The organism is Empedobacter brevis (assembly GCF_965118635.1).
GTDB classification, from domain to species: Bacteria; Bacteroidota; Bacteroidia; order Flavobacteriales; family Weeksellaceae; genus Empedobacter; species Empedobacter brevis_A.
On sequence record NZ_CBCPHV010000003.1, the window covers coordinates 1 to 230,686 of the forward strand.

206 protein-coding genes and 10 tRNA genes (1 of these 216 cut by a window edge) are annotated in these 230,686 nt (G+C 31.2%); 121 read left to right on the top strand and 95 right to left on the bottom strand.

Going from position 1 to position 230,686, the window contains the following annotated elements; translation table 11 throughout:
- From ACMHJW_RS04460 to ACMHJW_RS04480, 5 genes are all read left to right on the top strand, one after another.
- Nucleotides 1-593, top strand: a 593-nt coding sequence (locus ACMHJW_RS04460; RefSeq protein ID WP_413532224.1) for a trimeric intracellular cation channel family protein, incomplete at its 5' end; no start/stop codon positions are given.
- 37 nt (nucleotides 594-630) lie between these two features.
- Complete coding sequence (locus ACMHJW_RS04465) at nucleotides 631-1,236, top strand: trimeric intracellular cation channel family protein (RefSeq protein WP_413532225.1); 606 nt, start codon at nucleotides 631-633, stop codon at nucleotides 1,234-1,236.
- Between the two features lie 2 nt (nucleotides 1,237-1,238).
- On the top strand, nucleotides 1,239-2,180 hold the full coding sequence (gene hutG / locus ACMHJW_RS04470; RefSeq protein WP_413532226.1) for a formimidoylglutamase: 942 nt from the start codon (nucleotides 1,239-1,241) through the stop codon (nucleotides 2,178-2,180).
- A gap of 124 nt (nucleotides 2,181-2,304) precedes the next feature.
- Nucleotides 2,305-3,171: an RNA polymerase sigma factor RpoD/SigA gene (locus tag ACMHJW_RS04475; RefSeq protein ID WP_019975176.1), complete on the top strand. Its 867-nt coding sequence runs from the start codon at nucleotides 2,305-2,307 to the stop codon at nucleotides 3,169-3,171.
- Between the two features lie 55 nt (nucleotides 3,172-3,226).
- On the top strand, nucleotides 3,227-4,066 hold the full coding sequence (locus tag ACMHJW_RS04480) for a hypothetical protein (protein WP_413532227.1): 840 nt from the start codon (nucleotides 3,227-3,229) through the stop codon (nucleotides 4,064-4,066).
- 38 nt (nucleotides 4,067-4,104) lie between these two features.
- Here ACMHJW_RS04480 and mgtE read toward each other — a convergent pair whose 3' ends face one another.
- On the bottom strand, nucleotides 4,105-5,424 hold the full coding sequence (gene mgtE, locus ACMHJW_RS04485; RefSeq protein WP_413532228.1) for a magnesium transporter: 1,320 nt from the start codon (nucleotides 5,422-5,424) through the stop codon (nucleotides 4,105-4,107).
- 99 nt (nucleotides 5,425-5,523) lie between these two features.
- On the opposite strand from mgtE, the gene ACMHJW_RS04490 reads away from it, so the two are divergent.
- From ACMHJW_RS04490 to ACMHJW_RS04505, 4 genes are all read left to right on the top strand, one after another.
- Nucleotides 5,524-5,910 carry a hypothetical protein gene (locus ACMHJW_RS04490; protein WP_413532229.1) on the top strand — a complete coding sequence of 129 codons (387 nt, stop codon included), beginning with the start codon at nucleotides 5,524-5,526 and terminating at the stop codon, nucleotides 5,908-5,910.
- A gap of 69 nt (nucleotides 5,911-5,979) precedes the next feature.
- The gene (gene rpe, locus ACMHJW_RS04495) at nucleotides 5,980-6,627 is read left to right on the top strand and encodes a ribulose-phosphate 3-epimerase (protein ID WP_413532230.1); all 648 of its coding nucleotides are present in this window, start codon (nucleotides 5,980-5,982) and stop codon (nucleotides 6,625-6,627) included.
- An 82-nt stretch (nucleotides 6,628-6,709) separates the two neighbouring features.
- Nucleotides 6,710-7,210, top strand: a complete 501-nt coding sequence (locus tag ACMHJW_RS04500) for a regulatory protein RecX (protein ID WP_413532231.1) — start codon at nucleotides 6,710-6,712, stop codon at nucleotides 7,208-7,210.
- Between the two features lie 94 nt (nucleotides 7,211-7,304).
- Complete coding sequence (locus ACMHJW_RS04505; protein WP_413532232.1) at nucleotides 7,305-7,952, top strand: hypothetical protein; 648 nt, start codon at nucleotides 7,305-7,307, stop codon at nucleotides 7,950-7,952.
- A 40-nt stretch (nucleotides 7,953-7,992) separates the two neighbouring features.
- Here ACMHJW_RS04505 and ACMHJW_RS04510 read toward each other — a convergent pair whose 3' ends face one another.
- Nucleotides 7,993-8,625, bottom strand: a complete 633-nt coding sequence (locus ACMHJW_RS04510; RefSeq protein WP_413532233.1) for a CatA-like O-acetyltransferase — start codon at nucleotides 8,623-8,625, stop codon at nucleotides 7,993-7,995.
- A gap of 179 nt (nucleotides 8,626-8,804) precedes the next feature.
- On the opposite strand from ACMHJW_RS04510, the gene ACMHJW_RS04515 reads away from it, so the two are divergent.
- Nucleotides 8,805-9,797 (top strand): 2-hydroxyacid dehydrogenase, encoded by a 993-nt coding sequence (locus ACMHJW_RS04515; protein ID WP_413532234.1) that lies wholly within the window; start codon nucleotides 8,805-8,807, stop codon nucleotides 9,795-9,797.
- Here the strand turns inward: ACMHJW_RS04515 and ACMHJW_RS04520 are convergent.
- The 4 genes from ACMHJW_RS04520 to lepA all read right to left on the bottom strand — a co-directional run bounded on the left by ACMHJW_RS04520 (nucleotide 9,792) and on the right by lepA (nucleotide 14,588).
- Nucleotides 9,792-10,136 (bottom strand): DUF4260 domain-containing protein, encoded by a 345-nt coding sequence (locus ACMHJW_RS04520; RefSeq protein WP_413532235.1) that lies wholly within the window; start codon nucleotides 10,134-10,136, stop codon nucleotides 9,792-9,794. The genes ACMHJW_RS04515 and ACMHJW_RS04520 overlap by 6 nt on opposite strands.
- Nucleotides 10,137-10,213: 77 nt before the next feature.
- Nucleotides 10,214-12,232 (bottom strand): TonB-dependent receptor domain-containing protein, encoded by a 2,019-nt coding sequence (locus ACMHJW_RS04525; RefSeq protein ID WP_413532236.1) that lies wholly within the window; start codon nucleotides 12,230-12,232, stop codon nucleotides 10,214-10,216.
- Between the two features lie 82 nt (nucleotides 12,233-12,314).
- On the bottom strand, nucleotides 12,315-12,608 hold the full coding sequence (locus ACMHJW_RS04530) for a hypothetical protein (protein ID WP_413532237.1): 294 nt from the start codon (nucleotides 12,606-12,608) through the stop codon (nucleotides 12,315-12,317).
- Nucleotides 12,609-12,791: 183 nt separating this feature from the next.
- Complete coding sequence (gene lepA, locus ACMHJW_RS04535; RefSeq protein WP_413532238.1) at nucleotides 12,792-14,588, bottom strand: translation elongation factor 4; 1,797 nt, start codon at nucleotides 14,586-14,588, stop codon at nucleotides 12,792-12,794.
- 755 nt (nucleotides 14,589-15,343) lie between these two features.
- On the opposite strand from lepA, the gene ACMHJW_RS04540 reads away from it, so the two are divergent.
- Together ACMHJW_RS04540 and prfH are read left to right on the top strand one after the other, a co-directional pair.
- Nucleotides 15,344-16,735 carry an RtcB family protein gene (locus ACMHJW_RS04540; RefSeq protein WP_413532239.1) on the top strand — a complete coding sequence of 464 codons (1,392 nt, stop codon included), beginning with the start codon at nucleotides 15,344-15,346 and terminating at the stop codon, nucleotides 16,733-16,735.
- Nucleotides 16,736-16,740: 5 nt separating this feature from the next.
- Nucleotides 16,741-17,361 (top strand): peptide chain release factor H, encoded by a 621-nt coding sequence (gene prfH / locus ACMHJW_RS04545; protein WP_413532240.1) that lies wholly within the window; start codon nucleotides 16,741-16,743, stop codon nucleotides 17,359-17,361.
- Between the two features lie 31 nt (nucleotides 17,362-17,392).
- Here the strand turns inward: prfH and ACMHJW_RS04550 are convergent, their stop codons facing one another.
- From ACMHJW_RS04550 to ACMHJW_RS04575, 6 genes are all read right to left on the bottom strand, one after another.
- Complete coding sequence (locus ACMHJW_RS04550; RefSeq protein ID WP_413532241.1) at nucleotides 17,393-22,228, bottom strand: DNA repair ATPase; 4,836 nt, start codon at nucleotides 22,226-22,228, stop codon at nucleotides 17,393-17,395.
- 89 nt (nucleotides 22,229-22,317) lie between these two features.
- Complete coding sequence (locus ACMHJW_RS04555) at nucleotides 22,318-24,402, bottom strand: flotillin family protein (RefSeq protein WP_413532242.1); 2,085 nt, start codon at nucleotides 24,400-24,402, stop codon at nucleotides 22,318-22,320.
- 108 nt (nucleotides 24,403-24,510) lie between these two features.
- Nucleotides 24,511-25,203 (bottom strand): hypothetical protein, encoded by a 693-nt coding sequence (locus ACMHJW_RS04560; protein ID WP_413532243.1) that lies wholly within the window; start codon nucleotides 25,201-25,203, stop codon nucleotides 24,511-24,513.
- Between the two features lie 19 nt (nucleotides 25,204-25,222).
- Nucleotides 25,223-25,408, bottom strand: coding sequence for a DUF4177 domain-containing protein (locus tag ACMHJW_RS04565; RefSeq protein WP_413532244.1), 186 nt, complete (start codon nucleotides 25,406-25,408; stop codon nucleotides 25,223-25,225).
- A 75-nt stretch (nucleotides 25,409-25,483) separates the two neighbouring features.
- Nucleotides 25,484-26,182, bottom strand: coding sequence for a PspA/IM30 family protein (locus tag ACMHJW_RS04570; RefSeq protein WP_413532245.1), 699 nt, complete (start codon nucleotides 26,180-26,182; stop codon nucleotides 25,484-25,486).
- A gap of 13 nt (nucleotides 26,183-26,195) precedes the next feature.
- Nucleotides 26,196-26,588: a molecular chaperone Tir gene (locus tag ACMHJW_RS04575; protein WP_413532246.1), complete on the bottom strand. Its 393-nt coding sequence runs from the start codon at nucleotides 26,586-26,588 to the stop codon at nucleotides 26,196-26,198.
- A gap of 93 nt (nucleotides 26,589-26,681) precedes the next feature.
- On the opposite strand from ACMHJW_RS04575, the gene ACMHJW_RS04580 reads away from it, so the two are divergent.
- On the top strand, nucleotides 26,682-27,341 hold the full coding sequence (locus tag ACMHJW_RS04580; RefSeq protein WP_413532247.1) for a helix-turn-helix domain-containing protein: 660 nt from the start codon (nucleotides 26,682-26,684) through the stop codon (nucleotides 27,339-27,341).
- A gap of 38 nt (nucleotides 27,342-27,379) precedes the next feature.
- On the opposite strand, the gene ACMHJW_RS04585 is transcribed toward ACMHJW_RS04580, so the two are convergent.
- Nucleotides 27,380-28,588, bottom strand: coding sequence for an acyltransferase family protein (locus ACMHJW_RS04585; protein ID WP_413532248.1), 1,209 nt, complete (start codon nucleotides 28,586-28,588; stop codon nucleotides 27,380-27,382).
- A gap of 107 nt (nucleotides 28,589-28,695) precedes the next feature.
- On the opposite strand from ACMHJW_RS04585, the gene aspA reads away from it, so the two are divergent.
- Nucleotides 28,696-30,093, top strand: a complete 1,398-nt coding sequence (gene aspA, locus ACMHJW_RS04590) for an aspartate ammonia-lyase (protein WP_413532578.1) — start codon at nucleotides 28,696-28,698, stop codon at nucleotides 30,091-30,093.
- Nucleotides 30,094-30,170: 77 nt separating this feature from the next.
- Here aspA and ACMHJW_RS04595 read toward each other — a convergent pair whose 3' ends face one another.
- A complete protein-coding gene (locus tag ACMHJW_RS04595; protein WP_413532249.1) occupies nucleotides 30,171-31,313 on the bottom strand; it encodes a DEAD/DEAH box helicase in 1,143 nt (380 codons plus the stop codon).
- 244 nt (nucleotides 31,314-31,557) lie between these two features.
- On the opposite strand from ACMHJW_RS04595, the gene ACMHJW_RS04600 reads away from it, so the two are divergent.
- A complete protein-coding gene (locus ACMHJW_RS04600; RefSeq protein WP_413532250.1) occupies nucleotides 31,558-32,730 on the top strand; it encodes a trans-sulfuration enzyme family protein in 1,173 nt (390 codons plus the stop codon).
- Nucleotides 32,731-32,767: 37 nt separating this feature from the next.
- Here ACMHJW_RS04600 and ACMHJW_RS04605 read toward each other — a convergent pair whose 3' ends face one another.
- A complete protein-coding gene (locus tag ACMHJW_RS04605; RefSeq protein WP_413532251.1) occupies nucleotides 32,768-33,784 on the bottom strand; it encodes a threonine aldolase family protein in 1,017 nt (338 codons plus the stop codon).
- A 94-nt stretch (nucleotides 33,785-33,878) separates the two neighbouring features.
- On the opposite strand from ACMHJW_RS04605, the gene ACMHJW_RS04610 reads away from it, so the two are divergent.
- The 4 genes from ACMHJW_RS04610 (at nucleotide 33,879) to ACMHJW_RS04625 (ending at nucleotide 36,799) form a co-directional block, all read left to right on the top strand.
- A complete protein-coding gene (locus ACMHJW_RS04610; protein WP_413532252.1) occupies nucleotides 33,879-34,550 on the top strand; it encodes a response regulator transcription factor in 672 nt (223 codons plus the stop codon).
- 1 nt (nucleotide 34,551) lies between these two features.
- Nucleotides 34,552-35,826, top strand: coding sequence for a sensor histidine kinase (locus ACMHJW_RS04615; protein ID WP_413532253.1), 1,275 nt, complete (start codon nucleotides 34,552-34,554; stop codon nucleotides 35,824-35,826).
- Nucleotides 35,827-35,896: 70 nt separating this feature from the next.
- Nucleotides 35,897-36,325: a PepSY-like domain-containing protein gene (locus ACMHJW_RS04620; protein WP_413532254.1), complete on the top strand. Its 429-nt coding sequence runs from the start codon at nucleotides 35,897-35,899 to the stop codon at nucleotides 36,323-36,325.
- A 6-nt stretch (nucleotides 36,326-36,331) separates the two neighbouring features.
- Nucleotides 36,332-36,799, top strand: a complete 468-nt coding sequence (locus ACMHJW_RS04625) for a PepSY-like domain-containing protein (protein WP_413532255.1) — start codon at nucleotides 36,332-36,334, stop codon at nucleotides 36,797-36,799.
- Nucleotides 36,800-36,863: 64 nt separating this feature from the next.
- Here ACMHJW_RS04625 and ACMHJW_RS04630 read toward each other — a convergent pair whose 3' ends face one another.
- Nucleotides 36,864-37,511 (bottom strand): protein-L-isoaspartate(D-aspartate) O-methyltransferase, encoded by a 648-nt coding sequence (locus ACMHJW_RS04630; protein WP_413532256.1) that lies wholly within the window; start codon nucleotides 37,509-37,511, stop codon nucleotides 36,864-36,866.
- A gap of 71 nt (nucleotides 37,512-37,582) precedes the next feature.
- On the opposite strand from ACMHJW_RS04630, the gene ACMHJW_RS04635 reads away from it, so the two are divergent.
- Together ACMHJW_RS04635 and ACMHJW_RS04640 are read left to right on the top strand one after the other, a co-directional pair.
- Nucleotides 37,583-38,587: a Gfo/Idh/MocA family protein gene (locus tag ACMHJW_RS04635; RefSeq protein WP_413532257.1), complete on the top strand. Its 1,005-nt coding sequence runs from the start codon at nucleotides 37,583-37,585 to the stop codon at nucleotides 38,585-38,587.
- A gap of 52 nt (nucleotides 38,588-38,639) precedes the next feature.
- On the top strand, nucleotides 38,640-39,530 hold the full coding sequence (locus tag ACMHJW_RS04640) for a 3-hydroxybutyryl-CoA dehydrogenase (RefSeq protein WP_413532258.1): 891 nt from the start codon (nucleotides 38,640-38,642) through the stop codon (nucleotides 39,528-39,530).
- Nucleotides 39,531-39,610: 80 nt separating this feature from the next.
- On the opposite strand, the gene tpx is transcribed toward ACMHJW_RS04640, so the two are convergent.
- The gene (gene tpx / locus ACMHJW_RS04645; RefSeq protein WP_413532259.1) at nucleotides 39,611-40,111 is read right to left on the bottom strand and encodes a thiol peroxidase; all 501 of its coding nucleotides are present in this window, start codon (nucleotides 40,109-40,111) and stop codon (nucleotides 39,611-39,613) included.
- 112 nt (nucleotides 40,112-40,223) lie between these two features.
- On the opposite strand from tpx, the gene ACMHJW_RS04650 reads away from it, so the two are divergent.
- From ACMHJW_RS04650 to ACMHJW_RS04685, 8 genes are all read left to right on the top strand, one after another.
- Nucleotides 40,224-41,405 (top strand): pyridoxal phosphate-dependent aminotransferase, encoded by a 1,182-nt coding sequence (locus tag ACMHJW_RS04650; protein ID WP_413532260.1) that lies wholly within the window; start codon nucleotides 40,224-40,226, stop codon nucleotides 41,403-41,405.
- 204 nt (nucleotides 41,406-41,609) lie between these two features.
- A tRNA-Met gene (locus tag ACMHJW_RS04655) sits at nucleotides 41,610-41,683 on the top strand.
- Nucleotides 41,684-41,828: 145 nt separating this feature from the next.
- Nucleotides 41,829-42,881 (top strand): NAD(P)/FAD-dependent oxidoreductase, encoded by a 1,053-nt coding sequence (locus ACMHJW_RS04660; RefSeq protein ID WP_413532261.1) that lies wholly within the window; start codon nucleotides 41,829-41,831, stop codon nucleotides 42,879-42,881.
- Between the two features lie 264 nt (nucleotides 42,882-43,145).
- On the top strand, nucleotides 43,146-43,478 hold the full coding sequence (locus ACMHJW_RS04665) for a ferredoxin (RefSeq protein ID WP_413532262.1): 333 nt from the start codon (nucleotides 43,146-43,148) through the stop codon (nucleotides 43,476-43,478).
- A 75-nt stretch (nucleotides 43,479-43,553) separates the two neighbouring features.
- Nucleotides 43,554-46,391 carry a DNA polymerase I gene (gene polA, locus ACMHJW_RS04670; RefSeq protein WP_413532263.1) on the top strand — a complete coding sequence of 946 codons (2,838 nt, stop codon included), beginning with the start codon at nucleotides 43,554-43,556 and terminating at the stop codon, nucleotides 46,389-46,391.
- Nucleotides 46,392-46,628: 237 nt separating this feature from the next.
- Nucleotides 46,629-46,859, top strand: a complete 231-nt coding sequence (locus tag ACMHJW_RS04675; RefSeq protein ID WP_413532264.1) for a hypothetical protein — start codon at nucleotides 46,629-46,631, stop codon at nucleotides 46,857-46,859.
- A complete protein-coding gene (locus tag ACMHJW_RS04680) occupies nucleotides 46,852-47,892 on the top strand; it encodes a hypothetical protein (protein ID WP_413532265.1) in 1,041 nt (346 codons plus the stop codon). Before ACMHJW_RS04675 ends, ACMHJW_RS04680 begins: the two co-directional genes overlap by 8 nt.
- 18 nt (nucleotides 47,893-47,910) lie before the next feature.
- Nucleotides 47,911-48,642: a GLPGLI family protein gene (locus ACMHJW_RS04685; protein ID WP_413532266.1), complete on the top strand. Its 732-nt coding sequence runs from the start codon at nucleotides 47,911-47,913 to the stop codon at nucleotides 48,640-48,642.
- A gap of 52 nt (nucleotides 48,643-48,694) precedes the next feature.
- Here the strand turns inward: ACMHJW_RS04685 and ACMHJW_RS04690 are convergent, their stop codons facing one another.
- The 5 genes from ACMHJW_RS04690 to recQ all read right to left on the bottom strand — a co-directional run bounded on the left by ACMHJW_RS04690 (nucleotide 48,695) and on the right by recQ (nucleotide 54,532).
- On the bottom strand, nucleotides 48,695-49,468 hold the full coding sequence (locus ACMHJW_RS04690) for a class I SAM-dependent methyltransferase (RefSeq protein ID WP_413532267.1): 774 nt from the start codon (nucleotides 49,466-49,468) through the stop codon (nucleotides 48,695-48,697).
- A 9-nt stretch (nucleotides 49,469-49,477) separates the two neighbouring features.
- Nucleotides 49,478-50,287 (bottom strand): type I methionyl aminopeptidase, encoded by an 810-nt coding sequence (gene map / locus ACMHJW_RS04695; protein ID WP_413532268.1) that lies wholly within the window; start codon nucleotides 50,285-50,287, stop codon nucleotides 49,478-49,480.
- Nucleotides 50,284-50,706, bottom strand: coding sequence for a BT0820 family HAD-type phosphatase (locus ACMHJW_RS04700; RefSeq protein WP_413532269.1), 423 nt, complete (start codon nucleotides 50,704-50,706; stop codon nucleotides 50,284-50,286). Before ACMHJW_RS04700 ends, map begins: the two co-directional genes overlap by 4 nt.
- A 20-nt stretch (nucleotides 50,707-50,726) precedes the next feature.
- The gene (gene gpmI, locus ACMHJW_RS04705; RefSeq protein ID WP_413532270.1) at nucleotides 50,727-52,268 is read right to left on the bottom strand and encodes a 2,3-bisphosphoglycerate-independent phosphoglycerate mutase; all 1,542 of its coding nucleotides are present in this window, start codon (nucleotides 52,266-52,268) and stop codon (nucleotides 50,727-50,729) included.
- Nucleotides 52,269-52,330: 62 nt separating this feature from the next.
- Nucleotides 52,331-54,532, bottom strand: coding sequence for a DNA helicase RecQ (gene recQ, locus ACMHJW_RS04710; RefSeq protein ID WP_413532271.1), 2,202 nt, complete (start codon nucleotides 54,530-54,532; stop codon nucleotides 52,331-52,333).
- Between the two features lie 164 nt (nucleotides 54,533-54,696).
- Here recQ and ACMHJW_RS04715 point away from each other — a divergent pair, with 164 nt between their 5' ends.
- The 6 genes from ACMHJW_RS04715 to ACMHJW_RS04740 all read left to right on the top strand — a co-directional run bounded on the left by ACMHJW_RS04715 (nucleotide 54,697) and on the right by ACMHJW_RS04740 (nucleotide 60,390).
- Nucleotides 54,697-55,662: a KpsF/GutQ family sugar-phosphate isomerase gene (locus ACMHJW_RS04715; protein WP_413532272.1), complete on the top strand. Its 966-nt coding sequence runs from the start codon at nucleotides 54,697-54,699 to the stop codon at nucleotides 55,660-55,662.
- A 3-nt stretch (nucleotides 55,663-55,665) separates the two neighbouring features.
- Nucleotides 55,666-56,499, top strand: a complete 834-nt coding sequence (gene tatC / locus ACMHJW_RS04720; RefSeq protein WP_413532273.1) for a twin-arginine translocase subunit TatC — start codon at nucleotides 55,666-55,668, stop codon at nucleotides 56,497-56,499.
- 68 nt (nucleotides 56,500-56,567) lie between these two features.
- A complete protein-coding gene (locus ACMHJW_RS04725; RefSeq protein ID WP_413532274.1) occupies nucleotides 56,568-57,314 on the top strand; it encodes an electron transfer flavoprotein subunit beta/FixA family protein in 747 nt (248 codons plus the stop codon).
- 26 nt (nucleotides 57,315-57,340) lie between these two features.
- Nucleotides 57,341-58,297, top strand: a complete 957-nt coding sequence (locus ACMHJW_RS04730) for an electron transfer flavoprotein subunit alpha/FixB family protein (RefSeq protein WP_413532275.1) — start codon at nucleotides 57,341-57,343, stop codon at nucleotides 58,295-58,297.
- A 107-nt stretch (nucleotides 58,298-58,404) separates the two neighbouring features.
- Nucleotides 58,405-59,037, top strand: coding sequence for a bifunctional nuclease domain-containing protein (locus ACMHJW_RS04735; protein ID WP_413532276.1), 633 nt, complete (start codon nucleotides 58,405-58,407; stop codon nucleotides 59,035-59,037).
- An 18-nt stretch (nucleotides 59,038-59,055) separates the two neighbouring features.
- Complete coding sequence (locus ACMHJW_RS04740; RefSeq protein ID WP_413532277.1) at nucleotides 59,056-60,390, top strand: MFS transporter; 1,335 nt, start codon at nucleotides 59,056-59,058, stop codon at nucleotides 60,388-60,390.
- Nucleotides 60,391-60,449: 59 nt separating this feature from the next.
- On the opposite strand, the gene ACMHJW_RS04745 is transcribed toward ACMHJW_RS04740, so the two are convergent.
- From ACMHJW_RS04745 to ACMHJW_RS04755, 3 genes are all read right to left on the bottom strand, one after another.
- Complete coding sequence (locus ACMHJW_RS04745) at nucleotides 60,450-60,947, bottom strand: dihydrofolate reductase (protein WP_413532278.1); 498 nt, start codon at nucleotides 60,945-60,947, stop codon at nucleotides 60,450-60,452.
- Between the two features lie 70 nt (nucleotides 60,948-61,017).
- A complete protein-coding gene (locus ACMHJW_RS04750) occupies nucleotides 61,018-63,552 on the bottom strand; it encodes a M1 family metallopeptidase (RefSeq protein ID WP_413532279.1) in 2,535 nt (844 codons plus the stop codon).
- Nucleotides 63,553-63,640: 88 nt separating this feature from the next.
- Nucleotides 63,641-64,435: a thymidylate synthase gene (locus ACMHJW_RS04755; protein WP_413532280.1), complete on the bottom strand. Its 795-nt coding sequence runs from the start codon at nucleotides 64,433-64,435 to the stop codon at nucleotides 63,641-63,643.
- A gap of 335 nt (nucleotides 64,436-64,770) precedes the next feature.
- Here ACMHJW_RS04755 and rlmB point away from each other — a divergent pair, with 335 nt between their 5' ends.
- Nucleotides 64,771-65,520 (top strand): 23S rRNA (guanosine(2251)-2'-O)-methyltransferase RlmB, encoded by a 750-nt coding sequence (gene rlmB, locus ACMHJW_RS04760; protein ID WP_413532281.1) that lies wholly within the window; start codon nucleotides 64,771-64,773, stop codon nucleotides 65,518-65,520.
- A gap of 12 nt (nucleotides 65,521-65,532) precedes the next feature.
- A complete protein-coding gene (locus ACMHJW_RS04765; RefSeq protein ID WP_413532282.1) occupies nucleotides 65,533-65,850 on the top strand; it encodes a hypothetical protein in 318 nt (105 codons plus the stop codon).
- A gap of 37 nt (nucleotides 65,851-65,887) precedes the next feature.
- On the opposite strand, the gene ACMHJW_RS04770 is transcribed toward ACMHJW_RS04765, so the two are convergent.
- A complete protein-coding gene (locus ACMHJW_RS04770; protein WP_413532283.1) occupies nucleotides 65,888-66,334 on the bottom strand; it encodes an exosortase F system-associated membrane protein in 447 nt (148 codons plus the stop codon).
- Complete coding sequence (gene xrtF, locus ACMHJW_RS04775; RefSeq protein WP_413532284.1) at nucleotides 66,324-66,866, bottom strand: exosortase family protein XrtF; 543 nt, start codon at nucleotides 66,864-66,866, stop codon at nucleotides 66,324-66,326. Before xrtF ends, ACMHJW_RS04770 begins: the two co-directional genes overlap by 11 nt.
- A 96-nt stretch (nucleotides 66,867-66,962) precedes the next feature.
- Here xrtF and ACMHJW_RS04780 point away from each other — a divergent pair, with 96 nt between their 5' ends.
- From ACMHJW_RS04780 to gyrB, 3 genes are all read left to right on the top strand, one after another.
- Nucleotides 66,963-67,409 carry a GAF domain-containing protein gene (locus ACMHJW_RS04780; RefSeq protein ID WP_413532285.1) on the top strand — a complete coding sequence of 149 codons (447 nt, stop codon included), beginning with the start codon at nucleotides 66,963-66,965 and terminating at the stop codon, nucleotides 67,407-67,409.
- A gap of 6 nt (nucleotides 67,410-67,415) precedes the next feature.
- Nucleotides 67,416-68,042, top strand: coding sequence for a 16S rRNA (guanine(527)-N(7))-methyltransferase RsmG (gene rsmG / locus ACMHJW_RS04785; RefSeq protein ID WP_413532579.1), 627 nt, complete (start codon nucleotides 67,416-67,418; stop codon nucleotides 68,040-68,042).
- Nucleotides 68,043-68,227: 185 nt separating this feature from the next.
- Nucleotides 68,228-70,171, top strand: a complete 1,944-nt coding sequence (gene gyrB, locus ACMHJW_RS04790) for a DNA topoisomerase (ATP-hydrolyzing) subunit B (protein ID WP_413532286.1) — start codon at nucleotides 68,228-68,230, stop codon at nucleotides 70,169-70,171.
- An 82-nt stretch (nucleotides 70,172-70,253) separates the two neighbouring features.
- On the opposite strand, the gene ACMHJW_RS04795 is transcribed toward gyrB, so the two are convergent.
- The 4 genes from ACMHJW_RS04795 to ACMHJW_RS04810 all read right to left on the bottom strand — a co-directional run bounded on the left by ACMHJW_RS04795 (nucleotide 70,254) and on the right by ACMHJW_RS04810 (nucleotide 75,796).
- Nucleotides 70,254-72,530 carry a cation:proton antiporter gene (locus ACMHJW_RS04795; protein WP_413532287.1) on the bottom strand — a complete coding sequence of 759 codons (2,277 nt, stop codon included), beginning with the start codon at nucleotides 72,528-72,530 and terminating at the stop codon, nucleotides 70,254-70,256.
- Between the two features lie 99 nt (nucleotides 72,531-72,629).
- The gene (locus ACMHJW_RS04800) at nucleotides 72,630-73,352 is read right to left on the bottom strand and encodes a LytR/AlgR family response regulator transcription factor (protein ID WP_413532288.1); all 723 of its coding nucleotides are present in this window, start codon (nucleotides 73,350-73,352) and stop codon (nucleotides 72,630-72,632) included.
- Nucleotides 73,321-74,079, bottom strand: a complete 759-nt coding sequence (locus ACMHJW_RS04805) for a sensor histidine kinase (RefSeq protein WP_413532289.1) — start codon at nucleotides 74,077-74,079, stop codon at nucleotides 73,321-73,323. Before ACMHJW_RS04805 ends, ACMHJW_RS04800 begins: the two co-directional genes overlap by 32 nt.
- A gap of 94 nt (nucleotides 74,080-74,173) precedes the next feature.
- Complete coding sequence (locus tag ACMHJW_RS04810; RefSeq protein ID WP_413532290.1) at nucleotides 74,174-75,796, bottom strand: ABC-F family ATP-binding cassette domain-containing protein; 1,623 nt, start codon at nucleotides 75,794-75,796, stop codon at nucleotides 74,174-74,176.
- A gap of 66 nt (nucleotides 75,797-75,862) precedes the next feature.
- Here ACMHJW_RS04810 and smpB point away from each other — a divergent pair, with 66 nt between their 5' ends.
- Both smpB and ACMHJW_RS04820 read left to right on the top strand, forming a co-directional pair.
- Nucleotides 75,863-76,315 (top strand): SsrA-binding protein SmpB, encoded by a 453-nt coding sequence (smpB, locus tag ACMHJW_RS04815; RefSeq protein WP_413532291.1) that lies wholly within the window; start codon nucleotides 75,863-75,865, stop codon nucleotides 76,313-76,315.
- 66 nt (nucleotides 76,316-76,381) lie between these two features.
- Nucleotides 76,382-77,878: an OmpA family protein gene (locus tag ACMHJW_RS04820; RefSeq protein WP_413532292.1), complete on the top strand. Its 1,497-nt coding sequence runs from the start codon at nucleotides 76,382-76,384 to the stop codon at nucleotides 77,876-77,878.
- 72 nt (nucleotides 77,879-77,950) lie between these two features.
- Here the strand turns inward: ACMHJW_RS04820 and ACMHJW_RS04825 are convergent, their stop codons facing one another.
- Nucleotides 77,951-79,582, bottom strand: a complete 1,632-nt coding sequence (locus tag ACMHJW_RS04825; protein WP_413532293.1) for an ABC1 kinase family protein — start codon at nucleotides 79,580-79,582, stop codon at nucleotides 77,951-77,953.
- 241 nt (nucleotides 79,583-79,823) lie between these two features.
- Here ACMHJW_RS04825 and rpsA point away from each other — a divergent pair, with 241 nt between their 5' ends.
- The 7 genes from rpsA to ACMHJW_RS04860 all read left to right on the top strand — a co-directional run bounded on the left by rpsA (nucleotide 79,824) and on the right by ACMHJW_RS04860 (nucleotide 88,378).
- Complete coding sequence (rpsA, locus tag ACMHJW_RS04830) at nucleotides 79,824-81,650, top strand: 30S ribosomal protein S1 (protein ID WP_413532294.1); 1,827 nt, start codon at nucleotides 79,824-79,826, stop codon at nucleotides 81,648-81,650.
- 196 nt (nucleotides 81,651-81,846) lie between these two features.
- Nucleotides 81,847-82,527, top strand: coding sequence for a response regulator transcription factor (locus ACMHJW_RS04835; protein ID WP_413532295.1), 681 nt, complete (start codon nucleotides 81,847-81,849; stop codon nucleotides 82,525-82,527).
- A complete protein-coding gene (locus ACMHJW_RS04840) occupies nucleotides 82,528-83,790 on the top strand; it encodes a sensor histidine kinase (RefSeq protein WP_413532296.1) in 1,263 nt (420 codons plus the stop codon).
- Between the two features lie 128 nt (nucleotides 83,791-83,918).
- The gene (locus ACMHJW_RS04845; protein WP_413532297.1) at nucleotides 83,919-85,334 is read left to right on the top strand and encodes a porin; all 1,416 of its coding nucleotides are present in this window, start codon (nucleotides 83,919-83,921) and stop codon (nucleotides 85,332-85,334) included.
- Between the two features lie 27 nt (nucleotides 85,335-85,361).
- Nucleotides 85,362-86,675, top strand: a complete 1,314-nt coding sequence (locus tag ACMHJW_RS04850) for an MFS transporter (RefSeq protein ID WP_413532298.1) — start codon at nucleotides 85,362-85,364, stop codon at nucleotides 86,673-86,675.
- A gap of 206 nt (nucleotides 86,676-86,881) precedes the next feature.
- On the top strand, nucleotides 86,882-87,358 hold the full coding sequence (locus ACMHJW_RS04855) for an Lrp/AsnC family transcriptional regulator (protein ID WP_413532299.1): 477 nt from the start codon (nucleotides 86,882-86,884) through the stop codon (nucleotides 87,356-87,358).
- A 12-nt stretch (nucleotides 87,359-87,370) separates the two neighbouring features.
- Nucleotides 87,371-88,378, top strand: a complete 1,008-nt coding sequence (locus tag ACMHJW_RS04860) for an EamA family transporter (RefSeq protein ID WP_413532300.1) — start codon at nucleotides 87,371-87,373, stop codon at nucleotides 88,376-88,378.
- 55 nt (nucleotides 88,379-88,433) lie between these two features.
- Here ACMHJW_RS04860 and ACMHJW_RS04865 read toward each other — a convergent pair whose 3' ends face one another.
- The 5 genes from ACMHJW_RS04865 to ACMHJW_RS04885 form a co-directional block, all read right to left on the bottom strand.
- Nucleotides 88,434-89,684, bottom strand: a complete 1,251-nt coding sequence (locus ACMHJW_RS04865; protein WP_413532301.1) for an erythromycin esterase family protein — start codon at nucleotides 89,682-89,684, stop codon at nucleotides 88,434-88,436.
- 104 nt (nucleotides 89,685-89,788) lie between these two features.
- A complete protein-coding gene (gene ribB, locus ACMHJW_RS04870) occupies nucleotides 89,789-90,913 on the bottom strand; it encodes a 3,4-dihydroxy-2-butanone-4-phosphate synthase (RefSeq protein WP_413532302.1) in 1,125 nt (374 codons plus the stop codon).
- Between the two features lie 9 nt (nucleotides 90,914-90,922).
- On the bottom strand, nucleotides 90,923-92,383 hold the full coding sequence (locus tag ACMHJW_RS04875) for an LptF/LptG family permease (protein ID WP_413532303.1): 1,461 nt from the start codon (nucleotides 92,381-92,383) through the stop codon (nucleotides 90,923-90,925).
- A gap of 3 nt (nucleotides 92,384-92,386) precedes the next feature.
- Nucleotides 92,387-93,016 (bottom strand): LolA family protein, encoded by a 630-nt coding sequence (locus tag ACMHJW_RS04880; RefSeq protein WP_413532304.1) that lies wholly within the window; start codon nucleotides 93,014-93,016, stop codon nucleotides 92,387-92,389.
- Nucleotides 93,017-93,049: 33 nt separating this feature from the next.
- Nucleotides 93,050-95,617, bottom strand: coding sequence for a DNA translocase FtsK 4TM domain-containing protein (locus ACMHJW_RS04885; protein WP_413532305.1), 2,568 nt, complete (start codon nucleotides 95,615-95,617; stop codon nucleotides 93,050-93,052).
- Between the two features lie 280 nt (nucleotides 95,618-95,897).
- Here ACMHJW_RS04885 and dnaX point away from each other — a divergent pair, with 280 nt between their 5' ends.
- From dnaX to ACMHJW_RS04900, 3 genes are read left to right on the top strand one after another with little or no spacing between them, the layout of a single operon-like run.
- The gene (gene dnaX / locus ACMHJW_RS04890; protein ID WP_413532306.1) at nucleotides 95,898-96,986 is read left to right on the top strand and encodes a DNA polymerase III subunit gamma/tau; all 1,089 of its coding nucleotides are present in this window, start codon (nucleotides 95,898-95,900) and stop codon (nucleotides 96,984-96,986) included.
- A gap of 17 nt (nucleotides 96,987-97,003) precedes the next feature.
- Complete coding sequence (locus ACMHJW_RS04895; protein WP_413532307.1) at nucleotides 97,004-97,627, top strand: hypothetical protein; 624 nt, start codon at nucleotides 97,004-97,006, stop codon at nucleotides 97,625-97,627.
- Between the two features lie 41 nt (nucleotides 97,628-97,668).
- Complete coding sequence (locus ACMHJW_RS04900) at nucleotides 97,669-98,616, top strand: FKBP-type peptidyl-prolyl cis-trans isomerase (RefSeq protein ID WP_413532308.1); 948 nt, start codon at nucleotides 97,669-97,671, stop codon at nucleotides 98,614-98,616.
- Between the two features lie 71 nt (nucleotides 98,617-98,687).
- Here ACMHJW_RS04900 and ACMHJW_RS04905 read toward each other — a convergent pair whose 3' ends face one another.
- A complete protein-coding gene (locus ACMHJW_RS04905; RefSeq protein WP_413532309.1) occupies nucleotides 98,688-99,176 on the bottom strand; it encodes a TlpA family protein disulfide reductase in 489 nt (162 codons plus the stop codon).
- A 160-nt stretch (nucleotides 99,177-99,336) separates the two neighbouring features.
- On the opposite strand from ACMHJW_RS04905, the gene ACMHJW_RS04910 reads away from it, so the two are divergent.
- Nucleotides 99,337-101,343 carry a TonB-dependent receptor domain-containing protein gene (locus tag ACMHJW_RS04910; protein ID WP_413532310.1) on the top strand — a complete coding sequence of 669 codons (2,007 nt, stop codon included), beginning with the start codon at nucleotides 99,337-99,339 and terminating at the stop codon, nucleotides 101,341-101,343.
- Nucleotides 101,344-101,417: 74 nt separating this feature from the next.
- Here the strand turns inward: ACMHJW_RS04910 and ACMHJW_RS04915 are convergent, their stop codons facing one another.
- Nucleotides 101,418-101,960 (bottom strand): RsmD family RNA methyltransferase, encoded by a 543-nt coding sequence (locus ACMHJW_RS04915; RefSeq protein WP_413532311.1) that lies wholly within the window; start codon nucleotides 101,958-101,960, stop codon nucleotides 101,418-101,420.
- Nucleotides 101,936-102,727: a DUF3822 family protein gene (locus ACMHJW_RS04920; protein WP_413532312.1), complete on the bottom strand. Its 792-nt coding sequence runs from the start codon at nucleotides 102,725-102,727 to the stop codon at nucleotides 101,936-101,938. Before ACMHJW_RS04920 ends, ACMHJW_RS04915 begins: the two co-directional genes overlap by 25 nt.
- Nucleotides 102,728-102,927: 200 nt before the next feature.
- On the opposite strand from ACMHJW_RS04920, the gene kdsB reads away from it, so the two are divergent.
- The 9 genes from kdsB (at nucleotide 102,928) to ACMHJW_RS04965 (ending at nucleotide 111,199) form a co-directional block, all read left to right on the top strand.
- Entirely contained in the window at nucleotides 102,928-103,671 is a 744-nt protein-coding gene (gene kdsB / locus ACMHJW_RS04925) for a 3-deoxy-manno-octulosonate cytidylyltransferase (protein ID WP_413532313.1), read from the top strand.
- Between the two features lie 146 nt (nucleotides 103,672-103,817).
- A complete protein-coding gene (locus tag ACMHJW_RS04930; RefSeq protein ID WP_413532314.1) occupies nucleotides 103,818-104,369 on the top strand; it encodes an HNH endonuclease in 552 nt (183 codons plus the stop codon).
- A 79-nt stretch (nucleotides 104,370-104,448) separates the two neighbouring features.
- On the top strand, nucleotides 104,449-105,126 hold the full coding sequence (locus ACMHJW_RS04935; protein WP_413532315.1) for a LolA family protein: 678 nt from the start codon (nucleotides 104,449-104,451) through the stop codon (nucleotides 105,124-105,126).
- A 108-nt stretch (nucleotides 105,127-105,234) separates the two neighbouring features.
- Complete coding sequence (locus ACMHJW_RS04940; protein WP_413532316.1) at nucleotides 105,235-107,196, top strand: site-specific recombinase Gcr; 1,962 nt, start codon at nucleotides 105,235-105,237, stop codon at nucleotides 107,194-107,196.
- An 8-nt stretch (nucleotides 107,197-107,204) separates the two neighbouring features.
- On the top strand, nucleotides 107,205-107,648 hold the full coding sequence (locus ACMHJW_RS04945) for a deoxycytidylate deaminase (protein ID WP_413532317.1): 444 nt from the start codon (nucleotides 107,205-107,207) through the stop codon (nucleotides 107,646-107,648).
- Between the two features lie 7 nt (nucleotides 107,649-107,655).
- The gene (locus ACMHJW_RS04950; RefSeq protein WP_413532318.1) at nucleotides 107,656-109,239 is read left to right on the top strand and encodes a S41 family peptidase; all 1,584 of its coding nucleotides are present in this window, start codon (nucleotides 107,656-107,658) and stop codon (nucleotides 109,237-109,239) included.
- Entirely contained in the window at nucleotides 109,240-110,127 is an 888-nt protein-coding gene (gene xerD / locus ACMHJW_RS04955) for a site-specific tyrosine recombinase XerD (protein WP_413532319.1), read from the top strand.
- Nucleotides 110,128-110,147: 20 nt separating this feature from the next.
- Entirely contained in the window at nucleotides 110,148-110,666 is a 519-nt protein-coding gene (locus tag ACMHJW_RS04960) for an NUDIX hydrolase (RefSeq protein WP_413532320.1), read from the top strand.
- Nucleotides 110,667-110,674: 8 nt separating this feature from the next.
- Nucleotides 110,675-111,199 carry a DUF4136 domain-containing protein gene (locus ACMHJW_RS04965; protein WP_413532321.1) on the top strand — a complete coding sequence of 175 codons (525 nt, stop codon included), beginning with the start codon at nucleotides 110,675-110,677 and terminating at the stop codon, nucleotides 111,197-111,199.
- Nucleotides 111,200-111,231: 32 nt separating this feature from the next.
- On the opposite strand, the gene ACMHJW_RS04970 is transcribed toward ACMHJW_RS04965, so the two are convergent.
- The 3 genes from ACMHJW_RS04970 to ACMHJW_RS04980 form a co-directional block, all read right to left on the bottom strand.
- On the bottom strand, nucleotides 111,232-111,708 hold the full coding sequence (locus ACMHJW_RS04970; RefSeq protein ID WP_413532322.1) for a GNAT family N-acetyltransferase: 477 nt from the start codon (nucleotides 111,706-111,708) through the stop codon (nucleotides 111,232-111,234).
- Nucleotides 111,709-111,789: 81 nt separating this feature from the next.
- Nucleotides 111,790-112,314, bottom strand: coding sequence for a hypothetical protein (locus ACMHJW_RS04975; protein WP_413532323.1), 525 nt, complete (start codon nucleotides 112,312-112,314; stop codon nucleotides 111,790-111,792).
- Nucleotides 112,315-112,324: 10 nt separating this feature from the next.
- A complete protein-coding gene (locus ACMHJW_RS04980; protein WP_413532324.1) occupies nucleotides 112,325-113,089 on the bottom strand; it encodes an exodeoxyribonuclease III in 765 nt (254 codons plus the stop codon).
- Nucleotides 113,090-113,202: 113 nt separating this feature from the next.
- Between ACMHJW_RS04980 and ACMHJW_RS04985 the strand changes: the two genes are divergently transcribed.
- Nucleotides 113,203-113,958 carry a head GIN domain-containing protein gene (locus ACMHJW_RS04985; RefSeq protein ID WP_413532325.1) on the top strand — a complete coding sequence of 252 codons (756 nt, stop codon included), beginning with the start codon at nucleotides 113,203-113,205 and terminating at the stop codon, nucleotides 113,956-113,958.
- Between the two features lie 82 nt (nucleotides 113,959-114,040).
- Here ACMHJW_RS04985 and ACMHJW_RS04990 read toward each other — a convergent pair whose 3' ends face one another.
- Nucleotides 114,041-115,456, bottom strand: coding sequence for an OmpP1/FadL family transporter (locus ACMHJW_RS04990; protein ID WP_413532326.1), 1,416 nt, complete (start codon nucleotides 115,454-115,456; stop codon nucleotides 114,041-114,043).
- A 25-nt stretch (nucleotides 115,457-115,481) separates the two neighbouring features.
- Entirely contained in the window at nucleotides 115,482-116,891 is a 1,410-nt protein-coding gene (locus ACMHJW_RS04995; RefSeq protein ID WP_413532327.1) for a hypothetical protein, read from the bottom strand.
- A 102-nt stretch (nucleotides 116,892-116,993) separates the two neighbouring features.
- On the opposite strand from ACMHJW_RS04995, the gene proS reads away from it, so the two are divergent.
- Nucleotides 116,994-118,472: a proline--tRNA ligase gene (gene proS / locus ACMHJW_RS05000; RefSeq protein WP_413532328.1), complete on the top strand. Its 1,479-nt coding sequence runs from the start codon at nucleotides 116,994-116,996 to the stop codon at nucleotides 118,470-118,472.
- Nucleotides 118,473-119,062: 590 nt separating this feature from the next.
- Here proS and ACMHJW_RS05005 read toward each other — a convergent pair.
- Together ACMHJW_RS05005 and ACMHJW_RS05010 are read right to left on the bottom strand one after the other, a co-directional pair.
- The gene (locus tag ACMHJW_RS05005; protein ID WP_413532329.1) at nucleotides 119,063-119,554 is read right to left on the bottom strand and encodes a hypothetical protein; all 492 of its coding nucleotides are present in this window, start codon (nucleotides 119,552-119,554) and stop codon (nucleotides 119,063-119,065) included.
- 395 nt (nucleotides 119,555-119,949) lie between these two features.
- Nucleotides 119,950-120,276, bottom strand: coding sequence for a Spy/CpxP family protein refolding chaperone (locus ACMHJW_RS05010; protein WP_413532330.1), 327 nt, complete (start codon nucleotides 120,274-120,276; stop codon nucleotides 119,950-119,952).
- Between the two features lie 239 nt (nucleotides 120,277-120,515).
- On the opposite strand from ACMHJW_RS05010, the gene ACMHJW_RS05015 reads away from it, so the two are divergent.
- Nucleotides 120,516-123,041 (top strand): TonB-dependent receptor domain-containing protein, encoded by a 2,526-nt coding sequence (locus tag ACMHJW_RS05015; RefSeq protein ID WP_413532331.1) that lies wholly within the window; start codon nucleotides 120,516-120,518, stop codon nucleotides 123,039-123,041.
- 78 nt (nucleotides 123,042-123,119) lie between these two features.
- On the opposite strand, the gene mscL is transcribed toward ACMHJW_RS05015, so the two are convergent.
- From mscL to ACMHJW_RS05040, 5 genes are all read right to left on the bottom strand, one after another.
- Nucleotides 123,120-123,503, bottom strand: coding sequence for a large conductance mechanosensitive channel protein MscL (gene mscL, locus ACMHJW_RS05020; protein WP_413532332.1), 384 nt, complete (start codon nucleotides 123,501-123,503; stop codon nucleotides 123,120-123,122).
- A 33-nt stretch (nucleotides 123,504-123,536) separates the two neighbouring features.
- Nucleotides 123,537-124,430, bottom strand: coding sequence for a prolipoprotein diacylglyceryl transferase (gene lgt, locus ACMHJW_RS05025; RefSeq protein WP_413532333.1), 894 nt, complete (start codon nucleotides 124,428-124,430; stop codon nucleotides 123,537-123,539).
- A complete protein-coding gene (yidD, locus tag ACMHJW_RS05030) occupies nucleotides 124,430-124,663 on the bottom strand; it encodes a membrane protein insertion efficiency factor YidD (protein WP_413532334.1) in 234 nt (77 codons plus the stop codon). Before yidD ends, lgt begins: the two co-directional genes overlap by 1 nt.
- 95 nt (nucleotides 124,664-124,758) lie before the next feature.
- On the bottom strand, nucleotides 124,759-125,265 hold the full coding sequence (locus ACMHJW_RS05035) for a thioredoxin family protein (RefSeq protein WP_413532335.1): 507 nt from the start codon (nucleotides 125,263-125,265) through the stop codon (nucleotides 124,759-124,761).
- Between the two features lie 56 nt (nucleotides 125,266-125,321).
- Nucleotides 125,322-125,723: a hypothetical protein gene (locus ACMHJW_RS05040; RefSeq protein WP_413532336.1), complete on the bottom strand. Its 402-nt coding sequence runs from the start codon at nucleotides 125,721-125,723 to the stop codon at nucleotides 125,322-125,324.
- Nucleotides 125,724-125,839: 116 nt separating this feature from the next.
- On the opposite strand from ACMHJW_RS05040, the gene ACMHJW_RS05045 reads away from it, so the two are divergent.
- The 3 genes from ACMHJW_RS05045 to ACMHJW_RS05055 all read left to right on the top strand — a co-directional run bounded on the left by ACMHJW_RS05045 (nucleotide 125,840) and on the right by ACMHJW_RS05055 (nucleotide 128,088).
- Nucleotides 125,840-127,120, top strand: a complete 1,281-nt coding sequence (locus ACMHJW_RS05045) for a replication-associated recombination protein A (RefSeq protein ID WP_413532580.1) — start codon at nucleotides 125,840-125,842, stop codon at nucleotides 127,118-127,120.
- 202 nt (nucleotides 127,121-127,322) lie between these two features.
- The gene (locus tag ACMHJW_RS05050; protein WP_413532337.1) at nucleotides 127,323-127,754 is read left to right on the top strand and encodes a type II 3-dehydroquinate dehydratase; all 432 of its coding nucleotides are present in this window, start codon (nucleotides 127,323-127,325) and stop codon (nucleotides 127,752-127,754) included.
- 10 nt (nucleotides 127,755-127,764) lie between these two features.
- Complete coding sequence (locus ACMHJW_RS05055) at nucleotides 127,765-128,088, top strand: hypothetical protein (protein WP_413532338.1); 324 nt, start codon at nucleotides 127,765-127,767, stop codon at nucleotides 128,086-128,088.
- 35 nt (nucleotides 128,089-128,123) lie between these two features.
- Here ACMHJW_RS05055 and yihA read toward each other — a convergent pair whose 3' ends face one another.
- Both yihA and ACMHJW_RS05065 read right to left on the bottom strand, forming a co-directional pair.
- Nucleotides 128,124-128,756 carry a ribosome biogenesis GTP-binding protein YihA/YsxC gene (gene yihA / locus ACMHJW_RS05060; RefSeq protein ID WP_413532339.1) on the bottom strand — a complete coding sequence of 211 codons (633 nt, stop codon included), beginning with the start codon at nucleotides 128,754-128,756 and terminating at the stop codon, nucleotides 128,124-128,126.
- Between the two features lie 4 nt (nucleotides 128,757-128,760).
- Complete coding sequence (locus ACMHJW_RS05065) at nucleotides 128,761-129,543, bottom strand: alpha/beta fold hydrolase (RefSeq protein WP_413532340.1); 783 nt, start codon at nucleotides 129,541-129,543, stop codon at nucleotides 128,761-128,763.
- Between the two features lie 262 nt (nucleotides 129,544-129,805).
- Here ACMHJW_RS05065 and mraZ point away from each other — a divergent pair, with 262 nt between their 5' ends.
- The 15 genes from mraZ (at nucleotide 129,806) to ACMHJW_RS05140 (ending at nucleotide 146,637) form a co-directional block, all read left to right on the top strand.
- Entirely contained in the window at nucleotides 129,806-130,267 is a 462-nt protein-coding gene (gene mraZ, locus ACMHJW_RS05070) for a division/cell wall cluster transcriptional repressor MraZ (RefSeq protein ID WP_413532341.1), read from the top strand.
- Complete coding sequence (rsmH, locus tag ACMHJW_RS05075) at nucleotides 130,260-131,165, top strand: 16S rRNA (cytosine(1402)-N(4))-methyltransferase RsmH (protein WP_413532342.1); 906 nt, start codon at nucleotides 130,260-130,262, stop codon at nucleotides 131,163-131,165. The genes mraZ and rsmH overlap by 8 nt, the downstream gene beginning before the upstream one ends.
- Nucleotides 131,166-131,175: 10 nt before the next feature.
- Nucleotides 131,176-131,535, top strand: coding sequence for an FtsL-like putative cell division protein (locus ACMHJW_RS05080; protein ID WP_052217625.1), 360 nt, complete (start codon nucleotides 131,176-131,178; stop codon nucleotides 131,533-131,535).
- The gene (locus ACMHJW_RS05085; protein WP_413532343.1) at nucleotides 131,513-133,495 is read left to right on the top strand and encodes a penicillin-binding protein; all 1,983 of its coding nucleotides are present in this window, start codon (nucleotides 131,513-131,515) and stop codon (nucleotides 133,493-133,495) included. The genes ACMHJW_RS05080 and ACMHJW_RS05085 overlap by 23 nt, the downstream gene beginning before the upstream one ends.
- The gene (locus tag ACMHJW_RS05090) at nucleotides 133,492-134,955 is read left to right on the top strand and encodes a UDP-N-acetylmuramoyl-L-alanyl-D-glutamate--2,6-diaminopimelate ligase (RefSeq protein ID WP_413532344.1); all 1,464 of its coding nucleotides are present in this window, start codon (nucleotides 133,492-133,494) and stop codon (nucleotides 134,953-134,955) included. The genes ACMHJW_RS05085 and ACMHJW_RS05090 overlap by 4 nt, the downstream gene beginning before the upstream one ends.
- 3 nt (nucleotides 134,956-134,958) lie before the next feature.
- On the top strand, nucleotides 134,959-136,200 hold the full coding sequence (gene mraY / locus ACMHJW_RS05095; RefSeq protein ID WP_413532345.1) for a phospho-N-acetylmuramoyl-pentapeptide-transferase: 1,242 nt from the start codon (nucleotides 134,959-134,961) through the stop codon (nucleotides 136,198-136,200).
- Between the two features lie 2 nt (nucleotides 136,201-136,202).
- Nucleotides 136,203-137,537 (top strand): UDP-N-acetylmuramoyl-L-alanine--D-glutamate ligase, encoded by a 1,335-nt coding sequence (gene murD, locus ACMHJW_RS05100; protein WP_413532346.1) that lies wholly within the window; start codon nucleotides 136,203-136,205, stop codon nucleotides 137,535-137,537.
- Between the two features lie 15 nt (nucleotides 137,538-137,552).
- A complete protein-coding gene (locus ACMHJW_RS05105) occupies nucleotides 137,553-138,752 on the top strand; it encodes an FtsW/RodA/SpoVE family cell cycle protein (protein WP_413532347.1) in 1,200 nt (399 codons plus the stop codon).
- Complete coding sequence (gene murG, locus ACMHJW_RS05110) at nucleotides 138,724-139,830, top strand: undecaprenyldiphospho-muramoylpentapeptide beta-N-acetylglucosaminyltransferase (protein ID WP_413532348.1); 1,107 nt, start codon at nucleotides 138,724-138,726, stop codon at nucleotides 139,828-139,830. The genes ACMHJW_RS05105 and murG overlap by 29 nt, the downstream gene beginning before the upstream one ends.
- Nucleotides 139,830-141,170, top strand: coding sequence for a UDP-N-acetylmuramate--L-alanine ligase (gene murC / locus ACMHJW_RS05115; RefSeq protein ID WP_413532349.1), 1,341 nt, complete (start codon nucleotides 139,830-139,832; stop codon nucleotides 141,168-141,170). Before murG ends, murC begins: the two co-directional genes overlap by 1 nt.
- Nucleotides 141,160-141,903, top strand: a complete 744-nt coding sequence (locus ACMHJW_RS05120; RefSeq protein WP_413532350.1) for a cell division protein FtsQ/DivIB — start codon at nucleotides 141,160-141,162, stop codon at nucleotides 141,901-141,903. The genes murC and ACMHJW_RS05120 overlap by 11 nt, the downstream gene beginning before the upstream one ends.
- Complete coding sequence (ftsA, locus tag ACMHJW_RS05125; RefSeq protein ID WP_413532351.1) at nucleotides 141,890-143,344, top strand: cell division protein FtsA; 1,455 nt, start codon at nucleotides 141,890-141,892, stop codon at nucleotides 143,342-143,344. The genes ACMHJW_RS05120 and ftsA overlap by 14 nt, the downstream gene beginning before the upstream one ends.
- 55 nt (nucleotides 143,345-143,399) lie before the next feature.
- On the top strand, nucleotides 143,400-145,238 hold the full coding sequence (ftsZ, locus tag ACMHJW_RS05130) for a cell division protein FtsZ (protein WP_413532581.1): 1,839 nt from the start codon (nucleotides 143,400-143,402) through the stop codon (nucleotides 145,236-145,238).
- A 101-nt stretch (nucleotides 145,239-145,339) separates the two neighbouring features.
- Complete coding sequence (locus ACMHJW_RS05135; RefSeq protein WP_413532352.1) at nucleotides 145,340-145,792, top strand: GatB/YqeY domain-containing protein; 453 nt, start codon at nucleotides 145,340-145,342, stop codon at nucleotides 145,790-145,792.
- A 323-nt stretch (nucleotides 145,793-146,115) separates the two neighbouring features.
- Nucleotides 146,116-146,637 (top strand): septal ring lytic transglycosylase RlpA family protein, encoded by a 522-nt coding sequence (locus ACMHJW_RS05140; protein ID WP_413532353.1) that lies wholly within the window; start codon nucleotides 146,116-146,118, stop codon nucleotides 146,635-146,637.
- A 138-nt stretch (nucleotides 146,638-146,775) separates the two neighbouring features.
- Here ACMHJW_RS05140 and mqo read toward each other — a convergent pair whose 3' ends face one another.
- Nucleotides 146,776-148,251, bottom strand: a complete 1,476-nt coding sequence (gene mqo, locus ACMHJW_RS05145; RefSeq protein ID WP_413532354.1) for a malate dehydrogenase (quinone) — start codon at nucleotides 148,249-148,251, stop codon at nucleotides 146,776-146,778.
- A 304-nt stretch (nucleotides 148,252-148,555) separates the two neighbouring features.
- Entirely contained in the window at nucleotides 148,556-150,037 is a 1,482-nt protein-coding gene (locus ACMHJW_RS05150) for a hypothetical protein (RefSeq protein WP_413532355.1), read from the bottom strand.
- Between the two features lie 148 nt (nucleotides 150,038-150,185).
- Between ACMHJW_RS05150 and ACMHJW_RS05155 the strand changes: the two genes are divergently transcribed.
- Genes ACMHJW_RS05155 through leuB form a run of 4 tightly spaced genes read left to right on the top strand, consistent with a single transcriptional unit; the run spans nucleotide 150,186 to nucleotide 154,469 of the window.
- Nucleotides 150,186-151,361 (top strand): 2-isopropylmalate synthase, encoded by a 1,176-nt coding sequence (locus ACMHJW_RS05155; protein WP_413532356.1) that lies wholly within the window; start codon nucleotides 150,186-150,188, stop codon nucleotides 151,359-151,361.
- Nucleotides 151,358-152,743: a 3-isopropylmalate dehydratase large subunit gene (gene leuC, locus ACMHJW_RS05160; RefSeq protein WP_413532357.1), complete on the top strand. Its 1,386-nt coding sequence runs from the start codon at nucleotides 151,358-151,360 to the stop codon at nucleotides 152,741-152,743. The genes ACMHJW_RS05155 and leuC overlap by 4 nt, the downstream gene beginning before the upstream one ends.
- A gap of 12 nt (nucleotides 152,744-152,755) precedes the next feature.
- Complete coding sequence (gene leuD, locus ACMHJW_RS05165; protein ID WP_413532358.1) at nucleotides 152,756-153,358, top strand: 3-isopropylmalate dehydratase small subunit; 603 nt, start codon at nucleotides 152,756-152,758, stop codon at nucleotides 153,356-153,358.
- Nucleotides 153,345-154,469 carry a 3-isopropylmalate dehydrogenase gene (gene leuB / locus ACMHJW_RS05170; protein WP_413532359.1) on the top strand — a complete coding sequence of 375 codons (1,125 nt, stop codon included), beginning with the start codon at nucleotides 153,345-153,347 and terminating at the stop codon, nucleotides 154,467-154,469. Before leuD ends, leuB begins: the two co-directional genes overlap by 14 nt.
- 400 nt (nucleotides 154,470-154,869) lie before the next feature.
- Here the strand turns inward: leuB and groL are convergent, their stop codons facing one another.
- The 9 genes from groL to miaB form a co-directional block, all read right to left on the bottom strand.
- Nucleotides 154,870-156,495, bottom strand: a complete 1,626-nt coding sequence (gene groL / locus ACMHJW_RS05175) for a chaperonin GroEL (RefSeq protein ID WP_413532360.1) — start codon at nucleotides 156,493-156,495, stop codon at nucleotides 154,870-154,872.
- Between the two features lie 109 nt (nucleotides 156,496-156,604).
- Nucleotides 156,605-156,883 (bottom strand): co-chaperone GroES, encoded by a 279-nt coding sequence (gene groES, locus ACMHJW_RS05180; RefSeq protein ID WP_019975019.1) that lies wholly within the window; start codon nucleotides 156,881-156,883, stop codon nucleotides 156,605-156,607.
- A 156-nt stretch (nucleotides 156,884-157,039) separates the two neighbouring features.
- A complete protein-coding gene (locus ACMHJW_RS05185) occupies nucleotides 157,040-158,302 on the bottom strand; it encodes a zinc-dependent metalloprotease (protein ID WP_413532582.1) in 1,263 nt (420 codons plus the stop codon).
- Nucleotides 158,224-159,357 carry a reprolysin-like metallopeptidase gene (locus ACMHJW_RS05190; protein WP_413532361.1) on the bottom strand — a complete coding sequence of 378 codons (1,134 nt, stop codon included), beginning with the start codon at nucleotides 159,355-159,357 and terminating at the stop codon, nucleotides 158,224-158,226. The genes ACMHJW_RS05185 and ACMHJW_RS05190 overlap by 79 nt, the downstream gene beginning before the upstream one ends.
- 91 nt (nucleotides 159,358-159,448) lie before the next feature.
- Nucleotides 159,449-159,808, bottom strand: coding sequence for a preprotein translocase subunit SecG (gene secG / locus ACMHJW_RS05195; protein ID WP_413532362.1), 360 nt, complete (start codon nucleotides 159,806-159,808; stop codon nucleotides 159,449-159,451).
- Between the two features lie 4 nt (nucleotides 159,809-159,812).
- Entirely contained in the window at nucleotides 159,813-160,961 is a 1,149-nt protein-coding gene (locus ACMHJW_RS05200; protein ID WP_413532363.1) for a hypothetical protein, read from the bottom strand.
- Between the two features lie 23 nt (nucleotides 160,962-160,984).
- The gene (locus ACMHJW_RS05205; RefSeq protein ID WP_413532364.1) at nucleotides 160,985-161,494 is read right to left on the bottom strand and encodes an LptE family protein; all 510 of its coding nucleotides are present in this window, start codon (nucleotides 161,492-161,494) and stop codon (nucleotides 160,985-160,987) included.
- 2 nt (nucleotides 161,495-161,496) lie between these two features.
- Nucleotides 161,497-162,768 carry a sigma-54 interaction domain-containing protein gene (locus tag ACMHJW_RS05210; RefSeq protein ID WP_413532365.1) on the bottom strand — a complete coding sequence of 424 codons (1,272 nt, stop codon included), beginning with the start codon at nucleotides 162,766-162,768 and terminating at the stop codon, nucleotides 161,497-161,499.
- Nucleotides 162,769-162,867: 99 nt separating this feature from the next.
- On the bottom strand, nucleotides 162,868-164,313 hold the full coding sequence (gene miaB / locus ACMHJW_RS05215) for a tRNA (N6-isopentenyl adenosine(37)-C2)-methylthiotransferase MiaB (protein ID WP_413532366.1): 1,446 nt from the start codon (nucleotides 164,311-164,313) through the stop codon (nucleotides 162,868-162,870).
- 122 nt (nucleotides 164,314-164,435) lie between these two features.
- Here miaB and ACMHJW_RS05220 point away from each other — a divergent pair, with 122 nt between their 5' ends.
- From ACMHJW_RS05220 to gldN, 7 genes are all read left to right on the top strand, one after another.
- Nucleotides 164,436-165,230, top strand: a complete 795-nt coding sequence (locus ACMHJW_RS05220; protein ID WP_413532367.1) for a hypothetical protein — start codon at nucleotides 164,436-164,438, stop codon at nucleotides 165,228-165,230.
- Between the two features lie 85 nt (nucleotides 165,231-165,315).
- Complete coding sequence (gene topA, locus ACMHJW_RS05225) at nucleotides 165,316-167,850, top strand: type I DNA topoisomerase (protein ID WP_413532368.1); 2,535 nt, start codon at nucleotides 165,316-165,318, stop codon at nucleotides 167,848-167,850.
- Complete coding sequence (locus ACMHJW_RS05230) at nucleotides 167,850-169,001, top strand: hypothetical protein (protein WP_413532369.1); 1,152 nt, start codon at nucleotides 167,850-167,852, stop codon at nucleotides 168,999-169,001. The genes topA and ACMHJW_RS05230 overlap by 1 nt, the downstream gene beginning before the upstream one ends.
- 109 nt (nucleotides 169,002-169,110) lie before the next feature.
- The gene (gene gldK, locus ACMHJW_RS05235; protein WP_413532370.1) at nucleotides 169,111-170,550 is read left to right on the top strand and encodes a gliding motility lipoprotein GldK; all 1,440 of its coding nucleotides are present in this window, start codon (nucleotides 169,111-169,113) and stop codon (nucleotides 170,548-170,550) included.
- Between the two features lie 35 nt (nucleotides 170,551-170,585).
- Nucleotides 170,586-171,257 (top strand): gliding motility protein GldL, encoded by a 672-nt coding sequence (gene gldL / locus ACMHJW_RS05240; RefSeq protein ID WP_413532371.1) that lies wholly within the window; start codon nucleotides 170,586-170,588, stop codon nucleotides 171,255-171,257.
- Between the two features lie 51 nt (nucleotides 171,258-171,308).
- Nucleotides 171,309-172,877 (top strand): GldM family protein, encoded by a 1,569-nt coding sequence (locus tag ACMHJW_RS05245; RefSeq protein WP_413532372.1) that lies wholly within the window; start codon nucleotides 171,309-171,311, stop codon nucleotides 172,875-172,877.
- Nucleotides 172,878-172,899: 22 nt separating this feature from the next.
- Nucleotides 172,900-173,802, top strand: a complete 903-nt coding sequence (gldN, locus tag ACMHJW_RS05250; protein WP_413532373.1) for a gliding motility protein GldN — start codon at nucleotides 172,900-172,902, stop codon at nucleotides 173,800-173,802.
- A gap of 104 nt (nucleotides 173,803-173,906) precedes the next feature.
- On the opposite strand, the gene ACMHJW_RS05255 is transcribed toward gldN, so the two are convergent.
- Nucleotides 173,907-174,959, bottom strand: coding sequence for an endonuclease/exonuclease/phosphatase family protein (locus ACMHJW_RS05255; protein ID WP_413532374.1), 1,053 nt, complete (start codon nucleotides 174,957-174,959; stop codon nucleotides 173,907-173,909).
- A 72-nt stretch (nucleotides 174,960-175,031) separates the two neighbouring features.
- Between ACMHJW_RS05255 and ACMHJW_RS05260 the strand changes: the two genes are divergently transcribed.
- Nucleotides 175,032-176,090: an NAD(P)/FAD-dependent oxidoreductase gene (locus ACMHJW_RS05260; protein WP_413532375.1), complete on the top strand. Its 1,059-nt coding sequence runs from the start codon at nucleotides 175,032-175,034 to the stop codon at nucleotides 176,088-176,090.
- Nucleotides 176,091-176,100: 10 nt separating this feature from the next.
- A complete protein-coding gene (locus ACMHJW_RS05265; protein WP_413532376.1) occupies nucleotides 176,101-176,568 on the top strand; it encodes a hypothetical protein in 468 nt (155 codons plus the stop codon).
- Nucleotides 176,569-176,570: 2 nt separating this feature from the next.
- Here ACMHJW_RS05265 and ACMHJW_RS05270 read toward each other — a convergent pair whose 3' ends face one another.
- Nucleotides 176,571-176,879 carry a hypothetical protein gene (locus tag ACMHJW_RS05270; protein WP_413532377.1) on the bottom strand — a complete coding sequence of 103 codons (309 nt, stop codon included), beginning with the start codon at nucleotides 176,877-176,879 and terminating at the stop codon, nucleotides 176,571-176,573.
- A 127-nt stretch (nucleotides 176,880-177,006) separates the two neighbouring features.
- On the opposite strand from ACMHJW_RS05270, the gene ACMHJW_RS05275 reads away from it, so the two are divergent.
- From ACMHJW_RS05275 to ACMHJW_RS05290, 4 genes are all read left to right on the top strand, one after another.
- On the top strand, nucleotides 177,007-178,920 hold the full coding sequence (locus tag ACMHJW_RS05275) for an ABC-F family ATP-binding cassette domain-containing protein (protein WP_413532378.1): 1,914 nt from the start codon (nucleotides 177,007-177,009) through the stop codon (nucleotides 178,918-178,920).
- Nucleotides 178,921-178,997: 77 nt separating this feature from the next.
- Nucleotides 178,998-179,477 (top strand): DNA-deoxyinosine glycosylase, encoded by a 480-nt coding sequence (locus ACMHJW_RS05280; protein WP_413532379.1) that lies wholly within the window; start codon nucleotides 178,998-179,000, stop codon nucleotides 179,475-179,477.
- A gap of 170 nt (nucleotides 179,478-179,647) precedes the next feature.
- Nucleotides 179,648-179,720: transfer RNA gene (locus ACMHJW_RS05285), tRNA-Gly, on the top strand.
- A 20-nt stretch (nucleotides 179,721-179,740) separates the two neighbouring features.
- A tRNA-Leu gene (locus ACMHJW_RS05290) sits at nucleotides 179,741-179,824 on the top strand.
- A 182-nt stretch (nucleotides 179,825-180,006) separates the two neighbouring features.
- Here ACMHJW_RS05290 and rho read toward each other — a convergent pair.
- Nucleotides 180,007-181,638: a transcription termination factor Rho gene (gene rho / locus ACMHJW_RS05295; protein WP_413532380.1), complete on the bottom strand. Its 1,632-nt coding sequence runs from the start codon at nucleotides 181,636-181,638 to the stop codon at nucleotides 180,007-180,009.
- Between the two features lie 173 nt (nucleotides 181,639-181,811).
- Here rho and ACMHJW_RS05300 point away from each other — a divergent pair, with 173 nt between their 5' ends.
- From ACMHJW_RS05300 to prfA, 3 genes are all read left to right on the top strand, one after another.
- On the top strand, nucleotides 181,812-182,225 hold the full coding sequence (locus ACMHJW_RS05300; protein ID WP_413532381.1) for a DUF4293 domain-containing protein: 414 nt from the start codon (nucleotides 181,812-181,814) through the stop codon (nucleotides 182,223-182,225).
- Nucleotides 182,226-182,497: 272 nt separating this feature from the next.
- Complete coding sequence (locus ACMHJW_RS05305; RefSeq protein ID WP_413532382.1) at nucleotides 182,498-184,684, top strand: glutamine synthetase III; 2,187 nt, start codon at nucleotides 182,498-182,500, stop codon at nucleotides 184,682-184,684.
- A gap of 106 nt (nucleotides 184,685-184,790) precedes the next feature.
- Nucleotides 184,791-185,882, top strand: a complete 1,092-nt coding sequence (prfA, locus tag ACMHJW_RS05310) for a peptide chain release factor 1 (RefSeq protein WP_413532383.1) — start codon at nucleotides 184,791-184,793, stop codon at nucleotides 185,880-185,882.
- Nucleotides 185,883-186,027: 145 nt separating this feature from the next.
- Here prfA and ACMHJW_RS05315 read toward each other — a convergent pair whose 3' ends face one another.
- Nucleotides 186,028-186,228, bottom strand: coding sequence for a hypothetical protein (locus tag ACMHJW_RS05315; RefSeq protein WP_413532384.1), 201 nt, complete (start codon nucleotides 186,226-186,228; stop codon nucleotides 186,028-186,030).
- A gap of 390 nt (nucleotides 186,229-186,618) precedes the next feature.
- On the opposite strand from ACMHJW_RS05315, the gene ACMHJW_RS05320 reads away from it, so the two are divergent.
- Nucleotides 186,619-187,284, top strand: a complete 666-nt coding sequence (locus tag ACMHJW_RS05320; RefSeq protein ID WP_413532385.1) for a DUF6261 family protein — start codon at nucleotides 186,619-186,621, stop codon at nucleotides 187,282-187,284.
- 58 nt (nucleotides 187,285-187,342) lie between these two features.
- Here the strand turns inward: ACMHJW_RS05320 and ACMHJW_RS05325 are convergent, their stop codons facing one another.
- From ACMHJW_RS05325 to ACMHJW_RS05345, 5 genes are all read right to left on the bottom strand, one after another.
- On the bottom strand, nucleotides 187,343-188,650 hold the full coding sequence (locus tag ACMHJW_RS05325; protein WP_413532386.1) for a hypothetical protein: 1,308 nt from the start codon (nucleotides 188,648-188,650) through the stop codon (nucleotides 187,343-187,345).
- A 133-nt stretch (nucleotides 188,651-188,783) separates the two neighbouring features.
- Entirely contained in the window at nucleotides 188,784-190,355 is a 1,572-nt protein-coding gene (locus ACMHJW_RS05330; protein ID WP_413532387.1) for a DHA2 family efflux MFS transporter permease subunit, read from the bottom strand.
- 21 nt (nucleotides 190,356-190,376) lie between these two features.
- Nucleotides 190,377-191,570, bottom strand: coding sequence for an HlyD family secretion protein (locus ACMHJW_RS05335; protein ID WP_413532388.1), 1,194 nt, complete (start codon nucleotides 191,568-191,570; stop codon nucleotides 190,377-190,379).
- A 12-nt stretch (nucleotides 191,571-191,582) separates the two neighbouring features.
- Nucleotides 191,583-192,878, bottom strand: coding sequence for a TolC family protein (locus tag ACMHJW_RS05340; protein ID WP_413532389.1), 1,296 nt, complete (start codon nucleotides 192,876-192,878; stop codon nucleotides 191,583-191,585).
- Nucleotides 192,868-193,497 (bottom strand): TetR/AcrR family transcriptional regulator, encoded by a 630-nt coding sequence (locus ACMHJW_RS05345; RefSeq protein WP_413532390.1) that lies wholly within the window; start codon nucleotides 193,495-193,497, stop codon nucleotides 192,868-192,870. The genes ACMHJW_RS05340 and ACMHJW_RS05345 overlap by 11 nt, the downstream gene beginning before the upstream one ends.
- 106 nt (nucleotides 193,498-193,603) lie before the next feature.
- Here ACMHJW_RS05345 and ACMHJW_RS05350 point away from each other — a divergent pair, with 106 nt between their 5' ends.
- The 3 genes from ACMHJW_RS05350 (at nucleotide 193,604) to ACMHJW_RS05360 (ending at nucleotide 196,419) form a co-directional block, all read left to right on the top strand.
- Complete coding sequence (locus ACMHJW_RS05350) at nucleotides 193,604-194,875, top strand: DUF2851 family protein (protein ID WP_413532391.1); 1,272 nt, start codon at nucleotides 193,604-193,606, stop codon at nucleotides 194,873-194,875.
- The gene (locus ACMHJW_RS05355; RefSeq protein ID WP_413532392.1) at nucleotides 194,876-195,097 is read left to right on the top strand and encodes a PspC family transcriptional regulator; all 222 of its coding nucleotides are present in this window, start codon (nucleotides 194,876-194,878) and stop codon (nucleotides 195,095-195,097) included. It abuts the gene before it with no gap.
- Nucleotides 195,098-195,231: 134 nt separating this feature from the next.
- Nucleotides 195,232-196,419: a hypothetical protein gene (locus tag ACMHJW_RS05360; RefSeq protein ID WP_413532393.1), complete on the top strand. Its 1,188-nt coding sequence runs from the start codon at nucleotides 195,232-195,234 to the stop codon at nucleotides 196,417-196,419.
- An 81-nt stretch (nucleotides 196,420-196,500) separates the two neighbouring features.
- Here ACMHJW_RS05360 and ACMHJW_RS05365 read toward each other — a convergent pair whose 3' ends face one another.
- From ACMHJW_RS05365 to ACMHJW_RS05380, 4 genes are all read right to left on the bottom strand, one after another.
- Nucleotides 196,501-199,413: a M16 family metallopeptidase gene (locus tag ACMHJW_RS05365; protein ID WP_413532394.1), complete on the bottom strand. Its 2,913-nt coding sequence runs from the start codon at nucleotides 199,411-199,413 to the stop codon at nucleotides 196,501-196,503.
- A gap of 202 nt (nucleotides 199,414-199,615) precedes the next feature.
- Nucleotides 199,616-201,184, bottom strand: a complete 1,569-nt coding sequence (locus ACMHJW_RS05370; RefSeq protein WP_413532395.1) for an NAD(P)/FAD-dependent oxidoreductase — start codon at nucleotides 201,182-201,184, stop codon at nucleotides 199,616-199,618.
- Nucleotides 201,185-201,382: 198 nt separating this feature from the next.
- The gene (locus ACMHJW_RS05375) at nucleotides 201,383-202,576 is read right to left on the bottom strand and encodes an aminopeptidase C (RefSeq protein WP_413532396.1); all 1,194 of its coding nucleotides are present in this window, start codon (nucleotides 202,574-202,576) and stop codon (nucleotides 201,383-201,385) included.
- A 403-nt stretch (nucleotides 202,577-202,979) separates the two neighbouring features.
- Nucleotides 202,980-204,608, bottom strand: a complete 1,629-nt coding sequence (locus tag ACMHJW_RS05380) for a hypothetical protein (protein ID WP_413532397.1) — start codon at nucleotides 204,606-204,608, stop codon at nucleotides 202,980-202,982.
- 108 nt (nucleotides 204,609-204,716) lie between these two features.
- Here ACMHJW_RS05380 and ACMHJW_RS05385 point away from each other — a divergent pair, with 108 nt between their 5' ends.
- Nucleotides 204,717-205,031, top strand: a complete 315-nt coding sequence (locus tag ACMHJW_RS05385; RefSeq protein WP_413532398.1) for a DUF3817 domain-containing protein — start codon at nucleotides 204,717-204,719, stop codon at nucleotides 205,029-205,031.
- Nucleotides 205,032-205,144: 113 nt separating this feature from the next.
- Here ACMHJW_RS05385 and ACMHJW_RS05390 read toward each other — a convergent pair.
- The 3 genes from ACMHJW_RS05390 to ACMHJW_RS05400 form a co-directional block, all read right to left on the bottom strand.
- Nucleotides 205,145-205,217 (bottom strand) — tRNA-Gly (locus tag ACMHJW_RS05390).
- 27 nt (nucleotides 205,218-205,244) lie between these two features.
- Nucleotides 205,245-205,328: transfer RNA gene (locus ACMHJW_RS05395), tRNA-Leu, on the bottom strand.
- 31 nt (nucleotides 205,329-205,359) lie between these two features.
- Nucleotides 205,360-205,432: transfer RNA gene (locus ACMHJW_RS05400), tRNA-Gly, on the bottom strand.
- Between the two features lie 141 nt (nucleotides 205,433-205,573).
- On the opposite strand from ACMHJW_RS05400, the gene ACMHJW_RS05405 reads away from it, so the two are divergent.
- Nucleotides 205,574-206,467, top strand: coding sequence for a hypothetical protein (locus ACMHJW_RS05405; protein WP_413532399.1), 894 nt, complete (start codon nucleotides 205,574-205,576; stop codon nucleotides 206,465-206,467).
- A gap of 36 nt (nucleotides 206,468-206,503) precedes the next feature.
- Here ACMHJW_RS05405 and ACMHJW_RS05410 read toward each other — a convergent pair.
- The 7 genes from ACMHJW_RS05410 to ACMHJW_RS05440 form a co-directional block, all read right to left on the bottom strand.
- Nucleotides 206,504-206,587, bottom strand: a tRNA-Leu gene (locus ACMHJW_RS05410).
- A 24-nt stretch (nucleotides 206,588-206,611) separates the two neighbouring features.
- Nucleotides 206,612-206,684 (bottom strand) — tRNA-Gly (locus ACMHJW_RS05415).
- Between the two features lie 31 nt (nucleotides 206,685-206,715).
- A tRNA-Leu gene (locus ACMHJW_RS05420) sits at nucleotides 206,716-206,799 on the bottom strand.
- Nucleotides 206,800-206,832: 33 nt separating this feature from the next.
- Nucleotides 206,833-206,905 (bottom strand) — tRNA-Gly (locus ACMHJW_RS05425).
- An 88-nt stretch (nucleotides 206,906-206,993) separates the two neighbouring features.
- Nucleotides 206,994-207,842 (bottom strand): acetyl-CoA carboxylase, carboxyltransferase subunit beta, encoded by an 849-nt coding sequence (gene accD, locus ACMHJW_RS05430; RefSeq protein ID WP_413532400.1) that lies wholly within the window; start codon nucleotides 207,840-207,842, stop codon nucleotides 206,994-206,996.
- A gap of 45 nt (nucleotides 207,843-207,887) precedes the next feature.
- A complete protein-coding gene (gene fbaA, locus ACMHJW_RS05435) occupies nucleotides 207,888-208,955 on the bottom strand; it encodes a class II fructose-bisphosphate aldolase (RefSeq protein ID WP_413532401.1) in 1,068 nt (355 codons plus the stop codon).
- Nucleotides 208,956-208,992: 37 nt separating this feature from the next.
- Nucleotides 208,993-211,596 (bottom strand): BamA/TamA family outer membrane protein, encoded by a 2,604-nt coding sequence (locus ACMHJW_RS05440; RefSeq protein ID WP_413532402.1) that lies wholly within the window; start codon nucleotides 211,594-211,596, stop codon nucleotides 208,993-208,995.
- A gap of 4 nt (nucleotides 211,597-211,600) precedes the next feature.
- Between ACMHJW_RS05440 and ACMHJW_RS05445 the strand changes: the two genes are divergently transcribed.
- The 3 genes from ACMHJW_RS05445 (at nucleotide 211,601) to ACMHJW_RS05455 (ending at nucleotide 214,208) form a co-directional block, all read left to right on the top strand.
- Entirely contained in the window at nucleotides 211,601-212,344 is a 744-nt protein-coding gene (locus ACMHJW_RS05445) for a TrmH family RNA methyltransferase (protein ID WP_413532403.1), read from the top strand.
- Nucleotides 212,345-212,432: 88 nt separating this feature from the next.
- Entirely contained in the window at nucleotides 212,433-213,650 is a 1,218-nt protein-coding gene (locus ACMHJW_RS05450) for a serine hydrolase domain-containing protein (RefSeq protein WP_413532404.1), read from the top strand.
- 174 nt (nucleotides 213,651-213,824) lie between these two features.
- Complete coding sequence (locus ACMHJW_RS05455) at nucleotides 213,825-214,208, top strand: HU family DNA-binding protein (protein ID WP_413532405.1); 384 nt, start codon at nucleotides 213,825-213,827, stop codon at nucleotides 214,206-214,208.
- Nucleotides 214,209-214,341: 133 nt separating this feature from the next.
- On the opposite strand, the gene ACMHJW_RS05460 is transcribed toward ACMHJW_RS05455, so the two are convergent.
- The 3 genes from ACMHJW_RS05460 to ACMHJW_RS05470 form a co-directional block, all read right to left on the bottom strand.
- Nucleotides 214,342-214,866, bottom strand: a complete 525-nt coding sequence (locus ACMHJW_RS05460; RefSeq protein WP_413532406.1) for a hypothetical protein — start codon at nucleotides 214,864-214,866, stop codon at nucleotides 214,342-214,344.
- Nucleotides 214,867-214,986: 120 nt separating this feature from the next.
- Nucleotides 214,987-216,099 carry an ABC transporter permease gene (locus tag ACMHJW_RS05465; RefSeq protein ID WP_413532407.1) on the bottom strand — a complete coding sequence of 371 codons (1,113 nt, stop codon included), beginning with the start codon at nucleotides 216,097-216,099 and terminating at the stop codon, nucleotides 214,987-214,989.
- On the bottom strand, nucleotides 216,099-218,171 hold the full coding sequence (locus tag ACMHJW_RS05470) for a carboxy terminal-processing peptidase (RefSeq protein WP_413532408.1): 2,073 nt from the start codon (nucleotides 218,169-218,171) through the stop codon (nucleotides 216,099-216,101). The genes ACMHJW_RS05465 and ACMHJW_RS05470 overlap by 1 nt, the downstream gene beginning before the upstream one ends.
- A gap of 192 nt (nucleotides 218,172-218,363) precedes the next feature.
- Between ACMHJW_RS05470 and surE the strand changes: the two genes are divergently transcribed.
- Entirely contained in the window at nucleotides 218,364-219,128 is a 765-nt protein-coding gene (surE, locus tag ACMHJW_RS05475; protein ID WP_413532409.1) for a 5'/3'-nucleotidase SurE, read from the top strand.
- A 69-nt stretch (nucleotides 219,129-219,197) separates the two neighbouring features.
- Here the strand turns inward: surE and ACMHJW_RS05480 are convergent, their stop codons facing one another.
- The gene (locus ACMHJW_RS05480; RefSeq protein ID WP_413532410.1) at nucleotides 219,198-220,394 is read right to left on the bottom strand and encodes a tetratricopeptide repeat protein; all 1,197 of its coding nucleotides are present in this window, start codon (nucleotides 220,392-220,394) and stop codon (nucleotides 219,198-219,200) included.
- 3 nt (nucleotides 220,395-220,397) lie between these two features.
- Nucleotides 220,398-222,971: a DNA gyrase subunit A gene (gene gyrA, locus ACMHJW_RS05485; protein ID WP_413532411.1), complete on the bottom strand. Its 2,574-nt coding sequence runs from the start codon at nucleotides 222,969-222,971 to the stop codon at nucleotides 220,398-220,400.
- A 364-nt stretch (nucleotides 222,972-223,335) separates the two neighbouring features.
- On the opposite strand from gyrA, the gene rpmH reads away from it, so the two are divergent.
- The 4 genes from rpmH (at nucleotide 223,336) to ACMHJW_RS05505 (ending at nucleotide 226,288) form a co-directional block, all read left to right on the top strand.
- Nucleotides 223,336-223,494: a 50S ribosomal protein L34 gene (gene rpmH, locus ACMHJW_RS05490; RefSeq protein ID WP_019974979.1), complete on the top strand. Its 159-nt coding sequence runs from the start codon at nucleotides 223,336-223,338 to the stop codon at nucleotides 223,492-223,494.
- A gap of 82 nt (nucleotides 223,495-223,576) precedes the next feature.
- Nucleotides 223,577-224,269 carry a cell division ATP-binding protein FtsE gene (locus ACMHJW_RS05495; RefSeq protein WP_413532412.1) on the top strand — a complete coding sequence of 231 codons (693 nt, stop codon included), beginning with the start codon at nucleotides 223,577-223,579 and terminating at the stop codon, nucleotides 224,267-224,269.
- A gap of 77 nt (nucleotides 224,270-224,346) precedes the next feature.
- Entirely contained in the window at nucleotides 224,347-225,462 is a 1,116-nt protein-coding gene (locus ACMHJW_RS05500; RefSeq protein WP_413532413.1) for a glycosyltransferase, read from the top strand.
- Between the two features lie 10 nt (nucleotides 225,463-225,472).
- Complete coding sequence (locus tag ACMHJW_RS05505) at nucleotides 225,473-226,288, top strand: 2OG-Fe(II) oxygenase (protein WP_413532414.1); 816 nt, start codon at nucleotides 225,473-225,475, stop codon at nucleotides 226,286-226,288.
- 8 nt (nucleotides 226,289-226,296) lie between these two features.
- On the opposite strand, the gene ACMHJW_RS05510 is transcribed toward ACMHJW_RS05505, so the two are convergent.
- Together ACMHJW_RS05510 and ACMHJW_RS05515 are read right to left on the bottom strand one after the other, a co-directional pair.
- Nucleotides 226,297-227,421 (bottom strand): glycosyltransferase, encoded by a 1,125-nt coding sequence (locus ACMHJW_RS05510; protein WP_413532415.1) that lies wholly within the window; start codon nucleotides 227,419-227,421, stop codon nucleotides 226,297-226,299.
- 18 nt (nucleotides 227,422-227,439) lie between these two features.
- Entirely contained in the window at nucleotides 227,440-227,673 is a 234-nt protein-coding gene (locus ACMHJW_RS05515; protein WP_413532416.1) for a uroporphyrinogen decarboxylase, read from the bottom strand.
- 76 nt (nucleotides 227,674-227,749) lie between these two features.
- Between ACMHJW_RS05515 and kdsA the strand changes: the two genes are divergently transcribed.
- From kdsA to ACMHJW_RS05535, 4 genes are all read left to right on the top strand, one after another.
- Entirely contained in the window at nucleotides 227,750-228,559 is an 810-nt protein-coding gene (gene kdsA / locus ACMHJW_RS05520; RefSeq protein WP_413532417.1) for a 3-deoxy-8-phosphooctulonate synthase, read from the top strand.
- Between the two features lie 73 nt (nucleotides 228,560-228,632).
- Nucleotides 228,633-229,994, top strand: coding sequence for an oxygen-independent coproporphyrinogen III oxidase (hemN, locus tag ACMHJW_RS05525; RefSeq protein WP_413532418.1), 1,362 nt, complete (start codon nucleotides 228,633-228,635; stop codon nucleotides 229,992-229,994).
- A gap of 59 nt (nucleotides 229,995-230,053) precedes the next feature.
- Nucleotides 230,054-230,590, top strand: a complete 537-nt coding sequence (gene hpt, locus ACMHJW_RS05530) for a hypoxanthine phosphoribosyltransferase (protein WP_413532419.1) — start codon at nucleotides 230,054-230,056, stop codon at nucleotides 230,588-230,590.
- A gap of 6 nt (nucleotides 230,591-230,596) precedes the next feature.
- Nucleotides 230,597-230,686, top strand: partial view of an adenylate kinase gene (locus ACMHJW_RS05535; RefSeq protein ID WP_413532420.1) — the start only. 489 nt of this gene lie beyond the right edge of the window; the window shows 90 of its 579 coding nt (coding positions 1-90); its start codon is at nucleotides 230,597-230,599; the stop codon falls past the right edge of the window.

A 230,686-nucleotide genomic window follows, 5' to 3' on the forward strand; every position in this document is an offset into this window, starting at 1 on the left:
TCTTCGAGTTATTTGGTACACTTTTTTTTGGAATTTCCGGAGCTCTGGCAGCAGATGAAAAATCTGGTAACGATTGGTTCGGTGTAACATTTATAGCCTTTTTGACTTCTATTGGAGGTGGAACAATTCGTGATATTTTACTTTCTGTTGATATAATGTGGATAAAAGACGTTAATCTTATTTATGCAGTGGGAATTGGTGTTGTTTTAGCTTCTATTTTTTACAAACCATTGTTAAAACTCCGAAAAACTTTTATGCTTTTTGATACATTAGGAATCGCTTTATTTACTATTGTTGGTTTAGAAAAGGCCTTGAATCTCGGAATTCATCCTGTTATAGCTCCTGTTATGGGAATGTTTACAGCAGTTTTTGGATCGATTATTAGAGATACAATGTTGAATGAGGTTCCTATTATTTTCAAAAAAGAAATCTACGCATTTGCATGTCTTTGTGGAGCTGCTGTTTATATGATTTTATGGAAATTAGGACTTGATCGTAATATAAATTTCTTTATTTCAGGTAGTGTAATCGTGGTGATTCGTTTAGTTGCAATTAAATACAATTTATCATTGCCCAAGTTTAAAAGTCATTAATTTATAGATTCGTATCTTTGCGAATTAATTTTTATAGATGGATATTCAATATATTTTTGAATTATTTGGAACACTTGTGTTTGCTATCTCCGGAGCTTTAGCAGGAGATGAAAGACAAAAACACGATTGGTTCGGTATTGCTTGTTTTGCGTTTATAACTGCTGTAGGAGGAGGTACTTTACGTGATTTATTTCTTAATAGTTATCCTTTGGTTTGGATAAATGATATGAATGTAATTTATGCGGTGTTTGCTGGAATTTTATTAGCAGGATTATTTTTTAAATATTTTGCACGATTACGAACGACATTAATGCTTTTCGATACATTAGGAATTGCTTTATTTACAATTGTAGGATTGGAAAAAGCACATTCCTTAGGTGCAAACGATTTTATTTCCGTAATGATGGGAATGATGACAGCTGTTATGGGAGGAATGTTACGTGATGTATTAATGAATAAAACACCAACCATTTTTGTACAAGAAATTTATGCAACAGCCTGCATTGTTGGAGGAATTATGTATTTGGTGTTTGATGGTTTTGGTCTAGATCGTAATATAAATTTCATTCTTTCTGGATGCATTATTGCCGTAATTCGTATTGTAACTGTAAAATATAATTTATCATTACCTAAATTTTATTAATCATGAAAAAATCACCATTTAATCAAGAAAATTGGACAGGAAGAATTGATTCTGAAGATGGAGAATTAGGTTTAAGAATTCATCAAGTTATTGCTGATTACAATACATTTCAATCATCTTCAATACAACCAAAAGTCATTTTAGGATTTTGTTCAGAAGAAGGAGTAGAAAGAAATAAGGGACGAATTGGAGCAAAAAATTCTCCTGATTTAATTCGAAAAGCTTTAGCAAATTTACCTTTACACTTTTCTAAAACTGATTTTATTTTCGATGGAGGAAATATTATTTGTGATGATAATAATTTAGAAGCTGCTAGAGAAGAACAAATTCATCAAGTTGCTAAAATTATTCAACAAAATCATTTTCCAATTGTAATTGGTGGCGGACATGAAACAGCTTTAGGCGATTTTCTTGCTTTAGCAAAATCATATAAAAATATAGGAATTATTAATCTCGATGCACATTTCGATTTAAGAACTCCAAATCCACAATCTACTTCTGGAACGCCTTTTTATGAAATGGCAAAATATTGCGAAGAAAATGAAATGAATTTCAATTATATTCCAATTGGTATTCAGGAATTAGGAAATACGAAAGCATTATTTCAGCGAGCAGAAGATTTAAACGTAAATTTTATTCTTGCTGACGAAGTTCATTTCAACTTGAATAAAGTATTAGATAATCTAAAAACGATTATTTCGCAATTTGATGCACTTTATGTTTCATTGGACATGGATGTTTTCGATGCAGCTTATGCTCCTGGTGTAAGCGCAACAACAATTAACGGTTTAACTCCTTTTCAGGTAAAATATATTTTAAAAGTTTTGATGAACTCAAACAAAGTAAAAATCTTTGATTTAGTTGAGTATAATTCGCTTTTTGATGTTGATAACTCGACAGCGAAACTCTCTGCACAAATGATTTACGAAGTTTTAAGATATTAATTATGAAATAATTTACAATATTTTGTAACCTTTTTCAGTTATCTGCGTATACATATATAGAGGTGTTGATAAGATACCAAAAGAAATCGATAATAATCATTAATAATAGTAGGGTTTTAGTTAAATGAGACAGCTTAAAATTACAAAGCAGGTAACAAATCGTGAAACTGCGTCGTTGGATAAATACTTACAAGAGATTGGTAAAGTAGATTTGATTACAGCGGAGGAGGAAGTAGAGTTAGCACAACGTATCAAAGCAGGAGATCGTGTTGCCTTAGAAAAATTAACAAAAGCAAACTTACGTTTCGTGGTATCTGTTGCAAAACAATATCAAAATCAAGGATTAAGTTTACCGGATTTAATTAATGAAGGAAACTTAGGTTTGATTAAAGCAGCACAACGTTTTGACGAAACGCGTGGTTTCAAATTTATCTCGTATGCCGTTTGGTGGATTCGTCAATCTATCTTACAAGCATTAGCAGAGCAATCTCGTATTGTACGTTTACCATTAAATAAAATTGGATCAATTAATAAAATTAATAAAGCTTATGCTTTATTAGAGCAAGAACATGAACGTGCTCCATCTGCAGAAGAAATTTCTGAAGTTTTGGATATGTCTGAAGGTGATGTAAAAGAGTCAATGAAAAACTCTGGTCGTCACGTCTCAATGGATGCGCCATTAGTAGAAGGAGAAGATTCTAACTTATACGATGTATTAAACATTGGAGAATCTCCATCACCAGATGTACAATTAATGATTGAATCTTTACGTGTGGAAATTGAACGTGCATTACAAACATTAACGCCTCGTGAAGCTGACTTAATTCGTTTATATTTCGGATTAAATGGTCAACACCCAATGACGTTAGAAGAAATTGGAGAAACATTCGATTTAACAAGAGAACGTGTTCGTCAAATTAAAGAAAAAGCAATTCGTCGTTTAAAACATACTTCAAGATCTAAGATTTTGAAAACATATATCGGACGATAAAAACATAAGAAAGCAGCTATATAAGCTGCTTTTTTTATAATTACTAAAACATTTTATGAGAAAATTTATTTTACTATTTACACTTACACTTTTTTCAACTTATTCTTTCGGTCAAAAGGAAATTGATCAAAATTTAGTTGGTTTTTGGAAATCTACAATTTATCCAACAAAAAATGATCCTGTAAAAGGAAAAGCTTTTATTGATAGAAAGGCTGATGGAACATTTACATTATTTTTAGAGTTAATTTATAATAATGATTCTATCTATGTGAAAGAAGTTGGTCATTGGAACACGAATAATAATCTTTATACAGAAATTGGAGAAGAGTATAATGATGAGTTTACTTACAAGATAAATCAAAATCAAGTCAATTTTAAAATAAAAAAGAAGAAACAAACTTTAGGTTTTAGATTAGAAAAATTTGATGAAGAAAAATCATCAGATCAAACAAGTTATTATGAAGAGCAATATTCTATATTCAAAGCAAAATCTATGCAAAAATTGATGAATATGAGCGATAAAATGAATGGTTTTTCACATGACTCTTCAGATGGTGTACAAGATAGTAGATTAGTGGGTATTTGGTTAGGTTCTGAAAAGGATAATCAAATAGAAGGAGTATCTAAAGAATGGACAATGACGCGAAATATTGATGGAACATTTATTTTAGATTTTAGAGTAAAATCGAAAGGAAATAAGGTTGAAAGCCATATCGAGAAAGGAAAATGGTGGGTAAAAGATAATAAGTTTTACGAATACCATGAAGATTCTGGTATGACAGATGTCTATACTTATGAAGTTCTGAATGTAAATCAAATAAAATTTAAAGTTTTTGATTTATCATTTAATCAGAATAATAATAATTATGAATTTATTGATACAAGAAAAAAATAAATAAAAAAACTCCAACTAAATTTAGTTGGAGTTTTTCGTTATAATAATTTTCCGCTTAGTAAAATTGCAGCGATTGTAAAGTAAATAATTAATCCAGAAACGTCAACCAAAGTTGCCACGAAAGGCGAAGAAGCTGTAGCAGGATCAAATCCTATTTTTCTCAAAATAAATGGCACTAAAGAGCCAGAAAGTGTTCCCCATAAAACAATTACAATTAAGGATAAAGCAACTGTTAAGGCTATATAAAACCAATATTCTCCATAACTATAAATTCCAGTTTTTTCCCAAATAAGAATTCTAACAAAGCCAACAAATCCAAGGATTGAACCTAATATTAATCCAGAAGCAAATTCTTTTTTCATTACATACCACCAATCTTTTAATTTCAATTCGCCTAAAGCCATCGCGCGAATGATTAATGAAGCTGCTTGTGAACCTGAATTTCCTCCACTTGAAATAATCAATGGAACAAATAATGCCAATACAACAGCTTTTTCTATTTCTTGATCATAATAGCTCATTGCCGAAGCCGTAAACATTTCACCAATAAATAAGATAACAAGCCAGCCAGCACGTTTTTTAATCAATTCTGTAATTGGAGTTTTTGTATATGAAACATCCAATTCCTCCATTCCTCCGAATTTTTGAATATCTTCTGTATCGCGCATTTTCATTCGATCCAAGATATCATCAAATGTTACAATTCCGACCAAAACATCATTTTCTGTAACAATTGGCATCGCAGAACGATCATATTTATCAAAAACTTCCAAAGCTTCTTCTAAAGGCGTTGTCGCTTTTATTGAAACAAAATTATAATCAATTAAGTCTTCTACTTTTGTATCTTCATCAGCTAAAAGGATTTCACCAATTTTTAAATCATCAATTAACCTGTTTTTACCATCAACAATAAAAATATAGGTTAAAGTTTCAGCCTTTTTACCATACTTTTTGATATGCGCCAAAACTTGTTTTACAGTATAATATTCTTTTACTTGAATATAATTTGGCGTCATCAATCGGGCAATAGAATCTTCATTGTATCCAATTAAATTTAATGCAATTGCTCGTTCTTCAGGATTTAAAAGGTTGATTGAATGTTTGATTAATTGATCTGGGAAGTTTTCAAAAAGCTCTGTTCGGTCATCTGGATCAAGATTGTTCAAAACTTCTGCTAGATCTTCGTCTGTCAAACTTTTTACAATTTCGTACTGAATATCGGGCTCAAAATAGGAGAATACTTCAACTTTATCATCATTCGAAAGCGAGTAAAAAGCGATGTTTCTCTTCTTTACGTCCAATGCAGTTAATTGTTCAGCAATATCTGCAGGGTGTTGATTAAGCATATTATTTTCCATAAATTTGTTGTTTTTATCCCAAGCTGCAAATTAAGTCTTTTTGAGATGAGAAGAAGTATAGATTGTTATTTTTAAGCTACTTTTAATATAGAAAACAGAATGGATAAAGCAGATCAAAAACAAATTAAAGAATTTATAAAATCTATGGATGTAGATGAACGATTTGTTGGAATTTGGTCTGGAACTGATCATGGGAAATTTTTTAAAGGCGAAACTAATAGTTGGTTGATAAATAGAAAAGCTGACGGAACGATGACGGTTAATTTCAAAACAATTCATAGTGATGATAACATAACTTTTTCGGAAGATAAAGGTGTTTGGTGTACTATTGGAGAAGAATATTATGAGTTTAGAGATTCTGATGAAATGGCTGATATTTATACTTATATTTTTATGTCAAAAGATTCTATTCATTTTATTATTAATGAAGAATTGAAAGACGAAGAACCATATAACTTTATTGATAATCGCGTTTTCTTGGATTAGATTTAATTTTGTTCAATCATTTTTTCTTTGCTTACCTTTGTATCACAAAAAACAAACAAAAAAAAGATTATGCCAATAGTAGCACCATCAATTTTAGCAGCAGATTTCGGAAATTTAGCAAAGGACATCGAAATGGTAAATAATTCTCAAGCAGAATGGTTTCATTTAGATGTCATGGATGGCGTTTTTGTTCCAAATATCTCTTACGGAATGCCAATTATCGAGAAAATAAATTCGTTAACAGACAAAGTTCTTGATGTTCATTTAATGATTATTGATCCAGATCGTTACATTTCTACTTTCAAGCAAATAGGAGCAGATATTTTAACTGTACATTACGAAGCTTGTACACATTTGCATCGTACAATTCAGGCCATAAAAGCAGAAGGAATGAAAGCTGGTGTAGCGCTTAATCCTCATACGCCAGTTGCTGTTTTAGAAGATGTAATCAATGATTTGGACTTAGTTTTAATCATGAGTGTTAATCCAGGTTTTGGAGGTCAAAAATTTATCGAAAATACATATAACAAAGTTTCTAAATTAAAGAAAATGATTACAGAAGCGAATGCAAATGTTATCATCGAAATTGATGGAGGAGTTGGTGTTCAAAATGCATCAAAATTAGTAGAAGCTGGAGCAGATGCTTTAGTAGCAGGTTCAGCAGTTTTTAATGCAGAAAATCCAACCGAATATATTGCAGAATTACATAAAGCTTAATGTAAATAACATATATCGATATAAAAAAACTGAACCAAAAATGGTTCAGTTTTTTTATTAGAAAGATACGTAACTTTGTCGCATGGATTTTTCTAAAAACAACCAAAAAAAGATTTATACGATTGATGAAATCAAAGATAAAATGGCAAAATATTGTCTTTATCAAGATCGTTGTCATTGGGAAGTAGAAAAAAAATTACGTGATTTTGATTTGATTCCAGAAGCAAAAGATGAGATTATTTTTAAGCTCATTCATTACGGATTTCTAAATGAAGAACGTTTTGTACATAGCTTTGTTCGAGGAAAAGTTAATCAAAAAATGTGGGGAAGAAACCGACTTCGTCAAGAATTAAAAATGCGACAAATAGATCAAAAATTAATCGAAAAAGCATTTAAAGAAGAAATTGATTTGGATAAATATTGGAATAATTTATTGCATTTAACTCAGAAAAAGTTCAATTTATTAACTTCCGAACGAGATTCTTTCAAGAAAACAAACAAGATAAAAGCATATTTAGCATACAAAGGCTATGAATTCGATTTGATGAATGATGCGATTGAATTTGTGAAAGCAAAAAAATAATACAATTCATCTGTAAAATTCGACAACTCAGTCAACTATTTTTTCATTTATTTGGTAGTTCAACTAGTTTTAGTTCATAATTAATAAACTTATTATGGAAAATCTAGTCAAAATAATAATTTACATTCATGCATTTTTCGGAGTAATTGGTTTAGTTGCTGGTACAGCAGTTATAATCATAAAAAAAGGAAATTCGATGCATAGAAAAATTGGAAAAATATTTTCAATTGGCATGCTCGTTAGTTCTATCCTTTCGTTAATTATTTGCACTTTCCCGAATCACCATAATTCTTTTCTTTTGATGATAGGAATTTTTACAATTTATATGATTTTAATCGGAAATAGAATTCTTAATTATAAACGTAAAAATTATTCAAATAATTTAGATAAAATCATTTCAGGAACAATGTTTATTACAGCAATTGTGATGATTGTTTTTGGTTTATTTCCACTTTTTACAACTAAAAGTATTGGATTGTTGTATTTAATTTTCGGATTTTTAGCAGGCGTTTTATCTTATCGAGATTTTATTTTTTATAAAAATCCAGAAAATTATAAAAAATGGACAATGAATCATTTAGGAAAAATGGTTGGCGCTTATATTGCTTCCGTAACGGCTTTTTTAGTTGCAGGAGCTGGATTTGGGAATAATATTTATTTTTGGATTGTGCCTTCAATCATTGGATCGATTTATATTTTTTCGTGGGCAAAAAAACTCAATAAAAAAGTTAAAGTAAATTGATTATTCACAATCAATTCACTTATATAAAAAATTTCTACTTCTAATATTTCCCTAATTCTTTTTCAAATTCTTGGAGATAATTCGCCAAATGAAAACCATCTACAAAACCGTGATTCGCTTCCACAGAAACAGGCATATACATTTTATCATTTTGCGTATATGCTTTTCCAAAAATAATTCGTGGAATAGATTCTCCCGTTCCAAAATTACTCGGTTGCACCAATCCTGTAAATCTTGACCAAGGAAAAGTAGAATGACGAACCAAACCAATTGTAATTTCTTCGTTTTTGATATGTAAACCAACCGAATTTTCTACACTTTGTATTTGCGCTTGAAGTTGTGTATTAAAAGCATCAAAATCTTCAGTAAAATTCATCAATGCAAAGCCAAAAGTTCCATCTTTTCGTCCAATTGTTGTACCACAATCTAAATGATCATAAACAAAGATTTCATCCTCTTCGATACGATATTTGAATTCGTTAATTTTATTTTCTGCCAACATCGAACAATGTAAATAAACCGCGAAAAAAGACAATTTATTTGCCTTTGCAAATTTATAAGCTTTAGAACATTCAACCTCCGCAACAACTCCAACATATGGATTATCCATTTTCGAAAACATATTAAAATGTTCTATACGATTCCAACCTTCAGGATTAAATTTCTGTTTCATTGCCGCAAAGTTAAAAATAGGATTTTAGATTTCTTAATTCTTTTTTAGAGAAAAAATGAAAAACGAAATTTATAATTGAGGAACGATTGATTAATTTTTAATGATTTAAAACTATATAATAATCAAGTGTAAAGTAAATTATAACTATTTAAAAACGTAAATTAGTTAAAAATAATTCAATGAAAATAGCCTTCTTTTCATCTAAACCTTATGATAAAACTTTTTTTGAAGCTGAAAATAAAAATTATGGCTTTCAACTTAATTTTTATGAAACACATTTAGGTCCGCATATTGTAAATGCAATAGAAGATGAAGTTGCTGTTTGTGTGTTTGTTAATGATAAAGTAAACCGACAAGTAATTGAGGTTTTAGCCAAAAAAGGAGTTAAAATTATTGCATTGAGATGTGCAGGTTTTAACAATGTAGATCTAGAAGCAGCGAAAGAATTCGGGATAAAAGTTTGTCGCGTTCCTGCTTATTCTCCAGAAGCTGTTGCAGAGCATACAATGGCAATGTTATTAACATTGAACCGAAAAACGCACAAAGCTTATAATCGTGTTCGTGAACAAAATTTTGCATTGAATGGTTTACTTGGTTTTAATCTTTTTCAGAAAACAATAGGAGTTGTTGGAACAGGTAAAATAGGAAAGGCTTTTATTCATATTGCAAAAGGATTTGGATGTAAAATAATTGCTTATGATTTATATCCCGATCAAGAATTGATAAATAGCGGAGTAGAATATGTGGAATTGGATACGTTGTATAAAACTTCCGATATTATTTCGTTGCATTGTCCATTAACGCCAGAAAATCATTATATGATTAATCAAAAAACGATCGAACTAATGAAAGATGGCGTAACGATTATTAATACAAGTAGAGGAGGATTAATTAATACGCATGAAGCAATTGAAGAGTTGAAAAATCATAAAATTGGTCATTTAGGAATTGATGTTTATGAACAAGAAGAAAAATTGTTTTTCAAGGATTTATCAGCAGAAATTATCCAAGATGATATGATTCAACGATTGATGAGTTTTCCAAATGTTTTGGTAACTGCGCATCAAGCATTTTTTACGCAAGAAGCATTAGAACAAATTTCAGAAATTACAATGCGAAGTATTTCAGAAATCTTGGAAAAAGGTTCAACGAATGATGTTGTGATGTTATAAATCTCCTAAATGTGTGGATTTGAATCCATCATATTTTTTAAGACCAAATCCTAAAAAACGATCAAATGCAATATGTGCAGAAAATATAAATCCTATCATCAAACACCATTCAATATTTAAAAAATAACCAATAAGAATCAAGACAATTGTTGTAAAATAATTGTGAATAAAATTGTAGGATATTCCTCCAACTTTAGCTCCAAAAAGATAACCTAACATAAAAATATCTGGAGAAAGAAAAAGAATTGCAAACCACATCCAAGATAATTTGAGAACGCTATATAAGACGATTATAAAAATTAATACACCAAGCTGTTCTAATTTTAGTATGTATTTCATATGATTGGTTTATTTTATTAGTATAAAATTGTTTCCAATTGTTACAAAAAAAGCCGTTCTTATGAACGGCTTTTTGATTAGAATTTCATGTTAATATTAAGGTTAAAACTTCTACCTCTTTCTAGAATTCGTTGTTTTGTATTATCAGAATAAGTTCGGTTCAAATGCTCCGAGTAAGCTCTGTCGAACAAATTACTTACTTCAAAATTTATGAAGATATTCTTTGTTAAATTATAATTGGAATAGATATTAAAAACAGAAAATTCAGGCGTTTTCAATTCTCCAAAATTTTGAGCAATTCGATTTTGTTTTGAAGAATAATGATAAGAAATCCCAAAATTGAAAGGAGAAAAATCGGCTTCAACTTTCCATTTCAGATTAAATGGCGCAATTTCTGGCAAAGCATTTTTGTCTACTAAATTTTCTGCATATGTATAAGCAAAACCAAAATCTGTGTTGAAATGTTGTAAAATTTGCCAATTTATGCGCGATTCTATTCCTGTTTTGTACGCTTTTTTGATATTTTGCATTTGTCGAACTCCAGGGCTATGCATAGAATTTGGTTTGATATCATCTCGAATAACGCCCGAAATATAATTTTCTAAATAAGAATAAAACAAGTTGGATTGGATAAATAATTTTTCATTCTTATAAGTATAAATAAAATCGGCTTGATTATTTGTTTCGGCTTTTAGTAAAGGATTTCCTACAACTTCGTAAGCATCAATTCCAACAACAAAACGGTTGATATATCGTTCTGTTAAACTTGGGCTTCGTTGTCCTCGACCAATCCAAAATGAGAGTTCATTTTTAGAATTTAAGCTTTGTTTGTATCCAAAACTAATGCTGTTATTTACATAATTTGATTTCATCTTGCCATACAATGTTTCGAAAAGTGGAGACATTTCATTTGCATTAGCGTCATTAAAATCTAATCGATAAGAAGCAATAAATTTAGCATGATCAAATTGATGTGTGAATTCGGTAAACCAACCTATTTGATTGATTTCTGAATCTTGCCAAGACGAACCATTCTTATTCATCATCATCTTATTCATCATCATAGAAGACATTTTTGTACTAACATTTTTAGCTTCTTCATGCTTAAAATCAAAACCAGAAAATAAATTATTTCGTTTCCAATTGAATTTAGATTCTATTCGTGCGCCATAAGTAGAAGATTTAACATTCGAAATCATACTTTTATCTGGCGATCCCATCGAATGATGAACAGTTGATAAATAAGAGTTAAATTCTATTTGTTTCAGAATTGAATGATTAAACATTGCCAAATGTTTTAATTGAAGCATCCACGTTTTATCGTAAATCAAATCCATTTTCAAAGCTGCGAATTCTACATCTCGTCCTTGATTTGTATTTACTTGTAAGGTTGTGAAATTTGTATTATTCCATTTCATAGTTCCTTTCGTTCCAATATTATAACGAGTGAAAGCAGAAGGAACTTCGTTTCCGTTTCCATCTTTGTATCGATCACCTTTTTGATAAGAACCAAAGAAATCCCAAACTATTTTTTTTGAAGAAAGTTGACTCAAAATTTCATTCCTGAAAATTTTTCCATTGCTTTCAAAACCTGTTGAAAATCGATTTTTTAGCTGAACTTTTTCTGTGAATTTAGGTTGAATACTTGTGAAATTTATTGTTCCTCCCAATGCTGTTCCGTATCTAAAATTATACGGACCTTTATATATTTCGGCATCTTGTACCATATTCATGTTCACTTGCGAAATCGCAGGATCCATTCTACTTGGGCAAGCATTTATTGCATTTGCAGCTCCATCAATTACAATATTCAATTGTTCATATTTAAAACCTCTTAAAACAGGATCTGTTGCAAAGTTTCCAGCTTTTTTTATACCAGAAATTTCGGGAATTGTTTTCAGAAAACTTCCTGCATCATGGTTTAGTAAATGTGAATAAGTAACGTTTATTTTTTTAGAATCTGAATTTTCATTTTTCTTAGAAATTTTAACCATTTCTAATTCTGTTATCGAATCATTTTCGATTGTCTGTGCGTACGAGTTTATAGCAAATACAAATGCCGTAAGACATAGTAAATTTGTTCTATTCTTTTTCAATGTTTGTTAATTTGAATTTGGACAATAGTGATTTGGTTTGATAAAAAGTAATATCAAACGATTTCAAAATGTGAGAAATAAATTAACAATTCGGAGGAATGTCTGGAATGGAATAATACATTTTTCTAATCGAATATTCTTGATCAGAAAAGGTTGTTTGAGTAGAGTTTTCTACCAATAAATTTGAATGAAGATTGACAAGATTCGTAGGAATGTAGACAATATCAATAAAAACTTTAGCTGTTAATGAACTTGACTGTGTTGTTTCTGTTTTTTTGCTTAATAAACATTTTCCATTACACATTAGTTCAGGCTTATCTTGGTTTTCACAAAGAAGTTCATAAACATCTCTATTTATTTCGTAATCGATGACCAATAAAGAGTTTTGAAAACTACAGATAAGTATTATTGATGTAAATAATATTGAAAAAGCAAATTTCATTCGAGGCAAAATTAAGCTATAATTATTGTTCAATAAATTGTTATCGGCTGATATTTGTCAAAAAAGAATAAAAAAAAACCGTTCCTATGAACGGTTTTTAATATTTAAAGAGAATTTTTAATCATTCAATTTCAAAACAGCTAAGAAAGCAGATTGAGGAACTTCTACACGACCAATTTGACGCATTTTCTTTTTACCTGCTTTTTGTTTTTCTAATAATTTACGTTTACGAGAAATATCTCCACCATAACATTTTGCAGTAACATCTTTACGCAAAGCTTTGATTGTTTCACGTGCAATAATTTTTGCTCCAATTGCTGCTTGAATTGGAATATCGAATTGTTGACGAGGAATTAATTCGCGTAATTTTTCACACATTTTCTTTCCAATATTGTATGCATTATCAACGTGAATTAATGCAGATAAAGCATCCACAACTTCTCCATTAATCATGATATCCACTTTTACCAATTTCGAAGCTTTCATTCCAGAAGGAGCATAATCAAAAGATGCATATCCTTTTGAAATTGATTTTAATCGATCATAGAAATCGAAAACAACTTCAGCCAATGGCATATTGAAAACCATCTCAACACGATGTTGAGTTAAATAATTTTGAGATTGTAATTCACCACGTTTTTCGATACACAAACTCATTACTGGACCAACAAATTCAGATTTTGTAATAATTGTTGCACGAATATATGGTTCTTCAACACGGTTTAATCCTGATGGATCTGGTAATTCAGATGGATTATGAACCGGAATCATTTTTTCTGGATCTTTTTCTAAATAGGCTTCATACGAAACGTTAGGAACCGTTGTAATTACGGTCATATTAAACTCGCGTTCCAAACGTTCTTGAATGATTTCTAAGTGCAACATTCCTAAGAATCCACAACGGAAACCAAATCCTAAAGCTGCAGAAGATTCAGCTTCAAAAGTTAATGAAGCATCATTTAAACGTAATTTTTCGATAGATGCACGTAAATCTTCGTAATCCTCTGTATCTACTGGATAAATACCTGCGAATACCATTGGTTTTACTTCTTCGAAACCATCAATTGCTTCTGTTGCTGGATTATCAACTAATGTAATTGTATCACCAACTTTTACTTCAGAAGCTTCTTTAATTCCAGAAATAATGTAACCAACATCGCCTGTTTTAATTGCTTTTTTCTCTACTTGATTCAATTTCAAAGTTCCAATTTCATCAGCTCCATACTTTTTGCCTGTAGCCATGAATTTTACTTGGTCTCCTTTTTTGATTTCACCATTTACAACTTTATAAAAAGCTTCAATTCCTCGGAAAGGATTATAAACAGAGTCAAAAATCAAGGCTTGTAATGGTGCATCAGGATCACCTACTGGAGCAGGAATTTTTTCGATAATCGTGTGTAATAGTTCCAATACACCTTCACCAGTTTTTCCACTTACACGCAAAACATCTTCAGGATCACAACCAATTAAATCTACAATATCATCCGTTACTTCTTCTGGATTTGCAGAAGGTAAATCGATTTTGTTTAAAACAGGAATAATCTCTAAATCATTTTCTAAAGCCAAATAAAGGTTAGAAATAGTTTGAGCTTGGATACTTTGCGCAGCATCTACAATTAACAAAGCTCCTTCACAAGCAGCAATCGAACGAGAAACCTCGTAAGAAAAATCTACGTGACCTGGAGTGTCAATTAAATTTAATATATATTTTTCACCATCTTTTTCATATTCCATTTGGATAGCGTGTGATTTGATCGTGATACCGCGTTCGCGTTCCAAATCCATATCGTCTAAAGTTTGATTTTGTAACTCACGATCAGAAATCGTATTTGTTACTTGCAATAAGCGATCGGCCAAAGTACTTTTACCATGGTCAATATGAGCGATAATACAGAAATTACGGATATTTTTCATACTCTTCTTGTCGAATAGGCAAAAATAATCTTTTCCGTTCAGACTGCAAGTTTTTTGAAAAATAAAGTGTTAAATATTATTTTGTAAAACATTTAGGATTTAGGATATTAAATTCATTTTTCTACTAATTAGTTTATTTGTTGAATGGAATAAACTTTATTTTTTCACTATTTCTAGTGAAATTGTACTGATTATTTGGAAATGTGGATTTTATTGACTTAAATTTGCACTGATAAAAATCATAACGTATAACAATTAATAACGAAGAAATAAAATGTTCAAAGAAGCGACATATCAATTTTCAGCTATTGCAACAGATTTTGCAATGAGCATTCTTCGTGCTTATAAATCGTAAATAATTTACTTTTATTATATCAAAAGCCCGAAGGATTCTTCGGGCTTTTTCTTTTATTATTCCATTCTAGATTCAGAATAACTTCTAAAAATTTCCGAAGAAGAAATAATTAGCGTTAATTATTTTCAAAATATTTATTTACAATCAAATATCTATTCTAGGAAGATTCAATCTTCTTTTCTATTCAATCATATAAAAAAGTTTAGGAAAGAAATTGTAAAAACAGCAAGAAAAAAAATGTAATAGAAAAATAACCGTAGAAAGTTATTTGTATCAACGAATAACAAATATTTAAAATCTTTTTACAAAAAGGTAATTTTTTTTAACAAGGAAATTCAGCGATTTCAATCGTTGAAAAACTGATGGAAAAAAGAACATCAGTATCCAAAAGATATTAATCATGGGAAATAAAATCTCTGGAAAGGACTTTATAAAATTAGGCTTTCCAAAAAATAATTCGATAAATATTGTTTTAGGACAAATTCATCGATACAGAAAAAAAGAAAAAAAACAAACGATTCTTAATGAAGCTAAAGAAGTTCTACTAGAACCAGAAAAATATATTGGAGACGGAATTTGGGGAAAAGTTGCAGAAGGCTTGATAAAACCAGTTGAAATTAGACTACAAGAATTGAAAACAACACGTTCACCTTTTTCTATTTTCGGAGAAAATGAAATTGATGAACAAGCAAAATTTCAATTGTATGATGCATTGAAATTGCCAATTTCGGTAAAAGGAGCTTTGATGCCAGATGCGCATTCGGGCTATGGATTGCCTATTGGCGGAGTTTTAGCGACAAATAACGCTGTAATTCCTTATGGAGTTGGCGTGGATATTGGTTGTAGAATGAGTCTTTCGGTTTACGATTTACCTGCGAGTTTCTTGAAAGGAAAATCGCATCAGTTAATTCAGATTTTACAAGATCATACCAAATTTGGAATGTATGAAACGCATAAAATAAAAGCTGATCATGAAATTTTTGAACGATCTATTTTTGATGAAATTCCAATTTTGAAAAGTTTAAAAACAAAAGCTTATCAACAATTGGGAACTTCTGGCGGAGGAAATCATTTTGTTGAATTTGGAATTGTAAAATTAGATGAGGTAAAACCTGAATGGAATTTAATTCCGGGCGAATATCTAGCAGTTTTATCGCATAGCGGTTCTCGTGGTTTGGGAGCAAATATTGCAAAACATTATACTTATTTGGCTGCAAAACAATGTCCACTTCCAAAACAAGTACAACATTTGGCTTGGTTGGATTTGGATACACATGACGGACAAGAATATTGGGCTGCAATGAATTTGGCTGGAGATTATGCAAAGGCTTGTCATGACGATATTCATCGAAGAATAGCCAAAACTTTAGGAAAACGTATTGTTTTTAATATAGAAAACCATCACAATTTTGCGTGGAAAGAAATTGTAGATAATGAAGAATGTATTGTGCATAGAAAAGGTGCAACGCCAATTGGAAAAGGAGTTTTAGGAATTATTCCAGGTTCTATGACAGCTAATGGTTACATTGTCGAAGGTTTGGGAAATGAATTAAGTATTAATTCAGCATCGCATGGTGCAGGACGAAAAATGTCTCGCGCGAAATGTAAATCTACAATTACCAAAAGTTTTATGAATTCTCAATTGAAAGATGCAGGAATTGAGCTTATTGGAGGAAGTGTAGATGAAGCGCCATTTGCGTATAAAAACATCAAAACAGTGATGAATTTACAAACTGAATTGGTGAAAGTATTGGGAACTTTTACGCCGAAAATAGTACGAATGGATAAATGATAATGATGAAAAAAATTATTCAACTTACATCGGGTAGAGGACCAGCAGAATGCAATTTTGTAGTAACGAATGTTTTCAAAAAGTTTGTAGAAGCATGTACAAAATCAGCCATCAAGTTTGAAGTAATCGAAAGAGAAATAGACAAAGATTTTAATCAAATTTCTTCTGTGATTATAGAGCTTGAAGGAAATGATTTGAATAACTTTTTAAAAACTTGGATTGGAACGATTTTATGGATTGGGAAAAGTCCTTATCGAAAATTTCATCAACGAAAAAATTGGTTTATTGGTTGCTTCGAACTCGAAATAGCAAAAGAAAATTCAATTAATCCAAATGAAATTGTTTACCAAACAATGCGAAGTTCGGGAAATGGTGGACAAAATGTGAATAAAGTAAATTCTGCTATTCGTGCAATTCATCAGCCAAGTGGAATTTCTGTTGTTTCAATGGATTCTCGTTCTCAACATCAAAACAAAAAAATTGCAACAACTCGTTTGTTATTGAAATTACAAGAATTTGAGAAGGATAAAATGAAAGATTTTATTCAAGAAAAATGGAACAATCAAACTTCCATTGCAAGAGGAAATCCTGTAAAAACATTCAAAGGAGATAAATTTAATGAATAAAATAAAGCCGCTTTATAAGCGGCTTTATTGATTATTTTTTCAGAATTGCTTGAATAATTCCTTCTAGGTTTTCATTAAATTCTAATAATTGACTGAAAACTTTATCATCTTTATTCAAACCTCCATGTTTATTATTTTTCACGAATGTTGCTTTTATTGTTTCCCAACGTTCCTTTTCTTCAGAATTCATTAAACCAGCGATTTCTTTCAAACGCAAAAGATTCGATTCTGTATCTGTTGTCAATGTTTGAGATTCACTTTCGTAATGCGCTAAAATCGTTTCATTAATTTCTTTTTCATTCATCATTGGAACAATTTTCGAAACTAATTTCGACATATTTCTATACGAACCTTGCATTTTGAAAGGAGGCTCTGTTCTGTAATCATCTTGCATTGCAGCGCTCGAAATATAATTTTGATTAACTTTTACAACAACATTTCTAATTTTAATCACATGTTTTAGAACCGCAATAAAATCATCAATTTCTTGTTTCAAATAATTACCTTCAAAATCTGGAAGTTGCTCTTGATTTTCGGTTACAAAATTTGTTAACTTATAAAAATCTGTCCAGCTTTTCGATGCAATTTTATCCAAATATGGATTATCGCTCGATGCATTTTCTATTAAACTTAAGTTGAATAATGTTTCTGTATCACCAATTACATCACCTAAATTATAAACATCTGCACGATTGGCTAACATATCTGGAATCTGAAATTTAGATCCGCTTTCCGTATATGGATTTCCTGCCATTACAATACAAAAACGTTTTCCTCGTAAATCATAAGTTTTACTTTCTCCATCAAAAATTCCATCTATTTTTCGTTGTCCATCGGCTAATGAAATAAATTTTTGTAAAAATTCTGCACTCAAATGTTGAATATCATCTAAGTACAACATTACATTATCGGCCATTTCGAATGAAAGATTTATTTTTTTCAATTCTTCTCTTTCTCCCGAAGTTTTTGCTTCAATAGGATCAATCGATGTAATGTTATGCCCAATTGTTGGTCCGTTTACTTTTACAAAATGCAAGCCCATTGTTTTAGCCAAATATTCCATTAATGTCGTTTTTCCATAACCGGGAGGCGAAATTAACAGCAACATTCCCATTCGTGCTGTACGTTTATTTTCGCCAGCTGTTCCCAATTGTTTGGCTAAATTATTTCCGATTAAAGGAAAATAAACTTCGTTGATTAATTTGTTTCGAACGAATGAAGTCAAAACTTTTGGCTCGAATTCTGATATTTTTAAATCCTTTTCGTACGTTTTAGAAATTTCTTCTTTTAATTTTTGAAAAGATTTGAAATTAGGAACATCAACACTTGAAAAATGTTCTAATTTTGAAATAATATCATGATAATTTTGAGCATAAATTCCATCAATAATTACAGCATGATTTCCTTTTAAATCCTCGATTTCTATAAGCGAATTTCCATCATTAATATGAAATTGATCTTTCGAAAATAAAAGCATTGTCGCAACTTCATTTACGACATTTTTATAAGTTGAGAAGTTTTCATTTTCATCAATAAAAGAATAAATCCAGTTTTCGATTAAATAAAACTTTTCGGTTAAAGAAAATTGTTGATCTTCTATTAATGAACTAAAATCATTCGTACTTTTATTTTTATCTAAATAATTTACAAATTCATTTCGGAATGTTTCAGCTTCTTTGCTCATCGAAAAAGCTTGATATTTAATAAAAGTTGTGAACAAATAATTGGCAACCTTTTCTGATGAAGTTTGCAATTTATTCCATTCGGTTTCCCAGTTTTCAAAAAGTGATTTTATTTCATTTAGAATGTTTTCAAAACGTTTTGAATTCGGAAAATTTTTCAAAATCAATTGAGCCGAATTCATCATTGCATTCAGTTTTTCTTGTAAATTCTTTTCTAAAGAATGCCAAAAAACTTGAGCAGTTGTGCGCGTTTGTTCATCAAATTGTAAAATATCTAATTTTGAATTAACATTTACCAATTCGGTAAAAATTCGTAGCGCATCAAAATTGTGAACACCTTTTATATAACCTTCCGAATAATTTTGTTCAATAATTTGGTTGATGAATTTCTCTGCATCAAAATCTTTTTCATTTCTCGCTAAAAAAGCTTGATAAGCCAAATATTCTGCACGATAAACCAATTGATTTTCCGAAACAAATTCTTGATTCCAAATAGTTTGATAACGATAAATTTCTTCGTTTTTAACTTTTTGATAAAAACTTGTTCCTGTTAAATGATAAAATAATTCGTTGTTACGATTCAACAAAGTAAGCGCTAATTGCTGTGTATTGACCGTAAATTTATTAGTACCAAGTGCAATAATATTTTGTCCATCAACAAAAAGTTCGGTTTTATCTCGTAAAATTCGAAGCGTATCTTCTTGCGATTTTTTCAAAAGATTTTCTAGATTTTCGGCTTTCGAAACATCTTTCAAATCTTTTAATTCTTGAATGATTTGACGCATTTTGTCAATCATTAAATCGGAAGAATAGAATGCTAAAATTTCTTCTTTTTCTGAAAAAGTTTTAGATTTATTCTCTATATTTTTCAGAACACGTAAACCAATTTGTTCTAACGAATTTGTACGTTTATTGGTTTGTTCGACCAATTGTTCGCGCTTGGAATTGAATGCTTTGATAATTTCATCGCGTTTATCGGCAATTTTCAAAGCAAAATCGTCAAAATCAGAAAATTTACTTTCTAATTCTTCGAGTTGAACAATGATTTTTGTATTGTATTCTTCTGTTTTTTCTGCGGTTGTTGATAATTCTAAAAAGTTGACAACGCTTTGTTCTAATAATGTGATTTGAGCAGAAAATTCGGCAACAGCTTCTTTGCTTTTTAAAGATGAAGTTTGACGTGTTAATTGCGCTCGAACTTCGTTAAGAGAAGCAAAAATGACAGAAATTTTTTCAATAATTTTTGTCGTTTGTGTAGCATCTTCAATCTTTAAACTATTGAGAATATCAATTAATAATTCTAATTCGGATGAGATTTTAAGGCATGCTTCTTCGATAACTTTTGCATCGATTACTTTTTCAATCGAAGCAACTAATTTTTTCTGTTCAGCAACTTTTTCTTCGTAAGGAATCAACGCTTCATCTAGTAAAAGAAACTCGATTGTTTTTGTTGATAAGTTTTCGTTGACTTCTTGTAATTGGTCTTCTAATTCCTGAACGCGCTCTAAATTGATGTAACGAATAGAACGCAAATCAATAACTTTTCCTTGAATTTTACGAGCTTCAGCCAAATGTTCAACCAATAAATCTAATTGATTGTACGTTGTACTATTTACTTTGAAAACGATTTCTTCAATCGATTCTTCCGTTTTTTCTAAAGTTTCTTGCGCAAATTTTTTCTGAACTTGAACTTTTGCAAATTCATCAATCGCTGTATTGGCAACCGTTTTTATTTCTAATAAAGGAATTGAAAGCTCGAAAGTATCTTGATCGTTGATCCAGAAATAACCATCAACAATATTATTCGCTTTTTTCACAATATCTTCGTAAAGACCTTCGTACGAATCTTCTTTGTTGATTAATTGAATAATCTCTTGAGATTCGGCCATTGCTTTTACAATGTCTTTGTTTCCAATTTTGTATAAAGGATGATTTGTTTTTTCTTGATTTTCAATTAAACGTTCGACATAAGGTGTTTCCCAAATTTGAACTTGATGATGTCGCGTTGCTTCTTCTTCGGTACGAAAATAAATTAAACTTCCGTCTTTAAAAATCGTGAAACCATTACAAACAATAGGCGTTTCGACCGTTTGTTGAATGATATTGTACGATAATAGAATATATGTATTGGTTTCTTCTTGATTGAAAATATACATGAAATCTTCTCCGTTTGGAGAATTTACACGACGAAAAAATTGAAAATGTTCTAAATTATTTTCAAAAAGATGATAAGTTCCGTTTTGTAAATAATAGCCATTCGAAAAAATTAAACCTTGATTATCGGGCAATAAAACTGCAGCATCTAAAAGAGCAGGAATATTGATAACTTCTTTGGTGCGAACATTATAAATATAAGCTCTGAAATCTTCTTGAAAAGGTTTTATTTTAACCGCAATCAAATTTCCTAAATCAGCATAATAATATTCAGCATCATCTAATTGTTGATCTAAATGTGTTACTTTTTCAGTGAAAATTCCTTTTCCTGTATCTGTATTATCTTCAATTTTGAATGTAATATCGCCGCCAATTGCTTCGATAAAAATTTTATCTAAAATAGAAATATGAGGAAATTTCCCTAATCGACGATCGTCAATTGTTGTTTTTTCCCATTCGAAATCAAATTGATCTGCTTTTTTTACTTCGTGAATGCTACGATCGTCCTGATAAATTAATTTTCCATCTTTTATTAACCATTTAAAAGCTTTTAAATCTTGAGCGCTTTTGCTAGTTTGGAAAACCATGTATAAATAATTATCTGTTCTACGAAATTTAGAAAAGATAGAATCGCGGTAATATTTATATAAATTTTGAAAATCTGTAAAGAAATTCTGATCATTAATTAGATCAAGCGGTTGAGGAATAAATTGATTTTCTTGAAATAGATAAATGCTGAAAACATCGCTCAACTGAATGTCTGTACGTAAACCGAAATGTACATTGTAACCAAAAATACACAAGTTGTCGAACGCAATAATTCCGCGAGCAACACAAGTATTTTCTGTTGTAATTCTTTGGTTTGCGCTTAATGCAAAATTGGTAGAATTGAAGACTTCTTTTCGAGCATCGTTCAATTTGGTTAATCTTTCCGAAAGAAAATCTTTTTGTGTAAGAAGTCTTTTTCGAATGATTTCGTACGCGCCTGCATCAAGCGTTTCGGTAACGTTAATATTTTTTTCTTCTTGCATTAAATTAAAATCTAAAAGGTGATTAAACAATGATGATAAGAGCGGTTGAAATGATTAAATCTCAATCACTCTATTTGCTGTTTAATGGATTAACCTATTTTTTTATTTGAAACACCTAACTGATTTGCAATTCCGAAAAGAGAATTGATAAATCCTGTATCTTCGCTGTTTCCAGAAGCCGAAGCTGCTTGTTGTAATTTAATTAATGCTGCAGTAATTGTTAAGTTTTTGATATCGTTTGACGAAATACCATATTTATCTGCAAGGCTTCTTACTTTTCCGGCCAAATCGCTTCCGCCATCTTCGTCAATTAAAGCATTTTTGATATCTGTTGCGTGTTTTGAATTATCGATTAAATGATCGAAACCTTTTGCATTCGAAACTTGTTTTACAATATTTTCGAAGAACATTGTTTCTCCACCAACGATATCAATTTTCGCAGATTTCAATGCATTTGATAATACTTCTGCTTGTGCTCCAGCAATATCTTTTTGAATATTAATCTGAGCCAATTCGATGTCTTTTTCTTTTTGTAATTGAAGTTTGAATTCTTCGTGTTCTTTTCCAACACCATCCAATTTCTTCATAGCTTCTGCTTTTTCTTCGATTCCTTTTGCTTCTGCTAATGCTTTTTCACGAACAACTTCTGCTTGTGCTAAACCTTCTTTGCGTAATGCTTCGGCTTTTTTCTCGATTACAGTTGCTTCTACGCTTCCTTGTTTTTCTTCTGCTTCTGCTTTTGCAACCATTACTTCTGCTTCAGATAAACCAATTGCAGCTTCTTCTTTTGCTTGTGCTTCAGCAATAATTTTACGAGCTTCTGCTTCTTTTGTAGAAGCTTCTTTTTTCGCTTCGGCATCAATTAATAATTCTTGCGCTTTACGTTCAGCAACTTGTTTTTGTGCATCGGCTTCGATAACTTGGCGAGCAGCTTCTTGTTCAGCAGCAATTTTAGCAGCTTCCGCAGCTTTTACAGTTTCGATTAAACGTTCTTCTGCTTCTTGCGATGCAGCAATAATTCCAGCTTGTTTCTGACGTTCTACTTCTCGGTAAACTTCGACATCTTTCACGCCTTGTTGTTCTTCAATCACGCCTTTTTCTAAAAGAACACGCTCTTTTATAACGCCTTGAATGTTTTTCTTTTCAACTTCGATAGATCGTTCTTTATCAATCTGAGCTAAAGTCACAATTCGTTCGCGTTCTGTTTGTTCTAAAGCACGATCTTTTTCTACGCGTTCTGTTTCGATTGCATCGGTACGAACTTTATTTTTTTCTGCGATAATGATTTGGCGCAATTTATTTTCTTCTTGTACAGCTAATTGTTCTTCTGTTGTGATACGAACAGATTCAGCTTTTAAGCGTTCTTCTTCGCGAACTTTTGAAATTTCTGCTTCTTCGCGCGCTTTTATATTTTCGATTTCACGGCGTTGACGCTCTTCTTTTTCTGCCAATTGACGTTCTAATTCTAATATCGCTTCGCGTGCTTCAACATTTTGTTTTTTGATAACCTTTTCTTCTTCACGACGAATTAAATTGGCATTCATATTTTGTTGTGCTGTTAATTCCGTAATTTTTTTGATCCCTTCAGAATCTAAAATATTATCTGGACTTAAAAACTGTAATTCAGTTTGTTCTAAATAATCTATCGCACAATCATCTAAAATATAGCCATTCAAATCTGTTCCGATGATATTTAAAATTTCATCTCTAAATTCTCGGCGAGCTTCGTATAATTCTATAAAATCGAATTTTTTTCCAACAGTTTTTAAGGCTTCTGAGAATTTTGCTTCGAAAATACTTTTTAATGTTTCTGGTTCTGATGCTCTTTCTGTTCCCAAGTTTTGAGCAACATTAATTACATCATTTACCGATTTATTTACGCGAACAAAGAAGGCAACTTTGATATCTGCACGTATATTGTCTTTACAAATTAAACCATCGCCTTGTTGACGCGCAATGTCAATTTTTTTGATAGAAATGTCCATAATTTCCATTTTGTGAAAAACAGGAATTACATACATTCCTTTATTGAAAGCGACTTGCGAACCACCAACTCCGGTACGAACGATAGCTTTTCCTTGCGGAACTTTTTTGTAGAAAACGCTTAAAACGACGATAAATGAAATAGCAATGAAAACGATAACAGCTACTGCTAAAAGAATAAAATTTGTCATGAGATTTTTATTGTAAGTTTGATTTAGTTCTTGATTTAGTTAATAATTAGGTTTAAGATATTCTCTATAATAAACGAAGTGATTTGGAATAATAGTATCATAATGTGGTTAAATATTGTTTAAGGTTATATGTTTGATGACAAAATAATAATGATTTGAAGGCGATTCGTCGGTGATAATTATGGTATCTCCAAAATTAATTTCTTCACCATTTTGGCTTTTGATATTAAGTGTAATAATATCTTTCTCAATCTGAAATTCGGCAGAACCTATTTTATCTCCTGTAATTTTAGATTTAGATTTTCCTACTCTTCCGATAAAATCTGTTTCTTCTTCGCCATGATAACCTAATTCTGCATACATTTTTACAAGTGGTTTTGTAATCCAATGCATCATAAAATAAACGATAATGAAAATTGGAATTAATACTAAAACGGAGTAAAGACCTAATTTACTTAATCCAAAAATAATTGAAGAAATAATAGTTATTACCCAACTGATAAATTTGAACAAAGTGATAATTACCATTAAAGGAACTTTTCCAACATTGATAAATTCCATACATTTTGTCCAAAAACTAGGTTCGTGATGTACATCTGCATCTGTGTCGTAATCTGCATCAATCTCATGATGTGAATCAACATCGTTGATGTCTCCTAGATGAAATTCTGAATCAGTTCCGAGATCAATTCCATCACCAGCTAATAATTGAAATACCCAATAAACAAGAGAAAATCCCATTAAAATGGTCATAATTCCGTTTGGTAATGGATTGAAAAGAAGGTTTAAAATTTCGGTCATTTAGTGTTAATTTTCATTGTTAAATAGCTCTTCTGAATGTATAATAAATAATTATCGTTGCACCATTGATACCAAGAGGAGTGGAGATGACTAGTTCCCAGACTTCTGCTCCATATTTATTTAGCATATCATCCAAATATGTTTTATTTATTTCACAGGTATTTGGGTAAATTTCAATTGTTTTGTATTCATATTTAGTTGGCATAGCTTTAATTTTTTAAAACAGATTAAATTACTAAATTTTTCATAGAAATAACTCACTATAAAAAGTGATTTCTATTTAATTTTTAGCTTGTATTTTCAGCTTTAATGCTTCTAATTCGTTTTGAATCAAATCTCCTTTCAAGGTTTCATTAATTTCGTCATCAGCTGTTTTCGAATTGTCAGCCAAACTTCCATAAGCTTGTGCAAGCGCTTCGTCTTCTTCTACTTTAGCTTTCATGCGTTCAAGCATACTAATTGTGCTATTTGCATCAATTTTTGCCATCTGTTTATTCACTTGCTTTGTAGCATCAGCAACTTTTACTCGTGCTTTTAATGTTGTTAATTCATTTTCCCATTTATTAATATTGAATTTTAGAATTTCAACATTTTTATGTACTTCATTTGCAGATTTTTCATGAATAATGACTTGATTTTCTAATTCAGCAATTTCTTCGAATAATTGATTTTTTAAGCCCAAAGCTTCTTTTGCTAAATTTTCGGCTTGTTCAATTGTGATTTCATTTCGTCCAGCTTTTTCCAATAATAGAATTGCTTTTCGTTCGTAATTTACAGCTTCATCTTTCTTTTTGTCCACACTATTTTGCGAACGAATTGCCATTGCTTTTACTTTTGCATAAGCTTCAAGTGATTGATTAAGGTCTTCACGCATTTCGCGAATTCCTTGTTCAGTCATTTTTATAGGATCTTCCATTTTTTCGACAACCGAATGTATTTCTGCTTGTCCTATTCTAAAAATACGTTTGAAAATATTCATAGTGATATTGTTTTTAATGTTTAGAAAATTTGATTAATTGAGCTGAATATTCGCTCATTAATAAGCTTAAAGAATTTAAAGTTGCTTCAAATTCATTTTGATCAAGATTCGCAATTTGAAGTGTGTAACGATAAATAACTTTGTTTCCGTCTTCTGTTATTGCAAAAGCACCATGAATGATATCGCGATTTTTCATCAACAATGCTTTCAACATTTCCAGATTATCATCTGTAATTGTAAATAAATACAATTCGAAAATGATAATTGGAGGAGCAATTCCTACAATTAGATTTTGAACACCATCCAGTAAATTTTCAATCATAAAAACACCTTCTTTTTCGTTCTTATAATTGATGGTGTAATCTATGTTTTGAATAAAATTTTCAATCTTAGAAAAATAATTCATTTTGTTGTTATTAGTGTTTTTTGTAATTTGTTTCCATAAAATTAAACAATTTGCTAAAATAATTAGCAGATAAAAATGTTAAAATTTTAAACAATGACGAAAATAGGTGAAAATATAAAGAAATTAAGACAAGTTAAAAATTTAACTCAACAGGCTTTTGCTGATTTGTTTAAAGTTAGTAGAGGGAATATTTCATCTTACGAAGAAAAACGTGCAGAACCAAAAATTGAAACAATTTCTCAAATTGCTAAATATTTTAGCATTCCGATTAATCATTTAATTGAAAAAAACTTAACAGTAAACGAAATATTGCACTTTGATAATTATTTTGAAGAAGCTGATACGTTGCGAAATGTTAAAAATTTGAGCGCGATTCCTTTTTTGTCAAGAGAAGTTATTCAAACTAAAAAAGAATTATTTTCGAATTTAGAGAATTATCCATCAATCTATTTTCCAATTTACAATTCGCACCATTTTATTGCTTTAGAATATTCTTCAACTATTCCTTCTCCTATAGATTTTTCTGAAGAAGATTCGAATATTTTATTTTTTGAGCATTTGGAAGTGGAACATTTACATTTGGTAAAAGATAAGTTTGGTTTGTATTTGAATGATGATGAAATTTTTGTCGGAAAGTTTATTCAAAACGATAATCAGTTGATATTGGAATTAAATCAATGGAAACAAATTATTTTTGATGTAGAAAATATTCAACATTTTTATCAGTTTTATGCTGTTTATAAAAAGGTTTAAAAAAAGCAGAAGTAAAACTTCTGCTTTTTTTGTTTAATTTACACTTTTATATAAATCTTTTTCTTGTCCAATAAATAAGCTAACCACCAAAAGAAAGCTAAGAAAATTAACGAATAAACAAATGAGCCGATTTCTGGAATTCCAGGAATTTTAGCGCAAATATTTTCGTAAAAACAACCAAGAGGAGAAACGAATTTTATTTCGCCTTGATCATTCAAACCGGCTTCAATTCGAATTAAACCTAATAATCGTGGTAATAATCCGCTTAAAACAAAAATGAATAATGGATTTTTTCCAAAAACGTCAAAGAATTTCATTAGCTTATTTTTGATTCCTAAAATTTCGATGAACCAAATCATAGTTCCAATTGTTAGAATCGCTAAACCGGTTGTGTTGAAAACATAAGAACTGCTCCAAATCTTTTTATTGTACGGGAAATCCCATTGCCAAATGTAGCCAATTGTCAAGGCAATTGTTCCTAAAACAAATAAACCTGCCAACATTTTATATTGCGGATTGTCAGTTTTTGGTAAAGTTTTTCCTAACCAATTTATATTTCCTTGTTTTTGGATATAATCACCAACTAAATATCCAAATAAAACTTGTGGAATTGTAGAAATTGTACTGAAAATTCCTTCTGGATCAAATGGAATTCCTTCTCCTTTATATATATGAGCTAAACCAAGTAATTGATTATCGATTTTAGTTCCAATAAATCCTTCTAATGAATAAGGATCAGAATTTCCTAATCCGAAGGTTAAAACCCAATAAAGTAGAAGAATCGCGCAGCTTATAAATAGAACTTGTTTTTGTTTAAAATAAAAAGCAATTACTGAAGCAAAAAAGTAAGCAATTGCAATTCGTTGTAAAACTCCCATTATTCGAATTCCGTTTTCTTTTGAATCTTTCCAAACTTTGAAAATAAGTTCGTTATTTTCCCATTTGAAAAATGGCCACCAATTGATGAATAATCCAATTCCGAAAATTAGGATTGTCCGTTTTATTACTTTTTGCCAAAAAATACGTTGAGGTTGTTGTTGTAATTTTGGAATTACAAAAGCCATTGCGTTTCCTACAGCGAACAAAAAGAAAGGAAAAACTAAATCTGTTGGCGTACATCCGTGCCAATTTGCATGTTCTAAAGGATCGAACATAGCGGACCAAGTTCCAGGATTATTTACCAAAATCATCAATGCAACAGTTGCACCACGAAAAACGTCTAATGAATAATAACGAGCTGCTTTCATCTCTTTTGTGTTGATGTTTTAAAGATATAGATTTTTTGAAATTTTTAGCAACTAGCTTTCTTAAAATATCCTATTATATTACTTACCTTTATTGTTGATAACAAACAATAAAAAAAATGAGAACTGAGTCAGATTTATTAGGAGAATTAAAAATTCCTGAAACGGCTTATTACGGAGTGCAAACACAAAGAGCGATTAATAATTTCAAAATTTCGACAAATCATTTGTCAGATTATCCTGAATTTATAAAAGCTTTAGGTGTTGTGAAATTAGGTGCTGCGGAAGCAAATTATGAATTAGGAATTCTATCGAAAGAATTATTTGATGCAATTTCCTTTGCTTCCAATGAATTGATGGATGGAAAATATGTGGATCAGTTTCCGATTGATATGATTCAAGGTGGAGCAGGAACTTCTACAAATATGAATGCGAACGAAGTTATTGCAAATATAGCTTTGGAGCATTTAGGAAAACAAAAAGGTGAATATCAATATTGTTCACCAAATGATCATGTAAATTTATCTCAATCTACAAATGATGCTTATCCTTCAGCTTTGAAATTAGCTTTGTTTGATATGAATAAACCTTTGGTTGAAGCATTAACAAATTTATATTTGGCTTTTGATAAAAAAGCAAAAGAGTTTGAGAATGTTATAAAAATGGGACGTACACAATTACAAGATGCAGTTCCAATGACGCTTGGACAAGAGTTTGAAGGTTTTGCAAATACATTGCACAAAGAAGTAGATAATTTGAATAAAATTGCTTCTGAATTGTTAGTAATTAATATGGGAGCAACTGCGATTGGAACGGGATTGAATGCTGTTCCGGGCTACGCACAATTATGTACATCAAAAATAGCTTCGATAATAAAGGAAAAAGTTGTTTTGGCTGATAATTTAGTAGAAGCAACATCGGATACAAGTTCTTTTGTAGATTATTCTTCTGCATTGAAACGTCTTTGTGTGAAATTATCAAAAATTTGTAATGATTTACGATTGTTAACATCTGGACCAAGAACAGGTTTATTTGAGATTAATTTGCCTCCGAAACAACCAGGATCTTCGATTATGCCAGGAAAAGTGAATCCAGTTATTCCAGAAGTTGTTAATCAGGTTTGTTTTAAAGTTATTGGAAATGATTTAACTATAACAATGGCTGCGGAAGCAGGACAATTGCAATTAAATGTAATGGAACCTGTAATTGGTTTTTCAATTATGGAATCAATTCAATATTTAACCAATGCGATGAATACATTGCGTGTAGAATGTGTGGATGGAATTACAGCAAATGCAGAATATTTGAAAAATGAAGTTCAAAATAGTATTGGAATTGTAACGGCGCTAAATCCGTATATTGGTTACAAAGCAAGTACAAAAATTGCAAAAGAAGCTCTAGAAACTGGAGGAAGTGTTTATCAATTAGTTTTAGATCATGGTTTATTGTCGAAAGAACGTTTAGATGAAATCCTTGATCCTAAAAATATGCTTGGACCACATATATAGAAATTGTAAGTAAAAAATTATGAGTAATAAGTTCAGAGAAAACTTAGAATTTATTACTCATAATTTAAAAACTTATATTAATATCCGTGTAAATTCACATCATCAGTTGGAAGTAGATCAACTTTTTTACCCATTTTTTTCTGAATGATTTTGAAATGATGCAAATCTTCTTCTGTTATCAAGCTTATTGCTTTTCCATTTGCATTAGCACGACCTGTACGTCCAATTCTGTGTACATAATCTAAAGGCGAACGAGGCAATTCGTAATTAATTACAGTTGGCAAACCTTCGATATGAATTCCGCGCCCAATCAAATCTGTTGCAACCAAAACTTTAATATCACCTAATTTAAAATCTTCTAAATTATCCATTCTAGCTCCTTGCGATTTCTTGCTGTGAATTGCCATTGCAGAAATTTTATTTTTCTTTAATTTTACAACCAAATTATCTGCAGTTCTTGTCGAAGAAACAAAAACCAAAACTTGTTCTAAATTTTCAGATTTGATTAAATAACGTAAAAAAGGACCTTTCGTTTCGGCATCAACTTTATATGCAACTTGTTCGATTTGATCTAAATCAATTTCTTGCTTTTTGATTTCAATAACAATTGGATCAATATTTAATGTTGATTTTATTTCATCAATTTTATCATTTAATGTGGCAGAAAAAAGAATTGATTGTTTCTTTTTCGGAACACTTTTCAAAATTCGATTCATTTCATCACCAAATCCTAATTGAAACATTTTGTCTGCTTCATCAATAACCAAATATTGCAATTGATCTAATGATAATGCATTATGATCCATCAAATCTAACAAACGTCCAGGAGTTGCAATCAAAATTTCCGTTCCGTATAAATTTTTCATTTGCGGATTAATAGAAGTTCCTCCATAAACAGCTTGCGTTTGTACTTCGCGACGCAAAGCAGCTTGAAGTCCAGCAAAAGTTTGTTCAATTTGAACTGCTAATTCACGAGTTGGAACTAAAATCAACGCTTTTACATGACGAGATTTTTCGTATGATTGATGCTGAATTTTTTGCAACAAAGGCGCAACAAAACACAAGGTTTTTCCCGAACCAGTTTTTGCAATTCCCATTACATCTTTTCCTTTTAGAATTGATGGAATTGTTTCGGTTTGAATTTCAAAAGGTTTTAAAAATCCAAGTTTTGTAATTGCTTTTGATAAATATGGTGATAATCCTAAATTTTCGAATGACATAAATTGATATAAGGTTACAAAGGTAGAGATTAAATCTGAATGATATTTTAGGAATAATTGTTCTGTACATCATTTTTAATCGTGAAGAAAATGAAAGGTTTAAAATCAATTCTGAAATATTTCTAAAAATCATTTTACATTCATTTTAAAATTTCAGAAAAAAGAATTAAAATAGAAATAATTTCGGTTTAAAACTTTATAAAAAGCTTTTAGCTTAATATAACTATAGTTAACTTTGATACTTATGAAAAAAGATCAGTCTAAAATAATTCGTGAACAAGCACCAAGATCTGCTATTCGCGAGCATTCAGTTCCATTGTATTTAACTTCAAGTTTTATTTTTGATAGCGCAGAACAAGGTCGAGCTATTTTTGCTGAAGAAGAGCAAGGAATGGTTTATTCGCGTTATGCAAATCCAAATACGACAGAGTTTATAAATCGTGTTTGTGCTTTGGAAAAAGCTGAAGCAGGTTTAGCTTTTGCATCAGGAATGGCTGCTGTTTTTGCATCATTTGCATCGTACATAAAAAGTGGCGATCATATTGTTTCTAGTCGAGCTATTTTTGGATCAACACATCAATTAATTACGCAATTATTTCCTCGTTGGGGCGTAACTTATACTTATGTTGAAACACCAAATATTGAAGATTGGGAAAAAGCAATTCAACCAAATACAAAAATTGTTTTTTTAGAATCGCCTTCAAATCCAGGATTAGAGTTATTCGATTTAGAAGCTTTAGCAAAATTGAAAGATAAATATCCGAATATTATTTTTGCAATAGACAATTGTTTTGCAACGCCATATTTACAACAACCTTTGCAATTTGGATTTGATTTGTCTATACATTCTGCAACAAAATATATGGATGGACAAGGTCGCGTTTTGGGCGGAATAGTTGTAGGAGATGAAAAATTAATCAACGAAATGTTGTTTTTTATTCGTCATACAGGACCAGCAATGTCTGCATTTAACGCTTGGACAATTTCTAAAAGTTTAGAAACGTTACCACTTCGCATGGATCGTCATTGCGAAAATGCATTAGCACTAGCGGAAGCTTTAGAGAATCATCCTGAAATTGTAGACGTAAAATATCCATTTTTACCATCGCATCCGCAATATGAGTTAGCGAAAAAACAAATGAAAGGCGGAGGTGGAATTGTTACGTTTGAAGTGAAAGGCGGAAAAGAACGTGCTTTTGAGTTTATTGATGCATTAGAAATGATTCTTTATACATCCAATTTAGGAGATTCGAGATCGATAGCAACACATCCTGCTACAACAACTCATGCAAAATTAACTGATGCAGAACGTCAAGATTTAGGAATTAAGCCAGGTTCTATACGCTTATCTGTAGGATTAGAAGATAAAGAAGATATTATCCAAGATATTTTACAAGCTTTAGAGAAAACAAAATAGAAATAAATAAAACCCACTTAAAAGTGGGTTTTATTTATTATATTGATTTGATAAAATGATCAACTTGTTCTTCTGGAGTTGTCCAAGAAGTAACAAGTCTTATTGCAGAATTTTGTTCATCAATTTTTTGCCAAATATAAAATTCGAAATGTTGTTGTAACTTTTCAATGATATTGTTTGGTAAAATAGGAAAAATTTGGTTCGAAGAAGGTTCTGTTAAAAAACGATAACCTTTTTCTGAAATTGCATTTGCTAATTTTTCGGACATTTGATTAGCATGTTTTCCCATTTCGAAAAATAAGTTATTTCGAAACATTTCTGAAAATTGTATTCCAATCAATCTTCCTTTTGCTAACATTCCGCCTTTTTGTTTAATATGATAACGAAAATCTTCGTCCAATTTTAAATTATTGATGACAATTGCTTCACCTAAAAGAGCTCCATTTTTAGTTCCGCCAATGTAAAAAATGTCTGTAAAATTTGCCATATCTTCTAACGTTAAATCACATTTAGAAGAAGTTAAAGCAGGTGCTAAACGAGCGCCATCTACAAAAAGATATAAATTATTTTCTTGGCAAAAATTATAAAGTTCTTGTAGTTCTTTTTTCGAATAAAGACTTCCGACTTCTGTAGAATTGGAAATATAAACCAATTTTGGTTTTACCATATGTTCGTCTGTATGCATATTGAGAACAATTGAAATTTGTTCTGGCGAAATTTTTCCATTCTCTGTTGCAATTGTATTTACTTTGTGTCCTGTAGCTTCTATCGCGCCTGTTTCATGAACCGCAATATGTCCACTTTCAGCTGCTATTACAGATTCATATGGTTTTAGAACAGAAGATATCACAATTAAATTGGCTTGTGTTCCACCAGAAACAAAATGAATGGCAGATTCTTTTTTCAGTTGTTTTTTGATAAGTTCGCGTGCTTCGTTACAAAACTCATCTTCTCCATAACCAATTGTTTGTTCTAAGTTTGTTTCGATTAATCGTTGTAAAATAGCAGGATGTGCGCCTTCGCTATAATCATTTTTAAAGCTATATTTTTTCAAAATAGAAATCTTAATTTTCGAGAATAAAAATAGGAGTTTTCCTAATTCTTTCCTATTTTACTATCTATTTTTACCAATTATTAAAACTGAAGTTATGAAGATTTTAGTCGTAGAAGATGAAATAAAATTGCAAGAAACAATTGTCGAATTTTTAGAAAATGAAAAGATGATTGTGGAATCTGCAGATAATTATCAACAAGCGTTAGATAAAATAATTTCGTTTGATTATGATTGTATTTTATTAGATATGATGTTGCCCGATGGCGATGGAATGTCTTTATTGAAGGAATTGAAAAAACTTCATAAAGAAACATCAGTTATTATTTTATCAGCAAAAGATTCAGTTGATGATAAAGTAGAAGGATTATTGGTTGGTGCAGATGATTATTTGGCAAAGCCATTTCATTTTGCTGAATTATTGGCAAGAATAAAAGTTGCATTGCGCAAAAATTTGCAAAAAGGAGAAGATGTTTTGAGTTATAAAAACATCAAAATTTTTCCCGAAGATAGAGTTGTAAAAGTAAATGATATTGAACTAAAATTGAATAGAAAAGAATACGATTTACTTTATTATTTTATGCTAAGACCAGAACGCGTTTTTCAGAAAACAACTTTGGCAGAAAGTGTTTGGGGAGATCATATCGAAATGGCAGATAATTTAGATTTTATTTATTCTCAAATAAAAAATTTAAGAAAAAAGTTGAAAGAAGCAAATTCGGAAGCTGATTTTCAAGCGATTTATGGAATTGGATATAAATTGATTTGATATGAAAGTTTCCCTAAAAAATTATACTTTTCGTTATCTTACTTTTTGGCTACTTATTGTTATTGCAATTTGGGCAGTTATTTTTCATTCCTTGATTTTGGACGAAGTTTATGATAATGTAGATGATGGATTGAAAAATCAAAAAATAGAAATTATTCGAGAAGCTTATCAAGATCCAAGTTTGTTGAAAGAAACGGAATTTGGTTTAAGTCAATTCAAAATCACAAAAATACATCCTTCTCAATACAACGAAAAAAATCGTTTTTCCAATGAAATGATTTACATGGAATATGACGATGATATGGAACCTTATAGAGTTTTGAGAACAGGTTTTTATGATAAACATAATATTCCATATGCGCTCGAGATAAGAACATCTACTGTAGAAGAAGATGAATTAATTTATGATTTGTCCATTTCTCTTATTGTGTTATATGTTTTCATTTTGATAAGTATTTTATTGATTAATCATTTCGGATTGAAAAAAGCCTTTAAACCTTTTCAACAAATTATTTCTCAATTAAGAAAATATGAAGTCGGAAATAATGAGAACTTAACAATTGTAGAAACAAATGTGAAAGAATTTTCTTTTTTGCAGAAAGAAATCGAACGAATGATTAATAGAAATGATGAGGTTTTTAATTCGCAAAAATTATTCATAGAAAATGCTTCGCATGAATTGCAAACTCCTTTGTCGATTGCGATAAATAAACTCGATTTATTAATTGAAAATTCAGATTTCAACGAAAAAGAATTGTTGAGTTTAGTAGAAACCAAACAAACACTTTGGCGAATGGTGAATCTAAATAAATCATTGTTAATGTTGTCAAGAATAGAAAATAATCAATACAAAAATAATGTTGAGGTTAATTTTACAAAGTTGACAAAAGATTTACTCGAAGATTATGAATCAATTTTAGAAATAGAAGAAATTAAATTAGAAACTAATTTTAAACAAGATTTCATCCTTAATTTTAATTCTGATTTAGCACAAGTTTTAATCTCAAATTTGATTCGAAATGCAATAAAACATAACAACGAAGAGAAAATGATAAAGATTGAAAGTGATTCTAATCAACTAATCATTTCGAATACAGGAAAAAAAGTACCTTTAGATGCTCATCTCATTTTTAATCGATTTTATAAACAGGGAATTAGCGAAGGAAGCAATGGTTTAGGACTTTCTATTGTAGAAACGATTATTAAAAATCAACATAATTTGAGCTTAAATTATAATTATCATGATCCTTTTCATCAATTTATTCTAAAAAAATAATTTATTCCTAAATCTTTCCTAATTCACTTCAGAACTTTGTCCTATAAATAAATTATAAAATCAAAACAATATGAAAAAGTTTTTTAGTGTAGTAATGTTAAGCTTTGCGTTAGTTTCTTTTGCACAAGATCAAGCAATAAAATACAATCAATTACCAAAATCAGGTCAACAATTCATCAACAAATATTTTGGAGCAAAACAAGTTGGTTCAGTAATGTTGGATGAAGAATTATTCTCGAAAGAATACAAAGTTTATTTGGCAAATGGAACGAAAGTAGAATTTGATGGCGATGGAGTTTGGAAAGAAGTTGATGGAAACAGAAATGTAATTCCAACAGGATTTGTACCAGCAAAAGTTTCGAATTATGTAAAAAGAAGTTTTCCTAATACAAAAATTATAAAAATAGAAAGAGATCATAACGAAATTGAAGTAAAATTGAACAACGGACTTGAAGTGAAGTTTGATAGAAATGGAAATTTCAAAAAAATTGATGATTAATTTGTTATGAAAAGAATAGTTTTAGGAATAAGCTTATTTTCTGTATTTGCATTTGCAACAATTTCTTGCAATAATGACGATGATGTTAATTCATCTCAATTAATAGAAGTAAATAATCTTCCTGCTGAAGGACAAAAATTTGTAGAAAAATATTTTTCTGGAATAGGAATTGAGAAAATAGAAAAACATAATCCTGCAAAGGTAAATGGAGCAATGTATGAAGTTGATTTTATCAACAGAGACGAAATAGATTTTGATGCGAATGGAACATGGTTGAAAGTAGAAGCGGAAGGAAATCGTCCTATTCCAACTGGTTTTATATTACCTTCGATTGTATCTTATGTCAAAACAAATTATCCAACTTTTGAGATTAATCAAATAGAAAAAAAGTACGAAGGATTTGAAGTAGAATTAACAAATGATCTTGATTTGATATTTAATTCAAAAGGAGAATTTGTTCGTATTCAATATTAAAATTCTTTAAAATAAATTAATAAAAACTCCAACTAAATTCAGTTGGAGTTTTTTTTATAAAATTTTATTTATCTCGACTTTCTAACATCGGCACAAATTTGAAATCACCAAATTCATAATATTCAAATTGATTTTCTGATAAGCGCATAATTACAATCATTCGTTGCGATTGTTCTCCAACAGGAATTACCATAATTCCACCAATATTTAATTGTTTTTTTAGTTCTTCTGGAATTTCTGGCGCGCCAGCCGTTACAATAATTTTATCAAAAGGAGCAAAAGAAGGTAAACCTTTGTAACCATCTCCATAAGTTTGATAACGCGGCTCGAAATTAATTTTTTTCAACATAATCTTCGAGAAATCAAACAAATCTTTTTGACGTTCAATCGTAAAAACTTCAGCTCCTAAAGCAACCAAAACAGCAGTTTGATAACCAGAACCAGTTCCTATTTCTAAGATTTTTTCTTTTGGTTGAATATCTAATAATTGCGTTTGAAAAGCAACTGTAAACGGATGCGAAATAGTTTGTCCAGCAGCAATAGGAAAGGCTTCGTCGCGATAAGCAAATTCTGTAAAAGCACTATCTAAAAATAAATGTCGAGGAACTAAATTAATAGCTTCCAACACGTTTTCATCTTCAATTCCTTTAGAACGCAACAAATCAACCAACATTTTGCGTCTCCCTTTATGTTTAAAATCGTCTACAGACATATTCCAAAATTTTTACAAAAATGCATTAAATACAACTTATTCTCATTAATTTTAACGGCAAAATCTACCAAATGTTAAAAGTAGGAGTAATCGGTGCTGGGCACCTTGGAAAAATCCATTTAAATTTATTAAATCAATCGGAAAGATACGAATTAATTGGCTTCTTTGATTCTTTTGAAGAAAATGGAAAAAAAGTTGAGGCTGAATTTGGGTATAAATATTTTAATTCGATGGACGAATTAATTGATGCTGTTGATGTTGTTGATATCGTGACACCAACATTATCACATTATGAAGTCGCATTGAAAGTGATCGAAAAAAATAAACATTTTTTCATCGAGAAACCAGTTACACATACTTTAGAGGAAGCAGATCATTTGTTGAAATTGACAAATGAAAAAGGACTGAAAGCACAAGTAGGACATGTAGAACGTTTCAATCCTGCATTTACAGCAGCAGCACCTTTTATAGAAGAACCATTGTTTATTGAAACGCATCGTTTGGCAGAATTTAATCCACGTGGAACAGATGTTCCTGTTGTGTTAGATTTGATGATTCATGATTTAGATGTTATTTTATCTATCGTAAAATCAGAAATCAAATCAATTCATTCTTCTGGAGTTTCAGTAATTAGTGATACGCCCGATATTGCAAATGCCCGAATAGAGTTCGAAAATGGTTGTGTGGTAAATGTTACGACAAGTAGAATGTCAATGAAAAATATGCGAAAAATGCGTGTTTTTCAACGAAATGCTTATGTTGCAATTGATTTCTTGACGAAGAAAACAGAAATTATTAAAATGCACAAAGCACCAGAAAATCCAAATGAATTTGCCATGATTTTGGAAAATGATAAAGGAGATCGCAGAGAAATTTGTTTTGAACATCCTGAAGTTTTACCAAATAATGCAATTTTAGATGAATTGGAAAGCTTTGCAGATTCTATCGAAAATGGAACACCAATCAAAGTTTCGTTACAAGATGGACGAAATGCATTAAAAGTTGCATTGGAAATTATTGCTTACTTCGAAAAAGAGCAACAAATTATTAAAAATCAAACAATCGAAAAAGAATAAGGTTAGAATTTCTATTTTTAAAAACAAATAATAAAAACAAACATACAAAAAGATGAAAAATATTACAGTTATTGGAGCTGGAACAATGGGGAATGGAATTGCTCATGTTTTTGCACAATCAGGATTTGCAGTGAATTTAGTTGACGTTTCTCAAGATAGTTTAGAGCGTGGATTGAAAACAATCGTTGGAAATTTGGAGCGAATGATTGCCAAAGAAAAAATTACGGAAGCTGATAAAACGGCAACTTTAAATAATATTACAACATTTACAGATACAGCAGAAGCAGTAAAAAATGCTGATTTAGTAGTAGAAGCAGCAACAGAAAATTTAGATTTGAAATTAAAAATCTTCAAACAAATTGATGAAGCAGCGCCTGCAAATGCTATTTTAGCATCAAATACATCTTCTATTTCGATTACAAAAATTGCATCTGTTACAAATCGCCCAAAACAAGTGATTGGAATGCATTTTATGAATCCAGTTCCGATGATGAAATTGGTCGAAATTATTCGTGGTTACGATACAACTGATGAAGTAACAAAAGCGATTATGGAAATGTCGGAAAAATTAGGAAAAACTCCTGTAGAAGTGAATGATTATCCTGGTTTTATCGCAAATCGTATTTTAATGCCAATGATAAATGAAGCTATTTATTCTTTATATGAAGGCGTTGCAGGTGTTAAAGAAATTGATGATGTTATGAAATTAGGAATGGCACATCCAATGGGACCATTACAATTAGCAGATTTTATTGGTTTAGACGTTTGTTTATCAATCTTAGAAGTATTGTACGACGGATTCAAAAATCCTAAATATGCACCTTGTCCATTGTTAGTAAATATGGTAACAGCAGGTAAAAAAGGAGTGAAATCTGGCGAAGGATTTTATGATTATTCAGAATCGAAGAAAGCAGAAAAATTAGCTGTTCAATTTGCGAAATAAATTATTTCAAACGAAATATAAAAATAAACAAAAAGCGTTACTTTTTCGAGTAACGCTTTTTGTTTTGAAAACTAATTTGATTACTTAATTGCTGCTAAAGCATCTGTATAATCTGGTTCTTGACCAATTTCAGGAACTTGTTCTGTGTAAGCAATTTCTCCATTTGGATTAATCACCACAACTGCACGAGAGAATAAACCGTTCAAAGGTCCATCAACCATTTTTACACCATATGCATTTGCAAATTCATCATTTTTGAAATCAGATAAAGTTACTACATTATCTAAACCTTCAGCTGCACAAAAACGAGATAATGCAAAAGGTAAATCTTTCGAAATACATAAAACAACTGTATTTGGAGCAGAAGAAACTTCTTGATTAAAAGTTCTAACTGATTGCGCACAAGTTCCAGTGTCAACACTTGGGAAAATATTTAAAACAACATTTTTTCCAGCGTAATCTGCTAATGTTTTTTGACTTAAGTCATCTGCTGTTAAAGCAAAACTTGGAGCTTTTTCACCAATAACTGGCAAATCTCCGCCTGTATGAATAGGATTTCCTTTGAATGTAATTTCAGCCATAATTTTTTATTTTTATGATAGATTTTTAATGATTAAAAGTAATAAATTTATACGGAGAATAAAGTATCTTCGCATCAATAAATTATTACATTACAAATAACTCACAAATATTATGCAACTTTCAAAGCGTTTACAAAATTTGAAACCATCTGCAACTATTGCAATGTCTGCAAAAGCAAGAGAATTAAAATCACAAGGAATTGATGTGATTAGTTTAAGTATTGGAGAACCAGATTTCAATACGCCAGATTTTATTAAGGAAGCAGCTAAAAAAGCTATTGACGAAAATTATTCAGGATATCCTCCAATTGCCGGATATGCAGATTTAAAAGAAACTATTTGTAAGAAGTTTAAACGTGATAATAATATAGAATATTCTCCAAATCAAATTGTTGTTTCTACAGGGGCGAAGCAATCAATTTATAATGTTTTACAAGCAATTGTAGACGAAGGGACAGAAGTTATTATTCCTACACCTTATTGGGTTTCTTATTCAGATATTGTAGAATTATCAGGAGGAACACCAGTTTTTGTAGAAGGAACATTAGAAGCAGATTTCAAAATTACTCCAACACAATTAGAAGCTGCAATTACAGATAAAACTCGTGCAATTATTTATTCATCTCCTTGTAATCCATCAGGATCGGTTTATACAAGAGAAGAATTGCAAGGTTTAGCAACTGTTTTAGCTAAATATCCAGATGTAATTATTATTTCGGACGAAATTTATGAGCATATAGTTTATGGAGAAAAAAATGTTTCGATTGCATCTTTTCCAGAAGTTTATAATCAAACTGTAACTGTAAATGGTTTAGCAAAAGCATTCGCTATGACAGGTTGGAGAATAGGTTTCATAGGAGCACCAGCTTGGTTAGCAAAAGCATGCGAAACATTGCAAGGGCAAGTTACTTCTGGGGCAAATTCTATTGCGCAACGTGCAGCGATTACAGCTTTAGAAGCAGATCCAAGTTCAGTACAATATATGGTAGATGCATTCGCAGAACGTCGCGAATTAATGTTAGGTTGGGCAAAAGATATTCCAACGTTCAAGGTTAATGAACCAAAAGGAGCTTTCTATTTGTTCCCAGATGTTACAGCAACTTTCGGAAATACATACAAAGGTGTTACAATTAACAATGCAGATGATTTAGCATTGTACTTATTAGAACATGCTCAAGTTGCAGTTGTTTCTGGTTCAGCTTTCGGATCTAAAAATTGTATTCGTATGTCATATGCAGCTTCAGTAGATGAGTTAAGAGAGGCAATGACACGTATCAAAAATGCTTTAGCGTAAGTTTAAAAGTAAATGAAATATTAAAATCCTCAAGTTTTGCTTGAGGATTTTTTAGTTGATGCAATTTTCTTTGAAAAAAGTAAAATTTTAATTTTAATGAATTTCAATCAATTAGCCTATTTAAGGGATTTTTTATAAAAAATATTTCAAAAAAGATTTGTTTTAATCGAAAATAACCTCTTATATTTGCACCACTAAAAACAAGGCGAGGTAGCTCAGATGGTTAGAGCGCAGGATTCATAACCCTGAGGTCGGCAGTTCGATTCTGCTCTTCGCTACAACTTCAAAAGACAAATTCATCATTGAGTTTGTCTTTTTTTTGTCAAAAATATTATTAGAGTTCTGATGATAATCATCGATTAATCTATTCAAATTCATTAAATTTGCAATCAATTTAGTAACATTCTAAATAAAATTTAAAAAATGATTCAAACAGATATAGTTATAATCGGAGCTGGACCTACTGGTCTTTTTGCTGTTTTCGAAGCAGGTTTATTAAAAATGAGATGTCATATTATTGACGCACTTCCTCAGCCAGGAGGACAATTGACAGAATTGTATCCTAAAAAACCAATTTTTGATATCCCTGGTTATCCTTCTGTTGGTGCGGGTGAATTAGTTGATAATTTAATGGAACAAATCAAACAATTTGAACCAGGTTTTACATTAAATGAGCAAGCAACGACAATTGATAAACAGGAAGACGGAACTTTTATCGTAACTACAAATAAAGGAACACAAGTTCACGGAAATTCAGTTGCGATTGCTGGTGGTCTTGGATCTTTTGAGCCTCGTAAACCAATTATCGAAAATATAGAAGCATATGAAGATAAAGGAGTTGAATATTTTGTGAAAAATCCTGAATTATTTCGTGATAAAAAAATTGTTATTGCTGGAGGAGGAGATTCTGCTTTAGATTGGTCGATTTTCTTAGCTGATGTAGCTTCAGAAGTTACTTTAGTTCATAGAAGAAATGAGTTCCGTGGAGCTTTAGATTCTGTTGATAAAGTAATTGATTTAAGAAAAGAGGGAAAAATTAATTTGATTACTCCTGCTGAAATTACTGGAATTAAAGGAGAAGGTAAAGTAGAAAGCTTGGTTATTGAAAAAGAAGGTGAAACTTTTGAACTAGAAACAGATTATTTTATTCCATTATTTGGTCTTTCTCCAAAATTAGGACCTATTGCTAATTGGGGATTAGAGATTGAAAAAAATGCAATTAAAGTAAACAATGCATTAGATTATCAAACGAATATCGAAGGAATTTATGCTATTGGTGATGTGAATACTTATCCAGGAAAATTAAAATTGATTTTATGTGGTTTTCATGAAGCTACTTTGATGTGTCAATCTGTTTACAATAGAATGAATCCTGGGAAAAAATTCGTGTTGAAATATACGACAGTTTCTGGTGTTGATGGTTTTGATGGAACAAGAAAAGAAGCCGAAAAAGCCGTTGTCAAAGCTATTGACTAATTTTAATCCAATAAATAGAAATATTTTTTAAAACCTTTTGCGTTTTACGTAAAAGGTTTTTTTATTGACATTCACACGATTCTCTACTCCGTCTTTTAGGTTCATTATCCCAAAAAGGATATAATTTCTAAGAAAATAAATCTCTATTCAGTATCCTCTTCATCACAACTCTTATTTAAAATTAGTATTAAATATCAACCAATGAGGTATATTCTTTTTTGAAAGATAAACAATACGTATTTTTGTGTATCTTGAAAAAGAGTTATGGCAGATATTAAAATTACAATTATAGACAGAGAAGGAGTTTCGCACGAAGTTGATGCACCTACTGATATGAATATGAATATTATGGAACTTGTTCGTGCTTACGAATTGGCACCAGAAGGAACCATAGGTGTTTGTGGAGGAATGGCAATGTGCGCTTCGTGTCAATGTTATGTGCTAACGCCAGAAATTCCTTTGCCAGAAATGAATCCTGACGAAGATGCAATGCTTGCAGAAGCTTTTAATGTGAAAGATAATTCACGTTTAGGTTGCCAGTTACATATTTCGGATGATATGGATGGATTAGTTTTAGAATTAGCACCAGAATATTAAGATAAACGTATTGCGGTTAGCGATCTGCGAGAATTTTCGCTTAACGCTCATCGCTTTTCGCATAACGAAAATTATATGAATCAATTAGATAAAAGACTTTTCCTGTTAGATGCTTATGCCTTGATTTTTAGAGGATATTATGCATTTATCAAAAATCCACGAATCAATTCAAAAGGATTTAATACTTCGGCAATTATGGGATTCACGAATTCCTTGTTCGATGTTATTCGTCGTGAGCAACCAACACATTTAGCCGTTGTTTTCGATGTTGGTCAAGCTACAGTTCGTACCGTAGATTTCCCAGAATATAAAGCAAATCGCGATGAAACTCCAGAAGCTATTCGTTTGGGTGTTCCACTTATTCAAGATATTTTACGAGCTTTAAAAATTCCAGTTCTTTTTGCAGAAGGTTACGAGGCAGATGATGTAATCGGAACTTTAGCTCAAAAAGCAGAAAAACAAGGTTATACAACTTACATGGTAACGCCAGATAAGGATTTTGCACAATTGGTAACAGAAAATATCAAGATGTATCGTCCTGCTGCGAATGGAAAAGGTGTTGAGATTTGGGGAATTGAAGAAGTCAAAGAAAAATTTGAAATTGACGATCCTATCCAAGTAATCGATTATCTTGGAATGATGGGCGATGCAGTAGATAATATTCCAGGATTGCCAGGAGTTGGAGCAAAAACTGCAAGTAAATATTTGAAAGAATTTGGTTCGATGGAAGGACTTTTAGCAAATACAGATAAGCTAAAAGGAAAAGCCAAAGAAAAGATTGAAGAAAATAAAGAACTTGGAATTCTTTCGAAGAAGTTAGCAACAATTATAACAGATGCACCTGTTGAATTCGATGAAGAAGATTTAACGGTTTGTCCGCCAGATATAGAAAAAGTAACTGAACTTTTTACGGAATTAGAATTTCGTCGAATGTTAGAAACAGTTTACAGAATCTATGGATTGGATGCTTCTGGAATAATAAAAGAAGCACAAGAAGAAATTTCTGCTGCAAGTCAGATTTCGTCGAATCAAGCACAAACAGCACAACAATCTTTATTCGATTTTACTTCGGATGAAGAAATCATTCCTCAAAATTCAGCATTTACAGATATTCATTCAACCAATCATTTATATCAATTAATCGATACAAAAAAAGGAAGAGAAATCTTATTGAAAAATATTCTAAAGCAAAGAGAAGTTACATTCGATACAGAAACAACATCTTTAGATGCGTTGAATGCAGAATTAGTTGGTATTTCATTTTCTTGGGAAAAAGGAAAAGGATATTATGTTCCTTTTACTGCTGATTTTGATGAAACGAAAGCAATCATAAATGAATTTAAACCATTTTTCGAAGATGAATCAATTTCTAAAATTGGTCAAAATTTAAAATATGATATCAAAGTTTTAAACAAATATGATATTCTTGTAAAAGGTCACAATTTTGATACAATGATTGCGCATTATTTGATAAATCCAGATATGCGTCATAATATGGATGTTTTATCAGAAACATATTTGAGTTATCAACCTGTTTCAATCGAAAGTTTAATTGGAAAAAAAGGAAAAAATCAAAAGAATTTTCGTGATGTTCCATTAATGGAGCAAACCGAATATGGCGTAGAAGATTCAGATATTACCTATCAATTAAAAAATCTTTTCGAACCAGAATTAATTAAAGCGAATACACACAAATTATTCACAAATCTGGAAATGCCTTTGATGCAAGTTTTGGCTGATATGGAATTGGAAGGTGTTCGCTTAGATGTTCCATTTTTGAAAGAACTTTCTATAAAACACGAAGGTAAATTAAGAGAGTTAGAAGCAAAAATACAAGAAGATGCTGGAGAAGAATTCAATCTTAATTCTCCAAAACAATTAGGTGAAATCTTATTTGATAAATTACAATTAGATCCAAAAGCAAAAAAGACAAAAACTGGTCAATATGCAACAGGAGAAGAAATTTTATCGAAATTAAAAGATAAGCATCCAATTATTAATGATATTTTAGAATATCGTCAATTACAAAAACTAAAATCAACATATATTGATGCATTGCCAGAATTGGTAAATCCAAAAACTGGACGTGTTCACACAACATATGCACAAACAGTTGCTGCAACAGGACGTTTATCTTCTGTAAATCCGAATTTACAAAACATTCCAATTCGTTCAGAAGAAGGTCAACAAATTCGTAAAGCATTTGTAGCACGAGATGAAAATCATGTGATTATTTCGGCCGATTATTCACAAATTGAATTGCGTTTAATTGCTCAAATGTCACAAGATCCGATTATGGTCGAAGCATTTAAGCATGGCGAAGATATTCATGCTTCTACTGCGGCAAAAGTATTTAATGTAGTATTGGAAGATGTAACGCGCGAACAACGTAGCCAAGCGAAAACGGTGAATTTCGGAATTATTTATGGAGTTTCGGCTTTTGGTTTAGCAGACCAAGCAAATATTTCGCGTAAAGAAGCCAAAGCATTGATTGATGCTTATTACGAAACATATCCAACCTTGAAAACATATATTGAAAAACAAGTTGAGATTGCTCGTGAACAAGGTTTTGTTGAAACTTTAATGGGACGTCGCCGTTATTTGAAAGATATTAATTCGAGAAACGCAGTTGTACGTTCTCACGCCGAACGTAATGCAGTAAATGCGCCAATACAAGGAACTGCTGCAGATATTGTGAAAATGGCAATGATTCAGATTCAGAAAGAATTGGAGAAAAATTACAAAACCAAAATGATTTTGCAAGTACATGATGAGTTAATTTTTGATGCGCCTAAAGATGAGGTAGAAAAAGTATCAGAATTAATAAAATCGACAATGGAAGCAGCGATGGAAATGGAAGTTCCATTAATTGCCGAAGTTGGAGTAGGAGCGAATTGGTTAGAAGCTCACTAGAAAATTAATATTTATAAAATATAAAAGCGTTACTTTTTTGAGTAACGCTTTTTTTTGTTAAAATATTTGTAAAAAAGATTGATTAATAGGTTTTTAATAAGATTAAAAATATATCTTTAATTCAATATTGATTTTTAAATTATGAAAAGAATTTTACTTATTTTTATTACTGTTTTTTCGATCATGAGTTGTGCTAGCACTCAAAGTACTTTAATTAAGAATAATATTCAACTGAATATGTCTAAATCTCAAGTGCAAGAAAAACTTGGAAAGCCTTTTAAAATAGGATCTCGAACTGAAAATTCTGATGAAAGAATAGATTTATTTTACTATAAAGAAGTATTATGGACAGGATTAGAAAACGTATCTGTCGAAAATATTCTAATTTTTAAAAATGATATTCTCATCGAAATCAAACAAGGAACGGAAAGTGATAATAGACAAATTGTAATTAAAAAGAATGACTAAATTTTTTTACATTTTTTTATTGTTTACAATTTCGGTTAATGCACAGATTATCAATGTGAAAATATTAGATTTTTCAGACGATTTACCTTTGTATGATACTGATATTTATTTCATGAATTCGACAAAGAATTTTGTTTCAGATCAGAAAGGAAAAGCGATTGTTGATTTGGATAATGTTTTGCAAAATGATGAATTAATTGTTTCGAAAAAAGGTTATCAAGATGCAAAACTTAAAGTTTCGGATTTAGAATCTGAATTGATAATTAAGCTCGAAAAAGTATCAGAAGTAGAACTTCAAGAAGCTTTTGTTACCAATTTGAAGGCAGAAGATATTTTGAAAAAAGTGATTGATAATTATGATAAGAATTTCAATACTGAACAACATTTTTATAAAGTGAATTTCACGTTTGATGCGATTATAGATTCTATTAACAGAGATTTTCTTGATGTTGATTTACAGTTTCGTTTTAAAAAAGATCAACTAAAAATTTATTCTAATAATATTGTGAATAAACGAATTATCGGTGAAGGAATTCATCAAAAATCTGTATATAGAATGATTCATTATTTTAATAATATTTCACTTTTGAATCTTATAAAAGATATGTACAAAAAGCTTGAAGCAAAAATGTATGATGATGAAAAAGTTTTGATTGTAAAATATGCAGACAAATTTATGTATGAAGTTGAGCTTAAGAATTCAAAAACAAATGTTACAAATAGTTTTTTGATTGATAAAGAGACTTTTGCTATTGTAGAACATAAATCTTTTCAAGAAAATAGATATTTTGAAAATGATGGTTCTAAAATAAATTTTAATGAAGTTGTCTACAAATACAGACCTTATCAAAATAAATGGATTTTAAAAGAAAGTTACAGAAATTGGAATGCTACTTATTTAGAAACCGATAAGACTGAGCATATGAATGATGTAAAAATAAAAATTGAAGTTAAAGATTTTAGTGCGCAACCTTTTCCAGAATTTAATAAATCTGTGAATGAAAAAATGGATATTCGTAAAAGTTTTAAATAATCAAAACAACTATAAAAAATGAAAAATGTAATAATTGGATTAACCTTATTTTTAGGAATTAATTTATTTGCTCAAACTGAGAAAGAAAGTATTAGAGCAACATATAAAACCGAATTTATCTTCGATTATGAAGAATCTAAGGATATGTTTCCAAAAGATTTACAACAAGCTTTTAAAATAGCCATTAACAGAGGAATTTTTGTTGATTTTATATTAGAAAGTAATAATAATTTATCTGTTTTTAGAGGAGATACTAAGATAAATAATGCACAAGACGAAGCAGATATTGTTGTGCAAAAGATTTTAGCTTCTGAACAAAATCCGTTGTATAAAGATTTTTCAAAAAATGAATATTACAAACAATTTGATATTAATGTTAAAACATATTTAGTAAAAGAAAATATTCCTGATTATCAATGGAAATTGACAAAGGAAAAATCGGTTATAAATGGTTATAATGTTATTAAAGCAATTGGAAAAGATGGAGATGGAAATGAATTTATTGCTTGGTATTCTCCTGAAATAAAATACAAAGATGGTCCGTATAACATTGCTAATTTACCAGGTTTGATAATACAAGCAGAAATTATTACGCCATATTTCAAAACGATTTTTAAATTGGATAAACTTGAAATTTTGAAAGAAAATCTAAAGATTACTTTGCCAAAAAAAGGTAAAATAATGACATTTAAAGAAATGCAAAATGATATGCATTCGGTTGAATCTTCGAATGAAGGAGTTGATAAATAATCAAAATAAAAGCGTTACTAAGAAAAGGTAACGCTTTTATTTTTTATTTTAATTATGCTTTTGGTTTACGAACAACGGGTAAAATTTCACCTTTTTCTAAGCAATATTTTCGAACATCTTCCGAAGGAATTTGTTTGGTATAATCTACTTTTTCTACAATAAATCCAACATCTTCCAAACGTTTGTAATAATCCAAACCATAAACACGAACGTGATCATATTGTCCAAATTTTTCTTTGCGTTCTTCTTTTGTTGTTATATTAGGATCTTCGTATGTTACATCTCTTTGATATGAAATTGGTACTTGGAATATTCCCCAACCTCCAGGTTTCATTACACGATATAATTCGCTCATCGCTTTGTGATCGTCTTCTATATGTTCTAAGACGTGATTACAAAAAATAATATCGAATGTATCATCTCCAAAAGGTAAATCACAAATATCAGCTTTTACATCAGCCAAAGGTGATTCGATATCACTTGTGATGTATTCAAGATTTTTCATTGAACGAAAACGCTTGATAAATGATTGTTCTGGAGCAATATGCAAGACCTTTGCTTTTTCGGTAAAAAAAGAAGTTTCATTTTTTAGATACAACCACATCAAACGATGTCTTTCTAACGAAAAAGTTCCAGGCGAGAGAACATTATCGCGCTGTTTTTCATAACCATAAGGCAATAAACTGTAATAACCTTGTCCATCTATAGGATCTACGAAACGATTTCCTTTCATAAACCAAACGAGAATAGGACGAATAATATAACTACCTTGTATCAATAATGGACGAGGTAGAATATTCATGATTTTTTTTAAAAGCTTTTTCACAAAAGTTTTTTAAGGTTTGAATAAAAATGATTTTTCTTCATCAGATTCGATACCTAATGCATCGTAAATAAACTGATAAGTAGACAATAATTTTGGTTCACCATCTACCACACAAACATCGTGTTCGAAATGAGCCGAATATTTATCATCGCGCGTTGTAACTGTCCAACCATCTTTATGAAAGAACACTTTTTCAGTTCCCATATTCACCATTGGTTCGATAGCTAAAACCATTCCTTCTTCAATTTTTTTACCTGATCCACGACGTCCGTAATTTGGTACTTGTGGATCTTCGTGCATTTTACGACCTAATCCATGTCCAACTAATTCACGAACAATTCCGTAACCTTCTTTTTCACAATATTGTTGAATTGCAAAACCTATGTCACCAACACGATTTCCTTTTTTCATTTGTTCAATTCCTTTGAACATAGATTCTTTTGTAATACGTAATAATTTTTCGGTTTCAGCATCAACTTCGCCAACAGCAAATGTATAAGCATGATCTCCGTAAAAATCATTCATGTAAACACCACAATCTATAGAAACAATATCGCCTTCTTTAAGAGGTTCATCGTTAGGTATACCATGAACAACTTGTTGATTAGGCGAAATACAAAGATTTTTTGGAAAGTCGTACATTCCTAAAAATGCAGGATATCCTCCATTGTCGCGAATATATTCACCACCTAATTTATCTAAATGATTGGTTGTAACACCAGGTACTACTTCTTTGGCTAACATTCCTAAGGTTTTTGAAACCAATTGAGCACTTAGGTACATTAGTTCTAATTCTTCTTTATTTTTTAAATGTATCATAATCCAAAAAAACCTTTTTTCTTTTTCTTCTCAGGAGCTTTTTGCCCATTTTGGTGAACATTTAATTCAATCTTTTTTGTGATGATTTGATAAACGTCGCTCCAACCTGGAAAACCTCCTAAATTTCTATCGTCGATAAAGATATCGGCATTTATTTTGCGACTTTGCGTATTTTTATCAAAATCTTCTCCTTCAAAACTATTGTTTACAGCATAAAACTCAATACCGTTTTCTCTACAAAACTCAACAGCTTCATCTAGTGCTTTTCCACTTCTGTAAGTCCATAATGTAAGTCGGTATCCGTCATTTTGTAATTGACGTAAAGTTTCAAAAGCAAAAATTTTCGCCTTTCCAATAGCAGGATATTTATCATCTACAATAGTTCCGTCAAAGTCTACTGCAATAATTTTGTTAATCATTATTTATAATTAAGTTTAAGTTAGTTTGTTGTTTTGTTTATAATTACATTTCCAGTCATTTCAGTAGGAATTTCAATTCCCATTAAAGTTAGAATTGTTGGCGCAATATCTCCTAATTTTCCGTGTTCAACATTCCATTCGATATTTTTTTGAGCCAAGATAACTGGAACTGGGTTTGTAGTATGTTGTGTATTTGGAGATCCATCTTCGTTCATCATAAAATCTGAATTTCCGTGGTCAGCTAAAATAACAACGTTGTAACCATGTTCTAATGCAGCATTTACAATTTTTTCCGCACAAGAATCTACTACTTCAGCAGCTTTTATTGCAGCAGCCATGACACCTGTATGACCAACCATATCTGTATTAGCAAAGTTTAAACAAATAAAATCAGCAGATTCCTTTTCGATTTCAGGAACAATTGCATTTGTAATATCATAAGCAGCCATTTCAGGTTTTAAATCGTAAGTAGCAACATCTCTTGGTGAAGCACATAAAATACGAGATTCTCCAGTTAAAGGCTCTTCACGACCACCGTTGAAAAAGAACGTTACATGCGGATATTTTTCAGTTTCAGCAATACGAATTTGTTTACGACCTGCATTTGCAATAATTTCTCCTAATGTGTTTACAATATTTTTTTCATCAAAAATTACCGCAACTCCAGTATATGTAGCATCATATTCTGTTAATGTGATATATTTTAGATTTAATTTATGCATTCCAAAATCTGGAAAATCATGTTGTGTTAAAACTTCTGTAATTTCACGTCCGCGATCTGTTCTGAAATTGAAACAAATGACAACATCATCATTCTCTATTTTTGCTTTTGGCTGACCATTTTCATCTGTTATAATAATCGGTTTGATAAATTCATCAGTTACGCCTTCTTTATAAGATGCACGAATTGCTTCTAATGGATCTGTTGTTGTTTCACCAACTGCATTTACCATTGCATCGTAAGCTAATTTTACGCGTTCCCAACGTTTATCACGATCCATTGCGTAGTAACGACCTGTAATCGTAGCAATTTCACCCGTTGATTTTGTCATGTGATTCATCAATTCGCTGATAAATCCTTCACCAGATTTAGGATCAGTATCGCGACCATCTGTAAATGCGTGTACAAAAACATTTTCGTGTAAACCAGATTGATTTGCGGCATCCAATAAGCCTTTCAAATGATTGATATGTGAATGCACACCACCATTAGAAACTAAACCAATGAAATGTACTTTTTTGTTATTTTCTAAAGCATATTGAAAAGCATCTTTTAAGATAGGCTCATTTTGCAATGTTCCTTTTTCAACTGCCATATTAATGCGAACTAAGTTTTGGAAAACAACTCGTCCTGCACCTAAATTCATGTGTCCAACTTCCGAATTTCCCATTTGTCCTTCTGGTAAACCAACGGCCAATCCAAAAGTATCTAAAGTAGAATGTGGAAATTTTTCGAAACAACTGTCTATAAAAGGAGTGTTCGCTTGAGCGATTGCTGAGACTGCAGGATTTGGTCCAATTCCCCAGCCATCTAATATCATTAATATTGCTTTATTATTCATATGTTTTGTAATAATTAAGCCCAAAGATAAGAATTCCTTGGGCTGAAGTTTATTTTAATGGTTTAATTCGCGACTTCGCTAATAAATTTGATTCGCATCAAACGTAATTCTTCATCATCATAATCGTCACCAAATTCTTCTAATAATGAAGACATTGAATCAGATTCTGCATCCATCAAGAAATCATAAATTTCTTCTTGTTGGTCTTCGTCTAAAATTTCGTCAATGTAATAATTGATATTTAGTTTTGTTCCTTGATAAACAATACTTTCCATTTCAGAAAGTAAATCGCTCATCGACATATTTTTTGCTTCTGCAACATCTTCTAAATTCAATTTTCTATCTGTCGATTGAATGATGTAAACTTTGTGGCTAGATTTATCCGCAACTTGTTTTATCACCATATCTTCAGGTCGAATGATATCGTTGTCTTTTACATATTGTGCAATGAAATCAACAAATTCTTTTCCAAATTTTTGAGCTTTTCCTTCTCCAACTCCAAAAACATTCGTTAATTCTTTCACGGTTGTTGGATATTGCATTGTCATATCATCTAAACTAGAATCTTGGAAAACTGCAAATGGAGGAATTTGATGTTTTTTAGAGATTTTTTTGCGTAAATCCTTTAATTGTTTTAGTAAAACATCATCAAAAGCAACTGGAGCAGACGAAGTTTCTTCTTTGTCGAAATTTCCTTCCGATAACAATTTTTTGAAATCAATATCTTCTGCTATTTCAAAAGAAGATGGTTTAGCAATGAAATCTTTTCCTTCTTTGGTAATTTTTAAAATTCCATAAGATTCAATTTCTTTTTCTAATAAATTGCGAACAATTAATTGACGTAAAATTGATTTCCAATAATAATCTTCTTTTGCTTTTCCTATTCCAAAAAAATCTTCTGAACTTAAATTGTATGATTTTGTGATAGAAGTTTCTTTACCAACTAAGACATTTACAACATCATTTAATTTTAATTTTTGATTAGTTTTTTGAATAACTTGTAAAGCAGTTACGGCATCATCTTTTGCTTCAACCATCTTTTTAGGATTGCGCATATTGTCATCCATATTTGCGCCTTCTCCATTTTTATCGTCAAATTCTTCTCCAAAATAATGTAATAAGAATTTGCGTCGAGACATTGAGGTTTCTGCATAAGCGACAACTTCAGAAAGTAATTGCATTCCAACTTCGCGTTCCGCAACTGGTTTACTTGCTAAAAACTTTTCTAGTTTTTCGATATCTTTATAATCGTAGAAAGCGATACAAATCCCTTCACCACCATCGCGACCAGCACGACCAGTTTCTTGGTAATAACTTTCTAATGATTTTGGCATATCGTAATGCATTACAAAACGTACATCAGGTTTGTCAATTCCCATTCCGAAAGCAATTGTAGCTACTACAACACTTGCGTCTTCCATCAAAAACATATCTTGATGTTTGCTACGTGTTTTGGCATCTAAACCTGCATGATAAGGAATGGCATTGATTCCGTTTACTTGTAAAAGTTGAGTGATTTCTTCAACTTTTTTACGACTTAAACAATAAATTACACCAGATTTACCTTCGTTTTGTTTGATAAATTTGATGATTTGTTTGTCTTGATCAACCTTTGGTCGAATTTCGTAAAATAAATTAGTACGATTAAAAGAATCTTTAAATACTTTTGCGCTTTGCATTCCTAAAGTTTTCTGAATATCTTCTTGTACTTTAGGTGTTGCTGTGGCTGTTAAAGCAATAATAGGGGCATCACCAATTTTGTTAATAATCGATTTTAGATTACGATATTCTGGTCGAAAATCGTGTCCCCATTCAGAAATACAGTGCGCTTCATCTATTCCAAAAAAAGAAATTTTAACCGATTTAAAGAAATCGACATATTCTTCTTTTGTCAAAGACTCTGGTGCAACATATAACATTTTTGTTACTCCATTTTTGATATCCGTCATCACAGTTTTTGTTTCTGACTTATTCAAAGATGAGTTTAATACATGGGCAATTCCGTTATTTTCCGAAATTCCACGTATAGCGTCTACTTGATTCTTCATTAAGGCGATTAAAGGTGAAACAATAATCGCGACTCCATCTGACATTAATGCCGGTAGTTGATAACATAAAGACTTACCTCCGCCAGTAGGCATCAAAACAAATACATCTTCTTTATTAAGTAAGCTTGTAATGATTTCGTGCTGCTGTCCTTTAAATTGGTCAAAACCAAAATATTTTTTTAGGTAAGATGTTAAGTTTTTCGAAGTGGCTTCCATCTACACAAAAGACTAAAATTAATATTATAAATTAAATAGTTCCTATATTTGATAACTCTTAAATATACACATAAATTTAATATGATTTATATATAATTGAGTGTAAATAAAAAAGGAGAGTAAAATTACGAAAAATTTTAAAAATAGACAATAGAAATTTTATTGTGGGAAATTCAGAATTAATACAAATAGCGCAAGGTGTTTTTCGAGAAGAAATTCATGCGCTTGAAGCTATAGCTTCTCGTATTAGCGAGCCTTTTGTTGATGCGGTAAATGCGATATATAATTCAAATGCAAAATTGGTGGTTGTAGGAGTTGGGAAGAGTGCGCATATTGCAAATAAAATTGTAGCTACTTTAAATTCTACAGGAACTCCAAGTCAATTTTTACATGCGACAGAAGCTATTCATGGCGATTTAGGTCTTGTACGACCAGAAGATGTTGTAATTTGTATCTCGAAAAGTGGAAATACACCAGAGATTACTTATTTGGCTCCAATTCTTAAACAATATGCTTCAGTTTTGATTGGTTTAACATCAAATTTGAAATCAGAATTAGCAAAAAACTCGGATATTGTTTTAGATGTTAATGTAGATAAAGAAGCTTGTCCAGTAAATTTAGCACCAACAACATCTACAACAGCTCAGTTAGTGATGGGGGATGCTTTGGCAGTTGCTTTGATGAAAATGAGAACATTCACACAAAACGATTTTGCTAAATATCATCCAGGTGGTGCCTTAGGAAAACGAATGTTGTGGACGGTTGAAAATATTGTTGATCCGGAAAGAAAACCTTTTGTGCATCAAGATTCTTCGATTACCGAAGTTATTAATTCATTAACATCTGGTCGACATGGAATTACAGTTGTTATAGATGAAGATAAAATAGTAGGCGTTATTACAGATGGAGATTTGCGTCGAATGTTATTAAATAATGAAACATTTGGCCATTTGAAAGCGAAAGATATTGCATCGATGAATCCGAAAACGATAAAAAAATCTGAAAAAGCAAGAGAGGCTTTAGCTATTTTGCGTCACAATAGTATCGGACAATTAGTAGTGGTTGATGAAGATAATCAGTATTATGGAATATTGGACATTCATTCAATTTTAAACGAAGGAATCGAATAAGATATGGCAAATAATTCAAAATCAAGTATGTCATTTTTGGCTCATGTTGGTGAGTTAAGAGGACATTTAGTTCGTTCTATTTTATCAATAGTAGTTACATCAATATTTGTAGCAATTTATTGGGACGAATTGGTGGAACATGTGATTATGGCTCCATTAAAATCTACTTTTCCTACGTTTGATATTTTTAATCAATTTGGTGAATTAACAGGCTTTGGAAAAATTTATACCGAATCATTTGATATTTCGAAAGAGTTAACGAATCTTAACCCTTCAGGACAAATTACATCTCAATTTTTTGCGGTAATTGTCTGTGGAGTAATTCTAGCTATTCCATACATTATCTACGAAATTTGGCGATTTGTAAAACCGGCTTTAAAAGAAACTGAACGAAAATATGCAGGGTTTACCATTTTTGCCGTTTCATTTTTCTTTGTAACAGGAGTGTTATTTAGTTACTATATGCTATTGCCATTGTGTACACAATTTTTGTTTACTTATGATCCTTTCGGTGTAGGAAATACATGGACTTTGCCAAGTTATATCGACTTATTTGTTCAATTGTTATTATCGATGGGCGTAATGTTTTTAATGCCTGTTTTTGTTTACTTCTTAACTAGTATTGGAATTTTAACACCTAAGTTTTTGAAAGAATATCGCAAACACGCATTTATCGTTGTGTTGGTGATTGCCGCTGCAATTACACCAAATGATGTGTACAGCATGATACTGGTAACAATTCCACTTTGGTTATTGTATGAATTGAGTGTATTGGTTTCAAATTCAGTTTATCAAAAGCAATTGAAAGCAAAAAGTAAGGACTTAATAAAGAATTAACAATATTATGCTTGCATAATAAAATATATTAGCTATTTTTACATAAAAGATAAAATAAACACAAAATTATGAAGATATTAGTTTGTATTAGTAGTGTTCCAGATACTACAGCAAAAATCAACTTCACAGCTGACGGAAAATCATTTGATAAAAATGGTGTTCAGTTCGTTATTAACCCACATGATGAATTTAGTTTAAATAAAGCAGTAGAGTTACAAGAAAAACAAGGTGCTACTGTTACGATTTTAACTGTTGGAGATGCAACTGTAGATCCAGTTATGCGCAAAGCTTTAGCGATTGGTGCAAATGACGGAATTCGTATCGATGCTGATGCTCGTGATGATTTCTTTGTTGCAACACAAATTGCAAAAGCTACTAAAGATGGTGGTTTCGATTTAATCTTGACAGGAAAAGAATCAATTGATTATAATGGAGGATCTGTACCAGGATTAGTTGCAGCAATGTTAGATTATGGTTTCGTTAACGGATGTATTAATCTTGACGTAGAAGGTTCTTCTGTGAAAGCTGTTCGCGAAATAGATGGAGGAAAAGAAACTGTAGAAGTTGCTTTACCAGCTGTTATTGCAGGACAAAAAGGATTGGTAGATGAAGCTGCTTTAAGAATTCCTAATATGCGTGGAATTATGCAAGCGCGTACAAAACAAATTAATGTTGTTGCGCCAGAAGCAACTGAGACGAAAGTTGAAGTTGTTGGTTATGTAAAACCTGCAGAAAGAGGTAATGTAACATTAATCGACAAAGACAATGTAGCAGAATTGGTAAGATTATTACACGAAGAAGCTAAAGTAATCTAATTATTCATCTAAAAAGAAATTAAAAAATGGCAATTTTTGTATACGCAGAGTCACACGACGGAAAATATAAAAAAGCAGGATTAGAAGCAGTCTCTTACGCAAAAGCTACAGCTGATGTTGCTGGAGATACTGTTACTGCAATCGTTTTTGGAAATGCTAGTGCTGACGAATTATATAAATATGGAGCATCTAAAGTAGTAAAAGTACAAAATGATGTTTTAGCAAAATTTGATGCAAATTCTTATGCAAAAGCTTTGGCAGAAGTAGCACAAGGAGATGTTGTAGTTTTACCTTCTACAAACGAAGGAGCTACAATTGCACCAGTTTTAGCATTCAAAACAGGAGCTTCTTTAGTAACAAATGTAGAAAAAGCACCAACAGCGGTTTCTCCATTTACAGTTGCGAGAAAAGCTTTCTCAGGAAAAGGAATTGAAACAGTTGCAGTTTCAGGAAAAGTGGTTGTAACAGTTTTACAAAATGCTTTTGGAACAAAAGAAAATGAAGTATCAGGTTCAGAAGAATCATTTTCAGTATCAGTTTCTGATGCAGATGTTAAAGTAAAAGTAGTTTCAACAGAAATGGCTTCTTCAGATAAGATTGATTTAAAAGAAGCAGACATTGTTGTATCAGCTGGTCGTGGTATGAAAGGTCCAGAAAACTGGGGAATGATCGAAGATTTAGCAAAAGTTTTAGGTGCTGCAACAGCATCATCTAAACCAGTTGCTGATATCGGTTGGAGACCACATGCAGAACACGTAGGACAAACAGGAAAAGCAATTGCACCAAATTTATATATTGCAGTTGGTATTTCAGGAGCTATTCAACATTTAGCTGGAGTAAATGGATCTAAAACGATTGTTGTAATCAACAATGATCCAGAAGCACCTTTCTTTAAAGCAGCAGATTACGGAATCGTAGGAGATGCTTTTGAAATTGTTCCTAAATTAACTGAAGAGTTAAAAAAATATAAAGGTCAAGCTTAATCATTTTAAGATTATAAATTCAATCCGAATCATTTAGATGATTCGGATTTTTTTATTCATTAAAAAAAGATTAAATATTCATCAGTTTTTCATAGATTTACACCCAAATGGACAATTTAATTAGATTAAATATTAAAGGAATTTCTTACAGTCAAACTCAAACTGGCGCATATGCGTTGATTCTTGAGGAAAATGTAGGAGGAAGAAAATTACCTATTATTATTGGAAGCTTCGAAGCGCAATCAATTGCATTGGCTTTGGAGAAAGATATTAACCCACCTCGTCCATTAACCCACGATTTGTTTATTTCATTAGGAAAAGAATTTCAATTAAATGTCGATTCTATTTATATTTATAAATTGGAAGATGGTGTTTTTTATTCGAATATTGTTTTTGTAAATAATGAAGGACAACGTGCCGAAATTGATTCAAGAACTTCTGATGCGATTGCATTGGCTGTTCGTTTCAATGCACCTATCTATGCTTATGAAAATGTTGTAGAAAAAGCCGGTATTCATTTAGACGTTATTGAAGAAGAAGAAAATATACGTCGTGCAGCAAATAACTACGAAGATGATTTGGATATTTTGGCTGGTTTAGAATATGAATTGTCTGATGTAAATGAATATGAAGGTTGGACAAAATCTGAATTAGAAGCTGAAATGGAAAAAGCTGTGAAGAATGAAGATTACGAATTGGCAGCGCGCCTTCGTGATCAAATCGATAACATGGGAAACTAATAACTATTTCAAATAATTATGTCTGTAAAGCTTAGACTTACAATCATGAGTTTCCTTGAGTTTGCGGTATGGGGAGCATACCTAACTTCTATGGGAAATTACTTAGGATCAGTTGGCTTAGGTCCAAAAATTGGTCTTTTTTACGCGATGCAAGGTATTGTATCGATTTTTATGCCCGCCATTATGGGTATTGTGGCAGATAGATGGATTCCTGTACAACGTTTGTTAGGATTAAATCATTTATTAGCTGCTATTTTTATGTTTGCAGCGGGTTATTACGGAATGACAGTTGGAAACAATGTAGATTTTACAACAATTTTCGCTCTTTATTCAGTTAGTGTAGCGTTCTTTATGCCAACAATTGCGCTTTCTAATTCAACAGCCTACTCAATTTTAAAACAAAATAAATTAGACACAATTAAAGCCTTTCCACCGATCAGAACGTTTGGTACAGTTGGTTTTATTGTAGCGATGTTATTTGTTAATTTCTCAGGATTCAAAGATGGTGTTTTTGGATTTAACTTTTCGAATGATTCATCATTTGTAAGTTTTCAATCCAACTATTTTCAATTTTTTGTATCAGGAGTTTTAGGAGTTGTTTTATTTTTATACAGCTTTTTATTGCCTGTTTGTCCAGTAAACAAAAGTTCTGAAAAACAATCTATTTCAGATGCATTTGGTTTAAAGGCTTTTGCATTATTCAAAGATAGAAAAATGGCAATTTTCTTTATCTTTTCAATGCTTTTAGGAGTTTCTTTACAAATTACAAATGGATATGCAAATCCTTTTATTACAACATTTAAGGATGTTCCAGAATATGCCAATACATGGGGAGCAAGTAATGCGAATGCATTAATTTCGTTATCTCAAGTTTCAGAAACATTATGTATTTTATTAATTCCTTTTGTGTTAAAACGATTCGGAATAAAAATAGTGATGTTAATGGCAATGGTAGGTTGGGTGTTACGTTTTGGATTATTCGGTTTAGGAGATCCAGGACCTGGTGTTTGGATGTTTATTTTGTCAATGATTGTGTATGGAATTGCGTTCGATTTTTTCAATGTATCAGGTTCATTATATGTAGATAAAGAAACAAACAAAGAAATTCGTTCTTCTGCACAAGGAGTTTTCATGATGATGACAAATGGTTTTGGAGCTACAATTGGAATGTTAATTGCACAATACATTGTTAATCATTATGTGTTTAGTAAAACAGATTTGGTTGAGCAATTAGAAGGTTGGAGACATTCTTGGCTTATTTTTGCCGGATATGCTTTGGTTGTAACCGTTTTATTTGCAATTGTGTTCAAATACAAACATAATCCAAACGAAGTACAAGAAATAAAACACTAAAGTGTAAAATAGTATAAAAATAAAAAAGCAAGAATTTTAATTCTTGCTTTTTTATTTGTTTAGTTTTCTTTATCTATTTTTTTATACGTTACAAAAGAGTAAGCATACGCATGTTTTTCATCTTTTTTAAAATCTTCTCTTTCAATTTCTTCCCATTCATCCGCATCTATTTCTGGGAAATATGTATCTCCGTCAAATTCGTGGTGAACTTCAGTAACGTACAAAATATCTGTAAATTCCATTGCTTGTTTATAGATATTTCCTCCACCAATAATGTAAATATCATCGTCAATCTTTTTTGCTATTTCAATAGCTTTTGGTAAAGAAGATGCAATTTCAATACCTTCTGCATTCCAATTCTGATCTCTTGTGACAACAATATTGGTACGATTTGGTAAAGGACGACCTAATGATTCGAACGTTTTTCGTCCCATAATAATAGGATGTCCAGAAGTTAATTCTTTGAAATGTTTTAAATCATTTGGTAAGTGCCAAATTAAATCATTTTTTGCACCAATCACGTTGTTGCTTGCTTTTGCTACTACAATGTTTATCATAAGTCAGTTATAAGGTAAAAAAAGCTATCCTTTTTGAGGATAGCTTAACAAATATAATAATTTTAGCGAATTATTTCATTTTATTTATTGCATCTTGTAATTGTTCCACTTGTTTTGCAACAGATGCATTTTTTATTGTTTTTTCCGTATTCATCTTTGCTTGCAATGCTTTTTCAGCCATTATTTTTACAGCTTGTCCAGCTTGCGGATTTTGCTCTTTTAGATATGGATAATAACGTGAATATGTTTTTGCAATTTCTGCTGTTGCATCTGGTGTATCATTATTCATAATCCAATTGAAAGCTTGTTCTGCAACTTTTCCTTTTACTGGATCTTGGAATTTTACAAATTCATACATTGCCGCAGATTCAGAGATTAAAGAAGCTTTGTCCAATTGATTATTTTTAATCCAACTAGGAACTAAAGCCATTGCTAAATCTGGTGAACCTTTGATAACTTCGTCATCAAGATTAGCTGTTAAATCGTTAATTTTTGAAGGATTATTTTTTAAAATTCCTGTTAATGCTGCTCCTTGAACACTAAATGAAGGGCTTTTAGAAGCTTTCTCAAAAATCTCAGCATCATAAATATTAGCATCATTCAAAGCGCCCAAAGCTGCTGCTTGTACTAAAGTTTTTGGATCATTAGAAGCCAATTCTTTTAATTTTGAAACAGCTTTATCAACAATCGTTTTCGATTGTGTATCCAGTTTGTGAATTGCATAAATTCTTAATCCTTCAAATGAATCTCCTAAAGCGCTAATTAAAGCTTCTGCAGCTTTCGGATTAGTTGCTTGCGCATTTGCCATTGCATCAATCGCTAATAAACGTGTTGTGTAATTTCCTTTGCCGGCTTTGTATTGTGCAATGAAATCTTCGACAGGTTTCTTGTCGTCAATATCAGCTAATAAAACTTGATCAGCATTTGGAATAACAACATCAGGTTTTTTATTGGCAGAAAATTCGAATGTTGTTTCAGCTTGTTTTGGAACCCAAACTTGTTGACGTGTTGTTTTTCCATTTTCAACAATATCAATCGCAAAAGGGAATTCGAATAATTTTGAAGCATCTTGACGAACAACAACTTTTACTTTTTTATTCGCTGATGAATAATCAGAAACAACGGTTAATTTTGGATGACCATTTTCGTAATACCATTGATTGAAAAACCAATTCAAATCACGACCAGAAACTTCTTCCAATGCTAAACGTAATTGTGCAGATTCGGCTTTTCCGTATTCGTTATCTTTCAAATATTTATTCAAACCTTTGAAGAAAGCATCATCTCCTAAGAAATTTCTCAACATATGTAAAATGATTCCTCCTTTGTTGTACGAAACGCCATCAAACATATCTTCGCGAGAATTATAATGAACTCGAACTAAATTTTTTGTTGGTCCATCGCCATGTTTATAACCAAACATTTCGTTGTAACGATGTTCATCTGCTTTCTCTTTTCCGTATTTATGTTCGAACCATAAATATTCAGAATAATTTGCAAAAGATTCATTTACAGTTAAATTTCCCCAGCTTTCAGCTGTAACTAAATCTCCAAACCAATGGTGAAATAATTCGTGAGCAATTACATATTCTGCTGTGTTCTCATCAACTAATTGTCCAGCTTTTTGTTGAACGCCATCATGAAATAAAGAAGCTGTTGTGTTTTCCATTGCTCCAGAAACATATTCGCGCGCTGTCATTTGCGCATATTTGTCCCAAGGATAAGGATAGTTTAATTTGTCAGAAAAGAATTGAATCATTTCTGGTGTATTACCAAAAATTTGTTTTGCAACATCTTTGTACGCTGGCTCTACATAATAATCAACATTGATATTTTTCCATTTATCATTGATTATTGCATAATCTCCAATTCCGAAAAAGAACAAATAAGGAGCATGTTTTTTATCAAATTTCCAATAATCTGTTTTTGTTCCATCCGAATTTTTCTTCGAAGATTTCATCGTTCCATTTGATAATGAAACATATTTATCAGGATATGTTAATGTGATTTCTTGAGAAGTTTTTTGATTTGTTTTATCAATTGTTGGGAACCAACAAGAAGAAGATTCGGTTTCGCCTTGCGTCCAAATTTGTGTTGGGTAATTTGGTCGTTCTCCTTTCGCATTGATAAAGTAAACTCCTTTTGCATCATTTATAGCTGCGCTTCCTTCTTGTTTTACTTCATTCGGACGAGCTGTATATTTGATGTAAAGCGTATATTCTTGATCTTTATTATATTCTTTGTCTAAATCGATAACCAATTGTAGATCATCATATTTATAATTTAATTTCTTTTTTGTTGATCCGTTTACTAAAGCAACTTCGTGAATTAACATTGCTTTTGCATCCAAAGTAACTTTGTTTGTCGTATAAAAATGAGGTTTCAATGTAACCCAAGCTTCACCTAAAACATGCTCTTTTGCATAATCAAATTTAAGATCTAATTTTGTGTGAACCAGATTATTGATGCGTTCTGCTTCTGCACGATAAATGTCTAATTTATTCGTTTGATTCTCATTATAACTTGGTGGTGGTGTCATTACTTGCGCACAAGTAAGACTTGATATGATAAAGGCTGATGAAAGCCAAAGAATGCGTTTTCTCATCTTAAATTTTTTATTCTATTGGTTGATAATTTTCTCGAAAAGTTACAAAAAAAGCCTCTAATTTAGAGACTTTAAGTGTTTTTTATGATTAAACAGCTACAATTCCTTTGATGTGAGGATGTGCTTGATAATTTTCTAATTCGAAATCTTCGAAAGTAAAATCAAAAATGTCTTTTACATTCGGATTTATTTTCATTGTTGGAAGAGGAAAAGGTTCGCGTGTTAATTGTAATTCAACTTGTTCAAAATGATTTTTGTAAATATGTGCATCGCCAAACGTATGAACAAAATCGCCAACTTCTAAATCACAAACTTGTGCAACCATCATTTGTAACAAAGCATATGATGCAATGTTGAAAGGAACTCCTAAGAAAATATCTGCGCTACGTTGATACAATTGCAATGATAATTTTCCGTCGTTCACATAAAATTGAAAAAAAGCATGACAAGGAGCCAAAGCCATTTGATCTAATTCACCAACATTCCAAGCAGAAACAATAATTCGGCGCGAATCGGGATTATTTTTTATTTGATCGATTGCGACTTTTATTTGGTCAACAACTTCTCCATTTTGTTTTCCCCAAGAACGCCATTGATGACCATAAACTGGTCCTAAATCACCATTTTCATCGGCCCATTCATTCCAAATTCGTACACCATTATCTGTTAAATATTTGATATTTGTATCGCCTTTCAAAAACCATAATAATTCGTAAATAATCGATTTTAAATGTAATTTTTTTGTTGTCACTAAAGGAAATCCTTTCGATAAATCAAAACGCATTTGGTAACCAAAAATACTTTTTGTTCCCGTTCCTGTTCTGTCTTCTTTAAAAGATCCTTCTGTCAAAACCTTTTTACATAAATCGTGATATTGCTGCATTTTGAGTATATTTAACCTTTCAAATTTAGTGATTTTTTTTAGAATGAAAATTAGTTTAATTCTTACAATTTTAGTGCTTTTTATGTTTTTTGCTTCATATAGTAAATCAAATTTCGGGCGAAAAATTACGCAACATTTTTATTTTCAAACCTTATTTAATGTTGTTTTAGTGATTGTTTTTATTTCAAAAATTATTCACATTAAGTTAAATTTAATCTCAATGATTTCGCTAATTATCATTGGTTGCATGTTGTATATGAGTATTCCAAATTATTTACAACAATTGAGAAGAAGGATTGGTAAATAGTTACGTATAATTTTTTATCTTTGCATTTATGAAAAACGAAGCAGGAATTTTTGGTTTAAGACCAGTAATAGAAGCGATTGAAGCAGGTAAAACAATCGATAAAATTTTTATTCAAAAAGGTTTACAAGGTGAAATTTTTTCAGAATTGAGAAAATTAGTAACTGAATATGAAATTCCTGTAAGTTATGTACCTGTAGAAAAACTAAATCGTTTTACTGGGAAAAACCACCAAGGAGTTTATGCCTTTATTTCGCCAATCGAATTTGATTCAATCGAAAATGTATTGCCACAAATTTGGGAGCAAGGAAAAACGCCTTTTATCTTAATTTTAGATCGTGTTTCTGATGTTCGTAATTTTGGTGCAATCTCTCGTACAGCAGAATGTGTTGGTGTTGATGCGATTATTATTCCAGCAAAAGGTTCGGCTTCTGTAAATGCAGATGCAATCAAAACTTCGACAGGAGCTTTGTATAATATTCCAGTTTGTAAGGAAGGAAATTTAGTGAATGTTATAAAATATTTACAATCGGCTGGAATTTCAATTTTTAGTGCATCTGAAAAATCAGCAGAATTTATTTATGATGCAGATTTCTCTGTACCTGCAGCAATTGTAATGGGAAGTGAAGAAGATGGAGTTTCTGATTCTATTATTAAAATATCAGATAAAATTATTAAATTGCCAATGGCTGGACAAACTGCTTCATTGAATGTTTCGGTTGCAGCTGGAGCAATTTTATATGAAGCTGTTCGCCAAAGAATATTACAAGATTTATTTTAAAAACATATAACGATGACCTATTCTACTTTTATTGGATTTTTGTTGATTGCGATTAGTATTGCAATGTATTATTTTACAAATTTGGATATCTCAAGATTATTTTCAGATAAAGAATTTTTGGTAGGAATTACTGGAGGTGCTGGAATCGGATTTATTTTTGGAGGATTTTTAGGTTGGCTTTATAAATACAAAGCAGTGAATAAAGCGAATGCTGAAATAGCAAACGAAGAAAAACGTAAAATTGCTGAACAAAAAGCACAAGAAGAAGCGGCTAAAGAACAAGCAAAATTAGATGCTCAAAAGGATAAAGAAGAATCAGGTTTATTGTAAAAGATAAATTAGATAAACATAAAAAAACGGTCGAAAATTAATTTTCGACCGTTTTTTTATGTTGTATTTCTTGGTAATAAAAACAAGGAACTAATAGCAATAAAAACATAGGCTGAATAAGAAATCTCCTTATGTAAAAGAAAACCATTTCGCCTGATGAAAAATGAGTTGAAATCAAATAATTATAAATAGGCAAAAGAACGATTAATCCTATAATCATAATGATGATTGAGAATTTAACGTAACTTTTTTTCCAGAAAATAAACCAAATAATTAATACTGTTAATAATGTATTAAGAAGATAGCGAACCATAAGGCTTGCATTTAATTTTGCTAAATCGATTTCAGGAAATCTTGGATGGCCAACTAAATGAAAATATTTTAAGAAAGGATCGTAAAATAAAACATCTTCGAATTTTCGGACTAATATTAATCCAAAAACAAGTAAAATAGCAATTGCGTAACGTAAATATTTATTTGGCATTTCTTTTATTGTATTTTGTTACAAAAAACTTAATCCAAACAATCCATAGAATTACGATAGAGCCATAAATAATTGCTGGGAATAAATAATCGTGTGCCATTTTACCATATTCATCGTGATATCTAAAAATGTAATTTAGCAACATAATTCTCAGAATATTCATTACAAAAAGGATTGCTAAACCAGATAAAATAAACAAAAAAGTTTGTTTGAAATTTGTGTAAAAAGCAACGATAAAAGCAATAAAAATAATTAGAATAGAAATCGCATTACAACCTTCATTTACAATAGAAGCAACTTGTCCATCCATTACCAAACGCATCCAAGGCTGATTTTCTGCAATATTAGAAAAAGTAAAAAAACCACATTTATTCAACCCAAAAGCTGTAATATCTGATGTTAATTTTGTAAATGGATCTGGAATGTTATGTGGTAAATATTGATCTAAATACAATTTATAAACTAAGCTCAGAATAATGTAAGTACCTAAAAAACGTAAAAGGAATAACAATAAGGGTTTAAATTCTTTCATTGGGTTAAAAAATTTCAAACAAATATAAATGAAAATCATCATCTTTTGATTAAGTTATGATTAATCAATAAATTTGCTCTTTATAGAAGATACAAAATGCAAAATTTACATAAACGCGTGGATGTCATAATTGATAGCGCAATTTCTACGGAAGATAGATTACAAAAAATTTGTCAGTTGTTGAGCGATGAAGTGGAATACTACAATTGGGTAGGATTTTATTTCAAAAATGGAGATAAAAATGAGCTAAAACTTGGTCCTTATGTTGGTGCAGCAACAGATCATACAATCATTCCTTATGGTAAAGGAATTTGTGGACAAGTGGCAGAATCTAATGAAACTTTTGTTGTGCCAGATGTTTATGCACAAGATAATTATTTGGCGTGTTCAATCGAAACGAAAGCTGAAATTGTTGTTCCAATTTTCAAAAATGGAGAAAATATTGGTCAAATTGATATCGATTCGCACAAAATTAATCCGTTTACAGAAGACGATACAAAGTTGTTAGATTACGTTTGTCAGCGAGTTTCAGAAATTATTTAAGCAATGATTGATTTAATTTTAAAATATTTTCCTGATTTAACGGAAAAACAAATCGAACAATTTTCGAAAGTTGGTGATTTGTACAAAGAATGGAATGATCAAATCAATGTTGTTTCTCGAAAAGATATTGACGAAATTTATACAAATCATATTTTACATTCATTAGCGATTGCAAAAGTAATGGAGTTTACAGATGGTTCTTCCGTTTTAGATGTTGGAACTGGAGGAGGTTTACCAGGAATTCCGTTAGCAATTTTATTTCCAAATGTTCAGTTTCATTTAGTAGATTCTATCGGAAAAAAAATAAAAGTTGTAAAAGGAGTTGCAGATGGTTTAGGTTTGACAAATGTAAAAGCTGAACAAAAGCGTGCTGAAGAGCTAACGGATAAATACGATTTTGTCGTTTCTCGTGCGGTAACAGCAATGCCAAGATTTGCAGAATGGATTCGTGGAAAATTTAAAAAAGAATCGATTAATCCTTTTCCAAACGGTTTATTATATCTAAAAGGAGGCGATTTGACAGAAGAATTAGCTGGTTTTCCAAATGCTGTTTTATTTGATATTCAAAACTTTTTTGACGAAGATTTCTTCGAAACAAAAAAAGTCGTTTATTTAGAAAAGAAAGATATTTAATTTATATAAATAATAGATTTAAAAAACCGAAATCAATTTGATTTCGGTTTTTTATTTTAACAATTATTGAAAACAAATATAAACAATGTTAAACGTTATTTTATCCAATACTTTAAGTTCTTTTTAAGAGGTTTTTTCATCAAAATTCACTATATTTGTTTGTTTAAAAAAGTTAGAAACATATTATGAGTAATAACACATATACGGCGGATAATATCCAAGCGTTAGAAGGAATGGAGCACGTACGTCTTCGTCCATCGATGTATATTGGTGACGTCGGAGTTAGAGGATTACACCACTTAGTTTACGAGGTTGTTGATAACTCTATTGATGAAGCTTTAGCAGGATACTGTGATACAATCAAAGTAACAATTCTAGAAGGAAACTCGATTCGTGTAGAAGATAACGGACGTGGTATTCCTGTCGATTTGCATAAAAAAGAAGGAAAATCTGCATTAGAAGTTGTAATGACTAAAATTGGTGCAGGAGGTAAGTTTGATAAAGATACATACAAAGTTTCTGGAGGTTTGCACGGTGTTGGAGTTTCATGTGTTAATGCACTTTCTAACCATTTAACGGCAGAAGTATTCAAAAATGGAAAACACTACATTCAAGAATATTCTAAAGGAAAACCTTTGTATGATGTAAAAGAAGTTGGTCCAACTGAAAAAAATGGAACAACAGTTACTTTTACACCAGATGATACAATATTCCAAGAAATAAGAGAATATAACTATTCTACTTTAGCAAACCGTTTACGCGAATTAGCGTTCTTAAACAAAGGAATCGTTATTGTATTAGTTGACGAACGTGTAAAAGATGCTGATGGAAATCCTTTAACGGAAACTTTCCATTCAGAAGAAGGATTGAAAGAATTTGTTGAGTTTGTAGATGGCAGCCGCGAATCTATTATGGATAAAGTTATCTTCATGGAGGGTGAACGTGATGGAATTCCAGTAGAGGTTGCAATGCGATACAATACTTCTTATACTGAAAATGTACATTCATATGTAAATAATATCAATACACACGAAGGTGGAACACACTTATCTGGTTTCCGCCGTGCGTTGACACGTACATTAAAAAAATATGCTGAAGAAAACTTTAATCTTGCAAAAGAAAAAGTTGAAATCGTAGGAGATGACTTCCGTGAAGGATTAACAGCTGTAATTTCGGTAAAAGTAATGGAGCCTCAATTTGAAGGTCAAACAAAAACGAAATTAGGGAACTCTGAAGTTTCGCCAGCAGTTGATAAAATCGTTGCAGAAATGTTAACGAACTTCTTAGAAGAAAATCCAACGGAAGCAAAACAAATAGTTGATAAAGTAATTTTAGCAGCAAAAGCTCGTCAGGCAGCGAAAAAAGCTCGTGAAATGGTACAGCGCAAGAATCCAATGGGAGGAAGCGGATTACCAGGTAAATTAGCCGATTGTTCTTCTCGTAACCCTGAAGAATCTGAGTTATTCTTAGTCGAGGGAGATTCTGCCGGAGGTACAGCTAAGCAAGGTCGTGATCGTCATTTTCAAGCAATTTTGCCATTACGTGGTAAGATTTTGAATGTCGAGAAAGCGATGGCACATAAAGTTTTGGATAATGAAGAGATTAAAAATATTTATACAGCTTTAGGTGTAACAATTGGTACAGAAGAAGATTCAAAAGCATTAAATTTAGCAAAATTACGTTACCATAAAGTTGTAATTATGACCGATGCCGATGTCGATGGTTCTCATATCTCGACATTAATTTTGACATTCTTCTTCCGTTACATGAAAGAATTAATTGAACAAGGACATATTTACATTGCGACTCCACCTTTATATTTAATTAAAAAAGGAGCAAAGGCAGAATATGCTTGGGACGAGAAAGATCGCGAACGTTTAACAGCAGAATTCTCAACTGATGGTTCTGGTAAAGGTGTTACAATTCAACGATACAAAGGTCTTGGGGAAATGAATGCTGAGCAATTATGGGATACAACTCTTAACCCAGAACATAGAACTTTACGTAAAGTAACGATTGACAATGCAACAGAAGCAGATCGTGTGTTCTCTATGTTGATGGGAGATGATGTACCGCCTCGTCGTGAGTTTATCGAGAAAAATGCACATTATGCAAAAATTGATGTTTAATCGATTTTGAATATAATATAACAAAAAAAATCCAGCTTTTAAGCTGGATTTTTTTGTTGAATTAAGATAAAATTGGAGAAAATTATTCTGAAATAATTAAAGTTGTTGGAACATTCGAAATCCAAATACTTTTTGTTTCGATAAGATTTTTCCAACTTTCCATACTAATCATCATCAAATCCATTTCATCCAAAAACTCTTTATTCAATTGTTGCTTGTATGAAAGACTAATATGATTTGGTGCAATATTTTCGATGCTTCGAATAATCTCTTTTACTTCTGAATGGCGTTTTGTGTAACCACTCACATCAACAATAATAATTTGAGATTTACTGTTCGAAATTAATCGTTGCGCATATTTTAATAAATCAGCATCTTTATTTCCAAAAAGAGGAAGAAATACTTTTTCGGCTTTTGTAAAATTTTTGTCTAAAACGACACCAACAGGAATAGTCGATTTATTTAATAACTGTTTTGTACGTTCATTAAAAATGGAATGATTAAACATATTTTCTTTACCTGTAACTTGACCAATCAAAATATCAGGATCAATAATTTTTGTAGTAAAACCTAATATATTTCCCAATAAAGAACCTGAATAAATTGAATTACGAACGCCCATTAACATTAAATCATAATCTCCTTTTTGGGCAATATCAACAGTATCATGAACCATGTCGGTAGAGATTTTGAACATTGTGGTAACATCTTGATGCAATTCCTCTGAAACTTCTGTAATAGGTTCAAAAATTTCAGTTTCCCTTTCTTCAATATTAAAATGTTGAACTTCGCTACTTTTCATGATATGAATTGCTGTAACAAGTGAATTTTCCTCTTGATTTTTAACAAAACTATTTGCTACACGCAATAATTCTGCTCCTTTTTCTGGCGTTTGAAAATCAATTAAGATTTTATATTTCTGACTTTGACTAATTTCAGTTAGTTCATTTTCTGTCTTTTGTTTTCGGAAAATCCAATTGATTAAATCTAAAGCTGGACCTGTCATAAAAGTCGTTACCAAAGCCATTATTACCATCATAGCAAAAATTTCTGGTGTTAGAACTCCTAAATCATAACCAATATTTAGTACAACTAATTCCATCAATCCCCGCGTATTCATTAATGCTCCAATCGTTAGGCTATCTTTCCAGTTTTGTCCAACAAATTTGGCGGCTATTGCACTTCCAACAAATTTTCCTGTTACTGCAACCAAAATAATAATACCTGCTGTTTGCCATAAATGAGCGCTATCCAATAAACCTATTTGCGTTCTTAAACCAGTAAAAACAAAAAATAATGGAAGTAATAAAACCAATGCAACATCTTCAATTTTTTCAATGAATAAATTTCTGAATTTGATATTGTCAGGCATAATAGTTCCTGCTAAGAAAGCGCCAAATAATGCATGAATTCCAATGATTTCACTTAAATAGGAAGAGATTATTAAAACTAAGAAAAAAATTCCGACAATAGGTTTTGTAAGTGTTGTTTTACTAGAATGTACATCTGCAATTCTTTTCAAGAAAGGACGAACAAAGCGAACCATTGCAATAACATAAATAATTGCAAGTAGAATGATATAAATAGAGCTTACAAACGAACCTGCTTTTACGATTGCAATTACTGCAGCCAATAAACACCAAGCTGTAATATCATCAGCAGCGGCGCAAGTTATAACAATAGAGCCTAAACGAGTTTTACTAATTCCGCGTTCTTGTACAATTCTTGCCAAAACAGGAAATGCAGTAATACTCATCGAAATTCCTATAAATAGAGCAAATGAAAGAAAGTTTATGCCTTCTGGAGCAAACTCCATATAGATTAACCCAGCTAAAGCTAAACCAAGAGTAAATGGAATAATAATACTCGCATGACTAATTACAATGGCATCTTGTGCATTTTTTTTCAAAACTTTCAAATCCAATTCCATTCCGATAACATACATAAAGAGAATTAAACCAATTTGACTAATAAACTCTAAGTTTCCTAAAGATTCTTTTGGAAAAAGATTTCCAAAGAATTCCGGAAAATGCATCCCTATAAATGAAGGTCCAAGAAAAACACCAGCAACGATTTCACCAATAACAGTAGGTTGTCCAATTTTATTAAAAATCCATCCAAATACTCTCGCAGTAAAAATAATTGTTACAATTTGGGCTAATAAAATAGCAAGAGGATGACCGATATTATGTGTGATACTAGAAATAAAATCATTGAAATAATTGTTTTCATTAGCTGCATGTACAACATGTTTAGCTCCTTCTAATTCTTCTGCTTTAATCACAATAAAATACATCATTAAGGAACAAAGCAGGATTGTTACGATGTAAAAAATTGAGTTTCTTGTCGATTTTTTCATGGCGTTAATTTTCAACAAAAGTCAGAAATTAATTTCTAGAAAAATGACTTGTTTTTATCAAGAAAGGATAAAATGTAATGAAATGGTTTTTTTTTGTAATCAAATTGAAATTTTGTTGATGAAATTAGCTTTGTACACTTCGCTTAAAACCAAATTAATTTCTTTGTTCTGTTTTGATAAAATATCTAAAGTAATATTATCAGAATGAAAATATTTTATGTGATGAAAATTTATGATTTCACGTTTGTTGATGCGAACAAAATCTTTTTCAGGCAATAATTCGGATAATGTATCTAAAGTAATATTTTTCAAAATAAGGAAAGATAAATCTTCATAGTAAACAATTTTGTCGCGGCTTTCAACAGTCGAAGTTGTGATGTATAAAATTTGATTGAAATGCAATAAAATTTTTCCTTTATCTGAGTTTAGCTGCACAAAATTATTTTGGATTGGATTACTATTTTGTACTCTTTTTTTTACTTTATCTATTGCTTGTTGTAAACGTTCCTTTTTTATAGGTTTTTGAATATAATCTGTTGCATCTAATTCAAAAGCATCAATGGCATATTCTTTATAAGCTGTCGAAAAAATAAAAGGTTTTTCCTTAAGTAAATTGGCAATTTGTAAACCATTAATTTTTGGCATTTCGATGTCTAAAATACAAAAATCAAAATCTAAATTTTCAATATCGTTGATGAACAATTCAGGATCAACATAAGCTTTTACAACTTCGATACCTTCAATCTGTTCACACAATATTTTTAGATATTTTAATCCAAGAATTTCGTCGTCAATTAGTATGCATCTTAGTGTAGAACTCATGTAGATTTATTTTTAAGTTAGCAATAAAAATATCTTGTTCAACAGTTTTTGAAAGTGAAAAATCGTTTCCATAAACCATTTTTAATCGATGTTCTAAGGATTGACTTCCATGACCGCCAGTATCTTTTTTCAAGCTGTTTTTAGGAGAGATTTTATTCATTACCTGAATTTGGAATGACTTATTATTCAGTTCGATTATAATTTTTATAAAGGAATTGGTTTGTTGAAAATCAGTATGTTTAAAAGCATTTTCTATAAAGTCGATATTAATTAAAGGTAAGATAATTTTTTCTTGATAATAGGGCGAATTTTGATCGATTTTTGTTTTGACTTGAAAATCAAATAAAGGAGAAACTTTTACTTTATTGATTTCAATAAAGTTTTTTGTAAAGTCAATTTCATCTTTTATTGTGACAAAATTATCCTTGCTTTCGTATAAAATATAGTCCAAAACATTTGCTAATTTATCAATCGTATAATAAGTTTGATAAGCATTTGATTGAATAGAATTTAAGATGTTTTTAAAAAGATGAGGATTAAGTTTTGCTTCATAAGATTCAAGTTTTAATTCGTCTACTTTGGTTGATAAGTTGTCTAAACGTTTTGATTGATCTTGATTTATTTTTTTCTCAGATTTTAATGAATGAATTAAATAAGAAATCATGATGATTAGAAAAATAATCAATGCAAGAATGAGATAAAGTAATATCGATGGAATTTGAATCATTTCTAAAAAGCTAATTCAAAGATAAACTATTTTGAGTACAAAAAAATCCAGAAAGTAGAACCTTCTGGATTTTTGAAATATTATGAAAGAATTATTAAGCGTAATATTTAGCTTTTAATTCTTTTACTTTTGGATCATCTAAGAATTCATCATACGTCATATAACGATCGATAATTCCTTTTGGTGTTAACTCGATAATACGGTTACAAGTTGTTTGAATCAATTCGTGGTCATGAGACCCCATTAAAATTGTTCCTTTGAAGTTTACTAAAGAGTTGTTTAATGCTGTAATAGATTCTAAGTCTAAGTGACCTGTTGGTTCGTCTAATAATAATACGTTTGCACGTAATAACATCATACGAGAGAACATACAACGCATTTTTTCACCTCCTGATAATACAGAAGATTTTTTCAGTGCTTCGTCACCAGAGAATAACATTTTTCCTAAGAAACCACGCATAAATTCTTCATGACGTTCTTCATCAGAATCTGTATATTGACGTAACCAATCAACTAAGTTGATGTCTTCTTTAAAGAAGTCTGTATTGTCTAATGGTAAATAAGCTTGTGTTGTTGTAATTCCCCAAGTAAAATCCCCAGAATCTGGTTGAGCTTTTCCTGAAAGAATCTCAAAAAATTGAGAAACAGCTTTTGAGTTACGTGAGAAAACACCAATTTTATCACCTTTTTTCAAATTGATGTTCGCATCTTTAAATAAAACTTCTCCATCTACAGAAGCAGATAAATTGTTTACTTCTAAGATCTGATCACCAGCTTCACGTGATTGCTCCCAAATAAGAGCTGGATATCGACGAGAAGAAGGTTTGATATCTTCGATGTTTAATTTCTCGATCATTTTTTTACGAGAAGTTGTTTGTTTAGCTTTAGCAACGTTAGAAGAGAAACGAGCAATGAAATCTTGTAATTCCTTTTTCTTTTCCTCAGCTTTTTTGTTTTGTTGCGCACGTTGTTTTGCAGCTAATTGAGAAGATTCGTACCAAAAAGTATAGTTACCAGAATATAAGTTTAATTTAGAGAAATCTAAATCACAGATATGTGTACAAACAGCATCTAAGAAGTGACGGTCGTGAGATACAACAATTACTGTGTTTTCGAAATTTCCTAAGAAATCCTCTAACCATTGAATTGTATTAACGTCTAACTCATTGGTAGGCTCATCTAAAATTAATACATCAGGATTTCCAAATAAAGCTTGCGCAATCAAAATACGAACTTTAGCTTTATTATCTAAATCTCCCATTAATGTATAATGCATATCTGAATCAATTCCTACATTAGATAATAATGTAGCTGCATCAGATTCTGCATTCCAGCCGTTCATTTCTTCATAAACAACACCTAATTCTCCTGCTTTGATACCATCTTCTTCAGAAAAATCTGGTTTTGCATATAAAGCGTCCATGCGCTCTTTAATATCGTATAGAACTTTATTTCCACGTAATACAGTATCTAATACTGTGTATTCGTCATATTTAAAGTGATTCTGTTCTAAGACAGACATACGTTTTCCTTTTTCAAGACTTACTTGCCCTGAAGTTGGATCAATTTCACCTGATAATATTTTTAAGAAAGTAGATTTTCCTGCTCCATTAGCACCAATTATCCCGTAACAGTTGCCATTTGTAAATTTTATATTAACTTCGTCGAAAAGTACACGCTTGCCGAATTGAAGCGATAAATTAGAAACATTTAACATAATTTTTGGTATGATGTTTGTTTAACCTTCCGGCAAAGTTACAAATTTTAATTGGAATAAAATAAAGTGCAAAAAGAAGTTACGATTAAGAATAAACGTGCAAGGTTCGAGTATGAATTATTAGATTCTTACGAAGCCGGCATCCAATTGTTTGGAACTGAAATAAAATCTATCCGAATGGGAAAAGCCTCAATTACTGAAAGCTTTTGCCAAATGAAAGATGGAGAACTCTATATCATTAACATGTTTATAGATGAGTATGATTGGGGAACATACTTTAATCATAAAACAAGACGAGACAGAAAACTTTTATTACATAAATCTGAGTTAAGAAAATTAGAACGTAAAACTAAAGAAACTGGATTAACGATTGTGGCAACCACACTATTTATAAACAATAAAGGCTTGGCTAAATTGAAGATTTATTTGGCAAAAGGAAAGAAACTTTTTGACAAAAGAAATACAATAAAAGGAAAAGATTTGAAAAGAGATTTGGATAGAATGATAAAGAATTCTTAAATTTGTCTTATAATTGTATAAAAATTAATTAAAATTTAATATATTTAAAACGCTAAATATTTGATAATGAAAAAGTTTAATCTATTATTATCTGCAGTAGTATTATTCCTAGCGGGTAATTCTTTTGTAGATGCTCAAAATTCTAAGAATCCTTGGGCAATTACAGTTGGTGCTCACGCGGTTGATCACAACTCAATTACTGGTCCATTCAACCAGTATTTCAAAACAGATAACTGGGATATTGTTCCTCCTTTATCTAAATTATCTATTATCCGTAACTTAAACAGATCTTTTGATGTTGATTTAACTGCTTCTGTAGGTGAAGTTGATAACAACAGATTACGTATTAAAGATGAATTATTCATCAATGCAGGTTTAGGTTTACGCTATAAATTAGCTAATGGATATATCTTCAATGAAGATTCTTGGTTTGACCCATACATCCGCGTAGGAGCTGGATACCACAGATATGATTACACAGGATTACAATTTCCTTTAACTGCATATTATGGTAACGAAAATGGAGGTACTTATCAATTAACTGAAGCTGAAGATTTAGAGAAAAACCATTTTGTAGCTTCTTTAGGAGCTGGATTTAACCTTTGGTTTACTAAAAACTTCGGTTTAAACGTTGCTTCTGATTATAACTGGTTACCAGCTTACGGAGGAAATAACTATTTTGATTTCTTTCAACACACTGTAGGTGTTACTTTCCGTTTTGGAAAACAAGATAGAGATAATGACGGAATTCCAGATGACGAAGATGCATGTCCAGATACTCCAGGTATCGCAACAGGTGATCCTGCAACAAATGGATGTCCAGATACAGACGGAGATGGTGTATTCGATAAAGATGACGCTTGTCCAACAGAATTTGGTTTAGCAGAATTCCAAGGTTGTCCTGATACAGATGGTGATGGTGTTCCAGATAAAGATGATGCTTGTCCAACAGTTGCTGGTCCAGTTGAAAATAATGGATGTCCTTGGCCAGATACAGATGGTGACGGAATCTTAGATAAAGATGATGAGTGTCCAACAGAATTCGGTTTAGCTGAATTTAATGGATGTCCAGATACAGACGGAGATGGTATTCCAGATAAAGACGATGCTTGTCCAACTGTTAAAGGACCAAAAGAAAATAACGGATGTCCATGGACAGAAGTTCACGTAGCAAAACGTTTATCTAACATTTTATTCGAATACAACTCTGATAAAATTGTTCCTTCTTCTTACGAAGATGTGCGTGTAGCAGCTCAAATTTTAAATTCTGATGATTTAAAAGCGAAAAGCTTCTACATCGATGGACACGCTGACCAAAGAGGTAAAGATGCTTACAACAAAGCATTATCTTTAAAACGTGCTCAAGCATTAGTTAACGTTTTAGTTGAAAGAGGTGGAGTAGATAGATCTCGTTTAACTGCTCGTGGATTAGGAAAAGCTCAACTATTATGTACTGAAAACACAGAAGAGTGTTACCAAAGAAACAGACGTGTTGAGGTTTTACCAAAAAATGCAACAGTTATTGAAACTAAAGTTGTAAAACCAGCTTCAAAAAAGAAATAATATTTCTTTAAATAGCTTACAATAAAAATAGCCACCTCATTGAGGTGGCTATTTTGTTTTTACTAATTGTTATTATTTTTTTCTAAATACCAAAATGATAATACAAACTCCAGTAAAAATGGATAATAAATAGCCAATCCATGAAAGTAATGGCATATCTAAAATCATTGGACGTACAGTTGTGTTTGCTAACATACTTGCTCCAATTCCAAAAGCCAAAGTAAGGATTGCTAAGACGAGTTTATTAATACTATCTTTTATTAATTTCTGAATATTTTCAATATCATGAATCTTGAAGTTCAGTGCTAATTTATCATTATTAATCTTTTCGATTAATTTCAAAGTGTCTTCTGGTAAATCATTGACTAAATCTTGAATATCTTTAAAATTTTCAAGAGCCTTTTTACTTAAATATTTAGGAGAAAATTTTTGTCGAGCTAATTTCACAGCATAAGGTCGCATCGAACGTTGTATATTAAGATCAGCGTGCAATTGTTGCCCAATACCTTCTATAAGTGCAATTCCTCTTAATAAAATGTATACATATTCAGGCAATAAAACATGATTTCGTTGCAGAATATTGTTGAATTTTTGAATGATTATTTGTACTTCTATTGTATCAACAGTATTATATTCCAAGTAATCAAAAATGTCAGCAATGTCACGTTCTAATTGCTTTTCATTTTCAATATAATGCTTAATCGCCATTTTTTTGAGCGAACGAACTATTCGTTTCGGATTTTTTAATCCAAAATCAATGACAACATTTTCTAATGCTTCTTTTTCATTGATAGCTAAAATTCCCATCGAACCAAAATCTATAAAACAAATTCGTCCATCTCTTAAAATAAAAATATTTCCTGGATGTGGATCTGCATGAAAAAAACCGTCATCAAGTAATTGTTTCAGATAAATATCAAACCCTTTTTGAACAATTTTTTTGGGATCAAGTCCTAAAGCTTTTAACTGTTCAACATCATTTACTTTGTAACCTTGGATAAATTCCATACAAAGAAAATTATTGTTTGAATAATCTTCATATGTTTTCGGAACATAAACATCTTTGCTGTTCTCGAAATTTTTTCTGAAACGTTCGATGTTTTGAAATTCATTGGTTAAAGAAAGTTCTTTTAAAATTGAGTTTTCAAATGATTTTTCGATTTCAGAAATAAATAATTTTTGAAGTTTTTTGTATTTTTTTTCTAAAAAATGAATGATATCTCGAATCAAAGCTAAATCAGATTCAATTATTTTCTGAATATTTGGTCGTTTTACTTTAAAAACAACTTCTTCTCCGTTCAGTAAAGTTGCTCGATAGACTTGCGAAATACTTGCAGCAGCAAAAGGTTCTTCTTCTATATAAAGAAAATGTTCGTCGGGTTCAATTCCAAATTCATCTCTAATTTTTTGTCTGATATCAATTTCTTCTGGAGGAACATTGTCTTGCAATTTTTTTAATTCCTCAACCAAAGATTCAGGAACTAAATCTTTTCGATTACTTAGTAATTGACCAAATTTTATATAGGTTGGCCCAAGTTCTTCCAATGCCATACGAAAGCGTTTGTTGAAAGAAGGGCTGAAGAATTCACTGTTGTTCTCTGAATGAAAGAAATCATTTCCACGAGAAAGAATTTCTTCGAAACCATATTTTGAGACGACTTTTACGATTTTCGAAAATCGTTTTATTTTCTTTAAACTATCCATAAAATTTAAATTCGAATACAAGTTACGAATAAACAAGAGTGTAATTCGTTTATAAAATCTTAAATTTCTTTGAGTTGAATCTAAAATTATTCCAAATATTAAAATATAATTGTTTATCTTTGCACTCGCTAAAATGGTTTAGGAATCAAGCGATTAATTATTAAGTTAAACATCTCTCGGTCATTTATTTGCATTTGAAGATTCCGAAATAAAATAGATTGAGATACAAATTTTTAGAATTATGTCTAAAGAAACAAAACAAGAAGAGGTACAAGAAGTTGTATTGAACACTCCAGTATTAGATGCGTCTGTTAATGCAAACGTAGCTCCAGAATCATTTGATTGGGAATCTTTCGAATCAGGATTAAACGAAGAAGATCGTAAAGAAAAAGCTGAATTAGAGCAAATGTACGATACAACTTTAGAAGACTTACATGAAAATGAAGTATTCAAAGGACAAGTTGTACGTATTACAGATAAAGAAGCTATTGTTGATATCAACTTCAAATCAGAAGGTGTTATTTCATTAAACGAATTCCGTTACAACTCAGACTTGAAAGTTGGGGATATCGTTGAAGTAATGGTTGATCAACGTGAAGATAAAAATGGTCAATTAATTTTATCTCACAAAAAAGCTCGTACATTAAATGCATGGGATGCAGTTAATAAAGCACACGATTCTCAAGAAATCGTTAACGGTTACATCAAAGCTCGTACTAAAGGTGGTATGATCGTTGACGTATTCGGAATTGAAGCTTTCTTACCAGGTTCTCAAATCGATGTTAAACCAATTCGTGATTACGAACAATTCGTAGGAAAAACTATGGAGTTCAAAGTTGTTAAAATCAACCCAGAATTCAAAAACGTAGTAGTTTCTCACAAAGCGTTAATTGAAGCTGATATCGAAGTTCAGAAAAAAGAAATCGTTGCTCAATTAGAGAAAGGACAAGTATTAGAAGGTGAAGTTAAAAACATCACATCTTACGGTGTATTCGTAGACTTAGGAGGTGTTGACGGTTTAATCCACATTACTGACTTATCTTGGTCTCGTATCAACCACCCATCTGAAATCTTAGAAGATGGACAAAAAATCAACGTTGTAATCTTAGATTTCGACGAAGATAAATCTCGTATTCAATTAGGTATTAAACAATTAGAAGCTCATCCATGGGATGCTTTAGATGCTAATATTAAAGTTGGTGATAAAGTTAAAGGAAAAGTAGTTGTTTTAGCTGACTACGGTGCATTCGTTGAGGTTGCTCCAGGTGTAGAAGGTTTAATCCACGTTTCTGAAATGTCATGGTCTACTCACTTACGTTCTGCTCAAGATTTCGTAAAAGTAGGTGATGAGGTTGAAGCAGTAGTTTTAACTTTAGATAGAGAAGAAAGAAAAATGTCTTTAGGTATCAAACAATTAACTCCAGATCCTTGGACAGATATTACAACTAAATACCCAGTAGGTTCTACTCACAAAGGTAAAGTTCGTAACTTCACAAACTTCGGTGTATTCGTAGAATTAGAAGAAGGAGTTGATGGATTAATCTACATCTCTGACTTATCTTGGACTAAGAAAATCAAACACCCATCAGAATTCTGTGCAGTTGATGATATCTTAGACGTTGTAGTTTTAGAATTAGACGTAGAAGCTCGTCGTTTATCTTTAGGTCACAAACAATTAACTGAAAACCCATGGGATCAGTACGAAACTAAATATGCAGTTGGTACAGTTCACACAGGTGTTGCAGTTGACGTATTTGACAAAGGTGCTACAGTTCAATTCGAAGATGCTGACGTTGAAGCTTTCGCTCCAGCTCGTACATTAGAGAAAGAAGACGGATCTCGTATCAAAAAAGGTGAAGAAACAACTTTCAAAGTTATCGAATTCAATAAAGAATTCCGTCGCGTAGTAGTTTCTCATACAGCAACTTTCCGTGAAGAAGAAGTTAAAGCTGAAAGAACATCTAACAATAACAACAACAATTCATCTAACACAATTGAAACTTCTACTTTAGGAGATATCGATTCATTAGCAGAATTGAAAAAGAAAATGGAAGAAGGAGGAAACTAATTCTCTAACTAATATTTTTAGATAAGATAAGCTGTCCAATTTATTGGGCAGCTTTTTTTGTGTTTTGAGATTAGTATTTATAGAATAAAATTTACATTATTTTCATTCTGTTTCAAACCATTAATAACATAAAATAGAGATTAGTTTATATTTCTGTATAAATAGTTTATCTTTAAAAACAAAATTTTGAATTCGAATGAAACTTTTATTGGTAGAAGATCATCAAGAATTAGCAGATAATATTATACACTTTCTAAAACAAGAAAATTACATTTGCGAATGGGTATCAAGTATTGCCGAGGCAAAAGACATTTTATCTATGTTTGAATACGATTGTGTATTACTTGATATGACTTTGCCTGATGGAACAGGTTTAACGTTGCTGCATTACATTAAGCAACTTTATCCGGCAACACAAGTTATTATAATTTCTGCCCAAAATTCATTAGATTACAAAATAATTGGTTTAGACAGTGGTGCAGACGATTATATAACAAAACCTTTCCCTTTACCAGAGTTACATTCCCGAATAAAAGCTGTTTCCAGAAGAAGCAAAAAAGAAGTTAATAATGATTTATTGATTTATAATGAAATTGTTATTGATATGAAATCAATGGAATGTAAAGTAAAGGATGTGCTTCTAAATCTTACAAAAAAAGAATTGAATTTGTTGATTTACTTCATCAACAATAAAAATAGAGTTCTGTCTAGACAAGCAATCGCAATTCATCTTTGGGGCGATTATACCTATAATTTAGACAATGTAGATTTTATCTATCAACATCTCAAAAATCTTCGTCGTAAAATTTCGGAAGCAGACGGAACAGATTATGTACAAACAGTTTATGGATTAGGATATAAATGGACTGATGGATAAATGAGATTAAGTCAAAAAATAACACAATATCTTATTATTGTAGTTTTCTGTTCAATGGTATTTGGTTTTTTTATTTTCTACTTTGCAATAGAAAGAGCTACAAATCAATCAGCTGTTGGGAAACTAGAAAATCTCAACAATATAATTGAAAAAAAATTAGAGAATAAACCAATAGCAGAAATAGAATCTCAACATCCGCATGTTAAGATTAAACTTCTAGATGGACGATATGATAATCTTACAGAAGAAGTAATAAGACATGGAGATTACGAATGGGATGAGAAGTTACAAACAATGGTAAATCATCTAACAGTGACAACTTATCCTTTTGTTGACGGAAAACATTATCAAATAGAAAGTCAAATAAGTTTAACCATTATAGATGACAAATTTTTTGTTGGAATTTTAATGGTTATCGCATGGATATTTGTTTTCGTGATTATTTCTATTCTATTTTTTGGAGAACTTATTTCCCGAAAATTATATACACCTTTTTATCATTTGATAGACAGAATGAAACGTTTCGATTTGAAGGAGAATCAAATAATAAAAGTTGTGAATTCAGATATCAATGAATTGAACCAATTAAACGATCTTTTTCTTAAAACATCTCAACAATCAATTGAACATTATAATGCTTTAAAAGAATTTTCTCAAAATCTTTCTCATGAATTGCAAACGCCAATGGCAAATATGAAAGCAAAAATTGAGTTGATGTTGAATGAAGAATTATCAGAAACTCAGATGCAATCATTAAGTGGAATGTACGATGATATAAACAGAGTTTCTGCAATTAATCGTTCGTTGATTTTATTAATGAGCTTAGAATATCACGAAGCAACAATTGAAAAAATTAATTTAACTGAATTAATAAAAGAAATGATTTCCGAGCAAGAAGATTTAATGTTGATGAATGGTGTAGAATTGACATTAAATTTAGACAAAGATGTTTACATTAAGATGAATACACTTTTAGCTCATATTGTTTTTAATAATTTAATAAGTAATGCGAATAGACATAATCGTCAAAACGGTGTAATTGTAATAGAATTAACAAAGACAAAATTTATCATACGCAATACTGGTCATAAGGCAGAATTTACTAACGAAACTATTTTCCACCGATTCAATAAAAGTAAACACAATAAAGAATCAATAGGACTTGGATTGGCTTTAGTAAAAAAAATATTGAATGTTTATAATTTTGAGATTATTTATACATACAAATCAAATTGGCATCAATTTATGATTGATTTGAAATGATGAAAACAGAAATTTTGTATAAAATTTCAAACTTTCTTCAATAAAACTTCAACAAAACTTCAAATTTCATTTGTTATTTAGTAGTGTATAAAATACACAATATAAAAAACTAAAACACAAAGTAACACATGAGATTAAAAATTTTTATATCCACTGTATTTTTTTCTGGTTTCTTATTAGCTCAAGATTCAATCAAATTAGCGGAAGAACCAACAGAAAAAATTTATCAAGGACCTCAGTTTAAAAATTCATTAGGAGATATTAAAATTAACTTAGATGAATCAGGAGACAAGAATATAAAATTCGGATTATCAAGTCAAATTTGGTTAAGAAGTATCGAAAATAATCCTGGAACGATGGTTAATAATGTTCCTCAGGATCAGACTTATGATGCTAGTTTGCGTCGTATGAGAATATCTATCTCAGCCCAATTATCAAATTATTATTCTATTGTGATGCAATTGGGTATTAATAATCAATCTTTTATAAGTGGAGGAGGAGCTGGAACTGGAGCAAATGGTCAAGGGAAAAAACCTCAAGTATTTTTTATGGATGCGTATAATGAATTAGCAATTATTCCAAGAAAAAATGAATTCACAAAAAAAGAAAATAAAAATAATTTATACGTAGGAGCTGGTTTACATGGTTGGGCGGGTGTTAGTCGTATGACCAATGCAAGTACAACTAAATTATTAACAGCAGATTTACCTGTATTTAATTTCCCAAATATTGAGGTTTCTGATCAATTTTCTAGACAATTTGGTGTATTTGTTCATGGAGAATTTGATAGATTTAATTATAGAGTTGCAGTGAACAAACCGTTTGCAACAAATAAAAAACCAGAAGTTGGAGAAATAGTCGATAATAATCAATCTGGTAAATTATCATATGCAACTTATGCGATGTATCAATTTTTTGAAAAAGAAAATACAGCCACATCTTTTTTTGCAGGAACATATTTAGGATCAAAAAAGGTATTTAATATTGGAGCTGGTTTTTATTCGACAAATAATGCAACCTTATCTCAGCCTACAGAAGGAGTTTTTAAATCTCATAATGAATTTATTTTTGGTGCAGATGCTTTTCTAGATATGCCAATTGGTAGAAAAGCGAGAGAAATGTCTTTAAGTCTTTATTCAGTTTTTTATCGTTATAGTTTTGGTCCAAATTACTTAAGAACAACAGGTTTATTAAATCCGGGTACAGCAGATCCAGATTTTACAGGAGTTAAAGCTATGGAAGGTTTTGGGAATGCTAGATTTCTGTTGGGAACTGGAAATATATGGTATTCACAAGCAGGTTTTGTGCTTCCTAAATTTAGTAATGTTGTAAAACTTCAACCATTTTTTGCTTATGCTTTGAAAGATTTTGAAGCGCTAAATCAAACAGGAAATTATTTTGATGTAGGAGCGAATCTATTCATTTTAGCTCAGAATGCTAAAGTTGCTTATCAATATTCTTCAAGACCATTGTATGCACAAGATACGAAAGAGGTTTTTACAAGAAAAGGAGAACATTTAATCACGTTACAAATTGCATTTTAAAAGATAAATCATAAAATATTATTACAAATGAATATTCAAGAAACTAAAACAACAGAATTAACTGTTAAAGATCGTGTAAAAGCGATTATAGGTGGATCTATTGGAAATCTAGTGGAATGGTACGATTGGTATGCTTATGCAGCATTTGCTATCTATTTTTCTTCATCTTTTTTCCCTTCAGGAGATCAAACAGCACAATTATTAAATACAGCAGGAATTTTTGCAGTAGGATTTTTAATGCGCCCAATTGGTGGTTGGTTATTTGGAACAATTGCAGATAAAATTGGTAGAAAACGAGCAATGACTTTATCCGTTTTATTAATGTCATTTGGTTCTTTACTTATTGCATTAACTCCAAGTTATCAAACTATTGGAGTTTTGGCTCCAGCGCTTTTATTAATTGCTCGTTTATTACAAGGATTAAGTGTAGGAGGAGAGTATGGAGTTTCGGCAACATATTTATCAGAAATGGCTACAGCAGATAAACGTGGTTTTTATTCATCTTTTCAATATGTAACATTAATTGGAGGACAGTTAATTGCATTAGGAATTTTATTGATATTACAAAAACTACTACTTACAGAAGATCAATTATTATCATGGGGATGGAGAATACCATTTGTAATCGGAGCAATTTTATCTGTTATAGCATTGTATTTAAGAAAAAATTTACATGAAACAGAAGCATTTGAAAAGAACAACGATTCTGCAGAAGAAAAAGATAATAATGGAAGTATTAAAGAATTATTGAAATATCCAAAATCAATATTAACTGTTGTTGGTCTTACAATGGGAGGAACGTTAGCTTTTTATACTTATACAACATACATGCAAAAGTTTCTTGTAAATACAGTAAACTTAACCAAAGAAGAATCTACTTTAATTTCATTTTTATCATTATTTATTTTTGCTGCTCTTCAGCCAGCATTTGGTTTATTATCAGATAAAATAGGACGTAGACCTTTATTATTAGGATTTGGAATTTTAGGAACATTATTTACTGTTCCATTACTTACAGGACTTAGTCAAGCCACTTCTATGTGGGTAGCATTTGCATACTTAATGGCAGCCTTAATCATTGTTTCAGGTTATACATCTATTAATGCAGTAGTAAAAGCAGAAATGTTTCCTGCAAAGATTCGTGCATTGGGAGTTGGATTACCTTATGCTTTAACTGTAAGTATCTTTGGAGGTTCTGCAGAATATGTAGCATTATTTCTGAAAACAAAAGGAGTAGAAACATATTACTATTGGTATATCACAGCATGTATTGCTTTTTCATTAGTTGTTTATCTATTTATGAAAGACACAAAAGAAAATTCTATGTTGAACAAAGATTAAAATCATCATGTAATTTTTATTATTTATTATAAAAGAAAAATGAGACATCACTTTTGATTGTCTCATTTTTTTTATGTGAATAAACGATTTAATTATAATAATTTCTACGAATTAAATTATCAAGACAAAAAACTAAACAGAATATCATACATTTTTTAATAGATTTTTTGAATATTATTCAAAATAGTCTTAATTTTGCACTCGAAATGGAAAAAATAGAGTTTAATTTAGATGCTACTGATTTGAAAATCATGCGATTAATGCAAGAAAATGCACGTATTAATAATGCTGATATCGCTAGAGAATTGGGAATGGCACCTTCTGGAATATTAGAAAGGGTAAAAAAGCTTGAAAATAAGAAAGTTATTTTAGCTTATCATGCAAAAATAAATCCTGTGGCAGTTGGACAGAAATTGCTTTCGTATATTTTTATCAAAACAGTTGATATTATTGGAGACGAAACAGTAGGAAAACAATTAGCCGAAATTCCAGAAGTCTTAGAAGTTCATGACATTGCAGGAGAAGATGGATACTTGATAAAAGTAAGAACTTCTGACAATGAAGGCTTAGTAGATTTGATGAGAAAACATCTAAGTAAAATAGGTGGAATAACATCTACGCGAACAACAATTGTGTTGCAAACAATAAAAGAAGAACAAAATATCGTTATACCAACAAATTAAAATAAAGATTGAATGAAAGGAAATCAACCAAGCAAATGGCTAGTTATTGCAGCTTATTTTGTGGTTTATGTCGTTTGGGGATCGACTTATTTTTTTATAGATAAGGCTTTACATGGTTTTAGTCCATTTATTTTGGGTTCGTTTCGCTTTATAGCAGCAAGCACAATTTTAATGGGATATTGTAAATTAAAAGGTTACAAACTATGGGATAAACAAATTGTAAAACAATGTATGTTTACAGGTTTTATGCTTTTGTTTATTGATATGGCTGGTATTATTTGGTCAGAACAATTTTTACCAAGTGGAATTGTTGCGATTATGGCAGCATCTGCTGCAATTTGGTTTATTATATTAGATAAACCAAAATGGAAACAAAACTTTTCTAGCATTCCAACCATTTTAGGTGTGTTATTAGGTTTTATTGGTGTTTTGATGTTATTCTACGAACAAACAACAGCGGTGCATGTAAACCCAGATCAGCAATTCTTGAATATGATTGGTTTGATTGTTTTAGTATTTTGTTCTATTGCTTGGACGTTGGGTTCATTATATTCAAAATATATAACAGAAAAACAGAAAAAAGAAGTTACAAAACCAAAAGAAGAGTTGAATATCATGGTGAAAACAGCTTGGCAAATGATTACTGCTGGAGTTTTGTTTAACACAGTTGCAATTTTCAATGGAGAATATGCCAACTTTAATTTTGATAACGTAGCAACAGAAGATTGGTTAGCAATGGCTTATTTAGTAACTTTTGGTTCTATTCTTGCATTCGGATCATATGTTTGGTTATTACAACATCGTCCTGCTGTAGAAGTATCAACTTATGCTTACATAAACCCAATTGTAGCGGTAGCTTTAAGTTACTTTTTCTCAGACGATATTGTAACTCATTTACAGATTTACGGTTTAGTCGTGATTTTATTTAGTGTTCTTCTTATGAATTGGAATCTTTATAAAAACACAAAATTAGTTCAGAAAATTCTGCATCTTGTTTCACGTAAACATTATGCGCATTAAATATTATGTGATTATTAATAAAAAAGCTTCTCGATATCGAGAAGCTTTTTTTGTTTTAAAATGAAACAGCCGCATTTGTTGTGTTGATAAAAATAAGCCCATCAAAATATTGACTCAATTTTATTTCTTTTGTAATCATTTGTTTTTCTTCGACTGGATTAACTACTTTATATCCATAAAAACGCATTTTTAATTCTTTATCATAACTCGAATCATAGTTTTCTTGGAAGTTAATAAAAAAGTTTTGCAATGGATTTTTACTCATTTTTTGTTCCCATGAATTATCTAAAATAGCTAATAAGTTGTATGGTTTCATTACGTTATTTTTTGTGACAACATTATCCGTCATGGCGTTATATGTACCTTGTGCAGTAAATGTTGCCAATGCATAATAGTTGTTGGTATATTGTTTTTTTAGATATCCGCCCATTCCTTCGATCAAAGTTGGTTGTAAGGCAATATGTCCATTATGTGCATAAACAATAACTTTTTGATTCATTTCTGACTGAATTTTTTGAATCATTTCGCTCATAGCAAAATCTCTCGAAAAGTCATAGTTTTCTTTGCTTGCTTCATAAAAATTTTGAAAACCAAGTTGTAAATTATACGTTGCGATTTTAGAATTTACGTTCAAGTTAGCGGAATAAATACTGTCTAATTTTTTTGTTAACAAATAGCCGTCAACACCATTTTTAATTAGATTTTTCATATCAACATTGTATTCAACATTGTTACTTTGGCTCCAAGCTTCGTCAATTGTTTTTGCTTTAGAACTAATTTCACGAACTAGATTTGCATAATTTTTATCTTGAATCAATTGATCTTTTTCTAAAACAACTGTGCTATTATTCAGGAAATTTATGTCGAAACCAGTTAAAATAATTTTATCTTGATTTTTTGCATTATATTTTCTTACCCAAGTAAACAATTCTTCAATTTCTTTTGTTTGCCAAATCGAAAGAATATTTTCTTTTATGATTGACCGAATATTTTTAGTCGAATTAATTTCTTGATTCAAAATAGACATATCTCCAAAAGCAGTTTCAAAAGCGATAACTCTAAAATTATGTTTTTGAATTAATTCCTTAGAAATCTGATTTCGAATAAAGTTAAATTCTTTGGTCCCGTGAGTGCCTTCTCCTAATGCTACAATAGTTTTGTTTTTTGTGGCGTCAATAATTGGTTGGATAGATTTAAATTGTTCTGATTTTGGATTAAATTTAAGTGGATATTCGTTGGTTTTAGATTGGGAATATGCTATTGTTGTCAGAAAAGAAAAACATGCAATAAAAAGTTTATTTTTCATAATGGTTTTTATTATAAGACTACAATATAATGAAAAGGTTACAGAATAATACAAAAAAAGCAGCTCTTCTCAGAACTGCTTTTGTATATCGGATAAATTATTTATTACAATGTAGTACATTTCACTATTTCCAAACCATATTGTGTTGTATGCGGTTCTTCTAGAGTGCGCGTAATCAAATTCATTTTTTGAATGCCTAAATCCTTGATGATTTGCGAACCAATTCCGTGATCTTTTTCATCGGCAGGTAAAACACCCGATTTAGATTTTCCTTCAGAAAAACTTTTGAAAATCTCTAATTTTTGTTCAATCAATTCAGAATTCTGAATGTTATTAATAAAAATAACAACTCCTTTTTCTTCTTCATTAATGATGTTCATTGTTTTTTCTAACAATGGTGTTTCTCCGTTTTGCAAAGCACTGAATAAGTCATAATAACTATTTGTAGATTTTACACGAACAGGAACAACATCATCTTTTGTCCATTTTCCTTTTTTCAAAGCAAAGTGAATTTGATTATTTGTTGTTTGTTGATAGGCTATTAATTCATATTCACCAAATCTTGTTTTTGCAGGAAATTGATCGATACGTTTTACCAATGATTCGTTTTCTAATCGATAAGCAATCAGATCTTCAATTGAAACAATTTTAAGATCAAATTTTTTGGCAATTTCCAATAATTCTGGTAGGCGAGCCATTTCTCCATCTTCTTTCAAGATTTCAACAATACATCCTGCAGGATAATGTCCTGCCATGCGAGCCAAATCAACAGCAGCTTCTGTATGTCCCATACGAACTAAAACTCCACCATCTTTAGCAATCAATGGGAAAATATGTCCTGGCTTTCCTAAATCATCTGGATTTGTATTTTCATCAATTAAAGCTTGAATAGTTTTAGAACGATCCGAAGCTGAAATTCCTGTTGTACATCCATGACCTTGTAAATCTACAGAAACCGTAAAATTAGTTTCGTAAATTGCTGTATTGTGTCCTACCATAAGATCTAAGCCTAACGCTTTACATCTTTGTTGAGTAAGTGGTGTACAAACCAATCCGCGTCCATGCGTTACCATAAAGTTGATTACTTCTGGTGTAGCAAATTCTGCGATACATAAGAAATCTCCTTCATTTTCACGATCTTCATCGTCAACTACAATGATAACTTTTCCTTGTTTTAAATCTTCTAAAGCTTCTTCAATTGTGTTTAATTGAGATGATCTATTTTCCATTGTTTTATGTTATTGGTAACGAGAATGCTCCTCGCTTTTGTTTGTTTTCTTAAATTTATTAAAGTATTTTACAATTGGATCAACGTAAATACTGACATCAAATAATCCCGAATCCTGATTAGCTTTGTAACTAAACAAAATAGAGAAAGGTAGCGCAATGATATTTGCTGCCCAAGCTGCAAAAGTTGGTTCTAATTTACCATTCTTTGCCATGTTTTCTGCAGAGAAATTAAGAATAAAATAAATTACGAAAATGATAATTGAAATGACAACTGGCATTCCAATTCCTCCTTTTTTTACAATTGCTCCTAAAGAAGATCCAATTAAAAAGAAAATAATACAAGTTACAGCATACGAGAAATTTCGATGGTAATGAATATTTATTTTCGAATATAATTTTTCTTTATTAATAATTTCTTGTTCAGAGAATGTTATATTTTCTTGATCACGATTCACCATTTGTATTGCTTGATTAAGCACTTGATCTTGTTGCTCGCGACTATATTCTTTCAAATCAAAAACCATATTAGTTTTTACAGAATCTATTTGTTTTACCTTAGAAGAATAGTAAAAATTCTGATTAAATGTGTTGGTTTTTAAATCTTTATAATATTTTTTGTAGTTAGTATTTAAGGAATCAATAAGATGTCTTAAACCTTTTCCATCCAAGTATTTGTAAGAGTTTCCTGGATCTTCGTCTTTTCCTGAATTTAAAATATCAGTAATGTCAATATAATAGTTTAATGTATCAAATTTCGTGTATTGATTTTCTTGACGTTTACGTTGATCAAAGTTTTTATCTTTTACATTGTCTGTATAAGCAATTCCATCAAAAAGTTCCATTTTTAGGTAATGATTATCATTCTTGTCAGGAGCAAGATTTCCTTTCTTTGCAATGATTGTCATTGTATTGTCGTTAAAAGTTGCATTTTGATGAACAAAAACATCTTCTAACTTTTCTGAATTTTCTCCAGAAACTTTGTTGATTTTCATTTGAAAACCTGGAACTGTTTCAATAAAAACACCTTCTTTCATACTTACAGTTGGTTTGGTTTGTAAGATGTTGAAGTACATTGTTCGTGCTTTTTGTTGAGAATAAGGCATTACTTTATCTCCAAAAAAATACAATCCAATAGACATTAATAAGATTAATGTAAACAAAGGTGCAAGTATTCTGGTAAGAGAAATTCCAGATGCTTTCATTGCAGCTAATTCATAGCGTTCTCCAAAACCTCCCATTGTCATAATCGACCCTAAAAGAATTGTAAGAGGCAATACAAGTTGAATAACATTGATTCCTAACCAAAAAAGTAATTCTGTAATAGTGTACCATTCTAAACCTTTACCAACAAATTTTTCCATTTGTTGCCATGCAAATTGCACGATAAAGATGAAAAATAGAACACTAAATATGAAAAAAAATGGGCCTAAAAAGGTCTTAATTAGATACCAGTCAAGTTTTTTTAACATTGATTATAATTGAGTAATCATATAGCCTTGCGACTTATATTTCTTTTGGTCAAAGTTAAAGTAACTTTTGTGAATAAGTAAATTTTGAACGTAATCTTTTACAACGATTGATGTTGTATCGCCATTTTTAGCATATTCTTTATAATCATAAATTTCATTATTCGCTGTATTTACTCCTAAGAGCGAATATTTGATTGATGAAGTTTTTGTAGGCGTTAATTTTATATATTGAATTGTTTTTCCTCCAATTGTTTTCTTATCTGTTAATGCATAGCTAAAATCTGTACGATAAGTATTCAGAACTTTAGTTGGCGTTAAGAAATCATCTGTGTTAGATGCATCAGAAATAGTGACTTCTTTATCATCTTTTGCAATTGTATATAATTTAGTTCCTGTAAAAATTTGATTAATGTCTCCTACATTCAAATTGAATTTTTGTTTCATCGAAAAAACTTCACCCGAACGATTTGTTGCTTTTCCGTTAGCATTATGGCTAAAATCAAATTTGATGTAATATGAGTTTGCGTTGGTATATTTTGCGTAAACTTTGTCTAATATTTGTTTTGCTGATTGAGCATTTAAAGTTCCAACCCCTACTAATAAGAGTATGAAAGAATAGATTATCTTTTTCATACAATTTAATTTTCTATTTGTTTTTTATAAATTTTAGTTCAAATTATTCAACAACTGTTCCAAACTCATGTCGTCTTGTATCAGTACTTGTCTAGCTTTGCTTCCTTCAAAGGGACCAACAATTCCAGCAGCTTCTAATTGATCAATCAAACGTCCGGCGCGGTTATATCCTAATTTTAATTTTCGTTGTAATAAAGACGCAGAACCTTGTTGATTCATTACAATTAATCGTGCAGCATCTTCAAATAAAACATCGCGATCCGATAAATCTATATCTAAAGAAGATCCACCTTCTTCGCCAACATATTCAGGTAAATGCATAGCATCTGGATAACCACGTTGTTCACCAATGAATTCTGTGATTTTATCTACTTCAGGCGTATCGACAAAAGCACATTGCAAACGAATTAATTCGTTTCCTGTTGTATATAACATGTCACCTTTTCCTATTAATTGATCTGCTCCTGGAGAATCTAAAATTGTTCTTGAATCGATTTTAGATGTTACACGGAAAGCAACACGACCAGGGAAATTGGCTTTAATTGTTCCTGTAATTACATTGACAGAAGGACGTTGAGTTGCAACAATTAAATGAATACCAACGGCACGAGCTAATTGTGCTAAACGTGCAATAGGTAGCTCAACTTCTTTTCCAGCTGTCATAATCAAGTCAGCAAACTCATCTACAATTAATACAATATATGGTAAAAAACGATGTCCAGCTTCTGGGTTTAATTTTCTTTGTTTGAATTTTTCATTGTATTCTTTGATGTTTCGAACGAAAGCATTTTTCAATAATTCGTAACGATCATCCATTTCAATACAAAGCGAATTCAATGTGTTAATAACTTTCGTATTATCCGTGATAATTGCTTCTTCAGCGTCTGGTAATTTCGCTAAGTAATGACGTTCTATTTTAGAATATAAAGTAAGCTCAACTTTTTTAGGATCGACCATTACAAACTTTAATTCAGAAGGATGTTTTTTATAAATTAATGAAGCGATAATTGCATTCAATCCTACAGATTTACCTTGTCCAGTTGCACCAGCCATTAATAAGTGAGGCATTTTTGCTAAATCGGCAACAAAAGTTTCATTTGTAATTGTTTTCCCAAAAGCAATTGGCAATTCCATATCAGAATTCTGAAATTTTTGTGAAGCTATTACAGAATGCATCGAAACCATCGATGGATTAGAATTTGGAACCTCAATACCAATAGTTCCTTTTCCTGGAATTGGCGCAATAATACGAATACCAAGAGCAGCTAAACTTAACGCAATATCATCTTCAAGATTTTTGATTTTAGAAATACGAACTCCAGCTTGTGGAACAATTTCATAAAGCGTTACAGTTGGTCCAATGGTAGCTGTAATTTGTGAAATACCGATTCCGTAGTTGCCTAAAGTTTCGATAATTTTATTTTTGTTCGATTCTAATTCTTTTTGATCAATTAAGGTATTTCCATTATCGTACTTTCTCAATAAAGAAATTGGAGGAAATTGATAATTTGGTAAATCTAAACGTTGATTATATTCACCTTGTTCCTGAACCAATCGAGCAGAAGTTGCTTCAAATTCTTCTTCTTCATCGATTTGTTGAACTTTTAATTCTAAATTATTTCCAGGTTGTTCTTCTGCCGAATTTATTTCAGGAATAATTTCGATTTCTTCAAAAGTTGGAGCAAAATCAATTTCATTATTTTCTTCTTCAACTTCTTCTTCAATATCTTCAACGACCAATTCAGTTATATTGAAAGGAGTTTCTTCAACCTGAATTTCCTCTTGTGGTTGATTGATCGTAAATTCTTGATGAAACGATTCGTTCGGATTCACTTTATGCGATTTAATTGCTTCTTTTTCATAATTTTCAATTAAATCTACTTCTTCAATCAAATCTATTTCTTGTTGTTTTTCAGCTTCTTGATTGAATTTATTTATCTTTTCTTGTTCTTCTTTTTCTTTGCGTTGTCTTAATTGAATTTGCTCTTTTTTGATTCGCTCTTGTTCTTTTTCAATTCGTATAAGCTCTTTTTGTTTTGCACGTTCTTCCATTTTTGCTTGGAAAGATTCATACGTCATTCTAAAATGAATCACACAATAGATTAATAAACTAACAAAAAGCAATAAAATAACGCCCCATTTACCGATAAAGCTATTTAGGAAATCATTTATTTCAAAACCCATTACGCCAGAAAGCATATGCTGAGTTGGTAAAATACAACCAAAGAAAATTGGTAACCAAATCATGAAGAAAATACTTTGATAAAGCGTTGTAAAAGGTTTGATTTTTTTCCAATTTGTAGCAACTTTAATTCCTAAAAGAACAAAGAAAATTGGAACAAAAAATGAAACAATTCCTATTCCTTGCAAAATGAAAGTTTCTCCTAACAATGCGCCAAACTTCCCGAAAATATTTTCTGCAGTTTGACTTTTGTCTAATAAATCAGAAATTTGACTCTGATCCATAAAACCATTAAAGAAATAAGAGATAAACGAAGCTAATAGTAATAAACCAATTACTAAGAACAGAATACCTACAATTGTTTTTATGATTTGTTTTTTAGAAGTTTTTGGTACTTCTTGCGTGTTTTTTATAGCCATTTTTAAGGTTGAGTATATTGAGGCAAAAATAATAAATCTTGATAGACGAATCTAACGAAAAGTGTTTAAATTTATTAAAATCATAATCAAATGTTACTCAATTTGCTATCTATTTTAGATTTTTATAGGAAATGAAGTATAAAAAAGCTTGTTGTTAAATTAAATATTTTTTTGAATTGTTTGTAATTATACATTTTAGAAAGCTTAAAAACTAATATTAAGTGTTGAGTTTTGAAAGAATTTTTTATTAGAAATTTAAAACTATTATATTTGCATTTGTATGGAAAATTTTGTTGTTTCAGCTAGAAAATATCGCCCGTTAAATTTTGAAGATGTTGTAGGACAAGCGTCTATTACAAATACATTAGAACAAGCGATAAAATCAAATCAATTGCCACAAGCTCTTTTGTTTTGTGGGCCAAGAGGTGTTGGAAAAACAACATGTGCTCGAATTTTAGCGCGTAAAATCAACGAAGAAAATGGCGTTGAAGGTGATCAAGATTTTGCTTTCAATATTTTTGAGTTAGATGCAGCGTCAAACAATTCGGTTGATGATATTCGAAATTTAATCGATCAAGTACGTATTGTTCCACAAATAGGAAAATATCGTGTTTACATTATTGATGAGGTTCATATGTTATCAACAGCAGCTTTCAATGCTTTTCTTAAAACATTGGAAGAACCACCTGCACATGCGATTTTTATTTTAGCAACTACAGAAAAACATAAAATTATTCCTACGATTCTTTCCCGTTGTCAGATTTATGATTTCAAAAGAATTGGAGTTGAAGATATCAAAGGACATCTAAAAAATGTTGCAGAAAAAGAACATGTAGCTTTTGAAGATGATGCATTGTATTTAATTGCTCAAAAGGCAGATGGAGCTTTGCGCGATTCGTTGTCAATCTTTGATAGAATGGTAACTTTTACAAACAAAAAATTGACTTATTCTGCAGTTGCAGAAAACTTGAATGTATTAGATTACGATTATTATTTCAAGATGACAGATGCATGTTTGGAAAATGATATTCCACAAGCAATGTTACAATTGAATGAAATTTTGGATAAAGGTTTCGATGCACATATTTTTATTAGTGGATTAGGAGCTCATTTTCGAGATTTATTAATGGCGAAAACTGCTAATACAGTTAGTTTGTTGGAAGTTGGAGAGCGTATAAAAGAAAAATATTTGGAACATGCACAAAAATGTACGCCAATGTTTTTGTTTGGTGCGATTGAAATTTGTAATGAAGCTGACTTGAATTATAAATCCAGCAAAAATCCACGTTTAACAGTTGAAATTGCATTAATGCAGTTAGCTTCTTTAACAGTAGAAGAAAACGGACTTAAAAAAAAAAGTATAGGATAGTTCCGCCAACATTTTATTTGTCTGAACAACAACCTTCTAAAATTGAAGTCCCTCAAGTTCAGCAAAGTAATTCTATTCAACAAAACGGACAAGCTTTACCACAAACAAATACGCAACAAGTTAAAACTTCGATTTCAGAAGAAGTCAAAGAATATGCACGAGCAGCAAAACCGATAAAAACGAATAGAAATTCTTCGTTTAGTCTTAAAATGGCTTTGCCAGGAGCAAAAGTGGAAGAAGATCAAGAAGAGATTTTACGAAATGATTTGCCTCGAGAAAAATTTACCTTGGATCAAGTAAAAGATGGTTGGAAGAGATTTTTGGATCGCTTAAAAATAGAACACAATATTCCATCATACAATGCTTTGATGACGACAAATCTTGATTTGGTAGATGATGAAATTATTTTCGAATTTACTTCTCATTCATCTAAACAAGAGTTTGAAGAATATAAGGATAGAATTAGAAATAGTTTAAGAGTTTTTCTTAAAAATCACTATTTTAGTATTCAAATTAAGTTTTCAGAGAAGGAGGCAGAGAATCATATATTATCTAATAAAGAAAAATTTGATAAATTATTAGACAAAAATCCGATTTTGTTAAAATTAAAAGAAGAATTTGGGTTAGATTTGTATGATTAATGAAAGTTTCTTATTAAACTTGCAATAAATTTTTATAAATAATGAAAAAAGTTCTTTTAGGGATTTTTGTTGTTGCGTCGTTAGCGTCTTGTAACAAAGGAAAATCTGTAGACAAATTAGAAAGCGAAGATCAAAAAGCTTCTTATGCTTTTGGTACTGGTCTTGGTGAGCAAATCAAAGGTCTTGGAGGACGTTTAGTTGAAACGGATAGTATCAACTACGATCAATTAGAGAAAGGGATCCGTGATTACTTAAAAGCAGGTAAAGAAGGTAGAGAATCTTACGCGATTGGTCAACAAGTTGGTCAACAAATAGAGACGGTTATTAACCAACAACAATTAGATCAAATGGACAAAGATATCATTGTTCAAGGGATTATGGATGTTGTGCGTCACAAAAAATTGTTGATTACACAAGAAGCAGGAATGGGTATTTTAGATACTTATGCAAAAAACAATCAACAAAAATTAGTTAAGAAAAATGCTGATGAATCTGCTAAATTAGTAGAAGAAAAGAAAAAAGCATCAGGAGCTAAATCAACTGCTTCAGGACTAGTTTATGTTGTAGAGAAAGAAGGAACAGGTGCTAAACCAAATATTAATAGTGTTGTTAAAGTAAAATATACTGGTAAAATTTTAGCTACTGGTAAAACTTTTGATAGCACTGATAAAAATCCAGAAGCAAAAGGAGGTGTAGAATTTCCTTTGAATCAAGTTATTCCAGGATGGTCAGAAGGTTTACAATTAATGTCTAAAGGTGCAAAATATAAATTCTATATCCCTGCTAACTTAGGTTACGGTGAAAATGGAGCTCCAGGAGGACAAATTGGACCAAATCAAGCATTAGAGTTTGAAGTAGAATTAGTTGATTTCAAAGAAGGTCAGCCAGCTCCACAAGGTCAACCAGGTGCGCAAGGGCAAGGATTGACGGAAGAGCAAATAAAAGAGTTACAAAAACAATTTGAAGCTCAATCTAAACAAGGAAAATAATCTTTATTGGATATAATAAAAAATTCCACTCAATTCAATTGAGTGGAATTTTTTTATGGATTAAATTGTTCTTATTTCAAGTAGTTGAAGATTTGATTCGCATCAACAGAACCTTTTTTTATTGTTACAAGATTCTTGTCTTTATCAAACAAATAAAATGTAGGAATTGAAGTTGGTTGAAATATAGGGCCAAATTCGTAATTAGAATCGTATAATAATTCTACATTTTTGTTATCTACAAATTTTGGAGCATTCTCTTTCAGGAAAGGTAAAACGTCTTTTGCTTCGTATGCAGAAACTAGAATAATTTGAGTGTTTTTTAAATGCTCATCGTAATTATTACTGAAATGATTTAATGCTAATTTACAATGTATACATGTTGGTGAATATAAAACAATCAAGGTTTGTTTTCCTTTTTTGATGTCTTTTGAGTTGAAGATTCCATCTGATTGCATTTTAACAAAAGAAAATTCAGGAATTGTTTTTAATGTATTTTCTGTTTGCGCGAATGTAAATATAGAACACAACAATAGCAATAATGCAGTAAGTTTTGTTTTCATGTTTAAATAAATCGTATTTAGGAGGTAATTTACTCAAATAATTAAATTATAAAGCATTTTTTTTTATAAAGTGAGTATTATCACTTATATAATTTTTAATTATTCCAAATAAAAAGTTAATATTGCACTGGTTTTATTTAGAATAATTAAACATAGATATATGAAATTAAATAAAGGATTTATCTCTTCATCATTTTTAGCTTTATCATTTTTAGCTAATGCACAAGAAAAGGATAGTTCTAATTATACTTTAGATCAGGTTGTTATAACCGGTAGTGGATACGAACAGAAAATAAAAGATGCGCCAGCAACTATCTCTGTTATTACTCAAAAAGAAATAAAGATGAAAGCTTATAGAGATATAACGGATGCATTGCAAGATGTGCCAGGTGTCTTTATAACAGGAGGAGGAAGTTCAAGTGATTTTTCTATTAGAGGAACGGATTCTTCTCATACAATGGTATTGATAGATGGGAAAAGAGTAAACTCAAGAGAAACTCGTCCAAATTCTGATGGACCTGGAATTGAACAAGGTTGGATGCCTCCAATTGAAGAAATAGAAAGAATAGAGGTTATAAAAGGTCCAATGTCTTCTTTATATGGTTCAGATGCAATGGGAGGTGTAATTAATATTATTACAAAAAGAAGTTCTAATAAATGGAAAGGTTCATTAGGAACAAATCTTACAGCTCAAACACATAGTAATTCAGGGAATACATATCAAGTAAACGGATATACATCAGGTTCTGTAATAGATGATTTGTTGAAAGTGAAAATCGGAGCAAACTATTCTAAAAGAGAAGAAGATAAATTTATAGGAGGATTTACAGAACGTATTATAAAAAATGTAGATTCTCAATTAGATTTTACACCATCAAAAACTGATGTTTTTAGTTTCGGATATAATTTTAACAGACAAGAGCGTAATCAAAATCCTAATAAAACCTTAGCAACTACTGCAAAACCAACACAAAATGATTATGACAGAAATGCATTTACTCTTTCTCATGCTGGAGATTATACTAATTTTCATACTAAAAGCTACTTACAATACGATAGAACTAAGAATCCCTCAAGAAAAATGGATTATGCTACATTTATAGCTAATTCCATAAATAATTTTAATTTAGGTAAAAGTGTAGTGAGTTTTGGTGGAGAATATCGTTATGAGAATCTTAAAGATGAAGGAAATCAATTAACTACAAATGGTGATGTTTTAGATAAATTGACAAGATGGAATTTATCATTTTTTGCAGAAGTTAATTTAAAATTAATTGATCAACTGAGTTTAGTTGCAGGAGGTAGATATGATCATGATGAAAATTATGGAGGTAATTTTACACCAAGAGCTTATGTAGTTTGGGATGTTAATAATAATTTCACGCTTAAAGGGGGAGTGTCATCTGGTTTCAAAGCTCCAGGATTACGTGCAGTTTCTCCAGGTTGGGGACAAGTAACAGGTGGAGGAGTTCAAAATGGGATGATTATAGGGAATCCTGATTTAAAACCTGAGAAAAGTGTAAATTATGAAGCTACTATAATGTTTGAAGATGATTCAAAAAGATTCAATATTTCAGGTACAGCATATTTAACTAATTTTAAAGAAAAGTTAGTTGAAGAAAGATTATGTAATAATGCTGAAGAATGTACAAAATACGCAGATAAATACGGAGAAATCTTCGATTTTATTTCTGTTAGAAATAATATTGATAAAGCAAGGATGAAAGGTGTTGAAATAAGTACATCGGTAAAAATTTTACCAAAGCTTAACTTGAAAGCCAATTATACTTACACAGAGACATTATCTTTATCTAATTCTAATCCAAAATTGAATAAGGTTAATTTGAATAGATTACCAAAAAATATGGCAAATGCTACACTTTCTTGGGATACAAGTAAAGTTGTTCAATTATGGACAAGATGGAATTATAGAGGTAAAACAACTGGAGGAATCTCAAGAGGTAATTACAATCCTGTTCCAATTCCAGAATATAGTTTATTTGATTTAGGAAGTGTTTTTAATATGACAAAGTCTTTACAATTGACAGCAGGTATTTATAACTTCTTTGATAAAAAAATCATAAATGATACAAGTTTAGGTGTTAATAACTATGGTTTCAGAATTGATGGACTTCGTTATCAAATAGGAGCTACATTTAGATTTTAATTTTTATAACATTTTATAAAAAAAAATAGCTATTTCAGAAAGAAATAGCTATTTTTTTTAATTATTAGAGTATCTTATTCGAAAAACGAAAAATGTACGTTTCCATATTTTTTGTGTTGTACAAAGCGAGGATGATCTTCAAAAGAAATACTTGAAGGATGCTCTAAAACAAAATTTCCACCTTCTTCCAACCAATTGTTATCAATAACTAAATCTGGAATTTTTTTATACGTTTTAATATCCAAATCGTAAGGAGGATCAGCAAAAATAATATCAAACTTCTTGATAGGCTGTTTGTCCAAATATTTTATGACATCACTTTTTACAGTAGAGATAACTTCATCTAATTTTAATTGCTTTGCAGTATCGTCTAAAAAATTTACACAACCGTAGAAATTATCAACAGAAGTTACTTTCTTAGCTCCACGCGAAGCAAATTCTAATGAAATACTTCCTATTCCAGAAAATAAATCTAAAACAGTAATCTCATCGAAATACCATTCGTTGTTTAAGATATTAAATAAAGCTTCTTTCGCGAAGTCTGTTGTTGGACGCACCGGCAAGTTATTTGGTGCTGTAATTCTTTTTCCTTTTAATGTTCCTGAAATGATTCGCATTCGAATAATTTATATAATGTAAAATATTGCCCAAGTTGTTGATCCGAATCGTTAAACGAAATATGACGAACATATTTTTGCAAAGTTTCTTGGTAATCTAACAAATTTAGAAAATCACCAAAAGCATATAACGAAACCGTATTTGGACTAATATCTAATTGATTTAATGTATACAAAATGTAAAACAAAAAGTCTTCTTTCGTTTTTGTTTCAAATAGATTATAAAAAATAAATTCTCCATTGCTCAAAACACAAACTTCTAATTTTTGATGCATTAAATTGATATAAATTTCATCGTTTTTAGAATTAATCATTCCATAATCCACCAAAAATTTGCCCGAATGATACAAACGTGCATTTTGCAAATTTGGTAACGAAAGCAAAACATCTTTCAGTGGATAATGAATATTATAGATAATTGATGCATCTACATTTTCCAAAGGACAATCTATTGCCAATTGTATAGGACTATAATCAGAAAGTGATAACAATTCTTCAAAAGGTTTATGTACAAATTGATTTGGAATAACATTTATCGTTGTCGACAAAAAACAGATATGCACATAATCATATTCTTGCAAAAAAGCCAAGTTCGAACGTAATTCATGTTCAATCTCAATCTCCGTTTTATTAAGATTTGTAAAATCTACAGAATAGTCATAAACATCCGAGTACGAAGTCGTTTCTCCGTCGGTTGTTTTGGTAATATAACTAAGCATATCGTGAGATAATAAAATCGCTAACGAACGTTGAGTTGTTTTTGACATAAATTTTTCTTTATCCTTGAATTTTTAACTCGCTGATTAAGATATATATTAATCCTAATGAAATCAAAAATAACAAAATTTTGAAAGCAATCTTCATACAGAAAATTTATTTTAGCAAAGATACTATAATTATTTTGTTGATTAAAGAAGCATTTCAACCGAATCTATTTTAAATTTACAAAAAATTGAAATTAAAAATTGTGAGAAAAATAGCCGTAATTCCTGCTCGTTATGCAGCAACACGTTTTCCAGGAAAATTAATGCAAAAATTGGGAGACAAAACTGTAATAAGAATGACATATGAAAATGTTGTTGCAACAAATTTGTTTGATGATGTTTTTGTCGTAACAGATTCTGATTTGATTTTTGATGAAATTGTTTCACATCATGGTAAAGCTATAAAAAGTCTCAAAGATCACGAAACAGGAAGCGATCGAATTGCAGAAGCTATACAGAATATCGAATGCGATATAATCTTGAATGTACAAGGCGACGAACCATTTGTTAATAAAAAAGCTTTGGCAGATATTTTGTCATCTTTTGATGGAGAAATAGGAAAAACGGTAGATGTTGCAACGCTAAAAGAAGCAATACAAAAAGAAGAAGATATCAACAATCCCAATTTTGTAAAAGTCGTAACAGATATCAACGATTTTGCGCTTTATTTTTCACGTTCAGTAATTCCATTTGCCCGCGAAACTAATTTTACACCAAATTATTTCCGTCATTTAGGCATTTATGCATTCAGAAAAGAAGCTTTATTACAGTTTTCAAGCCTTAAAATGAGACAAAATGAACGAGCAGAAAAACTAGAACAACTACGTTATTTAGAATACGGAATGAAGATTAAAGTTATTGAGACAGAATCAATAGGAGTTGGTATCGATACCCCCGAAGATTTAGAGCGTGCAAAAAAGTATTTATCTACTATTGTTAAAAATTAATGTTTAAACTTTTTATGAATTATATTTGCCACCCAAAATCACCTATACTTAGCTTAAAGATGAAATAATTAAGTTTATAAATACTTAAAAAATTATTTCGGTATGAATGTTGTTGTAAAATGAAGTAAATAAGTAAAATAGTGATTATGAGTGATTCATGGAAAGAATACGAAGCAGAAGGGCTAATTGAGAAAAGATCCTTCTTAGTTTCAAAAGATGGACTTGTCAAAAAAATGTACACAGGACAAGAAAAATACAAAATTTTAGAAGGTGCAATCAATAATGGTTATCGAGCTATTTGGGTAACAAAAGCCGATGGGAAACGTACAGCAAAATATGTACACAAAATGGTTGCTGAAACTTTTCTACCAAACGAGGAAAACAAAGAGTATGTTGTGCATTTGGACCACAATAAATTAAACAACGCAGTTGGTAATTTAAAATGGGCAACGTTAGACGAATGGAAAGAACATAATAAAGACTTATTCAGAATGATGAAAGGTCGTTCTCGCTTAGATAGCATTCCAAATAGTAAGCTAACAGAAGCCCAAGTAATTCGTTTAAAAAAGAAATTACTTGATCCAAATAGAAAAACTAAAATTTCTACTTTAGCTAAACAATTTAATATTTCTCAAGGACAAGTTTACCGCATTTTAAGAGGAGAAAACTGGTCGCATATAGAAGTTAAAAAAGATTAAAATACAACATTTCTTTATAGAACTTTAAATTAGTTTTTATATCTTGTCCTACAGATTCATAAAAATTAAAAAAGTTATTATGTCGAAATTGACGTTTAGCGCGCTTATGATTTCATTTTTTTCTTTTACAGCATTTGCACAAAATGCAGAGAAAATAATTGAAACTCATATTCAAAAAACAGGAGGAGAAGCAGCTTGGAATAGTTTAAATAGTATTATCTTAAGAGGAGAAGCTATTATAAATGTAGGTGATTCTTATCCAATGATTGTCTATCATCAACGTCCATATAATAAAAAAGTAGTTTTTGTCATGAATGGCAAAGAAATATTAAATGAAGGTTATGATGGTAATGTAGGATGGACTTACAGTGAAGTTGCAAAAAAAAACGTTCCTGTAAAAGATTACAAACCTGATTCTTTTGATTCTGATATTTTAAAATACAAACAAAAAGGATTCAAGGTAAAATATTTAGGTATTGACAAATACGATCAAAACAATCAAAATAACAGTTGTTATAAAATAGAACTAACAAAGAATGCAAATTCTACAGTTTATTGTTTTGATAAAAATTCTTACGAGATTGTAATGGAGAAAAATAAAGATGAAACACTTTATTATTCAAATTTCAAAAATTACAACGGATTATCTTTCGCTACCAAAGTTGTAGGTAAACCTACTGAGGGAGGAGAATATGTGATAAAATTTAATGACATAAAAATCAACCCCGCAATAGATAAGAAAAATTTTAAATTCTAAATATAGAAAAAGTGGTTCTTTAAGAATCACTTTTTTATTTATATTAATTTATACTGATTAGATAGTATAAGTTTTTTACTTTTGTACACTAAATGAAGAAATTAAAATATGGCTTTAGACTCTATATTTGATCAAAATAAAAAATACGAGAAAAGTTTTTTTCTGAGATTATTAGAAAAAGCAAGAAAAGATTATCCAGATTCGATTTCTTTTATTGATGATTTAATCTCGAAACTTCAAAATAACATAACATATCGATTAATTTTTCGTGAAGAACTTCAAAAAACATTTGGAAAAATTAATGTCGTAAGCTACTTAGTAGATAGTGGAATTCATTTAGAAGATAATTTGTTTTCTATCTTCCAAAAAAAGATAATGGAATCTGTTCTTCCAGATATAGAAGATAATAATGAATTAACTTCGGTTGTTAATGAAATCTTTTATAATTCGAAAAACTTACAAACAATCCGAATTATACCTAGAGACAGATGGAAAAAATTCTTCGAAGTTTTGTTTCAGGATATAGAAAGCGATGGTTTTAAAGGAAGTATTAATAATATCCAAAATCAACTTTTACAAGCAATATCTATTTTAACAGTAAGAATTACTGGCGGATTTTCTGACAAAGAAATGATGCGATACAGTAATGAAGTTAATTATTTAGACAATCCTTTCTCAAAACTTTCGATGCAGATTAGTAACATTATTGAGAATCCACAAGCAGGATTTGATATGTTGCAAGTAAAAGAAAGTATTTCTAAATGTAAACATCTTTTAAATGATATCTTAACGCAAAAAGATTACAAAGGAATCTCATTAAAAGTTGCATCTAAAATAAACCGTTTACAACAACAATTAGGACGACTTCAAAATATTTTGAATAGTTTTAATGAGTTAAAATCAAATGGTATAATATCATTTTATAGTCTTGCAACTAAGAAATGGGTTGAGTTTTATGCTCCCAAAAATTTTATGAGTAACCAATTAAGATCAACAGTTTATTTGATTACGTTTTTGGTAACTTATCACAATGGAATAACAGGTGAAAAATATATAACGCAAACAGCAAAAGAATACAATAAAATGTTTTGGACTGCTTGTGGTGGTGGTTTTATCGTTTCTTTTTTATGTTTTATAAAAACAGGAATTGGAAATATAGAGGGTACATCTCCTTTATTCAAAGCATTTTTCTTTAGTATAAATTATGCAGTAGGTTTTTGTGCTATTTATCTTACTCATATGACGCTTGCTACAAAGCAACCTTCTATGACAGCAGCTCGCTTAGCACGATCACTTGTACCTACATCTGGTTCAGAATTAAATGTAAAAGATTTCACAACGTTATTTGCGCAATTAGTAAGAAGCCAAATGATTGCTTTTTTAGGAAATGTTGTTGCAGGTTTTGTCGTATCATTAGGGATATATTATTTATTGAAAGATATTTTAGGTATAGATGTTTTAGTGTATTCGAAAGCTTATCATTATTGGGAAGAAGTAGTAACGATGGATTGGCACATATTCTATTTTGGTGCAATAGCTGGAGTATTCTTATTTCTTTCAGGATTAATTTCTGGAATGACAATCAATAGTCAACGTTTCCATAATATCCCAGAACGTATTTATAATCATCCTGTTTTGAAAAAATCGTTTTCAGATCGAAGACGAAGAAGAATTTCAAATTGGTTTGAAAAAAATATGGGAGGTGTAGTCGGTAACATTGCATTTGGTTTTATGATGGGATGTGCTTTTTTAATAGGAGATTTTACGGGGCAGCCTTTTGATATTCGACATATTACATTCGTTTCAGGTAATTTTGCAATTGGTATAGGAGGAATGGGCTATCATTTTGATATTGGACCTATGATTATTGGATTTATTGCAGTATTTATGGTAGGTTGGAGTAATTTCTTAGTAAGCTTTATCTTATCATTATTAATGGCAATGCGTTCTAATAATATTCCATTCTATAAGATATTTAGTATGATTTCGCATACATTGAAAGCTTTCTTTAGAAATCCACTTCCATTTTTCGTTCCACCATTATGGACAAATAAAAAAGACGAAGCTTAGTTTAGAAAATGGAAACAAATTTAGAAAAACAACTACGTTATGATAAAGCTTATTTAAAAATGGCTTTTGAATGGGCTAATCTTTCTTATTGTGAACGCAAAAAAGTTGGTGCAATTATTGTTAAAAATCGAATGATTATTTCTGACGGTTACAATGGAACGCCAAGTGGTTTCGAAAATAAATGCGAAGACGAAGAAGGTAATACAAAATGGCATGTTTTACATGCCGAAGCAAATGCTATTTTGAAATGCGCTACGTCAACCCAATCTGCAGAAGGAGCAACGTTATATATTACGCTTTCACCTTGTACAGATTGCAGTAAATTAATTTTACAAGCAGGTATAAAACGTATCGTATATATTCAACAATACAAAGATCTTTCGGGGTTAGAGTTTTTAGAAAAAGCAGGAATTAAAATTCAACAAATTACAGAAGAAGAATTATACAGTTAGCATTTCAATGAGAAGTTTTTTCAAAGTTATTAATATCGTATTAGTTGTCATGATTATTTTCTTAATCGGTTTTATGGTTGGGAAAAAATATGATTTTGCGTTCGATGAGAACAAGGATATTGTAGGTTTACAATATTCGGATAATGAACAAAAAATACGACGATTAGTTTCTTTAATTGACAATGAATATGTGAATGATGTTAACTCGGATAGTTTAGTTGATGATGCGATTCGTTACATGGTTGCGAAGCTAGATCCGCATAGTACATATATTGACAAAGCTTCTGTTCAAAAAGCTGAAGAGCAACTAAAAGGTGAATTCGTCGGAATTGGAGTTCAATTTCGCATAATGAATGATACGATTGTTGTTGAACGTTCAGTGCCTGGAACAAAAAATTATGGTAAACTTGAATTTGGTGATCAATTAATCGCGGCAGATAATCAATCTTTAGTTGCAAAAGACAATAAAACAATTGAAGGTTTACTGAAAGGTAAAAATGGATCAGAAGTTAAGTTATCTGTTATTCGAGATCAAAAACCTATTTCAATTACACTCAATCGTACCATTGTTCCGCTTCCAACAGTTACAGGAAGAAATATGCTGACAAAAGATATTGGATATCTTAAATTAACTCGTTTCTCAGAAAATTCAGCAAAAGAAGTACACGAAGGTTTACAAAATTTATTGGATCAAGGTATGAAAACTTTAGTTTTCGATTTACGTGGAAATCCAGGTGGAATAATGCATGTTGCTGAAGAAATTGCCGATGAATTTTTGACAAAAAACGAATTAATTGTTTATACACAAGATAAACAAAAACGTAAAAAATACATCTACGCAACCAATAAAGGTCTTTTCGAGAAAGGTAAAATTTATGTCTTAATGGACGAAAATTCAGCTTCTTCAAGTGAAATTGTAGCTGGAGCTTTACAAGATTATGGTCGCGGAATTATAGTTGGTCGTCGTTCATTCGGAAAAGGTTTGGTACAACGCGAAATTAATTTAGGTGATAATACCAAAGTTCGTTTAACAGTTGCAAATTATTACACACCTTCTGGTCGATCTATTCAAAAACCTTTCGACAAAAAAACAGCAAAATATAGCGATGATTTGTATAAACGATTAAAATCGGGAGAATTATACAACAAAGATTCCATAAAAATCAATAAAGATTTAGAGTTTACAGCACCTTCAGGAAAAAAAGTCTACGGAGGTGGAGGAATTATTCCTGATGAGTTTGTTGCATTAGACACAAACTCTGTTTCGAATTGGTTGTATTATAATCAAGATGCGAATTATTTTAATGACTTTTTATTTAAGAAAATATATTCAATTCACGACTTTTTCATGTTTCATAATGAAGCAATTTATTTGAAATATTTTAGTGCAGGAATGTATAGAAATGAATTTTTAGGCGTTTTAGGAATTCCTTCAAATGAGTTCAATCCAGTCTTTTCAACAACTGTTGATAACTACATGAAAGCAATAATAGCAGGAACATTATATGGTTCTCGTGCATTTTATGAAGTTTGGATGCCAGAGGATGAAATGATAAAGCGTATTTTTGAACTAGAAAAAATAACGAAGTAAATGCTGTGGAAAGATGCTTTGTATGACTATCAAATGTATCTGAAATTAGAAAAAAGAGTTTCTGCCAATACAATTGAAGGTTATCTACGTGATATTCAAAAATTAATTAATTATTCAGACAAACAGCCTTTAGATTATTCACAAGATGATTTGAGGGATTTTATACACGATTTTGCGTCAAGTGAATATAGCGTTCGTTCGCAAGCGCGTGTTATTTCTGGGCTGAAAAGTTTTTTTGGTTACTTACAACTCGAAGATTTTAGAGAAGATAATCCGACTTCTTTGCTTGAAACACCAAAAATAGGAATGAAACTTCCTGATGTTCTTTCGGAAAAAGAAATTGATAAAATGATTGAGGTAATTGATCTTTCAAAACCAGAAGGGCAACGTAATCGAGCAATAATTGAAGTGCTTTATGGTTGCGGTTTGCGTGTTTCAGAATTAATAAATCTCAAAATCTCTGATCTATTTTTTGATGATGGTTTTATTCGAGTAATCGGAAAAGGAAATAAACAAAGATTAGTTCCAATTAGCGATTATACGATAAAATATATTAACTTGTATAAAGATAGTATTCGTATTCATGTGCCTATACAAATAGGTTTTGAGGATTTTTTATTCTTGAATAGACGAGGAAAAAGCCTAACACGAGTGATGATTTTTACAATTGTAAAAGAATTGTCGATAATTGCTGGAGTGAAAAAAACAATTAGTCCGCATACATTTCGTCATTCTTTTGCAACTCATTTGTTGAAAAATGGAGCAGATCTTCGTGCAATTCAATTGATGTTGGGACATGAAAGTATTACAACGACAGAAATTTATACGCATGTTGATCAAGAATTTATTCGAGATGCGATTATAAAATTTCATCCAAGAAATAAATAATAACCACTAATCTAATAAAGATGATAAAATCGTTTAAATTTTGCCCGAATTGTGGACATTCTATTGATCGTTTTGATTTTAGAAGAATGTCTTGTAACAATTGTGATTTGGTTTATTATCAGAATGTAGCGGCAGCTGTAGCAGTTATTTTAAAAAAGGAAGATAAAATTCTTTTCACAGTTCGTAATAAAGATCCCAAAAAAGGAATGTTAGATTTAGCAGGAGGATTTACAGATCCCGATGAACCTGCAGAAAGAACTTGCCAGAGAGAACTTGAAGAGGAATTAGGAATAACAATTCCTTTAGAAAACTTTGAATACTTTACATCTCAACCAAATAATTACGAATACAAAGGGATTCCATATAAAACATGCGATTTAGCTTTTATAGCTAATTTTCCTGATGAAGAAATTATTTTAGAAAAAAAAGAAATAGCAGATGTGAAATGGGTTTCCATCAACGAAATTAATTTAGACGATATAGGTTTTGATTCTTTGAGAAAAGTGGTGGAAATGTATATTAATTCTTTAAATAATTAAGAAATATAATGAAAAAAATAGCATTACTAAGCGTATTGTTTTTAACAATTGTTTCATGTACTACACAAAATGTAGCGGTTGATTATGACCGTGATTTTGATTTTGAAACAAACAGAACTTATGCGTTCACACAAACAGGAAATTTAGGTTTAAATGATTTAGATTCTTCCAGATTATATTCATCGATAGAAAAAGGTATGTTATACAGAGGTTTTCAGAAATCGAATGATGGAATTTTAACAGTTCATGTAAAGCCAGAAGAATATGTTTCGAAACAACAAAATTCTAATGTTGGAATTGGAATGGGAACGGGCGGTTATGGTTTTGGAGGTGGCGTTTCTGTCGGAATTCCGATTATGTCTCAAAAATTAAATCAAAATTATACCATCTCAATGACAAATGCAGGAAGATTGGTTTGGGAAGGAACGTTGAAAATTCAAATGCCATTGAAAGCTTCTCCAGAAGTTCGAGCAGCGAATATTCAGAAAGGTGTAACGAAATTATTACAAAAATTTCCTCCTAAAAAGAAATAACAAAAAACCTTGAGATATTTTCTCAAGGTTTTTTATTGTAATTTAAAAATTAATTCATTTTCTTCTGATTGTTGAAGCTTGCTTTTTTCTAAAAGTTTCAATGTTTCAGGTTGATTTGCATTTGCTTTTGCAGCAATTTTATCCAATTTCAATTCATTTTTAGCATAATCAACAATCGCGTTTATAACTTCTGTTCCGTAACCTTTATTTTGAAATTTGCGTTTTAAACGAATGTTGATAACTGCACCATATTTCGTTTGACGTAAACCGCCCCAACCAACAAATCTTCCACTTTTTTTCTCGTGAACTCCCCAAAGACCAAAACCAAATTCTTGGTAATGTTTTTCCATATTTTCGATGAAAAACCTTGCTTCGTCCTCAGATTTATACGGTTTTTCGTTGACGATTTTCATCAATTCTTTGTCAGAATTTAATTGAAATAACTCGAATGAATCAATCTCAAAAAACTCTCGTAAGACCAAACTTTTTGTTTCGCAAATAACTTTCATTAAAACTTTTTAGTTCCTGCAAAGTTACTTCGATTTAGAGAATAAAAAAAGTCTTACATTTTGATGCAAGACTTTTGTTAATTATTTTTTTCCAGTTTTTGCTGGAGTTGTTGCTTTAGGAGGAGTCGCTGTAGCTTCCGAAACTTTTTGATTAATCTCTTGTGTTAAGATTTGTCTTTTTAGATTGAATATTTCAGTGTCTTTTTGATCAATTCTCGCATCCAAATCTTTTACTTTCTGTGTCAAATCTGCAACTTGTTTTTCTTTTTCATTCAATTGCGTGTAGAAAAGTTTCGATTTTTCTCCAGAACTATTCAATGCAGAATATAATTCTTGCAAATTAGTATCGTGTTCTTTTTGAGCGATTCTAATCATAGATTGCGCATTCGACAAAGCTGTATCTTTGATGTATAATTCGCTTTTTGCTTTAGCTAAATCTTTTTCAAGTGTTTCGATTTTCAAATTTGCTAATGTCAAATCTTTAGATGTATTCGATTGTTCGTCTAAAGCTTTGTAATAGTTAGCTTCCAATTCTTGGTGTTGTTTCTGAGGAACGCAACTTGCAACTGCAAAAAGAGTGAAACAACAAAGTACAATTTTTTTCATTTATATAATCTTAAACGTCTAATTCTAATAAAACAGGGCAATGATCCGAGTGTTTTGCATCTGGTAAAATCGTTGCTCTTGTCATGTTTTTTTCTAATGTATTACTTACCATATTGTAATCAATTCTCCAACCCTTGTTATTGTTACGCGCATTTGCACGGTAAGACCACCATGAATAATGATGAGGTTCTTTTACAAAATAACGAAAAGAATCAATCATATTACATTCATCAAGAAAAGCAGTCATCCATTCTCTTTCGACAGGAAGAAAACCAGAAACTTTTGCATTACGAACAGGATCGTGAATATCAATTGCTTCGTGACAAATATTATAATCACCACAAATTACAATGTTTGGATGTGTGATTTTAAGTTCTTTGATATAATCTTTGAAATCTTCACAAAATTGTAATTTAAAGTCTAAGCGATCGATATTTGTTCCACTTGGTAAATATAAACTAATTACAGAAACATTATCAAAATCAAGTCTTAAAACGCGACCTTCTCTGTCAATATAATCTATTCCAGTACCTATTTGTACATGATTTGGTTTTATCTTCGAGAAAATAGCAACTCCGCTGTATCCTTTTTTCTCAGCTGCATGCCAATAAATGTGGTAACCCAAATCTTCGAAAGGCTTTGTGTCCACTTGTTCTTGCATTGCTTTAGTTTCCTGAATACAAAGAATATCTGGTTGTGCAGCTTCTAACCATTCAACCAAACCTTTTGTCATCGCAGCGCGAATTCCATTTACATTGTAACTGATGATTTTCATAGTAAGCGAAATTACTAAATATTTATGACGGATTGATTTATAATGATAAATAAAGTGAATATTTTTTGTAACTTTTTAGAAGTTAATACGTCTATTTAATAAAAGACATCAATATGAAATACATTTTTCTTCCAATTTTAATATTCAGTTCGTTAGGATTTGCGAGTTGTTCGGTTGATTTGAATTCTAAATCACCAGCTTCTAATTATTTAGATCGAGTAGAAGCGAGTAATAATACGGTTACAGAAACACGTAAGATATCTTCTTTTGAAGGAATTAGTGTAAGTAGTGCGATTAGTGTGACGGTTTCGGATGGAAGCTATAATGGTGAAATATCTGTTGAAGCGCCAGATAATATAATGAATAGAATTACAACTGAAGTGAAAAATGGAGTGTTGGTGATGAAAATTAATGGAACAGTAAACTTGAAAAACACTTCTATTAAAATAAAATTCCCGCATCAAAAATTACGTTCTTTTGATCTTTCAGGAGCTACAAGTGTAACTGTTTTGCCTACGCAGAAAGTAGAAAAAATGGCTGTTGATTTATCTGGAGCAAGTAATCTGAAATTAGATGTGGTGTCGAATTCTATTACGGTAGATAATTCAGGTGCATCAAGTATGAAGATTTCTGGAAATGTACAAGATTTGAATATTTCGGTTTCGGGAGCTTCTTCATTTGTTGGAAAAGAATTGAAAGCGGCGAATGTAGTTGTTGATTGTTCTGGTGCAAGTTCTACAACAGTTTGGGCAGTGAATAGTTTGACGGCTGATAGTTCTGGAGCAAGTTCTGTTCGTTATGTAGACGAAAATGGTTTACAAACAAAAGTGAGTTCTTCTGGAATGTCTTCTATTAAACGAATAAATTAATAGTTTTTGTTTAATATAATTTAGTTTTAATAATAAAAAAATCGGATGAATTTCATCCGATTTTTTTGTATCATATGCTTTATTAGAATTGCCAACCTAATGTCAATAAAAATAAATTATTGTCTAATTTAACTTTTGGAGCATAAGTTTCTGGTAAAGTAACAAAGTAATGTTTATTTAGTTTGTTGTCATAATCTGGATCGATATAATCTGTACCACCGATTAATTGTTTATACTTTTGAGTTTGGTATTGATAAGCTGCATCAATATAGAATCCACCAAAATCATATCCTAAACCAAAACTTACACGATTAATGTCTCCTTGAAATGCTTTTGATAAAACAGCTGCATTTGTTACATCATTGTTTTCGTTCGTAATATCCATCGAAAAATCTTTATAAGGAGATGTGATATAATTATAACCTGCTCTTACTTTGAAACGATCGATACGGTATTCAGAACCAATTCTAATTTCGCTAGAATTTTTAACAAAATCATTGATGAAGTTATTGTCTTCGCTTAAATATCGAGTTGGTTTTAATTTAGTGTCATTGTTCATGTGATAAGTATAATCTGCTCCAACGGATAAATTTTTACCTACCACAAAACCTAAACTTCCTACTAATCGTCCACCACGGGTCATATCATAGCTAGTTGAATACATGTAATAAGATTCTACAGAAGTTCCATTATTGATGAAGTTTGCTGAGTAAAAATCTTTATCTATATTATACCATACAGGAGAATGATAAGCAGCTCCTAAACGTACATTATGGTTAATTTTGTAGATTGTTCCTAAAGAGAAAGAGAATCCTTGCCCATTTTCATTATAAGGAGCACCATCTGCATTGTAAACATATGTATAGCCATTATCATTGTTACGTTCAGCATATTGTTCATATGCAGAATAATTGGTTTCATGGAAATTTAATCCAAGACCAAAATAGACTTTATCATCATAACTTGTACCTAAGTTAACAGAGAATTTAGATTTATATCCGTCAATATCTTTTAAATATCCACCGAAAGTTCCGTTAGGATTATTAAAATTTATATTTTCATTTGTTCCGATTGATGAATAATTATCTAAACGTTGATTAAGATAAGCTAAACCAACTGTGAAACGATTCCATTTAGAAGCATCATTTGCAAAAACGAATGTTCCACCAAATTGTTGAAAATCAAAATTACTATCAGATTCTTTTAACTTTGTACCAAAAGTTGTTGTGTTCTTAAAACTAGATACACCAGCAGTTACTTGTACATCAGAATTTATTGCTACTCCCAATCCAGCAGGGTTTTGTTCTACAGAGTTTATATCACTTCCTAATGCACCAACAGCTCCTCCAACACCAATATATTTAGCGTTTCCACTGTTAATATCTTGCGAGTATAAATTTATAGCATTTGTTGAATATTGAGTTTCGTACCCTTTATTTTGTTGTGCAAAAGCCAATGTACCAACTAAGGTACAAAGGCTTAATAATATTTTTTTCATTATGTATATAATCTAGATCAATCTATTATCTTCTTCCTCCGCGAGAACCACCGCTTCCCATGCTTCCTCCACGAGAACCTCCTCCCATACTTCCGCTACTCATACTGCTTCCTCTACTTGGAGAAGGTGTAGAATAGGTAGGACGAGAATTATTCATACTTCCTCTGTCATAACTTCTGTTAGGTTGTTGGTATTGTTGTGTTTCTCTTGTTGGTCTAGTGTTATAACTTGGTTGTTGAGGTTGAGTAGGTCTCACTTCACGAGTTGGACGTGTGTTTATTTGTCCTCGATCAATAGTGGGTCTTACTTCTCTAGTTGGACGAGTACCATTGATTTGACTTTGGTCAACACTTGGTCTCACTTCACGGGTAGGACGTGTGTTTATTTGTCCTCGATCAATAGAAGGTCTTACTTCTCTAGTAGAACGGGTTCCATTTATTTGACTTTGGTCAACACTTGGTCTTACTTCACGAGTTGGACGCGTGTTTAGTTGTCCTCTATCAACAGTAGGTCTTATTTCACGAGTAGGACGAGTACCATTGATTTGGTTACGATCTGAAGGTCTAACCTCACGATTTACACTATTAATATTACGACTAGGTCTTATACCTGCAGAACCTTGACTATTTCTACTATTTAAGCTTCCTATAGGACGTGTAGAATTAATTGTATTATTCAAACGACCTCCATTTCTGTAGCCAGGCTGTGTATAAATACCTCTTGGTCGATTATATCCATAAAATCCATTATAGTAACCTGGGTATCCGTACCAATTGTTCCAACCATAATAGCTTCCATAATATCCTGCATAAAAAGGTCTATTCCAACCCCATCCATAGTAACCATTGTTCCAAGGGTTGTTCCAACCCCATCCGAAAGACATACCGAACCCGTTTCCATACCATCCGCTATACCAAGGATTGTAAAATCCCCATTGATATGGATTGTAAAAACCTGACCATCCATAGTTATACCAAGGATAGTTGTTCCAAATGTTAATTTCTACACCTTCATTACGTCCCCAGCTAGAATTACTAGACCCGTTATAAGTAAGTGTATAGTCATTGTTTCCAAAATAATTGTAACCTCCTAAACCATATCCATTAATTTTAACTTTGGTTGAAGTGTTTTCAGTCGAATTATTTTGAGTAGTATCTATGTCGTCTTGGTAGTAAAATTGTTCCGCCCCATTACCTTCTGCATCGAAGTAAGGACTTCCTATTTTAATTTCACCAGCATTATCTTGTTCATTTTGCTCATTATCATATTGTGGTTGAGCTTGTTGATATGTTTTATCTGTTTTCGGATTATAATAAACTCCGTCGCTTTCGTAACCGCTTGGTTGATAAGTCGAACAAGATGAAATTCCTAAAGCAGCTACCATTATTAGAGTAGTTGCAGAAATTTTATTAGAAATTTTATAAACTTTGTTCATAATTATAAATTTACATCGTTTGTAATAATTAAATTTGCATAAACATAAGGCAATATTTATGCCAAGTAAAGATACGAAACTTATCAACAAATATAAAAGATTATGGCAAAATTAACAACTCGTGCTGAGGATTATTCTAAGTGGTACAATGAGCTTGTTGTAAAAGCGAATTTAGCTGAAAATTCAAAGGTTAGAGGCTGTATGGTAATTAAACCATACGGATATGCTATTTGGGAAAAACTGCAAGCAGAATTAGACAAAAAATTCAAAGAAACAGGTCATCAAAATGCTTATTTCCCCTTATTTGTTCCTAAAAGTTTATTCGAAGCCGAAGAAAAAAATGCAGAAGGTTTTGCAAAAGAATGTGCAGTAGTTACACATTATCGTTTGAAAAATGATCCAGATAATAAAGGAAAATTAATTGTAGATCCAGAAGCAAAATTAGAGGAAGAACTAATTGTTCGTCCAACTTCTGAAGCAATTATTTGGAGTACATACAAAAATTGGATTCAATCTTATCGTGATTTACCAATTTTAATCAATCAATGGGCAAATGTAGTTCGTTGGGAAATGCGTACGCGTTTGTTTTTAAGAACTGCAGAATTTTTGTGGCAAGAAGGGCATACAGCACACGAAACAAAAGAAGAAGCGATTGCAGAAGCACAACAAATGCAGGAAGTATATGCAGATGTAGTAGAAAATTATATGGCAATTCCAGTTGTGAAAGGAAGAAAGTCAGATTCTGAGCGTTTTGCGGGAGCAGATGATACGTACACAATTGAAGCCTTGATGCAAGATGGTAAAGCTTTACAAGCGGGAACTTCTCACTTTTTAGGGCAAAACTTCGCAAAAGCTTTTGATGTGAAATTTGCTAGTAAAGAAGGTAAACAAGAATATGTTTGGGCTACTTCTTGGGGTGTTTCTACTCGTTTGATGGGAGCATTAATTATGACACATTCTGATGATTTAGGATTAGTTTTACCTCCAAAATTAGCACCAATTCAAGTTGTTGTTGTGCCAATTTATAAAACAGAAGAACAATTAGAAGAAATTCGTCAAGTTGTAGATAAATTCTCGTCTGAATTGAAAGCGAAAGGAATTTCAATCAAATTTGATGACGATGATAAAACAAAACCAGGATGGAAATTTGCTGAATATGAATTGAAAGGTGTTCCTGTTAGAATTGCAATTGGACCAAAAGATTTAGAAAAAGGCCATGTAGAAGTTGCTCGCCGTGATACATTAGAAAAACAATTTATTACATTGGATAATGTTTCAACAGAGGTTGAAAAATTGTTAGAAGATATTCAAACAAACTTATTCCAGCGTGCTTTAAATTATCGTGATGAACATATTACTGAGGTTTCTGATTTTGAAGAATTCAAAAATGTAATTGAAAATAAAGGAGGATTTGTTTCTGCTTTATGGGACGGAACAGAAGAAACAGAAGAAGCGGTGAAGAATGAAACTAAAGCAACGATTCGTTGTATTCCTTTAGCATTCGAAACACCAACAGAAGGAGTGGATGTTTTCTCTGGAAAACCTGCAAAATATAGAGTTTTATATGCAAAAGCATATTAAAATAAATCTTATATCAAACAAAAAAAGGAGCTATTGAATAGCTCCTTTTTTTGTTTGATATTTTTTAAGTTCAATTCTTTTTAAATTAGTCAAAAATTTGGGTAAAAAATATTTAACTGAAAAATTAATAAGTATACTAGGATAGGGTATCAGAAGTATTGTTTTTGTTATACCAATATTCACAATAAATCAAAAGACAAACGGTTGTTTGCCTTTATTTTATAAAATTCTCTCAAATTATATCGTTTAACGCAAAAAATAACAGACCAACTAAAATATATTTTTTTGATGTATCTTCTTCGACAATCCTTCGACCGTTGTTCGACAAAACATACGTTTTCTCGAACAAATTCCGAAGAAATTGAATATTTTGTCTCTGAAAAATATAGATGACATAATAAAATATATACCTTATTGTGTAAAATAAGAAACCTCCTTAAAACGGTTGCTGAGCTAGCCGAAGTATTAAAGAGGTTGTCATTATACTATTTTGTGTTTTTAAAACTAAAATTAGAGTTGTGCAACAGTTACCGATGTTATGGACGTTTTTCTTTCTATTGTCAATGTTGTGTCAATCCGCATTATTTTATTTAGTTAGCAATGAATCGTTCATACAGCCTATAAATCAAATATCCAACTACAAGTAGTCTAACTATAATACTAAAAGCGGAATGTTTTACCTGTCCTTTTTCAAGTGTCAAAGGAAGTCGCTGTTGATTTGTCCATTCAGGGTTTAATTGCATTCCAAATTGATAGTTTTTATCATCAGTTGTCTGAACTTTTAAAACTTGTCCACTTCCAAACAAAGAGTTAATTTTTAATAATTTAGCTGTTGAAATTGTTTCAAGTGGAATAGTCCATTTACCACAAACAATTTTATTGTCCGTCAACAGAACAACTGCACGTTGAGAAGTCACCCAATCAAATCCATGTTGTATGTCTTGATTTGAAGTTGTCATTATACTTTTACTTGCGTCTGCCGCTAAAATTTTTTCGTTTGGATTGTTATACTCAAACTTTCGTCTTATTCGTCCAGTCCCATAAATTAAGTCAACAAGTCCTTTTAATACTTGATTTATCATTGTCTTTAGTGTCGTCTTTTTAAAATGCCTTATAATATATTTTTATCAAACTAATATAGCTTTAGTTTCGTAAATAAGGATTTAATAATAAAAAATATTTTATCCTTTCTACTACTTTTTTAAGAAGTATTCAATCTATTAATTCTCTAAGGCTAATATCTAAAGCTTCACAGATTTTTAGTAGTGTAGAAAATAAAAAATCTTTTTCCATTTATAAATTCTTGCTAGATATTCCCTACATAAAGGCAGGATAAAGGCAATATAATGGCAATATAATGGCTGTAGAATGTATGTAAAGATATTTAAGAAATTCTGTGCTAAAACAATTATATTTTATACAACAGATAGATAAACGTATTAATTATAATAATTATCAAAAACTAAAAAAAGAGCTATTAATTAGCTCCTTTTCTATTTTTATGTTTTTTGGCATGCAATTCTTTCAATGTTGCCTTTTGTTCAGGTGTAAAAACACTATTGATTTCATTAAACTCTTTTTCACGAACTTCTTTCATTTTTCGTTTCAATTCAAGTTTTTCATCTTTGTAACTATCTTCTATTTGTTTAATTTTAATCACTTGAGCATCTGTCAAGTTTAAATCTTTCTTTAGTTGTTGTAATTTTTGCTCTCTCGATACATGGTGCTGATCTTGTGCAGAGGCAGTAGTTAAAGTAAAAGCGATTACCCCTAAACCTAAGTATTTATAAAATGCTGTCTTCATAATTTAAACTTTTTAATGATTTATTTTAGACATAAGACTCAAAAAAAATAAAAAGGTTTAAAATGTATTTTGTTAAATTTTTAAAACTAACGAATACAATAAATTGTTATAGCTTGTAACGAAAAAGAAGAGTACTCGACATATTCTTTAAATATTTTTATTTAGAATTAAACCTTTTCAGATAAAGGTTGTCTAATAAATTGTAAAATTTAGAACTACTAAAAAGAAAAATTAAACAGATGAGGTTAAGAAATTTATTTGCTCTGATTTTTATTTGTATCTGTGCTGCATTGAATGCACAAGATCTCTTAAAAATTAAAGGAAAGGTTTTGTCAAATGACAACAAGCCGGTGGAATATACAACCATTTCCTTAGAGAGTACTGAGGAAGGTGTTGTTGCAGAAGGAGCAACTGACGCTAAAGGAAATTTTGTAATAGAAGCAAAAGCAGGTAACTATATTTTGGTAATAGAACCAATGGGTTACGATGCGATTGAAAAAAATATAGAATTAAATGAAGCGCTTGATCTTGGTACATTCGTCGTAAAAGGAACAGAAACAGTTTCTTTAGATGCAGCGGTTGTAAAAGCAGAAAAACCAATATATAAAGTAGAGCTAGATAAAAAAGTTTACGACATGGCCAATGATCCTATGTCGCAAGGACAATCATTGTCAGATGCTTTGGCAAACGTTCCATCTGTGCAAGTTGATGCAGAAGGAAATGTTTCGTTGAGAGGAAATGATAATGTCAAATTCTTAATTGATGGAAAACCTTCAGGAATGTTAGGTGTTTCTGATGTTTCTGAAGCTTTAAAAAATATTCCAGCCGAAAATGTAGAACGTATAGAATTGGTCACAAACCCTTCGGCTCGTTACGAAGCTTCGGGGTCTGCAGGGATTATTAATATTGTATTAAAAAAAGGATCTAATACTGGTTTTAATGGTTCTGTAACGTTGAATGGAGGACTTCCAAAAACGGTTGGTGGAAATGTTAACTTAAACTACAAAACTAAAAAATATAATATTTACACAACATTGGGATCAAGATATGCTGATCGTGAAGGAGAAGGTTCTGCTTTTATGACAAGTTTTGATGAAAAAACGAAAATTGCGAACGAGTTTAGATCGACAAATCGTGAGATGGACAGAATTCGTAGAAATTATAACATTCGTTTAGGTGGAGAATATTATTTAGATGATAAAAATACCTTAGGATTATCAGCTGGTTATCGTTACAATAATGGAAATAATAACTCTGTAGTTGATTACAATTATTTTGATAATACGATGAATTTCTTAAAACATGAATATAATCGTCAAAATGAAAAAGAAATTGAAAATAACTTTGATTTAGATTTTAATTATAAACACGAGTTTGATAAAAAAGGTCATGAATTTGTTTTTACGGGACGTTTTTCATCTCAAAAAGAAGACGAAGATGGGCTTGTAAATGGATTAACAAAAGATCTTGATAAAAAAACAGGAATCTACAAAGATAATATTACAAATCGTATTACTGATAATTTAGAAGATCAGAAAAATGTGATTTTAACAGCAGATTATGTTCGTCCAATTGGAGAAAAAGGAAAATTTGAATTAGGTGCTCGTGCAGATTTTAGCGATACAAAAACGAATAATAAAACATTTTTCTTAAAACCAAATGGAGATTATGAAGAAGATGCTAGATTCTTTGCAAATGTAGATAATCAACAAAATGTATTTGCGGCTTATGCACAATATGGAAATGCAATTGGAGAGAAATTCCAATATTTTGCAGGTTTACGTTTGGAGAGTTCAGATATGAAAATCACGAATTATACAACAAATAAAAACATCTCTAAAAAATACACAGATTTATTTCCAACATTAACATTGAACTATAAATTTACAGATAAAAACGAGATGCAATTAAGTTATTCTCGTCGTATTCGTCGTCCAATGGGATTCATGTTAATGCCTTTCTTTTCTGCAACAGATGACAGAAACATAAGAAATGGTAATCCAGATCTTAATCCAACATATACAAATTCGTTCGAATTGTCTTATATCACTTCAGTAGGTAAATTAATGGTAACACCAAGTTTATTTTACCAAAGAACAACAGATATGATTAATCAATTTCAACGTAAAAGTGTAAATGATAAAGGAGATAACGTTTTTATTACAAAACCAGTTAATATGGGTAATGAAGATCGTTATGGTTTAGATTTAACCGCAACTTATAAACCAGCAAAATGGTGGAATTTGATGCTTAATGTAAATTTATTTGGATATAATAGAACTGGTTATTACGAAGAATCTATTGTAGAAAAAGATCCTACAACAGGAAAAGAAACGAAAGAAATTTATTCTCAAGATTTTTCAGGAGATGGATTTAGCTCTCGTGGTAGATTATCATCTAACTTTACGTTACCAGCAGATTTCAAAATTCAAGTAGCTGGAAATTATTCAGGAAGTATAAAAACAGCTCAACAAAAAGTTGAAGACAATTTATCGATGGATTTTTCATTATCAAAAGATTTGTTCAAAAAACAAGCAACATTGTCTTTAAATATTCGTGATGTATTCAATTCAAGAAAGAGAGAAACGACAACTTATGGATCTGATTACACAAATTACGAAAACATGAGATGGATGAAACGTTCTCTTAACTTGTCTTTTACTTATCGTTTCAAGAATACAAATGAAAGAGAAAAGAATAGACAACAACGTCCAGATGGAGAAGAAATAGGAGGAGAAGAAATGCAATTGCAAACAGCTTCTTGATCATTTAATAATTAATAATAAAAAAAGGATTGCAATTGCAATCCTTTTTTTATTATTAATTATTTGAACTAAAATGAATTATTTGTTTTTTAACAAATCACGAATTTCACTCAATAATTCTTCTTGAGATGGACCAGCAGGAGCTGCCTCTTCAGCAGGTTCTTCTCTTTTTAATTTGTTAATTCCTTTAATCATTAAGAATAAAGCAAATGCAACAACGATAAAAGAAATAGTTGCAGCTAGAAAACTACCATATTTTATTGCAGTTCCTGGAACGACTAATTCTGATAAGTTTTCAGCATTAATAGCTTTCAAAGCTGGATTTAAAAGTGCTGGAGTAATAATATCTTCAACTAAAGAAGTTATAATTTTACCAAAAGCACCACCGATAACAACACCGACAGCTAAATCTACTACGTTGCCTTTTACAGCAAACTCTTTAAATTCTTTAAAAAATCCCATAAGTTTAAATTTATTTCTAAGTTTATAATAATTTTAAGGTTGATTTGTATCTAATCTATTTTTAGATGAGATATATAAATAGATTCCAATTAACATAAAAGGAATACTTAATATTTGTCCGTTATTTAAGCCTATATTAATAGTTTCTGCTACAGCTTCTTCACCTTGGTTTTCTTTGTAGAATTCCACGATGAAACGTATTAAAAATAATAAAAATAAGAATACGCCTAACAAAGCACCTAAATATTTTCTTTTGTCAGTTTTATTGTACATATAAATCATAACAAAGCCTAAGATAACATACCCAATAGCTTCATATATTTGAGCTGGATGACGAGGAATAACTTCTCCGTAACCCAAACTTTGTTGATGAAATTTTACTGCCCAAGGTAATTCTGATGGTTTTCCGACAATTTCTGAGTTATAGAAATTTCCTATTCTAACAGCAGCTCCACCAAAAGGAACAACTACTGCAATTCTATCTAGTAACCACAAAACATTGCGGTGCAAATATTTTCTACTGAATAAGTACGATGTTAAAATAACACCTATTGCAGCTCCATGGCTTGCTAATCCACTAAATCCTACGAATTCGTAATTTTGTAATAAACCAAATAAAGTGCTTTTCCCTGGTGCGTGTTGTACAGGTAAAAAAACCTCGATTGGTCGCTCGATAAAAGCTGCTGGATCATAAAATATATATTCTCCAAGTCTTGCTCCAACTATAGCGCCAATAAATGTATATAGGAATAAAGGATCAAGTAATTCTTTTTTCTGATTTTCTTTTTTAAAAATGTTAGCCATCAAATACCAACCTACAACAAAGGCTACTATCCAACATAAACTATAAATATGTACTTTGAATCCTGCTATTTCAAATAAATAAGATTGTGGATCCCAATCGATAAACGAAAATAAGTTAATCATTAATTTTTCTTTTTAGGTACAGGGTCGTATCCGTGTCCTCCCCAAGGATGACAACGACCGATTCTTTTTGTTCCGAGCCATAAACCTTTTAGTAAACCATGTTCCTTTAGCGCTTCTATCATATAAGAAGAGCAAGTTGGTTGATATCTACAATTATTCCCCATCCAAGGAGAGATAGCTAATTGATAAAATCTAACCAATAAAATAAATGGTTTCACTAAAAAAGTGTTCATCTCGCAAAGTTAATCAATAAGAGAAATAAAAAAAGAATCAATCTAAATAAAAACGATTTGTTTTAAGATTGATTCTTACTATTTTCTATGAGATATTATTTTTTAATATAACTAACAGGATCTAATGCAATGTAAGACCAATTCTCTAAAAAGTCTAATACAGCTTTCGGATCATGACCTTTCCCTTCTTTACTTTCTAAATAAGCAGAATTTTGTGTGTGAATCAAATTTCCTTTATCATCTAATATAACAAAAACAGGAAATCCAAAACGTTCTGGATGTTTCAAGGCAGCTAACGTTTCTTCGTTTTTATTTTTTGGTGAATAATTAACATGAACAACTTCGTAGTATTTGTCGATATAATCTTTTATAGTTTGATTTTCTTTTGTCAATTTATCAAACATCACGCACCACGCACACCAATTTCCTCCAATCTCTACTAAGACATGTTTCTTTTCAGCAGAAGCTTTTTGTACTGCATTTGCAATATCTACTTTAGGATCTGCATCTTCGTTATAAATCTTTGGCTTATTATTTTGTTGACCAAATGCAAAGCTTAACGATAAAAGCATTAAGCTAAAAAACATTGTTAATTTTTTCATTTCAATTCTAAATATAAACTCGAATTTACAATAAAAATTGTGCCGAAAATGTTTTTCTATGAATTAATAATGTTATAACAAGAATTTAATTTTTCTTGAACTGAATTTATTTCACATTTTTTTTCAATCAACTTCATTTGATTAATTAAATTAATCGAAAATTTAGATTCAAATTCTAAACGATCCAATTCAATCTCATAAAAATTAATTTGATGATGAATCTGATTGAAATAATAATTAACCAATTCGATATACATTAATTTAAGTTCTTGATTAACCTTGATAAATTCTACAAATTCTTGTAGTTCAATCAAGAAATTGATCATTTGCTTATTAATTTCTAATTGTTTATCCTTTAATTCAATCTTTTTTAAATAATCTGTCGATAAAGCAATTTTATCACCCAAAAGTTGGTGCTTTCTTGTTAAAATTAAAGCACATTCTAACGCTTTCTTCATCATTTAAATTTTTATTCTAACACAAAGAAAATAAATATAAAAGCCAAAATATGTCGTCGAAAAAATGATTCATTTTGACAAAACATTCCCTAACTTTGAAATCTAAACAAGATTTTATGAATGCGCCTTTAGCTGAAAGAATGCGTCCGAAAACGCTTGAAGAATATATTAATCAAAAGCATCTAGTGGGCGAAAATGGGCCGATAAAAATGATGTTGCAACACGATATGATTGCTTCTATGATTTTTTGGGGACCTCCAGGAACTGGAAAAACAACGCTTGCTAAATTAATTTCTGAATTAACAGATCGCCCTTTTTATACCTTAAGTGCAATAAATTCTGGTGTAAAAGAAGTGCGAGAAGTAATAGAAAAAGCAAAAAGTCAAAATTTGTTTTCAGGAACAAGGAATCCAATTCTATTTATAGATGAGATTCATCGTTTCAACAAATCTCAACAAGATAGTTTGTTAGGTGCTGTAGAAACTGGCCTTGTAACTTTGATTGGTGCGACAACCGAAAATCCTAGTTTCGAAGTTGTACCAGCCTTGCTTTCGCGAGCGCAAGTTTATGTGTTAAAACATCTTGAAAAAGAAGATTTAGTTGATTTAATCAATCGAGCTATAAAAAGTGATGTTGTTTTATCTCAATTAGATATCGAGTTGGTTGAAACAAATGCATTGTTACGATATTCGGGAGGTGATGCAAGAAAATTATTAAATGGATTGGAATTGGTTATTAATAGTTTTTCACCAACAGAAAAAATTGTAATTACCGATGAGATTGTTCACGAACGTATTCAGCAAAATTTAGCTCGTTACGATAAAACGGGTGAACAACATTACGATATTATTTCTGCTTTCATTAAATCTATTCGTGGTTCTGATCCGAATGGAGCTGTTTATTGGTTAGCAAGAATGATAGAAGGCGGCGAGGATTTAAAATTCATTGCGCGTCGTTTGTTAATTTCAGCTTCGGAAGATATAGGGAATGCAAATCCTACAGCAATGATTTTGGCAAATAATACTTTTCAGGCTGTTTCGGTTATCGGTTTCCCAGAATCTCGAATTTTATTAAGTCAATGTGCGGTTTATTTAGCTAATTCTCCAAAAAGTAATGCAACTTATTTAGCGATTGCAAAAGCGCAGCAAGCTGTAAAACAAACTGGAGATTTACCTGTTCCATTGCATTTGCGAAATGCTCCAACTAAATTGATGAAAGATTTAGATTATGGAAAAGAATATAAGTATTCGCATGATTTTCCAGGAAGTTTTGTTGAACAAGAATTTCTTCCAGATGAAATTTCTGGAACTACATTCTATGAGCCAGGGAATAATAAACGTGAACAAATGGATAAACAGCAACTTAACCAAAGATGGAAAGGGAAATATGGATATTAAAAAAAAATCCCAATTAACAATTAGTTAAATGAGATTTTAAGGTTTGGTTGATTTTTTGGTTTAGATTGGTTTATATGGTAATAGGTTGGTAAAATAGTAAATACAACATCTGTGCCAAAAACTTAAAATTTAATAATAAAAAGTTAAAAAAATAATTTTTTGAAATATCTATATCTAAAATAATATCTATAAATACAAGAAAATGAAACAAATACAAATTATAAACGGTCCTAATCTAAATCTACTTGGAGTTCGTGAACCAGAAATTTACGGAACACAAACATTCGAAGATTTCTTTGTTAAAGTAAAAAAACAATTTCCAGATGTTTCCTTACATTATTATCAATCAAATCATGAAGGAGATATTATTGATAAATTGCACGAGGTTGGATTTAAATATGATGGCATAATTTTGAATGCTGGTGCATATACACATTATTCATATGCAATTGCAGATGCAATAAAAGCAATTACAACCAAAGTAATCGAAGTACATATTTCTGATATTTATGCGCGAGAAGATTTCAGAAAAAATAGTGTAACTGGAGAAGGTTGCTTAAAAATTATTTCTGGAAAAGGTTTAGCGGGTTATGTAGAAGCTATTAATGATTTTGTAGAAATTAAAAACACATAAAACTATTCCCATGAAAAATATAATTTTAGTAACAATTTTTGGCTTAACAATTATTAGTTGTAATGCGAAAGCAGATAAAAATAATTCTGAACAAAAAGCACAAGCGATGATTGCTTGTGAAAACGCTGCAACAACGGAAGGAATGTCTGCAGAAAAGAAAGAATTGGTGAAAAAATACTGCGATTGTTCAACAGATAAAATGATGGACGAGTTCACTTACAAAGAAATGTTGCAAATGAATAATCCAACTCCAGAATTGCAAGAAAGATTAATGAAGTTAATAGAACCTTGTATGAATGATTTTAATGCGAAATCTTCTGAGGTAAAAAAGTAGAATATTAAAAAAGTCGGAACTTAGTTCCGACTTTTTTAATATTCTTTTTTGTATTGTTCTTTTTTGAATTCATCTACAAGATGTTCGTTCAAACTATCAATGTAGCCTAAGATCTCTAATTTACCAATTTTACTTGAAGCAGAGCTAGTAAATATTTTTGGTAATTCTTCCCATGTTTTTAATAACTCATTTTTATAATGAGTTAAGTTTTTTTGCATTTGTGTACTTGTTAGTTTGTCTAATTTTGTAAACACAATAGCAAAAGGAATCTGTTTGTTCCCAAGCCATTCCATAAATTGTAAATCTATTTTTTGAGGTGAATGACGAGAATCAATCAATAAAAATACATTAACTAAGTTTTTACGAAACTCTATATAATCATATATCATTTTATTGAAACCACCACGAACACCTTTAGGCGCTTTTGCAAAACCATAACCTGGTAAATCGGCTAAATACCAAGTATCATCCATTTCGAATGTATTAATCAATTGAGTTTTACCTGGAGTTGCAGATGTTTTAGCTAACGCTTTTTTATCTGCTAACATATTGATTAATGATGATTTTCCAACATTAGAACGTCCAATAAATGCATATTCTGGTTTGAAAGGATCTGGACAATCTGTATATTTTTGTGAACTTTTTACGAATTCAGCTTTTTTAATCATGTGTTTATGCTTTTGTAGCTGGATCTAATTGTTTTTCAATTAGCCATTTGTGTAAAATTTCATTGAATAATTCAGGATGTTCCATCATAGGAGCATGTCCACATTTGTCAATCCAATAAAGAGAAGCATCAGGCAATTCTTCGTTAAATTCTATTGCTACTTCTGGAGGAGTTACATTATCTTGTTTTCCCCAAATTAAACAAACTGGTATTTTGATGTCTTTTAAATCATTTTTCATATTAGATTTAATCGCATCTCTAGCAATATATAAAGTTTTGATGGCTTTATTTCTGTCATTAACAGTGTTAAAAACATCATCCACAATTTCTTTTGTAGCTACATTTGCATCATAAAATACTTCGCGTGTTTTACGCTCTACATATTCATAATTTCCGCGTTTAGGATAGGTTTCACCAAAAGATTTTTCATATAAACCAGAACTTCCAGTTAAGCAAAGTGCTTTTACAAATTCTGGATGTTTGTGGCAAACCATCAAACCTATGTGTCCTCCTAATGAATTTCCGACTAAAATAGCTGGCTCTTTTACAATTTCTTCAATAAACTTTGCAACGTGTTTCGCAATGTTTTTAATATTTGTACTAATTACAGGTAGTGAATAAATAGGTAGTTCCGGAGCGAAAACCTTGTATCCTCTCTCTATATAGAAATCTGTAAGTGAGCTAAAATTACTAAGTTCACCCATTAAACCGTGAAGCAAAACAATTGGTTGTCCTTCTCCTTCTTCTATGTAAGAGAACTTATCTTTTTTCTTTAAGCTAAAAAACATTTACTCGATATTAAGTGGACAAATTTAATTAATTATATTTTTTAATTCGTGCTTTATCCAAAAAACTTTAATAATGATGTTGTCTATAAATTAAAACAAGGTCTATATAAATGCAAAACGCTCAAAAAAAACAAGGTATTTGCGTTATAAAAATCCTAACTGTTTGATACTAAATTTTAAATTGTTGATAACTATTTTAATAAAAGTGGTAAAAAATGGTAATAAGTGGTAATATTTTTTTTATTTTTGAAAAAATTCTATCATGAATTCATTAATTGGAACATATGAGTGTAAGGTAGATACAAAAGGTAGACTCCCGATACCAGCAGGATTGAAGAAACAACTTGTTGATTATTTGGAAGATGGTTTTGTGTTGAAACGATCTGTGTTTCAAAATTGTTTAGAGCTTCATCCTATGAAAGAATGGGAAAAAGTGATGAACGATTTAAATAAATTGAATCGATTTGTGAAAAAAAATAATGATTTTATTAGAATTTTTACAGCTGGATTAAAAGTTGTCGAAGTTGATGCAAATGGAAGAGTGCAAATCTCAAAAGATTTAGTGAAATTTGCAGAAATTAATAAAGAAGTCGTTCTGAATTCATCTGTAAACATGATTGAAATTTGGGATAAAGATAAATATGAAGAGTCAATTAACGTTGATGATTTAGATTTTGCTTCTTTGGCAGAAGATGTAATGGGAAATTTAGGAGAAGATGAGTGAGTATCATAATCCAGTATTATTAAAAGATAGTGTCGATGCATTAATTATTAATGAATCGGGAATATATGTAGATTGTACGTTTGGTGGCGGAGGTCATTCACGTGAAATCTTGAGTCGTTTGGATCAAAATGGAAAATTATTTTCATTTGACCAAGATGTTGATGCAATTCGTAATAAAATAGAAGACAATCGATTTGAGTTGATCGAGCAAAATTTTAGATTTTTGAAAAATAATTTAAGATTTCGCGGGGTAAAACAAGTAGATGGTGTTTTAGGTGACTTGGGAGTTTCTTCTCATCAGTTTGATACGCCAGAACGAGGTTTTTCAACTCGCTTCGATGGAGAGTTGGATATGCGAATGAATCAAAATGCGAAACTTTCTGCAAAAACAATTATTAATGAATACGAAGAAGAAGATCTGGCGCGTATTTTTTATGATTTTGGAGAATTGCAAGGTTCGTATCGTTTGGCAAGAGAAGTTGTGAAAGCAAGAGCGGATAAGGAAATCAATACAATTGATGAATTGAAACAAATATTTTCGTTTATTCCAAAAATGAAGGAAAATAAATTTTTTGCTCAAATGTTTCAAGCATTACGAATCGAAGTAAATGATGAAATGGCTGCATTGAAAGATATGTTAACACAATGTGGAGAAGTAATAAAACCAGGAGGTCGCTTGGTGATTATTTCTTATCATTCATTAGAAGATCGTTTAACAAAACGATATATGAAAAACGGAATGTTCGAAGGAGAGCCAGAACGTGATGTTTTTGGAAATTGGTCGGCACCTTTCAAACCTTTACAATCAAAGGTAATTGTGCCAACGCAAGAAGAAATTAATGAAAATCCGAGAGCGCGTAGTGCAAAAATGCGTATTGCGGTTCGAAACGAGGATTAATATATAAGGAATGGCAAAAAAGAAAAAAATATTACCAGAGAAAAAAACTTTTACAGGTTTGTTAAGAGGTGAGTTTTTAATTAAAACTGGCTCAGAACAAAATTGGAAGTTTATGTTGTATTTGGTAGGTTTAGCTTTTTTGAGTATTTCAAGTTCGCATTTAGTAGATCGAAAAGTAGTTCGTATTGCTGAATTACAAGATAAAGTAGAAGATTTAAAATCTCAATATACAGATAAGCATCGCGATTTAATGCGTATGCAATTAGAAACGGAAATTTTAGAACGTACAGCTGTGTATGGTTTGAAAATTCCAGATAAACAACCTTATTATATAGTAGACAAAGTTTATGACGAAGTCAGCGAAAAATAAAAATAATATTGTCATCAAAGGATGGGTGTTTGCCGGCGCGCTTGCGATCTGGGCAATATTTATTATTGTTTTTATGTTTCGAATAAATATTGTAGAAGGAGTTGAATTAGAGCGTTTTGCGGAAAAAAACAACTTTAGGTTAGATACTGTTACAGCCGAGCGTGGAAATTTATACGCTTCGAACGGAGCTTTAATGGCTACAACTGTTACAAAACACAATGTTTATGTGGATTTAACAGTTATTAAAGATGAATTGTTTAAAACGGAAATGCACAATCTTGCCGATTCTTTAGGTAAGATGTTTACAAAATCTCCATCTTATTTTTACGATAAATTTTCTACAGAGCGTAAAAAGAAAAATCGTTACATGATGTTGGTGAAAGATTTGGATTATGAGCAATATCAACGCATCAGAAAATTTCCAATCTTCAATAAAGGTCAAAACAAAGGTGGTTTTATTCATGAAACTGAATCAAAACGAGAATTAATTGTTCAAGATATTGGTATTCGTACAATTGGTTACGATGATCAACGTGGAAAAGTTGGATTAGAAGGTGCTTATTCTGATTTATTAAGCGGTATTGAAGGTCGTCGTTGGGAGCAATTTATGGGACGTGGAAAATGGAAACCAATGAAAAGTTGGGAGCAAGAACCTCAAGCAGGTTCATCTGTTTACACAACAATAGATGCGGATTTGCAAATGGTGGCTTATGATGCTTTATACAAACAACTTTCTGAGTTTGAAGCACAACATGGAAGTGTTGTCGTGATGGAAGTTCAGACAGGAAAAATACGCGCAATTGTTAATTTGTCTCGTAAAAAGGATGGTACATATATAGATGACTATAATTATGCTGTTGGAGAAGCTGCTGAGCCAGGATCTACTTTTAAAACAGTTTCCTTACTTGCTGCAATGGATGATGGGTTTATTAATAAAAATTCAACAGTAGAAACTGGAGGAGGAAGTTATAAATTTTATGGTCGTACAATTAATGATACGCATGGATACGGAACATTGACAGTAGATGGTGTTATGAAGAAATCTTCTAACATCGGAACAGCAAAAATTATCAATAAATATTATGGAGAAAACCCAAAAGCTTTCTTCAAAAAAATGGATAAGTGGCATATGACATCGCCTCTTGGAGTTGATATTCTTGGAGAAGGAAGTCCAATTATGCATCGTCCAGATAGTAAATCTTGGAGTAATATTACGTTACCTGTAATGGGATATGGATATGGATTGCAATTAACTCCAATTCAAATCGTGACATTTTATAACGCAGTAGCAAATGATGGTAAAATGCTAAAACCATTATTCATGGATAAAATTACGCGTAAAGGTGAACCTGATAAAATATTCGAACCAGTTGTTTTAGTTGATCAATTAACATCTTTGGAAAATGTAAAACAAATGCAAGAAATGCTTCGCGGAGCAGTCGAGCAAGGAACTGGACGTATTATTAGTAATAGTAATTATGATATTGCAGGAAAAACAGGAACTGCTCGTGTAGATTATTGGAAGCGTGAAGGGAAAGGAATGCAATATCGTGCTTCTTTTGCAGGATATTTTCCAGCAGAAAAGCCAAAGTATTCTTGTATCGTAGTAGTGCATAAACCAAATACAGCGAAAGGGTTTTATGGAGGGAGTGTAACTGCTCCAGTTTTCAAGAAAATTGCCGATTGGGTCTATTCAAAAACTCCAATACCTTTGCCTAGCGATTTAGTCAAAAAGAATGTTGTAAAAGAGTTTAAAAAAGGAGATGAAATTAACGTAGGTAATTCTAAAAATATAGTGCCGAATGTAACTGGTCACACAGGACATAAAGCGATTTCTGTATTAGAAAATTTAGGATTAGATGTACAATATTCAGGAGTTGGAAGAGTGAAAAATCAATCCATTCCTGCGGGAACAAGATTTAAGAAGGGTGAGACAATTTATTTAATGTTGGAAGGATGAGAAATTTAGTTGATTTATTATATAAAGTTTCCATCTCAGAAACGATTGCTTCAACAAAAGTTGAAGTCAATAATATTCAATTTGATTCAAGAAAAGTATCAAAAGATGATGTTTTCGTCGCTGTAAATGGAGTTACAGTTGATGGACATCAGTATATAGATAAAGCAATTAGTTTAGGTGCTAAAGCAATTATTTGCGAAGTTTTGCCAGAAAACTTAGTTGAAGGAATAACATATGTAAAAGTTGAAAATTCAACAATTGCATTAGGAATTTTAGCATCAAACTTTTATGGAAATCCAACAAAAGATTTAAAACTTGTTGGTGTTACAGGAACAAATGGAAAAACAACAACGACAACATTGTTGTACGAATTGTTTACAAAGTTAGGATATGCTTGCGCATTAGTTTCGACAATTAAAATTGTGATCGATGGTGAAGTGATTCCATCTACGCATACAACGCCAGATATTTTGACATTGAACAAAATGTTTCGCGAAGCTGTGGATAGAGGATGCGAATTTGCTTTTATGGAAGTTTCTTCGCACGGAATTCATCAAAATAGAATTGCAGGTTTGCATTTCGAAGTTGCTGGATTTACAAATATCACACACGATCATTTAGATTATCACAAAACGTTTGCAAATTATCTTGCAGCAAAAAAGAAATTCTTCGACGATTTACCAAAAACGTCAACAGCAATTTCAAATGCAGATGATAAAAACGGAAAAGTGATGCTTCAGAATACAGTTGCAACAAAAAAATTGTATGCACTAAAAACTGATGCAGATTTTAAAGGGAAAATTATTGAACATCAATTTGATGGAATGCAATTAGAATTCAACGGAAAAGAATTCTGGACTTCATTAATTGGTCAGTTCAATGCATATAATTTATTATTAGTTTTCGGTGTTGCTTCGGTTTTAGGACAAGATGAATTAGAAGTTTTAAAAGCTTTGAGCACACTTGGAAATGTTGATGGTCGTTTTCAAACATTCAAAACAGAATCAGGAATTATTATAATCGTAGATTATGCACATACACCTGATGCGCTAGAAAATGTTTTAGAAACAATAGAAGGAATTCGTACCAAAAACGAAAAACTAATAACAGTTGTAGGATGCGGTGGAGATCGTGATAAAACAAAACGTCCAGAAATGGCAGATATCGCGAGCGAAAAATCTAATCTTTCTATTTTTACATCAGATAATCCAAGAACCGAAGATCCGGAAGAGATTCTTCGCGAAATGGAAGTTGGTGTGAAAGCGCAATTTTATAATCGCACCTTGAAAATTACCGATCGTAAAGAAGCTATAAAAACAGCCCTTAAAATGGCCGAACCTAAAGATATTATTTTGATTGCGGGAAAAGGTCATGAGACGTATCAAGAAATTAACGGAGTAAGAACACATTTTTCTGATGTAGAAGTTGCATCAGAATTAAGTAAAATATTGAACAAATAAAGAATGTTATACTATTTATTTGATTATTTAGAAGGTATTCATTTTCCTGGAGCACGTATGTTTCAATACACGTCTTTCAGAGCGGGAATGGCAATTTTATTGGCAATGTTCATCAGTTTGTTTTACGGAAAACGAATCATTAGTTATTTGCGTAAAGAACAAATGGGAGAAATTGTTCGAGATTTAGGTTTAAAAGGGCAAATCGAAAAAGCAGGAACGCCAACAATGGGTGGTTTAATCATCATTCTAGCAACATTGATTCCGACTTTACTTTTTGCAAGATTAGACAATATTTATATTATCATTTTGTTGGTTTCAACAATTTGGTTAGGTGTAATTGGTTTTTTAGATGATTACATAAAAGTATTTAAAAAGAACAAAGAAGGTTTAAAGGGAAAATTTAAAATTTTAGGGCAAATAGGTCTTGGAATTGTTGTTGGATTAATGCTTTATTTCAGTCCAACAGTTACCGTAAAACATCAAGAAAATAGAGTGAAAGCTTCTGTGGGAACAGAACAAACAGAATACAATCGACCAATTAAATTTGGTCCAGAAGAAAAAACGTTGGAAACAACAATGCCTTTCGTAAAAGGAAATGAATTTAACTATTCGGATATTTTATTTTGGATGGATGCGCAAGATCGACCAACATGGGCAGTTGCTGCAATTTTCATTTTTGCCGTAATTTTTATCATTACAGCAGTTTCGAATGGAGCAAATTTAACAGATGGTATAGACGGTTTAGCAGCAGGTAGTTCAGCTGTAATTATGGCTGCTATAGCTATGTTTGTCTTCGTTTCGGGAAATATCATGTTTGCAGATTATCTGAATATCATGTTTATTCCTCGTTCAGAAGAAGTATTAATTTTCTGTGGAGCATTCCTTGGAGGTTTGATAGGGTTTATTTGGTATAATACCTATCCTGCACAAGTATTCATGGGAGATACAGGAAGTTTAACAATCGGAGGTGTTATTGCTGTTTTGGCAATTATCGTTCGTAAAGAATTATTACTGCCAATTTTATGTGGAATATTTTTCGCAGAAAGTTTATCAGTAATGTTACAAGTGTCCTATTTCAAATACACGAAAAAGAAATTTGGCGAAGGGAGAAGAATATTTTTAATGTCTCCTTTGCATCATCATTTTCAAAAATTAGGTTACCATGAAAGTAAAATCGTGGTACGTGCAATTATCATCGGAATCATTTTAGCGGTAATTAGTATCATTACCTTAAAGATTAGATAAAAATGAAAAGATTAGTCGTTTTAGGAGGAGGAGAAAGTGGAGTAGGAACAGCTATTCTTGCGAAGAAAGAAAATTTTGATGTTTTTCTTTCGGACATGGGACAAATAAAAGATAAGTATAAAAAACTTTTGGAGGAGTACGGAATTGCTTATGAAGAAGGTCAGCACACAGAAGAATTAATTCTGAATGCAGATGAAGTAATGAAAAGTCCAGGTATTCCAAAAAAAGCAGCGCTAATTCAGAAATTAGAAGCGAAAGGAGTTTCAATTATTTCTGAAATTGAATTTGCATCTCGTTACACAGATGCAAAAATTATTGCGATAACAGGATCTAATGGAAAAACAACAACAACAAGTTTAATGTTCCATATCCTGAAGCAAGCTGGATTAAATGTAGGATTAGGTGGTAACATCGGAAAAAGTTTTGCAAAATCAGTAGCTGAAGACAACTTCGATTATTATGTATTAGAAGTGAGTAGTTTTCAGTTAGATGATATCAAAACAGATTTCAAACCATATGTTGCGATTTTATTAAACATCACACCAGATCATTTAGACCAATACAATTATCAATTTGATTTGTATGCAAAGTCTAAATTCAGAATTACTGAAAACCAAGATGAAAACGATTATTTTATCTACAATCTTGATGATCCAAAAACAATGGAGATGATAGATGATATTAATATTCGCGCTCATCGCAAACCGTTCACAATGATGGATGCAACAAATGAAGCATACGCAAATAATGAATTATTTCGTGTGAATGATTCGAATGGTGATTTTACAATGTTAGTGAATGATTTAGGATTAATTGGTAAACACAATGTTTCTAATTCATTAGCAGCAGCTGTTGCTGCAAAGATTATTGATATCAATAATGAGGATTTAAAAAAGAGTTTATCAGATTTTAAATCTGTTGAACATCGTTTAGAGCCTGTTTTAACAATTGGCGGAATTGATTTTATCAACGATTCTAAAGCGACAAATGTAAATGCTACATATTTTGCTTTAGAGAGTATGAGAAAACCAGTCGTTTGGATTGTTGGAGGAACTGATAAAGGAAACGATTACAATGAAGTTTTACCTTTCGTGAAAAAGAAAGTAAAAGCAATTGTTTGTTTAGGTGCTGACAACACAAAACTTGTTGAATTTTTCAGTCCATACATCGATACAATTGTTGAAACAAATAATATGAAAGATTGTGTTGCGCAATCATATAAATTAGCAACAAAAGGAGAAACCGTTCTTTTATCACCTGCTTGTGCAAGTTTTGACTTGTTCAATAGTTATGAAGATCGAGGAGATCAGTTTAAAGAAAACGTACGTAAATTATAATAACAAAACCAACCAATGTCTAACATCGTACAAAAATATTTTAAAGGCGATAAACCGCTTTGGGCTTTCATTTTATTGTTAGCACTATTTTCGTTCTTGCCAGTTTATTCAGCAAGTTCAAACTTGGTGTATACAGTAGGTTCGGGAACTATTTTTGGTCACTTAGCAAAACATGCTGGAATTTTATTAATTGGTTTATTTATCATTTATGGATTACAACGTGTCGATTACCGTTGGTTTGGTTTATTTGCTTTAACAGCGGTTGTTATACTTTCTGTAGTTTTAGCGATAACACTCGTTCAAGGGCAAACAATTGGTGGAGCAAATGCAGCACGATGGTTAACCATTCCCGGAACTGGTATTGGTATTCAGCCTTCTATGATTGCATCACAAGCATTACTTGTTTATATCGCACGTTATTTAACAAAAAACAGAGATAAAGAATATACATGGAAAAACACAGCAATTCCATTATTCTTACCAATTATTGTAATCGTAGGATTAATTTTTCCTTCTAATGGATCAACAGCATTGATGTTAGCTGGGATGTGTGGAATATTACTGATTATTGGTGGATTTCCATTCAAATATTTATTTACAATTGCTGGTGTTGGTTTGATACTTGGTGGAGGATTTGTATGGATGGCTTTATCTCGACCAGACTTAGTTACAAATTCTCGTGTGCATACATGGATGTCGCGTATAGAGAAATTTAATGATGATTCTGGATTAGAAAGTTATCAAGTTTTACATGCAAAAGCAGCAATTGCAAGAGGATTAAATGAAATGGCTGGACCAGGAAAAAGTGTTTTCAAACAAACTTTACCTCAGTCATCTTCCGATTTTATTTTCGCAATTATTGTGGAAGAATACGGAGCAATTGGAGCAATTTTATTAATAGGAATTTTTCTTTTGATATTAATTCGAATTTGTATTATTGCATCAAAAATTCATACCGTTTTTGGTACATTACTTGTATTTGCAGTCGGCTTGCCGATTATTATACAAGCAATGGTAAACATGGCGGTAGCAGTTAATTTAATTCCAGTAACTGGTCAACCTTTACCAATGATTAGTTATGGAGGAACATCCATTTGGATGACATGTATTTCGTTCGGAATTATTTTGAGTGTAAGTACCCAAATAAAATCGAAAGAAGAATTAGAACAAGATAGAAAAGTATTAAGTGAAGAATACATCGAAGACATCGCCTAAAGTTTTAATAAGCGGCGGAGGAACAGGTGGACATATTTATCCAGCCATTGCAATTGCAGACGAAATTAAAAGACGTTTGCCAAATGCACAAATTTTGTTCGTTGGAGCAGAAGGAAGAATGGAAATGGAAAAAGTGCCAAAAGTTGGTTATGCTATAAAAGGATTGCCAATTTCTGGATTTGATAGAAATAATATGAAAGCGAATTTAAAATTCCCTTTCAAATTGATAAAAAGTTTAAACCTTGCAAAAAGAATCTATAAAGATTTTCAACCAGATTTGGCAGTTGGTACAGGCGGTTATGCAAGTGGACCAATGTTGTGGGTAGCAGGAAGCAAAAATGTTCCGATTTTATTACAAGAACAAAATTCGTTTCCAGGAATTACCAACAAAATTTTGAAAAATAAAGCAAGTGCTATTTGTACAGCTTACGAAGGAATTTCACAATTTCCATTAGAAAAAGTACATTATACTGGAAATCCAATTCGTGCCGAAATTTTTCAAAATTTACCTTCAAAAGCCGAAGCAATTTCAGCTTTTGGATTAGATCCAGAAAAACCAACCATTTTATCAGTTGGTGGTTCACAAGGATCAAGAGCAATGAATAACGCTTGGTTAGAAAACCTTGACGAATTTGTTGAAAGTGGCGTTCAGTTAATTTGGCAAACAGGAAAGTTAGATTATCAAAAAATCAAAAATTTGGTTGGTGATAAATATCCAACAATCCATGTAACCGAATTTATTTACAACATGAAAGATGCATATGCAGCTTCCGATATGATTGTTTCTCGTGCAGGAGCAATGGCAATTTCGGAATTGTGTATAGTAGGAAAAGCAACTATTTTATTGCCTTTACCAACAGCTTCCGAAGATCATCAAACTAAAAATGCTCAAGCATTGGTTGATAAGCAAGCTGCAATTATGGTAAAAGATGTAGATGCAAAACAAAATTTAGTCAAAGAAGTAATTGCTTTGGCAAATAATGAAGAATTAAAAAATAAATTATCTCAAAACATTAAGCAATTAGGAAAACCGAACGCGACAAAAGAGATTGTAGATATATTATTGAATTTATTATAATGAATATTTTAGATAAAACATATTATTATTTCATCGGTGCAGGAGGAATCGGAATGAGTGCTTTGGAACGTTTCTTCAAATCAATCGGAAAAGAAGTTGTTGGGTATGACAGAACACAAACTGAACTAACGACTGAATTGATTGCTGAAGGAATTGATATTCATTTCGAAGATAACATCGAGTTAATTCCAGTAGGAGTAACTCCAGAAAATACATTGGTGATTTATACGCCAGCAGTACCAAAAGAAAATTCAGAACTTAATTATTTCTTAGTCAATGATTTTAAAGTAATGAAACGTTCTGAAGTATTAGGTGAAATTACGAAACATACATATAATATTGGAGTTGCTGGAACACACGGAAAAACAACAACTTCATCTATTTTAGGACATATTTTAAAAGTTGCAAATGTAGAATGTACAGCTTTTTTAGGTGGAATAGCAGAGAATTACAATTCGAATATCATCCTAAATGGTTCTAAATATACAGTTGCAGAAGCTGATGAGTTTGATCGTTCTTTTCTACGTCTTTCTCCAAAATTAGCGATTATCACAAGTGATGATGCAGATCATTTGGATATTTATGGAGAAAGAGATGAAGTAAAAAAATCATTTCAAGAGTTCGCATCAATTGTAGAAGACAAATTATTTGTTCACAAAGGTTTGCCTTTCGATAATGCATTTACTTACGGAGTAGATTTAGATGCAGATTATAATGCACACAATGTAAGAATTATTGATGGTTATTATGTTTTTGATGTAAAAATGCCAAATGGTTCATTGAAAGATGTTGGAATTTTATTGCCAGGACATCATAATATGGAAAATGCAATTGCAGCTTTAGCTGTTGCAGACTATATGGGAGTTCCACACGATAAAATAAAAGAAGCTTTATCTACTTTTATAGGAGTTAAAAGACGTTTTAATCGTTTCGAATCAAAAGGAAAGATTTACATCGATGATTATGCGCATCATCCAACAGAATTAAATGCTGCAATTCGTTCAGTTAGAGAATTGTATCCGGGTAAAAAAGTTTTAGGTGTTTTTCAACCTCACTTATTTACACGTACAAGAGACTTTGCAGAAGAATTTGGACAAAGTTTATCGCAGTTAGATAGTTTAATTTTATTAGATATTTATCCTGCAAGAGAGTTGCCAATCGAAGGAATTACTTCAAATTGGTTGCTAGAAAAGGTAAATTTAAATGAAAAAATAGTATCTTCATTAGAAGATAGTTTATCAAACATCAAAAAACAAGATTTTGATGTATTATTGACTGTCGGAGCAGGAAATATTGACACAATTGTTAAACCAATAAAAGAGTGGTTAAGTGAAGCGTAAATTGAAAATCATAAAAGTGATTTTTGGGGTTGCCTTATTAATCGGATTGATTAGTTTTACGGTAATTAAGAATGCTTCACGTAAAGTGGAAAAAATTGACGTGGCATTTATTCAGCCAGTTGATAATTATTTTATTAATGATGAATCGATAAGAAATATCATTAATAAAGGTGGAAAAGACATTCTGAAAAAATCTCTACGAGATGTGAATGTAAAAGAAATCGAACAAAAAGTAAGTGAGAGTCCTTTTGTGGATTCTGTACAAGTAAGTAAAGATATCAACGGACATTTACGACTTGACATAAAAGCAAACTCAGCAGTAGCAAGAATAAAGACGCTGAAAGATGAATTTTATTTGACAACAAAAGGCGAAAAAATGCCTTTATCTAAATTAAATTCAGCGGACGTAATCTTAGTTTCTGGTGATGTAAAACCGAATGAATATGAAGATTTAAGTAAATTTGTACAAGCTTTGAAAGCAGACGATTTATTAAAAAATCACATCATTGCCATTCAAAAAGTAGGACAACGTTCTTTTAATTTAATTGTAAACACAGGAAACTATTATATAGAATTAGGAACCTTAAACAACTTTGAACAAAAGTTGCACAATCTAAAATTATTCTATAATCAATATATTGATTTTATAGGAACTGAAGATTATGCAAAACTGAGCTTGAAATTTGTAAACCAAGTTGTAGCAACCAAACGTATAAAAAATGGAAAACAATAGTAAGATTGCAGTTGGCTTAGACATAGGGACTACAAAGATTGTAGCGCTTGTCGGACGAAAAAATGAAAACGGAAAAATCGAAATTCTTGGACACGGACAAGCAAAAAGCTTGGGTGTGCACAGAGGAGTTGTGAATAATATTACACAAACAATTAATTCGATAAAAGAAGCAATTGATAAGGCTGAAAGGTCATCTGGTGTTAAAATTACTGATGTTACTGTTGGTATCGCCGGACAACATATTCGTAGTTTACAACACAGTGATTATATTACACGTACTAATTCGGAAGATGTGATTGATGATAACGATTTAAAGTTATTAACAAATCAAGTTTACAAATTGGTAATGTTACCTGGAGAAGAAATTATCCATGTTCTCCCTCAAGAATTCAAGGTTGATAATGAAGGTGAAATCCGTGAACCAATAGGAATGTACGGAAGTCGTCTAGAAGCTAATTTCCATGTAGTTGTAGGACAAGTTTCATCAATTCGAAATATTGCACGTTGTGTAAAAGCTGCTGGTTTACGTTTGGCAAGTATTACTTTAGAACCAATTGCATCGTCTAGTGCTGCACTTAGCGAAGAGGAAAAAGAAGCTGGTGTTGCATTAATAGATATAGGTGGTGGAACAACGGATATTGCAATTTTCAAGGATAATATCATTCGTCATACATCTGTTATTCCATTTGGCGGAAATGTAATTACGGAAGATATCAAAGTTGGATGTTCTATTATAGGAAAACAAGCAGAAGCATTAAAAGAAAAATTTGGTTCAGCTTGGCCTGGAGAAAATAAAGAAACTGAAATTGTTTCAATCCCTGGCTTAAAAGGACGTGAAGCAAAAGAAATATCATTAAAAAGATTGTCACAAATTATTCATGCACGTGTGCAAGAAATTTTGGAACAAGTATATTTGGAATTGAAAAACTACGGTTGCGAAGATCAAAACAAAAAATTGATTGCAGGAATCGTTTTAACAGGTGGTGGATCTAAATTGAAACACATTCGACAGTTAACAGAATATGTTACTGGAATGGATGTTAGAATTGGATACTCCAACGAACATATTGTGGGAGCTAAAGCAGAAGAAATTAGTGGACCAGAATATGCAACATCTGTAGGGTTATTAATGAAAGGTTTAGAAGAATTAGCGGCGAATTATCAGCACGAAATCTATGAAAAACCAGTGATTAATAATCTTAATAACCAAGAAGAATTAGAAATAGGAATTCATACTACTCAACACAATAAGACTGAAAAAGTTGAAGTTTTGATAGAGCAGAAAGAAGTAATCCAAAAACCAAAAAGAGAAGAAATAGTAGACGAATTCTTGGACCAAGAGATTGGAGAAAAGAAAGAAGCTAAATCTAAACCAGAAAAGAAAAATTTCTTTTCAAAATGGACGGATAAATTTATCCAAATGATCAACGAAACTGAATAATAAGAATAAACTAGAATAAATTACGAACCAATTTAATAAGAAGAATATGAGTGATATGTTAACAGGAGATATTGTGTTCAACTTACCAAAGAGCCGATCTCAAGCTATCAAAGTAATCGGAGTAGGTGGTGGAGGTAGCAATGCCGTAAACTACATGTTTGAACAAGGAATTGCAGGTGTAGAATTTGTAATCTGTAATACGGACTCTCAAGCATTAGCAAATAGTCCAGTACCAACAAGAATTCAATTAGGTCAAGCTATAACAGAAGGTTTAGGAGCTGGAGCAAATCCTGAAGTAGGAGAGCAATCAGCCATCGAAAGTATGGATGACGTAAAAGCTGTTTTAGACGAAGGAACTAAAATGGTGTTCATTACTGCCGGAATGGGCGGTGGTACAGGAACAGGAGCAGCGCCAGTAATTGCTGGTATTGCAAAAGAAATGGATATCTTAACAGTTGGTATCGTTACAGCGCCATTCTTTTTCGAAGGAAGAATGAGGTTGGAACAAGCCGAAAAAGGTATTGAAAAATTAAGACAAAACGTAGATTCATTGATTGTTATCAACAATGATAAATTACGCGAATTATATGGGAATTTAGGATTCAAAAATGGATTCTCAAAAGCTGATGAGGTTTTAACAACTGCAGCAAAAGGTATTGCAGAAGTTATTACACAGCACTATGCAATGAACATCGATTTACGTGATGCGCGTACAGTACTTAAAAATTCTGGAACTGCTATCATGGGATCTGCACAAGGTTCTGGTGAAAACAAAGCGAAAGATGCAATCTCTTCTGCTTTAGATTCTCCATTGTTAAACAACAACAAAATTACAGGAGCTCGTAACGTATTGTTATTGATTTTATCTGGTAATAACGAAATTACAATGGATGAAATTGGTATCATCAACGATTATATTCAACAAGAAGCTGGTAATAGTGCAAATATTATCATGGGTATTGGTGAAGACTTAGATTTAGGAGATTCTATCTCAGTAACTGTTGTAGCAACTGGTTTTCCTACAGAAGATCAAACTTACACAGGGAAAGAAGAACAAAAAATTGTTCATACTTTAGAAGAAGAACAACCTATCAATAAAACTTTGTCTGTTGATCAACCTTTTGTAAATCGTGTAAAACCAATGACGTTAGATTTTGGACGTTCTGCTGCTCCTCAACAAGCACCACAAACGCCACAACAAAATCAAACTCCAGAGGCGCCACAAAATAATTATCGTCAAGCGAATATTAATCAAAATTTTCAACAACAATCTTATCATAATACACCAGAGCAATCTTTCGAAGAAAACAATGCGCCAAAACGTTATGTATTAGATGATATTGAAGATGAACCAGTTCAAGAAAAACGTTCTTACGATGATTTCGAACCACGTTTAAAATCTGATTTTAACAGTTCACAAGAACAAACAAATAATGTAAATAACAATCAAACATATAATTCATATTCAAATCCGGTAGCTTCAGAACAGTCTAATTATCCTCAAAATAATTATACAGGATACCAAGCTCCAAAAAACGAAGGATTTGGAGATTATGTACAATCTAATATGGCTCATTCAACTCTTCCACAAGCAGAAGAAGTGGAAATTGCAACAGATCCATTTAATCATCCAATTGAAGATTCAAATGATCCAGAATTAAATAGCATGATTGAAGAGAGAAGAAATCGTTTAAAACAATTTAATTTTAAATTTAATAATACGATGACAAATTCTCAAGTAGATGAATATGAAACAATTCCTGCTTACAAACGTCAAGGTTTAAACTTGTCTGATCGTAATGATAATCAATCATCTGATTTTTCAGTAGGAACAAATCGTAATAACGAAACACAAATTCGTCCAAACAATTTTTTACACGATAACGTAGATTAATAAACGATCACTCGTAAAAAATATTCTTATTATAGAAAAGGTTCATTGCTTTTGTAATGAGCCTTTTTTTATCTTAAATTTGTAATTTAAAAGCAAAAAAAATGAATTTAGAAACTCAAATAATGGCACAGTTAAAAGAAGCAATGAAAGCTAAAAATACTGTTGCTTTAGAAGCTTTAAGAGCTGTAAAATCTGAATTATTATTAGCGAAAACATCTGGTGCTGATGGTGAATTATCAGAAGATCAAGAAATTGCTTTATTACAAAAATTAGTAAAACAACGTAAAGAAGCTGCTGAACAATTTGAAACTAACGGACGTGCAGAATTAGCAGAAAAAGAATTGGCTCAAGCAGAAGTTATTCAACAATTTTTACCAGCACAATTATCAGACGAAGAATTAACTGCTGCAATTAAAGAAATCGTTGCAGAAGTTGGAGCTACTTCTCCAAAAGATATGGGAAAAGTAATGGGAGCTGCTTCATCTAAATTAGCTGGAAAAGCGGAAGGAAAATTGATTTCAGCTAAAGTAAAAGATATTTTAGCAAATTTATAATCGGTTTTTTAAATCGTTTAAAATTAAAAAAAGGTAAAGTTTATGAAACTTTACCTTTTTTATTTCTTTATTTAATAAATTTCTTCGAATTATATAAAATAGCTTATTGTTGTATATCAGTTAAATATCCGATTTAAATGAATAATTCCTAAAAAAATTAGCATTATCTATTTATTTTAACATTAAATTAACAAATCACTGTAAGCATCTAAACTAGCATCGCACAAGAGAATTTCAGATTAAAAATCAATTGATTAGAACAATTCTAAATAATGAGGTACTTATACCCTTAAATTTGCATCATAATCAGAAATATCTAAAGGATGACGAAAAGCATTACAGCGTTTATAGCAATGATAATGATTTTTCCAATAGCAAATGCTGATGGTAAAATTTTTAAGGATTCTGGTAGTGATAATACAATTATTGTGCCAGCTTCTGAGAAAAGATTTAGTAATGATGCTGATAATGATACAATTAAAAAAGATACATTATCAGTTGAAGATGAAAAGTTGGTTGGAGAACTTATCGAGAATAGTGCTCGAAAAATCTCTACAGGAGTTGTTTCTTGGTATGGGGACAAATTCCACGGACGCAAGACAGCTAGTGGTGAAACGTATGATAAATACGAACTAACAGCTGCCCATAAGTCTTTACCATTTGGTACGAAAGTAAAAGTTACGAATATCAGAAATGGTAAATCTGTTGTTGTAGAAATTAACGACAGAGGTCCATATGCTAAATCTAGAGTTTTAGACTTAAGTCAAGCTGCATTCAGCGAAATTGGTCACACTAACACAGGAGTGATGCAAGTTGAATACGAAATTTTAAAAAGCGAAGACTAACAAAAAGTTTAGGATGTTCAGAAAAAATTAAAAGGTTTGAGATATTTCTCAAACCTTTTTTTATGTCATAATTATTGGGTTAAAAAAAATCCTGATAAATGAATATCAGGATTATAATATAATAATGTAAGAAAAATCTTAATCTAAAATTTTAAGCACTTTAGTTGTGCGTGCTCTTGAAGCTTCAATTAGTTCAGGTTTTGCTAAATCTTCACCATAAGAAGGAATCATCGCTTTAATAGCTTCGTTCCAGTTATTTTTCATTAATTCTGGAAAACATTGTTTCATTAAACTTAGCATTGCACTAACAGAAGTAGATGCTCCTGGAGAAGCTCCTAATAAGGCTGACATTGATCCATCTTGAGATACAACGATTTCAGTACCAAATCTTAAAACTCCTTTTCCGTCTTGTTTTTCGATAACTTGCACACGTTGACCAGCTGTTTGTTCGAACCAATCATCTATTTTTGCTTCTGGAAAGTATTCTTGTAATGCTTCGACTTTTTTAGCTTTGGATAACATAACTTGTTGTACTAAATATTTTGTCAAATCTATATTATTCAATCCACAATTCATCAAAAATCCTACGTTTCCAAAATTTACTGATTTGAATAAATCGCAATGAGAACCGTATTTTAGGAATTTTGTAGAAAATGTTGCAAATGGTCCGAATAATAAAGATTGTTTTCCATCAATAACACGTGTATCTAAGTGAGGAACAGACATTGGTGGTGCACCAAGTTTCGCTTTTCCGTATACTTTCGCATGATGTTTATTGATGACTTCTTCGTTTTGGCAAATTAACCATTGTCCACCAACAGGGAAACCTCCAAATTTTTTAGATTCTGGAATACCAGATTTTTGTAACAATAAAATTGCTCCTCCACCTGCACCAACAAATACGAAATCAGCATTAACGGCTTTATTATTTCCAGATTTTAAATCTTTTACTTTAACTGCCCATTTTCCATTGCTAAGACGAGTTAAGTCTTTTACTTCGTGTTCAGTTTCAAGTGTAATTTCATTTTTATCTAGTAAACCTTTGAAAATTTGACGAGTTAATTCACCAAAATTTACATCAGTTCCCAAATTCATATGCGTTGCAGCAACCTTTTCATGTCCTTTTCTACCATCCACAATTAATGGCGCCCATTCTTTGATTTTTGAGACATCTTCAGAAAACTCCATTCCTTTAAATAGAGGATGTTGAGAAAGTTTTTCATAACGTTTTTTCAAGAAGTTTACATCATCATCTCCCCAAACAAAAGACATGTGTGGAGTAGGACGTAAAAATTTTTCTGGCGAAGAAACATAATTATTTTCAACTAAGTAAGACCAAAACTCTTTAGAAGTTTCAAATTGTTTTGCAATCTCAATCGCTTTATCAATATTTACAACTCCATTTTTGTCCATAGGAGTGTAATTTAATTCACAAAAAGCTGAGTGTCCTGTTCCAGCATTATTGAAAGCATCAGAACTTTCAAACCCAATTTTATCTAATTTTTCGAAAACAGAAATCTTAATATTTGGATTTATCTTTTTAAGAAGTATGCTAAGTGTGGCACTCATTATTCCAGCACCAACTAGAACTACTTCTTGAGGTTGTTTTTCCATTTCTAAAAAAAATATTAACGTTGTAAAGGTATTAATAAATAGGCTTTTTTGCGAAATAATATGTAGGAAAAAGAATGATTTATTGCATAAATTCTTTTAACCACGATAATTTGTTGATTATTATTTTATAGAGATTTATTAAACTTTCGATTTCCGAATACTTTCTATACTGTCTGTTTGTGATAAAACTGCTTCAAAAGCTTTTTTATTAACAACTGTATTTTAAAATACTTAGCTAGATTTACTTGTAAAGATACAATAAGCATCAAAAAGTTTGAAATTATTTTGTTGAGAAGTATTTAGCTTAAATTTTATCTTCCATCCAACGACTAAGATTAATGTAATTGGTATTTCTTCTCAATAAATTTTGTTGATCAGAATCTTTTAGAAAATTGTATAATTCACGGAAAGCTTTCACTTTTTCATGCGGATAAAGATCATTCAATTCTATAAAAAACAAACTAATTTTTCGTGTAATAATGTTACTGTTTTTCATCTTTTTACAGAATTTATGCGTTTTGTACGAATACATATCCAATTCCTGATCGTTTCCAGAATCGTATAAATTCATCATAATCAAAACCAATGTATAAAAATATAAATCTTCCTGAATTATAGCTTCACTCTTGATTATTTTTTGACAATATTCCAACGAATTATTCCAATCTTTATTAAGAAAATAATAAGCTGCAATTTTCAGATAAAGCACCAAAATATGATGATTGTCTATTTTGTGTTGATGAAGTTTTATTTCGCGTAAAATATCTTTAATTAAAAAAGGACTAATATTTTCTTTCGGATTGATAAAAAAGTAATTCAGTTTACTATTGAATTTGTTGATAAACCAAAGCGCTTCTACATTATCATTTTGTGGTAAAATATCATAAATAGATTCTAGTTTATCGAACCATAATTTGAATTCAGACGAATTCTTTTTCAAATACAAAATCTTCAATAAATAAGTATTTCCTTTTATAAACCAAACAGGATGACTAAGAATACGTTCTCTTTTTTCATAAAACAATTCAACCCATTTCTTCGAAAAATCATAAGCTGTATCAAGGTTTTGTGTTAGCATAGATAACCAAACATTTGCTTTGTAAAACCACAGTTTTTCTTTGAATTCCAATTGTTTTAAATCAATATTTTTCGTTTCCGAATCAAAAAAATCTTGAATTTTTTTTATTTCATCTTCATCTTTTGCATAACCATTTTCGAGTAAAATACTATATAATTTCAGCGATAAATTAGATAATTTACTTGCTTGTAAATTCTGTAAACTTAACTTCTCTGATTGTTCAATTAACTGATCTGCACGTCCTGAAATGCTTCGTGTAATAAATTGAGATTCAATAATCTTTTCTAATTCAAGAATGTCGTATGCAATTGTTTTTTCATCAAAATCTAAGGCTTGTGTTTTCGCTTTATCCAACATTTTTAAACTTTGCTTATGCAAACCTTTTTGATATAGAATTGTAGCAAAATCAAATTGTTCACGTATTTGCATACGTGTATTTTGTTGAGAAGGATTCATTCTTAAGCTGAATAAAATTTGTTTGTACAAATGTGCCTTTAGATTAGATAATTGCTGCTTAGTTGTAATCTTCTTCTTTAAAATAATCGTTTCATCATACTCATCCAATTTGTCTAATAAATCAAAAAGCAATAGAAATTTTGCATCTGCATTAATCTGCAAACGATTTACATAAAGCTTGAATTGACGTTTCTCCGAACGATTAAGTGATTTTATTAAACTAAAAAGAGAATCTTTATTATGATTTGACATTGTAATGAAAATAGATTTAAAGTGTTTAAAAACAGCAATATAGTGTATTTAAAATCTTTTTGAAAATTGTAAAATAAACTTTTAATAAGAAATTTAAAGTTAGCATAATTTTAATTTTATGTCACAATAATAATCAAAACAAATTGCTATGAGTGCTGAAAAGATTCAAATTTTTGATACGACATTAAGAGACGGAGAACAAGTCCCAGGATGTAAGTTGAACAAAAAACAAAAGTTAGAAATTGCTGCGAGATTAGATGAATTAGGAGTTGATGTTATAGAAGCTGGTTTTCCTATTTCTAGCCCAGGAGATTTTGATGCGGTAGATTCTATTTCGAAATTAGTGAAAAACGCAACTGTTTGTGGTTTAACTCGTGCAAATAAAAAAGATATTGAATCTGCTGCTAAAGCCTTGCAACATGCAATTAAACCAAGAATTCATACCGGAATTGGAACTTCGGATTCACATATTATTCACAAATTCAATTCGAATCGTGAAGCAATTATCGAACGCGCAATAGAAGCTGTTGCTTATGCAAAAACTTTTGTAAACGATGTTGAGTTTTATGCAGAAGATGCCGGAAGAACAGACAACGCTTTTTTAGCACAAGTTTGCGAAGAAGTTATCAAAGCTGGAGCAACAGTTCTTAATATTCCTGATACAACGGGATATTGTTTGCCTTTTGAATATGGAAATAAAATTAAATACTTAAAAGATAATGTTCAAGGGATAGATAATGTTATTATTTCTTGTCATAATCATAACGATTTAGGTTTGGCAACAGCAAATGCAGTTGCTGGTGCAATAAATGGTGCAAGACAAATTGAATGTACAATTAACGGAATTGGAGAGCGTGCAGGTAATACAGCATTAGAAGAAATTGTGATGATTTTTAGACAACACAAAGAACTTAATTTTTATACAGATATCAATGCGCAAATGTTAACAGAATTAAGTCAGTTAACTTCCGAAACAATGGGAATGATGGTGCAACCAAATAAAGCAATTGTAGGTTCAAATGCTTTTGCGCATAGTTCAGGAATTCACCAAGATGGCGTGATAAAGAACCGTGAAACCTACGAAATTATCAATCCAGCAGATGTTGGGGTGAATGAATCTTCTATTATTCTTACAGCTCGCAGTGGACGTTCGGCATTGGCTTATCGTCTAAAAGATATCGGTTTCGATACATCTAAGAATGAGTTAGACATTTTATATGAACAATTTTTAGCAATTGCAGATGAAAAGAAAGAAGTAGTACGCGAAGATTTACTTGGGTTAATGCATCAGTTTAACCAAACAACACAACGAAAATTTGCATGAGAACATTATTTGATAAAGTATGGGATGCCCATGTTGTGAGCCAAGTAGAAAACGGTCCACAAGTTATTTATATTGACAAACATTTAATTCACGAAGTAACAAGTCCACAGGCTTTTGCAGAGTTAGAAGCGAGAAATATTCCAGTTTTTCGTCCAGATCAAATTGTTGCAACAGCAGATCACAATGTACCAACAATCAACCAAGATCAGCCAATTCGTGATCCATTATCAAAACAACAGTTAGAACAATTAGCAATTAATTGCGAAAAAAATAAGATTGCTTTCTATGGTTTAGGTCATCCATATCAGGGAATTGTTCACATTATAGCGCCAGAATTGGGTGTTACGCAACCAGGAATGACAATGGTTTGTGGGGATAGCCACACATCTACGCACGGTGCTTTTGGTACGATTGCTTTCGGGATTGGAACAAGTCAAGTTGCTCAGGTTTTTGCAAGCCAGTGTTTGTTGATGAACAAACCAAAGTCAATGCGAATAAAAGTCAATGGAAAACTGAATCCTAATGTTCAACCAAAAGATGTTATTCTATACATTATTTCTAAAGTTGGTACCAATGCAGGAACGGGATATTTCTGTGAATATGCAGGCGATGTTTTCGAGAATATGTCGATGGAAGGTCGAATGACTGTTTGCAATATGTCGATTGAAATGGGAGCGCGTGGCGGAATGATTGCTCCAGACCAAACAACTTTCGACTATTTGAAAGACAAACCATTTGCTCCAAAAGGTGAAGAATGGGAACAAAAAGTAGCTTATTGGAAAACTTTGCCAAGTGACGAAGATGCAATTTTTGATGAAGAAATAGAGTTTGATGCAGCAGATATTTATCCAATGATTACGTTTGGTACTAATCCAGGAATGGGAATTTCGGTGAAAGACATCATTCCTTCTAAGGATTCATTAAGCGAGAATGAAAAAGAATCATTCGAAAAAGCATTAAAATATATGGGCTTTCAAGACAATCAATCTATTATAAATCATCCAATAGATTATGTATTTATCGGAAGTTGTACCAATGCGAGAATAGAAGATCTGCGTGAAGTGGCAAATTATGTCAAAGGAAAACAACGCAATGAAAATGTAACAGCTTGGATTGTTCCAGGCTCTAAACAAGTAGAAAAGCAAGCAATAGAGGAAGGTTTGGATAAGATTTTTCAAGCATCGGGCTTCAAATTGCGCGAACCTGGTTGCTCGGCTTGTTTAGCGATGAACGAAGATAAAGTTCCGGAAGGGAAATATTGCGTTTCGACTTCGAACAGAAACTTCGAAGGTCGTCAAGGTCCAAATTCAAGAACATTATTAGCAAGTCCTTTGATTGCTGCCGCTGCTGCAATTCATGGTAAAATTGTTGACATCAATTAAAATTAACTCAAAATGGATTCAATTAATCAACTAAAATCATCGGCTGTTCCGATTAAAATAGAAAACATAGATACCGATCAAATTATACCAGCTCGTTTCCTGAAAGTAATTAGTAGAGAAGGTTTCGGAAACAATCTATTCAGAGATTGGCGCTTTAATCAAGACAATCAAATCATTGAGAATTTCCCACTTAATAACTCAAACTATTCCGGTAAAATACTAGTTGCAGGTAAAAACTTTGGCTGTGGTAGTAGCCGCGAACACGCAGCTTGGGCAATTAAAGATTATGGATTCGATGTTGTGATTAGCAGCTATTTTGCAGATATATTCATGGGAAATGCCTTGAATAACGGTATTTTACCAATTGTTGTTACGGACGAAATCCTAAATCAAATCTTTGATATTATCGACCAAGAACCAACAACAGCGTTTGAAGTCGATTTAGAACATCAAACTTTAAAGATTCAAGATCAAATCATCAGCTTTGAAGTTGATTCCTATAAAAAGATATGTTTATTAAATGGATATGATGACATTGATTTTTTAATCAGTCAAAAAGAAAAAATAGAAGCATACGAACAAAACCATAAACCTTTACAATATGAAGACGTATAAGATTGCAGTACTTTCTGGCGACGGAATAGGGCCAGAAGTTGTTTCGGAAACTATAAAAGTTCTGAAAGTAGTAGAACAACTTTTTAAATATAATTTCGAGTTTGAAGAAGCTTTGATTGGTGCAATTGCGATTGACGAAACAGGAAATCCTTTGCCCGAAACAACCTTGCAATTATGTAAAGAGGCAGATGCTGTTTTGTTTGGATCCATCGGAGATCCCAAGTATGACAATAATCCGAACGCTAAAGTTCGTCCCGAACAAGGTTTGTTAAAGCTGAGAAAGGAACTTGGTTTATTTGCAAATATCCGCCCAATCAAGGCTTACGAATCTTTGTTGGGGAAGAGCCCGCTAAAGCGTTCGCACATCGAAGGTACAGATATGGTTATCTTTCGCGAGTTGATTAATGGTATATATTTCGGTGAAAAATTTACAGCAGAAGACGGTTCTTATGCTTACGATACCTGTTCTTACAACAGAAAAGACATTGAGCAAATTACACATTTAGCTTTTCAGGAAGCAATGAAACGCCGTAAAAAAGTAACCTTAGTAGACAAAGCAAATGTACTAGATACGTCTCGTTTGTGGCGAAAAGTAGTGATGGATATTAGCCAAGACTACCCAGAAGTTGAGCTAGATTACCTGTTTGTAGATAATGCGGCAATGCAGCTAATTATCAACCCAAAACAATTTGATGTGCTATTGACAGAGAATATGTTTGGCGATATTATCTCGGACGAAGGCAGTGTAATAGGAGGAAGTATAGGTTTGTTGCCTTCTGCTTCGGTTGGTGCAGACAATGCGTTGTTCGAACCTATTCATGGTTCGTATCCGCAGGCAAAGGGAAAAGGAATTGCCAATCCTATGGCGTCTATTCTTAGTGCCGCAATGATGTTGCGTTATCTAGGGTTAGATGCAGGAGCAAATGCTATAGAAGATGCGGTAGAAAACGCAATTAATAATTTGATTGTAACGTCAGATTTAGATGAAACAAGTGATTATTCGACATCTGTTGTGGCAAATTACATCGCAAAGATATTATTGAGCGATCACGATCATCATTCGTATTTCAACTTTGAGAACGTATTGTTGGGAAAATCGACGATTATATAGTTTTTTATTATTTATGACTTAATGGAAAAGCCATTCAGACTTCTGAATGGCTTTTTCGCTTTCTTTCTATTCGTTAATACGTATCTTTTTATCGAAAGTTAGTTTCAAGATAAATAGAATTAAAGGGGATTTAATCTAACTATTAAGCAAGATGAAAGTTTATCTTAATTACTTAAGAAATAACTTAAAACTATTGATTTTTAATAAGTTAGTAATGTTTTGATGTTATTCTAATTATCAACGAAATAAAACCTCCTTAGTAGTGAGAGAAAACCTGCGCGGCTTTTTATTGTTAACTACTTATGAGTTATTTTGATTGAGGTGATAATAATGAAAAAACCTTGTCAAGGTCTAATGACTTTGACAAGGCTTTCTATATCTTGATAAGTTGATGATTAGATTACATCATACCTGGCATTCCGCCTCCCATAGGTGGCATAGCTGGCTCATCTTTCTTAATTTCTGTAACAACTGCCTCAGTAGTGATTAACATACCAGCAACAGATGCAGCGTTTTCTAATGCTACACGAGCAACTTTAGTAGGGTCAATAACCCCAGCTTCAATCATGTTTACATACTCATCTGTTTTTGCATTGTAACCGAAATCACCTGTTCCTTCTTTTACTTTTGCAACAACTACAGAACCTTCTCCACCTGCGTTGTGAACGATTTGGCGTAATGGTTCTTCTACAGCACGCGTTACAATCTTAACACCTGTAGCTTCGTCTGTATTCGTAGTCTCGATTGCTAAGTTAGTTAATGCTCTAACAAAAGCAACACCACCACCAGCAACGATACCTTCTTCTACAGCAGCACGAGTTGCATGTAAAGCATCATCTACACGGTCTTTAATTTCTTTCATCTCAACTTCAGAAGCAGCACCAACGTATAATACAGCAACACCTCCAGCTAATTTAGCTAAACGTTCTTGTAATTTTTCGCGGTCATAATCAGAAGTTGTCGTTTCGATTTGAGCTTTGATTTGGTTAACACGAGTTTTGATTTGCTCTGGATCTCCAGCACCGTTAACAATTGTTGTATTGTCTTTGTCGATAACAACTCTTTCTGCAGTACCTAACATTTCTAATGTAGCAGTCTCTAAAGTGATTCCTTGCTCTTCAGAAATAACTGTACCACCTGTTAAGATTGCGATATCTTGTAACATTGCTTTACGACGATCTCCGAATCCTGGTGCTTTAACAGCAGCGATTTTTAAAGATCCTCTTAAGCGGTTAACAACTAAAGTAGCTAATGCTTGTCCTTCTACTTCTTCAGAGATAATTAAGAATGGACGTCCAGATTGAGCAACTGGCTCTAATAAAGGTAAGATTTCTTGTAGGTTAGAGATTTTTTTCTCACATAATAAAATGTAAGGGTTCTCTAATTCCGCAATCATTTTGTCTGCGTTTGTTACGAAGTATGGAGATTGATATCCACGATCGAATTGCATTCCTTCTACAACGTCAACATATGTTTCAGTTCCTTTTGCTTCTTCAACAGTGATAACACCTTCTTTACCTACTTTTGAAAAAGCTTCTGCGATTAATGCTCCAATTGTATCATCATTGTTAGCAGAGATAGAAGCAACTTGTTTGATTTTTTCTGAAGAATCACCAACTTCTTGTGATTGGTCTTTTAAGTTTGCTACAATTCCAGCAACAGCTTTGTCAATACCACGTTTCAAATCCATTGGGTTTGCACCTGCAGCAACGTTTTTTAAACCTTCGCGAACGATAGCTTGTGCTAAAACTGTAGCAGTAGTTGTACCATCACCAGCAACGTCATTTGTTTTAGAAGCAACTTCTTTCACCATTTGTGCACCTAAGTTTTCGATTGGATCTTCCAATTCGATTTCTTTAGCAACAGAAACCCCATCTTTAGTTACATGTGGAGCTCCGAAAGATTTTTCTAAAACTACGTTACGACCTTTTGGTCCTAATGTTACTTTAACTGCATTTGCTAATGCATCAACACCTCTTTTTAAAGCGTCTCTTGATTCAATATCGAATTTAATATCTTTTGCCATTTTATTTATGTTTTGATGTCTTAAGCCTTAAGTCTTAAGGCGAATATGATTAAAAATTAAAAAAATAAGTTACTTTGTATTTGATACATTTTACTTATTGCAACTAAATTTAGATGATTGCTAAAATATCAGCTTCACGCATAATTAAGTAATCTTTACCTTCTAATTTTAATTCTGTTCCTGAATATTTTCCGTAAAGTACTTTGTCACCAACTGCAACTGTCATTGGCTCGTCTTTTTTTCCATTACCAACAGCAACTACAATTCCTTCTTGTGGTTTCTCTTTTGCTGAATCTGGGATGATAATTCCTGAAGCGGTTTTAGTTTCAGCAGGAGCAGGTTCAATAACAACTCTATCTGCTAATGGTTTAATGTTTAATTGTGACATATTTGTATATTTTATTTTAAATTGATGTTTTACAATTCAACGAAAAGCGTGCCAACAGCCAATTTCTGCCATTATGGATAAGTTAATTGTGGTTAAGAAAAATAAAAAATGCCAAGCTGTCAGACAACTTGGCATTTAAAGTAATTTTAGATTAGATTATTTTTTTATAATCAGTTTTTTTGTGAATTGTTCGTTACCCGTTTCAATTGAAACAAGGTAAACTCCATTTCCTAAATTGGATAAATTAACTTGTTGCGATTTAGAAGAATTCAATGTATTTGTGTAAACTGTTCTTCCTGCTAAATCTGTTACTGTAATTTTTCCGGTTGTGAATGATTTTGTGAACTCTAAATTGATAATTCCGATTGATGGATTTGGCGAAATAGTGGCTAAATCTTTTGAGCTAATCTCAGAAGTTCCTAACTTATTTGAGATCTCAAAATTTGTAGCATTTACTGCTAAGAAAACATTGTCAATTGCTCTAATCATTATACGAGCTTCTTTTGTTAAAGTAATATCAGCTGGAACTGTAAAATCATATTTTCCATTATTCGGAACAGATTCAGCTAAGACATAATCAAATGTTTTTCCTCCATCAACCGATAATAAGATTTTTACATTTTGTGTATCAATTTCGTTTGCATCAGTTCCTGCAACATCCCAAGTAATTGTAGCTGGATAGTTTTGTGTCCAATAATCATTCTCAGCTTGAGAAGTTACTTTGAATGGACCAATGTTTAAAAACTTTAATTGAATATCCTGTCTTGTAGTTAAGCCAACTTGAGTGTTATTGTCACGGACAGTTACTGAAAAGTTCATTTGTCGTGGAACTGATGGTATGACTTCCCAATTATTTTTTGGGTAGTCTGAAATGTTTGAAAGGTAATCGTTCGATTCAAATACTAATTTATTTAAAATAATTTTTTCTAAAGTTGGGAAATATCTTATTCCAGATGTTGTTGGAGAAAACGATCTAAAGCTTGGGCCTTGTGTATTTGTCGACAATGGAAGTAGGTTATTGATACTAGTTTCTGCTATTTCAGGATCTATTTGTTCCCATGTATAGGTTAACTGATCGTTGTTTGTATCATGAGCAGATATTTCTAAAGAGAAAGCTGTAGAGATAGGTATGTTATAAGTTGATTTTAAATTAGAATTAATTATAGGTGTTTCGTTTGTTGTTGAAATAAGTTGACCACAATTTACTTTTTTTAAATTATTACTAATTTCATTTATACTTCTACTATGGAAATATGGATCGCTATTTCGTTGTATGTTTGGAGAACAAATTCCCGCGTAGCCCATAATTGTAGATCCGCTTCCAGGTTCTACAGAACTTGTTAACGTGCGATTGCAATTATTATTTTGTGTATGATAAGCTCCAAGTTGATGACCAATTTCATGAGTTGTATAATCAATATCGAAAGATCTCCTATTGGAATTACTGTCCCTGTAGCGCCTCCAGCCTTATTACGGTTATTACAAACAGATGGTGTATATGCTAAACCATTAGAATTACGAATATCTTTTACATGGAAAAATAAATGGCCGATATCATAATTATCAACACCAATAATACTATTAGTAACTCGAATATTCTCTGATAGATTAAAATTAGAAGCTGATTCAGAATTTATATTTGGATCTTGAAAACTATCAGAATTTATAAAAAATAATTGATCTGTATTTGGTATTAATTCAAGGAATACTCCAACATCATTTTTTAAAATTCCATTTATTCTAGTTAAAGATAAATTTACTGCAGCTAAGATTGCAGCTTTCTTTTGCGATTCAGTTCCTGAACTTAAGTTTGCTTGTTCTATAATAAAATTAGAATATTCAGTAGTTGTAGTAATTGCAATTCGAAATTTTCTTAGTGAATTACTTTGTGTAATTGCCTTATTTGATTTGTTTAATTGTTCAAAATTTAAATTTTCTATTCCTAGAGCATTTTCATTTGGCTCTATGCTACATTTGAAATTATAAGCATTAACCAAATCACTTTTGTCATATATAATATATAAGTCTTTATTTTTTGTATAAGAATCAATTAATACAGTTTTATTTCCATCAGTTATTAGGCCATATAATCCAAATTGTGGAGAAAGACTAAAATTAATTCTTTCTTGAGGGTTATCTAAATTGTATCCTATAAATGATTTTATATCAGGGTATTTTATTTGTAACTCTGGCGATAAATTAGAACTCTCGGATATGCTATAATTTTTAAAACTTCCATTTGCAGTTGGAAATTTTAATAAAACGGTTGATTGATAGGAGTTTTTTAAATAATTAACTAAATCATTGTACTCTAAATTTAATTTAATTGATTTGGTTGGAGTATGAGCTCTAATAATAAGTTCTTCTTTAGGGATAATCCCTCTAGAATTAGTTGATTTCCAGAAGTTTTTTTGAGCAAATAAGTTTATACTAAATGTAAGATAAATAAGTAAATATGATACAAATATTTTCATATTATAGATTTTAATAAATTTAAAGATTATATAAACAAATTAAAAAAAAAGCCTCACAATTTGTGAGGCTTCATATATTTCTTTTTAAAAATTACTTCGCTGGCTGTGTTGGCTGAGCTGGTAATTGATTTTGATTTGCTCCATTTGCAGCAGGTTGTGCTGGTAAATTATTAGCTGGTGCAGTTACATTTTGCTTAATAGGTTTTATAGCATTTGGATTTTCATGTGTTGCACTTGCTCCAATAATTAATACAATTACTGCGATGAATAATCCCCATGTTGTATTGTCTAAGAATTTATTTGTTCTTTGAACTCCAAACATTTGGCTTCCACCACCGCCACCGAAAGTAGAAGATAATCCACCTCCTTTAGGGTTTTGAGATAATACAATTAATACTAATAATACGCATAAAATCATGATAATAACCATGAAAAACTGAAATAGTCCCATTTTATTATTTAGAGTTTTTTAAATTTTCAATTTCTTTAATTCGATTTGCAAATAAACTATTTTTTTCTGGATATTTCAAAATTAATATCTTATAAGCTTTAATCGCTTTGTCATATTTTTTTTGCTCAATGTAAATTTGAGCTAAAGTTTCGGTCATCAAATCTGAGTATTCTTCTGTGTTTTGAACAAAATTTGATGATGAGCTGACTGGTGTAATATCCGTTTTTTTCATCGGAACTATTTTTGGATTTTTTTCCAAGAAATCATCAATCAGTTTATATTTTATTTCTCTTTCTGCAATTTCTTGCTCTTCTTCAATCTCTTTTTGCGTTTTTGATTGAGAAGGAACTTTCTTTAACCAATCAGTAAAAGAAAATGTTGAATTATCTGAATTGTTTTCAATGAATTCTACTTTTTCCTCAATTACTTCAGGTTTAGAATTTTCAATGATTTCAATATTTTCAGTTAATTTATTTGTCTGTTCTTCTTTCTGATTATCTTCTATTGTTTCAATTATTTGCTGAGGTTCTGATTCTGTAATTTCGATTCCAGAAGTTTGTTGAACAGCATTTTTAATATCATTTTCAGAAGTTAACATTTCCTCTTTAGAAGAATTATTTTCTTCAACAAATTTGTTCGTGATTTCAGCAACTTCGTTCAATTCTTCATCCGAAATAAGATCAACTTCATCATCTGTTTTCAATTCAGATTCTTCTGTATCATTTTCTATCATTTCGTCAACAATAATATTTTCATTGATTTCTTCTGAATTTGATTCGGAAATAGTTTCAATTTCTTGATTTAATTCTTCTTCTATCGCTTTATCAATAACTTCTACAGTTTCATTATTATCTTCAATAATTTCAGAAGTAGAATTTTCTAAATTAGATTCAGAAATAGTTTCAGTTTGAATTTCTTTCTGAATCGGTTTGGAATTGATGTAATGATACAAATCAACGCGGTTGCTGCTATGAATTGAAGTTTTGTTTAGATAATCCTCAAAAGAAGGATGATTTTCTTTTTTCAAACCATAAAGTAACAAAGCGCGTAAAGTATAGAAATATGGATATTTCTCTACTTCTTTTTTAAGAAGCGGAATATCCGATCTTTCGACTTCGTACGGATGTGCTACTAAATATTCAATTCTGGTCATTGCTCAAATATAAGGTTATTTTTTTACCAATCCATCGCAATTGAAGCAAAAACTTGATCGCGAATATCATTAATAATTAGTGGAACAATAGTGGGTTCTACAGAACTTAAAATTGCATTTCCATCATATAATTGAAATGCAGAAAATGTTTTATCGTAACTTTTAGATTCATCTTTATTATTGATATATCTAACTTTTACATAAACTGTTAATCTGTTTTTAGCAGCAATATCATTGGATTGGATAGCTTCTGGAACAATATCATAACCCGTAATTTCACCTTCAATAATTAAATCTGAATTTTCGTTCGAGTTTAATTTTAATTTTGTTCTACTTCTGAAAATATCTTGAATCGCAATTGTTAAATCTTGACTTAAAGTAGGATTTTGTTGAGGTGCATAATTGGGAAAAGTTGCCACATAAATTGTGTTCCAATCTGGTTGGATTGCAGCTCCCGAAAGCGAATATTTTATACATCCTGTTAAGCTAAAAATAGCGAAAAGACTAAGGATGAATAGTTTTATTTTGTTCATACTTACAAATGATATTGTTTTATTTTGCGATACAATGTACGCTCAGAAATTCCTAATTCATCAGCAGCCATTTTACGTTTTCCTTTGTGTTTTTCGAGTGCTAATTTTATCATTTCCTTTTCGTTGTCTTGTAACGAAAGTGATTCTGGTTCTTCGATTGGGCTTACATCGTAAACATCGTTCGAATAATCGTATTGCGGTTGTTGATATGTAGGCGGATTTGGAGTAGAAGATGCTGTTACTAAATTGTATTGACTTGGAATAAAATCATTCTCAGACTCATTTTTATCTTGATAAACACGTTGAATTAATTCTTGTGTATTCCCATTCAAATCATCAACATTTTTGTGCTTTATCAAATCTAATGTTAAAGCGCGCAAATCGTTCAAATCTTTTTTCATATCCAATAAAACCTTGAACAATAATTCGCGTTCCATAAAATCAGAAGAATTTCCGTCTTTAGATTTGTTCGTAACGGTTAACATTGTAGAATTATTTGGTAATAATTCCATTATTTTTTCTAATGAAATTACGCGTTCTTTTTCAATAACAGAAACTTGCTCTGCAAAATTTCTCAATTGACGAACATTTCCTGGCCAAGGATAATTTGCAATATAATTTTGTGCTTCTGGAGAAAGCTCGATATGTGGCATTCTGTACTTATTTGCAAAATCTGAAGCAAATTTTCGGAATAATAAATTGATATCTTCTTTTCGATCTCGTAAAGCTGGAATATCTATTTGAACTGTATTTAATCGGTAATATAAATCTTCTCTAAATTTCCCTTTTTCAACAGCTTCTTTTAATTTTACGTTTGTAGCAGCAACAACTCTTACATTGGTTTTTTGTAATTCCGAAGAACCAACTTTCATAAATTCGCCCGATTCTAAAATGCGCAACAAACGTACTTGTGTTGCTAAAGGTAATTCTCCAACTTCATCTAAGAAAATTGTTCCACCATCAGCTACTTCAAAATAACCTTTACGAGTTTGTGTAGCGCCTGTAAAAGCACCTTTTTCGTGTCCAAATAATTCAGAATCGATTGTCCCTTCAGGAATAGCACCACAGTTAACAGCGATGTAATTATTGTGTTTGCGAGCAGATTGATTATGTATTATTTTCGGAATAAATTCTTTTCCAACACCACTTTCTCCAATAACAAGAACAGAAATGTCAGTAGGAGCAACTTGAATCGCTTTTTCTAAAGCACGATTCAAAGCTGCATTATTTCCAATGATTCCAAAACGTTGTTTGATAGTTTGTAAAGAATCCATTTTTTTATTTTTTAGGTTTTGGAAATTGAAATTTTCAATTTCATGAGTTTTTTTGATTTTGAAATGATTCTGAAAACTAAATTCAGAATGTTAGATAAATTAATCTTCTATCATTTCACCAATCAAAGTAGCCGTTGTACAGCTATTTGCTTTAACATTTACAAAATCTCCTATTTTAGTTCCTTCTACTTTTGGAAAAACTAAAACGGCATTTTGTGTGTTACGTCCATACCAGAAATTTTCGTCACGTTTAGAGTTTCCTTCGATCAAAACTTCATGAATTTTTCCAACATAACTATTCATTCTTTCTGCTGAATGTCTTTGTTGCATTTCGATGATTTCTTGTAAACGACGTTTTTTATCTTCTGGTAAAACATCATCTGGCATTTTTTTGTGTGCTGGTGTTCCAGGACGTTCAGAATAAGCAAACATATAACCGAAATCATATTTTACATATTCCATTAATGATAAAGTATCTTGATGTTCTTCTTCTGTTTCTCCACAGAAACCTGCAATCATATCGTGAGATAAGGCGCAATCTGGAACAATACGACGAATTTTATCAATTAATTCGAAATATTCTTCACGTGTATGTTGGCGATTCATTCGAGCTAAAACAGTTGTAGAACCTGATTGAACTGGTAAATGAATGTATTTACAAATATTTTTGTGCTTTGCCATCATTTCTAATACTCCTTCTTCCATATCTTGCGGATTAGAAGTTGAGAAACGTAAACGAATATTAGGGAATTGCGTAGCAACCATATCTAATAATTGTGCGAAATCAACAGCAGTTGCTTTTTGAATATCTGTTGCATTTTTGAAATCCTTTTTTGGTCCTCCTCCGTACCATAAATATGAATCGACATTTTGGCCTAAAAGTGTGATTTCTTTGTAACCTGATTCTGCTAATTCTTTACATTCATTGATGATAGAATGTGGATCACGAGAACGTTCACGACCGCGAGTGAAAGGAACAACGCAAAATGTACACATGTTATCGCAACCGCGAGTAATCGTTACAAAAGCAGTTACACCATTACCTCCTAAACGAACAGGAGAAATTTCGGCATATGTTTCTTCTTTTGATAATTGTACGTTTACCGCATCACGACCATCTTCAACGTCATTGATTAGATTTGGTAAATCACGATAAGCATCTGGTCCAACAACGATATCAACTAAATGTTCTTCTTCAAGAAATTTATGTTTTAAACGCTCGGCCATACAACCTAAAACTCCAATTTTAAGACCTGGATTTTGTTTTTTGATTGCGTTTAAAGTTCCCAAACGTTTACGAACAGTCTGTTCAGCTTTTTCACGAATAGAACAAGTGTTTAAAAGAATTAAATCTGCTTCGTCTACTTTTTGAGTGGTTTGATAACCTTCATTATTTAGAATAGATGCAACAATCTCACTATCCGAGAAATTCATTTGACATCCGTAACTTTCTAAGAATAATTTCTTGGTTGCATTACGAGTTGGAGCAGTCATTAAAGCTTCTCCTTGTCTTGCTTCATCTATATGTTTTTCTTCTGTATGCATTCTAAAATGGATATTTTATCGTGCAAAAATAATAAAACTATGTGACATATTGGCAGTAAAATTTTCTTTTGCATTTTATTAACATTTCGTAGATTTGAGAAAATCTAAAAAAATAAAAAACTATGGATGACAAAGTGAGACAAAGAATAGAAGAAATTAAGCAACGCGGAGTTAATGTTAACATCGGCGATATTTTTTCAAAATCATGGGAAATTTTTTCAGGTATCGCACTTTATGCGATTCTTGCAATAGTAATTGCATTTGTGATTAATTTTGCGATTAATTTCTTTTTAGGATTAGTGATTTCGGCACCAACAATGGTTATTAGTGATCCGTCAGATATTAATGAAGTGCTTTCAGAAGCTTCATCTCCTTTAGCATGGGCAGGTAATATTATTAGCATTGTAGTTTCAGCCGCTCTAGCTCCTATAACTGTAAGTGTTTTGACTATGGCTAAAAAATTTAATAAACATGAAAATCCTGATTTTTCAGATTTATTTGTTCATTATAAAGATGGAAAATTTGGCGTTATTTTTACAACATATTTAGCTGTTCAGTTTTTAGGATTGATAGGGGTTTTATTATGTATTATACCTGGAGTTATTTTTTACGTTACATCAATATTAGCAATTCCTTTTGTTTTATTTACAAATTTTACAACTACAGAAGCTATAAAATCAAGCGTCAGTATTTTGTTTAAAAATTTTGGAACTGCTTTTCTTTTTTGTTTAGCTTGTTTTGGTGTAGCAATTTTAGGAGTTTTGGCTTGTGGAGTAGGATTATTGGTAGCAATACCTTTGATATCGATTGCAACATATGTTTTGTATGAGACAATTATAGGAACAGATGACGATCAACAATCAGAAATAGACCAAATCGGAACAGATATTTATAAGGATAATCCTTACATGAAATAGATAAAATTATGAGGCAGTTGAAATCATTTTTTGGCTGCTTCATTTTTTTGTTATTAATTTTGCAGAAATTTTTTAAGAAAACAATATGTCTAAAAATCTCGTTATTGTTGAGTCCCCAGCAAAAGCTAAAACCATTCAAGGTTTTTTAGGTGATGATTTTATCGTGGAATCAAGTTTTGGTCACGTGGTCGATTTACCAAAGAAAGGAATGGGAATCGAAATCGAGAATCATTATAAGCCAATATACGAAGTAACACCTGATAAAAAGGAGGTTGTAAGTAAACTAAAAAAATTATCTTCTAAAGCCCAAACAGTTTGGTTAGCATCCGATGAGGACCGCGAAGGAGAAGCTATTTCTTGGCATTTGTATCATGTTCTTGATTTAAAAAAGAAGGATACAAAGCGTATTGTTTTTAATGAAATTACAAAAAAAGCAATTCAGCATGCTGTCGAAAATCCACGTCAGATTGATATAAATTTAGTTGATGCACAACAAGCGCGTCGCGTTTTGGACAGATTAGTAGGTTTTGAAATGTCTCCAATTTTATGGAAAAAAATAAAACCGGGATTATCTGCAGGTCGTGTTCAATCAGTTTCTGTTCGATTAATTGTCGAGCGTGAAAAAGAAATTCAGAATTTCGTTCCAGTATCATCGTACAAATTCATTGCGATTTTCGAAACAAATGAAGGAAGAACATTAAAAGCTGCTTTAACAAAAGAATTTTTAACGTTAAAAGAAGCCGAAGATTTCTTAGAAACATGTGTAGGAGCAGATTTCAAAGTGAATGATTTACAAAAGAAACCTGCGAAACGTACACCTTCAGCACCTTTTACAACATCAACTTTACAACAAGAAGCATCTCGTAAATTAGGTTTTTCTGTTTCGAGAACGATGCGCGTTGCACAACAATTATACGAATCTGGACATATTACCTATATGAGAACAGATAGTGTGAATTTGTCTGATGATGCTTTAGCTGCAGCAAAAACAGAGATAGAATCTGCTTATGGAAACAAATATGTTGAGATAAGAAAGTATAAAAATAAAAATTCTGCTGCACAAGAAGCCCACGAAGCTATTCGACCAACACATTTCGAAAATCACTCAATTAATGCAGACGATTCTATGCGAAAATTGTATGATTTAATTTGGAAAAGAACAGTTGCTTCTCAAATGGCAAATGCAGAATTAGAACGCACAATCATTGATATTGATAACAACAAAAATCAATTTATTTTTCAAGCAAAAGGAGAAGTAATTGTTTTTGATGGATTCCTAAAAGTTTATCAAGAATCTCGTGATGAAGATGATGCAGATGATGATAAAGTATTATTGCCAAGTGTAAAAGTAAATGAAAGTTTAAAAGCTGATGAAATAAACGGAACAGAACGTTTTTCTCGTCCGGCGGCTCGTTATACAGAAGCATCTTTGGTAAAAAAATTAGAAGAATTAGGAATTGGTCGTCCTTCAACTTATGCACCAACGATTTCTACAATCCAAAACAGAGGTTATGTTGAAGTTGGTGAATTGGATGGTCAAGAACGAAAATACAATACATTAACGTTAATCGATAATCAAATAAAGAAAGAACAACAAAAAGAAATTTTTGGTGCTGATCGTCGTAAATTAATGCCAACAGATATAGGAATTGTGGTAAATGATTTCTTGGTTGATTATTTTACGAATGTAATGAATTATGATTTTACAGCGCGTGTCGAAAATAGTTTTGATGAGATTGCAGAAGGTAAATTAAATTGGGCAAATATGATTGATGAATTTTATAAGAAATTTCATCATGTTGTAGAAGATGTTCAAGAAAATGCTGATCGTGCAACTGGAGAACGCGAGTTAGGAAATGATCCAGTTTCAGGTAAAAAAGTTCATGCACGTATTGGACGTTTTGGACCAATGATTCAGATTGGAGAAGCAGAAGACGAAGAAAAACCACGTTTTGCAAGTCTTCAAAAACATCAATCTATTCATAATATTACGTTAGAAGAAGCTTTGAAATTGTTTGAATTACCAAAAACTTTAGGCGAATATAAAGCGCATGAAGTGGAAGTAAATATCGGACGTTTTGGACCTTATGTGAAATTTGATGATAAATATATTTCAATTCCTAAAGAGGAAGATCCGATGGATTTATCATTTGATCGCGCAGTTGAATTAATTGAAGAAAAATTAAAAGCCGATGCGCCAATTGCACAATACGAAGGTTATGATGTAACGAAAGGAAAAGGACGTTTCGGACCGTTTATCAAATGGAATGAATGGTTTATTAATGTTCCAAAAAAATACGATTTCGATCATTTATCACAAGCTGATATTATAGAATTAATCGAAGATAAAAAACGCAAAGAATCTGAACGTGTTGTGCGCGAATGGCCAGAACAAGAAATACGTTTAGAGAAAGCGCGTTGGGGACGTTTCAACTTAATTCAAGGGAAAATAAAAGTTGAATTACCAAAAGAAACTAATCCAGAAGCGTTGACTTTGGCTGAGGTAGAAAAACTAATTGAAGCAGCAAAACCGAAAAAGAAAGCTGCAGCTAAAAAAGCACCAGCAAAAAAGACAACGGCAAAGAAAACGACAACAAAAAAAACAACGACTAAAAAGTAATGTACAACGACTTTTTAAAACCCGTTTCTGAAGAATTACAAGATTTTGCTAAATCTTGTAATTCTTTTGCGTTAGGACAAACCATAAAATTTCAAAAAGATATTATCGAATTAGACGAAAAATCTAAAGATAAAATCGCAATTATTGGTGTAACAGAATCTCGTTCAAAACAAAAAGATTTGATTGAAGATGTAGATTTTAGTCTTATTCGTACACAATTGTACGAATTACAAATGGGAAATTGGTCGATAGATTTGTACGATTTCGGAGATGTTATTTATTATGATGATAAAACAGAAACCGAAAAAATTTTCAAAGAAGTAATAAACGGATTAATTCGTGATGGATATATTGTTGTTATCCTAGGAGGAAATCCAAGTTTAGGTTATCAACAATATCGCGCTTATGACAATATTGTGGATAAAGTATATTATCTAACGATTGATCATAAATTACGATTAGAAAAGGACGAATTACAAACAACTGAAGATAATTATTTAACAAAAATTATTTCCAACGAACCTTTTAATTTATTGGATTATACAAATATTGGTTTTCAAACTTATTTTGTTGCGCAAGAAAAATTAGATTTATTGGATCAATTAAATTTTGATTTAGTTCGTTTAGGAGTGATTTCAGAAAATGTAAAAGAAGTAGAACCATATTCGAGAGATGTAAATGCAGCTTTGTTAAATTTATCGAGTTTGCAAGGATCTGATTTTTCTTCTTCAAAAAACATGACACCAAATGGGTTTACATCACGTGAAATATGTGCCTTAACAAGATATTTAGGATTCAGCAATAAATTGACATCACTTTACGTTTGTGATTATGTTGAGAATTATAAGAAGCTAGATCATATACTTGTTGCACAGATGATTTGGTATTTTATTGATGGAAAAAATCATTCTCCAGAAATAAAAAGTTTTGATGATACACAATATTTCGAGAAAATTTTTGTTCCTACAGAAGGATATAATTATATTTTTTATCGAAATGTATTCACCAATCAACTGTGGATCGAAATAGATAATACGGTTGATGGAGAACGAAAATTTGAAATTATTTCGTGTTCAGAAAAAGATTATGAACAAGCCTTGAATGGAGAAATACCAAACAGATGGTGGAAGTATTTCAAAAAATTTTATTAAAAAATAAAGAACAATTATAAAAATCAATTAATAAAATGCCTTAATTTGTAGCCTTATTAATTGAGAACTAAAAGTATAAAAACCTGTATAAAAATAAATCTATAACAGAATGAATAGAATTTTGGTAAGTGCATTGTTGCTATCTCTTTCTTTATCATCATGTAAAATGTTGAAGAACAGAGGGAGTAGTGATAGAAATGATGGACAAATAGTTTCGAAAACATCTTCGGCTTGGACGCCAGTTCGTCCAAAAGGAATGGTTCCGATTCCGAGTGGATCGTTTGTTTTAGGACAAACCGATTACGATTTTACAAAAACAAATGACGCTCCAGTTAAAACTGTTACTGTTACAGGTTTTTTTATGGACGATACAGAAATTACAAATTCAGAATATCAGATTTTTGTAAATTATGTAAAAGATTCTATCGCACGCACTGCTTTGGCAAATAAAGCAGAAACTTTAGGTTTCGATCCAATGAATCCTTCTACTGATAATGATGGAATTGGAGCATATGCATATATTTCAGGATCTGCAGACGGAGAAGGAACTCCGTATGATGAGTATCTAAAAAATAGCAATACAGGTAGAGATGGGCAATCATTAGATGCGAAGAAATTAAACTGGAAACAACGTTTAGAATGGGATAAATATAAATACCCAGATGTTGATTACGCAGAAGTAATGGAGGGAATGTATTATCCTCCAGAAGAACGTATGAATGGAGAAAGACGTATTGACACACGTAAATTAAACTATTCTTATGTAACTATAGATCAAACTGCAGCTGCAAAGAAACGTGGAACTTTCCGTGTTGATTTTCGTAAAGAATTTAGTTTAAATATTTACCCTGATACAACAGTTTGGGTAAGAGATTTTAACTATTCATACAATGATCCTATGCATCAAGATTATTTCTGGCATAAAGCTTATGCAGATTATCCTGTTGTAGGTGTTAATTGGAATCAAGCAACTGCTTTCTGTGATTTCCGTACAAGATATCACAATAAAGCATTGAATAGTAAAAAGAAAAGAGGAAGTCAAGTTAAAGTTATTAGCTACCGTTTACCTACGGAGATTGAGTGGGAATATGCAGCGAAAGGTGGCTTAGAAAATGCTCCTTATCCTTGGGGAGGACCATATTTAACGGATGACAGAGGATGTTATTTAGCAAACTTTAAACCTAAACGTGGAGATTATTTAGAAATCAACGATGGGAAGAAAACAGGTTATATGTATACAGCTCCAGTAAAAACATTCAGAGCGAATGGATATGGATTGTATGATATGGCTGGTAATGTAGCTGAATGGACAAGTTCACCATATAACAGATCGTCTTATACAATGTCATCAACGCTTAATCCGTCAATAACAATGTCTGGAGAAGTAAACAGAAGTGTAAGAGGAGGTTCTTGGAAAGATGTTGGATATTTATTAATGGTATCATCACGTGATTGGGAAAACAAAGATTCTGCAAGAAGTTTCATCGGTTTCCGTACAGTACAATCTTTTCCAGAAGGATCAAAAATAAATTTTAGAAAAACCAAATAACCTATTTTATAAAACAATAAATTAAAAGCACTCATATGGCAGTACAAGCTTCAAAACAAGAACGTCTTACAAATTTTTTGTATAATTTCTTTGCCGCAGTAGTAATTATCGGGGCATTATGTAAAATTACACACACGAATTTAGGACCATTATCAGCCAATTTAATATTAACAATCGGATTAGTAGCTGAAGCATTCGTTTTCTTATATTCAGCATTCTTTGATAAACCAGAAGGAAGTTACCAATGGGAAAAAGCTTACCCAGAATTATTAAATGGTGAGCCAGTACAAAGAAAAACTGCAGCTGTTGCAACAGCGGGGAATAATTTAACTGCAGAATTGGATAAAGTTTTAGCAGATGCTAAATTAGACAAAGAAGTTTTCGAAAGATTACGCGGTTCTTTAGATAAATTTGGTTCAGCTGTAAATGAATTAAATACGACAACAAGTGCTGTAGCTTCAACAGAACAATATAGCAATGAGATTGCAAAAGCATCAACTAATATCAGCCAGTTAAATGCTGTTTATGCAGAGCAAATTATCAATAGCCAAAAACAAGTAGAATTAAATAAACAATTTATCGAAGAAATGCAAAAATCTTCAGGTAGTTCAGAGCAATTCTTAAAAGAAATGCAAGAACTTTCTGCAAATATTAATGCATTAAACAAAGTATACGGAGGTATGCTTTCAGCAATGAAAAATAACTAATTCATTGTTTCGATAAATTAACTAAATTATTCATTAATTCTATAAATTATTATGGCAGGAGGTGGTAGATTAACCGGACGTCAGAAGATGATTAACCTGATGTATCTCGTGTTCATTGCGATGATGGCTTTGAACGTGGATCGTGAGGTTTTAAGATCTTTTGAAACTATAAATACTTCTTTAGAGTCGACAACGACTTTAACGAAAACAAATAATGATACCTTCTATGGTCAAATTGATCTAAAAGCGAAGGATGATCCAACTTATGCAAAAACGCAAGCGGAAGCTGCAGAAGTTAAGAAGCAGACAAATGATTTTGTAACATATATTGATGGATTGAAAAAAGAATTAGCAGGTGCTGATTTTGTTTCAGGATCAGAAGATACAGATTACAATGCATTGTCAAATACAGAACCAATTGTTTCCTTATTTTTTAAAGGAAAAGGAGGTGATAAAGGAAATGAAAAAGCACAAGAATTTACAAATAAGATTGATGCTTTCAGAAATTTCTTGATGAATTTTGCAAAACAAAGTCCAGATGCTAAAAACGCAGAAGCTCGTATAAATGAGTTTTTTGGAACGACATCAAAATCTAATAAACAAAGCTGGATTCAAGAAAAATTCTATGATCAACCAATGGTTGCATCTTTAACAAATTTATCTAAAATGCAGATGGATGCCCGCACAGAAGAGGGAAATCTTGTAAGAGCATTATTATCTGGTAAATTAGAAGAGAAAATAGAATTAGATGCTTTCCAAGGTTTATTCTTATCTCCTGGTGTTGTGAAAGTTGGAGACGAAGCTGTATTGAATGTTGTTTTAGGTGCTTATGATAATTCTATTAAAGGATCTGTTTCTACAAGTGTTGGTAATGCAACTGTTGTAGATGGTAAAGCTTCAATTAAATTGAATACTTCAACTGTAGGAATGCACCAATTAACAGGTAATATTTCATATGTTTCGAATGGACAAACTAAAACAGTTAAAATTGCACCTTCAACTTATCAAGTTGTCGCACAAACATTAGATAAAAAAGCTGCTGAAATTATAGAGAAAGATCCAACAGGAGGTTCTATTGTAGCTGATAATTTACGTGTTGTTTACCGTGGAGTATCTAACCCTATTTCTGCAACAATTAACGGAGCGAATGGACCAGTTAGTTTAAATGTTTCTTCAGGTAACGCTTCAGGAGCAGGAGCTAACAAATGGAATTATACTGCTGGAGGAGGAAACGAAGTTGTATTTACAGCTTCAGCAAGAGCTAGTTCAGGAAAAACATTATCAGTTCGTGAAACATTCCGTATCAAACCAGTTCCACCAGCACGTGGTGTAATTTTAGGAAAAACGAGTCCTGGAATTCCAGACAATGGAATTGCTGCACAAACAATTCGTGTAGATTGGCCAGATTTCTTATTCCCAATTTCTGGAGAAGTAACATCATTTAATGTTAAAGTTCCTGGTCAAGCAACAGTAAGAGTTTCTGGAAATAAAATGTCAGGAGCAGCTGGAGCAATTTCGAAAGCGAAAAAAGGTGATATAATTGGTGTATTCGATATTAAATATCGTACAAACTCTGGAGGAACTGGAGAAGCATCATCAATTGCAATTCAAGTACAATAATTAAAAAGTAAAAAATAACAATATGAAGTATCTTTTGTTAGGTTTAATGAGTTTCTTCTCAACCCTTACAATGGCGCAAAATGTTCTAAATGCTGTTTCACCAGAACAGTTAAGAAGAGATCGCGAAAATAAAACAAGAGTTGATGAGGCTGGAGATACTGTAAGTACAGCACAAGATCCAATGAAATATGGTTTTATCGAAGATAAAGATGTTTTATGGTCAAAAGTTGTATGGGAAGTGATCGATCTAAATGAACGTCTTAATCAACCTTATTATAAATCAGGTGATGAATTGGTTCAGAATTCAAAATCATTATACGATGTATTAGTGGATGGAGTTCGTAGCAAAAAAATCAAAGAGGTTTATGATGATGAGTTCTTTCAGACGAAAATGACGTATGAGCAAATCATGGCGCGTAATGAAAAGAAAGATACGCAACAATATTACTATGATATGGTTGCAGCTGGTGAAAAACCAGACGATGCTGCTATTTTCAATTATAAAATAAAGTCTGATGATATTAAAATGATCAAAACGAAAGGTCTTTGGTATATCGATCGTCGTTTAGGAGAATTAAAATATCGTTTGCTAGGATTAGCAATTATGGGACCTGATGCGCAATCATTAGGAACTGAATTTACGGACGGTACATTTGTTGATTTGTTTTGGATTTGGTATCCAGATGCGCGTAATGTCTTAGTAAACGCTACAGTATTCAATCCGAGTAATTCTAACTCTGCCATTTCGTTTGATGAAATGTTAAATGCAAGACGTTTTAGCTCTATTATTTATAAAGCACAAACAATGTACGGAACGAAAATGATTGATGATTACATTCCAAATGATGCAAAAGGTCAATTAGAAGAACATCACAAAATTAGAAATTCTATTATTCAGACAGAAGCTGATATGTGGAATTATTAATTCAATGTTATAAAACAAAAAATCCAGTCAATTGACTGGATTTTTTGTTTATGTATTTATTGTATTTATAAGAATTTAACTTTCTAAAATCTAAAATCTAAAATCTAATTCGCATCTCCTTTTTCAATTCCTTCCACTATTTTTTCTTCTACTTCAATCTTTTCATCATGATCTAATTTCATTTCTCCCGAATCATCATCACTGCGTAAAACAACTTTTATACTAATCGGAAAATGATCAGAACCTATGTTTGGTTCTCTTATCATATCAACTAATCTAAATTGAGAACTTAAGAAATAATGATCCAAAGGCCAACGTAAAAACCAATGATGAGCATGAAAAGTATTGAACATTCCTCGTCCTCGACGTGGATCCAATAACTGGGATGTTTTCAAAAATAAACGTGTTGTTCGGCTCCAAGCAACATCATTCAAATCTCCAAAAACAATACACGCTTTTCCATATTCTTTTGCTTGTTTACCAATGATCAAAATCTCAGCATCGCGTTCAGTACTTTCTTTATTTTCTTGCGGAACAGGTGGAGTAGGATGTAATCCATACAAACGTACAATTTCATTATTATATTCAACATCAACAATAATTGAAGGGATTTCCGCACTGATTAAATAATTAATTTCTTGGTGTTTTATAGGTAATTTTGAATAAAATAATAATCCGTAAGTATTTTCCAACGGAACTTCTATTTTATATTCAAAATCTTTAGTTGCATCTTTTATTTGGTTCATCCATTCCTTGTTCGTTTCTAATAAAAAAACAATATCAGGATTTCTTTTCTTAATTAATTCAACCAAATTTTGATATTTTGTATTGTCTTGCAAAACATTATAAACTAACAAATCCAACGATTTTTCATTTGGTTTTAAATCCACTTTATCAATCATTTTTTTACCAAATGGAGAATAAGGAATAATTACCCAAAGCAAATAAATCGCAGTTAGAATTAAAGCAACAAATAAACTAATTGTAAGAGGGGTTTTCTCAACGAAAATAAATAATACACAAGTTGCAATTACTATAAGAAATTTCTGAAAGCGTGGATAATCAAAAACACGAACCGTCCAATGCGAATGTTTAATGAATGGAATAATGACAGAAATGATAATAAGACAAGAGATTACAGTATAAAAAATTTGCATAAGTTGATTGATTTTTGAATAAAGATAAGTAAAACCGAAACATTATTTACCTTTGTAAACAAATTTTAGAAATTGAAAAATATAGAATATATTATCGTTGGTCAAGGTGTTGCTGGAAGTTGTATGGCGATGAAATTGTTGCAGGAAAAGAAATCCTTTATTGTAATAGATAACCATTTTCATAAAGCTTCATCGATTGCGGCAGGAATTTTTAATCCAGTTGTACTAAAACGTTTTTCTATTGTTTGGAATGCTACAAAACAAATCGAAAGATTGCGCGAAGTTTTTGGTGAATTTGAACATTTATTGAATAAAAAATATATCTACAATTTCCCAGTTTATAGAATTTTTAATGATGAACAAGAGAAAAAAACGTGGCTGAAAAAAGCAACAACTAATCCAGATTTGATTGATTATTTATCAACAAATACAGAACAATTGAATCTTTTTTCTTCTATAAATTCTCCCATAGGTTCTGGCGAAGTTTTGCATACAGGTCGAGTTGACTTGACAAATCTTTTGGCTGATTTTAAAAATTATTTAGTCGAAAATGATTTATTTCTTGATGAAACTTTTGATTTTAATGAATTTAAATTGAATGATAATCAAACGAGCTATAAAAATATAAACGCAAATAAAATAATTTTTGCAGAAGGTTATAATATTTTAAACAATCCTTATTTCAAGAATTTACCAGTTATTGGCGTAAAAGGAGAAGTTTTAAAAATAAAAACAGAAGCTATTTTACCTGAAGCTGTTGTGAAAGGAAAAGAATTTTTGATGCCTTTAGAAAATAATCAATATTTTGTTGGTGCAACTTACGATCGAGATTCTGTGAATTATGAAATTACAAACGAAGCAAAAGACTATTTAGTGAATGGAGTAAAACAGTTTTTGAATGATGATATAAATGTTATGGAACAAAATGCTTCAATTCGTCCAACAGTTATCGATCGTCGTCCGATTATCGGAGCGCATCCAACATATCAACAATTAATTTGTTTGAATGGAATGGGAACGCGTGGAACAATGTTGGCGCCTGTAATGGTCGATGATTTGTACGAATTTTTAGAGAATAATCAACCAATCGATAAAGAAGCAGATATTGCACGTTTTTATGATCGATTTTAAACTATTTTGAATGAAAAATTTTAACATAATAATATTTGCAATTCAGCTTGCAGCAAGCATTTTATTATTTTTAGGAATTCAACAATTTTACGTTTTAGCAGAATTAGATTTAATTGAATTAATTCATTCAATGGGAAAAGATAATTTTGCCTTTTTAGTTAGAAAAAGTGACGAATTCGGAATCAGCGAAAAGCTGAAACATTTGCATACAATGAAAACTATTTTGAGTTTTGTAGGAATTGTTTTCGCTTATATATTATGTTCAGTGATCAATTACAAACGAAATTATGATTGGAAAATAGCAACTACAATTGTTGCGATTTGTTTTCTTGTTTTTCAATTTAGATTAATCAATCTTCCGATTAATTTTATTTCAACCAAAAATCTTGTGTTATCTTATTTTGTACCGGCAACTTTTTCGATTTTGATCAGTTTTGGATTATATTTTTTGAGCTATAAAATAAAAGTTAAGAATTAATTTTAGTAAAACAGATTAGCAATAAAATTAGATATTCCATAAATGAAAAAATTTGGTAAATCAGTTGATTTATTAGGATTTGAAATATCATAATTCACTTTCCCGAAATTTGGATTAGTTAGATCTATTTTTCTATTTATTGGAATTAGTTTTAAAGATTTCTCGAAATTAGCGTTATAAACAAAATGATTCAATTGATTAAAATTTGTCGTTTGTTTAGTGTACAAAGAATCAATTTTTAACGTATAATTTTGAGAGAATGATTGTGTTGAAATCATTACTAAAAAGAACAATGCAATATACTTTCTCATAATAACTTGCTTATATTTAGTTGAATATACACTATTTTTCTAATTTAATCTTTCCTTTTTTCAGTTATCTTACAAAACCTTAAAGCGTTAAGTTTTCATCTAACAAAAAACATTGTATTTTTGCAAAATGTTATTAGTACAAAATTTAGGAGTTTATTTTGCGGGTAGATATTTATTCGAAAACGTTTCGTTCCGCATCAACAAAGGAAACCGTGTTGGTTTGGTAGGGAAAAATGGAGCAGGGAAATCTACTTTGCTTAAAATTTTAGCCAAAAGTCAGCAATCTTCAGAAGGTGAAGTTGTTTACGAAGGCGACGTTACAATCGGTTATTTATCACAAGATATTGATTTTGTACAAGGAAGAACGGTTTGGCAAGAAGCTGATTCTGCTTTTGAACAATTGGTAGAAATACAAGAACGTATAGATTTTGTAAACAAAGAATTAGCCGAAAGAACAGATTATGATTCGGATGAATATGGAAAATTAATTGAAGATATTTCACATTTAACTGAACGTTTTGGTCTTTTAGGTGGTTACACAAAAGATGCTGAAATTGAACAAATTTTAATCGGTTTAGGATTCAAAAGTTCAGATTTTCATCGTTCAACAGACGAATTTTCTGGAGGTTGGAGAATGCGAATTGAATTAGCAAAGCTATTGTTACAAAAACATGATGTAATGCTTTTAGATGAGCCGACGAATCACTTGGATATCGATTCGATTGTTTGGTTAGAAGATTTCTTAAAAGATTATCCTGGAGCTGTTGTATTGGTTTCGCACGACCGTCAATTTTTGGATAATGTAACCAATCGTACCATTGAAATTGCGAATCGTCATATCTCAGATTTTAAAGCGAATTATACACGTTATTTAGAATTGCGTGAAGATCGTCGTGAAAAATTAGAGCAAGCGCAGAAAAATCAAGAACAAATGATTAAGCACACGGAAGATTTAATTTCTAAATTCCGTGCAAAAGCGAACAAAGCTTCAATGGCGCAATCATTAATCAAAAAATTAGATAAAATAGAACGCATCGAAATCGAGAATGATGATGTTACAAAAATGAATATCCGCTTTGTGGATGCAATTCAGCCAGGTAAAATTATTTTCGAATTAGATGATGTTGGTGTTGCTTTTGGTAATCATCAAGTTTTTGATCATGTTTCGTTTTATGTGAATCGTGGAGAGAAAATAGCATTTGTTGGTCAAAATGGACAAGGAAAAACAACTTTATCGCGTGCAATTATTAATGAACAAGAACATTCAGGGAAAATAAAACACGGACATAATGTAGAAATCGGATATTTTGCTCAAAACCAAGCGCATGTTTTAAATGATAAATTAACTGTTTTAGAAGAAGCAGAAAATTCCGCAACAGAAGAAACGCGTAAACATGTTCGCGATTATTTAGGAGCATTTATGTTTGGTGGAGAAGCTGTAGAGAAAAAAGTTTCAGTGCTTTCTGGAGGAGAACGAAATCGTTTGGCATTGTGTAAATTATTGTTGCGTCCATTCAATGTATTAATAATGGATGAGCCGACGAATCACTTGGATATTGTTTCGAAAGAATTATTGAAAAAAGCTTTACAAAAATATACAGGAACATTAATTTTAGTTTCTCACGATCGTGAATTTTTAGAAGGTTTAGTGGATAAAGTTTTCGATTTCCGTAATGGACAAGTGAAAGAATATCTTTCTGGAATTGATGATTATTTAGCGCAAGTTAAAGCAGGAAGTTTCCGTGAAGTAGAGAAAGGAAATTTAGCCGCTCCTAAGGAAGAAAAGCCGATTGAAGTAAAAGTAGAACAAGCAAAAAGAGTTTTATCTTTTGAGGAAGAAAAAGAGCAAAAACGTCTTAAAAATAGATTGTCAAGAATCGAATCAGAAATCTCTGACTTAGAAACGAAAATTGCCGATCTAGAAAACAAGTTGCATGCAGGTTCGCAAACACAACAAGAATTAGATAAATATTCTAATCTTAAAAATGATTTAGATAAAAAAATGTTAGAGTGGGAGGAAGTTTCCGAACAAATTTTCTAACATAAAGAAAATAGAAAAAAGAAAGTGCTGCATTTTGTAGCACTTTTTTTGTAAATTATTTTTTAGAAGAACACAGCATGTATAAAGAATCCTTTTTACCAATTATATCAAAACAACCAAAAGTCTTAATTTTAGGTTCCTTGCCAGGTGATTTATCATTAGAAGTCAATCAATATTATGGACATCCTCGCAATAGATTTTGGAAAATAATGTTTGAAATTTTTAATTCAAAATTTTCAGAAGATTATCAAGTAAGGAAACAGCTTATTTTACGGAACAATTTAGCGCTTTGGGATGTTGCACATTCGGCTGAAAGAAAAGGAAGCATGGATGTAGATATGAAAAATGTTGCACCAAATTCAATCGATGAATTATTGAAAGAACATTCCACAATCGAGAAAATAATTTTCAATGGAAAGAAATCAGAACAATTATTTTGGAAATATTTCGACGAAAAATCAACAATAAAATATATTTCTTTGCCAAGTACAAGTCCAGCAAATGCTCGATTTTCTTATGAACGATTAGTTGAAATTTGGAAAAATTCGATTATTTAAGATGATTTATAGTATGATTAAAATAATTTTATTGATAAAATGAAAAAATATTTTAGTACTTAAAATTTTTATGATGAGAAACTTAGCTTTTAATGTGAAATAATTATGAAAAAAATGTTTCCTAAAAGTTTTGTAATTAAAAAAGCTGTCCTATATTTGCACTCACAATCGCGGGAATAGCTCAATTGGTAGAGCGTCAGCCTTCCAAGCTGAATGTTGCGGGTTCGAGTCCCGTTTCCCGCTCTAACTTTTATAAGTTGGATGCCTTGGTGGTGGAATTGGTAGACACGCAGGACTTAAAATCCTGTGTCCATTAGGACGTGCGGGTTCAAGTCCCGCCTGAGGTACTACAAAGCTCAAGAATTTATTTTCTTGAGCTTTTTTTGTTTTTAATAAATCTGAAGTTTTAGAAAACTTTCTAACTAAACTGGGATATTTTTTTAGATGATATATAGAAGCTATAATAAATAAACAAAAAAACCACCTAAATAACTTTAGATGGTTTTTGAAAATTATAAGTTGTAATAAATTACTTATTCATAGAAATTAAAAACTCTTCGTTAGAGCGTGTATGCTTGATACGATCGTGTAAGAATTCCATTGCTTCTACAGGATTCATATCCGACAAATGGTTGCGAAGAACCCACATCAATTGTTGTGTTTTGTCGTCTAATAACAAATCATCTTTACGCGTAGAAGAACTTACTAAATCAATCGCAGGGAAAATACGTTTATTCGAAATCTTACGATCCAATTGTAATTCCATGTTACCTGTTCCTTTAAATTCTTCGAAAATAACTTCGTCCATTTTAGAACCTGTATCAATCAATGCAGTTGCAATAATTGTAAGAGAACCTCCATTTTCGATATTACGAGCTGCTCCAAAGAAACGTTTTGGTTTGTGTAACGCATTTGCATCAACACCACCCGATAAAACTTTTCCAGAAGCTGGCGAAACAGTATTGTAAGCACGAGCCAAACGCGTAATCGAATCTAAAAGAATTACAACATCATGTCCACATTCTACCATACGTTTTGCTTTCTCTAAAACGATGTTTGCAACTTTCACATGACGATTAGCTTCTTCATCAAACGTAGATGCAATCACTTCTCCGTTTACAGAACGTTTCATATCCGTTACCTCTTCAGGGCGTTCATCAATTAATAAAACAATCAAATAAACTTCGGGATGATTTTGTGCAATTCCGTTCGCAATATCTTTTAATAATGTTGTTTTACCTGTTTTTGGAGGAGCTACAATCATTCCACGTTGACCTTTACCTATTGGTGTAAATAAGTCAATCACGCGATTTGATAAAGATTTAGAATTACTTAAATTGAATTTTTCGTTAGGGAAAAGTGGAGTTAAATGCTCAAAAGCAATACGATCTCGTACATAATCTGGCGTACGACCGTTGATTTCTTTGATTTTGATTAAAGGAAAATATTTCTCACCTTCTTTCGGTGGACGAACTTCTCCTGTAATTGTATCTCCTGTTTTTAATCCAAATAATCTAATTTGAGATTGAGAAACATAAACATCATCTGGCGATGATAAATAATTGAAATCAGAAGAACGTAAAAAACCATAATTATTATCTGGCAAAATCTCTAAAACACCTTCAGTTTGAATGATACCATCAAATTCATAATTCGCAGCGCGATATTTATTTTTTTGATTTTGATTGTTGTGGTGATTATTTTGTTGAGATTGTTCGTTTTTATTACGATTATCAGCTTGATTATTCTTCTTCTGATTATTATTTTTTTTCAGATCTTGGCTTTTATTAGCTCGATCCTGAAATTTATTAACGCGAGGATTGCTTTCTTCTTTTTTTTCTGTTTCTGTAGAAGTATTTTCAACTTTTTCAGTTTTTACTTCTTCTGCTACAGTTTCCTTTTCTTGAATTTCTCCTTCCGAATTCTGAACTCGTTTGCGTTTCGGTTTCTTTTCTTCTGTAGGTAGATTTTCAGCTTTATTTTTTTGCACAGATTTTGTTTCTGATTTTACATCAGCCTTCGGCTGAGCATTGATAAAGCCTAAGACAGCATCTAACAATTCGCCTTTTTTTAATTTCTTATACCCATCGATTTTTAATTGCTCTGCAACTTTTTGTAAATCTGGTAATTTGAATGATTTTAATTCTTCGATATCAAACATAATCCTATAATGAAGGTATTAATGTGTTTTTATTTTTTTTTCAATAAAGTAATTGGGGATCATAACAATAGAATTGTTATAAAGCGTATAAATTTGAGATTTATTAATGCAATAGTACGAATAATTATAAAAACTCAAAAAAAATTTTTACATTTGTATTCGAAATTTAAGAAATGATTCAAAGAAAGCAAAGTATATATTTATTCTTCAGTGGAATAATTTCAAGTATATTCGCAATGAATTTTGATAAACTATTTGATATTCCATTGAATTGGTTACAAAATCCAGAAAAAGGAGATTATATTTTCTCATTAGCCTTTTTCGCATCAGCTTTAATTTCATTTTTAACCATTATGCTTTTCAAGAAGAGAGGTTTACAAATTAGTTTGGGATGGTTAAACATTATTTTGAATGTTTTATTAATTGGTTCTTTTGTATATTGTCTGCTAACATTACCTGGAGAAGGAAATTCTGAGAAAGGTATTTGGGCATTAGTTCCTTTAGCTTCGATTGTGCTTGTGTCAATTGCCAATCGTTTGATTAAGAAGGATGATGATCTTGTAAAATCAGTAGACCGTTTCAGATAGACCAAAAACTTTTTATATTATGAGTGTCTAAAAGCAGTTTCAAGCAATTGAAACTGCTTTTTTCGTTTCATAAATTACGATACTTATCTAAAATGTTAAATTAAAATTAATTTTTAATCATTTTTATATTTGCACCTAATAAAATTAGGGGGTGTAAAGTTAATCTGTATGTTAATTTATCTTTTAACCCCCTAAAAATTTAGAGGTTGTAATTGTTTGTGTTTATTTTTTATTTAATTTTGCCCAATAAACAACACAAAATAATTTTTTTTATGACATTATTACGTTTTGAAGCTTTGAAAGCCGCAAGCAATCGCAAACCGGTAGCTGTTCCTGAAATAGGTAAAAAATCAGAAATTTTTGGCAGCAATGTTTTCAATGATAAAGCAATGCGTCAACATCTAACTTCAGAAGCATATAAAGCAGTTCGTTCAGCAATAGATTATGGTACTAAAATCGACCGTAAAATGGCAGATTTTATTGCTTTAGGAATGAAAGAATGGGCTATAAGCAAAGGTGTAACACATTATACGCATTGGTTTCAGCCTTTAACAGGAACAACAGCAGAAAAACATGATGCATTTTTTGAAACTTCATTTGACGGAAGTGATCCTGTAGAAAAATTCAGTGGATCATTATTAGTTCAACAAGAGCCAGATGCTTCTTCTTTCCCGAATGGAGGAATTAGAAATACATTCGAAGCTCGTGGATACACAGCTTGGGATCCTACTTCTCCAGCTTTTATTTTCGGAACGACGTTATGTATTCCTACAGTTTTCGTTTCGTATACAGGAGAAGCTTTAGATAATAAAGCACCATTATTGAGAGCGCTTTTATCAATTGATGAGGCAGCAACAGAAGTGGCTAAGTTTTTTGATAAAAATGTAAAGAAAGTTACACCAACATTAGGTTGGGAACAAGAATATTTCTTGATAGATGATGCATTAGCAGCTTCTCGTCCGGATATTTTATTGACAGGAAGAACTTTGTTAGGACATGTTTCTGCAAAAGGACAACAATTAGAAGATCATTACTTTGGATCAATTCCTACACGTGCTCTAAATTATATGCGCGATTTAGAAAACGAATGTATGTTATTGGGAATTCCTGTAAAAACACGTCACAATGAGGTTGCTCCAAATCAATTTGAGTTAGCACCTATTTTCGAAGAAACGAATTTAGCAGTTGACCACAATTCATTATTAATGGATGTGATGCAAAAGGTTGGTGAGCGTCATCATTTTAAAGTATTGTTTCACGAAAAACCATTCAAAGGTGTTAATGGATCTGGAAAGCACAATAACTGGTCATTGGCGACAGATACTGGTGTAAATTTATTAGCACCAGGGAAAACACCAAATAGCAATTTACAGTTTTTAACTTTCTTTATCAATACAATAAAAGCTGTTTCAAATTACGAAGAATTGTTACGTGCATCTATAACTTCAGCATCTAATGATCACCGTTTAGGCGCAAATGAAGCTCCACCAGCAATTATTTCTATTTTTATTGGTCAACAATTGACTAAAGTTTTAGAAGGATTAGAAGGTGTTTCAAATGGGAAATTATCACCTGAAGAAAAAACTGATTTAAAATTAAACGTTGTAGGTAAAATTCCAGATGTATTATTAGACAATACAGACAGAAACCGTACATCGCCATTCGCATTTACAGGAAATAAATTCGAGTTTCGTGCTGTAGGTTCTACTGCGAACTGTGCTAATGCAATGACAACGTTGAATTCTATTGTTGCAAAACAATTAATAGATTTTAGAAAAGAAGTTGAGACTTTGGTAGAAAGCGGATTGAAAAAAGACGAAGCAATCTTCAATATTTTACGTGAATATATCAAAGAAACAAAACATATCTTATTCGAAGGAGATGGTTATAGCAAAGAATGGGAAGAAGAGGCTGTTCGTAGAGGATTATCAAATCATAAAAATACACCTTCAGCTTTAAAAGCGAAAGTTTCTCAAAAATCATTGGATTTATTTGCAGAAGTAAATGTGATGAATAAAACAGAAGTTGAAGCGCGTTATGAAATCGAATTAGAAGAATACATCAAAAAAGTTCAGATCGAAGGACGTGTTTTAGGTGATATTGTAAGAAATCATATTATCCCAACAGTTTTTAAATATCAAAATCTATTGATTAAAAATATAAAAGGATTCAAAGATGTTTTTGGAAAAGATTACGAACAATATGCAGGTGAGCAAGTAATGATATTAAAGAAAATCTCTATGCATGTAAATGAGTTAAATGCCAAATTACATTTAATGATGGATGCACGAAAAGATGCAAATGCAATAGAATCTTTAGAAGAAAAAGCACACGCATATTGCGACAAAGTAAAACCATTTTATGATGAAATTCGATACCATGCTGATAAGTTAGAATTAATGGTCGACAATGAACTTTGGGTTTTAACAAAATACAGAGAATTGTTATTTACGAGATAATATTTTTATTCACAATTCATAAAACCGATGAGAAATCATCGGTTTTTTTTATTCAAATTTTCTGAATCACCTGACTTATTGTATCTTTGCAATCCAATAAAAGTATATGGCAGATTTAGGTCTATTAGATAAATTAAGAGCAATCAAACAACGTTTCGATGAGGTAGCAGATTTAATCATCCAACCAGATATCGTTACAGATCAAGCTCGTTACGCAAAACTAAACAAAGAATATTCTGATTTGAAGGACTTTGTTGAAATGCAAAAACAATACGAAAACTTAATCAATATTATCGAAGAAGCAGACGAAATCATTCAAGATGGTTCTGATGCAGAGATGGTAGAATTGGCTAAAATCGAGAAAGACGAAGCAATTAATGCAATTCCAGCTTTAGAGGAAGAAATCAAAATGATGTTAATCCCAAAAGATCCAGAAGATGAGAAAAACATCATTGTCGAGTTACGTTCTGGTACTGGAGGAGACGAAGCAGCGATTTTCGTAGAAGACATTTACCGTATGTATTCTATGTATTTCAAAGAAAAAGGATGGAAACACGAAGTTTTAAATACTTCTGAAGCCTCTGGAAAAGGATACAAAGAATTGGTGATGCAAGTAGAAGGAAATGCAGTGTACGGAACCATGAAATACGAATCTGGTGTACACCGTGTACAACGTGTTCCCGAAACAGAATCGCAAGGACGTGTGCATACATCGGCAATCACAGTTGCTGTTTTGCCAGAAGCAGAGGAGGTAGACGTAGTGATAAATCCAGCAGATTTGGAATATCAAACAGCGCGTTCGTCTGGAGCAGGAGGGCAAAATGTAAATAAAGTTGAAACGAAAGTTCAATTAACACACAAACCTTCTGGTATCGTAATTGTTTGTCAAGAAGCGCGTTCTCAGCACAAGAACCGCGAAAAAGCATTACAATTATTACGTACAAAATTGTATGAAATAGAGTTCGAGAAAAAACATTCAGAACGTTCTGCACAGCGTAAATCCTTGGTTTCTACAGGAGACCGTTCAGCTAAAATCCGTACATACAACTATCCACAAGGACGTGTAACGGATCACCGTATCAACAAATCAATTTATAATTTGGATAACTTTATGAATGGAGATATTCAAGAAATGATTGACGCATTGAAAATGGCAGAAAATGCAGAAAAATTAAAAGGTTCGGAAGAAGATTTTTAATCCCATTCAACCTTAAAATAACAAAAGCACTTCAAGAAATTGAAGTGCTTTTTTAGTTTTTTCGAACCACATAGATTCTAAACCTTAGGATTGTTTATTTCGTTGAATTCTGTAGTCTTGATAAAGTGATTTTAGCTAATATTATTTAGAATTTTCCAAAGAAAGATTTTATATCAAAATAGTATTTAACTTCTTCACCGTTTGATTTTATTAAAGTTATAATATCAAAAGGTTGGTTTTTATCATTAAAAGTTAAACTTTGGCTTTTAATTTGACAATCGCTACATTTTTCTCTCACTATTTTATATTCTTGCTCAACACTTCCAACTTTAATTGCTTTTTCCATTGTACTTCCGTCATTTGATGTCTGATTATTTGTATAGGCACAATTTAGAAATGTAAGGCAAATTACTATTAGAAATGTGTATTTAATGTTTCTCATAATTTATTGTTTTGATTTTTATGTTTTTTAAAGCAATTTTTGCTGAATCTTGCATATAAAATTATTTTCACTACGAAAAAATATAACCTTTATTTTCGTTAGCTTTCCACAAATATAATTAAACATGAACAACAATAGTTAAGGTATTATTTTGTTTTTTATATTATTTGTCAAAAAGATTTTATTACAAATAGGTCAGTTTGTAATATTTTCCCATTAATGTTTATAAAATTTATTTTTTATATTTATAAAACACTAAAATTAAATGAATTATAAACACTTAATCTACTTATTATGAAAATTAATTTATCAAAATTATCTACAAAAAATCTAGCAACATTGGCGCAACGACTAATCAATTCTTCTAAAACGGGGAATTATACCATTGTAGAAAATCATCCTTTGCTTTTGGCTTTAGAAAAATCTTACAACGATTACGATGCTGTTTATACAAAGCAAACTTACAGCGGAAAAGGGAAAGAGGTGGCTGTTGCAGACAAGGAACGTGATGTGGCTTTTAGTAACATGAAGGCTTTTCTTAATGGTTACCGTAAGTTGGCTTCTTTAGCAAACTATCAGGATGCCGAAGTTTTATATGGAGTGTTCAAAACATTTGGGTTAAGTCTAGATTTGATGAGCTATTCTGCTCAAACAGCTCAATTGAAAAAATTAATCGAAGAATTGGAAAAGCCAGAGCATAAAACACGCATTACCAACTTATCGCTTACAGCAGCTTTTGATGATTTGAAAACAAAGCACGAGGCATTCGAAGTTGTTTTTGCAGAGCAAGCCGAAGCGAATGCAGACTTGCGTCAATTGTCTAGTGCATCTTCTTCTCGCAAGGATTTAGAAAAAGTGTTGAGGTCGTATCTCAATTTAGTAAAAGCGATGAAAGGTTTGCCTGATTGGTCGAATTTGTATTATGATTTGAATGAGATTGTAAAGGCAGCTAAGAAATAATTTCCGAAAAAAAGAAACTAAAAAAATCCATCTCAATTGTTTGAGATGGATTTTTAAGTTAATTGGAAGTTTCAAATTCTATTAGATAGTTTTTTAGCGGATAATTAGTTGTATTTCTAAAGTTGCTTGTAATCAAAATTTGATATTTTTTATTCGGTTCTAATTCTACACTCATCGTCCAACTTTTGTTATCATTTGAGCAATATCTTTTCTTAATATCATTTTTAGGAATAGCAACTTCGCCTAATTCACCATAATCTACTCCAGTGTTAATTCCATTTAGAGGTTCAGAAAAATTGATTGTAATCTCTTTTGTTTTGGGATCAACACTTTTACTGAAATTATTAAATTGTTTTATTCCAAGAACAGTAGGTCTTTTACGCTCATAATCTTTTTGAAGTTTTTCTAACGATTCAGAAAAATAATTTGATTTAGTTACATAATTGTTAATAGCAGTTTCATTAGAATAATCTAATTCTATTAATTCTTTTATTGCAGCTTTCTTATTTTCAGCTTGGTTGTAATAATTTTCAGCCATCTGATAACCGATATAATATCCCAAATCTCTTACGCCAAATTCATTTGGAGCATCTCCCCAAAGCCATTTATATAAGTTATTCATATTAAACATTTCCTCTTCAAATCGCGCTCTAACTTTTTCATTATTTCTTTTACCGTAGGTAATTGCAGGAGCTTCAGATGGTACATTCATCGCTTTTACAGAGACAAATTCTGCAATACCTTCATGAATAACGTAAGAAAGAAGATTGTCTACAAATGGTTTTTGTTGTGTATGCACATATTCATGTACATTTAATAAGACCAAATGATTGATAGGTTCGCTATCAAAATATAAGCGTCTTGCATTGCGTAGATTTTCAGGGAATTCGTCCGTAATAGTATTTTTATCTGCCATTGCTAGCTCACTTCCAATCAAAACATGTCCGTTTCTATAAGTTCCATTTGAACGTAATGCTCCGATTGTAAAGTAAATATTCGCTGGTTTTAATTCAGGATAAATTAGTCGAAGTTTTTTTATTCCTTTATTCAAATCTTTAGATAGATTCTTAGATTTTAAGGTGTTTTTTCGAACTGAATTCCAAAATTTAGGATAACTATTAATCGCATAGATATAATCCTTATCCGTATAATTTCTTGCTTCTCTAATTAATTTTAAACCTTCTGTTCCTTTTGATAAATATTCATCATTCAAATATTTATATTGCAAAACAGAATCCTTAGTTTGAGTAATTTTATCATAAGCAATCCAAAAATTATCCATGTCTGATGTGAAAACTTTTTGAGCATGAACAGCAAAAGAAAAAAATAAATAAGCTGTAATAGATTTTAATATAGAGTTTTTCATAAATAGTATTAAGGTTCTAAAAATAATTTATTTATGGAGATAAAATTTAAAATAAATAAAAAAAATCCATCTCAATTGTTTGAGATGGATTTTACATTTATAAAAATCGGGATACTAAAAGTAATTAGTCTTATTAATGTCCTGCACTGATTACTTTACCTGCTCCTTTTTTAATAAAGAACAAGATAAATGGGATACAGATAAGGAAAACGATACCCAAGAACAAGAAAACGTCCATGTAGGTAAGTACAGTGGCTTGTTTGGTTACTTGTAAATCGAGTAGGTTATAAGCTTTGTTTAATGCTTCGTTTGGAGCAAAACCTTTGCTGATGAAGCTCATTTGTAAATTTTGAATATGTTTTTGTACATCAAAATCGGTTGTGTCTAGATGAGCAACTAAATTAGTACGGTGACCAACTGTCCAACGAGAAATAAACGTTGTAATAATGGCAATACCAAAAGATCCTCCTAATTGACGCATCATTCCTGTAAAGGCAGCACCTTCTCCAATTTGTTGTCCTTTTAGACTAGAAAGTGAGAGTGTGGTAACGGGTACAAATAATAGTCCTAATCCTACTCCACGAACAACTAATGGCCAAAAGAAATGTTCTGAACCTGTGTCTGGTGTTAAGATTTTATATGACCAAAGACTGTAGCAAAAGAAGATTAAAAATCCGCCTGCAACCAAATATTTTGGTTCGACACCTTTTTGTAGCAATGTTGCGATAATTGGCATCATAAAGGCAGTCATCAATGATGAAGGGATTAATAATAAACCTGCATCGGTAGCTGTCCACCCTAAGATAGATTGTGTATATATAGGAATAATGAATGTAGATCCGTATAATCCAAATCCTAAGATGAATGATAAAATAGTACCTACAGCTAAATTGCTATTTTTTAATACACGTAAGTTTACAATAGGATGATCAAAAACTAATTCTCGCCAAATGAATAAAATGAATCCGAAGAAACTAGCGATACTCAATGTGACAATTGTTGAGTCTGAGAACCAATCGTCTTGCTGCCCGTGTTCTAATACGTATTGTAATGAGCCTACTGCAATTGCTAATAAAATAATACCTAAGAAATCGACTTGATTTAATTTTGATTTTTCGGCATATTTTGGACTTCTTACAAATGAAATTGTCAATAAGACGGCAATAATTCCAATCGGAATATTGATGTAAAATATATATGGCCATGACCAATTATCAATAATATATCCTCCTAACGGCGGACCTAGTGTAGGACCAACGATAACACCCATACCATAAATAGCTTGTGCTAAACCACGTTTGTTGGGTGGATAACTTTCGGTAATTATGGTTTGCGAGGTAACTAATAATGCTCCACCACCTAATCCTTGTATAAACCGGAATAAGATAATTTCCCACAACGATGTTGCATTTCCGCAGAGAAATGAGGCTGCTGTGAAAATGATGATTGAAGCGGCAAAATAATTGCGTCGTCCGAATTGTTGGGATAACCAACTTGTCATCGGTACTACAATTACGTTGGCAATTGCGTAAGCGGTAACCACCCACGCAATATCAGTTAAAGAGACACCCAAACTACCTTTCATGTCGTTCATTGCTACATTGACAATTGTTGTATCAACAATTTCTAACAATGCACATAGAATGGCAGTAATGGTGATAACTATACGTCTTGTACCATATTCAACTAAATTATTTTCTTCCATAATTTTTCTGAATAGGTGTTATTATTTTGCAGAGCTATTAGATTTTAAAAGAATATCTGCTTCTACATTCATACCTGGACGAATCAATTTTAACATCTCGTCTTTTTTGTCTGTAAACTCGATTTTAATCGGAAGACGTTGTACTGTTTTTACGAAGTTACCAGATGCATTGTCTGGAGGTAATAACGCAAATTTAGCTCCCGTTGCAGGAGATAAAGACGTTACTTTCGCTTTGAATTCGTGGTTTGGATAAGCATCAACTTTTATGATAGCTTCTTGTCCTTCTCTAATTTTTTCTAATTGAGTTTCTTTGTAGTTGGCAACAACCCAAATATTATTTACTGTTACAATATTAAACAATGCTTGACCAGCTTGCACTAATTGTCCTGGTTGTAAATTAATTTTAGAAAGTTGTCCATCTTCTGCAGCAATTACATAAGTATATGATAAATATAATTTTGCATTTTCGATGTTTGTTTTACTTTGATCGATTGTCGCTTGTGCAACTTTTATCTGAGCTCTAGAAGCATCTGCTTGTGCTTTCGAAGTATTCACTTGTTTTGATGTTGCTTGAGCTTGTTTCGCTGTAGAAGCTAATTGAGCACGAGAAACACCTAATTGTTCTTGAACAATTCTTAATTGCTTTTCAGCAGTTTCTTTTGCCGCTAAAGCTTGTTCGTATTGTTGTTTTGTGATCGATTGATTTTGGTATAATTTATTGTATCGATCAAAATCATTTTTAGTTCTCCAAACTTGTACTTTTGCAGCTTCTACATTTGCTTGTGCAGTATTAACACTTGCTTGAGCTGTTTCGATTGTTGTATTTGCAGCGATTGCACCAGCTTCTGTAACACCAATTGCAGCACCAGCTTGAGAAACACCTGCATTTGCAACACCCAATTGACCTTCTGCTTGTAATAAAGCATCTTGTGATTGTTGTAATTTCAATGCAAATTCAGAACCGTCTAAAACAACTAATGTATCACCTTTGTGAACCATTTGGTTGTCTTCTACTAAAATCTTTTGTATGTAACCTGAAACTTTCGGAATAACAGGAGTTATTTTAGCTTCTACTTGGGCATCATCAGTGATTTCGTGCGATTGTCCATGTATATATTTGTAAATTCCATATCCACCTCCTAAGATGATTAATGCTCCTAAAACGATGATAAACTTTGAATTTATTTTTTTCTTTTCTTGATTATTTTCTTCCATATCGGGTGTGTCTTATTGTACGTTTTCTAATAAAATTCCAGTTGTATAATAATATTCGTAGATTGCTAATTGCTCATCGGCATCGCCAACAACTTGATTGATTTTTGCTTGCAATTGTTGTACATCTGCTTCTAACAAATCATTTGTATCAGCTAATCCGTTGTCGTTTTTATCTTTTACAATTCGGTAGTTTTCGTTTGCTTGTTCTACGGCTTCTTTGTAAACATTATTCTTCTTTTTAGCTAAATCGTATTTTTGATAGGCTTCATTCATCTCAACTTTAGCCTTATCAATTGTCGTTTCTTTTTGCAATTCATTCTCTAATTTCTGAGCTTTTGCAATTTCAACTTCAGCTTTATTTTTGTACAAAGAAGATAAATCATATTTCAGTCCAACACCAACATTTGTAGCATTTGTTACCGAAGCAACTTTGTCAATATCCATTGCAACATATCCTGCAGATACTGCTATTTGAGGATAATAAGCTGCTTTTGCAATTTTGATTTGATTGTCAGCAATTTGATTTTTTACATCAAACGATTTTACATCGGTACGATTGGCATAATCTGTTGAGTTTTGCTGAATAGTTTTCAATGTTTCTACATTATCAACCTGTACAATTTTATTTTCGTCTTGTCCAGTTAATAAGTTTAATCGGTAATTAATGTTTTTGTATTGCGTTTCGGCTTCATCAATTGCAACGCGTACATTAGATGCTTGTAATTTTGCTCTTAACAAATCATTTCTCGCGATGATTCCATTATCCAAAAAGTTTTGAAAATCTTTCACACGTTGATTTGCTCTTATCAAATTCTCGTTCAATACATCAATAGAACGCTGTGTTTTATATAACCCAAAATATAAATTAATGGCTTGCCAAACTACATTTTCCTTTGTAGCTTCTACTTGCAGGTTTGATAAATCAACCATTAATTCGCTACTTTTGATTGCGTTTTTAATTTTAAATCCTGCAAAAACAGGAACAGAAGCACTTGCTTGCCCAAATATTAATTGATTTGGTTCAATTCCCATTCCTCCGCCAGGAGTATGCATTGGTAGTTTTATATCCACATTTGTTGTTGTAAACAAATGCATATATTGTCCACTCAACGAAATGTCTGGCAAACGATTGTTTTTGGCGTTTTGTACTTTATACTCACTAGTATTTTTAGCAGCTTCCGCAACTTTCACAGACTTGTTGTTCTGTAAACTTTGTTGAATAACTTCCTGCAAAGAAACTTTCATTTCTTGCGCATGAGTGAAAGTAGCAACAACTAAACAAATCGGTAAGAAAATTTTATTTTTCATCGTATAGTAAAATTGCTTTTAAAGAATCTATTAAATAAGGGTAATATTCTTCATAAATATGTTTTGTAAATTCTTCATGAGAGTTTAATCCCCATTTTTTCATATATGTTTTTTCGTTCAAAATCAAATAAGAAGTTCCGCCAATAACTACCATAATAACAGCTTCGGCAGGAGCTTTTCTTTTAAAAATTCCTTTTGAATAGCCTTCACTAATAATATTTGTGATATGGTCTAAATTTTTGGTTTTTAATTCATTGATTTTATTATCAACCCCAAGAATAGAATCGCTTTTAGAATATTCTCTAGTCATAATTCGATGAAATTCTGGTTTATCCAAAATTCTATTCAAATAAGCTTTCAAAACATCTTGCAATTTCTCATAAGGTGTTAAAGTTGTATTTTGCGAAATCAAGGCTAGAGAAGCATTCATAGAAGAAATTCTCCAACTGAATAAACTTTCAACTAACTTATCTTTTGATCCAAAATAATAACTAATCATAGCGATATTAATATTCGCTTCTTTTGCAATGTCACGAACGCTAGCTGCATCTATTCCTCGTCTTCCAAAAACCTTTTCAGCAGCATTTAAAATTTCGAGTTGCTTATCACTTAATTCCATCTTTTTTAAAATTGAACGCGCAAAGTTAAACAAACGTTTAATTAATTTTTAATTTTTAAGCATTTATTTTTTGAATTTATTGTAATAAACTGATTATCTTTTAACTATGAAAGAAGTGTTTCTACATTATGTTTGGAAATTGAATCAATTTTCTCATCGAAACTTGCAAACTTTTCATGGTGATTTTATTGAAATAGTTGAGGTTGGAAAGTTGAATCTTAATGCTGGACCAGATTTTCTGGAAGCCGAAATAATAATTGGTGACAAATTATGGATCGGAAGTGTAGAAATGCATGTTAATTCCTCGGATTGGAATATTCATCAACATTCAGATGATTTAGCTTATCAAAACGTAATTTTGCATGTTGTATGGAATCACGATTGTGAAGTTGATATTCTGCGCCAACGCAATGTACAAACGTTGATTTTACAAGATTTTATAAAACCTGAAATTATATTCAATTATCAGAATATTGTTAATTCTAAATTCGATAAAATTTATTGTGAAGAATTTTTAAGTTCAATAGATTTAAAACAATTCTATTTTTGGTTCGAGCGAATTTTAATTGAACGATTCGAAGAAAAGACAAATGATATTTTACAAATTTTAGAACAAACCAATTCAAATTGGGAAGAAACATTTTTCAAAAGTTTAGCGAAAAATTTTGGATTGAAAGTAAATGTTGAAACATTTGAAATTTGGGCAAATTCTTTTCCTTTCAAAGTATTACAGAAAATTCAGTTTGATCCATTAAAAGTAGAAGCGTTGTTTTTTGGTCAAGCAGGATTTTTAGAAGAAGAGATTGAAAATTATTATTATGAACAATTAAAAATCGAATACCAATTTCTGAAAAATAAATATCAATTGATACCAATAGAAAATAGTTTGTTTCGATTTTCGAAAATGCGACCAATTGGTTTTCCTACAATTCGTTTAGCACAATTGGCTGCGGTTTATGTGAGCTATCAAAGTTTGTTTTCGCAAATTATTCAACCCAAAAGTTTAGAAGATTTTTATGAAATTTTTGAAAAGTTGAAATTAAATTCATTTTGGGAAACACATTATACATTCAAAAACGAATCAAAATTTAAGCTTAAAAATATTTCGAAAGATAAAATTAATAACTTGTTGATCAATACAATTATTCCGATTAGTTTTGCTTTCGAACGACAAAAAAATGAAACAGAAATCGATTTTTATTTGGATTTATTGGATGAAATGGAAGCAGAAAATAATTCGATTTTAGATGAATTTGAAAGAATTGGTTTTGAAAATAAAACAGCAAAAGATTCTCAACAATTAATTCAGCTTAAAAAAAGATATTGCTCCGAAAAAAAATGTTTAAATTGCGCTATCGGACAACAAATTTTACGATAAATGAAAGATCAAATTAGGGATTTTACCGAAACAGAATGGTTCAACGTGATTTCACGATTTGCAGATAAATTAGGAACTCGTGTAACAAATCTACGTTTGATTTTTATTTATTTAACCTTTGCAACTTTTGGTTTAACATTTGTTGGATATTTTATCATGTTATTTTTCTTTTGGATAAAAGATTGTTTTGTTGTTAAACGAAAATCCGTTTTTGATTTGTAAAAATTATTTACAAATGTTTAAAACCTATTATTCATTTTATATTTCTTAACTTGTTAAATATTTGATGGTTATATCTTTTATTAGATAAAGTGAGTGCGTGATTGGAAATTATTTTCACCTCATTTTTTACCGAAATGAAATATTTAAAGAAATCTACTTTTTACCTGAATAAATCTCAAAGATTTGGGTTGTACCTCTTATTCATTTTGATTTTGTTATTTGAAATTTTTCAACATATTTCTGTTGAAAAAGAAACTTATGAATTAACAGAAGCAGACAAAGCTTTATTGAAGAATTATGAAGCAACATCAAAGAATTATACATTCAATTCAACTTCGAAAAAGCAATTAAAAGATTCGATAAAACCATTTAATCCGAATGATTTATCTAAAGAAGATTGGATGAATTTAGGATTTTCTGAACGTCAAGCTGAAGCTATTCTTAAATATAAAGGAGTAGTTGGAGGAGAATTTGTTTCGAAAATGCAGATTAAAAAATGCTATGTAATAGACGAAGAAAAGTATAAAGAGTTAGCTCCATTTGTTTTATTATCAGAAGAATCAGTATCAACGTTTATAGATTATTCACCACAAAAAAAGAAAATTGTTTATCATAATTTTAATCCAAATGATTTGCCACAACAAGGTTGGGAAAAACTTGGTTTTTCACCGAAACAGTCAGAATCGATTATGAAATATAAACAAATTCTAGGAGGAAAGTTTACTTCCAAAGAGCAGTTGAGAAAATGTTTTGTGATAGATGATGCAAAATATGCAGAGATGAAAGCATATATTTTGTTGCCAGAGAAATCGAAAGAAGATGATAAAAATGAGAAAAAACAAAGAGGAAAAAAAATTCAATATGTAACTTTTAATCCGAATGATTATTCTGAAAGTGATTGGCAGAAGATTGGTTTTTCGTCAAACCAAGCCAGTTCAATTATGAAGTATAAAAATATTCTAGGAGGACAATTCAGATCTAAGGAGCATTTGAAAAAATGTTATATGATTTCGGATGAAAAATATGCGGAAATGGAGCCTTATATTAATTTACCAGAAAATGTAACATATAAGAAAGTAGAGCAACCAAAAGTTGAAGAAAAATTAGTTCAAAAAATAGAGATTAATGAGAAGTTTAATCCGAATGATTTATCAAAAGAAGATTGGATAAAACTTGGTTTTACAGAGCAGCAAGCGAATACTATTCTTAATTTTAAACGTTCGTTAGGCGGAAAATTTAAAGATGCTAAAACTTTAAAAAAATGCTATGGTATAAGTGAAGAAAAATTTAAAGAGATTGAACCTTTTTTGGTTTTCGAATAATATCGTTTTTAGGTTAGGTTAAAAATAAACGCGTTATAGGATTTCCTAAACGCGTTTATTGATTTATATGATTTTATCCGATTAATAATTAAATAAATCTTCTAAAGTCAATTCTTTTACTTGTCCTAATTTCTCTACAGAAGGCCAATCTAAATTTGTTTTATTTCCTATTAAACCAACATTATATTTTTGTCCTTTGATATGTTTGTTAAAGAAATCATTCAACTGATCTAATGTTAAAGTAGACGTTTGTGCATAAATATCTTTGTTGATATCATATGTTAAACCGCGATCTTGCAACGATAACCAATAAAAGAAAATGTTAGATTTTGTGTAACGTTTTGTAGCAATTTGTTTTAAAGCAGCTTGTTTCGAATTCTCAAATTGATTTTGTGCTTTTGGCATATTATTCATCAATTCGTTCATTGCAGCAACGGCTTGTGGCAATTTATTTGCTTGCGTTCCGATATTTGCTCTTACATAGTTGTATAAATCTTTTTTATTTGCATTTGCATAATTTGCACGAGCTGAATAAGCCAAAGATTTTGATTCACGGATTTCTTGGAAAACAATAGAAGATAATCCTCCACCAAAATATTCATTAAAAATTCCAGAAGAAGTTAACAGATTTTTATCAAATTTGCTATCTCTTGCTACAAAATTAATCTCTGCTTGTACCATATCGTAAGGCGCAAAATAAACTTTACCATCAGTTATAGGTTGAGGGAAATCTTTTTTCGCAGGATAATCTAATCCTTTTCCGAAATTATGATATTTTTCTAATGCTTTCTTCGTTGCAGATTCATCATTTCCGTAATAGAAAATTTGATGTTTATAATTCAATACATTTTTAATTAATTGCGTTAATTCTGTCGGATTAATTGCATTTAATTCTTTCTCTGAAATAATATCTCTGAAACGATTATTTTCACCGTATTGTGCATAATTATTAAGTGCAATAGCAATTGCATTTTTATTTTTCTTTGAATTTTCTCTCGATTTCAAGATCTTTTTCACATAATCTTGATATGATTGTTGATCTGCAACAGCATCATTCAATAAATGTTCAAATAATTTGATTCCTTCTGGTAAATTCTTTTGTAAGCCGGTTAAATAAACAAAACTTCTATCTGATCCAGAGTTTACGTTATAAGAAACACCTAATTTATAAAACTCTTTTTTCAATGCTTCTGGCGAATATTTAGAAGTTCCCAAATAATTAAGGTAATTGATTGCTAAACCTAATTTTTTGTTGTGATCAGAACCCATATCTAAAATATAATACACAGAACTTAAGTCGTTTGTATTATTTTTGATTGAAGTAAATACAGTGTTTTTAAGTTTACTTTCCTTCAATTCTTTTTTGAAATCAACAAAAACTGGTTGTATATCTTTTGTTTCGATTTTCTGAAAATCTTTGTAGAATTGAGATTCAGCATCTCGATTTAATTGAATTGGTGTAATTCCAGGATTTGAAACACGAACTAAATCTTTGTTCTCTCCCTGACGTTTGTAAACAATGACATAGTTATTATTGTAATTTTTCTTCGCAAAATCCATCAATTGTTGTTTTGTGATTTTAGACAAATCATCGTATTCACTTACAACATCAGACCATGGAGTTTCATTGATATATGCAGTATATAAGCTTGCTGCCAATGCACGAGAATTTTCCCAAGATTCTAAACGAGATTTTTTCAAATCATTTACAACTGCATCAATCATCCAATCTTCAAATTTTCCTTGTTTAATGTTTTCAATTTGACCTAAAATTAAATCGCGAACTTCTTCTAAACTTTGACCTTGTTTTGGTGTTCCAGAAAAAGAATGCATTCCCAAATCACGGAAAAACGAAGCTCCACTTCCAGCTCCTAAAGCTTTTTGTTGTTGATTAATATTCAAATCGATTAATCCTGCTGTCGAATTAGTTAAGATATAATCAATTAAAGTTACATATTTAGCATCTTCACTATTAGCACCATTAAAACGATAAGCAAATTGAACACGTTCTGAAGAAGGACTAAAAACTTCGCTTGTTACAATAGATTCAATCGGATCTTCTTTTGCTACATATTGCTGTGGAGCAGGTTTTGTAGCATAATTTCCAAAATATTTATCAATCATTGGAACAGCCGTATCGAAATCGAAATCACCAATCAACATTACAGCCATATTACTTGCGACATAATATTTATCGAAATAATTATGAATTGCAACCATTGATGGATTTTTCAAATGCTCAGAAGTTCCGATTGTTGTTTGTGTTCCGTAATGTGATTTTGGAAACAATGTTTGCATCATTTTATAAAAAACTAAACGCCCATCGTTATCTTGTGCACGATTAAATTCTTCGTAAACAGCTTCTAATTCTGTATGGAAAAGACGTAACGTTAATTCACTAAAACGCTCAGATTCTACTTTTAACCATTTTTCTAATTCGTTATTTGGAATATTATTATGGTAAATTGTTTCCTCTAAAGATGTATGCGCATTTGTTCCTGTTGCACCCAAAGATGAGATTAATTTATCATATTCGTTTGCAATTGCATATTTAGATGCTTCTTGCGAAACCTCATCAATTTTTTTATAAATCTCAGCTTTTTTTACAGGATCTTTTTCTGCTTTGTGTTGTTCGTATAAGTCAGAAATTTGTTGGATTAAAGGTTTTTCGACTTCCCAATTTTGTGTTCCAATTTTAGAAGTTCCTTTGAAAACCATATGCTCTAAGTAGTGAGCCAAACCTGTATTATCTTCTGGATCGTTGTTAGATCCTGTTTTTACAGCAATATGTGTCTGAATTCTTGGTTCATCTTTCAATTGAGCCAAATAGATTTTCAAACCATTTTTTAGTGTATAAATTCTAGTATTTGAAGGATCATTTTCTACAATCTCGTAGGTATATCCTTTATTATCAGTTTTTTTCACTGTTTTTAATTGTGCGTGAGTAAATACAGAACCAAAAATGATTCCGCAGACTAAAATAGATTTCCTCATATGATAAATTTTATTTTCCTAAAAATAAGGATTTTTTATTATCTATTATTGAAGAAATATAAAATATTGAAAATGATTCACTTTACTAATTAATTTACTATCAATGTAAAAGTTAAATTAGAATATTTATTTTTCAAGAAATATAAAAGCTGAAACAAGTTCAGCTATATATTTATAATTTATTTTAAGAATTAAATGTAAACTATTTTTTGATAAAATTCTTTACAGCAATTGCAACTTTCGCTCCGTCCATTGCTGCAGAAATAATTCCACCAGCATAGCCAGCTCCTTCAGCACAAGGAAATAAACCAGAAACTTGAACATGTTCTAATGTTTCTTCATTTCTTGGAATACGAACAGGCGAAGAAGTTCTAGATTCTGTTGCAACAATATTTGCATTTTCTGTGTAGTAACCATTCATTTTTTTACCAAAAGTTTGAAAACCTAATTTCAAAGATTGATGAACTTCTTTTGGTAAAACATCACTTAATAAACCAGATGTTAATCCAGGTAAATAGGAGCAGTCGTTCAATGAATTGGATAGTTTTCCTGAAACAAAATCAGTCATTCGCTGGGCTGGTGCTTTTAATTTCCCTCCACCAACTTGCCAAGCTTTTTGTTCTACCATTTGTTGAAATTTCATTCCAGCCAAAGGTCCAGTAAAACCATATTTAGCAAAATCTTTTTCGTCAACTGTTACGACCATTCCCGAGTTTGCAAAAAATCCATCACGTTTGGAAGGCGACCAACCATTTACGACTAATTCTCCTTCGTCTGTCGATGCAGGTGCTATAATTCCACCAGGACACATACAAAAAGAGAAAACGCCACGGCCAGCTTCTTGCGAAACTAATGAATAAGAAGCGGGTGGAAGAAATTCGTTTCGTTGGCTTCCTACTGGACAATGATACTGAACAGAATCAATAAGCTCTTGGTTATGTTCTACACGAACTCCTAAAGCAAAAGGTTTTGCTTCGATTAAAATTTTCTTTTGATCTAACATTCTGAAAATATCACGAGCTGAATGCCCTGTTGCTAAAATCAAGGAAGAAGTTTTTATTTTTTTATCATGATTGATTTCTATTCCTTTGATTTGATTATTCTCGATGATAATATCTGTTAATTTTGTATCAAACCAAACTTCACCGCCACATTCTATAATTGCTTCGCGCATATTTGCGATAATTCCAGGCAATTTATTTGTTCCGATATGTGGATGCGCTTCTTGTAGAATATGTTCTGTCGCACCGAAGTGTACAAACCATTGCAATGATTTTAATATATTTCCGCGTTTTGTAGAACGTGTATATAATTTTCCGTCAGAATAAGTTCCAGCTCCACCTTCGCCATAGCAATAGTTAGATTCTGGGTTTACTTTTCCTTCCTTATTCATTGCTGCTAAATCACGGCGACGATCACGAACATTTTTTCCTCTTTCAATAATGATTGGTTTTAAACCTTGCTCTATTAATTCTAATGCCGCAAATAAACCAGCAGGTCCAGCTCCAGCAATGTAGATTTCTTGTTTGTTTTCTACATTTTGAAGATTTGGATGAAACTCGAAAGCATCATAAAAATCTTCGTTGATAAAAACATTTACTTGTAATTGAGAAATAATATTTCGGCTTCGTGCATCTAAAGAGCGACGAATAATTTGATAAGCATTAATATTCTCTAGCTTTGTTTTAACAGCAGTTGCTAAACGTTGTTTCAAGATTTTCTCGTTTGCAGCTTCTGTAGGAGAAATTCGTATCGTTACATTTTGAGGCATAATTATTGACTAAAAAATAAAGTACAAAATTAGTTGAAAAAGTCTTTAGTTGAATAGCTTTACAATTGTTTTTGTAAAATCTTCAGGAAATAAATAGATTATTTTTCATAACTCGATATGTATTAATTGTATAAAAAAAATCTACTCGGTTTGTGACCAAGTAGATTTCTTAATAAAACAGTTTTATAGGGAATTGTCTTAAATTCCTAATTTTTTCAATGTTTGTTTTTGAACACCGTTTTTATGAACTAAGATGTTTGTTGTTTTGTACTGAACATATGCTTTTGTTACATAAAGATATCCTTCGTAATCATTTGTTAATCCCCAAGAGTTTTTAACAATGTAATATTCTTTTCCGTTTTGATCTTTTGCAATTCCTACAATGTGCATTCCATGATCATCAGTCGTTTGGTAATCATCAAAAGCAGCTTGACGCATATCTTCTGTAATTACTTTTTCTGGTTTAGGACCTTTGAACATATCTGCTTTTTGTTGTGCAGTCATATCAGCAAAATCAATTTCTGGTACATAAGCTACACCATTTTTCCAGCTAAATCCTTTTTCAGAAACATCTGTTGCCCAAGCTACAGTAAATCCATTTTTCAATGCATAATCGATGTTGTCTGTCATTTCTGTCATTGGAATGTTATAGAAAGATTCGTAAGCCCAGTTATCAGGAATAGCTAATACAAATGGTTTGTAATAAGTATGATCTTTGAAAGAAGTAATAGCAACATAATCATTTGGATTAATTCCTACAACTTGATCTGCAAATGTACGAGGTGTATATTTTTTTCCGTTGTATGTAAATTCTTTTGGATATTCTCCTAAATAACTATCTAAAACAGCTGTATAAGCTTTTTCCCAGTTAGGTGTTAATTTTCCGTTTGGATTAGAAACCACAGCTTTCAAAACACCTTCTTGTATTGCAGCCATTTCACCAAATTGGTTTGTTTTAGTTCCGTAATTTAAACCTGTATACGTTTCAGCAGGAACAGCACCATAATTTTTGATTGTGTTCAAAACATCAAAAAATCCTCCTCCATCTCCTAAAGTAGTCGCACCATGCATACGCACATATTGCTTACCTTTCTCAATATATGTATTTCTAGCATTGAAAATAGGAGATAATTGAATAGGTTGTTTTCCCATTCTTAACATTTCTGATTCGAAGAAAGAGTTTCCTGAATAAGACCAACAAGTACCAGATGATCCTTGGTTTTCTACAGGAGTTTTAGCCAAGTTTACAACATCTGTAAATTTGAATGCTTCCTTACTATTTTCGCTTACATTTTTGTTTAATGAATTAACTAAGTTGTCTTGTGCAGATACCAATTGCGCTGAAGCTAAAAATAAAGCTGAAGCTAAAATTGGATAAAAAATTTTACGCATTTTAAATTTTTTTGTGTGAGTTTTATATTAGTAGCTAATTTCACAAAAAAGTTAATAAAAAACCTTAAAAATTTAAAGTTTTTTTAATAAAACTTCTTAGTATCCATTCCCACAATACATTCGGTAAACTAAAATATACTTGTTTCTAATAAAAGTTTCTTTACGGACATTACAAATGGATATGATTTAGCTAAAAGTAAGTTTACATTTATTACAAATTGATATGATTTACCTAAAAGTAAGTTTACATTTATTAGAAATAGATATGATTTAGCTAAATGTAAGTTTACATTTATTACAAATGGATATGATTTAGATAAATGTAATAAAATTAAAATGAATAAAATTGTCGAGATAGTATTCAGAAATAGTGTAAATAAATACTAACCTTGTCAAAGTTATTTTAAAACTGACTCAATATCCCGAAATGTATTTTAGCTTCTTTAAAATCAAATGACGAGTTGTCTGTTTTTCCTACGGCATAGCTCAAATTGAAAATTCCCATTTTAGTTAAAAAAGAAATTCCTGTTCCTAAACTTAGTAACGAAGTGTTGATGTTGGCTCGTTTGTTATCTATAAAACCATAATCAGAAAAAAGACCAATATAAAAGGCTTCGCTTGGTACAAAACGGTAATCTACATTAATGAAACCATACATGTTCGCTGTAATACTTTCTTCATTAAAACCTCTAAAACTGCCAAAACCACCAATACGGTACAATTCATTTTCAGAAAAATCATTGTCTTTCGTGAGTAAGCCTTTAAATTCCGCTCCTGTTTTGAGGTAATGTTTTTTGGCTAATTCGAATAAACGAAACGTTTTTAGACCAACCTCAATTTGATTTGTTGTTTTGTTTTCGATGTCTTCTGTCCACGAGAAGTTCTTTTCTTTTTTACGAATTGAATTCACTAAAACATTCAACATTGATTTTCCTTCCATCAAACGAAAAGGATGTTTTAGGAAATAGTGATAGCTTAAACCAAAACCAATTTTTGAATAATCATCATAACTCGATTTTAGGTACGAATCATCTTCCAATAAAAAGTTTGAAGATTGTATTATTCCGCTCACACCAATATTCGAATTGAGATTGAGCTGATAAAATAATCGTTCAGAAAAGTCTAAATTAACAAAAACAGAATCTTGTTTGAAAAGTTTGAAATTAGTTTCAGAACCAATTGCAGATTTGAATAAGTAAGGAACTTTAACGCCAATATTCAATGATGTATTTTTGTTTGCAGTTCCAATCCAATTTAACCGAATTTCTTCTAAGCCATTAAAAACATTATTTAATGAAAGCTGTACATTTCCGTTCAGTTTAAAATCTCCGTTATCATCAGTTCCAAATCCTAAAATTCCATCAAAGTAATTTGAACTAATCTTTTTGGGATATAAATACAATATTGTAGAATCTTGTTTGAATAAAGTTTGTGGCAGTTTTTCTTCAGCAATATAATTGGTTTGTTGCATTAATGTCGAAATAGAAGCTAATTTCTGTTCATTGTAAATTTCGCCTTTCTTGATATTTAAACCATGTCGTAAATATCCTTTCGATAGTTTTTCATAACCGATTAGTTTTACACCATCAATAGTTCGTTGATTTCCTTTTTCTAAAACTAATTCTATTTTTTGTTCATTTTTTTCGAAACCATTTGGAACAAGTTTTATCTGAGCAAAAGGATAACCTTTTTTTATATTTTCATTGGAAATTTTAGTCAGAATAGAATCTAGATTATTTGTTGGAAAAAAATTATTCTTATTCTCGAAAAGTTCGTTGTTTTTTATCCAAATCGTTTGATATAATTTTCCTTTATTCAGATAAACATTTTCATTTCGTATAGAATCAATCGTTAAAGTATAATAACCTATTTTCTGTAACGAATCTAGCGAAAAATCTAAATTATAGTTTTCAAAATCTTTTATATATGATTTTGTATCATCGTTATAACGAAAAAAATGATATGGTTTTTCTTGCCCAAAAACTAAAATAGTTTGGATGAAAAATATAAATATATAGGCTAAAAGTCGCATTATTCTTTGTAATAACGTATAAAATAGATGTTAAGTATTTGTTTTACTGATATTTATTAGTATCCATATGAAAATTAAAAATTATTTTTGATTTCAAATTTAAGCGGAATGTTGAAATTTTTTAAAGTTATTGGTTATTTAGAAGCGCTTTCAGCGATTATTTTATTTTTCATAGCAATGCCTATGAAATATATTTGGGATGATCCGACATGGGTAACATACTCAGGGCGTGTACATGGAGGATTGTTTATATTATATGTTATTCTTTTATATCTATTAAAAGAAAAATATAATTGGAGTATGACTATTTTTTGGATATTTTTTGTTTCGGCAATTGTACCAGGTGGAACAATCTGGGCTGAAAAGAAATTTATTGAAGGAAAGAAATACAAAGCTATGTTAGCGGAGGAAGATAAAAAATAACGCTGATAATTATATAAAAAGAAAAACCTTGAACAATATTGTTTGAGGTTTTTTTATGTTTGGATATTTATAAAAATAAAAAAGCCAAAGATTAAATAATCTTTGGCTTTTAGAGCGGGAAACGGGACTCGAACCCGCAACATTCAGCTTGGAAGGCTGACGCTCTACCAATTGAGCTATTCCCGCGTAATTATCAAAATCAAATTAAAAAAGTACCTCAGGCGGGACTTGAACCCGCACGTCCTAATGGACACAGGATTTTAAGTCCTGCGTGTCTACCAATTCCACCACCAAGGCAAAATTTGATTTTTGAATATTTATTTCAAAGAGCGGGAAACGGGACTCGAACCCGCAACATTCAGCTTGGAAGGCTGACGCTCTACCAATTGAGCTATTCCCGCGTTGTGAGTGCAAATATAAGGTCAATAAAACTACTTTTGCAAGTGTTTTTAGGATAAATTTTACAACTTTTTTCTAATAAATTAATTTTGAAATATTTGACTTGTATATTTTTTTTAAGAAATTAGAGAATTAAATATTTTATGAGAAAAATAATTGTTTTTTGCGCTATTTTCCTGCTTCAGATGAGTTGTAATTCTTTCACGAATGAAACAAAAATAATTAAGGAAATAGATTATGAATTGACAATCGCTCCGAATCAAAAAGCTTTGTTGATATTATTTCCATGTTTTTCTTGCGATAAAGAACATACAAAACAGGATGCGGAATTTTTGAAGGACTTAGATAAAAATGGAATTTCGAGTTTGTTATTAAACTTCAATCACAAATTATATTTAACCGATAAAGAAAAAAATGATATAATTGAAAGATTGAATCAAATTCTTATTCAGAATAACCTTAATAGAGAAAATATTTATATCGGAGGTTTTTCTAGCGGAGGAAATGTTGCAATGTTAGTAAGCAATGAATTAATCAAAACGCAAAATAAAATACAACCAAAAGGGATTTTTGTAGTTGACTCGCCAATAGATTTAGAAGAATTATATAAAGGAGCACAAAAAGATGTTGTAAAAAATGTAAATAAAGATGCAGTAGAGGAAGGAAAGTTTTTAATTCAGCTTCTAGACAAAGATCTTGGTTCGCCCAAAGATTCTATTCAGAATTATGAATACTTTTCACCATATTTAATTTCAACAAATTCTATAAAAAACATACAGCATTTAAAAAATATTAAAGTTAGATTTTATTGTGAACCAGATTTGGAATGGCAAGTTTTGAATAGAAATAGAACGTATGAAGATTTGAATGCTTTCAAATTGAAAAATGCTGCTTTAGATCTTAATAAAATTGGAGCTAAAACTATTGAATTTATTGAAAGTAAAAATAGGGGATATCGTGCAAATGGAGAGAGGCATCCTCATTCTTGGAATTTGGTTGAGCAAGAGAGTTTGGTTAAATGGATGTTGGAGAAATAAAAAAAGCTCAAGAAAATAAATTCTTGAGCTTTGTTGTACCTCAGGCGGGACTTGAACCCGCACGTCCTAATGGACACAGGATTTTAAGTCCTGCGTGTCTACCAATTCCACCACCAAGGCATCCACTTCTAAGAAAGAAGTTAGAGCGGGAAACGGGACTCGAACCCGCAACATTCAGCTTGGAAGGCTGACGCTCTACCAATTGAGCTATTCCCGCGTGTAAATTGTAAAAATCAAATCATAAAAAGTACCTCAGGCGGGACTTGAACCCGCACGTCCTAATGGACACAGGATTTTAAGTCCTGCGTGTCTACCAATTCCACCACCAAGGCAAAATTTGATTTTTTTAAATTTTTATTTCAAAGAGCGGGAAACGGGGCTCGAACCCGCGACCTCAACCTTGGCAAGGTTGCGCTCTACCAGCTGAGCTATTCTCGCGATTGGAGTGCAAATATATAAAATCAATTATGAATAATCCAAATCAAATTTGAATAAAATTTTTAAAATATATTTGCACTTATTTTAATTAGTTGATAGGCATTAACATATCAGCTACATCTTTTATTTTATCTTTCATCTTTTTGCGATGAACAATCATATCAACGAAGCCTTTTTCTAATAAAAATTCAGAAGTTTGGAATCCTTCTGGTAAATCTCTACCGATTGTTTCTTTGATTACACGTGGTCCAGCAAAGCCAATTAATGCACCTGGTTCTGCCATGATAACGTCTCCAATAGATCCAAAAGAAGCTGTGATTCCACCAAAAGATGGATTCGTTAAAACTGTAATGTAAGGAATGTTGTTATCTGCTAATTGAATTAATTTAGCTTCTACTTTTGCTAATTGCATTAAAGAGATCGCTGCTTCCATCATACGAGCACCACCAGATTGCGTAATGATTACGTAAGGTGTTTTGTGTTTGATAGAATAATCAATTGCACGAGCAATTTTTTCTCCCATTACAGATCCTAATGAACCACCAATAAATTTAAAGTCCATACAAGAAATTGTAATATCACGTCCATGAATTTTTCCAGTCGCATTGCGAATAGAATCAGTCATTCCCGTTTTCTTCTTAATTTCCTTTAAACGATCTTTATAGGGTTTTGTATCTGTCCAATTCAATGGGTCTTTACTTTCTACTTTAGTATCTAATTCTGTGAATTTGCTATCATCAAATAAGATATCAAAGTATTCTTGGGAACCAATTTGTACGTGATGATCATCTTCTGGACTTACATACGCATTTGCTTTTAGTTCTTCAGTTTCAATAATTTTTCCTGATGGTGTTTTATACCATAAACCTTTCTTGACGTCTTTTTTGGACTCTGTAGGTGTTGTAATATTTTTCTTGCTTCTAATAAACCAAGGCATATTCTCTGTATTTATTTGGATAGAATAATCATTCTTAATGAATGATTATTCTAATGTATTAACATTGTTTAAATCATGGAAAGCTTGGATTAATCTATCTTTGAAAGTGATTTCTCCTGCTCTTAACCATACACGTGGATCGTAATATTTCTTGTTAGGAGATTCTGGTCCTTCTGGGTTACCAATTTGTCCTTGTAAATAAGCTGCATTTTCATCAAAATATTTACGAATTCCTTCCATAAATGCGTATTGTAAATCTGTATCAATATTCATTTTGATAACACCATATCCAATTGCTTCTCTGATTTCTTCTAAAGTAGATCCAGAACCACCGTGGAATACGAAGTTTACAGCATTATGAACACCAAATTTCTCGTTGATGTATTTTTGTGAGTTATCTAAAATTTTTGGAGTTAAAACAACATTTCCTGGTTTGTAAACGCCATGTACATTACCAAATGCTGCTGCAATCCAAAAGTTATCAGAAATAGATTTTAAGTTTTCGTAAACATAAGCAACTTCTTCTGGTTGCGTGTATAATAATGAATTGTCAACATTAGAATTGTCAACACCATCTTCTTCACCTCCAGTAATACCTAATTCCATTTCCAAAGTCATTCCAACTTTAGACATTCTTTCTAAGTATTTTTTGCAAGTTTCTACGTTTTCTTCTAAAGGCTCTTCAGATAAATCTAACATGTGAGAACTAAATAAGGTTTTTCCATATTTATTGAAATGTTCTTCGTTAGCATCCATAACTCCATCAATCCAAGGTAATAATTTTTTTGCACAGTGGTCTGTGTGTAAAATTACAGTCGCTCCGTAAGCTTCAGCTAAAGTGTGGATGTGTTTTGCACCCGCGATAGCTCCTTTGATAGCAGAAAGTTGATTTTCTCCTTTTAATCCTTTTCCAGCATTAAAAGCAGCACCTCCATTAGAAAATTGAATAATAATAGGAGAGTTTACTTCAACGGCAGCTTCCATTGCTGCGTTAATTGTATCTGAACCGATAACATTACACGCTGGTAAAGCGTACTGATTTGCTTTTGCATCATTGATAATGTCTTGAACTAATGAACCGGTAGCAACACCGGCTGGAAATTTTCTGCTCATTATGTTAGTATTTTGTGAAACAAATATAAATGTTTTTTTAGAAAGGATAGTTAATTCCGAAATGTATTCTTGGTTTTAGAATATTAAAATTATCAAATTGCCAACGTTTACCTAACTCGTAAGAAGGATCGTAAATTTTGTAACCTAAATCAAATCTTACGATTGCAAACGTACCAATGTGATAACGGAAACCAAAACCAGAACCAACTCCTAATTCTTTGTAAAAATCTTTAAACTTGAATAATGTTTCTGGACGTTCCTTGCTAGTTCCCCAAATATTACCTGCGTCAAGGAAATATGCTCCTTCTAAGCTACCAAAAAGATTGAAACGATATTCGGCATTGAATAATAATTTCATACTTTCAAATTCTAAACTTTGATTTTTAGAATCTATACGTGGTTTACTTCCTGGTCCTAATGTTAATGGAGCCCATCCTCGAACATCATTTGCTCCACCAGCAGAATAACTTCTTACGAATGGTGCTGCATCTGAATTTCCATATGGTTTAATAATCCCAAATAGAAAACGACTAGCAAAACTTGAGCTAGAATTTATTTTGAATTTTCGTCGAATATCAAAATCAAATTTAACAAATTGAGAATACGGAATTCCGAAAATCAAACCAGATTGATGTCCTTCTCTGTCAGGTCCAGATTTATTAAAACTAAATAATTTATCTAAACCATGAAGTAAATTACCTGCTAATTCAATTCGAGTTTGAATAAACCAAGGATTATTTTTGGGACGAAATGCATTTTCTTGATTATATGTAAATTGATAGATAAACGAATTGATTAATACGTTTTGAGAAATATTGGCCTTTCTATACAACATATTCTCAAAATCGACATATAGTTTTGCGTTTTCACCAGTTAAAGAACTTTGAAATCCTTTGTCTGCTTCAATCGCATCTGTTAGTTCGTCGTCTGTTACATAAATTGGCGCATTTGGGTTGTATTGATAATATAAATCTTTTACTTTATCTTTTGTTTTGTTATCTGTTGTAAAAACATCATAGTAGCGATCTTTTTTTCGATTGCTAATAAATTCTGTGTTGAACAAAGATACTTTATGTTGAAACTCTGAACTCGAGATATCCATATCAAAACCAAAACCGTAAGTTGTTTTGTCCAAACCTACATTTTTTTGTGTACTTGCATTTGTTCGGATAGAAGATTCTGCAGAAAAACGTTTAGGTAGAATATTGTCTAAATTAATAGGAGTTAATAAATACGGAAACTTCAATTTTGATTCAATAGCAATTTCATACGCGTTTAAGAAAGCTTTATTCAACGAAAAGTCTTTATCAATAGAACCTAAAGTTCCTTTTAAAGTTGTTTCTAAGTTTTCTCCTCCACCAAATAAGTTTCTCGAAGTTAATGTTAAACCAGGAGAAATTGCAAAATTCATATAGCGTGATGCATAACTTTCGACAAAAAGATTTAAATCATATCTCTTTTTAGGTGTAAAATAAACGTCCACATTTAGAATAGAATCTTGTGGTGTGATATCAAAACGATGAACATTAATATTTTCTTTTTTGAAGATGTTTCGTTTCGTTTGTATCTCTTGTCGCTGACGATATAACTGTTCGGGACGAATAACAAAAGCATCTGTAAAATATTTTGGTTTGTATGTTGGTTCTTCCGAATAGAAAACATTATACCCTTTGTATTCTTTCTTTATCAATTTACTTTCGTCGTCTACTTGACTACGAACGTCTGCATATATATTTATCTTCCCAAAACGATATTGTGTAAAAGGTGTGATACTGTCAATACTCAAAGAATCTTGATCATATTTATTAATAAACATGGTAACATCAAGGCGTTTGTTACTTTTCAATGTATCAGCTTCGAAATATAAATCTTCGCCAGAATCATTAAAATCATAGTAACCTCTGTTCTTTAATAAGTCGATAACACGATCGCGTTCTTCTTCAAACTTATCGAAGTTATATTGATCTCCGGCATGTAAAACAGTTTGTTTTCCAAAAGAAGAATTTAGATATTCTTCAATTTTTTGATCAGAAATTTTTTGATCATATGTTTCAATATAAGAAGGTTCTCCCAACTTAATATCATAAATGGTTTCGGCTTTTTTACGAACAGAATCTTTGTCGTATGTAACGGCTACTTTCGAATCGAAATAACCTTTGTCATGAAACAATCGATTCAAGTTCTTTGCAGAAAATTCTGATTGTTCTTCATCCAATATAACTGGAGCCTCTCCTTGATTGTAATAAAGACGTTCTTTCCACAAGCTTTTACCAACATATTCATTCAGATTATTCTTTGTCAACAAGCTATCCAATAGTTTTTGGTTACGTACCGAAGCATCTTGTCGATAATATTCAAGAAAAGTTTGATCAAATTTCTCAGGCGACCAATTGTAAACCCATTGCCAAAGAGGAAAGAATCCTAAGAATTTCCCTGCAGGCTTTTGTTTCACATAATCACTTAAATCCTTGTCGATTATAGCTTTCTTCTTCTTAATATCTGTATCGTCTTTGTCATAGACAAATTTGTTCTTTACAAACAAATATTCTCCTTCAGGAACTTTTTTAGTTGTGCTACAGCTATAAAAAAGTAATCCCAAACAAGAGATAAGTGTTATATTTGTTGTAATTTTTTTTTGCATAAATATGTTATCAAATAACGTTATTAAGATAATAACTTCTCTAGGTTCTAAAAAATATAGACAAAAGTATAATTTGTTTGTCGTAGAAGGTGTTAAAAATATCGGGGAAGTTATAAAAAGTTCTATAAATATTAAAGAATTATTTATAATTGAAGACTATTGGCCAGAAGCTACACATATAAAAAAGACCATAATCGAAGAAAAAGACTTGAAAAAGATCAGTTTCTTAACTACGCCAAATGTAGGTCTTGCACTTTGTGAATTACCAAATTATGAGGAAAATATCCAGTTGAATGGATTGTCAATTGCTTTGGATGATATTCGAGATCCAGGTAATTTAGGTACAATTATCCGCTTAGCAGATTGGTTTGGTGTAGAGGATATTCTATGTAGCAAAGAATCTGTAGATATGTACAACCCAAAAGTTGTGATGTCGACAATGGGATCTTTTACACGAGTGAAAGTACATTATATTGATTTGGAAAAATACTTATCTACCTATAAAGGAAACATTTTCGGAACTTTTATGGAAGGCGAATCTATTTACGACCAAACACTTCCGCAAGAAGGTATTTTGGTGATGGGAAATGAAGCGAATGGAATTACTCCAGAAATAGAAAACTTAACAACAAACAAACTAAGCATTCCTTTCTTTGGCAAAAATGGTTCGACAGAAAGTCTCAACGTAGCTGTTGCGACAAGTGTCATCTTAGGCGAGTTTAAGTCTCAATTATCTCACAAATCATAAAAAAAACTTAATGTTTATAAACGGGTAATTATTCCACAAATAAATATATACTTTAGTAGAAATAAACAATAAGATTAATAAAAAATACATGAAGTACGTAGCGGTTGTTCTTGCGTATGCAATGCTATTTATGGGAAGTTGTAGCAAGAAAAACGAACAAAAAGAGGAAGTTAGAAAGAAGGATCCTAATGCTTTACGCTATGATTCATTGGATTGGAAAGCAGATTTCAAGCCAATGAAGTACACACAAGCAGAACTTAATGACTACAGAGACAAAGTAAATACCTTTTACAATGACTTTTGGGTAGATGGAAAAGTAAGTGGAGGTCTACTGGTTGTGAAGAATGGACAAGTACTTTTAGAAAAATACCAAGGTATGGCAGACCAAAGACATAACCGTCCTATAACTGCCGAAACACCAATTCATATCGCATCTATCTCGAAGGTTTTTACATCTATGGCAATCCTTAAGCTTGTAGAAAAAGGTAAAATCAAACTAGATCAAAAAGTAAATACAATATTAGAAGGTTTTCCTTACGACGATATCACGGTACGAGATTTATTAAGTCACCGCAGTGGTTTACCAAATTATGCCAACGTGTTGTGGAATAATAAAAAGGTAATGATGGATCGTTCGAAACCAATTTCTAATCAAGATGTGTTAGATATTTTTAAAGAATTTGATGTAAAACAAATTCGACCAGCAGACAAAGGTTTTTATTACTCGAATACCAATTTCGCTTTTCTTGCTCTTATCATCGAAAAGATTATGAAAATGGATTATCCAAAAGCGATGAAATATATGATTTTTGACCCGCTTGAGATGAAAAACACCTTTGTTTTTGAGTATGATCGCGATAAAGATACAGTAGCACGTTCGTACAAATACAATGGATACGAGTGGGCTTGGGATGATTTTGACCGTACTTATGGCGATAAAAACATCTACTCAACACCAAGAGATCTATACAAATTAGATGTAGCCATGTATTCAGATGATTTCTTGCCGAAGAATATCAAGAAAGAGGCATTCAAAGGATATAGTTATGAGCAAAAAGGTTTTAAGAATTATGGACTAGGAATGCGCTTATTAGAATACGATAATGGTAAAAAACTATTGTATCATAACGGTTGGTGGCATGGGAATAATACTGTTTTTGTACACGATATAAACAATCAATTCACCGTAATTGCATTAGGAAACAAACAGAACAAAAACATATACAGTAGTTTCAAGCTTGCAGGACTTACAGGAACTTATCCATTAAAAGCACCTATTAAAGACTCATTAAAAGTACATAGATAGAAGATTTTCTAACAAAATATTCAAATAAAACAAAGGCTTTCTTTATTAAAGAAAGCCTTTGTTTGCTTAAAAGAATAATTTATTTTACTGATAATCAATACTTTTATTTTGATAATTAAATATAAAGTGTTAAATTAGAACTAATTAACAGTGAAAACAAAAAACTTATTCTTTATGGCTGTAAAATACAACGTTATTCAAAAGGCATATCCAGGAAATCCTACTGCGCCTAAAAAGTTCTATGCAAATTCTATTGCCGATGGAGAAGTATCTCTTCGAAATTTAAGTAAAGAAATTGCGCAAACCTCATCTGTTAGTGAGAGTGATGTCTATGCAACATTGATAGATTTAGCCAAAATGTTATCTAAACATTTATCTAATGGTAAAATCGTTCGATTTGGTGATTTTGGTTCATTTCAAATAAGTATAAGTAGTGAAGGAATGGATTCGCAGAGCAAAGTAAATGCTTCCTCTATAAAAAGTGCTAAAATACTTTTTAGACCAGGCATTGATTTAAAAGATACTTTAGCAACTTTAAAATTTGAAAAAAAGAAATAAATATAATGTTTTTTTTCAGACTTCTAATTGAAGTTAACAAAAACGTCAAGTAGTTTTTATTAAAACCACTTGACGTTTTGTTTAAAACCTCCCTATCTTTTGTATAAAACGTAGGGAGGTTTTATAAAATAGATTAATTGATTTTTTCTAATTCACATATATAATTATTATAATCAATCATTTCTATATAAATAACTTCTCCTTTTGTATTATATTTTAAATTATAAGATACTGAATTAATTAAATTGTAAACATGACTAAGATTTAAAAAGGATTCGACTAAAAATACTGGGTAATCTTTATCAGAATAAATAATATGTACATCAAAATTACCTGGTTGCATATCATAGGAATACTTTATTAATTGATTTTTTTCATTGAAATATTTAACAATATATCCTTCTTTAGTTTTTGATAAACGAGGTTTTATTTGTTTAGTCTTTGTTACTAATTGATCAGGAAAAAAAGTTGGGGTATATAAATCAAAGTGTTTATTATAGAATAATAAATCTAATTTTTCTTTGGATTGTATGGTATCAAAAGATTGAGTGTGTACTTCTTCTCCTATATAACATGTGTTTTTAAATATATGTTCTTGAGAGAAAAGAGTTATATATATAGGTAGAAACAATAAGAAAATGAAATATTTTTTTAACATAACTAATGATTAACCAATTTAAATATAACAAGTTATCTTAGTTAATATTGTTTGACTGAATAAAAAAGCTATTAAATAATTATATTTAACAGCTTTGTAAGTTATTGAAATCTATATTTCTTATTGCTTAATATCCATTATATCTCGTAGAACATTCCCAAAGATATTAAACCCAAGAACCAAAAACATTATCGCTAATCCTGGTAGAATTGCCAAATGTTGTTTTCCTAAAATAATATGATTATAATGTTCTTTTATAATATTTCCCCAAGACGGAGTAGGAGGTTGTGCCCCAATTCCAAGAAAACTAAGACCACTTTCTACTAAAATTGCCGAAGCAAAATTGGCAGCAGATATAACAATAATAGGTGCAACAACGTTAGGTAATATTTGATTAAAGATAATTCTAGTGTCCGAAAATCCTAATGCTTTTGCTGCCTCTACAAATTCTTTTTCTCTGTATGATAGGAATTGTCCGCGAACTACACGTGCTACTTCTACCCACATCGTTAGACCAACTGCAATAAATATCTGCCAAAAACCTTTACCAATTGCTAAGGTAATTGCAATTACCAAAAGTAGAGTAGGGATAGACCATACAACGTTTATCAACCACATAATAATGTTATCTGTTCGTCCCTTGTAATAACCTGCAAGAGCTCCCAAAGTGATTCCTACTACAAGTGAGATGAAAACAGCGATAAACCCGATAAGAAAAGAAATTCTTGTCCCAATGATTAATCTCGAATAAAAGTCTCTTCCGTAAGAATCTGTTCCAAGTAAATAGGTTTTTGTAAAGATGAAATCTTTCTCTATATCCTGCGGTTTGATGTTATGCTTAGTCCAAGTTGACAAATCTACCTTTACTGGTTCACCACTTAGTCCATTTCCTATGTATGGAATGTAAGTAATGCTTTGTCCATCTTTCTTGTAAGATGTAATACTTATTTGCTCCGAATCGATTTCTTTCCCAAATATATAGTCAGAAAAGTTGGTTTTTCCTGTATAATTAGGTAATGGGATTTCGATTGTTTTTTGCTTGTAACCTATTTGCGAATATGCAATGGTTAAGTCTTGTCTGTTTGCATTTTCTGTTTTGTCGGACGCAAAGACATAAGCAAAAATAGAGATGATTGCAGCTAATACTATTACACTAAAAGAAAGAACACCAAGGGTGTTCTTTCTTAATTTATTGAATATTATTTGTGAAAATGAACCGTTTTCTTGTTCCATTATTTAATGTCTCTTAAAACGTTAACAGCTTCGTTTAAATAAAAGTCTTTTTGCATTCCTTTGAACCAATTGTTACGTTTTGCTTTTAATACAGTATCTGTTTTTGTAGTAGCCAAATCGTTTTGATTCATTGTAAATTTGAAATTGTTTTTATACTTGTCTAATGTTTCAAATTTCTTGATTTTATCTTCGCGAGTTTTACGGAACGTTTTGTAATCTTCTAAGTTCAAAGGAATCTCTTTCACGTCTTCCATTGATTTGATGAACTTGAAACTTTCGTTCATTAAAGCTAAGTGAGCATTGTTTTCTAAACGAGCTTTACTATTGGCTTTAATCTTCGCTAAGTCGAAAGTTGATGGCCATTTTGCAATAATCAACGGTTTGATTTGATCCCAGTTCAAGGCTTCTGGACGAGAAGCTTCGCTGATGTCTTCGTAAGTGAATTGATCAACCATTGCAACATCCGACTGAACTCCTTTCAATTGTGTAGAGCCTCCGTTTACACGGTAGAATTTTTGTATCGTTAACTTAATAGCACCTAATTCATCTGTTCCTGACTGACGGTCTAAAGGCAAGATAGTTTGTACTGTACCTTTACCAAAGGTTTGTGGTGAACCCACGATAACAGCGCGACCATAGTCTTGCATTGCTGCAGCGAAAATCTCTGACGCAGATGCAGAAAGCTCGTTAACCATAACAACTAATGGCCCGTCGTATGCGATAGAAGTATCTTTGTCTTCATGAATTTTAAGCATTCCGTCTGAGCGTCTTACCTGTACAATTGGTCCTTGATTAATGAACAATCCAGAGATTTTAACAACCTCTTCTAGCGAACCACCTCCATTGTTTCTAACATCGAAAATAAGACCTTTGATGTTTTCTTTTTTCAAAATTTGGATTTCTTTCTTGATATCATCTGAAGGGTATCGACCGCCTTCTTTTCCCATAGGAGTGTAGAACTCAGGTAAATAGATGATTCCGTATTTATCTCCTTTCTCGTCTGTAATAACAGAAGAGCGAGCAAAGACTTCTTCCGATTCTATTACTTCACGAATCAAAGAGATTGTTTGTTGAGAACCGTCTTTTTTCTGAATAGTTAAGACAACTTCTGTTCCTTTTTTCCCTTTAATTAGACGAATAGCATCGCTCAAAATCATTCCAACAATGTTTTTAGCTTCACCATTTCTTCCTTGTGCAACTTTAATGATCTTGTCGCCTACTTCTAATTTATTGCTTTTCCAAGCTGGTCCGCCAACAATTAATTCTGCAATTGTTGCGTATCCTCTTTTGTCTTGTATCTTGGCTCCAATTCCTTCCATTTGTCCAGACATTTCGAACTCGAAATCTTCTTTACTTGTTGGAGAGAAATATGTTGTATGTGGATCGTATTGTTCTGTGAACGAGTTTAGATAAACGGAGAAATAGTTCTCGCGTTTTGTTTGTTTTATACGACGGAAATAATCAGAAATCAAGTCTTTTACTTCATCACGAGCGATTTTCTCTACTTCTGAAAATGGCGTGTCTTTTGTGATTTTCTTTTTTTCATCTGCCAAAGGATCTTTTGCAGGTTTTGTAGAAGAAGAGTTGTTTAATGAATCTTTCTTTTCACCTCTTAGTTCGTCTTGCATCGAAAGAATTTCTAGCATAACGTTATATTTCATGTATTTACGCCACAAATCTTTTGCACCGTTTTTATCTTTTGCATATTTTGATGTTTTGTAATCGATATTGAAATTCTCTTTTTGATTGAAATCAAAAGGTTTCGCTAAAGCCTCCATCGCATACTTTTCAGATTCAGCAATACGTTTGTATATTGTATCTACAGTAGAATTGTAGAAACTTAAGTTTTCAGATTTGTAATAATCATCTAAGTTATGGTAATCTTTTTTGAATAAATCATAATCAGATTGCAATAGAAAACGTTTGCTTGGATCGATGTTTTCTAAATATTTATTGAAAACATTTTCAGAAAATTTATCATCAATGGTAGCAGGTTTGTAATGTAGATAAGTTAGGGTGTTTCGTGTATTTTTTACGATTAATTTTTCTCTTTCTTCATCTGTATCTAACATGGGTTTGCAAAAGCAAAAAACAAGCAAACTCATTGATAAAAACGATAGTAAAACATACGTTTTTTTAATTAACATATTGCGTTGGTATTATATAAATTAATAATTTAAGATTCCTTCAAATATAAAACAAAAAGAAATTCGAAGGAAGTTTTTTACATTTGTAAAAATGATGAATAAAAGTAAGAATAAAATATGGAAAGACCGCTAATTTTAGTTACAAATGATGACGGAGTAACTGCGCCTGGAATAAGAGCGTTAATAGAGATTGCAAAGGAGTTTGGAGAAGTTTATGTTGTTGCACCAGATAGTCCACAAAGTGGAATGGGGCATGCGGTAACAATAAATTCGACTTTGTTTTGTGATGAAATAGAAGTAAATGCTGAAGTGAAAGAATATGCTTGTTCTGGAACGCCTGTGGATTGTGTGAAATTAGCCGTTTCGCAAATTTTGCCTCGAAAGCCAGATTTATGTATTTCAGGAATTAATCATGGATCGAATTCATCGGTTAATGTGATTTATTCTGGTACAATGTCGGCGGCTGTGGAAGCTGGGATTGAAGGGATTCCTGCAGTTGGTTTTTCGCTTTGTGATTTTGCTTATAATGCTGATTTTAAATCATCAGAGAAATTTATTAAAACAATTATTTCTCAAGTTCTTGAGCACAAATTACCAAAAGGAGTTGTATTGAATGTGAATATTCCTAAGCTGAAAGAATCAGAAATAAAAGGAATAAAAGTTTGTCGCCAAGCTGATGCTAAGTGGGAAGAAAAATTTGATAAACGCGAAGATCCACGTGGAAGAGTGTATTATTGGATGAGTGGAGAGTTTAAAAATCTTGATAAAGGAGAAGATACAGATGAAAAAGCTTTAGAAGAAGGTTATATTTCTGTTGTTCCTGTTCGTTATGATTTGACTGCGCATCATTTTTTACCAGATTTGAGAAATTGGGATTTGTAAGATCTTAATTTTAAGCATAAAAAAAGGACTTCAATAGAAGTCCTTTTTTTATGTTATTTATAGAAATAATTATTTTACTAATTTTTTCTCAGCATCACGATAGAACGTTTCTTTCTGATCGTTTCCTAATGTTTTGTAAGCTTGAATTAAGTTACGAATAACCTGACGGTTTTCAGGTTGAATTTCGTGCATTTTTTCAAGATAAGGAACTGCTTCTGTAAACAATGCTTTACGTTTTGCTTCGTTTGCATTGTAAATTTCTTTTTCTTTTTTAGATGTTCCTAAATTGTTGTTCATCGTTTCAACAATATCTTTGTCTGGCTGTAAAATAGCTAAAACTAAATTGTTGTAAGATTCGAAATGTTTAGGATTTAATTCAACTGCTTTTTTGAACATGTTTTTAGATTCAGCTACTTTGGAAGCATCATCTAAATATAAAACACCTAAATTATAATAGTTTTGCGCATCGTTTGGATTAATTTTAATCGCTTCTTCGATACGTTTTAACATTTTATCTGCATTTCCAGAAACTTGATAAATTCCTGTTGCAATGTTATTAATGTCTGCATCTGAAGGATATTTTGCAATAGCTTCTTCTACGATTGCATCGTATTTTTTACCATTATATAAACCATTAAGTGCTAAAACATACATGTCGCGATTGTAATCTTTTGTTTGATTAGCAGATTTACCTGTAAATCCTTTTGCTGCTAATTCTTTCAAAATAGCTAAAGATTTATCGTATTCATTCGCATTGTAAAAACAAATAGCCGCTTGGTATTTATAGATGTCTTCTTTAGTTCCTAAAGCTTCTACTAAGTTGTAAACATTTAAAAATTTTGTTCCAGCTTCAGTATATTGCTTAGCATCCATTGCTTTGTTTGCAGCTTCTAATTCTTTGTTAGCTAAATTAGAAACTTCAGATTGTAACAAGAAACCGTATTTTGGTTGTAATGTAACTTCTTTTGCTTTTGCATAGTTTCCTGCAGCTGTAGCTTTATCTAAATCGGCTTGAGAATAATAAAATTCGTCTTTTTTAGTGTCTTTATTTTTGACTTGCCAAACTTTACCGTTTTCGTATTTAGATAATTTTGCTAAATCTTGACTTGCTTTTGTAACATCACCTTTTGCTAAGTTTTCTTTTGCTGATTTGTTATATTTTTCAGCTAAAACTGTAGGTTCTGTTGTTAACTCTTCTGCGCTTGTTTGAGCAAATGATGTTGACATTGCTAAAACTAAACCTAAACTAAATAATAATTTTTTCATTGATTATTCATTATTTGGATCCTCAAGAGTTGTTTCTTCTGCTTGAGTTTCGTTGTTTTCATTTGAATTTTCTACAACAATTGGATTTCCTTCTTCATCAAGTTCTACTTCGTCTTCCAATTCTTCTTCAACTTGTACTTTTGCAATAGCTGCAATTTCGTCGTTCTTTTTCAAATTAATCAATCGAACACCTTGCGTAGCACGACCCATTACTCGAATTTCATCTAAACCAGTTCTAATTGCAACTCCAGATTTATTGATAATCATTAAATCATCTTCATCTGTTACAGCTTTTATAGCGATTAGTTTTCCAGTTTTGTCTGTAATATTAAGTGTTGTTACACCTTTACCACCACGGTTCGTTTCACGATAATCTTCGATAGAAGAACGTTTTCCGTAACCTTGTTCAGAAACAACTAATACAGTTTCTTTTTCTACATCAGTCACAACAATCATTCCGATAACTTCATTATCAGCTTGATCTCCTAAATTGATTCCTCGAACTCCAGAAGCAGTACGTCCCATAGGGCGAACTTTTTCGTCTTCAAAACGGATAGCTTTACCATATTTAGAAGCAATCATAATTTGAGATTTACCATCTGTTAATAAAGCTTCTAATAATGTATCTCCTTCACGAACAGTAATTGCATTAATACCATTTACACGAGGACGAGAATATGCTTCTAATGATGTTTTTTTGATGATACCATTTTTAGTTACCATGATTACGTAATTATTATTTACGTATTCCTCGTTCATTAAATCGTGCGTTAAGATATATGCTTTAACTTTATCGTCTGGCTCGATGTTAATTAAATTCTGAATAGCTCGACCTTTAGATGTTTTAGAGCCTTCTGGAATTTCATATACGCGCATCCAATAACATTTTCCTTTTTCTGTAAAGAATAACATGTATTGATGATTAGATGCTGAAACGATATATTCTAAGAAGTCTTCATCACGCGTTGTAGCAGCTCTGTTTCCAACTCCTCCACGAGATTGTTTTCTGTATTCAGAAAGAGGTGTACGTTTGATGTAACCCATGTGAGAAATAGTTAAAACAACTTGTTCATCAGGAATTAAATCTTCGATATTCAAATCACCACCAGCGTAGTCTATATCAGTGCGGCGTTCATCGCCATATTTTTTACGAACTTCTAATAACTCATCTTTGATAATTTGCATACGTAAATCTTCGTTTGCTAAAATATCTTTTAAATGGTTAATCATTTTCATGATTTCTTCGTACTCTTCACGAATTTTATCAATCTCAAGACCTGTTAATGTACGTAAACGTAAATCTAGAATTGCACGAGCTTGAATTTCAGATAACTCGAAAGCTTCCATTAATCCCGTACGAGCATCTTCTGGTGTTGCAGATTCGCGAATAATTTTAATTGCACGATCAAGATCATCTTGTGTTCCGATTACTTTCATGTAACCTTCTAAGATGTGTGCTCTTTCTTGTGCTTTTCTCAATTCGTATTCAGTGCGACGAATAACCACTTCGTGACGATGTTCTACGAAATGATAAATCATATCTTTCAAGTTTAATTGCTCTGGTCTACCATTTACCAAGGCAATATTATTTACACTGAAAGATGATTGTAGTTGAGTAAATTTATATAATTTATTTAATACAACGTTAGGAACCGCGTCCATTTTAAGAACATAAACGATACGCATCCCTTTACGGTCAGATTCGTCACGGATCTCAGAAATACCATCTAATTTACCATCTTTTACTAACTCCGCAGTTTTTGCAATCATGTCTGCTTTGTTTACTTGGTAAGGTATTTCTGTTGCTATAATACAATCACGACCATGTACTTCTTCGAAATTGGTTTTTGCACGTAAAACAACACGTCCACGTCCAGTTTCGAAAGCTTGTTTTACACCATCGTAACCATAAATAGTACCTCCTGTTGGGAAATCGGGTGCTTTTATATATTGTGTTAATTCGTCAATTGTAATCTCACGATTGTCCACGTAAGCAATTGTTCCATCAATAACTTCTGTTAAATTATGTGGCGCCATATTTGTCGCCATACCAACAGCAATACCCGATGCACCATTTACTAATAAATTTGGAACACGAGTAGGTAATACAGTAGGTTCTTGTATAGTATCGTCAAAGTTTAATTGAAAATCAACTGTGTCTTTATCTAAATCAGCTAATAATTCATCTGAAATCTTTTGAAGTCTAGCTTCAGTATAACGCATTGCAGCAGGTGGATCACCATCTACAGAACCGTAGTTACCTTGTCCGTCAACCAATAAGTAACGCAAAGACCAAGGTTGAGCCATACGTACCATTGTGTCGTAAACAGAACTGTCGCCATGTGGGTGAAATTTACCTAAAACTTCCCCTACAATACGTGCCGACTTTTTGTAAGAACGATTAGAAAAAACACCTAATTCATACATTCCGAATAATACTCTACGGTGTACAGGTTTTAAACCATCACGCACATCCGGAAGCGCACGAGATACGATTACCGACATCGAATAATCGATGTAAGCGGATTTCATTTCATCCTCAATATTAATTGGGATTAGTCTTTCTCCTTCAGTCATATTGTTTTGATATATAAGGTGGCTAATATACGAATTTTAAGCAAAAAAAAGACTGATAAAAGCAAGATATTTGATGTTTTATGAAAGTTTTAAGGAAACTTTTTAATCCTTTCGAAAATAATTTCATTTTGATTCGTAAAATACAATTGTTGATAAGTTTTAATTGTTATTGTTTTAATTTTCTCTTGCTTAACAAAAAAATGTTTTTATATTTGCACTTCGAAAATTACAAAGTGTAGAACGGAACGCGGTTTACTATTAATTCAGCTTTTTTTGTAATTTTCTATCAATTTGATTTTTGAATTAATAATATTAACTGTATATTTGCAACCCATTCGAGTAATGGATTAGAAACTTAGTAAAGATGAGTAAGAGAACATTTCAACCAAGTAACAGAAAAAAAAGAAACAAACACGGATTCCGTGAGCGTATGGCTTCTAAAAACGGGCGCAAAGTATTAGCTGCTCGTAGAAAGAAAGGAAGAAAAGCATTAACTGTTAGTGAAGTAAGAGCTAAAAGATAATCGCTACAATTCATAAAAAATAAGCTTGAAGGTCGTTCTTTCAAGCTTTTTTTTTACATTTGTTTTAAAGACTGTAGAAAGTATGGAAGCTAAAAATGTAATTGAGTTAAGTCAATCATCTATATATCAACGAAATCATTTAGTATTATCAGACGTTAATTTTGCACTTAACGAAGGAGAATTTGTTTACCTTATCGGGAAAACAGGAAGTGGAAAAAGTAGTTTATTAAAAGTACTTTATGGTGATTTACCATTGCAATCAGGACAAGGTTCTGTAGTTGGAATGGATTTAAAATCATTAAAAACAAGTAAAGTTCCTGATCTTAGAAGACATTTAGGAATTGTTTTTCAAGACTTCCAACTGTTAACAGATCGTACAGTAGAACAAAATTTAGCATTCGTTTTGAAAGCAACGGGCTGGAAAGATAAATCGACTATTGATAAACGTATTGATGAAGTTTTAGATGCGGTAGGAATGTTGTCTAAAAAGAAAATGATGCCGTTTCGTCTTTCGGGAGGAGAACAACAACGTGTTTCGATTGCTCGAGCATTGTTAAATCATCCTGAATTGATTTTAGCCGATGAGCCGACAGGAAATTTAGATCCAGAAACTTCAAATGATATTATGGATTTATTATTATCGGTTTCTAAACAAAATAATTGTGCGGTTTTAATGGCTACACACGATTACGAAATTATTCGTCGTTATCCAGCACGTAAAGTACGTTGTGAAGATGGAAAGTTGTTCGAAGTTCTTGAAGCAATTACAGAATAAGAAAAATTACACAATATAATTTTAAAGAAAGAGTTTACTTAATTGTAGACTCTTTTTTTTATTGTAAAATAAAACTAATGTATCAAGATAAAAAACTTCATTTTATTAGTATGGACATTCCATTTCCTCCCAATTACGGAGGTATTATTGATGTTTTTTATAAATTGAAATCATTTCATGAGCTTGGAGTTGAGGTTTATTTGCATTTATTTGGTTTTAAAGAAGATGAGAATGAAGCATTGAAAAAATATGCCAAAGAAGTTTATTTTTATCCAATCTATCAGAGATCTCATTATGTTTTTCAAAAATATCCTATTTCTGTTCGATCAAGAGAGAGCAAATTGTTGTATGAGCGAATAAAAGCTGTAAAAGCACCAATTTTTTTTGAAAGTCTAAAAACTACTTTTATTTTGAATAAATGTAATCTGAATGATTATTCAAAATATTTACGATTACACAATATCGAACAAAATTATTTTTCTGGATTAGCTGAAAGCGAAACAAATCTTGTAAAAAAATCGTTGTTCTATCTCGAAGCAAAAAAATATATTCAATACGAAAATATTATCAACATGTTTGACAATGTTTTTACGCTTTCAAAATTTGAGCAGAATTATATTCAAAAAAAATATAACAAAGGAAAATTTGTTCCTGTTTTTCATGGAAACGAATCCATTAAGTTATTAAGTGAAAAAGGAAAATTTGCGTTGTATCACGGAGATTTAAGAGCTTCGGATAACTGTAAAGCTGTCGATTTTTTAATAGAAGTTTTCAAAGAAATTGATTATCCATTTGTTATTGCTTCAGGTTCGAAAGAAGATTGGGTGAAAACTAAAATTAAAAATTATCCGAATATACAATTTGTAAAATTGAAAGATTTTGATCATTTGAAAAATCTTTTCGAAAATGCTCATCTTAATATAGCTTGGTCTTTTCAAGAATCTGGAACAAAACTAAAAGTGATAAATGCATTATTCAATAGTCGTTTTTCGATAATTAACGAAAATGTAATTGACGATGAAAAAATTAATAAACTTTGTATTAAAGTTTCCAACAAATCAGAATTGATAAAAGCAATTAACCAATATAAAGATCAACCATTTTCAGCATCAAAAGAATATAGAGAAACATTAGAATTTTATTTAAATGATAAATTGAATGCTGAAATAATTTTGAAACAAATTTTTAATTAACTTTATGAATATGAATCAATATGCAGATTTAATTTTAGAACGATTAATTAATCAAAAAATAGAAATAACTCAACAATATAATAATAGCAAAGATAAGATTGGATATTTTTGGGTTGATGATTTGTTGCCAGAAGAATTAGCATTAGAAATAAATCAAGTTTTTCCACAAGAAAAAGAAATGGTTTTGAAGAAAAGTCTGAAAGAAGATAAATATATTGCAGTTCAAATGAATCAATATAATCCTATTTTAGAAGAAATTATTTATGCTTTTCAAGACGAAAGAATCGTTAAGTTTATTGCAGAAATTTGTGAAATAAAAGAACCAATTCCAGATTCTTCCTTGTATGCAGGTGGTTTGTCTATGATGGGAAATCGTCAATTTTTGCAACCGCATTTAGATAATTCTCACGATGCTAAAAGAGAATTGTGGAGAGTACTGAATTTATTGTATTATGTAACGCCAGATTGGAAAGAGGAATATGGAGGAAATTTAGAAGTTTGGCCAAATGGATTGAAAAATGATCAGATTACAATTTTTAGTAAATTCAATCGATTGGCTATAATGGCAACACATAATGATTCTTTGCATTCTGTTTCACCAATAAAATATGATGGATTTAGAAAATGTGTTTCGAATTATTATTTCTCGAAAAAACCATTAAGAGAAACAGATTCTTTTCATGTAACATCGTTTAGAGGTCGTCCAGAACAAAAGGTTTTAGATCAAGTTTTACAAGTAGATAATGCGCTGAGAATGGGCGTTCGAAAAGTATTTAAAAAAGGAGTGGTAGAGAATCCACATATTTATAAAAAAGAAAAAAAGTAGATTAAGTTTTAATCTACTTTTTTAATTTGCTCAAAAATTTCTTTTAATTTTTTCTCTTCGTTTTCCCAACAAAGTTCATTTGCAGCTATTGCAAGATTTTCTTGATAGCTTCTTTTTCCTTCCTCTAAGATTTCTTGTAGTTTTTCAGCCAAATGTTTTGGCTTGTGACTTTCGATCACTTTTCCAACGTTATAATCTTCGATTATTTTTTTTATTTCAGGTAAATTAGTTCCTAAAATAGGTACTCTCGCTTGAATAAAGTCAAATAATTTATTCGGTAGAGCGTAGCGATAGCTTAATCCTAAATCTTCTTCCATACTCATTCCTACATCAGCTAAAGGTGTTATAGTTTTTAAAGTTTTTGGGGGAATATTTCCTAAAAAATGAACGCGATCAGAAAGATTCAAATCTTTCACTAATTGTTCGTATTCTGCTTTTTTAGGCCCTTCGCCAGCGATCCAAAATTGACAATTATCGATGTATTTAAAAGCTTTAATCATTTTGTCAATTCCTCGACTCATATTTATTGCGCCTTGATACAATAATATTTTATCATTTTTAGGATTTTCGGGTAAGCGAAAGAAAATAAAATCTTGTTTATCGTTTAATTTTGTTCGGTTGGGAACATTTCTAATCACAGCTGGATTAGCGCCATATTCTTTGCAAAACCAATTGGCATATCCATTACTTACTGTATAAAAATAGTTGACTTTCGGTAAGAGAAAATGTTCTAAAGTTTTCCAAACTTTTTTAGTTTTTGGACGATTCTGTAATGATGGTAATTCTGAGAAAATTTCATGACTATCAAAAACCAACGGAATATTTTTTAATTTACTTACTAAATAAAAAGGAAGTAAACTATCCAAATCATTTGCTAAAAGAATGGTTTGTTTATCCGATTTTTTCAATAATGTAAAAAATAATTTCCAATTAAACTCTGCATACATTTTCATAGAAGATTGATTTTTCATATCAATCAAATAAGTTTTGTATGATTTGTTTAACTTAGGTTTTCCTTTTATAGTCGCTCCAATCAATTCCACATCATATCCAAACTTTAACAAAGAATGACAAACTTTATCTAATCTCTGGTCCGTTTCAATATTATTTAATACAGCAGATAGGATTTTCAATTTTATGGTTCTTTAAGATTATTTTCCAGGTTTGAAAGCGATATAATACGCTTGAACCAAAAATAAAATTGCATTAGGAATAAGGACTGGCCAAGCCTCCATCATAGCAGCATAAATTACAAAACATATACAACCAATTGCATTGATAATACGAATAATTGTAATTTTTGAAAAAAAGAATGCTAAGACAATAAAGACTGAAGCAAGATAGCCAAAAATATCAGCTATACCAATGTTAGATAAAAAATCCATAAAACGATAAATAAGAATGATAAAGTATAGGCAAAATTATGAAAAATAAGTCGATAACTTTGCGTAAATTTGCACAATGATAGAAACTTTATCAAAGATAAAACACAAAGATTCGCCAAACTTCTTTTTAATCGCTGGCCCATGTGCCATAGAGAATGAAGATATGGCTTTGAGAATTGCTGAAAAAGTAGTAACAATTACTGATAAATTAGAGATTCCTTATGTTTTTAAAGGATCTTTCAAAAAAGCAAATCGTTCTCGTATTGATAGTTTTACAGGAATTGGTGATGAAAAAGCATTAAAAATTATTCAAAAAGTTGGAGAAACTTTTGATGTGCCAACGACTACAGATATTCACGAACCTTTTCATGCAGAAATGGCAGCGGCTTATGTAGATGTTTTACAAATACCTGCATTTTTAGTTCGCCAAACCGATTTAGTGGTTGCAGCAGCACAAACAGGAAAACATGTTACCTTGAAAAAAGGTCAATTTCTTTCGCCAGAAGCAATGAAATTTCCTGTAGAAAAAGTAATAGATTCTGGGAATAATAATGTAGCAATTATAGAACGTGGAACAATGTTAGGTTACGGAGATTTAGTAGTAGATTATCGTGGAATTCCTGTTATGCAAAATTATGCACCAGTTATTTTAGATATTACACATTCTTTACAACAACCAAATCAAGCTTCGGGTGTAACAGGAGGAAAACCAGAGTTAATCGAAACTATTGCAAAAGCTGGAATTGCTGTTGGTGCAGATGGTATTTTTATCGAAACGCATCCAGATCCTAAAAATGCAAAAAGTGACGGAGCAAACATGTTACAATTAGATTTGTTAGAAGGTTTATTGACTAAATTAGTTCGAGTTCGTCAAGCAATTCTTTAAAAATATTTTTTAAAAAGAAAATTTATTAAATAATACTTAGTCAAATTGATTAAGTATTTTTAATTTATTAAATATGAATAATTTAATTCAGAAATATAATATTCCTGGTCCTCGTTATACAAGTTACCCAACTGTTCCTTTTTGGGATAATGAAGGTTTTACAAAACAACGATGGATAGAAACGTTTCAACAATCTTTTGATGAGAGTAACGAAGAAGAAGGAATATCTATTTACATTCATTTGCCTTATTGCGAATCGTTGTGTACATTTTGTGCTTGTAACAAACGTATTACAAAACAACATTCAATAGAGGAACCGTACATTGATACGGTTTTAGGTGAATGGAAATTATATGTGGATTTATTTTCATCTCGACCAAAAATTAAAGAAATTCATTTAGGAGGAGGAACACCAACTTTTTTCTCTTCAGAAAATTTGAAGAAATTAATAGATGGTATTTTTGAATATGCGGATGTAGCAGAAGGATACGAATTTAGTTTAGAAGGACATCCAAATAACACCACAAAAGAACATCTACAAACCTTATACAATTTAGGTTTTAGACGTATTTCTTACGGTGTACAAGATTATGATCTGAAAGTTCAAGAAGCGATTAATCGTGTTCAACCTTTCGAGAATGTGAAAAGAGCAACAGAAGAAGCGCGTGAAATTGGTTTTACATCTATTTCTCACGATTTGATTTTTGGTCTTCCACATCAAACAATGGAAGGAATGATGAAAACAATTAATTTGACAAAAGAATTAAATCCAGATCGTATATCATTTTATAGCTACGCCCATGTACCGTGGATAAAAGGTGTTGGACAAAGAGGTTTTAACGACGAAGATTTACCATCACCAGAGTTGAAACGTGCCTTATACGAGGAAGGTAAAAAAATGTTCGAAGAAATGAATTATTTTGAAGTTGGAATGGATCATTTTGCTTTAAAAGAAGATTCGATGTATCAATCGATGAAAAACCATACATTACATCGTAATTTTATGGGTTATTCTTCTTCGAAAACACAATTAATGGTTGGTTTAGGCGTATCTTCTATCAGTGATTCTTGGTATAGTTTTGCACAAAACGAGAAAACAGTAGAAGAATACACAAAATCAATTCACAATGGAGAATTATCCGTTTTCAAAGGACATATTTTATCAGAAGAAGATTTGATAATGCGTCGTCATATTCTAAATTTAATGTGTAATTTAGAAACTTCTTGGGAAGAAGATAACATGAAATTTGAAGATGTAGATCGTATAAAAACTATGTTACAAGATATGGTTGACGATCATTTGATTGAATTTGTAGAAAATGGTTTGGTCGTAAAAGAAGAAGGACGTCCATATGTACGAAATGTATGTATGACATTCGATAAGAGAATGATAGATAACGAGCCAGAAACCCGCATTTTCTCGATGACAATCTAATAAACAGATAAATGTTTTAAACTTTATCAAAAAAAGTATATATTTGAATATCTCAAACAATGAAAGAAATAGAAATTCACGGTAAAAAATTTATTCCGTACATCGCATTTGAAGAAATAGAACACGCCATCAAAAATATGGCAAATGAAGTTTATGAAGAATACAAAGACGAAAGACCGATTTTTGTTGGTGTATTAAACGGAGTTGTAATGTTCTTCAGCGATTTCTTAAAACAATATCAAGGAGAATGTGAGATTTCATTCTTGAAATTAAAATCTTACGAAGGAACAGAATCAACAGGGAAAATCACTATTGAGATGGATATTCCAATGAATGTTGAAGGACGTCACGTAATTATTTTAGAAGATATTGTTGATACGGGTAATACGTTAGTAGAATTGCACCGAATCTTGCAAGAGAAAAAGGTAAAATCATTAAAAGTCGCAACTTTATTATTTAAGCCAGACGCTTACAAAAAAGATTTAAAAGTAGATTTAGTAGGAATCTCAATTCCTGATAAATTTGTAGTAGGTTATGGATTAGATTTTGACGGATTAGGAAGAAATTTACCAGATATTTATCAAATAAAACATTAAAACAAAATGCTAAACATTGTATTGTTCGGACCTCCTGGTAGTGGTAAAGGGACACAAGCTAAATTTTTAGAAGAAAAGTACCAAACTCCTCAAATT

Excerpts from the sequence above, each read along its gene's own strand:
- ACMHJW_RS04465 (WP_413532225.1), top strand. The coding sequence starts at position 631 with ATGGATATTCAATATATTTTTGAATTATTTGGAACACTTGTGTTTGCT.
- hutG (WP_413532226.1), top strand. The coding sequence starts at position 1,239 with ATGAAAAAATCACCATTTAATCAAGAAAATTGGACAGGAAGAATTGAT.
- ACMHJW_RS04475 (WP_019975176.1), top strand. The coding sequence starts at position 2,305 with ATGAGACAGCTTAAAATTACAAAGCAGGTAACAAATCGTGAAACTGCG.
- ACMHJW_RS04480 (WP_413532227.1), top strand. The coding sequence starts at position 3,227 with ATGAGAAAATTTATTTTACTATTTACACTTACACTTTTTTCAACTTAT.
- mgtE (WP_413532228.1), bottom strand. The coding sequence starts at position 5,424 with ATGGAAAATAATATGCTTAATCAACACCCTGCAGATATTGCTGAACAA.
- ACMHJW_RS04490 (WP_413532229.1), top strand. The coding sequence starts at position 5,524 with ATGGATAAAGCAGATCAAAAACAAATTAAAGAATTTATAAAATCTATG.
- rpe (WP_413532230.1), top strand. The coding sequence starts at position 5,980 with ATGCCAATAGTAGCACCATCAATTTTAGCAGCAGATTTCGGAAATTTA.
- ACMHJW_RS04500 (WP_413532231.1), top strand. The coding sequence starts at position 6,710 with ATGGATTTTTCTAAAAACAACCAAAAAAAGATTTATACGATTGATGAA.
- ACMHJW_RS04505 (WP_413532232.1), top strand. The coding sequence starts at position 7,305 with ATGGAAAATCTAGTCAAAATAATAATTTACATTCATGCATTTTTCGGA.
- ACMHJW_RS04510 (WP_413532233.1), bottom strand. The coding sequence starts at position 8,625 with ATGAAACAGAAATTTAATCCTGAAGGTTGGAATCGTATAGAACATTTT.
- ACMHJW_RS04515 (WP_413532234.1), top strand. The coding sequence starts at position 8,805 with ATGAAAATAGCCTTCTTTTCATCTAAACCTTATGATAAAACTTTTTTT.
- ACMHJW_RS04520 (WP_413532235.1), bottom strand. The coding sequence starts at position 10,136 with ATGAAATACATACTAAAATTAGAACAGCTTGGTGTATTAATTTTTATA.
- lepA (WP_413532238.1), bottom strand. The coding sequence starts at position 14,588 with ATGAAAAATATCCGTAATTTCTGTATTATCGCTCATATTGACCATGGT.
- ACMHJW_RS04540 (WP_413532239.1), top strand. The coding sequence starts at position 15,344 with ATGGGAAATAAAATCTCTGGAAAGGACTTTATAAAATTAGGCTTTCCA.
- prfH (WP_413532240.1), top strand. The coding sequence starts at position 16,741 with ATGAAAAAAATTATTCAACTTACATCGGGTAGAGGACCAGCAGAATGC.
- ACMHJW_RS04550 (WP_413532241.1), bottom strand. The coding sequence starts at position 22,228 with ATGCAAGAAGAAAAAAATATTAACGTTACCGAAACGCTTGATGCAGGC.
- ACMHJW_RS04555 (WP_413532242.1), bottom strand. The coding sequence starts at position 24,402 with ATGACAAATTTTATTCTTTTAGCAGTAGCTGTTATCGTTTTCATTGCT.
- ACMHJW_RS04560 (WP_413532243.1), bottom strand. The coding sequence starts at position 25,203 with ATGACCGAAATTTTAAACCTTCTTTTCAATCCATTACCAAACGGAATT.
- ACMHJW_RS04565 (WP_413532244.1), bottom strand. The coding sequence starts at position 25,408 with ATGCCAACTAAATATGAATACAAAACAATTGAAATTTACCCAAATACC.
- ACMHJW_RS04570 (WP_413532245.1), bottom strand. The coding sequence starts at position 26,182 with ATGAATATTTTCAAACGTATTTTTAGAATAGGACAAGCAGAAATACAT.
- ACMHJW_RS04575 (WP_413532246.1), bottom strand. The coding sequence starts at position 26,588 with ATGAATTATTTTTCTAAGATTGAAAATTTTATTCAAAACATAGATTAC.
- ACMHJW_RS04580 (WP_413532247.1), top strand. The coding sequence starts at position 26,682 with ATGACGAAAATAGGTGAAAATATAAAGAAATTAAGACAAGTTAAAAAT.
- ACMHJW_RS04585 (WP_413532248.1), bottom strand. The coding sequence starts at position 28,588 with ATGAAAGCAGCTCGTTATTATTCATTAGACGTTTTTCGTGGTGCAACT.
- ACMHJW_RS04595 (WP_413532249.1), bottom strand. The coding sequence starts at position 31,313 with ATGTCATTCGAAAATTTAGGATTATCACCATATTTATCAAAAGCAATT.
- ACMHJW_RS04600 (WP_413532250.1), top strand. The coding sequence starts at position 31,558 with ATGAAAAAAGATCAGTCTAAAATAATTCGTGAACAAGCACCAAGATCT.
- ACMHJW_RS04610 (WP_413532252.1), top strand. The coding sequence starts at position 33,879 with ATGAAGATTTTAGTCGTAGAAGATGAAATAAAATTGCAAGAAACAATT.
- ACMHJW_RS04615 (WP_413532253.1), top strand. The coding sequence starts at position 34,552 with ATGAAAGTTTCCCTAAAAAATTATACTTTTCGTTATCTTACTTTTTGG.
- ACMHJW_RS04620 (WP_413532254.1), top strand. The coding sequence starts at position 35,897 with ATGAAAAAGTTTTTTAGTGTAGTAATGTTAAGCTTTGCGTTAGTTTCT.
- ACMHJW_RS04625 (WP_413532255.1), top strand. The coding sequence starts at position 36,332 with ATGAAAAGAATAGTTTTAGGAATAAGCTTATTTTCTGTATTTGCATTT.
- ACMHJW_RS04630 (WP_413532256.1), bottom strand. The coding sequence starts at position 37,511 with ATGTCTGTAGACGATTTTAAACATAAAGGGAGACGCAAAATGTTGGTT.
- ACMHJW_RS04635 (WP_413532257.1), top strand. The coding sequence starts at position 37,583 with ATGTTAAAAGTAGGAGTAATCGGTGCTGGGCACCTTGGAAAAATCCAT.
- ACMHJW_RS04640 (WP_413532258.1), top strand. The coding sequence starts at position 38,640 with ATGAAAAATATTACAGTTATTGGAGCTGGAACAATGGGGAATGGAATT.
- tpx (WP_413532259.1), bottom strand. The coding sequence starts at position 40,111 with ATGGCTGAAATTACATTCAAAGGAAATCCTATTCATACAGGCGGAGAT.
- ACMHJW_RS04650 (WP_413532260.1), top strand. The coding sequence starts at position 40,224 with ATGCAACTTTCAAAGCGTTTACAAAATTTGAAACCATCTGCAACTATT.
- ACMHJW_RS04660 (WP_413532261.1), top strand. The coding sequence starts at position 41,829 with ATGATTCAAACAGATATAGTTATAATCGGAGCTGGACCTACTGGTCTT.
- ACMHJW_RS04665 (WP_413532262.1), top strand. The coding sequence starts at position 43,146 with ATGGCAGATATTAAAATTACAATTATAGACAGAGAAGGAGTTTCGCAC.
- polA (WP_413532263.1), top strand. The coding sequence starts at position 43,554 with ATGAATCAATTAGATAAAAGACTTTTCCTGTTAGATGCTTATGCCTTG.
- ACMHJW_RS04675 (WP_413532264.1), top strand. The coding sequence starts at position 46,629 with ATGTCTAAATCTCAAGTGCAAGAAAAACTTGGAAAGCCTTTTAAAATA.
- ACMHJW_RS04680 (WP_413532265.1), top strand. The coding sequence starts at position 46,852 with ATGACTAAATTTTTTTACATTTTTTTATTGTTTACAATTTCGGTTAAT.
- ACMHJW_RS04685 (WP_413532266.1), top strand. The coding sequence starts at position 47,911 with ATGAAAAATGTAATAATTGGATTAACCTTATTTTTAGGAATTAATTTA.
- map (WP_413532268.1), bottom strand. The coding sequence starts at position 50,287 with ATGATACATTTAAAAAATAAAGAAGAATTAGAACTAATGTACCTAAGT.
- ACMHJW_RS04700 (WP_413532269.1), bottom strand. The coding sequence starts at position 50,706 with ATGATTAACAAAATTATTGCAGTAGACTTTGACGGAACTATTGTAGAT.
- gpmI (WP_413532270.1), bottom strand. The coding sequence starts at position 52,268 with ATGAATAATAAAGCAATATTAATGATATTAGATGGCTGGGGAATTGGA.
- recQ (WP_413532271.1), bottom strand. The coding sequence starts at position 54,532 with ATGGAAGCCACTTCGAAAAACTTAACATCTTACCTAAAAAAATATTTT.
- tatC (WP_413532273.1), top strand. The coding sequence starts at position 55,666 with ATGGCAAATAATTCAAAATCAAGTATGTCATTTTTGGCTCATGTTGGT.
- ACMHJW_RS04725 (WP_413532274.1), top strand. The coding sequence starts at position 56,568 with ATGAAGATATTAGTTTGTATTAGTAGTGTTCCAGATACTACAGCAAAA.
- ACMHJW_RS04730 (WP_413532275.1), top strand. The coding sequence starts at position 57,341 with ATGGCAATTTTTGTATACGCAGAGTCACACGACGGAAAATATAAAAAA.
- ACMHJW_RS04735 (WP_413532276.1), top strand. The coding sequence starts at position 58,405 with ATGGACAATTTAATTAGATTAAATATTAAAGGAATTTCTTACAGTCAA.
- ACMHJW_RS04740 (WP_413532277.1), top strand. The coding sequence starts at position 59,056 with ATGTCTGTAAAGCTTAGACTTACAATCATGAGTTTCCTTGAGTTTGCG.
- ACMHJW_RS04745 (WP_413532278.1), bottom strand. The coding sequence starts at position 60,947 with ATGATAAACATTGTAGTAGCAAAAGCAAGCAACAACGTGATTGGTGCA.
- ACMHJW_RS04750 (WP_413532279.1), bottom strand. The coding sequence starts at position 63,552 with ATGAGAAAACGCATTCTTTGGCTTTCATCAGCCTTTATCATATCAAGT.
- ACMHJW_RS04755 (WP_413532280.1), bottom strand. The coding sequence starts at position 64,435 with ATGCAGCAATATCACGATTTATGTAAAAAGGTTTTGACAGAAGGATCT.
- rlmB (WP_413532281.1), top strand. The coding sequence starts at position 64,771 with ATGAAAAACGAAGCAGGAATTTTTGGTTTAAGACCAGTAATAGAAGCG.
- ACMHJW_RS04765 (WP_413532282.1), top strand. The coding sequence starts at position 65,533 with ATGACCTATTCTACTTTTATTGGATTTTTGTTGATTGCGATTAGTATT.
- ACMHJW_RS04770 (WP_413532283.1), bottom strand. The coding sequence starts at position 66,334 with ATGCCAAATAAATATTTACGTTACGCAATTGCTATTTTACTTGTTTTT.
- xrtF (WP_413532284.1), bottom strand. The coding sequence starts at position 66,866 with ATGAAAGAATTTAAACCCTTATTGTTATTCCTTTTACGTTTTTTAGGT.
- ACMHJW_RS04780 (WP_413532285.1), top strand. The coding sequence starts at position 66,963 with ATGCAAAATTTACATAAACGCGTGGATGTCATAATTGATAGCGCAATT.
- gyrB (WP_413532286.1), top strand. The coding sequence starts at position 68,228 with ATGAGTAATAACACATATACGGCGGATAATATCCAAGCGTTAGAAGGA.
- ACMHJW_RS04795 (WP_413532287.1), bottom strand. The coding sequence starts at position 72,530 with ATGAAAAAATCGACAAGAAACTCAATTTTTTACATCGTAACAATCCTG.
- ACMHJW_RS04800 (WP_413532288.1), bottom strand. The coding sequence starts at position 73,352 with ATGAGTTCTACACTAAGATGCATACTAATTGACGACGAAATTCTTGGA.
- ACMHJW_RS04805 (WP_413532289.1), bottom strand. The coding sequence starts at position 74,079 with ATGATTCAAATTCCATCGATATTACTTTATCTCATTCTTGCATTGATT.
- ACMHJW_RS04810 (WP_413532290.1), bottom strand. The coding sequence starts at position 75,796 with ATGTTAAATGTTTCTAATTTATCGCTTCAATTCGGCAAGCGTGTACTT.
- ACMHJW_RS04820 (WP_413532292.1), top strand. The coding sequence starts at position 76,382 with ATGAAAAAGTTTAATCTATTATTATCTGCAGTAGTATTATTCCTAGCG.
- ACMHJW_RS04825 (WP_413532293.1), bottom strand. The coding sequence starts at position 79,582 with ATGGATAGTTTAAAGAAAATAAAACGATTTTCGAAAATCGTAAAAGTC.
- rpsA (WP_413532294.1), top strand. The coding sequence starts at position 79,824 with ATGTCTAAAGAAACAAAACAAGAAGAGGTACAAGAAGTTGTATTGAAC.
- ACMHJW_RS04835 (WP_413532295.1), top strand. The coding sequence starts at position 81,847 with ATGAAACTTTTATTGGTAGAAGATCATCAAGAATTAGCAGATAATATT.
- ACMHJW_RS04840 (WP_413532296.1), top strand. The coding sequence starts at position 82,528 with ATGAGATTAAGTCAAAAAATAACACAATATCTTATTATTGTAGTTTTC.
- ACMHJW_RS04845 (WP_413532297.1), top strand. The coding sequence starts at position 83,919 with ATGAGATTAAAAATTTTTATATCCACTGTATTTTTTTCTGGTTTCTTA.
- ACMHJW_RS04850 (WP_413532298.1), top strand. The coding sequence starts at position 85,362 with ATGAATATTCAAGAAACTAAAACAACAGAATTAACTGTTAAAGATCGT.
- ACMHJW_RS04855 (WP_413532299.1), top strand. The coding sequence starts at position 86,882 with ATGGAAAAAATAGAGTTTAATTTAGATGCTACTGATTTGAAAATCATG.
- ACMHJW_RS04860 (WP_413532300.1), top strand. The coding sequence starts at position 87,371 with ATGAAAGGAAATCAACCAAGCAAATGGCTAGTTATTGCAGCTTATTTT.
- ACMHJW_RS04865 (WP_413532301.1), bottom strand. The coding sequence starts at position 89,684 with ATGAAAAATAAACTTTTTATTGCATGTTTTTCTTTTCTGACAACAATA.
- ribB (WP_413532302.1), bottom strand. The coding sequence starts at position 90,913 with ATGGAAAATAGATCATCTCAATTAAACACAATTGAAGAAGCTTTAGAA.
- ACMHJW_RS04875 (WP_413532303.1), bottom strand. The coding sequence starts at position 92,383 with ATGTTAAAAAAACTTGACTGGTATCTAATTAAGACCTTTTTAGGCCCA.
- ACMHJW_RS04880 (WP_413532304.1), bottom strand. The coding sequence starts at position 93,016 with ATGAAAAAGATAATCTATTCTTTCATACTCTTATTAGTAGGGGTTGGA.
- ACMHJW_RS04885 (WP_413532305.1), bottom strand. The coding sequence starts at position 95,617 with ATGGCTATAAAAAACACGCAAGAAGTACCAAAAACTTCTAAAAAACAA.
- dnaX (WP_413532306.1), top strand. The coding sequence starts at position 95,898 with ATGGAAAATTTTGTTGTTTCAGCTAGAAAATATCGCCCGTTAAATTTT.
- ACMHJW_RS04900 (WP_413532308.1), top strand. The coding sequence starts at position 97,669 with ATGAAAAAAGTTCTTTTAGGGATTTTTGTTGTTGCGTCGTTAGCGTCT.
- ACMHJW_RS04905 (WP_413532309.1), bottom strand. The coding sequence starts at position 99,176 with ATGAAAACAAAACTTACTGCATTATTGCTATTGTTGTGTTCTATATTT.
- ACMHJW_RS04910 (WP_413532310.1), top strand. The coding sequence starts at position 99,337 with ATGAAATTAAATAAAGGATTTATCTCTTCATCATTTTTAGCTTTATCA.
- ACMHJW_RS04915 (WP_413532311.1), bottom strand. The coding sequence starts at position 101,960 with ATGCGAATCATTTCAGGAACATTAAAAGGAAAAAGAATTACAGCACCA.
- ACMHJW_RS04920 (WP_413532312.1), bottom strand. The coding sequence starts at position 102,727 with ATGTCAAAAACAACTCAACGTTCGTTAGCGATTTTATTATCTCACGAT.
- ACMHJW_RS04930 (WP_413532314.1), top strand. The coding sequence starts at position 103,818 with ATGAGTGATTCATGGAAAGAATACGAAGCAGAAGGGCTAATTGAGAAA.
- ACMHJW_RS04935 (WP_413532315.1), top strand. The coding sequence starts at position 104,449 with ATGTCGAAATTGACGTTTAGCGCGCTTATGATTTCATTTTTTTCTTTT.
- ACMHJW_RS04940 (WP_413532316.1), top strand. The coding sequence starts at position 105,235 with ATGGCTTTAGACTCTATATTTGATCAAAATAAAAAATACGAGAAAAGT.
- ACMHJW_RS04945 (WP_413532317.1), top strand. The coding sequence starts at position 107,205 with ATGGAAACAAATTTAGAAAAACAACTACGTTATGATAAAGCTTATTTA.
- ACMHJW_RS04950 (WP_413532318.1), top strand. The coding sequence starts at position 107,656 with ATGAGAAGTTTTTTCAAAGTTATTAATATCGTATTAGTTGTCATGATT.
- xerD (WP_413532319.1), top strand. The coding sequence starts at position 109,240 with ATGCTGTGGAAAGATGCTTTGTATGACTATCAAATGTATCTGAAATTA.
- ACMHJW_RS04960 (WP_413532320.1), top strand. The coding sequence starts at position 110,148 with ATGATAAAATCGTTTAAATTTTGCCCGAATTGTGGACATTCTATTGAT.
- ACMHJW_RS04965 (WP_413532321.1), top strand. The coding sequence starts at position 110,675 with ATGAAAAAAATAGCATTACTAAGCGTATTGTTTTTAACAATTGTTTCA.
- ACMHJW_RS04970 (WP_413532322.1), bottom strand. The coding sequence starts at position 111,708 with ATGAAAGTTATTTGCGAAACAAAAAGTTTGGTCTTACGAGAGTTTTTT.
- ACMHJW_RS04975 (WP_413532323.1), bottom strand. The coding sequence starts at position 112,314 with ATGAAAAAAATTGTACTTTGTTGTTTCACTCTTTTTGCAGTTGCAAGT.
- ACMHJW_RS04980 (WP_413532324.1), bottom strand. The coding sequence starts at position 113,089 with ATGAAAATCATCAGTTACAATGTAAATGGAATTCGCGCTGCGATGACA.
- ACMHJW_RS04985 (WP_413532325.1), top strand. The coding sequence starts at position 113,203 with ATGAAATACATTTTTCTTCCAATTTTAATATTCAGTTCGTTAGGATTT.
- ACMHJW_RS04990 (WP_413532326.1), bottom strand. The coding sequence starts at position 115,456 with ATGAAAAAAATATTATTAAGCCTTTGTACCTTAGTTGGTACATTGGCT.
- ACMHJW_RS04995 (WP_413532327.1), bottom strand. The coding sequence starts at position 116,891 with ATGAACAAAGTTTATAAAATTTCTAATAAAATTTCTGCAACTACTCTA.
- proS (WP_413532328.1), top strand. The coding sequence starts at position 116,994 with ATGGCAAAATTAACAACTCGTGCTGAGGATTATTCTAAGTGGTACAAT.
- ACMHJW_RS05005 (WP_413532329.1), bottom strand. The coding sequence starts at position 119,554 with ATGATAAATCAAGTATTAAAAGGACTTGTTGACTTAATTTATGGGACT.
- ACMHJW_RS05010 (WP_413532330.1), bottom strand. The coding sequence starts at position 120,276 with ATGAAGACAGCATTTTATAAATACTTAGGTTTAGGGGTAATCGCTTTT.
- ACMHJW_RS05015 (WP_413532331.1), top strand. The coding sequence starts at position 120,516 with ATGAGGTTAAGAAATTTATTTGCTCTGATTTTTATTTGTATCTGTGCT.
- mscL (WP_413532332.1), bottom strand. The coding sequence starts at position 123,503 with ATGGGATTTTTTAAAGAATTTAAAGAGTTTGCTGTAAAAGGCAACGTA.
- lgt (WP_413532333.1), bottom strand. The coding sequence starts at position 124,430 with ATGATTAACTTATTTTCGTTTATCGATTGGGATCCACAATCTTATTTA.
- yidD (WP_413532334.1), bottom strand. The coding sequence starts at position 124,663 with ATGAACACTTTTTTAGTGAAACCATTTATTTTATTGGTTAGATTTTAT.
- ACMHJW_RS05035 (WP_413532335.1), bottom strand. The coding sequence starts at position 125,265 with ATGAAAAAATTAACAATGTTTTTTAGCTTAATGCTTTTATCGTTAAGC.
- ACMHJW_RS05040 (WP_413532336.1), bottom strand. The coding sequence starts at position 125,723 with ATGAAGAAAGCGTTAGAATGTGCTTTAATTTTAACAAGAAAGCACCAA.
- ACMHJW_RS05045 (WP_413532580.1), top strand. The coding sequence starts at position 125,840 with ATGAATGCGCCTTTAGCTGAAAGAATGCGTCCGAAAACGCTTGAAGAA.
- ACMHJW_RS05050 (WP_413532337.1), top strand. The coding sequence starts at position 127,323 with ATGAAACAAATACAAATTATAAACGGTCCTAATCTAAATCTACTTGGA.
- ACMHJW_RS05055 (WP_413532338.1), top strand. The coding sequence starts at position 127,765 with ATGAAAAATATAATTTTAGTAACAATTTTTGGCTTAACAATTATTAGT.
- yihA (WP_413532339.1), bottom strand. The coding sequence starts at position 128,756 with ATGATTAAAAAAGCTGAATTCGTAAAAAGTTCACAAAAATATACAGAT.
- ACMHJW_RS05065 (WP_413532340.1), bottom strand. The coding sequence starts at position 129,543 with ATGTTTTTTAGCTTAAAGAAAAAAGATAAGTTCTCTTACATAGAAGAA.
- mraZ (WP_413532341.1), top strand. The coding sequence starts at position 129,806 with ATGAATTCATTAATTGGAACATATGAGTGTAAGGTAGATACAAAAGGT.
- rsmH (WP_413532342.1), top strand. The coding sequence starts at position 130,260 with ATGAGTGAGTATCATAATCCAGTATTATTAAAAGATAGTGTCGATGCA.
- ACMHJW_RS05080 (WP_052217625.1), top strand. The coding sequence starts at position 131,176 with ATGGCAAAAAAGAAAAAAATATTACCAGAGAAAAAAACTTTTACAGGT.
- ACMHJW_RS05085 (WP_413532343.1), top strand. The coding sequence starts at position 131,513 with ATGACGAAGTCAGCGAAAAATAAAAATAATATTGTCATCAAAGGATGG.
- ACMHJW_RS05090 (WP_413532344.1), top strand. The coding sequence starts at position 133,492 with ATGAGAAATTTAGTTGATTTATTATATAAAGTTTCCATCTCAGAAACG.
- mraY (WP_413532345.1), top strand. The coding sequence starts at position 134,959 with ATGTTATACTATTTATTTGATTATTTAGAAGGTATTCATTTTCCTGGA.
- murD (WP_413532346.1), top strand. The coding sequence starts at position 136,203 with ATGAAAAGATTAGTCGTTTTAGGAGGAGGAGAAAGTGGAGTAGGAACA.
- ACMHJW_RS05105 (WP_413532347.1), top strand. The coding sequence starts at position 137,553 with ATGTCTAACATCGTACAAAAATATTTTAAAGGCGATAAACCGCTTTGG.
- murC (WP_413532349.1), top strand. The coding sequence starts at position 139,830 with ATGAATATTTTAGATAAAACATATTATTATTTCATCGGTGCAGGAGGA.
- ftsA (WP_413532351.1), top strand. The coding sequence starts at position 141,890 with ATGGAAAACAATAGTAAGATTGCAGTTGGCTTAGACATAGGGACTACA.
- ftsZ (WP_413532581.1), top strand. The coding sequence starts at position 143,400 with ATGTTAACAGGAGATATTGTGTTCAACTTACCAAAGAGCCGATCTCAA.
- ACMHJW_RS05135 (WP_413532352.1), top strand. The coding sequence starts at position 145,340 with ATGAATTTAGAAACTCAAATAATGGCACAGTTAAAAGAAGCAATGAAA.
- ACMHJW_RS05140 (WP_413532353.1), top strand. The coding sequence starts at position 146,116 with ATGACGAAAAGCATTACAGCGTTTATAGCAATGATAATGATTTTTCCA.
- mqo (WP_413532354.1), bottom strand. The coding sequence starts at position 148,251 with ATGGAAAAACAACCTCAAGAAGTAGTTCTAGTTGGTGCTGGAATAATG.
- ACMHJW_RS05150 (WP_413532355.1), bottom strand. The coding sequence starts at position 150,037 with ATGTCAAATCATAATAAAGATTCTCTTTTTAGTTTAATAAAATCACTT.
- ACMHJW_RS05155 (WP_413532356.1), top strand. The coding sequence starts at position 150,186 with ATGAGTGCTGAAAAGATTCAAATTTTTGATACGACATTAAGAGACGGA.
- leuC (WP_413532357.1), top strand. The coding sequence starts at position 151,358 with ATGAGAACATTATTTGATAAAGTATGGGATGCCCATGTTGTGAGCCAA.
- leuD (WP_413532358.1), top strand. The coding sequence starts at position 152,756 with ATGGATTCAATTAATCAACTAAAATCATCGGCTGTTCCGATTAAAATA.
- leuB (WP_413532359.1), top strand. The coding sequence starts at position 153,345 with ATGAAGACGTATAAGATTGCAGTACTTTCTGGCGACGGAATAGGGCCA.
- groL (WP_413532360.1), bottom strand. The coding sequence starts at position 156,495 with ATGGCAAAAGATATTAAATTCGATATTGAATCAAGAGACGCTTTAAAA.
- groES (WP_019975019.1), bottom strand. The coding sequence starts at position 156,883 with ATGTCACAATTAAACATTAAACCATTAGCAGATAGAGTTGTTATTGAA.
- ACMHJW_RS05190 (WP_413532361.1), bottom strand. The coding sequence starts at position 159,357 with ATGAAAATATTTGTATCATATTTACTTATTTATCTTACATTTAGTATA.
- secG (WP_413532362.1), bottom strand. The coding sequence starts at position 159,808 with ATGGGACTATTTCAGTTTTTCATGGTTATTATCATGATTTTATGCGTA.
- ACMHJW_RS05200 (WP_413532363.1), bottom strand. The coding sequence starts at position 160,961 with ATGACCAGAATTGAATATTTAGTAGCACATCCGTACGAAGTCGAAAGA.
- ACMHJW_RS05205 (WP_413532364.1), bottom strand. The coding sequence starts at position 161,494 with ATGAACAAAATAAAACTATTCATCCTTAGTCTTTTCGCTATTTTTAGC.
- ACMHJW_RS05210 (WP_413532365.1), bottom strand. The coding sequence starts at position 162,768 with ATGGATTCTTTACAAACTATCAAACAACGTTTTGGAATCATTGGAAAT.
- miaB (WP_413532366.1), bottom strand. The coding sequence starts at position 164,313 with ATGCATACAGAAGAAAAACATATAGATGAAGCAAGACAAGGAGAAGCT.
- ACMHJW_RS05220 (WP_413532367.1), top strand. The coding sequence starts at position 164,436 with ATGGATGACAAAGTGAGACAAAGAATAGAAGAAATTAAGCAACGCGGA.
- topA (WP_413532368.1), top strand. The coding sequence starts at position 165,316 with ATGTCTAAAAATCTCGTTATTGTTGAGTCCCCAGCAAAAGCTAAAACC.
- ACMHJW_RS05230 (WP_413532369.1), top strand. The coding sequence starts at position 167,850 with ATGTACAACGACTTTTTAAAACCCGTTTCTGAAGAATTACAAGATTTT.
- gldK (WP_413532370.1), top strand. The coding sequence starts at position 169,111 with ATGAATAGAATTTTGGTAAGTGCATTGTTGCTATCTCTTTCTTTATCA.
- gldL (WP_413532371.1), top strand. The coding sequence starts at position 170,586 with ATGGCAGTACAAGCTTCAAAACAAGAACGTCTTACAAATTTTTTGTAT.
- ACMHJW_RS05245 (WP_413532372.1), top strand. The coding sequence starts at position 171,309 with ATGGCAGGAGGTGGTAGATTAACCGGACGTCAGAAGATGATTAACCTG.
- gldN (WP_413532373.1), top strand. The coding sequence starts at position 172,900 with ATGAAGTATCTTTTGTTAGGTTTAATGAGTTTCTTCTCAACCCTTACA.
- ACMHJW_RS05255 (WP_413532374.1), bottom strand. The coding sequence starts at position 174,959 with ATGCAAATTTTTTATACTGTAATCTCTTGTCTTATTATCATTTCTGTC.
- ACMHJW_RS05265 (WP_413532376.1), top strand. The coding sequence starts at position 176,101 with ATGAAAAATTTTAACATAATAATATTTGCAATTCAGCTTGCAGCAAGC.
- ACMHJW_RS05270 (WP_413532377.1), bottom strand. The coding sequence starts at position 176,879 with ATGAGAAAGTATATTGCATTGTTCTTTTTAGTAATGATTTCAACACAA.
- ACMHJW_RS05275 (WP_413532378.1), top strand. The coding sequence starts at position 177,007 with ATGTTATTAGTACAAAATTTAGGAGTTTATTTTGCGGGTAGATATTTA.
- ACMHJW_RS05280 (WP_413532379.1), top strand. The coding sequence starts at position 178,998 with ATGTATAAAGAATCCTTTTTACCAATTATATCAAAACAACCAAAAGTC.
- rho (WP_413532380.1), bottom strand. The coding sequence starts at position 181,638 with ATGTTTGATATCGAAGAATTAAAATCATTCAAATTACCAGATTTACAA.
- ACMHJW_RS05300 (WP_413532381.1), top strand. The coding sequence starts at position 181,812 with ATGATTCAAAGAAAGCAAAGTATATATTTATTCTTCAGTGGAATAATT.
- ACMHJW_RS05305 (WP_413532382.1), top strand. The coding sequence starts at position 182,498 with ATGACATTATTACGTTTTGAAGCTTTGAAAGCCGCAAGCAATCGCAAA.
- prfA (WP_413532383.1), top strand. The coding sequence starts at position 184,791 with ATGGCAGATTTAGGTCTATTAGATAAATTAAGAGCAATCAAACAACGT.
- ACMHJW_RS05315 (WP_413532384.1), bottom strand. The coding sequence starts at position 186,228 with ATGGAAAAAGCAATTAAAGTTGGAAGTGTTGAGCAAGAATATAAAATA.
- ACMHJW_RS05320 (WP_413532385.1), top strand. The coding sequence starts at position 186,619 with ATGAAAATTAATTTATCAAAATTATCTACAAAAAATCTAGCAACATTG.
- ACMHJW_RS05325 (WP_413532386.1), bottom strand. The coding sequence starts at position 188,650 with ATGAAAAACTCTATATTAAAATCTATTACAGCTTATTTATTTTTTTCT.
- ACMHJW_RS05330 (WP_413532387.1), bottom strand. The coding sequence starts at position 190,355 with ATGGAAGAAAATAATTTAGTTGAATATGGTACAAGACGTATAGTTATC.
- ACMHJW_RS05335 (WP_413532388.1), bottom strand. The coding sequence starts at position 191,570 with ATGGAAGAAAATAATCAAGAAAAGAAAAAAATAAATTCAAAGTTTATC.
- ACMHJW_RS05340 (WP_413532389.1), bottom strand. The coding sequence starts at position 192,878 with ATGAAAAATAAAATTTTCTTACCGATTTGTTTAGTTGTTGCTACTTTC.
- ACMHJW_RS05345 (WP_413532390.1), bottom strand. The coding sequence starts at position 193,497 with ATGGAATTAAGTGATAAGCAACTCGAAATTTTAAATGCTGCTGAAAAG.
- ACMHJW_RS05350 (WP_413532391.1), top strand. The coding sequence starts at position 193,604 with ATGAAAGAAGTGTTTCTACATTATGTTTGGAAATTGAATCAATTTTCT.
- ACMHJW_RS05355 (WP_413532392.1), top strand. The coding sequence starts at position 194,876 with ATGAAAGATCAAATTAGGGATTTTACCGAAACAGAATGGTTCAACGTG.
- ACMHJW_RS05360 (WP_413532393.1), top strand. The coding sequence starts at position 195,232 with ATGAAATATTTAAAGAAATCTACTTTTTACCTGAATAAATCTCAAAGA.
- ACMHJW_RS05365 (WP_413532394.1), bottom strand. The coding sequence starts at position 199,413 with ATGAGGAAATCTATTTTAGTCTGCGGAATCATTTTTGGTTCTGTATTT.
- ACMHJW_RS05370 (WP_413532395.1), bottom strand. The coding sequence starts at position 201,184 with ATGCCTCAAAATGTAACGATACGAATTTCTCCTACAGAAGCTGCAAAC.
- ACMHJW_RS05375 (WP_413532396.1), bottom strand. The coding sequence starts at position 202,576 with ATGCGTAAAATTTTTTATCCAATTTTAGCTTCAGCTTTATTTTTAGCT.
- ACMHJW_RS05380 (WP_413532397.1), bottom strand. The coding sequence starts at position 204,608 with ATGCGACTTTTAGCCTATATATTTATATTTTTCATCCAAACTATTTTA.
- ACMHJW_RS05385 (WP_413532398.1), top strand. The coding sequence starts at position 204,717 with ATGTTGAAATTTTTTAAAGTTATTGGTTATTTAGAAGCGCTTTCAGCG.
- ACMHJW_RS05405 (WP_413532399.1), top strand. The coding sequence starts at position 205,574 with ATGAGAAAAATAATTGTTTTTTGCGCTATTTTCCTGCTTCAGATGAGT.
- accD (WP_413532400.1), bottom strand. The coding sequence starts at position 207,842 with ATGCCTTGGTTTATTAGAAGCAAGAAAAATATTACAACACCTACAGAG.
- fbaA (WP_413532401.1), bottom strand. The coding sequence starts at position 208,955 with ATGAGCAGAAAATTTCCAGCCGGTGTTGCTACCGGTTCATTAGTTCAA.
- ACMHJW_RS05440 (WP_413532402.1), bottom strand. The coding sequence starts at position 211,596 with ATGCAAAAAAAAATTACAACAAATATAACACTTATCTCTTGTTTGGGA.
- ACMHJW_RS05445 (WP_413532403.1), top strand. The coding sequence starts at position 211,601 with ATGTTATCAAATAACGTTATTAAGATAATAACTTCTCTAGGTTCTAAA.
- ACMHJW_RS05450 (WP_413532404.1), top strand. The coding sequence starts at position 212,433 with ATGAAGTACGTAGCGGTTGTTCTTGCGTATGCAATGCTATTTATGGGA.
- ACMHJW_RS05455 (WP_413532405.1), top strand. The coding sequence starts at position 213,825 with ATGGCTGTAAAATACAACGTTATTCAAAAGGCATATCCAGGAAATCCT.
- ACMHJW_RS05460 (WP_413532406.1), bottom strand. The coding sequence starts at position 214,866 with ATGTTAAAAAAATATTTCATTTTCTTATTGTTTCTACCTATATATATA.
- ACMHJW_RS05465 (WP_413532407.1), bottom strand. The coding sequence starts at position 216,099 with ATGGAACAAGAAAACGGTTCATTTTCACAAATAATATTCAATAAATTA.
- ACMHJW_RS05470 (WP_413532408.1), bottom strand. The coding sequence starts at position 218,171 with ATGTTAGATACAGATGAAGAAAGAGAAAAATTAATCGTAAAAAATACA.
- surE (WP_413532409.1), top strand. The coding sequence starts at position 218,364 with ATGGAAAGACCGCTAATTTTAGTTACAAATGATGACGGAGTAACTGCG.
- ACMHJW_RS05480 (WP_413532410.1), bottom strand. The coding sequence starts at position 220,394 with ATGAAAAAATTATTATTTAGTTTAGGTTTAGTTTTAGCAATGTCAACA.
- gyrA (WP_413532411.1), bottom strand. The coding sequence starts at position 222,971 with ATGACTGAAGGAGAAAGACTAATCCCAATTAATATTGAGGATGAAATG.
- rpmH (WP_019974979.1), top strand. The coding sequence starts at position 223,336 with ATGAGTAAGAGAACATTTCAACCAAGTAACAGAAAAAAAAGAAACAAA.
- ACMHJW_RS05495 (WP_413532412.1), top strand. The coding sequence starts at position 223,577 with ATGGAAGCTAAAAATGTAATTGAGTTAAGTCAATCATCTATATATCAA.
- ACMHJW_RS05500 (WP_413532413.1), top strand. The coding sequence starts at position 224,347 with ATGTATCAAGATAAAAAACTTCATTTTATTAGTATGGACATTCCATTT.
- ACMHJW_RS05505 (WP_413532414.1), top strand. The coding sequence starts at position 225,473 with ATGAATCAATATGCAGATTTAATTTTAGAACGATTAATTAATCAAAAA.
- ACMHJW_RS05515 (WP_413532416.1), bottom strand. The coding sequence starts at position 227,673 with ATGGATTTTTTATCTAACATTGGTATAGCTGATATTTTTGGCTATCTT.
- kdsA (WP_413532417.1), top strand. The coding sequence starts at position 227,750 with ATGATAGAAACTTTATCAAAGATAAAACACAAAGATTCGCCAAACTTC.
- hemN (WP_413532418.1), top strand. The coding sequence starts at position 228,633 with ATGAATAATTTAATTCAGAAATATAATATTCCTGGTCCTCGTTATACA.
- hpt (WP_413532419.1), top strand. The coding sequence starts at position 230,054 with ATGAAAGAAATAGAAATTCACGGTAAAAAATTTATTCCGTACATCGCA.